This window comes from Pseudomonas batumici, from assembly GCF_036585405.1.
Lineage (GTDB): Bacteria > Pseudomonadota > Gammaproteobacteria > Pseudomonadales > Pseudomonadaceae > Aquipseudomonas > Aquipseudomonas batumici.
Genome location: NZ_CP144470.1, coordinates 3,533,013 through 3,760,248, shown reverse-complemented (window position 1 = coordinate 3,760,248; position 227,236 = coordinate 3,533,013). Strand labels below are relative to the sequence as shown.

The window sequence follows — 227,236 nt, the reverse complement described above, 5'->3', positions numbered from 1 at the left end:
ACGTGGCTTCAAACCCCCGGGTCTCGCAATATTAGTCAGTGGGGCGAGGCATAGATTCCTTTGTATCAGGAACTTTACCTTGGGTGAGTGCGGGTGTCCGAGGCCAGGTTCGTGGTGCTGGGCGTCAGGGGTTCGAACGCGAACAGGCTGGACAGGTTCTGTCGCGGCGGCGGTGTTTTTCGTGGGTTGGAAGCAACCGACCTGAGCAGTTTCAGGCGAGGGGTTTCTGGGGTGGGCAGTTGATCGAGGAAGGTGCGTGCGATAGCGAGCGTCATAGGGGCATCCATTTTCATAGGTAACGATCCGGCGCTCCTGCGCGGTCGTCTCTCGCCGGTATTGCCCGCTATTGCCGACAATCCCGGAAAGAGAATGAAATGATTGCCCCTTTGACAGTGGAGTTCTGTCAATAAACGCTCAGGGTGGCTCAGCGTGCTGTGCGCACCCCTTCGGCGAGAGCCGCGCACAGGCTCAGCACGCCATCGACGGCCTGCTCGTCGCTGGTGGCGGTGGCGATGTGATCGATCAGCGCCGAGCCGACCACCACGCCATCCGCCAGCCGGGCGATCGCCGCGGCCTGTTCCGGGGTGCGGATACCGAAACCGATGCTGATCGGCAGGTCGGTGTGGCGACGCAGGCGGGCCACCGCTTCTTCGACGTGTTCCAGGGTCGCCGAACCGGCACCGGTCACACCGGCCACCGAGACGTAGTAGACGAAGCCGGAACTGCCGTTGAGCACGCTGGGCAGGCGGGTGTCGTCGGTGGTCGGGGTGGTCAGGCGGATAAAGTCCAGGCCGGCGGCCTGGGCCGGGTCGCACAGCTCGCCGTTATGTTCCGGCGGCAGGTCGACCACGATCAGGCCGTCGACACCGGCGGCCTTGGCGTCGGCGATAAAGCGTGGCACGCCGTAGTGGTGGATCGGGTTGAAGTAACCCATCAGCACCAGCGGGGTGTCGTTGTTCCCGGCGCGGAACTCGCGAACCATCTGCAGGGTTTTCGCCAGGTTCTGCTTGGCGGCCAGGGCACGAATGTTCGCCAGCTGGATCGCCGGGCCATCGGCCATCGGATCGGTGAAGGGCATGCCCAGCTCGATCACGTCGGCACCGGCCTGGGGCAGGCCCTTGAGGATCGCCAGGGAGGTGTCATAGCCCGGGTCGCCGGCGGTGACAAAGGTCACCAGGGCGGCGCGGTTCTGTTGTTTCAGCTCGGCAAAGCGGGTTTGCAGGCGGCTCATCAGTGTTTCTCCTGCTGGGACTGTTGCATATGGTGCATGACGGTTTGCATGTCCTTGTCGCCGCGACCGGACAGGTTGACCACCATCAGGTGATCCTTGGGCAGGGTCGGCGCGCGCTTGAAGACTTCGGCCAGGGCGTGGGCGCTTTCCAGGGCCGGGATGATGCCTTCGAGGCGGCAGCACTGGTGGAACGCGGCCAGGGCTTCATGGTCGGTGATCGAGGTGTACTGGACCCGACCGATATCATGCAACCAGGCGTGTTCCGGGCCGATGCCGGGGTAGTCGAGGCCGGCGGAAATCGAGTGGGCGTCGATGATCTGGCCGTCGTCGTCCTGCAGCAGGAAGGTCCGGTTGCCGTGCAGCACGCCCGGTACGCCGCCGTTCAGGCTGGCCGCGTGCTTGCCGGTCTCGATACCGTGGCCGGCCGCTTCGACGCCGATGATTTCGACGCTGGTGTCATCGAGGAACGGGTGGAACAGGCCCATGGCGTTGGAGCCGCCACCGATGCACGCCACCAGGCTGTCGGGCAGGCGCCCTTCCTGGGCCTGCAACTGCTCGCGGGTTTCCTTGCCGATCACCGCCTGGAAGTCGCGGACCATGGCCGGATACGGGTGTGGACCGGCAACGGTGCCGATCAGGTAGAAGGTGCTGTCGACGTTGGTCACCCAGTCGCGCAACGCTTCGTTCATCGCGTCCTTCAGGGTGCCGGTACCGGCGACCACGGGGATCACTTCGGCGCCCAGCAGCTTCATGCGGAAGACGTTGGCCTGCTGGCGCTCGATGTCGGTGGTGCCCATGTAGATCACGCATTCCAGGCCGAAGCGCGCGGCCACGGTGGCGGTGGCCACGCCGTGCATGCCGGCGCCGGTCTCGGCGATGATGCGTTTCTTGCCCATGCGCCGCGCCAGCAGGATCTGGCCGATGCAGTTGTTGATCTTGTGGGCGCCGGTGTGGTTCAGCTCTTCGCGCTTGAGGTAGATCTTCGCGCCGCCGCAGTGTTCGGTCAGGCGTTCGGCGAAGTACAGCGGGCTCGGACGACCGACGTAGTCGCGTTGGAAGTAGGCCAGTTCCTTGATGAACGCAGGATCGGTCTTGGCGGCTTCGTATTCGCGGTTCAGGTCGAGGATCAGCGGCATCAGGGTTTCGGCCACGTAGCGGCCGCCGAATGCGCCGAACAGGCCGTTGGCATCGGGACCGTTGCGCAGGTTGGACTGGGTCATGGGAGGCTCCAGGTGGGCGATTGAATGAGCGATGGGTTCACTCTAACCATGACAGGCACGGATGAAAACCGATAAGATCGCTGCAACCTGTCAGGAAAACTCACAGATATCATGAGCCGCGACCTTCCCCCGCTCAATGCCCTGCGTGCCTTCGAGGCCACGGCCCGCTTGAACAGCGTCAGCCAGGCGGCCGAGCAGCTGCATGTGACCCACGGAGCCGTCAGCCGGCAATTGAAAGTGCTCGAGGAACACCTGGGCCTGAGCCTGTTCGTCAAGGAAGGTCGCGGCCTGAAACTCACAGATGCGGGGATACGCCTGCGCGATGCCAGTTTCGAGGCGTTCGAGCGGCTGCGGGGTGTCTGCGCCGAGCTGGCCCAGAGCACAGTGGATGCGCCGTTTGTGCTGGGCTGTTCCGGGAGCCTGCTGGCGCGCTGGTTTATTCCGCGGCTGGGGCGACTGAACGCCGACCTGCCCGACTTGCGCCTGCACCTGTCGGCGGGTGAAGGCGATCTCGATCCGCGCAAGCCGGGGCTCGACGCCCTGCTGCTGTTCGCCGAGCCACCGTGGCCGGCGGATATGCAGGTCATTGAGCTGGCGAGCGAGCGCATCGGGCCGGTCATGAGCCCGCATTTTGCCCGTTATGAGTCATTGCTGCGGGTGCCGGCCCGTGGGCTGGCGGGGGAAGCGTTGTTGCACACCACCTCGCGCCCGCAGGCCTGGCCCAGCTGGGCGCAGCAGAACGGCATCGAAGCGACGCAGCTGAAGTACGGGCAGGGTTTCGAGCATCTGTACTACCTGCTCGAAGCGGCGGTGGCCGGGTTGGGGGTGGCGATCGCGCCGCAGCCGCTGGTGGCGGACGATCTGCGCGCCGGTCGCCTGGTGGCTCCCTGGGGCTTCAACGAAACCCCGGGGCGGCTGGCGTTATGGTTGCCGCGCCGCGCCGCGGACGGACGCGCCCGGCAGTTGGCCGAATGGCTCAAGACCGAGTTGGAGCACGGCGTGCAGTCCCCGCTCTTGCACGGCAGATAGGTTGCCCGGGCTATGGGAAAAATCACTGCTAGGCTCTCTGAACAGCCCTTGGGACTTAGGAGAGCAGCATGAGCGACCATCACACCTACAAGAAAATCGAACTGGTGGGTTCTTCCCCCACCAGCATCGAGGAAGCCATCAACAACGCCCTGGCCGAAGCCGGCAAAAGCATCAAGCACCTGGAATGGTTCGAGGTGATCGACACCCGCGGACATATCAGGGACAACCAGGCCGCGCACTTCCAGGTCACCCTGAAGGTCGGGTTCAAGATCGCCAATAGCTGAACAAATGCTGGCCTTTTGAACTTATAGGCTGGCCGACTGCCATATTGATTGCTATACAGAGGGCGCTGAATAGCCCCAGGTGCGTCGCCCAAAAGCCGACGCACTTTTTTTGATCTGACCAGGGAATATGATCGATGAAAAAGCTTTTGCTGGCTGTAGGTTTGTTGAGTCTGGCGGGAACCGCCTTGGCGGCGGGCAAGCCATGTGATGTGGTGGAGAAGGACATCAAGGACAAGCTTGAAGCCAAGGGTGTTCACGGTTATTCGCTGCAGATCGTCGATAAGGCCGGCAACACCGGTGCCGATGGCAAGACCATTGGCAGCTGCGCTTCGGGCAAGAAGGAAATCGTCTACAAACGCAAATAAGCGTGGGTGGACATCGACGAGGCCGGCGCTATGCGCCGGCTTTTTTTGTCGCTGCCGTCAGCCCTGCATGACCTGCGCCAGCAGTTCGTAGGAATGCAGTCGATCGGCATGCTCATACAGGTCACAGGTGAAGATCAGTTCATCGGCCTGGGTCTGCTCGATCAACACCTCCAACCGAGCGCGGATCTTCTCCGGGCTGCCGACCATCGCCAAGCCGAGGAAACTCGCCACCGCTTCTTTCTCGTGGGGCAGCCACAGGCCATCCATGCTCTGCACCGGAGGCCGTTGTACCAGGCTCTGGCCGCGCATCAGGGCGAGGATGCGCTGGTAGACCGAGGTCGCCAGGTAGTCGGCCCGCTCATCGGTATCCGCGGCCACCAGCGGCACACCGAGCATCACATAGGGTTTGTCGAGCACCGCCGAAGGCTTGAAGTGATTGCGATAGACGCGAATCGCCTCGTGCATGTAGCGCGGTGCGAAATGTGAGGCGAAGGCGTAGGGCAAGCCCCGCTCGCCGGCCAGCTGTGCACTGAACAGGCTCGAACCGAGCAACCAGATCGGCACCTGGGTGCCGGTGCCCGGCATGGCGATCACCCGTTGTTCGGGGGTACGCGGGCCCAGGTAGCCCATCAGTTCGGCGACGTCCTCGGGGAAGTCGTCGGCGCTGCCCGAACGCTCGCGGCGCAAGGCCCGGGCGGTCATCTGGTCGGAACCCGGGGCGCGCCCCAGGCCCAGGTCGATACGGCCGGGGTAGAGACTTTCCAGGGTGCCGAACTGTTCGGCGATCACCAGGGGTGCATGGTTGGGCAGCATCACGCCGCCGGAACCGACGCGGATGGTCGAGGTGCCGCTTGCCAGGTAACCCAGCAGGACTGAAGTGGCCGAACTGGCGATGCCGTCCATGTTGTGGTGCTCGGCGACCCAGAAGCGATGGTAGCCGAACTTCTCCACATGACGGGCCAGATCCAGCGAGTTGCGCAGCGATTGCGCCGGACTGCCGTCCTGGCGCACGGGCACCAGGTCGAGGGTGGAAAACTTGATGTCGGACAGTCGCTTCATGAGCCTGTTACTCCTGTGAGGGTACGCAGGCTTCGTCTGCTGTCGAAAAACCTGCCGGTCTCCAGGGAATGTGGGCATATACCCGAGTTTCAAGGGTTGATCTGTTTTTAACCTGCATTTTTTTCAGATGAGTCTTACAGGATGAACCTTGAGGCAGCGACTATCCTCAGAACCTTGACCCCGGCGTGAACCCGTCGCGCCGGCTTTTGAGGAGGCAGCTATGAGTATCAAGAAGAAAGCATCGGCTCATTGGGCGGGCGACCTGAAAACCGGTATTGGTTCCATTTCCACGGAAACCGGGGTGTTGCGCGAAGCGCCTTATGGCTTCAAGGCGCGTTTCGAGGGCGGCAAGGGCACCAACCCGGAAGAACTGATCGGCGCCGCCCATGCGGGGTGTTTCTCCATGGCCTTTTCGATGATCCTCGGTGAGGCCGGACTCAAGGCCGACAGCATCGACACCCAGGCCGAAGTGACGCTGGATCAGGTGGACGGTGGTTTTGCGATCACCGCGGTGCACCTGGTGCTCAAGGCGAAAATCCCCGGCGCCAGCCAGCAGCAGTTCGACGAACTGAGCAAAAAGGCCAAGGAAGGTTGCCCGGTGTCCAAGGTGTTAAACGCGAAGATCAGCCTGGACGGGACCCTGGTCAACTGACCCGGCTGCCGCAAGCGCTAGGGATGTGAGGTGCATCAGAACTTGGCCTGTGCAATTGTGGTCGAATGAGCAGTGGCAGTTTGCGCGTACGCCCTTGCGACGTGCTGCCGTAGTCAAGGAGTTCGACCATGAAACGTATCGCCCTGGGGATTTTCTGTTGCATGCTGGCCACTACGGCGCTGGCTGCGACCAAGCCTTGTGAGGAACTCAAGGCGGAGATCGAAACCAAGATCCAGGCGGCTGGCGTCAGCTCCTACACCCTGGAAATCGTTGCCAACGATGAAGTCCACGACCAGAACATGGTCGTGGGCAGTTGCGACGGCGGCAGCAAGAAAATCATCTACCAGAAGAATGACCGCTGAAGCCGGCCATACGCGCTACTCGCTACGGGATGCAGAACACGTTGTTTTGTTCGGCCACCACTTCACCCTTGCTGTTGTATAACCGTGCGCTGGCGTTGAAGCCCAGGGCAATGCCCTCCAGGCGGTAACGCTGGCCGGCTTCGAAGTGGTCATAGTGTACGCTCAGGTAGCACAGGCGATTCGGCAGCTCGGTGTTCATCGCCATGCCGCCGATATAGACCTCGTAATCGAAACGCGCCAAGAGGTCATGGCTGCCCGGTGTTACCTGGAAAAAGCGCCCGTCGCGCAGACGGTGCTTGTCCAGGCTTTCGGCCATGACCAGCGTGCCGGTCTGGGTCTCCAGGTCGACCCAGGCCATTTGCGGATTGACCGGTGGTAAAGGACTGATACAGCCGCTCAGGCTGGTGAGGGCGAGCAGTAGGGGGAGAGTCTTGCGCATGATGGTTTCCACTCTGTCAGAGGCTCAGCATACCCGGGTTCAGGGGTATCGGGATGCCTTCGGCGTCAACCCTGTGGTGGGACCGCCTCATTACAGTGAACACCTCAACCTCGATAATCATTCATGGAAAAGTGTTCAGTGCGCACGATAGTCTTGCGTCAGCTCCTTGCAGGATGACCTCGATGAAGTTCAGGCCCGTGCTACGCGGTTCGATAGGCGCCGTGCTGCTGGTGTTGCTCGGTGGTTGCAGCAGCACCCATTATTATAGCCAGTTGGCCGGTGGGCAGTTGAGCCTGCTGCGTGCCCGGGAACCGGTGGCCGAGGTGATTGCCGATCCGGCCCGGGACCCCAAGCTGCGCGAGCACCTGGCCCAGTCCCAGCGGGCGCGGACTTTCGCCAGCGAACATCTGCACCTGCCCGACAACCGCAGTTACCGATTGTATGCGGACATCAAACGGCCCTATGTGGTCTGGAATGTCTTCGCCACGCCGGAGTTTTCCCTGACCCCGCAACAGCATTGTTTTCCCATTGCCGGGTGTGTGGCCTATCGCGGTTATTACAACCAGGGGGCGGCGCGGGGTGAAGCGGCGCTGCAAAAACAGCAGGGTATGGACGTGTACATCAGCGGGGTCGAGGCCTACTCGACGCTGGGCTGGTTCGACGATCCGATTATCAGTTCGATGATGACCTGGGGCGACGAACGCCTGGCGACGCTGATCTTTCACGAGCTGGCCCACCAGCGCTTCTATGTGAAGGATGACACCGAGTTCAACGAGTCCTATGCCAACTTCGTCGAGCAGGAAGGCACGCGCCAATGGCGAACGGCGCGGGGCTTGCCGCCGGCCAAGGTCGACGAGGTGAAGCAGAAGGATCAGTTCATCGAGTTGGTGCTGAACACGCGGACGCGGTTGCAGCAGTTGTATGCGCAGCCCTTGCCGGTGGAGCAGATGCGTGAGCGCAAGGCGCAGGAGTTCCAGCGCTTGCGCGACGAGTATCATCGGCTGCAGGCGAGCCAGTGGGCAGGCGACAAGCGTTATGACGCCTGGATCAACGCTCCGCTGAACAACGCCAAACTGCTGCCCTTCGGGCTGTATGACCAGTGGGTGCCGGCGTTTGCGGCGCTGTTCAGGCAAGTGAACGGGGATTGGCCGACGTTCTTCAAGTCTGTGGAAAAGCTCGGTGGCTTGCCGGTCGACGAGCGCACGGCGGCGTTGCGCCAATTGATGCCCGGCTGAAGGATGCCATTGCGAGCAAGCTTGCTCGCGATGGCGGCGACACGGTTCCACGCCTTACACAAACGCCCGATGCAACTCAGCCAACGTCTGGAAATGATAAGCCGGCTTCTGCGCACTCAATTCTTCGAAACTGCCGAACCCATAGCCCACCGCCGCCGCGTCCAGGCCATTGCGTTGCGCGCCGATCAGGTCGTGCTTGCGGTCGCCGATCATCAGCGTATCGCTCGGCTCCAGCCCTTCTTCGGCGATCAGGTGGGCAATCAACTCGACCTTATCGGTACGCGTCCCGTCCAGCTCACTGCCGTAGATCACCTTGAAGTGCCGGGCAAAATCGAAATGCCGGGCGATCTCACGGGCGAATACCCAGGGCTTGGACGTGGCGATATACAACGTGCGCCCCTGCCCGCCGAGGGTTTCCAGCAACGGTGTGACTCCTTCGAACACGCGGTTCTCATACAAACCGGTGACCTTGAAGCGCTCCCGGTAGAAGTTCATCGCCTCCCAGGCCTTGGCCTCGTCGAACCCGTAGAACTGCATGAAGGCCTGCAACAACGGCGGGCCGATGAAGTGTTCGAGCTTGCCGAGGTCCGGCTCGTCGATACCCAGTTTGCCCAGCGCAAACTGGATCGAACGGGTGATGCCCTCGCGTGGGTCGGTCAAGGTGCCGTCGAGGTCGAACAGAATCGTCTGGTAATGCATGGGGTGTCCTGGCTGTACAAATATTGATCAAACGGCCTGGTGGTAACCTTCGGCCATGTGCTGATCCTTGAGCTTCACGTAGTTCGCGGCACTGTAGGTGAAAAAGGCCCGTTCCTTGTCCGTCAGGGCCCGGGCCTGTTTGACCGGGCTGCCGACGTAGAGAAAACCGCTTTCCAGCGTCTTGCCCGGCGGCACCAGGCTGCCGGCACCGACTATCACCTCGTCCTCGATCACCGCGCCATCCATGACGATGCTGCCCATGCCGATCAGGACCCGGCTGCCCACCGTGCAGCCATGCAGCATGACCTTGTGGGCGATGGTTACATCGTCGCCGATCAGCAGCGGGAAACCCTCGGGGTTGAAGGGACCGGCGTGGGTGATATGCAGCACGCAGCCGTCCTGCACGCTGGTGCGTTGGCCGATGCGGATGCGGTGCATGTCGCCGCGGATCACGGTCAACGGCCAGATGGAGCTGTCGGCGCCGATTTCGACGTCGCCGATCACCACCGACGAACGGTCGACAAAGGCCCGTTCACCCAGTGCCGGCGTGAGGTTCTGGTAGGTGCGAAGGGTCACGATAGGCGCTCTCTCTCTGGTTGATAGCTGCGGTTGGCGTCGATTGTAATTAAGATGGGGGCATGTTTCTTCCAGCCAAGGTGTCAACCGTGAGCGTGAACAACCCTCTTCTGCAGCCCTACGACCTGCCGCCGTTCTCGGCGATCCGTGCCGAACACGTGCTGCCGGCCATCGAACAGATCCTGGCGGACAACCGCGCGGCCATCGCCGACATCCTGGCGACCCAGGGCAAACAGCCGACCTGGGCCGGGCTGGTACTGGCGATGGATGAGCTCAATGATCGCCTGGGCGCGGCCTGGAGCCCGGTCAGTCACCTCAATGCGGTGTGCAACAGCGCCGAACTGCGCGAAGCCTACGAGGCCTGCCTGCCGGCCTTGAGCGCCTACTCCACCGAACTGGGCCAGAACCGCGAACTGTTCCAGGCCTTCGAAGCCCTGGCGAACAGCCCGGAGGCAGCCAGCTTCGACGTGGGCCAGAAAACCATCCTCGAACACTCCCTGCGCGACTTCCGCCTGTCGGGTATCGACCTACCGCCCGAGCAGCAGAAACGCTACGCCGAGGTGCAGAGCAAGCTCTCCGAGCTGGGCAGCCGCTTCTCCAACCAGTTGCTCGACGCGACCCAGGCCTGGACCCGGCATATTACCGACGAGGCCGGCCTCGCCGGGCTGAGCGACTCGGCCAAGGAGCAAATGGCTGCCGCGGCCAAGGCCAAGGGGTTGGACGGCTGGTTGATCACCCTGGAGTTTCCAAGCTACTACGCGGTCATGACCTACGCCCAGGACCGCGCCCTGCGCGAAGAGGTGTACGCCGCCTACTGCACCCGCGCCTCGGAACAGGGCCCGAATGCCGGCCAGTTCGACAACGGTCCGGTGATGGAAGAGATTCTCGACCTGCGCCAGGAGCTTGCTCAATTGTTGGGCTTCGCCAGCTTTTCCGAATTGAGCCTGGCGACCAAGATGGCCGATTCCAGCGACCAGGTGTTGACCTTCCTGCGGGACCTGGCCAAGCGCAGCAAGCCGTTTGCCGCCCAGGACCTGCAGCAGCTCAAGGCCTACGCCGCCGAGCAAGGCTGCGCCGAATTGCAAAGCTGGGACAGCGGGTACTACGGCGAGAAGCTGCGTGAACAGCGCTACAGCGTTTCCCAGGAAGCCCTGCGTGCCTACTTCCCGATCGACAAGGTACTGGGCGGGCTGTTCGCCATCGTCCAGCGCCTGTACGGCATCGAAATTGCCGAACAGAGCGGTTTCGACAGCTGGCACCCGGATGTCCGTCTGTTCGAAATCAAGGAGAACGGCCAGCACGTCGGGCGCTTCTTCTTTGACCTCTACGCCCGCGCCAACAAGCGCGGCGGTGCCTGGATGGACGGTGCCCGCGACCGTCGGCGCAAGGACGACGGCGTGCTGCAAAACCCGGTGGCCAACCTGGTGTGCAACTTCACCCCGGCGGCCAGCGGCAAGCCCGCGCTGCTGACCCATGACGAAGTCACCACCCTGTTCCACGAATTCGGCCACGGCCTGCATCACCTGCTGACCCGTATCGAGCATGCCGGTGTGTCCGGTATCAACGGCGTGGCCTGGGATGCCGTGGAACTGCCGAGCCAGTTCATGGAAAACTGGTGCTGGGAGCCCGAAGGCCTGGCGCTGATCTCCGGTCACTACGAAACCGGCGAGCCGCTGCCCCAGGACCTGCTGGAAAAAATGCTGGCGGCGAAGAACTTCCAGTCCGGGCTGATGATGGTTCGCCAGCTGGAATTCTCGCTGTTCGACTTCGAACTGCATGCCACCCATGGCGACGGCCGCAGCGTGGCGCAGGTGCTCGAAGGCGTGCGCGACGAGGTCTCGGTGATGCGTCCGCCGGCCTACAACCGTTTCCCCAACAGCTTCGCGCACATTTTCGCCGGCGGTTACGCGGCGGGCTACTACAGCTACAAATGGGCCGAAGTGCTGTCGGCCGATGCCTTCTCCCGGTTCGAGGAAGAGGGTGTGCTGAACGCGCAGACCGGACGGGCCTTCCGTGAAGCCATCCTGGCGCGCGGCGGTTCCCAGGAACCGATGCTGCTGTTCGTCGACTTCCGTGGCCGCGAGCCGTCGATTGACGCACTCTTGCGTCACAGCGGCCTGAGTGAGGAAGCCGCGGCATGAGCGAGGTAGCCGTGATCAAGACCAAGAAACGCTTTATCGCCGGGGCGGTCTGCCCGGCGTGCAGCGAACAGGACAAGCTGATGATGTGGAGCGAAGACGACGTTCCGCACCGTGAGTGCGTGGCCTGCGGCTATGCCGATACCCTGAATGAGCAGGGCTTGTCGGTGCCCAAGGAGCTGGGCACGCGGGTCAATACCGTGGCGGCCAAGCCGGCGCAGGACAGCAAGGTCCAGACCGTGCAGTTCTTTCCCAATCCCAAGCTGAAGAAGCCGGAAGGCCAGTAGGCGCCGCAGTGCTCTGCGCCGAGCCGGGCCCTGCCCGGCTCATCCGGGGCAATCATTCGAAGCTGGCGGACTTGAGCCAGCTCCTCACCGCGCAGGTGGCGTAGGGGTTGGTGCTGCAGGCGCCGCTGGCCAGGGCTTCGCGCAGCTTGTCGACATGCGCCTGCATCATGTATCGGATGCTGTCCTTGAAGTGCGGGCTGTCGCCGAAGCCACCCATGATCATCTCGCTCAAGGCTTCCTCCTTGGTCCAGCCCTGAACCACCACGCGGTACATCGCCGCCATCAGGCCGGTACGTTCCGTGCCCTGCCTGTCGTGTATCAACACCGAACCCTTGTCCTCGGCCTCCCTGATCGCCCGCAAGACCGCCAGCACGTCGGCGTCGTCGACATGGCCGATCCGGTAAGGCAGTTGCACCTGCTTGATCTCGGGGGCCGACAGCCAGCTGGAGTCGGCCTCCGGCTGGAAGTTGATCACGGTGGCGATGTTCAGCTTGAGCAGCATCGGCACGGCGTTGCTGTCCGGCAAGGTGCTGCGATAGAGCGTCGGGGTCATCTGGTAGAGGTTGTACTGGTTGCCCACCGGGGTGGCCCATTGCGGCGGGCGTTGAGCGTTGCCGTCGTTTGCCTGGACCGCGGGCAATACCAGGCCTGCCAGGCAGATCAGGCCCAGGGCGCAAAGAAAACGAACGATCGACATGTGGACGGCGCCCGAAAAGAGATAACTCGACATTGCCCTATAGCATTGATTTTTCCGAATCAAAAGCCTGTGAGTCGAGTGTCAAAGATTTGTGAGAGGGGCGGAATGCGGGCAGGAAAGGTCGGGATTTTCAGCTGAATCGATTCATCCTGATGCTTAGGCTGCTATCATTTGTAACCAAAGGTTGCCAGTGTGTTCTCTATCCGAGCTGCCTCGATAGAAACCTCGGCCCGAAAAAGACAGGTTGCTCAATTGAAGTGACCGATTATTCCGTGCGTGCATGATGAGTGAGGTACCACCATGTCTGATCAAGATCGAGACAACCCGCGGCGTGAGTTCTTGCGCAAAACCCTGACCTTGATCCCGGTGGTGACCGTGGCGAGCAGCGGCCTCGGCAGCAGTGTCCTGCAGGCCGCGCCGCAAGCGACGCCCTCCACCGCCGACAAGGCGCCGGTCAATACCGGACACTATGAGCCGACCTTCTTCACCGCCGAGGAATGGACCTTTCTCAATGCCGCCGTGGCCCGCCTGATTCCAGCCGACGCCCAGGGACCGGGTGCCCTGGAAGCCGGTGTGCCGGAATACATCGACCGGCAAATGAACACGCCCTACGCCAGTGGCGCCTTGTGGTTCATGCAGGGCCCCTTCGCCGCCGACGCACCGCCCGAGATGGGCTGGCAAAGCAAACTGGTGCCCCGGGAGATCTATCGCCTGGGTATCGCCGCCACGGAGGCCTGGTGCAAGAAGCTGCATGGCTCCACATTTGCCGGGCAAGACAGCGCTACCCAGGATGAGTTGCTCAAGCAGCTGGAGGCTGGAGACCCTGACTTCGACAGTGTCCCGGCAAAGGTTTTCTTCAGCTTCCTGCTGCAAAACACCAAGGAAGGATTCTTCTGCGATCCGATCCATGGCGGCAACAAAGGCCTGGTGGGCTGGACCCTGATCGGTTTTCCCGGTGCCCGCGCCGATTTCATGGATTGGGTTGAACGCAACGAGCAATACCCCTTCCCGGCTGTATCCATTCGCGGCGAGAGGGCGTGAGCATGGCGATTCAAATGAAAAAGGTCGACGCGGTGATCGTCGGTTTTGGCTGGACCGGTGCGATCATGGCCAAGGAACTGACCGAAGCCGGGCTCAATGTCGTGGCCCTGGAACGGGGGCCGATGCAGGACACCTACCCTGATGGCAATTACCCGCAGGTGATCGATGAACTCACCTACAGCGTGCGCAAGAAACTCTTCCAGGATATTTCCAAGGAAACCGTCACCATTCGCCATAGCGTCAATGACGTCGCCCTGCCGAACCGCCAACTCGGCGCGTTCCTGCCGGGCAATGGCGTCGGCGGTGCCGGCCTGCACTGGTCGGGCGTGCACTTTCGGGTCGATCCCATCGAGCTGCGCATCCGCAGTCACTACGAAGAGCGTTACGGCAAACACTTCATTCCCAAGGACATGACCATCCAGGACTTCGGCGTCAGCTACGAAGATCTGGAGCCGTTCTTCGACTACGCCGAGAAGGTCTTCGGCACCTCCGGTCAGGCCTGGACCGTCAAGGGCCAGCTGGTCGGTCAAGGCAAGGGCGGCAACCCTTACGCGCCGGATCGTTCCAACCCCTTTCCGCTGGAATCGCAGAAGAACACCTATTCCGCGCAACTGTTCCAGAAAGCCGCGAACGAGGTCGGCTACAAACCCTACAACCTGCCGTCGGCGAATACTTCGGGGCCTTACACCAACCCTTACGGCGCGCAGATGGGGCCGTGCAACTTCTGCGGCTTCTGCAGCGGTTATGTCTGCTACATGTATTCCAAGGCTTCGCCGAACGTGAACATCCTGCCGGCGCTCCGGCAAGTGGCGAACTTCGAGCTGCGGCCCAATGCCCACGTGCTGCGGGTCAATCTCGACAGCAGCAAGCGCAAGGCCACCGGCGTGACCTACGTCGACGCCCAGGGCCGCGAGGTGGAGCAACAGGCGGACCTGGTGATTCTCGGTGCCTTCCAGCTGCATAACGTGCGGCTGATGCTGCTGTCGGGCATCGGCAAGCCCTATGACCCGATTACCGGCGAAGGCGTGGTGGGCAAGAACTTCGCCTACCAGAACATGGCCACCATCAAGGCCTTCTTCGACAAGGACGTGTACACCAACAACTTCATCGGCGCGGGCGGCAACGGCGTGGCGGTGGACGATTTCAACGCCGACAACTTCGACCACGGGCCCCATGGCTTTGTCGGCGGCTCGCCGATGTGGGTCAACCAGGCCGGCAGCCGGCCGATTGCCGGGACCTCGAACCCGCCGGGCACGCCGGCCTGGGGCAGTGCCTGGAAACGCGCCACGGCGGACTACTATACCCACCAGGTGTCGATGGACGCCCACGGTGCGCACCAGTCCTATCGGGGCAACTACCTGGATCTCGACCCGGTTTACCGCGATGCCTACGGCCTGCCCCTGCTACGGATGACCTTCGACTGGCAGGAAAACGACATCAAGATGAACCGCTTCATGGTCGAGAAAATGAGCAAGATCGCCGAAGCGATGAACCCCAAGTCCATTGCCCTGCTGGGCAAGCAGGTGGGCGAACACTTCAACACCGCGTCCTACCAGACCACCCACCTCAACGGCGGCGCGATCATGGGCACCGACCCGAAGACCAGCGCCCTGAACCGCTACCTGCAATCCTGGGATGTGCACAACGTCTTCGTCCCCGGCGCTTCGGCCTTCCCCCAGGGCCTGGGCTACAACCCCACCGGACTGGTGGCGGCGCTGACCTACTGGTCGGCCCGGGCGATCCGCGAGCAGTACCTGAAGAACCCCGGCCCACTGGTTCAGGCATAAGGAGCGATGAACATGAAAGTATTGCTTGTCGCCACCCTGGCGTTGTTGGGCAATGGCGCCGTCAGCGCCGCCGAGGTCGATCCGTCGACCCTGATCAAGCAGGGCGAATACCTGGCGCGGGCCGGCGATTGCGTGGCCTGTCACACCGCCAAGGGCGGTCAGCCGTTTGCCGGCGGGCTGCCGATGCAGACGCCCATCGGCACGATCTACTCCACCAACATCACGCCGGACAAAAGCGGGATCGGTGCCTACAGCTTCGAGGACTTCGACCAGGCGGTCCGTCATGGTGTCGCGAAGAATGGTAGTACCCTTTACCCGGCAATGCCCTATCCGTCCTATGCCCGCGTCAGTGACAGCGATATGCAGGCGCTGTACGCCTACTTCATGAAAGGGGTGGCGCCGGTGGCCCGGGACAACAAGGCCGTCGATATCCCCTGGCCGCTGAGCATGCGCTGGCCGTTGGCGGGTTGGCGCTGGATGTTCGCGCCCAAGGTGGCCGAATATCAGGCCGGCAGCGGCGCGGACCCGGTAGTGAGCCGTGGTGCTTACCTCGTGGAAGGCCTGGGCCATTGCGGCGCCTGCCATACGCCACGGGCCCTGACCATGCAGGAAAAGGCCTTGAGCACCAATGACGGCAACGCATTCCTGGCAGGCAGCGCGCCGCTGGAGGGCTGGATCGCGAAAAGCCTGCGCGGCGACCACAAGGATGGCCTCGGTAGCTGGAGCGAAGCGCAGCTGGTGCAGTTCCTCAAGACCGGTCGCAGTGAGCGCAGCGCGGTATTCGGCGGCATGAGCGATGTGGTAGTGCACAGCATGCAATACCTGAGCGATGACGACCTGAGCGCCATGGCCCGCTACCTCAAGAGCTTGCCGCCGGTCGATCCCCAGGACGCGCCTCACGCCTACGAGCCACAAGTCGCACAGGCCCTGTGGAAAGGCGATGACCGCAAGCCGGGGGCGTCGGTCTACATCGACAATTGCTCGGCCTGCCACCGCACCGACGGTCACGGCTACACCCGGGTGTTCCCGGCATTGGCCGGTAACCCGGTAGTGCAATCGGCGGACCCGACCTCGTTGATCCATATCGTGCTCAAGGGCGGCACCTTGCCGGCGACCCACACCGCACCTTCGACCTTCACCATGCCGGCGTTTGCCTGGCGGCTGTCGGACCAGGAAGTGGCCGATGTGGTCGGTTTCATTCGCGGCAGCTGGGGTAACCAGGGTGGCGAGGTGAAGGCCAGTGATGTGGCGGCGCTGCGCAAGGAGGATGCGCCTGCCAATCCTTAGGGTGGCTCCTGCCGGACGGCGCTAGGCAGATCCTTCGAACTCCATTACTGTATATAAATACAGTAATAGAGCCTTCTCCAATGTTCACCCCTCTCCCACCCCGTGGCCGTGGCACCGCGACCAACCCGCACAACCGCTTCGCGCCCAATCGCTCGGTGGCCGAGGACGACGGTTGGTACCAGGAGGTTCCGCTGACCCAGGGCACCGAGGTGCGCATCGAGACGGCGAAATCCATCATCACCCGCAACAGCTCGCCCGACCTGCCCTTCGATCGCTCCATCAATCCCTATCGCGGCTGTGAGCACGGCTGTATCTACTGCTACGCCCGGCCCAGCCATGCGTACTGGGATTTGTCACCGGGACTGGATTTCGAAACCAAACTGATCGCCAAGAGCAACGCGGCCGCCGTGCTGGAACAACAATTGTCCAGGCCGGGCTATCGCGTTGCCCCGATCAACCTGGGCTCCAACACTGATCCCTATCAACCGATCGAGCGCGAGCACCGGCTCACCCGGCGGATCCTCGAGGTGCTGCTGCGCTATCGGCATCCGGTCACGATCGTCACCAAGGGCTCGCTGATCCTGCGGGACCTGGACCTGCTGACGGAACTGGCCCGGCAGCGACTGGTGGCGGTGATGATCAGCCTGACCAGCCTCGACGACGAGCTCAAGCGCATCCTCGAGCCCCGGGCGGCGGCGCCCAAGGCCCGCTTGCGGGCCATCCGGGTCATGCATGAAGCGGGCATCCCGGTGGGCGTGCTGTGTTCGCCGATGATTCCGATGATCAACGACAGCGAGCTGGAAAGCCTGCTCACCGAGGCCCGCGACGCCGGCGCCCAGAGCGCCGCCTACATGATGCTGCGCCTGCCGCTGGAGGTCGCGCCGCTGTTCGAGGAGTGGCTGGCCGCCCATTACCCGCAACGGGCAGCCCATGTGCTGAGCCTGATTCGCCAGACCCGTGGGGGTGAGCTCTACGACAGCCGGTTCGGTGCACGCATGCGCGGCGAAGGGCCGTTTGCCGACCTGCTGGCGCAGCGGTTTGCCAAGGCCATCAAGCGCTTGGGGCTCAACCGGCGCGAAGGCTTCAACCTCGATTGCAGCGCGTTCTGCCCCCCCGGAGGGCAGATGTCGTTACTCTGAGCCATGATCCGGCCCCAGGTCGTTTGGTGGCGTTTAGCCTGCACCTATACTCTGGGGTAAGCAGCGTAAGAATCTTCTGGAACGCACGTCCTAGAGCCTTTGATTCAGCTTGAGTTAAGTTTTCACGGCTAGGGTGAAGCGGCCTGTTTCGTACAGGTGGCGTTCAAGGAATCGGGCGCATTGATCCGATGAGTGCTGGCCGAGAGCGAGCCAAATCGGGAAAATCCCCTTAAATCCGTCAGAAAAGAGGATGAATCATGAGTGACAAGGATAAACAGCCGTCAGCTGCGTCGGCTTCAGGGCTTCCCGGCTCCGAAAGTGCCGATGCGGCGCTGCAGCATATCGTCGATGGTTTCCTGCATTTTCACCGTGAAATCTTTCCGCAGCAGGAAGAGCTGTTCAAGAAACTCGCCACGGCCCAGAGTCCCCGGGCGATGTTCATCACCTGCGCCGACTCGCGGATCGTGCCCGAACTGATTACCCAAAGCGCCCCCGGCGACCTGTTCGTGACCCGCAATGTCGGCAACGTGGTGCCGCCCTATGGGCAAATGAACGGCGGGGTGTCGACCGCCATCGAGTACGCGGTGCTGGCCCTGGGCGTGCAGCACATCATCGTCTGCGGGCATTCGGATTGCGGTGCCATGCGCGCGGTGCTCAACCCCGACAGCCTGGAAAAGATGCCGACGGTCAAGGCCTGGCTGCGCCATGCGGAAGTGGCGAAGACCATGGTCCAGGAAAACTGCAACTGCGCCAACGAAAGCGAAAGCATGCACGTGCTGACAGAAGAAAACGTCATCGCCCAGTTGCAGCACTTGCGCACGCATCCCTCGGTGGCCTCGCGCATGGCCAACGGTCACCTGTTTATCCATGGCTGGGTCTACAACATCGAAACCAGCGAAATCAAAGCCTACGACGCTGATCGGAGCTGCTTCCTGCCACTCGATGGCACTCATCCGATTCCCAGTGCGACACCCAAGGCCCGCTTCTAACACCTGAAGCCTCCCCAATCCATCAGGTTCAGCCACGACCGGCGTCAGAGCGGTCGGGCTTTGCCATGCCTGAAGAAATCCTCAGGAGATTCATCATGCGTGCTGCGCAATTGAAAGCGCTTTTGCCACGGGAGCTGTTGGCTTCGGTGGTGGTATTCCTGGTGGCCCTGCCGCTGTGCATGGGGATCGCCATTGCCTCCGGCATGCCGCCGGCCAAGGGGCTGATCACCGGCATCATCGGCGGGCTGGTGGTGGGCTGGCTGGCGGGGTCGCCGTTGCAGGTCAGCGGTCCGGCCGCGGGCCTGGCGGTGCTGGTGTTCGAACTGGTGCGCCAGCACGGCATGGCCATGCTCGGGCCGATCCTGTTGCTGGCCGGCCTGCTGCAGCTGCTGGCCGGTCGCTTGCGCCTGGGCTGCTGGTTCCGGGTGACCGCGCCGGCGGTGGTCTACGGGATGCTCGCCGGTATCGGTGTGTTGATCGTGCTGTCCCAGGTCCATGTGATGCTCGACGCCTCGCCCCGGCCCTCGGGGCTGGACAACCTGCTGGGCTTTCCCGCGGCCCTGGGCCGGGCCCTGTCGCTGTCCGGCGAAGGGGTCGGCTGGCAGGCCGGTGCGCTGGGCTTGGCGACGATGCTGGTGATGTGGCTATGGGACAAGCGCAAACCCCATGCCTTGCGCTTCGTACCGGGCGCGCTGCTCGGCGTGGGCCTGACGACCCTGGCGAGCCTGGCGCTGGCACTGTCGGTCAAGCGCGTGGAGGTTCCGGCCAACCTGGCCGAGGCCATCGACTGGCTGCGCCCCGCCGACCTGCTCAACCTGGCCGATCCCAATGTGCTGGTCGCGGCCTTTGCCGTGGCCTTTATCGCCAGCGCCGAAACCCTGCTGTCGGCCGCCGCCGTGGACCGCATGCACGATGGCCAGCGCTCGGACTTCGACCGCGAGCTGTCGGCTCAAGGCGTGGGCAATATGCTGTGCGGCTTGCTCGGGGCGCTGCCCATGACCGGTGTGATCGTGCGCAGTTCGGCCAACGTCCAGGCCGGTGCCCGCACTCGTCTGTCAGCCATGTTCCATGGTGTGTGGCTACTGGCCTTCGTGCTGCTGCTGTCCAGCGTGCTGCAAAGCATTCCGGTGGCGAGCCTGGCGGGCGTGCTGGTGTACACGGGTATCAAGCTGGTGGACCTCAAGGCCTTTCGCGGCCTCGGTCGCTACGGGCGCATGCCGATGCTGACCTATGTGGCCACGGCCTCGGCCATTGTCTTGACCAACCTGCTGACGGGGGTGTTGATCGGTTTCGGCCTGACCCTGGCGAAGCTGGCCTGGAAAGCCTCGCGCTTGAAAATCAGCCTGGTGGACCTGCCCGGTGAGGGCGAGATGGAGCTGCGGCTGGTGGGGGCGGCGACCTTCCTCAAGGTGCCGGCGCTGACCCGGGTGTTGTCGACGATTCCGGCGGGCACGGTGGTGCATGTGCCGCTGGGCAACCTGAGCTACATCGACCACGCGTGCCTGGAACTGCTGGAGGAATGGGGTCGCGCCAACGGAGCCAAGGGCTCGCGGTTGGTGATCGAGTCCCACGGGTTGAAGCGGCGCCTGGAGGGGCGGCTGCGGACCACTTCGGGTGTCGGTTCCGCCACGGCCTGATTGCGACCGTGAAAGCGCCGCAGAACTTGTAGGAGCCAGCTTGCTGGCTCCTACAGGTGGAAGGGTTCAAGCGCCGGGCTGTTCGAGCTCCAGGCCCACGCCCAGTTGGCGCGACAGGCACGGCCAGCGTTTCCACGCCGCCTCGGTGTCCGGGCTGTGCAGGCGGTCGCGATAGGCTTCCACCGACTCCAGGGCGAAGCTCTCTTCGTCGAGCATCTCATCGACCGCGTGATGCACCGCTTCATCCAGCTGGTTGGCGAACGTCTCGCCGATCAACTGGTGGGCGATCAGGTTGGCCACGGTGATGTCCGAGGGAATCAGCGGCTGACCGAAATGCTTGATGTACAGGTCGTTGACCTCCTCCACCAGGCGGTGGGCCAGATAGGCTTCATCCAGCAGGCCGTCGAGCCCGACATGCCCTTCCAGGATCGCCGGGGGTTGCAGGAAAAACTGCTCGGCGATCTTCAGCACCGGTTTGATCTGCGATTCGATACCGGCTTCGCGCGCCACCTCATTGGCCGCATCCAGCAAGTCGGGAACCAGGTCGATATAGGCTTTGACAAACCGCGTCAGCACACCGTTTGCGTCGACATCCGGCAGTTGTATGGCGGGGTGAAGGTGCGGCAATTGAGTCTCGAGTTGACGGGTCAGTTGGCCGCTGGCGGCCTCGTGTTGGTGGGCACGTTGAATCTGCTCGCGCAATGCGGCGGTGTTCATGAAAACTCCAGGGGGGTACGACAAAGGGAAAAAGGGAGAATACAAAGTAGCTGGGTTATAAAAGATGTTCAGACGCATTTGTAATAATTATTTCATGCTTATATGCATGGGTTATATCGATTTGCCATTGCCTCTGGCCTACCCCAGGTAATCCGAGGCCTGCAGCCCTTTTCAAGGCCGCTTCCAGTTCATTTCCCAGATCGCATGGCGCGCTCCCGGTCGCTGTCTATACTCGGTTTTGTATGGAGTCAGCTGATTTCGCCCGGCTGCCGTTGCAGGCCAGGCCGAATGGTCCGCTTACGCAGTACGACCATTCCCTTGGCCGCTGGTGAACGCCGGCGGGATAACAAGAACGATAAGGGGAACCCGCAATGATGCGACATCCACGAGTCTGGATGGGCCTCCTGTTGTGGTCGATATTCAGCCGGGCGCAGGCGGCCTGGGACGTGAATATGACGCCTGGAGCGACGGAAGTCAGTCACGAGATCTTCGATCTGCACATGACCATTTTCTGGATCTGTGTGGTGATCGGGGTCATCGTGTTCGGTGCGATGTTCTGGTCGATGATCCTGCACCGACGCTCCACGGGCCAGGTGGCGGCCAAGTTCCATGAGAGCACCACCGTCGAAATCCTCTGGACCATCGTCCCTTTCCTGATCTTGGTGGTCATGGCGGTTCCCGCGACCGCGACGCTGATCAAGATGTACGACACCAGCGAGTCGGATGTCGATATCCAGGTCACCGGCTATCAATGGAAATGGCACTACAAATACCTGGGCCAGGATGTCGAGTTCTTCAGCAACCTGTCCACCCCCGCCGACCAGATGCATAACCTGGCGCCCAAGGGCGAAAACTACCTGCTGGAAGTCGACCAGCCGCTGGTGTTGCCGGTGGGCGCCAAGGTGCGTTTCCTGGTGACCTCCGCCGACGTGATCCATTCCTGGTGGGTGCCGGCCTTCGCCGTCAAGCGCGATGCCATCCCGGGCTTCTTCAACGAAGCCTGGACCCGGGTCGACAAGCCCGGCATCTACCGTGGGCAATGCTCCGAACTGTGCGGCAAGGACCACGGTTTCATGCCTGTGGTGGTCGACGTCCGCGCCAAGGCCGACTACGACAGCTGGCTGGCCGATCGCAAGGCCGACGCCGCCAAGCTCAAGGAGCTGACCAGCAAGGAATGGACCCTCGACGAGCTCAAGGAGCGCGGCGACAAGATCTACCACACCACCTGCGTGGCCTGTCACCAGGCCGAGGGCCAGGGCCTGCCGCCGATGTTCCCGGCGCTCAAGGGCTCGAAGCTCGTCACCGGTCCCAAGGAGGACCACCTGCACCGGGTGTTCTTCGGCAAGCCGGGTACCGCCATGGCGGCCTTCGGCAAACAGTTGTCGGAAGTCGATATCGCCGCTGTCGTGACCTATGAACGCAATGCCTGGGGCAACGACAAGGGCGACATGGTCACACCCAAGGAAGTCCTGGCTCTGAAGCAGACGGAGGGCAAATGAACAGCTCCGAAATAGACAGCTCCATTGCAGGTTCGCCGAACCGGTCGGGGCCTGTGGCCCTGGACCCAGCTGTTCCCCCTGTCAGCAGGAGAGAGGACATGAGTGGAGTGATCGACGACCATGGCCATGTCGGCCACGATGAGCACGCCACCCATGGTCCCGCCAGGGGCCTGATGCGCTGGGTGCTGACCACCAACCACAAGGACATCGGCACGCTGTACCTGTGGTTCAGCTTCGCCATGTTCCTGCTTGGCGGCTCCTTCGCCATGGTGATCCGCGCCGAGCTGTTCCAGCCGGGGCTGCACATCGTCGAACCGGCGTTCTTCAACCAGATGACCACCATGCACGGCCTGGTGATGGTCTTCGGCGCGGTGATGCCGGCCTTCGTCGGCTTGGCCAACTGGATGATCCCGCTGATGATCGGCGCGCCGGACATGGCCTTGCCGCGGATGAACAACTTCAGCTTCTGGCTGTTGCCGGCGGCGTTCGCGCTGATGGTCTCGACCCTGTTCATGCCCGGCGGCGGGCCGAACTTCGGCTGGACCTTCTATGCGCCGCTGTCGACGACCTACGGTCCCGAGAGCGTGACCTTCTTCATCTTCGCCATCCACATGATGGGCATCAGTTCGATCATGGGCGCGATCAACGTGATCTCGACCATTCTCAACCTGCGTGCGCCGGGCATGACCCTGATGAAGATGCCGCTGTTCGTCTGGACCTGGCTGATCACCGCGTTTCTGCTGATCGCCGTGATGCCGGTGCTGGCGGGCTGCGTGACCATGATGCTGATGGACATCCATTTCGGCACCAGCTTCTTCAACGCCGCCGGTGGCGGTGATCCGGTGCTGTTCCAGCACGTGTTCTGGTTCTTCGGCCATCCCGAGGTGTACATCATGATCCTGCCGGCGTTCGGCGCGGTCAGTGCGATCATCCCGGCGTTTTCCCGCAAGCCGCTGTTCGGCTACACCTCGATGGTCTACGCCACGGCCAGTATCGCCTTCCTCTCGTTCATCGTCTGGGGGCACCACATGTTCGTGGTCGGCATTCCCCTGGTCGGCGAACTGTTCTACATGTACGCGACCATGCTGATCGCGGTGCCGACCGGGGTGAAGGTGTTCAACTGGGTCAGCACCATGTGGCAGGGCTCGCTGACCTTCGAGACGCCCATGCTGTTTGCGGTGGCCTTCGTCATCCTGTTCAGCATCGGCGGTTTCTCCGGGCTGATGCTGGCGATGGCGCCGGCGGACTTCCAGTACCACGGTACCTATTTCGTGGTGGCGCATTTCCACTACGTGCTGGTGCCGGGGGCGATCTTCGGGATCTTCGCGTCCACCTACTACTGGCTGCCGAAGTGGACCGGACACATGTACGACGAAACCCTCGGCAAGCTGCACTTCTGGCTGTCGTTCATCGGCATGAACCTGACCTTCTTCCCGATGCACTTCGTCGGCCTGGCCGGGATGCCGCGGCGGGTGCCGGACTACAACCTGCAGTTCGCCAACTTCAACATGGTGTCGTCGATCGGCGGCTTCATGTTCGGGGTGACGCAGTTGCTGTTCCTGTTCATCGTCATCAAGTGCATCCGCAGCGGCCCGCCGGCCCCGGCCAAGCCGTGGGATGGCGCGGAGGGCCTGGAGTGGAGCATTCCGTCACCGGCGCCGTATCACACCTTCACCACGCCGCCGGAAGTGAAATAGACCATGGCCGACTCGATCTCGCTCAAACGCCTGGTCACGCGCCTGTTGCTGGTGGTGGTAGCGATGTTCGCCTTCGGTTTTGCCCTGGTGCCGCTCTACGACGTGATGTGCAAGGCCTTCGGGATCAACGGCAAGACCGCCGGACAGTATGAGGGCGAACAGGTGGTCGACCTGTCGCGGCAGGTCGGCGTGCAGTTCCTGTCGAGCAATGCCGCCGACATGGTCTGGGAGTTCCATCCCAAGGCCGACCGGCTCGATGTTCACCCCGGTGCCGTCAACGAGATGCTCTTCGTGGCCTACAACCCCACCGACCAGGTGATGAAGGCCCAGGCGATCCCGAGCATTTCACCGGCGAACGTGGCGGTGTACTTCCACAAGACCGAATGCTTCTGCTTCACCCAGCAGACCCTGCAACCCGGGCAGCGGATCGAGATGCCGGTACGTTTCATCGTTGATCGCGACATGCCCAGGGATGTGAAGCACCTGACGCTGGCGTACACGCTGTTCGACATCACCGCCCGCAACCCGCCCGTGGCGCGTACGGGCGGGTAGGACCTTTTGCGGGCCCGATAAGGAGAACAATAAATGGCGACTCATGAGCACTATTACGTACCGGCCCAGAGCAAGTGGCCGATCATTGCCACGACGGGCATGCTGATCACGATGTTCGGCCTGGGCACCTGGTTCAACGACCTGAAGGCGGCACGCCCGGATTCCCACGGCCCGCTGATTTTCTTCGTCGGCGGACTGCTACTGGCCTATATGCTCTTCGGCTGGTTCGGCACGGTGATCAAGGAGAGTCGCTCCGGGCTCTACAGTGCGCAGATGGATCGTTCGTTCCGCTGGGGCATGAGCTGGTTCATCTTTTCCGAGGTGATGTTCTTCATCGCCTTCTTCGGCGCGCTGTTCTACGTGCGCAACCTGTCCGTGCCCTGGCTGGCCGGCGACGGTGGGGCGAAGGGGGTCATCACCCACCTGCTGTGGCCGGACTTCCAGAACGCCTGGCCATTGCTGCACAACCCCGATCCGAAAATCTTTCCGGGGCCGAAGGAAACCATCAGTCCCTGGGGGTTGCCGCTGCTCAATACCGTGCTGCTGGTCAGTTCCAGCGTCACCGTGACCATCGCCCACCATGCCCTGAAGAACGGTCATCGCGGCGCCCTCAAGCTCTGGCTGGCGTTCACCATACTGCTGGGGCTGGGGTTCCTCAGCTTCCAGGCCAAGGAATACATCCACGCCTATCACGAACTGGGGCTGACCCTGGGGTCAGGCATCTATGGGGCGACCTTCTTCATGCTCACCGGTTTCCACGGTGCCCACGTGACCATCGGCACCCTGATCCTGTTCGTGATGCTGATGCGGGTCATGCGCGGGCACTTCAATGCCGAGCATCAATTCGGCTTTGAAGCGGCCAGTTGGTATTGGCACTTCGTCGACGTGGTCTGGATCTGCCTGTTCGTTTTCGTCTACGTGCTCTGAGCCTTGCCGGGCCCTGGGTCCTACCAGGGCGCCGAGGACACCAGTTGGCCGCTGAAGAAGCCCCAACTGATCAAGGCCAGGGTGATCACGGCAAGCGTCACGCGGACGGTGAGGGCATTGACCAGGCGCTTGGAGTGGGCGTCGTCCTTCACCAGGAAGAACAGGCCGCTGAACAGGCTGGCCAGGGTGGCCAACAGCATCAGGACAATCGCCGCTTTCAGCATGGTGAGACTCCGGGGGAGATGCGCATGCAATTGAGTATAGCGAGTCGAATACCCGCCGCCGGGGCGCGGCCATGAGGCGCTTTCGCCCTGGCGTCGCACCGACGCTGGTGGTGCTCGTGCTGTTGCCGTTGCTGGTCTGCCTGGGCTTCTGGCAACTGAGTCGCAGCGAGCAGAAACGCGTGCTGCTGGAGAACCATGCACAGCGGCGCACGGCCGAACCGGTGGCCGCCGACCAGCTGCAAGCCCTGCCCGATCCGGCGTTCCGGCGGGTGCGCTTGAGTGGACAGTTCGACGCCGAACACAGCTACCTGCTGGATAACCGCATGCGTGGCGACCGGGTCGGCGTGGAGCTGTTGCAGCCGTTCCACGACGAGGCCAGCGACCTGTGGCTGCTGGTCAACCGGGGCTGGCTGCCCTGGCCGGATCGGCGCACGCCGCCGGTGTTCAGCACCCCCACGAAACAACTGGAGATCGGTGCCTGGGTGTATGTCTCGCCCGGCGCGACCTTCCAGTTGGGCGCCGACCCGGCCAATGCGAGCTGGCCGCGGCTGGTGACCGCGATCGAGCCGGACAAGCTCTGGGCGGAACTGGGGCGCACGGGGTTCAACTACGAACTGCGCCAGGAGTCCGGTCCCGCGGCCTACGAGGCCGGCTGGCCGGTGGTGTCCGAAGGCATGGGGCCGGAAAAGCATGTGGCCTATGCCGTGCAGTGGTTCGCCATGGCACTGGCGCTGTTCGGCCTTTATCTCTACCTCGGATGGCATAACGCAAGGGAGCAACACCATGGGAGCGGCCATGAATCCACTCGACACAGTTGAAGTCCCGAACCCGCCACGACGCGGGCGGGGCCGCTGGCAACTGATCCTGATCCTGCTGGTGGTGATCGGCCCGATGATCCTCGCCACCGGCATGTACAAGCTGCAGTTCTGGGTGCCGGAAAGCCGCAATTATCACGGCGAGTTGATCGGCAATGGGCAGAGCCGCGCCGACATCGGCGTGCAGGCCGACGAGCAGCGCTGGCAGATGCTGGTGACGGCGCCGCAGGACTGCGGGCCGGACTGCCAGCAACTGGTCTACCTGGCGCGGCAGATCCAGATCGCCCTGGGGCGCGATGCCTCCCGGGCCTGCCATGCCCTGGCGACCGCGCAACCCCTGGATACGGCCTACGACGCCAGGCTCAAGCGTGAGTACCCGCAGTTGCAACGCTACCCGCTGGATCTTGCGACCTATACTCGGGAGACCCAGGGCAATGGCGCGGCACAGCTGTGGATCATCGATCCCCACGGCAACCTGGTGCTGCGCTACGACGCCCGGGTCAAGGGCAAGGACCTGCTCAACGACCTGGTGCAACTGCTGAAACTGTCGAATATCGGATGAGGGCACCGTCATGGCCAAGCCTGGATTTCGCCTTGCGTTGTTCGCCACCTTGCTGGCGCTGATCGTCGTCCTGTTGGGGGCCTACACCCGCCTGACCCACGCCGGCCTGGGCTGTCCCGACTGGCCGGGCTGCTACGGCTTCATCAGCGTGCCCAAGAGCGAAGCCCAGCTGGCCCATGCCGAGCTGCATTTTCCCGATGCCCCGGTGCAAGCCCACAAGGGCTGGAACGAGATGGTCCATCGCTACTTTGCCGGGACCCTGGGACTGTTGGTCGTGCTGCTGGCCGCGCGTTCCTGGCATGAGCGTCGGCGTGACGGGCAACCGCTGAAGTTGCCGTTGTTCCTGCTGGGCGTGGTCTTCGCCCAGGCGGCCTTCGGCATGTGGACGGTGACGCTCAAGCTCTGGCCCCAGGTGGTGACGGCGCACCTGCTCGGCGGCTTGGCCACCTTGAGCCTGCTGTTCCTGCTGACATTGCGCCTGTCCGGCGTGCTGCCGGCGTTGGCGGTGCCCAGGCGCTTGCAGCGCTGGGCCACGGCCGGGCTGTTGCTGGTGATCCTGCAGATCGCCCTGGGTGGCTGGGTCAGCTCCAACTATGCGGCGGTGGCCTGCATCGACCTGCCGACCTGCCACGGGCAATGGTGGCCGAACGCGGATTTCGCCAACGGTTTTCACCTGACCCAGCAGATCGGCCCCAATTACCTGGGCGGCCAGCTCGACAGCGAGGCGCGCACGGCGATTCACCTGACCCACCGCGTCGGCGCCCTGCTGGTGACCCTGGTGCTGCTGGGCCTGGCCTGGCAACTGCGGGCGGTGGGCATGACCCGGCTCGCCGGTTTGCTGTTGCTGGTGCTGGCGGCGCAGATCAGCCTGGGCCTGAGCAACGTGTACTTCCACCTGCCGCTGCCGGTGGCCGTGGCGCACACCGGCGGCGGCGCGGCGCTGCTGCTGACGCTGGTGCTGATCAACTACCACGCGCGTACCGCGCTGGTCCGGGTGCGGGGGCAAGCGTCGGCCCGCTGGCGCCTGAGCCCGATCAAAGCGGTCCACGCGCCCATCACGATCAAGGGAGAACTGCCGTGGCGGCCATAATCGGTGAGCGTCAGGCCCAGGCCCTCTGGCGCGACTACCTGGAGCTGACCAAGCCCAAGGTGGTGGTGCTGATGCTCATCACCTCGCTGGTGGGCATGTTTCTCGCGACCCGGGCCGGCGTGCCCTGGACGGTGCTGGTGTTCGGCAACCTGGGCATCGGCCTGTGTGCCGGCGGCGCGGCGGTGGTCAACCATGTGGTGGATCGGCGCATCGATGCGCTGATGGCCCGCACCCACAAGCGACCGCTGGCGCAGGGACGGGTGTCGCCCATGGCGGCGTTGAGCTTCGCGCTGATCCTCGCTGTGTCGGGGCAGGCCTTGCTGCTGGGCTTCACCAACCCGCTGACGGCCTGGCTGACCCTGGCCTCGCTGCTCGGGTACGCGGTGATCTACACCGGCTTTCTCAAGCGAGCCACGCCGCAGAACATCGTGATCGGCGGCCTGGCCGGGGCGGCGCCGCCGTTGCTGGGCTGGGTCGCGGCCACCGGCCATGTCAGCGCCGAACCGCTGTTGCTGGTGCTGATCATCTTCGCCTGGACCCCACCGCACTTCTGGGCGCTGGCCATCCACCGCAAGGAAGAGTACGCCAAGGCGGATATCCCGATGCTGCCGGTGACCCATGGCGAGCACTACACCAAGGTGCATATCCTGCTCTACGCTTTTGTCCTGCTGGCCGTCAGCCTGCTGCCGTTCGTGATCCACATGAGCGGCCTGCTCTACCTGGCCTGCGCCACGGCCCTGGGGGCGCGCTTCCTGCACTGGGCGTGGGTGCTGTACCGTGGCAGTCAGCCGCATGCGGCGATCAACACCTTCAAGTACTCTATCTACTACTTGTTCCTGCTGTTTATCGCGCTGCTTGTCGATCACTATCTATTGTTGAGCCTATGACTCGAATTCAGAAAACCGTTTTTATGCTCGTCGCCGTGGTGGCCCTGATCGTGGGGTTGACGGTCAACAAGGTGATCCATAACCAGCGCCAGGGCGAGCCCACGGCGATGATCGATGCGGGGATTATCCTGCTGCCCCAGAGCCGTTCGCTGCCGGGGGTGAAGATGACCGACCAGAACGGCCAGGCTGTGCAGGTCGACGAGTTCAAGGGCAAGTGGAGCCTGCTGTTCTTCGGCTATACCTTCTGCCCGGACATCTGCCCGACCACCCTCGCCCAGTTGCGCCAGATCAAGAGCGAGTTGCCCAAGGACGCGCTGGGCCAGTTGCAGGTGATCCTGGTGAGCGTGGACCCGAACCGCGATACGCCGCAGCAGCTCAAGCAGTACCTGGGGTATTTCGACCCCGACTTCAGGGGGCTGACGGCAGGTTCGATCGACGACCTGCAGAAGGTCGCCAATGCGCTGAGCATTCCGTTCATTCCGGCGGACACCAGCAAGCCCAACTACACGGTCGACCATAGCGGCAACCTGGCGATAGTCGGGCCGGACGGCACCCAGCGCGGCTTTATCCGCGCGCCGTTGAACAACCAGAAACTGGTGGCGCAGTTGCCGGAATTGCTCAAGCGCCAGTAGCGGCTACTTGGCAAACATCTGCCCGATATCCTTGAAGGCCTTGAACTCCAGGGCATTGCCGCAGGGGTCGAACAGGAACATCGTCGCCTGTTCGCCCACCTGCCCCTTGAAGCGCACGTAGGGTTCGATCACGAACCGTGTGCCCCTCGCCTTCAGGCGCTCCGCCAGGGCTTCCCAGGCCGCCCACTCCAGCACCACGCCGAAATGCGGCACCGGCACGTCGTGGCCGTCCACCGGGTTGCTCAGCGCCTGCTCCTGGGCCGCCGTCCTGGCCTGATAGTGAATCACCAACTGGTGGCCGAAGAAGTCGAAGTCCACCCAGTGATCGCTGCTGCGTCCCTCCGGGCAGGCAAAAACCTCGCCATAGAAATGTCGGGCCGCGGCCAGGTCATGGACCGGGATTGCCAGGTGAAACGGTGAAAGCGCCATGTCGGGTACCAGGCTTGGGGAAGGAGCCTTCAGTGTAGAGACGATTATTTTGCTGAAAAGCGCATATTCTTGCTTCCGAGCCCGAATATTTTTGCTAGGTGAGCCCCATGCTCCGTGAACTCAAGACCTTTATCCGCGTTGCCCGCGAAGGCACCTTTGTCGCGGCCGGCCAGCAGGTGGGGCTGACCCAGTCGGCGGTCAGTGCGCAAATGCGGGTGCTGGAGCAGAACCTCGGCGTGCGCCTGTTCGACCGCAGTGGACGTGCCGCCGTGCTGAATGCGGCGGGTCGCCATGCGTTGCCCCTGGCCGAGCAGATCCTCGCCTTGTACGGGCAGATGGCCCTGTCGACGACGGCCGCCGAGTGGCAGGGTGAGTTGCGTATCGGCGCCATTGCCACCGTGCAGACCGGCTTGTTGCCGCAGGCCTTGCCGCGCTTTCGCCAGACGGCGCCACGGGTGGAGTTGAAGCTGGTGCCGGGTGTCTCGCTCAACCTGTTGAGCCAGGTGGATGCCGGTGAGCTGGACCTCGCGCTGCTGATCAAGCCGCCGTTCGAGCTGCCCAAGGAGTTGCTGGAAATTCCCCTGGCCAGCGAGGCCTTTGTGCTGATCGCGCCCCTGCACCTGCCGGGCGATGATCCGCTGCAATTGCTCGCCGAGCAGCCGTTCGTGCGCTATGACCGGGGATCGTTCGGTGGGCGCCTGGTCAGTCAGTTTCTGCGCGAGCAGCGGATACAGGTACACGATGCGCTGGAGCTGGATGAGCTCGAAGCCATTGCGCGGATGGTGGAATGCGGGCTGGGGGTGTCGTTGGTGCCCCGGGCGGGGTTGTGGTTGCAGCGGGCGGATCAGCTGCGGGTGATCGAGCTGGGTGAATTGACCTTTGAGCGGCAGTTGATCGCGGTGTTGCGTCGCGCCCAGCGCCAGCCGGCGCTGGATTGCCTGCTGGAGTGTCTGCGCCGGCCGGTGTAGGAGCCAGCAAGCTGGCTCCTACAGTCTTACAAGGCTTAGAACGCAGGAACGATCGCGCCCTTGTACTTCTCGACAATGAACGCTTTCACTTCAGGGCTGTGCAGCGCCGCTACCAGCTTCTTCACCGCGTCCGAATCCTTGTTGTCCTCGCGGGTCACCAGGATGTTCACGTACGGCGAGTCTTTACCCTCGATGATCAGCGCATCCTTGGACGGGTCCAGCTTGGCTTCCAGGGCATAGTTGGTGTTGATCAGGGCCAGGTCGACCTGGGTCAGCACGCGCGGCAGGGTGGCGGCTTCCAGTTCGCGGATCTTCAGGTCCTTGGTGTTCTCGACGATGTCCTTCGGCGTCGACAGGATGTTGTTGGCATCCTTGAGCTTGATCAGACCGGCTTTCTGCAGCAGCAACAGCGCGCGGCCGCCGTTGGTGGCGTCGTTCGGGATCACCACGTTGGCGCCGCCCGGCAGGTCTTCGAGTTTCTTGTACTTGCTGGAGTAGGCGCCCAGTGGCTCGACGTGCACGCCGGCAACGTTGACCAGGTGAGTGCCCTTGGCCTTGTTGAACTCATCCAGGTACGGCTGGTGCTGGAAGAAGTTGGCGTCCAGGTGCTTTTCGGACACTTGCACGTTCGGTTGCACGTAGTCGGTGAAGACCTTGACCTTCAGGTCCACGCCCTCTTTGGCCAGTACCGGTTTGACGAACTCGAGGATTTCCGCGTGGGGAACCGGCGTGGCCGCCACGGTCAGGGTTTCTGCGGCGTGGGCCGAGAAGGCCGCGACGGCGGCAAAGGCTGCGATCAGTTTTTTCATCGAATGACTCCATGTGAGGGCGCGGGTTCTGGCGCCTGCCGGCCTGGGGCCGGCTGATTCAGTTGCAAAAGCGAGGTCTACTTGCGGGAGAAATGCACCACCAGCCGGTCGCCGATGGTCTGCAGCACCTGGACCAGGACGATCAGCATGACCACCGTGACCACCATGACATCGGTCTGGAAGCGTTGGTAACCATAGCGGATGGCCAGGTCGCCGAGGCCGCCCGCACCGACCACACCGGCCATGGCGGTATAGCTCACCAGGGTAATCGCGGTCACGGTAATCGCTGCGAGAATACCCGGACGGGCTTCCGGCAACAGCGCGTTCAGAATGATCTGGCGGGTGGTCGCGCCCATCGCCTGGGTCGCTTCGATAATGCCCCGGTCGACCTCGCGCAGCGCGGTTTCCACCAACCGCGCGAAGAACGGCGCGGCGCCCACCACCAGCGGCGGAATGGCTCCGGCCACCCCCAGGGAGGTGCCGGTGAGGAGCACGGTGAACGGAATCATCACGATCAGCAGGATGATGAACGGCAGCGAGCGCACCACGTTCACCACGAAGGCCAGGATCGAGTAGGTGGCCTTCTGCTCCAGCAACTGGCGCGGGCTGCACAGGAACAGCAGGATCCCCAGCGGCAGGCCCAGCAGTATGGTGAACACCAGCGAGGTGCCGAGCATCAGCATGGTGTCGCCGGTGGCTTCCCAGATATCCGACCAGTCGATGTTGGCGAAGAAATTCAGAAACAGGTCCATCAGCGCAGTACCTCCATATGGACGTCGGCGGCGGTGAAGCGCGCGAAGGCGGCGTCCAGGTCGCCGCCGGTGATGGCGAGCGTCAGTTGCCCATAGGGGGTGTCCTTGATGCGGTCGATGCGCCCGGCCAGGATGCTGTAGTCCACCCCGGTTTCACGGGCGACGGTGCCCAGCAACGGCGCGTAGGTGGCGTCGCCCTGGAAGGTCAGGCGCACGATACGCCCCGGCACATGGGCGAAGTCGTCGCGCTGCTCGTTCTCGTCGATCTGCTCGTCCTCCTGGACGAAGCGGCGGGTGGTCGGGTGCTTGGGATGCAGGAACACCTCGGCCACCGGACCCTGCTCGACGATCACGCCGGCGTCCATCACCCCGACCACGTCGCAGACCCGGCGGATCACGTCCATTTCATGGGTGATCAGCACGATGGTCAGCTTCAGCTCGCGATTGATCTCGGCCAGCAGTTGCAGGACCGACGCGGTGGTTTGCGGGTCGAGGGCGCTGGTGGCTTCGTCGCACAGCAGGATCTTCGGCTTGGTCGCCAGGGCGCGGGCAATGCCGACGCGCTGCTTCTGGCCGCCGGACAGCTGGGCCGGGTATTTCTTTGCGTGGTCGCTCAGGCCGACCCGCTGCAGGAGCTCGGCGACGCGCTGGTCGATCTCGCGCCGCGACAGCTCGCCGGCCAGGGTCAGCGGCAGCGCGACGTTGTCGGCCACGGTCTTGGAGGCCAGCAGGTTGAAGTGCTGGAAGATCATCCCGACCTGTTGGCGGAAACGGCGCAGGCCATTGGCGTCCAGCGCCGTGACCTCTTCATCGTCGACGATGATCTTGCCGCCGCTGGGGGCTTCCAGGCGATTGATCAGGCGCAGCAGGGTACTTTTACCCGCGCCGGAATGACCGATCAGGCCGAACACCTGGCCACTTTCAACCCGCAGGCTGGTGGGGTGCAGGGCGGGAATATCCTTACCGGCGACCCGGTAGGTTTTATGGACGTTATGAAACTCGATCACGTAGCGAACCTTGTGGGGCGCAATGGAAAAAGGTCAGCGGTTAGCCGGGCGCGCATTTTAGCCTGTCTGCATAGAGGTATTTAGCATTTATTTTGCGCGCAACCTTTCAATCGGAAATAAGCCGATCAGCGGTCGGATACCCATCCGTGGGCGTCGACGTCACGGCTTGCGCGGACTCAATACCACCTGCGCCTTCACCTGCCGGTCGATCTGCTTGTCGATCTTCAGCTCGAAGTCCGCATCGAGTTTTTTTACGCGCTTTTCCAGCAAGGTCGCCAGCCACGGGTAATCCTGGGTCCGTGGCACCTGGAAGGTCACCGTGCACTGGTAATTCACCACGTCCGCCGCCAGCGCATCCATCTGTTTGCGCAGTTGCGCCATGTCTTGGATGTTCAGGGCAATCGTGGTGCTCTCGGCACTCGGATCGATCAGGCGCGCCTTCGGCTTTTCGGCGGCCTTGAGCGCGGCCTCGGCCTTTTCCAGCTCGGCCTTGCGCGCCTGGGCAATCGCACCGTTGACCCCACCGGTCAGGGCCGGCGCCTTGGGCATCAGTGCCCGGGCGCGGCTCAAGGCCGTGGCGGCGGCGTTGACGTCGCCTTTTTGCAGCACGACCTGGCTGCGTTGCAGATAGGCTTCGGCCAGTTGCCGCTGGTAGGTCACCCACTGGGGATCGTCCGGCGACTGCGCCTGCAAGGCACCCAACTGGTCTTCGGCAGTGTCCAGTTCGTTGTGGCTGATGCTCTGCTCCAGCGCGGCGATGGCCGCGACCCGGGCGTCGGGCTGCGCGGTGTCCACCGCCGGGGTGCTCTGGCAGGCGCCCAGCAGCAGGGAAAATGCAACAAGGAGCAGATAACGGGAGGCGAACGGCTTCATTCCTGCGACTCTCTAATTGCGCAAAAAACGAGCAAGTCTACACCCCTCTGCGTGGCAGAACAAAACTCAGCAGAAACAAGGCGGCGGCCGTGACCACGATGGACGGCCCCGCCGGTGTGTCCTTGAACCAGGATAGCGCCAGCCCGCCGCACACCGCGAGCATGCCGAGCAGGCTGGCGCCCAGCGCCATCTGCTCCGGCGAGCGGGCGTGGCGCTGGGCGGCGGCGGCCGGGATGATCAGCAAGGAGGTGATCAGCAGCACGCCGACGATCTTCATCGCCACGGCGATCACCACGGCAATCAGCAGCATCAGGGTCATGCGCAGCGCCGCCACCGGCAGGCCTTCGACGGTGGCCAGTTCTTCATGCACGGTGATTGCCAGCAGCGGGCGCCAGAGGCTGGCCAGCAGCACCAGCACCGCCGCGCTGCCGCCGAGGATCCAGTAAAGATCGCGGGTGCCGATCGCCAGCAGGTCGCCGAACAGGTAACCCATCAGGTCGATACGCACTTCACGCATGAAACTCAGCGCCACCAGCCCGAGGGACAAGGTGCTCGGCGCGAGAATCCCCAACAGGGTGTCGGAGGCCAGGGGCTGGCGCTGTTGCAAGGTGACCAGCAGCACCGCCAGCAGCAGGCAGCCAACGGTCACCGCCAGGGTCGGGCTGATGTCCAGCAGAAAGCCCAGGGCCACGCCGAGCAGGGCCGCGTGGGACAGGGTGTCGCCGAAATAGGCCATGCGTCGCCAGACCACGAACGAGCCCAGCGGGCCCGCCACCAGCGCCAGGGCCAGGCCTGCCAGCAAGGCGTAGAGCAGAAAATCAGCCATGCTTGCAGCTTTCTCCGTGAACGTGGGTGTGGGCCGCCGGGGCCGTCTCGCTGACCACCGCGCCGTGCAGGTCGTGGGCGTGGTCATGGTGGTGGTGATAGATCGCCAGGCTCTGGGCGTTCTGCCCGAACAGCTCGACGAAGGCCGGATCGCCGCTGACCTGCTCGGGGTGGCCGGAGCAGCAGACATGGCGATTGAGGCAGACCACCTGGTCGGTGGTGCTCATCACCAGGTGCAGGTCGTGGGAGACCATCAGCACGCCGCAGCCGTGACGGTCGCGCAGGCGGGTGATCAGGCTGTAGAGCTCGGCCTGGCCGGCGACATCGACGCCTTGCACCGGCTCGTCGAGCACCAGCAGTTGCGGTTCGCGCAACAGGGCGCGGGCCAGCAGCACGCGCTGCATTTCGCCGCCGGAGATGCTTTGCACCGGGCTGTCGATCACCTGTTCGGCGCCGACTTCCCCCAGGGCCGCCAGGGCCCGCTCGCGGTCGACGCCCGGCACCAGGCGCAGGAAGCGCAGCACCGACAGCGGCAGGGTCGGGTCGACGTGGAGTTTCTGCGGCATGTAGCCGACCCGCAGCTTCGGCTTGCGCCAGACGCTGCCGCGATCCGGCTTGAGCAGGCCGAGCACGGCGCGCACCAGGGTGGTCTTGCCGGCGCCGTTGGGGCCGATCAGGGTGACGATCTGCCGCGGCTCGACGCTCAGGTGGATGTTGTCGAGCACGTTCTGCCCGGCAAAGGTCACACCCACCTGTTCGAGGCGAATCAGCGCAGTGCTCATCAGGCCCCCTGGCAACCCGAACAGAGACCGATCACTTCGACGGTCTGGGCCTCGACGGCGAAGCCGACTTCCCGGGCGCTGCCGACGATCGCGTCGCTGATGGACTGCTGTTCCAGCTCGATGGCGGCGTGGCACTCGCGGCAGATCAGGAACTGGCCCTGGTGGGCGTGTTCCGGATGGTTGCAACCGACAAAGGCGTTGAGCGAGGCGATGCGATGGACCAGGCCGTTGTCCAGCAGGAAATCCAGGGCGCGGTAGACGGTCGGCGGCGCGGCGCGGCGGCCGTCCTGCTCGCTCAGTACGGCGAGGATGTCATAGGCGCCCAGCGGCTTGTGGCTCTGCCAGACCAGCTCCAGCACCCGCCGCCGCAGGGCGGTCAGGCGCAGGCCCTGGCGCGCGCACAGGGCGTCGGCGTCGGACAGCGCACTGTGCACGCAATGGGAGTGATCATGGGGGCGGCTGGCGAGAGGGGTTTTAGGCATGAGCGGCGACGGCGTTTGTGAGAGACGTTATTATGTTACCTGTTCCTGCCGCCTTGAGTGTTCATCGTGCCCCGTCTTTTTGCCTTTTTTGTCGCTGTCAGTGCCAGTTTGTTGATGATTTCCCCGGTTCAGGCGCAAGTCAGCGTGCTGACCAGCATCAAGCCCCTCCAGTTGATTGCCGCGGCCGTGCAGGATGGCGTGGACATGCCCGAGGTCCTGCTGCCGCCGGGGGCTTCGCCGCACAACTATGCGTTGCGGCCTTCCGATGTGCGCAAGGTGCAGTCGGTGGACCTGCTCTACTGGATCGGTCCGGACATGGAAAGCTTCCTGCCCCGCGTGCTCAAGGGCCGCAGCCTGCCGACCGTGGCGGTGCAGGACCTGGCGGGGATGAAGCTGCGTCGGTTCGCCGAAGATAGCCACTCCCATGCCGAAGAAGCCGACGAACATGACCACGATCACCGTCCGGGAACCCTGGATGCGCACCTGTGGCTGTCGACGGTCAATGCCCGGGTGATTGCCGCGCGCATGGCGGCGGACCTGAGTGCGGCCGATCCGGCCAACGCGGCGCGCTACCAGAGCAACGTCAAGGCCTTTGGTGAGCGGCTCGATGCCCTGGATGTGCGGTTGAAGGCGCGGTTGGCGGGTGTGGCGGGCAAGCCGTACTTTGTCTTCCATGAAGCTTTCGATTACTTCGAGGATGCCTATGGGCTCAAGCACGCCGGGGTGTTCAGCGTGGCCGCCGAAGTGCAGCCGGGCGCCCAGCACGTGGCGGCGATGCGTACGCGCCTGCAGGAGGTGGGCAAGACCTGTGTATTCAGCGAGCCGCCGCTGCGGCCGCGGCTGGCGGAAACCCTGGTGAGCGGGTTGCCGGTGAAGCTGGCCGAGCTCGATGCCCTGGGCGGCTATACGCCGGCAGGGGCCCATGGGTATGAGCAGGTGCTGGAAAAGCTCGGCAATGACCTGGCGGGGTGCCTGGAGTCGTTGTAAGCAACACATCCACCTTTGTAGGAGCCGGCTTGCTGCGGGCGGCGTTCCGACGATGAGGCGAGTGAGCCTTGCATCGCTTGATCGGTCGCTATCGCCAGCAAGCCGGCTCCTACAAGGTCGGGGTTCGCCGCGCAATGTCGTCGAACCCATCCGGCGGGTTTGCTCTCAGAGAGCGAACGGCAACGGCATGCTGACCTGCTGGCGCTGCGCCAGGCGCCGCTGGAACTCCATCGGATCGTGAATCAGCACGTCCTGCCCGGCAAAGGACTCGGCGGCAATCAGCCGCGACAGCCAGAAGCGCACGCAAGCCACCCGCAGCATCGTCGGCCACAACTCTGCCTCGGCGGCGGTGAACGGCCGCAGGCCGGCATACGCCCCCAGCAGCGCCCGGGCCCGTTGTCCGTCGAGCACCCCATCATCATCCGAACACCAGTCGTTCAAGGCAATCGCCACGTCGTACAGCATCGGCCCGGAACAGGCGTTGTAGAAGTCGATCAGCCCGGTCAGGTGGGTGCCTTCGAACATCGCGTTGTCGCGGAACAGGTCGGCGTGCAGGTTGGCCCGTGGCAGCGCGAGGATCTGCGCCTTGTACCGACCGATCTCTTCCAGTGCCGCCTGCAACAGCTCGCGCGCCTCGTCGCCCAGGTGCGACATCAGCTTTTCGCCCTCCTCGAGCATCCAGTCCAGGCCGCGATCGGTCTTGCGTTCGAGGATCTTGTCGCGGGTCGCCAGGTGCAGGTGACCGAGCAGCTCGCCCACTTGCGCGCAGTGCTGGGCATTGGCTTGCTTGATGTGCTTGCCGGCCAGCCGCGGTTGCAGCAGCGCCGGCTTGCCGGCCAGTTCGCGCAGGGCCTGGCCGTCGGTGGTGCGCAAGGCATAGGGCACCGGCAGGTCGGCGTCATGCAGGACGTCGAGCAGTTCGATGAAGAACGGCATTTCCTGCACCGGTCCGCGCTCGACCAGGGTCAGGACGTACTCGCCCCGTTCCAGGCTGATGAAGAAGTTGGTGTTTTCACTGCCGGCGGCAATTCCCTGGAAGTCGAGCAAACGACCGAGCCCATAAGGGGCGAGAAAGGTTTCCAGCTCAGGCCGAGCCAGGGGGGTGAACACAGACATGGTTAAAACTGCCAGTACGGGCGCCGCCAGTAAGGCGGCACCGATTAAAGTTAAGGGCTTACTTCCACTCGAAGATCTTCCAAGCGGGGATCAGCATATCCGGCTGGTCCGAGCGGATATAGTTTGCATCAGTTCCGTCGGCACGGACCAGAAAGTAGGGCTTGCCACCTTTGGGGGTGACCTTGATGGCGTACAGAAAGCCATTTACCCGGTATTCCTGGATCGTTTTGTCACCTTCCGTGTGAATCGTCACTTCTGGCTCGGCTGACGGCGCATCCGACGCCGCCATGACGGCCAGCGGCGAGAGTGCAAGCAGGCCGCCCAACAACAGGCGATTGAGTGTGCGCATGATAACCTTGTCCCTTTGTCGTCAACGGTCCGGCTATTCTACCGCCGCACCCGCCGAAAAGGTTGATCGTACTCATGAGCCAAGCCCCTCTCGTCCTGGTGGACGGTTCTTCCTACCTGTATCGCGCCTTCCACGCGATGCCGCCGCTCACCACGTCCAAGGGCATGCCCACGGGGGCGGTCAAGGGCGTGTTGAACATGCTCAGAAGCCTGCGCAAGCAGTATCCGGAGAGCCCGTTCGCGGTGGTCTTCGACGCCAAGGGCGGGACCTTTCGCGATGAAATGTACGCCGACTACAAGGCCAACCGCCCGAGCATGCCCGATGACATGCGCGTGCAGATCGAGCCGCTGCATGCCAGCGTGCGCGCCCTGGGTTTCCCCTTGCTGTGCGTGGAAGGCGTGGAAGCCGACGACGTGATCGGCACCCTGGCCCGCAGCAGCGCGGCCGCCGACCGCCCGGTGGTGATCTCCACCGGTGACAAGGACATGGCGCAGTTGGTCGACGGGCACATTACCCTGGTCAACACCATGTCCGAAACCTCGATGGACGTGGAGGGCGTGAAGGCGAAGTTTGGCGTCGCTCCCGAGCAGATCATCGATCTGCTGGCGTTGATGGGCGACTCTTCCGACAACATTCCCGGGGTCAAGGGCGTCGGCGAGAAAACCGCCGTGGCCTTGCTGGTGGGGGTCAACGGTGGCTTGAAAGAGTTGTACGAGCAGCTCGACCAGGTGCCGAACCTGCCGATTCGCGGGGCGAAGACCTTGCCGGCCAAGTTGCTGGAACACAAGGAAATGGCGTTCCTGTCCTATCGCCTGGCGACCATCAAGGTCGATGTGCCGCTGGAGATCGGCCTGGACGACCTGCACCTGGGCCAGCCGGATCGGGAAAAGCTGGCCGAGCTGTATGCCCACCTGGAGTTCAAGAGCTGGATCGACGAGCTGCAGCGTGAAGCCAAGCGCATCGAGCAGGCGCCGGTCACGACGCCCACGGCGGACAGCGCCATGCTCTTCGACACCGAGCCGGCGGCCGTGGAGGCTGCCCCGCCGGTGGCCGAGGTTGCCAGCCAGCCGCAGTACGAAACCATCCTCGATCAGGCCCGCTTCGATGTCTGGCTGAAGAAGCTCAAGGAGGCGAAACTCTTCGCCTTCGACACCGAAACCACCGGGATCGACGCACAACAGGCGCAACTGGTGGGGGTTTCCTTCGCCGTACAGGCCAATGAAGCCGCCTATGTGCCGTTGGCCCATTCCTATATCGGTGCACCGGAGCAACTGGACCGCGACAGCGTGCTGCGGGCGTTGAAGCCCCTGCTGGAAGACCCGGAAAAACTCAAGGTCGGCCAGCACGCCAAGTTCGACATGAATATCCTCGCCAACTGCGCCATCGGCGGCGACCCGGCGTGCGGCATCAGCGTGCGCGGCATCGCCTTCGACACCATGCTCGAGTCCTACGTGCTCAATGCCACGGCGACCCGGCACGACATGGACAGCCTGGCGAAAAAGTACCTCGACTACGACACCGTCGGTTTCCAGGACATCGCCGGCAAGGGCGCCAAGCAGCTGACCTTCGACCAGATCGCCCTGGAGCAGGCCGGACCTTATGCCGCCGAAGACGCCGACGTGACCTTGCGCCTGCACCAGGCCCTGCATGGGCAACTGGCGGCCGTGCCGAGCCTGCTCAGTGTGCTGACCGATATCGAAATGCCGCTGGTGCCGGTCCTGGCGCGGATCGAGCGCCAGGGCGCGTTGGTGGATGCCGAGTTGCTCGGGGTGCAGAGCCTCGAACTGGGCGAGAAGATGGTGGCGCTGGAGCGCGAAGCGTTCGAGATCGCCGGCGAGGAATTCAATCTCGGCTCGCCCAAGCAACTCGGGGCGATTCTCTACGAGAAGCTCGGCATGCCGGTGCTGAAGAAGACCGGCAAGGGCCAGGCGTCCACGGCGGAAGAGGTATTGGCCAAGCTGGCCGAGGACGATTACCCGTTGCCCAAGGTGCTGATGCAGTACCGCTCCATGAGCAAGTTGAAAAGTACCTACACCGATCGCCTGCCGGAGCAGATCAACCCGCGTACCGGGCGTATCCATACCTCCTACCATCAGGCGGTGGCGGCCACCGGGCGCCTGTCCTCCAGCGATCCGAACCTGCAGAACATCCCGGTGCGTACCGCCGAAGGGCGGCGGATTCGCCAGGCGTTCATCGCACCTGCCGGCTACAAGCTGCTGGCGGCGGACTATTCGCAGATCGAGCTGCGGATCATGGCCCACTTGTCCAAGGACGAAGGCTTGCTCAATGCCTTCCGCCACAACCTCGACGTGCACACGGCGACGGCGGCGGAAGTGTTCAAGGTGGAGCTGGGCGAGGTCACGTCCGACCAGCGCCGCAGCGCCAAGGCCATCAACTTCGGCCTGATCTATGGCATGGGCGCGCAGAAGCTGGGCAAGGACATCGGCGTCGACACCAAGACGGCCAAGGCCTATATCGACCTGTATTTCGCCCGCTATCCGGGGGTTCGCGAATACATGGAGCGTACCCGTGGCCAGGCTTCGGAGCAGGGTTATGTCGAAACCCTGTTCGGGCGTCGGCTGTACCTGCCGGACATCCACTCCAACAAGCCCCAGGAGCGTGCCGCCGCCGAGCGTACGGCGATCAACGCGCCGATGCAGGGGACGGCGGCGGACATCATCAAGAAAGCCATGGTGGCGGTGGATGACTGGCTCTGCGAATCCGGCCTGGATGCCCGGGTCATCCTCCAGGTACACGACGAACTGGTGCTGGAGGTGCGCGAGGACCTGGTGGAGGAAGTCAGCGAGAAGATCCGCCTGTACATGAGCGGTGCGGTGCAGCTGGACGTGCCGTTGCTAGTGGAAGTGGGCGTGGGCAACAACTGGGATGAGGCGCATTGAGCATAATTTGCCGCGACATGACGTCGCGGCAAAACACCACCGAAAGGCCATTAGTTCAGGAATGCGCGTCACTTATGCCAAATAGTTTTTGAAATTTTCCGGAACTAAATCGGCGACGCGGCACTCAGAGTTACTGAATGGCTGGTGAAGCCCTTCGATGCTCCTATGTTGTGTTAAGTGTTGGCAGATATTCCGGACCCCGCCCTAGCGGTTCGGAACTTAGACCCCGAACTTCTCCTCCCCATACGAAGTCCGGGGTTTTTTTTGCCCCCAAACTGGCTGTGGCGCGCTCATGCTGCGTTAAAAGCACGGCGCGAAAGACTCATTTACAGCCAGTAAACTCGCCTTTCACGCCGCGCTTTTGCCTTGCCTGAGCGCACCACAGACAGTTTGGTGTCCGTCTGCCGGGCCTCAGGGGCGAAAAGCCTTATTCCGCCGCTTCCTCGGCACCCTTGTCCGCCAGTTCCATCCAGTCCGCCAGCACCGTGTAGGCCTCTTCCAGGCCCATGCGCTTGGGCGCCGAGAACAACTGGATGCTGATGGTTTCACCCCAGCCCTTGCGGATTTCCGACTGCACCTTGAGCAGGGTGTTCTTCGCCGCGCCGTAGGTCAGCTTGTCGGCCTTGGTCAGCAGGATGTGCATCGGCATGCCGCTGGCCACCGCCCAATCGAGCATCAGCAGGTCGAAGTCGGTCATCGGATGGCGGATGTCCATCATCAGGATCAGGCCCTTCAGACTCTCGCGGCTGCCCAGGTAGGCTTCCAGGTGACGCTGCCAATGCTGCTTGAGCGGAATCGGGACTTTTGCATAACCGTAGCCCGGCAGGTCGACCAGACGCCGATCATCGTCTAGCTTGAAGAAATTCAATAGCTGTGTGCGCCCCGGGGTTTTCGAGGTGCGCGCCAGGCTCGCATGGGTCAGGGTGTTGAGGGCGCTGGATTTGCCGGCATTGGAGCGGCCGGCAAAGGCCACTTCAAAGCCTTCGTCGTCCGGGCACTGGTCGACCTTGGCGGCGCTGAGCATGAAGGTAGCCTGTTGGCACAGGCCGAGAATGGGGTTCTTGAGTTGCATGGGATTTCCGATGTGGGCGGTGCCGGGGATAGACGCGGCAGCAGTGTCGTTTCCGTTTCAGTAGCGCCAGTATATAATGCCGCAGATTTTGTGTGTGCTTTGTCCCGACAGGGGATGAAGCCCACGGTGGCGATACGCGCAGTAGAACGCGGTACGCTTCCAACCCTGAGAAGGTCATTCATGACCCAATGGCTGCTGGCCGCCGGACTCTTGATGCCGCTTTACAGCGCGCAGGCTACACAGGAACCGGAAGCCGTGTACAACCGTGTTTGTGGTGCCTGCCATGCCGGACAGCTGCCGATGGCCCCTCGAAAGGGTGATCAGGCGGCCTGGAAGCCAAGATTGGCACAAGGTATGGAGACGCTGGTGCAACACGTGACCCAGGGTTTCAAGGCGATGCCGCCGCGTGGTTTGTGCATGGACTGCAGTACCGAGGATTACCGAAGCATCATCCAGTGGATGAGCGAGTGAGCCCGGTCCATAACTCTTAACCCTTAGCCGTAGTTGGATTAGCTGATGAACAAACTGATCGTGAGTCTGCTGTTGACCCTGGGGATCACAGGCCTGGCGCAGGCCGCTGGCGACGCCAAGGCCGGTCAGGCCAAGGCCGCCGTCTGTGGCGCCTGCCACGGACCTGATGGTAACAGCATGGCGCCCAACTTTCCGAAACTGGCGGGCCAGGGCGAACGCTACCTGACCAAGCAGTTGCAGGACATCAAGGCGGGCAAGCGCACCGTGCTGGAAATGACCGGCCTGCTGACCAACCTGAGCGACCAGGACCTGTCCGATATCGCCGCCTACTTCTCCAGCCAGGCAGGCAGTGTCGGCGCCGCCGATCCCAAGGTGGTGGCCCACGGTGAAGAGTTGTTCCGCGGTGGCAAGCTGGACCAGGGCATGCCGTCCTGTATCGGTTGCCACTCGCCCAATGGCGCGGGCAACGCCGCCGCCGGCTTCCCGCACCTGGGCGGCCAGCATGCGCAGTACGTGGCCAAGCAGTTGACCGACTTCCGTGAAGGCAACCGCACCAACGACGGCGATACCAAGATCATGCAGAGCATCGCCGCCAAGATGAGCAACAAGGATATCGAAGCCGTCGCCAGCTACGTACAGGGCCTGCACTGAGGTTCTGACGGTCAGGCGCGCGGGGGATTGTCATCTTTCGCAACGTTAATGATCGATTAATCCGCTGCTGCAACGATAAAAGGGTGGCCTTGGCCGCCCTTTTTTGTGGCCGCTGCCGCTACACTATTCATCGAACTAGAGCCCATCCCGGTCTGTCTGAAGTTACAGGTCGCGTCTGAGGCGACATAACATGTCCAGGAGCAAAGCATGCGTAATCTGATTCTCAGCGCCGCACTCGTCACCGCCAGCCTGTTTGGCATGACGGCCCAGGCCGCCGATGTGCCCCTTGAGCCCGGCAAGACCTATGTCGAACTGGAAAAGCCAGGGCAGGTTGCCGTCCCGGGCAAGGTCGAAGTGATCGAGTTCTTCTGGTACGGCTGCCCGCATTGCTATGCCTTTGAACCGACCATCAATCCTTGGGTCGAGAAGCTGCCCAGCGATGTGAACTTCGTGCGTATCCCGGCCATTTTCGGTGGCCCCTGGAACGCCCACGGCCAGATGTTCCTGACCCTGGAAGCCATGGGTGTGGAAAGCCGTGTGCACAAGGCCGTGTTCGAAGAAGTGCAGAAAACCCACAAGCTGGTCCAGCCTGAGGAGATGGCCGATTTCCTCGCCACCCAAGGCGTCGACAAGCAGAAGTTCCTCGAAACCTTCAAATCGTTCGCGATCGTCGGCCAGATGAAGAAGGCCAAGGACCTGGCCGAGCAGTACGGCATCACTGGCGTACCGACCATGATCGTCAACGGCAAGTACCGCTTCGACCTCGGCACCGCCGGTGGTCCTGAAGCCGCGCTGAATGTCGCCGACCAGCTGATCGCCAAGGAACGAGCGGCCAAGACGGCGGCGAAGTAAGGCGCCGCCATGATGCGGCGCTGGGGTGAGGAGCGTATCGTTGGCCTGCATGAGCCCAAGGTCAACGAGCATCACCTGGAGAGCACCGGCCTGCCTGCGGACAATCGCCTGCGCCTGCTCAGCTTCAATATCCAGGTCGGTATCAGCACCCAGCGTTATCGGCATTACCTGACCCGTGGCTGGCAACACCTGTTGCCGCACACCGGGCGGGCGGACAACCTGCAGAAGATCGGCGGCCTGCTCGCCGACTTCGACCTGGTCGCCCTCCAGGAGGCCGATGGCGGCAGCCTGCGCTCGGGCTACGTCAATCAGGTCGAGCACCTGGCCCAGCTCGGGGCCTTTCCCTACTGGTACCAGCAACTCAATCGCAATCTCGGGCACCTGGCCCAGCACAGCAATGGTGTGCTGAGCCGTTTGCGGCCCTGGGCGATCGAGGATCATCCGTTGCCGGGGCCGGCCGGTCGCGGCGCCATCTTCCTGCGCTTTGGCGAGGGGCCGGAGGCCTTGGCGGTGGTGATGATGCACCTGGCCCTGGGGGCGCGTACCCGTACCCGGCAACTGGCCTATATCCGCGAACTGATCGGCGGTTTTCGGCACCAGGTGCTGATGGGCGACATGAACACCCATGCCAGCGACCTGTTGCTACACTCGCCGTTACGCGACCTCGGTTTGCTCGCACCGCAGGTGGAAGCCACCTTCCCCAGTTGGCGTCCGCAACGTTGCCTGGACCACATCCTGCTTAGCCCCAGCCTGACGCTGGAGCGGGTCGAGGTGCTGGCCCAACCTATTTCCGATCATTTGCCGGTAGCCGTCGAAATTCGCCTGCCAGGTTCCATCGGTTCTGATACGTTGCCGGCCTTGAGTAGCTAAATCTCGCGGACGCCGGGCATGAGCAGCGAAGAAGCCGAACGCTGGAAAGAGAAATACCTTAAAAGCATTGAACAACAGGAAAAGCTCGAGCGTCGTTGGGACGCCCGTCTCGACCTGCTTCGTCGTGGGCTGGTGCGCAGCACCCTGGCGGCGGAAGGAACCGACCGCGCGGTCGATCAGTGCATGAAGGAAATGCGCGATATCGTGCGCAGCGACGAGATGGACGGCGCCCTGGCGGCCCTGCTGCCCCGGCTGGAAAAGGCCGTGCTCGACTCCGAGCAGCGCCGCGAGACCCGCATCGAACAGACGAGCACCGCGTTGACCGCGCTGGTGACCCAGCTGCAATCCCTGCCGTTGCCCCGTGAGGTCAGGCGGCCGTTGAAGCACTTCGCCAAGCAGCTTGAGGGGCGTGTCGGTCAGGCTCGGGAAATCCCGTTGCTGCTCAGCGAGCTCAGTGGCCTGCAAAGCAAGGCGTTGATGCAGCTTGAGCCCTCGGTTGAGCCGGCTCGCCCCGGCCTGTTGCAGCGGCTGTTCGGTAACAAGGAAACCGCGCAGGAAACCCCGCTGGGCAACCCGCCGGCGGCGCCCGCCGGGACCGTAGAGCTTGCGGCGCAGGCGGGCGAATCCGCGGTGCCTGAGCCCGAGGCGCCTGCTCATGCGCCTGAGCCTGCGCCGGTGGCGACATCTGTCGTTGCGCCCGCCCCCGCCCCTGTGGCCCCGGCTGACGCAACGGCATCACCCGAACCCGAATCGCCTCGACCGCCGCAACCCGCGATCGAACCCGAAGTCGTGCCCCCGGCCAAGCCTGTCGACGTGGTGGCCTATGCGCCGCCGGTGCTGCAGCCGCAGGCGCCGACGGCGGTGCCGTCCGCGGCCCCGGCGAGCGAGGAGCAACGATCACCGTTGCCAGTAGCGTCCGCCGAGCCCGGCGTATTGCCCACGCCTGTCGCCGAGCTGCCGGACCCGCCTGAAGCGCTGGTTCCTGTGGCGCATCCCGCGCCCAAGGTGTTTATCGACAGCCTGCCGTTACCCCCGGTGATGGCTGAAGCGCTGGCGGCCGTCGATCCGGAATACCCGGAGCCGGACGTGCTGTTTGCCCTGCCCGAATCCCCGGAGCCGTCCTACAGTTCGGTGGCCGAACACATCGAGTCGACGCTGTTGGGCCTGCTGAATGACCTCACGCTTCCCGAGCGGCACCAGGCCCATGCCGAGGCCATGCGCCACCGGCTCGAACATGGACTGAATTGGTACGAACTGCTGCCGATGCTCGATGATCTGGCGGTGTTGATGCTGGCGATCAACGACAGCGGCCAGCGTGACTTCGAGCTCTACCTCAAGCAACTCAACGAACGCCTGGAGTCGTTCCAGAGCAACCTGCAGGCGGCCAGTGCCGGTCATGCCGAGGGGCGCACGGCGGCCAACGAACTGCACAGCCAACTGCGCGAACACGTCGATGGCCTGCAAAGCAGCGTGCAGGATGCCGCGGACTTGGAAAGCCTCAAGCACGTCCTGGAAAACCGCCTCGAAGGTTTGCTCGGCACCATGGACCAGCACCAGCAACAACGGGCCATCCGCGAGCAGGAAGTCGCCGCCCGCCTGCAAAGCCTGGCCGAGCGTGTCGCGCACATGGAGCAGGAGGCCCAGGGCTATCGTGATCACCTCGAGGAACAGCGCCAGAAAGCCCTGGTCGATCCGCTGACCGGCCTGCCCAATCGCGCGGCCTGGAGCGAGCGGCTGGAGCATGAGGTGGCGCAGTGGCAGCAGCACGGCAACACCCTGCTGATCGCCATGCTGGATCTCGACCACTTCAAGCGGATCAACGACAACTATGGGCACCTGGCCGGCGACAAGGTGCTGAAGATCATTGCCGTCGAGTTGCGCAAGCGCCTGCGTCCCGGTGACTTCATTGCCCGTTTCGGTGGCGAGGAGTTCGTCCTGTTGGTGCCCAATACCCCGATCGGCGCCGGGCTCAAGCTGGCCGAGACCTTGCGCGCGGCCATCGAGGCCTGTCCGTTCCACTTCAAGGGCGAGCGCGTGACGATCACGGTGTCGGTCGGTTTGTCGGCGTTCAGGGCCGGCGAGCGCAGCGATCATGCGCTCAAGCGGGCCGATGAGGCGCTTTACCGGGCCAAGAATGCCGGGCGCAATCGCGTGGAACAGGGCTGAGGCGGTTGCATCAAGTAACAGTGCCGTGGCCGCTGTTGTGCACGCCAGTACGTTATGCTGTCAGGATTCTGTCCTCGCTCGTTGCCGCTGCCATGAAACTGTTCCCTCTCCTGCTTTCGATCCTGCTGCTGGCGGGCTGCGCCAGCGGCCCACGAATGGACACCCGCCACCCTTCGGTCAATTACGACAACCGCGTGCAGTTCGTGATCCTTCACTACACCTCGGCGAACATGGAAAACTCGCTGAGATTGCTGACCCATGGCCAGGTCAGCAGCCATTACCTGATCGGCGACGACAAGCAGGCCACCATCTACAAGTTGGTGGACGAGAGCCAGCGCGCCTGGCACGCCGGGGAAAGCGAGTGGCTGGGGCGTACCTGGCTGAACTCCAGCTCCATCGGCATTGAAATCGTCAACCCGGGTTTCCGCGAGACGCCCACCGGGCGCGTCTGGTACCCCTACAGCGAAGCCCAGATCCAGGCGCTGATCGTCCTGCTCAAGGACATCGTCAAGCGCAATCGCATCGAGCCGCATAATGTGATCGGCCACAGCGATATCGCACCCTTGCGCAAGCAGGACCCGGGACCGCTGATGCCCTGGAAACGCCTGGCGGCGGAAGGGCTGGGGGTATGGCCTGACGAACAGGCGGTCGCCCGGCAGCAAGCCGCCTACGCCGAGCAACTGCCGAGCATCACCTGGTTCCAGCAGCAGCTCGCTCGCCTGGGCTATACCACGCCGCAGAACGGCGAACTGGATGTTGCCACGCGCCATGTGCTCGCGGCCTTCCAGATGCATTTCCGCCCTGCCCGCTTCGACGGACAGCCGGACGCGCAAAGTGCCGCGATCCTCCAGGTGCTCAACCAGTCAAGATAACGTCACCGCCGGACGGTTACGGCCAACTCGTCAATCCGTTGCTATAACTCATTGGTAAGCCTTCGGATATTGCCTGATGCCGGCTCGCGAGACGTTGCGCTCCTGGTTCCATCGTCCCTGGTCGCTGGCATTGCTGGCGGCCCTGCTCAGTGCTGCTCTTTTGTTGAGCGGCAGCCTGGGGGTGGCGATGCACCAGGCACGGCAAAACGAAAGCGAACAGATGAATGCCCAGGGAGAACGTTTCCTGGAGCGGTTGGAGCAGCTCTTCGGGCAACTGCGTGAAGGGCTCGACCGATTGGAAGCCCAGCCCTTGCGTGACTGCAGCCCGGCCATGACCGAGACCTTGCAGCAACTGAGCTTCAACTACCGCTTTATCTACCAGGCCTTCTATGTCGACGCCGTCCAGTCCTGTTCCAACCGGCCCAGGCAGGATGCCCAGGTGACCTCCCGGGCGCCGGATATCCGTGGACCGACCTACAGCTATTGGCTTAATACCTCGACCGAGCCCAATGACAACCTGGCAGCCCTGATGCTGGGACGCGGTCAGTTCCGGGTTTCCACCTCCCGCGGGCATTTGAGCGATGTGGTGGAACTGCCGCCGGGGGCCAGCCTGCTGGTCGTGGTCGACCGTGGTCGGCGTGCGATTCCGGTGCTGGGGCCGGCGCAGAGCTGGCCTCCCCTCGGTTGGTCGGAAAAAAAGCGCGACCCATTGGTGATCACGCCGAGTGAACTGATCTATCGCATGCCCAGCCAGACACCGGAATACCAACTGGTGATGGTGGCCCCCCGCGAGTCGGTGCCGCTGCCGCTGGATCCGCTGTGGTGGTGGTTGCTGGCGGTGAGCCTGCTGATTGCCTGTTGCATCGGCGGCCTGACCTTGCAACTGGCCCGACAGCGGCAGTCGCTCAACGGGGAGCTTCAAGGGGCGCTGCGGCGGGGTGAGTTCCAGGTGTTGTATCAACCGATCTTCGAGCTGGCCAGCCGTCATTGCGTGGGGGCCGAGGCCTTGATCCGTTGGCGCCGGCCAGATGGCACCTTGACCAGCCCCGACCTGTTCATTCCCCTGGCGGAAGACACCGGACAGATCCGCCAGATCACCGATTTCGTCCTGCAACGGTTGCTGGACCAGCTGGGACAGTTGTTGCGGGCCAATCCGCAGCTGTACATCTCGGTGAACCTGGCGGCCTGCGATGTCATGGTGCCGCGTATCGGCGTGGTCATTGCCGACTTGTTACGGGCGCACCGGGTCAGCGCCCGGCAGATCGCCTTCGAAGTCACCGAGCGCGGGCTGATCGACGTGCTGGTGGCGCGGGACAATTTGCAGGCCCTGCGCGACGCCGGTCATCAGGTATTGATCGACGACTTCGGTACCGGCTATTGCAGCCTGGCCTATCTGCAAACGCTGCCGGTGGACTGCCTGAAGATCGACAAGGCGTTTATCGATGCCCTGGGCCATGACGCGGCCAGCAGCGGCGTGGCACCGCATATCATCCGCATGGCCCATGCGCTGCACTTGCGAGTGATCGCCGAAGGCATCGAGTCTGAGCAGCAGGCCGTGTTGCTCAGCAGCGAAGGCGTCAATTACGGCCAGGGTTGGCTGTTCGCCCAGGCGCTGACGGCGGTGCAGTTCGTCGAGTTGATCACCCGCGGTCGACGCCTGGCTGCGCGACGCCTGGATGACGAAGCCTAGAGGTGTTTGCCGGTTCAATCCTATGTCGTTCTGACATTAAGTGGCATTTTCAGCGGATCCAATTTCCGGACGTGACCGTACGTCTAGAAATTACATTTTAATCTTCACCTTGTTTCCGATTGAATTTGTAGGACTTTTCTATTTGTTTGGCCTCGATTCCTGGCCAGGCCGCAGAAGAAAAAATGCTTTGAAATGGCCGGTTTACGGCACTTTTTTCGGCTGAAATGTCCTATTGAACAAGGGCTAAACGGTCGTATTGTTAAACAAAGTCCATGCCGATTCGGCATAGGGTAGGCGTTTACGGCATTAGACGTCCCCCCCCTGCATGGGAATAGTTGCGCCTTTTTTCGCCTACCAAAAAGCCATCAGGCTGGTGGGCGATGACCTCCCATGGGGGCAGTGGCCGCCACCTGGCCTGCGTCAACGCAGCGGTGAGGGGCTTCTACCCGACTCCACTTCAAGCAAGGGGAAATAACAATGAAGAAGGCAAAGCTCAGCCTCGCCTGGCAGATCCTCATCGGTCTGGTTCTAGGGATTGCAGTCGGCGCGCTGCTCAACCATTTCAGTGCCGAGAAGGCCTGGTGGATCAGCAACGTCTTGCAACCGGCAGGCGATATCTTTATCCGCCTGATCAAGATGATCGTGATCCCGATCGTCATTTCCTCGCTGGTGGTCGGCATTGCCGGGGTCGGCGACGCCAAGAAACTGGGGCGCATCGGCCTCAAGACCATCATCTACTTCGAGATTGTCACCACCATCGCCATCGTGGTCGGCCTGCTGCTGGCCAACGTGTTCCACCCGGGCTCGGGCATCGACATGAGCACCCTGGGCACCGTGGATATCTCCAAGTACAAGGCCACCGCCGCCGAAGTGCAGCATGAGCATGCGTTGATCGAGACCATCCTCAACCTGATTCCTTCCAACCTGTTTGCCGCCCTGGCCCGCGGTGAAATGCTGCCGATCATCTTCTTCTCGGTGCTCTTCGGCCTTGGTCTGTCGAGCCTGCAGGCCGAGTTGCGTGACCCGCTGGTGAAAATGTTCCAGGGCGTGTCGGAAAGCATGTTCAAGGTCACCCACATGATCATGAACTACGCCCCGATCGGCGTTTTCGCACTGATCTCCGTGACCGTCGCCAGCTTCGGCTTCGCTTCCCTGCTGCCGCTGGCCAAGCTGGTGCTGCTGGTCTACGTCGCCATCCTGTTCTTCGCCTTTGCCATCCTTGGCCTGGTTGCCCGTCTGTTCGGCTTCTCGGTGATCAAGCTGATGCGCATCTTCAAGGAAGAGCTGGTGCTGGCCTACTCCACCGCCAGTTCCGAAACCGTGCTGCCGCGGGTGATCGAGAAGATGGAAGCCTACGGCGCGCCGAAAGCCATTTGCAGCTTTGTGGTGCCGACCGGTTACTCCTTCAACCTCGACGGTTCGACGCTGTACCAGAGCATCGCGGCGATCTTCATTGCCCAGCTCTACGGCATCGACCTGTCCATCAGCCAGCAATTGCTGCTGGTGCTGACCTTGATGGTGACCTCCAAGGGGATCGCCGGGGTGCCGGGCGTGTCCTTCGTGGTCTTGCTGGCGACCCTCGGCAGCGTGGGTATCCCGCTGGAAGGCCTGGCCTTCATCGCCGGTGTCGACCGGGTGATGGACATGGCGCGCACCGCCCTGAACGTGGTCGGCAACGCCCTGGCGGTGCTGGTGATTTCCCGTTGGGAAGGCCTGTACGACGATGCTAAGGGCCAGCGCTACTGGAACTCCCTGCCGCACTGGCGCAGCAAAGAGGCGCTGCCGGCGGGCGAGTCCTCCAAGGGCTGATAGTTGCCAATAGACAAACCCCGGATCTTCCGGGGTTTGTTGTTTCTGGCCCGACCGCTATCATTCGCCGCATCTTCAAGGAGTTCTCTCGATGCTCAATGGCCTGTGGCTTGGCTTTTTCGTGGTGGCGACCGTCTCGGCGCTGGCGCAATGGCTGGTAGGTGGCAACCACGCGATCTTCGCCTCCATGGTGGAAAGCATCTTCGCCATGGCCAAGTTGTCGGTCGACGTCATGATCCTGCTGTTCGGCACCCTGACCCTCTGGCTCGGCTTTCTGCGGATTGCCGAAAAGGCCGGGATCGTCGACTGGCTGGCCAAGGCCCTGGGGCCGCTCTTCAGCCGCCTGATGCCAGAGGTGCCACGGGATCACCCGGCTATCGGCCTGATCACCCTCAACCTGGCCGCCAACGCCCTGGGCCTGGACAACGCGGCCACGCCCATCGGCCTCAAGGCCATGCGTTCCCTGCAGGAGCTCAACCCCAGCCAGACCGTGGCCAGCAACGCGCAGATCCTGTTCCTGGTGCTCAACGCCTCGGCCGTGACCCTGCTGCCGGTGACCATCTTCATGTACCGCGCCCAGCAGGGCGCGGCGGACCCGACCCTGGTGTTCCTGCCGATCCTGCTGGCCACCTGCGCCTCGACCCTGGTCGGCCTGCTGTCGGTGTCGGTGATGCAGCGCCTGCGCCTGTGGGACCCGGTGGTGCTGGCCTACCTGGTGCCCGGCGCGTTGGTCCTCGGCGGTTTCATGGCGGTGTTGGCCGGGCTGTCGGCCACGGCGCTGGCCAGCCTGTCGTCGATTCTCGGCAACCTGACGCTGTTCGGCCTGATCATGTTGTTCCTGGTCATCGGCGCGTTGCGCAAGGTGAAGGTCTACGAGGCGTTTGTCGAAGGGGCGAAAGAGGGCTTCGATGTCGCGAAGAACCTGTTGCCGTACCTGGTGGCGATGCTCTGTGCGATCGGCGTGTTGCGGGCGTCCGGGGCGCTGGATTTCGGCCTCGACGGCATTCGCCACCTGGTGCAGTGGCTCGGTTGGGACAGCCGTTTCGTCGATGCGCTGCCCACGGCGATGGTCAAGCCGTTTTCCGGCAGCGCTGCCCGGGCCGTGTTGATCGAAACCATGAAGACCCAGGGCGTGGACAGCTTTCCGGCACTGGCGGCGGCGACGATCCAGGGCAGCACCGAAACCACCTTCTACGTGCTGGCGGTGTATTTCGGCGCGGTGAATATCCAGCGGGCGCGGCACGCGGTGGGCTGCGCCTTGCTGGCGGAACTGGCCGGGGTACTGGCGGCGATCGGGGTCTGCTACTGGTTCTTCGGCTGATCAGCGCTGGGGCGAATTCTCGCCCTGCTGCACCGCCCAGCCGATCAGCTGCGTCATCAACTGGTCGCCGGCCTGGCCGAAGCCCGCCACCACCCCGGGCACCTGCTTGTCACTCACCGGCTGGCGCACTTCAAAGCGCCGGCTGGCGAGAATCCGCTGGTCACTGCCACGTACCAGTCGCCCGTCGAAACGGATCACCACCTCGGCCGCCTGCCCCCGGTACTCGGTCTGGAACGCCTGCAACTCGCCCCCCAGCTCGAAATCAGACTGCAGGTTGCTGTCGTCGGTGCTCAGCAGCCGGACCCGGCCATCGCGCTGGAAAGCGTCGAGGATCCGGTTGCGCAGCAGCACCGGCGCCGGATCGCTCCAGCGCGAGGCCTTGTAGTGGCTGATCAGGTCGCCCTGGGGCACCACGGCGATATTCGGGCTGTTCAAGGCATCGCTGGAGATCGGCTTGGCAATGCGCAACGACCAGCGGACCGGCAGGCTGTTGGGCGCCGGGATACTGTTCTGCGCCGTGGGCAGCCGATAGACATCCGCCGGGTCCGTCTGGGGCAGGATCGAGCAGGCGCCGCTCAAGGCCAGGCCGACAACCAGGCTAAGCTGGCGCAATACACGAGGGGCACGCCTCATGGGGTGAATTCCTTATTCGTGTCACGGCCCAGCAAGTAGCCGCTGGGGTTGGCTTCCAGGCGCTTGGAGATCGTGCGCATGGAATTGAGGGTGTCACGCAGTTCGCGGATCGCCGGGGCCAGTTCATTCAGGCCCTGCAAGCCGCTGTTGACCGATTCCTGGTTGTTGCTCAGCAGTGTGTTGATCGTCGCGCTGCTTTGCTCCAGCGATTGCATGGCCCGCTCGGCGCTGCCCAGGGCCTGCTTGCCCTGGTTGTCGAGCAGGCCGTTGGCATTGCGCATCAGCGCAGTGCTCTGCTCCAGGGTCGCGCTCACCTGCTTGCTGACCTGGGTCAGCTGTTTCAGGGTCTGGCGGATGTCGTCGCGTTGGCCGGCAATGGCCCCGGTGGCCTGCTGGAGGTTGTCCAGGGTCTGGCTGACCTGGTCGACGTTTTTCTGCGAGAGCATTTCGTTGGCGTTGTGCAGCAGCAGGTTGATCCCGCTCATCAGGTCGCTGCTGTCGTTGAGCAGGCGTGAGATGGGTGACGGGGTGGCGATGATCTGCGGCAGGTTGCCGTCCTTGCCCTTGAGCTCGGGACTCTGCGGCGTGCCTTCGCTGAGCTGGATCAGCGAGGTGCCGGTGATACCGGTCAGGGCCAGCTTGGCCTGGGTGTCTTCCTTGACCGGCGTGTCGCCGGCCAGGCGGATGCGGGCCAGCACCCGACGCGGGTCTTTCGGGTCGAGGCTCAGTTGCAGCACATCGCCGACCTTGATCCCGCTGTATTGCACCGGGCTGCCCTTGGACAGGCCGCTGACGGCCTCGTTGAAGACCACCTCATAGTCCTTGAACGCCGTATCGACGCTGGACTTGGCCAGCCACAGGCCGAACAGCAACGCCCCCAGTACCACCAGGACGCTGAACAGGCCGATCATCACATGATGGGCACGGGTTTCCATTTTATCCCTCCTTGTGCGGGGTTACCGCGTCTAATGCGGCGCGGCCACGCGGGCCATGGAAGTATTCGTGAATCCACGGATCCTCGGTTTCGGCGACCCGGTCGATGGCATCGGCCACCAGCACGCGCTTGTGCGCCAGCACCGCCACCCGGTCGGTGATGGTGTACAGCGTGTCCAGGTCGTGGGTGACCAGGAATACGCTCAGGCCCAGGGCGTCGCGCAGGGTCAGGATCAACTGGTCGAAGGCCGCCGCGCCGATGGGGTCGAGGCCGGCGGTGGGCTCGTCGAGAAACAGGATGTCCGGGTCCAGCGCCAGGGCGCGGGCCAGGGCGGCGCGCTTGATCATGCCGCCGGACAGCGAGGCCGGGTACTTGTTCGCCGCCGACAGCGGCAGGCCGGCCAGGGCCAGCTTGACCGCCGCCAGGTGCTCGGCATCGCGTCGACTGAGGCCGGCGTGTTCGATCAATGGCAGGGCGACGTTCTCGGTGACCGTGAGCGAGGAAAACAGCGCGCCCATCTGGAACAGCACGCCGAAGCGTCGTTCGACCTGGGAGCGCGCCTGTTCCGGGAGACTGCGCAGGTCCTGGCCGAACACCCGCACGCTGCCCTCGTTGGGTTTGCGCAGGCCGATGATGCTGCGCAGCAGCACCGACTTGCCACTGCCGGAACCGCCGACCACGGCGAGGATTTCGCCCCGGTACAGGTCCAGGTCGAGGTTCTCGTGGATGCTCTGGCTGCCGAAACGATTGCACAGCCCGCGCACTTCGATCACCGCCTCGCTCGGCGCCCGTGGCGGCCGGCTCACCAGCCCATCTCCATGAAGAACAAGGCGGCGACGGCATCCAGCATGATCACGATAAAGATCGACTGCACCACGCTGGAGGTGGTGTGGGCCCCGACCGACTCGGCGCTGCCGCTGACCTTGAAGCCTTCCAGGCAGCCGACGGCGGCGATCAGGAAGGCGAAGAGCGGCGCTTTGACCAGGCCCACGAAAAAATGCTGGATGCCGATATCGGCCTGCAACAAGGACAGGAACATTGCCGGCGAGATCCCCAGCGCCAAGGCGCAGACCACGCCGCCGCCGACAATGCCGCAGAGCATCGCCAGGAACGTCAGCATCGGCAGGGCGATCAGCAGGGCCAGGACCCGTGGCAGCACCAGCAGCTCCATGGGGTCCAGGCCCAGGGTACGAATGGCGTCGATCTCCTCGTTGGCCTTCATCGAGCCGATCTGCGCGGTGAAGGCGCTGGCGGTACGACCGGCCATGAGGATGGCGGTGAGCAGCACACCGAATTCGCGCAGGAAGGAGAACGCCACCAGGTCCACGGTGAAGACGCTGGCACCGAAGCTTTTCAGCACCGTGGCCCCGAGAAACGCCACCACGGCGCCCACCAGGAAGGTCAACAGCGCGACGATGGGCGCGGCGTCCAGGCCGGTCTGTTCGATATGGGCGACGGTCGGGGTGATCCGCCAGCGCCGCGGATGAAAGAGGCCGCGTACCAGGGTTTCCAGGATCAGGCCGATAAAGCCCAGCAGTTGCAGGGTGTCTTGCCAGACGAGATCGACGGCCCGGCCGATGCGCACGAGCAATTGGATGCCTGCCGCCACTTCGGGCTCGCGGACCGGTTCGCAGAAATCCGCCAGCGAGCAATACACGGTTTGCAGCAGGGCCCGCTCGGGGGCTCCGAGGCGACAGTTCGGGTGCTCGGCCGAGCGGCCGAGACGTTCGGCACCCAGCAGCTCCACCAGCAGCGAAGCGCCGGCGGTGTCGAGGGCGCCGAGGTCATTGAGGTCGATGTCGGTGCTGGCGTCGTACTGCCCGAGCAGATGAGCGGCGCGCTGTTTCAGGTCGGCGTAATGGGCCAGCGTCCAGTCACCGCTGATCCGCAGGCGCGCAGGACTGCTCGAGGTATCCAGTTGGGCGGTGCCGGCTGTTGCGCTAATGATCGACGACTCCGTGCTTAACAGGCATAGGTACTGGCGTCTGTAATAGCACGATCCGACTCCTGATCTCTAGTGAGAGTGTGCTGTGTCCGTTACCTTGATGCGCAGCACGCCGAGCATCTGGCCGTCCTCGGTGAGCACCCGCACCTGCCAGTTGCCGGTGGGGTCGGCCGGGAAGTTCTGTTTGTGCGACCACGCACGATAGCCCTCCTTGCGGCCGCCATGGATATCCAGGGCGATGCGGTCGACCTCCTGGCCGTTGAACTGCCAGACATGGTAGATCCGCTCGTCCAGTCCGCGCGGTGCGTTGATCGCGGTATAGGCGTAGAGCCCGTCCTTGCGCACCTGACTGGTGCTGACTTCGTCCAGGCCTTCGCCCGGGGTGCGGTCCTGCAACTCGGTGGTCACCGCGACCTGGGTCATCCACAGGGTCGCCGGCGGCACCCAGGAGCGCAGGAACCAGCCCGCGCTGCCAATCGCCAGGGTCACACCAACCAGCATCAAGCCGCCGCGCCAACTGCGCAGCGGCAGGCTCACCGCCAGGCTGGGGATCGACAGCAGCAGCGCGGTGCCCAGGGCCAGCTGGTAACTCTGGGCGGTGGTCAGGTGCAGGATGATCGGCAGCGCGGTGAGCAGCGCGGCGAACAGGGTCAGGGTGTGCAGCCCGAGCAGCAGCCAGCGTTTGGGCGAGAGCCAGTCGTAGTACAGCGGGTCGATGATCGAGACCAGCGCCGCCGCGCCGAGCAGGCCGGTGAACACCAGTTGGCCGCTGTTCCAGGTGGTGGTGATGAAAAAGAACGGCAGGACGAAGGACAGGCTTTCCTGGTGGATCATCTGCGTGGCATAGCGCAGCAGCGGTTCGGGGATGTCGCGCTTGAACACCCGGCTGAAAAACTGCGTGAAGACGTTTTCCAGCATCAGCCAGAGCCAGCTCACCAGCAGGATCACCGCGATCCAGCTGGCCATGCTCTGCTGGCGATCGACCAGGATGAAGCTGCCGATACCGGAGCAGAAACCGAAGGCGGCGATGACCCCGGGATAGCGCTTCATCAGTGCAAGGGGGCGCTGGATAGCCAGGGTCCAGTTCGGCATTCGGTGGTTCACAGTCCGGGCGGTTGAAAGATCGCGACACAATACCGTTTCAGGCGCGATTAGTCGTGCCGCTGATGGCCTTTTCATGGCCTAGCGGCGTCGATACGCTCGCCAGCGCAGCAGCCCGATCAGCATCAAGCCCGCCAGGGCGGCACCCAGGCCGACGAGTTGCTCATCGCTGAGCAACGGCTTTTCAATCCGCAGGTAGCCCGGCTGCTTGAACAACTGGCGCAGCGCCTGGTTGGCCTGCTCGAGCGTCACCGCCCGCAGGGCCTGGGCCGGGTCGGAAAAATGGCCGTCCTCATAATCCCCCAGGGCGCCCCAGTAATAGTCGGCCAGGGCGCTGTTGCCCTGCACGGCCCAGGCCTGGCGGGCGATGGCGGCCTGTTGCAGGCGCTCGAAGGTCTCCGGGTCGAGGCCGTCCTTCAGCAACTGCGCCTTGAGCTGCTCCAGTACCTGTCGGGCCTCGTCCAGGTCGTCGCGCTCGACATCGGCATTGACGCTGAAGAAGCCGACGCCGCCGAGCACTTCGCGTTCACTCCAGGGGCCGTAGGACAGGCTGTGATCCAGGCGCAAGCGCCGGTACAGCGCCCAGTCCAGATAGTCCTTGAGCAGGTCCAGGGTTTCGTCGGGCTGGCCTTCCAGTACCGGCTCCGGGAACAGCCAGTGCAGTTTCGCCCCATTGCCGACCCAGCCGCGCGGCAGATCGCGTTGCGCGGCGGCGGCCCGGCCATGGATTTCCGGTAGCGGCGGGTGGTCGTTGGGTTCGATCGGTTCCAGCGCGCCGAAGGCCCGGTCCAGGTAAGCCGGGAGCAGGCGGTCCAGTTCGCCGACCATGATCAGGGTCATGTTGTTCGGTGCGTACCAGTTCTTGCGCACGGCCTCCAGCTGTTCGCGGGTCAGGTGCCGGACATCCGCGCGTTCGGCGCATTTGAGCCCCAGCTCCACCGCCAGCTGGTTGCTGGCGGTATGACCGAGGTCCTGGATGTCGAGCCAGCGCTGCAAATGCGAGTAATGGCCGCCCTCCTCGCGTTCCACCACCTGCTTGGCGGCCGCGATGGCGCTATCGCTGAACTCGGTGCGCGTCAGTATCTCCAGCAGCAGGTCGAGAATCTTGCGCTGGTTTTGCGCCGGGGCCTCGATCACGAAGGTGGTGTCGGCGTTGCTGGTGTAGGCGTTCCATTCACCGCCCAGGGCCTGCATGCGTTCTTCCAGCCCGCCTTCGCCGCTGGCGTCGACGCCACTGAACAGCAAGTGTTCGAGCAGGTGCGGCAGCTCCTTGTCGGCGCAGGAGAAATCGTCAAAACCGACGCCCACCACCAGGCGGATCGCCACATGACCGCGTTCGCTGCCGGGTTTGAGCAGCAGTTGCAGGCCATTGGGTAATTGATAGCCCTCGATCTGGAAGCGATCGAGGGCGCCGGCATAAAGGGTATTGAGCAACAGGCAAACGAACAGCAGGCAACGCATAAGCATTTTCCGAAGGCAGGCTCCCGGGCACAGACAATGATCAAGCCCCGGACGTTCAGGACGACTGGCTGATGTCGTCGAGGTCTTCCGAGGCCAATGCACCGGTCTCGGCGGCTTCCAGCACCGCATAGGCGCTGCCGCAGAATAGCGAATTCAGGCGTTTCATGTCGGCAATCAGCTCCAGGTGCAGCGAGCTGGTTTCCAGGCTCTGCACGATTCCGCGCTGCAGGCGACTGACGTGGGCGTGGGCCAGGCGCCGTTCCTGGGCGCGGAAGCGGCGTTTTTCCCGCAGCAGTTGCCGGGCGCTGTGGGGATCGGCGCCGAGGAACACCGTGAGGCCCAGGCGCAGGTTTTCGATCAGTTGCCGGTGCAGCCCGGCCAGTTCCTCCAGGCCATCCTCGGAAAACGAGCGACGTTGCGAGGTCTTCTGCCGTTGCACCTTGCGCAGCATCTGCTCGATCAGGTCCGCCGCTAGCTTCAGGTTGACCGCCAGTTCGATGATTTCCGCCCAGCGCCGGCTGTCGTGGTCACCGAGGTCCTCGCGGGGCATCTGCGCCAGATAGAGTTTGACCGCGCTGCAGAGCACCTCGACGTCGTCGCTCAGGCGGCGCATCTCGATGGCGATGGCGGTCTGCTTGCCGTTGAGCACATTGAGCATGGCCTCGAGCATGCTGTCGATCAGGTCGCCGATGCGCAGGGTTTCCCGCACCGCGTTGGACAGCGCCAGGCTGGGGGTGTCGAGGGCGGTGGGGTCGAGATGACGGGGCTTGGCCTTGGTACTGGCCTCGGGCCGTTCCGGCAGCAGCCAGGCACAGAGCCGGGCCATCGGACCGGTACTGGGCAGCAGCACCAGGCAGCGCACGCTGTTGTAGAGCAGGTGGAAGCCGATGACGAGCTCCTGGCGGCTGAAGTCGAGGCCGTCGAGCCAGTGCGCCAGGGGCTTGAGCGCCGGGATGATCAACAGCAGGCCGATCAGCTTGTACAGCAGGCTGCCGAGGGCCACCTGGCGACCGGCGGCGTTCTGCATGCTGGTGCCGAGGAAGGCCAGCACCCCGCTGCCGATGTTCGCGCCGATCACCAGGCCGATGGCCACCGGCAGGCCGATCACCTTGGCGCCGGCCAGGGTGGCGGTCAGCAGCACGGCGGCCAGGCTGGAGTAGGAAATCATCGCGAACAGCGCGCCCACCAGCGCATCGAGGAGGATATCGCCGGTCAGGGAGGCGAACAGCACTTTCACCCCTTGGGCATGGGTGATGGGCGCGGCGGCTTCGACGATCAGTTGCAGGGCGAGGATGATCAGCCCCAGGCCGATGCCGACGCGACCGAGCTGGCCGGCACGGGTCTGCTTGCGCGAGAGGAAAAAGATCACCCCGAGGAAAATCAGCAGCGGCGACAGCCAGGACAGGTCGAAGGTCAGCACCCGGGCCATCAGCGCGGTCCCGACGTCGGCACCGAGCATGATTGCCAGGGCCGGCGTCAGCGTCATCAGGCCCTGGCCGACGAAGGAGGTCACCAGCATGGCGGTGGCGTTGCTGCTCTGCACCATGGCGGTGACCAGGATCCCGGCGAGGAAGGCCAGCGGGCGCCTGGACATGTTGCGGCCGATGAGATGGCGCAGGTTCGAACCGTACACCCGCAGGATGCCGGTGCGGACGATGTGCGTGCCCCAGACCAGCAGGGTCACGGCGGAAAGCAGATCGAGCAGGGTCAGCATGGAGGGCCCCCTGGGATGATCGGTGCCCCATGGGGGCCAGTTCGGATTGGCCGTACGCCTTTTCTACGTCTTGTCCTTAAGCTGTAGTTGGTGATTTGGCCGAGCGCCAGCATCGCATGGCGGGCGTCGACCCCGAAACAAAAATGTCACACTGTGCTCAGGGTTATTGACCCGCCACATCCTCGTGCCGTTGCTTCTTTTTCTGCATGGCCGTGCGCATCTTGATGTTGATCGCTTCCACCGCCAGGGAGAACGCCATGGCGAAGTAGACGTAGCCTTTGGGCACGTGCACGTCGAAGGCTTCGGCGATCAGCACGGTCCCGACCACGATCAGGAACGACAGCGCGAGCATCTTCAGCGACGGGTGCCTGTCGATGAAGTCGCCGATGGTCTTCGAGGCCAGCATCATCACCAGCACCGCCACCACGATCGCGGCGATCATCACCGGCACATGGGAAACCATGCCCACGGCGGTAATCACCGAATCGAGGGAGAACACGATGTCGATAATGGCGATCTGGATAATGGTGTAGAGGAAATTACCGCCCTTGCCTTTCGGCCCCTCGCCCGATTCTTCCTCGCCTTCCATGCCGTGGTAGATCTCCTGGGAGCTTTTCCACAGCAGGAACAGGCCACCGAAGAACAGGATCAGGTCACGTCCGGAAATGCCCTGGCCGAAGACCACGAACAGGTCGTCGGTCAGGCGCATGACCCAGGTGATGGACAGCAGCAGCAGGATCCGGGTGAGCATCGCCAGGGCGAGGCCGAAGATCCGCGTGCGCTGCTGCATGTGCTTGGGCATGCGGCCCACCAGGATCGAGATCATGATGATGTTGTCGATACCCAGGACGATCTCCAGGGCGGTCAGGGTGAAAAAGGCAACCCAGAGTTCCGGGTTGGTCAGCCATTCCATGTGTATTCCTTTGTACGAGTGTTGGGGCCGTCTCGGCGCCAGGCTTCAGGTTCTGAAGTCCGGGCGCGGCTACGGCGGTGGATCATTGCCCTATAGACGGCCTAGCAGCGGAAAAGTCCCGAGCAACAAGGCGGCCAGCAGTATGCACAGGCACACCAGCACTGCCCACTTGAGGGTGAAGCGCTGGTGATCGCCGAACTCGATACCGGCCAGGGCCACCAGCAGGTAGGTCGAGGGTACCAGCGGAATCACCGCCCGCAGGCTCTTGGACATGGCGTCGTCGAGGGCGGTGCTGTCAAGGCAGCTCCAGCCCGCCCGCCGCCTTGTGCAGCGCCCGCAGGTGTTCGCCGACGAGCTTCAGGTTGGCTTCGCTGGCCTCGATCTGCGCTTCCCGGGCCGGCTCGAGCAACTTGCGGATTTCCTTGTCCAGATCGCCGCTCAGGCGCTGCAATTGCTGCTGGCGCTGCTTGCTTTCGGCTTCCAGGCGCTGCCACTCGGACGGTTGCGGCAAGCCGTAGCCGCTGCTGCCGAGCAATTCCGCCGGGCGACTGAGGTAGCCGCTGTTGGCGAGGATCTCCTGCAAGGTGCGGTTGGCCTTGTCCATGGCGTTGTCCTTGAGATCGCGGGCACCGAGGTACTTCTGCTTCACCTCGTCCTGGGCCAGCAGCAACTGCCGGCGAAAGCTCGCCTGCTCCAGCAGCAGCATGGCGGCGCTGGCGCGCAGGTTGGCCTGGGCAAACCAGGGACGGCGGGCCTCGGCGGGTTGCGACAACCAGTCCTCGACGGTTTCCTGCTTGATCGGCAACTGTTTTCTCAGGACATCGAACATGGCCTGGTAGCGATCACGGTAGGAGTCGAAGCGGTAGCCCAGGCGCAAGGCCTCACGGGGATCGTCGAGCACGCTGGTGTCGGCCAGGCCACGGCCCTTGAGCACCTGCAGCAAACCATTGGGGACAATGCTGTCCAGGCCCTGGAGCTGGGCGTTGTCGCTGCCGCTGCGTAACAGCTTCAAGGTCTCCACGGCGCAGTTGTTGCTGATGAAGTAGTAGTTGCCGTCATAGCTCCAGTGCATTTCGGCGGCGTGCTCGACCACTTCCTCGATTTCCTTGCGCGACAGCTTCAGCGGCACCGAGGCCAGGCTGCGCAGTTCGGTCTTGGTGTATTCGTCGATGACCTGGGACAGCGGCAACACGAACAGCCGCGACGGGTAGGCGCCGGTCAGGCCGCCCCAGGTCGAGAGCTGGACGTCGTTGACGAAGGCGCGATAGGACAGCACCAGATGCTGGTCCAGGTCCAGCCGGCAATCCGGCCCGCGTGGTCGACCGGGGGCGCAGATCACCAGGCGCAGCATGCTGTGACCCCAGCGACTGACCCAGTTCTGGTTGGCTTCGGCCAGCAGGTAGTCGACTTCGTAGACCCGTTCCGGGTCGATCTTGCCCAGGGGCGTCTTGCCGAAGTCGTTGCCGGCGTTGAGGAACGGGAAGGCCTTGTCGCAGGCATCCTTGGCCGGCGGCGCCCAGCCGAAGCGTTCCTGGTAGTAGCGATACAGCGCCGGGCGGCGACAGGCGTAGGCCGGGTCGAGGAGGAAGTACTCCATGTTGACCGCGACGAACTCCTTGGGATTGGTGGTCTCGTAGATATCCGGGCTGCGGACGACCTGGCCGTTGTGCTGTTCCCGCTGGCCACGGCTGCCGACCGCTTGTTGCCAGCCGGCGAGGTCCAGCAGGCGCGGGTCGTCGCTGAGGGTGAAACGCCGGCCGGTCTGGCCCCGGCAACGATCAGGCAGGCCGACCAGTCCGGTATTGCTGTCCTGCTGGGTGCAGCGCCGGATCAGCGTCCGTTCGGCGTCGGGCCACAAGCGGGCGCGGTCATAGATGTGGGTCAGCTCGTGGAGGACGGTGGCGAGCATTTCCTCGCGTACCGTGCCGTGGGGGCGGTGGGTCTTTTTCGTCGCGGCCGAACCGTCCACCAGGCCGGGCAGCAGGGCGCGATTGAGGTCCACTTCCGAGACCAGCGAAGCCTCGCCGTAAGCGTTGTCCGCCATCTGGGTCGACCAGGCGACATCGATACGGCGGTCCAGTTGCTCGATAAAACGTGGCGGCAGATGGGCCATGGCCTCATCGATCAGTGTCTGGCTGGCCTGTTGTTCGGCAGGGCTCAGACCTTCGGTCTTGAGGTGCAATTGCAGGCTGGCCTGGGCCGCGTTGCCGAACAGCAACAGGGCGCAGGTCAGCAACCCGCCGGCGAGTCGTCTCACAGGGCGAGAATGGCTTCGGCGAGGTCCTGGTCGCTGGCGTCGCGGGCTTCCGGCACCTGGGTGCGCAGGGCGGCAAAGGCGGCTTCCAGGTGGGCGCCACGGATATCGCCGCGGCTGGCGACGAAACTGGCGGCGTCGTCGTGGGCTTCGCGGACCACTTTCGCGTCGCGGATCGAGGTGGTGGTGTCCGAGGTGAAGTCGAGGGTGCGGCCCGTAGCCCGTACGAGCATATTGCTGGTAGCCACCAGGGTGTGCGCCGAAGCCACGTCGGTCAGCAACAGCAGGCCGAGGGCGGTGGCGATCAGGGGGGTACGCATGGAAGGTCTCCGGAAATGCAAAGTGACTATTGGACGGGAGCTGCCTGGTCCAGTTCAAGGTCGCGGGCATGAAATTTTGGCTGGGTTTGGCGTACGCCAGGGCTGATTCCAGGCTGGCGTACTGTATGGCCTGTGCGCCGGGGTGTCAGATCGCCAGGATCGCCTGGGCCAACTCGGCATCGCTGGCCTGCAACTGCGGTGCCTGGCGGCGGATGGTGTCGAAGGCGCTTTCCAGCTTCACGCTGCGGATCTGGCCATTGCTGGCGACGAAGCTGGCGGCATCATCCTGGGCCGCGCGCACGATCTTGTTGTCACGCAACGACGCGGTGGCATCGGACGTGGCGTCGGAGGTGGCCTTGAGGGCGCCGACCACTGCATCGGTGGTGGCGATGAAGCTGCTGGCGTTGGCGGCGCTGGCCAGGGTCAACAGGGCGGCGGCGCTGAGCAGGCGAAGGCGGGACATGGTGAATCTCCTGAGGATGAAGAGGAACAGTGGCACCGAACAAAAACAGCCACTCAAACCCTAATGGATGATGAACCTCAGACGCTTATTCCGCGCTGCGGGCTACTTATGACCACGATATTAGGCCGAGTTCCCGCCAAGCCGAAAGCGGGTTTCGTCGGCTGATGCGCGGTTTAGAGGCTTTCGTTCGGGGTCTGTAAAATTGTACTGGTTTATTTTTATTAATTAAAAACTGTACCTGTCAGGTGTTTTCGCGGGCTCATCCCGAAATCAAACCGCCGAAACGACAAAGCCCGTCGCGGTTTCCCGCGACGGGCTTTGTTTTTTCAATTCGGGTGCTGGCGGTGGACCCGGTGGGTCAGGGCCAGCGAGCGCTGCTTAGCGCCAGAACGGCTTGCTCAACTCTTCGTAGCGCTGTGCTTCGCTGATACCGGCATCGGCCAGCAGACGCGAATCCAGGCGAGCCAGTTGATGGCGGCTGGCAATACGGCGCTGCCACAGCATCAGGTTGGCGAGAACGCGCAGAGGCAGGGAAGCTTGAGCGTTGGTAGCGGTGTTGTCGTAGAACATGTCGGAACTGAGTGTACGTTCCATGGTTAGCATCCTTCCGCTTGTGGCGGGATTAGGTAGTGGTTTAACTGGAGCCAATGATCCTCCTCTTTGCCTAGTCTCTCTAGATACAGTTCACCTGTATTGTGAGAGCTCAGTTAACTGTTTATAGGTGCTGTACTGCTCGAAAGTGAGGCAACTGTACCTGTCTGCCTCTAAATGGTGCATTTTTGTGCGATGGAGTGAGATTCGAGGTGATTCAAGGCGGGAAATGACCGGTACAGCAGTACAGTTTTTTTCAGATTACCGAAAAGCTCAGGACCGCTGACGAAACTGTGTTTGCGTCAGCGGCCAACTGTATCAATCAGCCCGGCAGCATTTTCCCGGTTTCTTCCAGGTTGATGTGCCAGCTCAGTGCTTCACGGAGGATGTGCGGGGTGTGACCGCCCAGGGCACAGGCCCGGTCGAAGTAACTGTTCAGGGCATCGCGGTAGTCCGGGTGCACACAGTTGTCGATCACCGCCCTCGCCCGTTCCCGTGGCGCCAGGCCCCGCAGGTCGGCCAGGCCGATTTCGGTGACGAGGATATCCACGTCATGCTCGGTGTGGTCGACGTGGCTGACCATGGGCACCACGCTGGAAATCGCCCCGCCCTTGGCGATGGACTTGGTGACGAAGATCGCCAGGTGCGCGTTGCGGGCGAAGTCGCCGGAACCGCCGATGCCGTTCATCATCCGCGTGCCGCAGACGTGGGTGGAGTTGACGTTGCCGTACAGATCGAACTCCAGGGCGGTGTTGATGCCGATGATGCCCAGGCGCCGCACCACTTCCGGGTGGTTGGAGATTTCCTGCGGGCGCAGCACCAGCTTCTCTTTATAGCGCTCCAGATTGCCGAACACATCGCTGTTGCGCCGGCTCGACAAGGTGATCGAGCTACCGGAGGCGAAGGACAGCTTGCCGGCGTCGATCAGGTCGAAGGTCGAGTCCTGCAGGACCTCGGAGTACATGGTCAGGTCTTCGAACGGCGAGTCGATCAGGCCGCACATCACCGCGTTGGCAATGTTGCCGATGCCGGCCTGCAGCGGGCCGAGCTTGTTGGTCATGCGGCCGTCGGCCACTTCTTCTTTAAGGAAGGCGATCAGGTGGTCGGCGATGGCCTGGGTGTCGCTGTCCGGCGGTGTCACGGTGGAAGGCGAGTCAGGCTGGTTGGTCACCACGATGGCGACGATCTTGGCCGGGTCGATCGGGATCGCGGTGCTGCCGATGCGATCGTCGACCTTCACCAGCGGGATCGGCGTGCGGGTCGGGCGATAGCTGGGGATATAGATGTCGTGCAGGCCTTCCAGGTTCGGATTGTGCGCCAGGTTGATCTCGACGATCACTTGCTTGGCGAAGATCGCGAAACTGGCCGAGTTGCCCACCGAGGTGGTCGGCACGATATGCCCCGCTTCGGTGATCGCCACGGCTTCGATCACCGCCAGGTCCGGCAGCTTGAGCTGCTTGTTGCGCAGTTGCTCGACGGTTTCCGACAGGTGCTGGTCGATGAACATCACTTCGCCGGCGTTGATCGCCTTGCGCAGGGTGTTGTCCACCTGGAACGGCATGCGTCGCGACAGCACGCCGGCTTCGGTGAGCTGTTTGTCGAGGTCGTTGCCCAGGCTGGCGCCGGTCATCAGGGTGATTTTCAGGGGCGACGTCTTGGCGCGTTCGGCCAGTGCATGGGGCACGGCCTTGGCTTCACCGGCGCGGGTGAAGCCGCTCATGCCGACGGTCATGCCGTCCTGAATCAGGGCGGCAGCATCGGCTGCGCCCATGACCTTGTCCAACAACGAAGGCAAGCGAATACGATCACGGTACATGGCGTGTTATCTCAGGCAGCGGAAGCAAGATGCGCAGTCTAGAGGTTTCAAAAAGTTTCGCCGCGCGACCAAGGTCGAATGCCGGCCGGCGATTCAGCGCCTTTGGTCGGTTTTTTGCGGGCAAAGAAAAACCCCAGCCTAATAAAGGCTGGGGTTTCCGGTATTGCGCTGAAGCAGGGTTTTATTCGACGGCCTTGACCATGTCCTCGATGACCTTCTTCGCGTCGCCGAAGACCATCATGGTCTTGTCGAGGTAGAACAGCTCGTTGTCCAGGCCGGCGTAGCCGCTGGCCATGGAGCGCTTGTTGACGATGACGGTCTTGGCCTTGAAGGCCTCGAGAATCGGCATGCCGGCAATCGGCGATTTCGGATCGTTCTTGGCCGCCGGGTTGACCACGTCGTTGGCGCCGAGCACCAGCACCACGTCGGCCTGGCCGAACTCGGAGTTGATGTCTTCCATCTCGAACACCTGGTCGTAAGGCACTTCGGCCTCGGCCAGCAGCACGTTCATGTGCCCGGGCATGCGCCCGGCCACCGGGTGGATCGCGTACTTCACGGTCACGCCAAGGTGGGTCAGCTTCTCGGTCAGTTCCTTGAGCGCGTGCTGCGCGCGGGCCACCGCCAGGCCGTAGCCGGGGACGATGATCACGCTGTCGGCGTTGGTCAGCAGGAAGGTGGCGTCATCCGCCGAGCCGGATTTCACCGGCCGGGCTTCCTTCGCACCGGCCGGGCCCGCCGCGTCGGCGCTGTTGCCGAAGCCACCGAGCAGCACGTTGAAGAACGAGCGGTTCATGGCCTTGCACATGATGTACGAGAGGATCGCACCGGACGAACCCACCAGGGAGCCGGCAATGATCAGCATCGAGTTGTTCAGCGAGAAGCCGATCCCCGCCGCGGCCCAGCCGGAGTAGCTGTTGAGCATCGAGACCACCACCGGCATGTCGGCACCGCCGATGGGGATGATGATCAGCACACCCATGACGAAGGCCAGGGCCAGCATCAGGGCGAAGGCGCTGAGGTCACCGGTCAACATGAAGGTCACGCCCAGGCCCAGGGTGGCCAGGCCCAGCAACAGGTTCAGCTTGTGCTGGCCGCTGAACTGTACCGGTGCGCCCTGGAACAGGCGGAACTTGTACTTGCCCGAGAGCTTGCCGAACGCGATCACCGAGCCGGAGAAGGTAATGGCACCGATGGCGGCGCCGAGGAACAGCTCCAGGCGGTTGCCGGCCGGGATCGAATCGCCCAGCTGTTTGACGATACCCAGCGACTGTGGCTCGACCACGGCGGCAATGGCGATGAAGACCGCGGCCAGGCCGATCATGCTGTGCATGAAGGCGACCAGTTCCGGCATCTTGGTCATTTCGACGCGCTTGGCCATGATCGAACCGGCGGTACCGCCGATCAGCAGGCCGACGATCACGTAACCGATACCGGTGGTGGCCAGCTCCGAGCCGAGTTTGAAGACCAGGCCCACGGTGGTGACGATGGCCAGGGCCATGCCGAGCATGCCGAACAGGTTGCCGCGACGGGACGAAGTCGGGTGCGACAGGCCTTTCAGGGCCTGGATGAAGCAGATCGACGCGATCAGGTAGAGCGTCGTGACGAGGTTCATGCTCATGACTTGGGCGCCTCTTCTTTTACGGCTTTCGGGGCTTTTTTCTTGAACATCTCAAGCATCCGGCGGGTCACCAGGAAGCCACCGAACACGTTCACGGCCGCCAGCGCCACGGCCAGGGTGCCCATGGTCTTGCCCAGCGGCGTCACGGTCAAAGTCGCCGCCAGCATGGCGCCGACGATCACGATCGCCGAGATGGCATTGGTCACCGCCATCAGCGGCGTGTGCAGTGCGGGTGTCACGTTCCAGACCACGTGATAACCGACATAAATCGCCAGTACGAAGATGATCAGGTTGTAGATGCCGTGGGAGATCAGCATGTCTTCCATTATTGTTATCCTCAGCCGTTCTTGCGCACGATCTGACCGTCGCGGCACATCAGGCACGCGGCGACGATGTCGTCTTCCAGGTTGATCTCGAACTGGCCTTCCTTGGTGAAGACAAGCTTCAGGAAGTCCAGCAGGTTACGGGCGTACAGCGCCGAGGCGTCGGCGCCGACCTGGGCGGCCAGGTTGGTCGGACCGACAATGGTCACGCCATGCTCGACCACGACCTGATCGGCGACGGTCAGCGGGCAGTTGCCGCCCTGGGCGGCGGCCAGGTCGATGACCACCGAGCCCGGCTTCATCTGCGCGACGGTCTCGGCGCTCAGCAGCACCGGTGCCTTGCGACCGGGAATCAGTGCGGTGGTAATGACGATATCGGCCTGCTTGGCGCGCTCGTGCACCGCCAGGGCCTGGCGCTGCATCCAGCTGGCGGGCATCGGCCGGGCATAACCGCCGACCCCGACCGCGCACTCGCGCTCTTCGTCGGTCTCGTAGGGGACGTCGACGAACTTGGCGCCCAGCGACTCGATCTGCTCCTTCACCGCCGGCCGCACGTCCGAGGCTTCGATCACCGCCCCCAGGCGCTTGGCGGTGGCAATGGCCTGCAAGCCGGCCACGCCGGCGCCGAGGATCAGCACGCGGGCGGCCTTCACGGTGCCCGCAGCTGTCATCAGCATCGGCATGAAGCGCGGGTAGTGATGGGCCGCCAGCAGCACCGCCTTGTAGCCGGCGATGTTGGCCTGGGACGACAGCACGTCAAGGCTCTGGGCACGGGAGGTGCGTGGCGCGGCCTCCAGGGCAAAGGCGGTAATGCCGCACTCGGCCAGCTTGGCGATGGTTTCATTACTGAACGGATTGAGCATGCCCACCAGGATGGTGCCGCGTTTGATCAGCGTCAGTTCGCTGTCGCTGGGCGCCACGACCTTGAGGATCAGCTCGGCGCCAAAGGCATCGTTGGCGCTGCCGATGGTCGCGCCTGCCGCTTCATAGGCACTGTCGACAACGCTGGCGCCAATACCGGCGCCGCTTTGTACCGTCACCCTATGACCCTGGCCGATCAGCTTCTTGATGGTTTCCGGGGTTGCAGCAACCCGCGTTTCACCCGTCTGGGTCTCGAGAGGAACACCAATGTGCACGTCAAATCTCCTGCGTGATCTTTTTTATAAGAAGGCCAGCGCACTGCGGATGGTGCGTCTGGAGCGGCCGATCAGCACGATCCCGCCTGATTTGTTGGCGGGGCGCGGCATTTTGCAGGCGAAAACCACACCCTTCAAGACATTCTGAAAGGTGACGCAATATTAACTACAAGTCACGCAGTGACCAAATGTCGCAGCGGGACGCCGCGAGCCCATAATACAAGGGGCTCACAGGGATTTTGGCTGGAATTGAGGAAAATTCGAATCGGTGACGTGAATGAGCCGGTATGGGGCGTAAATAGGCGGTACAGGCCTTGCTATCAGGCACTTTCGTGCAAAATTTGCCAGCATCGGTACAGTCCGTTTAAAAGCGACATATTGTTATATCTGTAGGCTTTAAAAATAATTGACTACAAAGTCAATTAACGGCCTGGGGCCTTGAAGCAAGCAGGCTGTAGCTTTGTGCCTGGTTCACCAGCCAGTCACGAAAAGCACGCAAGGACGCCGATTCGACCTTTCGCTCGGGAATCATCAGGTAATACGCCTTGATGCTGGAGAGCGCATTGGGGTTGGCGATCACCAGGCGCCGCTCTTCCAGTTCCCGCTGGATCAGGAAGGGTGGAATCAGCGCGACGCCCATTTCGTGCATGGCGGCCTGGGCCAACATGGAGAATAGCTCGTAGCGCGGGCCTGTCATGTCGCGGGGCACATTCAGCGCCTGGGCGTCGAACCATTGGCGCCAGGCGTAGGGGCGTGTGGTCTGTTGCAGCAGCGGCAGCTCGGCGATCCGGGCCGCGCTCAGGCTCTGTTGGTCGCCCAGCAGGCTCGGGCTGCACACCGGCATGGGGTTCTCGCCCATCAGGCGATGGGACTCGGTACCCGGCCAGTCGGCATCGCCGAAGTAGATCGCGGCGTCGAAGTCGGTGTCGGCGAAGAGAAACGGACGGGTCCGGTTGGTCAGGTTGACGGTGACTTCCGGATGCCGTTGCTGGAAGTCCTTGAGTCTGGGCAGCAGCCATTGGGTACCAAAGGTCGGGACCACGGCCAGCTCGATGACGTTGGCGCCCTGCTGCCCCATGACCGACAGCGTGTCGCGCTCCACCGCGTCCAGTTGCGTGGCGACCCGTCGGCTGTAGGAAAGTCCCGCTTCGGTCAGCTTCACGCCCCGTCGAGAGCGTCGGAACAGTTCGACGCCGAGAAACTCCTCCAGGCTGGCGATCTGCCGGCAAATGGCGCCTTGAGTGAGGGAAAGTTCCAGGGCGGCCTTGGTGAAGCTTTCGTGGCGGGCCGCGGCTTCGAAGCTGATCAGCGCGGTGGTGCTGGGGATTTTGCGGCGCATGTACGGCAACCTCACTAAAGGCAGTGCTAAATAGCGGCTACAAGCTTTTCGGAGTGAGAAATTAGCACAAGAGTATGCGAAATCCTCGTTTGCCGGATAACCGTGCGAGGCCTAGGATCAGTCCAGGCCATTTCATTGACTTCACGAGGACTCACTCATGGGCGCCAAAGCAAGCTTCAACTGGATCGATCCCCTGCTGCTGGATCAACAGCTCACCGAAGAAGAGCGCATGATTCGCGACACGGCGCAGCTGTTCGCCCAGGACAAGCTGGCACCACGGGTTCTCGAAGCTTTCCGTCATGAACAGACCGACCCGGCGATCTTCCGCGAAATGGGCGAAGTCGGCCTGTTGGGCGCGACCATTCCCGTGGAGTACGGTGGCAGCGGGCTGAACTATGTCAGCTACGGCCTGATTGCCCGGGAAGTCGAGCGCGTCGACTCCGGCTATCGCTCGATGATGAGCGTGCAGTCTTCCCTGGTGATGGTGCCGATCAACGAGTTCGGTACCGAGGCACAAAAGCAGAAATACCTGCCGAAGCTGGCCTCCGGCGAATGGATCGGCTGCTTCGGCCTGACCGAGCCGAACCATGGTTCCGACCCGGGTGCGATGATCTCCCGTGCACGCAAGGTCGACGGCGGCTACAGCCTGACCGGTAGCAAGATGTGGATCACCAACAGCCCGATCGCCGATGTATTCGTGGTCTGGGCCAAGGACGATGCCGGCGACATCCGCGGCTTCGTCCTCGAGAAAGGCTGGAAGGGCCTCAGCGCTCCGGCGATTCACGGCAAGGTCGGCCTGCGGGCATCGATCACCGGTGAGATCGTCATGGACAACGTCTTTGTTCCTGAAGAGAACATCTTCCCTGAGGTGCGTGGCTTGAAAGGCCCGTTCACCTGCCTCAACTCCGCGCGTTACGGCATTTCCTGGGGCGCATTGGGCGCTGCCGAGTTCTGCTGGCACACCGCTCGCCAGTACACCCTGGATCGCCAGCAGTTCGGCCGGCCATTGGCCGCGACGCAACTGATCCAGAAGAAGCTGGCCGACATGCAGACTGAAATCACCCTCGCCCTGCAAGGCTGCCTGCGTCTGGGCCGTATGAAGGATGAAGGGACGGCGGCGGTGGAAATCACCTCGATCATGAAGCGCAACTCCTGTGGCAAGTCCCTGGATATCGCGCGCATGGCCCGCGACATGCTGGGCGGTAACGGTATCTCCGACGAGTTCGGGGTTGCCCGTCACCTGGTGAACCTGGAAGTGGTGAATACCTATGAAGGGACCCACGACGTCCATGCGCTGATCCTTGGGCGTGCCCAGACCGGCCTCCAGGCGTTCTATTAAGAGAAGGAGCTTGGCCCATGGGCGCGCTATCGCATCTGCGAGTGCTGGATTTGTCGCGAGTGTTGGCCGGGCCCTGGTCCGGCCAGATCCTGGCGGACCTCGGGGCGGAGGTCATCAAGGTCGAGCGACCGGGTAATGGCGACGATACCCGCGCCTGGGGGCCGCCCTTCCTGAAGGACGCCTATGGCGAGAACACGACGGAAGCGGCTTATTACCTGTCGGCCAACCGCAACAAGCAGTCGGTGACCATCGATTTCACCCGGCCCGAGGGGCAGCGTCTGGTTCGTGAGCTGGCGGCCAAGTCCGACATCCTGATCGAGAACTTCAAGGTCGGCGGTCTGGCGGCCTATGGATTGGACTATGCGTCGCTCAAGGCGCTCAACCCGAATCTGATCTATTGCTCGATCACCGGCTTCGGTCAGACCGGGCCTTACGCCAAGCGTGCCGGCTATGACTTCATGATCCAGGGGCTTGGTGGGCTGATGAGCCTCACCGGTCGGCCCGAGGGTGATGAGGGGGCCGGGCCGGTGAAGGTCGGTGTGGCGCTGACCGATATCCTTACGGGGCTGTATTCGACGGTGGCCGTTCTGGCGGCCTTGGCCCATCGCGATCAGGGCGGTGGTGGCCAGCATGTCGACATGGCGTTGCTGGATGTGCAGGTGGCGTGCCTGGCGAACCAGGCCATGAACTACCTGACCACCGGGGTGGCACCCAAGCGTTTGGGTAATGCCCATCCGAACATCGTGCCGTACCAGGACTTTCCTACGGCCGATGGCGATTTCATCCTGACGGTGGGCAATGACGGGCAATTCCGCAAGTTCGCCGAGGTGGCCGGTCAGCCGCAGTGGGCGGACGATCCGCGGTTTGCTACCAACACGTTGCGGGTGGCCAACCGGGCGGTGCTGATTCCATTGATTCGCCAGGCGACGGTGTTCAAGACCACGGCCGAATGGGTGACGCAGTTGGAGCAGGCCGGTGTGCCGTGTGGGCCGATCAATGATCTGTCGCAGGTGTTCGCCGATCCCCAGGTGTGCGCCCGTGGCCTGGCGGTTGAGCTGCCGCATCCGCTGGCGGGGCTGGTGCCCCAGGTAGCGAGTCCGATCCGGCTGTCTGCGACACCGGTGGAGTATCGTCGTGCCCCTCCTCTCTTGGGTGAGCACACGCTGGAGGTACTGCAGCGGGTGCTGGGCTTGGCGCCGGAGGCGGTCGAGGCATTGCGCGAAGCGGGCGTCCTTTAGCCGCCCTGCTCTCTTCCTATATAATAGAAGCACCCTGTAGGAGCCAGCTTGCTGGCGATGAGGTCCTTGAGCCATGCGTCGTTTGTACGGACGCCATCGCCGGCAATCGAGCGTCGACCGGCCGTTCCTACAGTTGGATTTGCGGTGTTTTTGACCTTTATGACAGAAAAGTGAAATTAACGGTTGACGGCAAATCCTACAGGTCTATAATTCGCCCCACTTCCGGCGCGGTCGAAACGGAAAAGCCTTTGAGATTCAATGAGTTACGAAGGTTTTTAGGTTTGGGTCAAGCGGTTCGCTTCAGTGTATCGAAGCCCAGAAGGAGCTGAAACGGCAGCGTGTTTTCGCCGGTTCAGCGGTTCGATCCTCTCGATCGAAAGCGGTGTAAAAGAGGTGTTGACAGCAGCGTGTAACGCTGTAGAATTCGCCTCCCGCTAACGAGAGATCGGAAGCGCAAGTGGTTGAAGTTACACGGGAAACCTTGAAAACTTCTGAAAATAATCACTTGACAGTAAATGAGGCTGCTGTAGAATGCGCGCCTCGGTTGAGCGAACAGCTTAACCAACCGCTCTTTAACAACTGAATCAAGCAATTCGTGTGGGTGCTTGTGGAGTCAGACTGAATAGTCACTAGATTATCAGCATCACAAGTTACTCCGCGAGAAATCAAAGATGTAACCAACGATTGCTGAGCCAAGTTTAGGGTTTTCTCAAAACCCAAAGATGTTTGAACTGAAGAGTTTGATCATGGCTCAGATTGAACGCTGGCGGCAGGCCTAACACATGCAAGTCGAGCGGATGAGAGGAGCTTGCTCTTCGATTCAGCGGCGGACGGGTGAGTAATGCCTAGGAATCTGCCTGGTAGTGGGGGACAACGTTTCGAAAGGAACGCTAATACCGCATACGTCCTACGGGAGAAAGCAGGGGACCTTCGGGCCTTGCGCTATCAGATGAGCCTAGGTCGGATTAGCTAGTTGGTGAGGTAATGGCTCACCAAGGCGACGATCCGTAACTGGTCTGAGAGGATGATCAGTCACACTGGAACTGAGACACGGTCCAGACTCCTACGGGAGGCAGCAGTGGGGAATATTGGACAATGGGCGAAAGCCTGATCCAGCCATGCCGCGTGTGTGAAGAAGGTCTTCGGATTGTAAAGCACTTTAAGTTGGGAGGAAGGGCATTAACCTAATACGTTAGTGTTTTGACGTTACCGACAGAATAAGCACCGGCTAACTCTGTGCCAGCAGCCGCGGTAATACAGAGGGTGCAAGCGTTAATCGGAATTACTGGGCGTAAAGCGCGCGTAGGTGGTTCGTTAAGTTGAATGTGAAATCCCCGGGCTCAACCTGGGAACTGCATCCAAAACTGGCGAGCTAGAGTATGGTAGAGGGTGGTGGAATTTCCTGTGTAGCGGTGAAATGCGTAGATATAGGAAGGAACACCAGTGGCGAAGGCGACCACCTGGACTGATACTGACACTGAGGTGCGAAAGCGTGGGGAGCAAACAGGATTAGATACCCTGGTAGTCCACGCCGTAAACGATGTCAACTAGCCGTTGGGGACCTTGAGTCTTTAGTGGCGCAGCTAACGCATTAAGTTGACCGCCTGGGGAGTACGGCCGCAAGGTTAAAACTCAAATGAATTGACGGGGGCCCGCACAAGCGGTGGAGCATGTGGTTTAATTCGAAGCAACGCGAAGAACCTTACCAGGCCTTGACATCCAATGAACTTTCCAGAGATGGATTGGTGCCTTCGGGAACATTGAGACAGGTGCTGCATGGCTGTCGTCAGCTCGTGTCGTGAGATGTTGGGTTAAGTCCCGTAACGAGCGCAACCCTTGTCCTTAGTTACCAGCACGTAATGGTGGGCACTCTAAGGAGACTGCCGGTGACAAACCGGAGGAAGGTGGGGATGACGTCAAGTCATCATGGCCCTTACGGCCTGGGCTACACACGTGCTACAATGGTCGGTACAAAGGGTTGCCAAGCCGCGAGGTGGAGCTAATCCCATAAAACCGATCGTAGTCCGGATCGCAGTCTGCAACTCGACTGCGTGAAGTCGGAATCGCTAGTAATCGCGAATCAGAATGTCGCGGTGAATACGTTCCCGGGCCTTGTACACACCGCCCGTCACACCATGGGAGTGGGTTGCACCAGAAGTAGCTAGTCTAACCTTCGGGGGGACGGTTACCACGGTGTGATTCATGACTGGGGTGAAGTCGTAACAAGGTAGCCGTAGGGGAACCTGCGGCTGGATCACCTCCTTAATCGACGACATCAGCTGCTCCATAAGTTCCCACACGAATTGCTTGATTCATTGAAGAAGACGATAGAAGCAGCTTTAAGCTCTAGGCTGATAGCTCAACGCTAACGGTTACAAGCTCGAAATTGGGTCTGTAGCTCAGTTGGTTAGAGCGCACCCCTGATAAGGGTGAGGTCGGCAGTTCGAATCTGCCCAGACCCACCAATTTTGTGTGGGAAGCCTGTAGAAATACGGGGCCATAGCTCAGCTGGGAGAGCGCCTGCCTTGCACGCAGGAGGTCAACGGTTCGATCCCGTTTGGCTCCACCATTTACGGCTGTTTCTTGTGTCAAAGCTTAGAAATGAGCATTCCGCTAAAACGGCGCTGAATGTTGATTTCTGATCTTTTTCAGAATCGTTCTTTAAAAATTTGGGTATGTGATAGAAAGATAGACTGAACGTTACTTTCACTGGTAACGGATCAGGCTAAGGTAAAATTTGTGAGGCTCTTAATTGAGCAGCATGCAAATTTTCGGCGAATGTCGTCTTCATAGTATAACCAGATTGCTTGGGGTTATATGGTCAAGTGAAGAAGCGCATACGGTGGATGCCTTGGCAGTCAGAGGCGATGAAAGACGTGGTAGCCTGCGATAAGCTTCGGGGAGTCGGCAAACAGACTTTGATCCGGAGATCTCTGAATGGGGGAACCCAGCCAGCATAAGCTGGTTATCTTGCACTGAATACATAGGTGCAAGAGGCGAACCAGGGGAACTGAAACATCTAAGTACCCTGAGGAAAAGAAATCAACCGAGATTCCCTTAGTAGTGGCGAGCGAACGGGGACTAGCCCTTAAGTGGCTTTGAGATTAGCGGAACGCTCTGGAAAGTGCGGCCATAGTGGGTGATAGCCCTGTACGCGAAAATCTCTTAGTCATGAAATCGAGTAGGACGGGGCACGAGAAACCTTGTCTGAATATGGGGGGACCATCCTCCAAGGCTAAATACTACTGACTGACCGATAGTGAACTAGTACCGTGAGGGAAAGGCGAAAAGAACCCCGGAGAGGGGAGTGAAATAGATCCTGAAACCGTATGCGTACAAGCAGTGGGAGCAGACTTTGTTCTGTGACTGCGTACCTTTTGTATAATGGGTCAGCGACTTATATTCAGTGGCGAGCTTAACCGAATAGGGGAGGCGTAGCGAAAGCGAGTCTTAATAGGGCGTTTAGTCGCTGGGTATAGACCCGAAACCGGGCGATCTATCCATGGGCAGGTTGAAGGTTAGGTAACACTGACTGGAGGACCGAACCGACTACCGTTGAAAAGTTAGCGGATGACCTGTGGATCGGAGTGAAAGGCTAATCAAGCTCGGAGATAGCTGGTTCTCCTCGAAAGCTATTTAGGTAGCGCCTCATGTATCACTGTAGGGGGTAGAGCACTGTTTCGGCTAGGGGGTCATCCCGACTTACCAAACCGATGCAAACTCCGAATACCTACAAGTGCCGAGCATGGGAGACACACGGCGGGTGCTAACGTCCGTCGTGAAAAGGGAAACAACCCAGACCGTCAGCTAAGGTCCCAAAGTCATGGTTAAGTGGGAAACGATGTGGGAAGGCTTAGACAGCTAGGAGGTTGGCTTAGAAGCAGCCACCCTTTAAAGAAAGCGTAATAGCTCACTAGTCGAGTCGGCCTGCGCGGAAGATGTAACGGGGCTCAAACCATGCACCGAAGCTACGGGTATCACGTAAGTGATGCGGTAGAGGAGCGTTCTGTAAGCCTGTGAAGGTGAGTTGAGAAGCTTGCTGGAGGTATCAGAAGTGCGAATGCTGACATGAGTAACGACAATGGGTGTGAAAAACACCCACGCCGAAAGACCAAGGTTTCCTGCGCAACGTTAATCGACGCAGGGTTAGTCGGTCCCTAAGGCGAGGCTGAAAAGCGTAGTCGATGGAAAACAGGTTAATATTCCTGTACTTCTGGTTATTGCGATGGAGGGACGGAGAAGGCTAGGCCAGCTTGGCGTTGGTTGTCCAAGTTTAAGGTGGTAGGCTGGACTCTTAGGTAAATCCGGGAGTCTAAGGCCGAGAGCTGATGACGAGTGTCCTTTAGGACGCGAAGTGGTTGATGCCATGCTTCCAAGAAAAGCTTCTAAGCTTCAGGTAACCAGGAACCGTACCCCAAACCGACACAGGTGGTTGGGTAGAGAATACCAAGGCGCTTGAGAGAACTCGGGTGAAGGAACTAGGCAAAATGGCACCGTAACTTCGGGAGAAGGTGCGCCGGTGAGGGTGAAGGACTTGCTCCGTAAGCCCATGCCGGTCGAAGATACCAGGCCGCTGCGACTGTTTATTAAAAACACAGCACTCTGCAAACACGAAAGTGGACGTATAGGGTGTGACGCCTGCCCGGTGCCGGAAGGTTAATTGATGGGGTTAGCTAACGCGAAGCTCTTGATCGAAGCCCCGGTAAACGGCGGCCGTAACTATAACGGTCCTAAGGTAGCGAAATTCCTTGTCGGGTAAGTTCCGACCTGCACGAATGGCGTAACGATGGCGGCGCTGTCTCCACCCGAGACTCAGTGAAATTGAAATCGCTGTGAAGATGCAGTGTATCCGCGGCTAGACGGAAAGACCCCGTGAACCTTTACTATAGCTTTGCACTGGACTTTGAATTTGCTTGTGTAGGATAGGTGGGAGGCTTTGAAGCGTGGACGCCAGTCTGCGTGGAGCCATCCTTGAAATACCACCCTGGCAACTTTGAGGTTCTAACTCAGGTCCGTTATCCGGATCGAGGACAGTGTATGGTGGGTAGTTTGACTGGGGCGGTCTCCTCCTAAAGAGTAACGGAGGAGTACGAAGGTGCGCTCAGACCGGTCGGAAATCGGTCGTAGAGTATAAAGGCAAAAGCGCGCTTGACTGCGAGACAGACACGTCGAGCAGGTACGAAAGTAGGTCTTAGTGATCCGGTGGTTCTGTATGGAAGGGCCATCGCTCAACGGATAAAAGGTACTCCGGGGATAACAGGCTGATACCGCCCAAGAGTTCATATCGACGGCGGTGTTTGGCACCTCGATGTCGGCTCATCACATCCTGGGGCTGAAGCCGGTCCCAAGGGTATGGCTGTTCGCCATTTAAAGTGGTACGCGAGCTGGGTTTAGAACGTCGTGAGACAGTTCGGTCCCTATCTGCCGTGGACGTTTGAGATTTGAGAGGGGCTGCTCCTAGTACGAGAGGACCGGAGTGGACGAACCTCTGGTGTTCCGGTTGTCACGCCAGTGGCATTGCCGGGTAGCTATGTTCGGAAAAGATAACCGCTGAAAGCATCTAAGCGGGAAACTTGCCTCAAGATGAGATCTCACTGGAACCTTGAGTTCCCTGAAGGGCCGTCGAAGACTACGACGTTGATAGGTTGGGTGTGTAAGCGCTGTGAGGCGTTGAGCTAACCAATACTAATTGCCCGTGAGGCTTGACCATATAACACCCAAGCAATTTGCTGACTCGAAAGAGCACCAGATTGCGGTGTGTGAAGACGAAACGAACCGAAAGTTTGCGACTCACAAAACACCACGCTGTCACATACCCATTCGCTGGAGCGTGAACCCGCAAGGGCCAACGACCTGGCTACCGAATTTCTTGACGACCATAGAGCATTGGAACCACCTGATCCCATCCCGAACTCAGCAGTGAAACGATGCATCGCCGATGGTAGTGTGGGGTTTCCCCATGTGAGAGTAGGTCATCGTCAAGATTAAATTCCAAAACCCCTATCTGCGACCGCAGGTAGGGGTTTTGTTTATGTAGAAGTCCTTGATTTTGCTGACACGCCATCCACTGGCGGGTCTGGCTACAGAATTTCTTGACGACCATAGAGCATTGGAACCACCTGATCCCATCCCGAACTCAGCAGTGAAACGATGCATCGCCGATGGTAGTGTGGGGTTTCCCCATGTGAGAGTAGGTCATCGTCAAGATTGAATTCCGAAACCCCCGTCTGCTCGCGCAGACGGGGGTTTTGTTTTTGGGGTGCAAAAAGCCACCAGACATTTCCTGAAATGAGTTAAGTTTTCGCCCCATGGTGCCGACAGCATGGTGAGCAATGCGTGCACCAAAGTAGAGCGGCCGCAGAATGCTGCCTACGCGCACAACGAGTGTTGTACCCGCACGCATCCCCACTTTCGGCATAAGAAGTCTATGACAATGAATCTCAAATTCAGCCATAAAATCCTTTTGGCCGCCTCCGGTGTCGTGGTTCTCGCCTTCGCGCTGTTCACGCTGTACAACGACTATCTGCAGCGCAGCACCATCCGGCAGAACCTCGACTCGTCCATCCAGCAAGCCGGTGAGCAGACTGCCGGCAGCGTAGAGAACTGGCTGGGCGGGCGGATCCTGATACTGGAGAACCTGGCGCAGAACGTTGCCCATCAGGGCAGCAAGGCCGACTACCCGGGGCTGGTCGATCAGCCCGCGTTGACCGCCAACTTCCAGTTCACCTATGTCGGCCAGACCGACGGCACCTTCACCCAGCGTCCCGACGCGAAGATGCCGGACGGCTACGACCCGCGTCAGCGTCCCTGGTACAAGTCCGCCGTGATGGCGGACAAGACCATGCTCACACCGCCCTACATGGCCTCGGTCGGTGGGTTGGTGGTGACCATCGCCCTGCCGGTGAAAAGCAATGGGCAACTGCTCGGTGTGGTGGGCGGTGACCTGAGCCTGGAAACCCTGGTGAAGATCATCAACTCGGTGGACTTCGGTGGCATTGGCCAGGCCTTCCTGGTCAGTGGCGACGGGCAGGTGATCGTCAGCCCGGACAAGAACCAGGTGATGAAGAACCTCAAGGATATCTACCCTGGCTCCGGTCTGCGGATTGCCAAGGGCAGCCAGGAAGTCACCCTGAACAACCAGGAGCGGATTATCTCGTTCACGCCGGTGGTCGGGCTGCCTTCGGCGGACTGGTACATCGGTCTGTCCATCGACAAGGACAAGGCCTACGCGCCGCTGAGCAAGTTCCGTACTTCGGCCTTGATCGCGATGTTCATTGCCGTGGTGGCGATCGCGGTGCTGCTGACCCTGTTGATCCAGTTCCTGATGCGTCCGTTGACCACCATGGGGCGCGCGATGCAGGACATTGCCCAGGGCGAGGGCGACCTGACCCGGCGCCTGACCATCGAGAACAAGGATGAATTCGGGGAACTCGCTGGCTCGTTCAACCAGTTCGTCGAGCGTATCCACGCCTCCATCAGCGAGGTGTCCTCGGCCACGCGCCAGGTGCACGACCTGTCCCAGCGGGTGATGAACTCGTCCAACGCCTCGATCATCGGTTCCGATGAACAAAGCGCGCGGACCAACAGCGTGGCGGCGGCGATCAACCAATTGGGCGCGGCCACCCAGGAAATCGCCCGCAATGCCGCCGATGCCTCGCAGCACGCCAGCGGTGCCAGCGAACAGGCGGACGACGGGCGTCAGGTGGTGGAAAAAACCATCCAGGCGATGACCGAGCTGTCGCAGAAGATCAGCCTGTCCTGCACCCAGATCGAGACGCTGAACGCCAGCACCGATAACATCGGGCACATTCTTGATGTGATCAAGGGCATCTCCCAGCAGACCAACCTGCTGGCCCTCAACGCGGCCATTGAAGCGGCGCGGGCGGGCGAAGCCGGGCGTGGCTTTGCGGTGGTGGCCGATGAGGTGCGCAACCTGGCCCACCGGACCCAGGAATCGGCAGAGGAGATCCACAAGATGATCACCTCGTTGCAGGTCGGTTCGCGGGAAGCGGTGACCACCATGAACGCCAGCCAGATTTCCAGCGAAGAGAGCGTGGAAGTCGCCAACCAGGCCGGTGCTCGTCTGATCAGCGTGACCCAGCGGATTACCGAGATCGACGGCATGAACCAGTCGGTGGCCGCCGCGACCGAGGAGCAGACCGCTGTGGTGGAAACCCTCAACGGCGATATCAACCAGATCAACCTGCTGAACCAGCAAGGCGTGGCCAACCTGAATGAAACCCTGAAGGATTGCGATGCATTGGCCCAGCAGGCCGGTCGCTTGAAGCAGTTGGTGGATAGTTTCAGGATCTGATCCGCGGGCTAGCCGGCTCCTACAAGTCATTTGTCGTCCCCAGCTTCGTGAACGACAGATACCCCCTGTGGGAGCCGGCTTGCCGGCGATGAACGATAACGCGGTCTATCAGGCCAACAACGTCCGCACGTTGCTCATCGCATCATCGGCAAAGCCCTGGACGAAGCTGTAGAACCCCGGCAACGCCTCCTCGCCACCCGTGGCCGGTTCGGCGATGATGCTCCAGGTCGCCCGACTGCGATTCGCATCCAATGCCTCGACATTCATCGCCGCCCACAGCTGGCCGACCCCCAGGGTGTTGTAGATCGTCGTCCAGGTCATCCGCCGGGCCTGCTCGTCCCGCGAGTTGAGCTGCTCGACCACCAGGTTGCCGTCCTTGAAGAATTTCTTGCGCAGCGAGCCGACCCCCTCGCCGGTCATTTCGATGCGTTCCAGCGCCGTGATGAAAGCCGCGAATCCACCGAAATCGCCGACCACGGCCCAGACAGTGGCCGCGTCGCGGGCAATCTCCACCGATGAAATCACCGGGCTGCCTTGTGGGGTGCGGATCAGGCTATCGGGTTGCAGGTTATTCATGATGTAACTCCTTGTGGGTGGGGGTGAATCAGATGAACTGGATCTGCTTGAGGTAGTCGCAGCCCTTGCGCAGCAGCGCCGGGGTCTTGGCCGGATACTGCTCGCCCATGTCGCGCACGCCGGCGGCGGCATGGGCATGGCCGATGGCCGAGATATCGCCGATGTCCTCCTCGAAACCGTTGAGGTAGAAACCCAGGACTTCGAACAGCGCATTGCCGCTGTCGACCCGGTGCAACTGGCGTTGCCAGTCGGTGACGCTGACCAGCTGGAAGTCGTGACCGGCCTCGCGGAACGAGGCGAGGTAATCGGCCCAGCTCAGGGGTTGCGGGTTATGCAGGTTGAACACCCCGTGGGCGTTGTGACGACGGCCATGCACGGCAATGAAGCGGGCGAGGAAGTCCACCGGCATCAGGTCGAAATTGAGTTCCAGGGCGGGCACCTGGCCCAGTTGCAACGAGCCCTTGAGCATCAGCATCAGTCGATTCTTGTGGGGTTGGCTGACCCCGGTGCGGCTGTTGAAACTGATGTTGCCGGGCCGGTAGAGATTGACCCAGGCCCCTTGCTCGCGAGCCCGCTGCAGAATCCGCTCGCCGACCCACTTGCTCAGGTTGTAGCCGTTCCTGATGTAGATCGGCGGGGTCTGCGCCGCCGGCTGTTCGAGCACCCGGCCATCGGTATCGACACTGCTGGAGGCCGACAGCGTCGAGACGAAGTTGAAGATCTTCTTGCTGCGTCCTTCGCACAGGCGCAGGCATTCGAACAGCGGATCGACGTTGTCCGGTGCCAGCGACTCGTAGTCGAGTACGTGGTTGACGTTGGCCGCGTTGTGCACCAGGGCGCCGAACTCACGATCGATGCGTTCGTAGACCGCCGGGGCGAGCCCCAGCTGCGGGCGGGTCATGTCGGCGGCGTAGACCCGCACCCGGCTCAGGTCCAGGTGTTCCAGGCGGTTTTCCCGCAGGGCCCGGGCAAAGCGCTCGCCCGCAGGCTCCGCCGCGCTGTCGCGGACCAGGCAGGCCACCTCGACGGCACCGCCGGCCAGCAGCGCTTCGACCAGGTGCACGCCGACAAAACTGTTGGCACCGGTCACCACCACCTTGTTCACATCGCCGGCGCGGTCCGCGGGCAATATATTCAGGCCCAGCTCACGGGAGGCATCGACGAAGACCTGTTCGCTCAGGGCCTGGGCGGTGTCCCCGCCGGCGACCAGCATCGCTAGCCGGCACAGGGTCGGTTCCTCGATAAAACGGTTGATGGAAATGCCCCGGCCATACTGCTCGCGAATGCCCAGCAGCATCTTCGACAGCAGGATCGAGTGGCCGCCGAGGTTGAAGAAGCTCTCGTCGGTGGAGATATCCTCGGGCGGCAGTTCCAGCAGCTCGGCCCAGAGCGTCAGCAGGCGACTTTCATCGGCTGTGGCCGGTAACCGGCGCCGACTGTTTTCGGGTGTCTCGACCGGCAGCTTCAGCAAGGCTGCCCGGTCGATCTTGCCGTTGCTGGCCGAGGGCATGCTGGAAAGCTCGGTGTAGACCAGCGGCTGCATGTAGTCCGGCAGATAGCGTTCGGCATGCTGTCGGAGGGCTTCCTGGCCGCCGGCGGACTGCGGCTGGGCCATGAACGCCAGCACCCGCCGCCGGGGATCGATGACCACCGCGATCTGGCGGTACAGCCGGCTGTCGCGCAGGCACTGCTCGATCTCCTCCGGCTCGACCCGGAAGCCGCGAATCTTCACCTGGTTGTCCCGCCGCCCACACAGCTCGACGCCGTCGGCGGTCCATTTGGCCATGTCCCCGGTGCGGTAGGCGCGCAGGCTTTCACCCTGGCCCAGCGACAGTTGCAGGTAACTGTCGGCGGTCTTGTCGGGATTGTTCAGGTAGCCGAGGCCGACACCGGGCCCGGCGATGTACAGCTCCCCGACGGTCTGCTCGGCGACCGGCTGGCGCTGCTCGTCGAGAATCAGCACCTGGCTGTTGGCGATGGGCCGGCCCAGGCCGCGATTGCTGGAGCCGCTCCGGAACCGCCTGGCGGTGACCAGCACGGTGGCCTCGGTGGGCCCGTAGAGATTGTAGAAATGGCACTGCGCCGCGAGCTGCTCGATCACATCCGGTTCGCACACGTCGCCGCCGGTCATCACATGGCTCAGGCCCAGGGGCGTATCCAGCGGCAGGATACTCAACAGCGCCGGCGGCAGGAAGGCATGGCTGAGCTGCTGCCCGCGAATCAGCGCCAGGAGCTGCAAGGGGTCGCGGCGCTGATCCTCGCTGGGCACCACCAGCTCCGCGCCCTGGGCCAGGGTCGGGAAGATGTCGATCAGCGATGAGTCGAAACTCAAGGTTGAGAATTGCAGGACCCGGCTGGTTTCACTGACCTGCACATAATCGGCATACCAGGCGGTGAAATGGCTGAGGTTGTGCTGGCTGAGCAGCACGCCCTTGGGTTGCCCGGTGGTGCCCGAGGTGTAGAGCGCGAGGCAGGGCGCCTGCGGGGCCAGTGCCTGGCGTACGAGGGGCTGCTCCGTGGCTTTCTGCAGCAGGCCGCGGACATCCAGCGCCGGTAGATGTTCGGCCAGCGGAGATTGCCCGTCGTGCAGCAGCAGGGTGGCGCCGGCATCCTTCAGCACGAACAGCTGGCGTTGCAGCGGATGGCCCGGATCCAGCGGCAGATACACCGCCCCGGCACCGAGAATCGCCAGGATACTGGCGTAGAGCGCGGCGCTCTTGTGCTGGCAGAGCCCGATCACCGGCGGTTCGGAGAACGGCCCGAAGGCCTCGAGCTGGGCCAGCAGGCCCTGTTGGATCGTCCGGCTCAGGTCATGCAGTTCCCGGTACGTCAGCGACACCCCGTCCAGGGTCAGCGCGGGGCGGGCGGCGAAGCGCAGCAGGCTGGCTTCGATATGCTCGATCACCGACCTCTGTGCCAGGGCCAGCAACTCGGGGCGGGCGGTGTGGTTGAAGCGGTGCTCGAAGGCCAGGGCCTCGAGCCTGCGCAGGTCCTGCTCCGGGTACTGTGAGGCTGACGGGAGCGTCGCGGCCTCGGCGAAGTGTTCGGCGTCACGGGAGTAGCGGCTGACCAGCACGGCCACCCGCTCCACCAGGGCCTGGACCGCGGCGAGGCGCAGCGCCTGGCCGTTTCCGGAATCGTCCTGGTCAACGCCCAGGCGCTGGATCAGACGGCTGCCGCTGTCCTCGACCAACCTGCAGAGCAGACTGAGTTCGGGCAGGCCCTGGGGCGTGATGGGCCCCAGCTCCAGGCGCAGGGCCAGGTGCGCATCGGCGCCGACGTCGCGCCGCCAATGGCGGGGCAGTTCCAGGCTGCCGTCTTCGATCAACAGATCCGCCGCGCCCGGCGGTTGTGCTTCGATGGCCTGGGCATCACTCAGGCGTTGAATCGAATGACCGTGCTGTTCCAGCTCGCGCAGCAAATCCTCCAGCGCCTGGCTGCAGCCGACGAGCAAAAGAGTGAGACGTCTCATGATGATCTCCTTGGCTAGATCAGGTAGTCGCTCAAGGCGTCCTGGACACAGGGCGAATCGAGCAGCGAGCTGTTGCGCAGGAAGCGCATGATGTTGATCACCAGCGGATGGTGGCGATTGATCGGATACGCCAGCCCCAGTGCCTCGCGCCGGAGGGCCTGGCGGATCTCCTCGGCCACCGGCAGGTGCTCGATCACGCGGAAGTCGAAGCTCTTCTGGATGTCGTTGGTCAGGTAATGAACGATGAACACCGGCAGGATCTGCGCGATCAGGTCGCGGTCTTCCTCGCTCGCGGTCTGCCAGTAGAGACGCACCAGGCGGGTCCAGAACCCGGCATGCCGCCCCTCGTCGAGCAGGTGGTCGGCCATCAGCCCCTTGATCGAGGGCTTGACCGTCTCGTCCTTGGCAAAGGCCGCGACGTCGTTGGTCACGGTGTTCTCTGAGATCGCCACACAGATCAGTTCCATGGCCGCCCGCAAATGCTCGGGGGCCATGTCGATGGCCGCCGGTATCGCCCGGCTCAACTCGATTTCCTCGGGCAACTCGAGGGGTTCGATACCGGTCATGGCCACGGTCTGCTGCATGAAGTCCATGGCCACCAGGGCGTGGTAGTCCTCGTCCACCACCACGGTCATGGCGGCGTAGCGACAGGCGAACGGAAAGTGGATCGGGAAGCGGCCCTTGGCAATGCTGCGCGCGGTCCGGTCGACGATATCGGTCTCGAAAATCACCACGTCGTTGATGAACTTGTAGAGACTCTGCAGCAGCACGAAATCCCTTTGCTCGGGGCACAGGGTCAGGAAGCTCTCGCTGCTGACCAGCGGCTGGCGGCTCAGCGGATAGATCAGGCGATCATCGTCTTCGAGCAGGCGCCGTGGTCGGGTGCGGATGCTGGCGCGGCTCTCCCAGGCGTCGGCGAAGGTGCTGTAGTCGATGGCGTTCATGAGGCCGTCACCTCGACTGCGATCTCGCACAGGCTCTGCTGCAAACCGTCCCAGAGCGCCATGCGGCTGTCCACGGCGGCGAGGGCGGTGCTGTAGATCTCCGCCTCGCGGTGCGCCTGACCCTCCACCAGGCGCTCGAGCAGTTGTTCGGCCGCCGGCCCATGGTCCTCGGAGTCGACATCGATATGCCGTTGCAGGTAGTAGCGCAACATGGGGGCTTGGGCCTGATCGATGCCCCATTCATCGAGAATCCGCTGGAACATGTGCGGGATGACACTTTCCCGGCCGTGCAGGAAGGCGGCGGCCACTCGATGGGCCGAGGCGTTCAGGGCGATGTCGAGGGTGTTCCTGACAAAAGCGATGACCATCGGCGCGGCGTTCACCGAACGTAGCGCGGTTTCCACCGACACGCCTTCACGCAGCAACTCGATGAAGCGTTCGATGGCGACCGTGCTGGCGCCGACTTCGCGCATTGCCTCCAGATACAACTCGAAATGGCTGCAATGGCCGGGGCCTTCGCGCTCGTCCGATTCCTCTCCCAGGACAATTTCATTGATCAGGCGCGCGGCCTGGGGATCCTTGGGCGGCAGCCAGGGCAAGGTGGTACAGGTCAGTTCCTGTTGCAAGCGCTTGGTCAGCGACATGAAGTCCCAGACCGCAAAGACATGGACTTCCATGAACCGTCGAAGGAGTGAAAGTGAATGGATCTCACTGAATACAGGGTGTCGGGTCAACTGTTCTTTTCTGGCGTGCAGAAGGGGCTTTAGTGCGCTCATTAATAATCACCACGTGTCCGCTAAGTTGAAAGGGTTATGAAGTGCTGCAAGTTGTTTTGTGTCGGTCTAGCTATTAGGCCGTGTTGCATTTGCTAACGGGCGGGCGAGCAGATTCCTCAATAAGAAATTGAAAGCAGCGAGAGGAATCATTACGTATATAACCTGCGCCCAGGTGTCATCGTGCAAGCGTTTTGAGCGTTTTTTGTTTGGTGTTGCAGGGCACCTATGTCTAGGCTGGCAAAGGCCTTGGTGACAGGGGCTGCCCGACTGCCATTAAAAATTAATACAAATAATCAGCACGGATCAAGTTATTTTTAGAACAATTATAAGTTGGGTTTTTTAATGGGTGAGTGTCGCCGATAACACTGGCAATGCCGTGTTTTTAGGGGTGAGAGTGCCCCTTCCGAATAATAACGATCAGAATTTAAATGAATGATTGAATGCCTCATCCATATGGCTCTCAATGGGGTGAACTAATAGTTTGATAGGCGTGGCCGAGACACGGCTAATCCGTACTTCCGGCGCGTGGAAGTTCTCCTTTGTTGGGTGATGGTTCCGAAAGTTGCATGCGCGGAGCCGTATGTCGCTCGTCAATTCATTATCGGTGAGCAAGCCTGTGCCCAAACGGGCCGTTCTGCTATCGCCGGAAGAGGCGAAACCTGTCCGAAGCGGTGAATAGACAGGGTCATCCCGCGTGGCGGGGCGTGCGCCCAGGCTCTATTTCACGAATCATGCAAAACAGGTGATGACAGGTTGTCGGCGTGCCGTTGTCGTTCAAAGGCATCTATGCAGGCCTGCAGACCGACGTGCACATCGGTCACGCAGCAGGCCATGGGACCGAAGCGGTTTCACCCCGATCAGGGGGCCGGCTCTGCGGGTGTCTCGGTCCCGTGGCTCAAGACCGGCTCTGGGCCAGATAGCGCAGAATCACTTCGATACCGCGTTGCAGGTGGTGCCGCAGGTTCTCCACGCACACCTCGATATTGCCGGCCCGGGCGGAGGCGAGGAGGGCGCGATGGTCATCCTGGGAGAGTTTGCCCAGTCCCATGGCCGACAGGTTGAAACGCAGGAAGCGTTCTTCTTCCACCAGGCCCTGCTCGATCAATTTCAACAGTTTGTGATTGGGTGCCTTGCTGTAGAGACCCATGTGGAACAGACGGTTGAGCCGCCCGACCTGGGTATAGTCCTGTTCGGTTTCCAGCAGATCGATATACGCCTCGATTTCCTTGAAGTCGCGCTCATCGAGCAGGGGTACCGACAGGCGCAGGGCCTCGGTTTCCAGCAGGATCCGCAGGTCATAGGCTTCGATGGAGTTGTCGACGATCAGGGGCGCAACCACGGCGCCCTTGTGGTGCACCACATGCAGCAGTTCCTGGGCTTCGAGCTGGCGCAGGGCTTCGCGCACGGGCATGCGGCTGACGCCGAACAGCGTCGCCAGTTCCTGTTGGCGCAAGGCCAGGCCACAGGGGAGACGCCCGTCCAGGATCGCGTTGCGCAATGTCTCCTCTATCACAGCCCGGGCCAGGTGGGCGGGTATGGGTCCATTGACGTGAACGCTGTTCAAGGGATTCGGTTTTTCCGCCACGCGACTACTCTGTTTTGGACAAGGTTGAAGGGTGATCCGATGGCACACTAGAAGCTGCCTGGGTGCTTGTCAAACCGACCATTTTCCTGCGCCTGACGCGCGCCGTGACGGATGATTGCATGGTGCCATTCTCTTTCACCAGCCCCCCTGAAACTATCAATCGATTCCCAAGTGGCTGTAGGGACTCGCCCTCTTGGCGATGCGTATTGCTTCCCTCTCCGGGAGTGTTTTGCACAAGGTTCCAGAACCCACGTATTCAAGCGATCCGAATGTGTCGGACAGGTCTTGGGCCGACGCGGAAAAGTGCCCGCCTTGCGCTGCTCCCACAAGTTTGTATTTCAGCTTAATGACAGCGCAGGCCGTAGGCGCAAGGCGAAAGGGTTTTCCAGGAAACTTCAGGCAGCGGAAAGGAGTTGTCCGGTGATCAGGGGTTCTGGAGAAACACCACATACCCCGAAACCACTCATTTCCCTTCAGATATCCTGGCTCCTGCCACTCACCGCCCTGGATCAAGCCGATCTTGAACGGCAACCCCAATCGGTTCATCCGTGGCAGGTACGCGGCGTAGTCGGGAATGCTATGCCGCCCCTGATACGTCTGCACCACCACCTCGTCCACCACGCCCTTGAGCTGGGCGATGGCGGTCGGGTCGGCGTTGCTGCTCCAGTCCATCAGCCCGGTGATGCTCATGCGCAAGTCCGCCGGCAGTCGCTGGCGCAGGTCGCGCAGGAAGGCGGCGTATTCGTCGAGGTAGCGGGTGCGGGCGTCGAAGTCGATCTGGATGCCCACCACCGGGTTGCCCGCCTGTTGCCAGCGTTTCACCTGGCCGAGCAACTGGCGATAAACCGACTCCGGCCAACGCAGCGTGTGGGCGCGATAGACCACCCAGACCTCGCCCTGGGTCAGGCGCGGAATCGCAATGCCCTGGGCGATAAAGTTGACCGTCCGCTGCGGCGAGCGCCGGGACTCGCTGACCTGGCCTTGCAGGATGTACAGGCTCCTGGCCTGGCTCAGTACCGGCTGCGGGGCGACACCGCTCCACAGCCAGAAACTGTCGTAGTCCCGCGCATCGACCGCCGCCCGGGCATCGCCAAGCGCCAACAGCCCGGCCAGCAGCAGCCAGCGCCAGCGACCCACAGGCATTTACCAGTAGTACTGCAGCGACTTGCCCCACTGGGTGCTGGCATAGCTGGTTTTCAGCTGCTTGAACCAGGCCTTGCGTTGCGCCGGTGTCGCTTCCTTGCCGCCGCAACTGTTGTAGCCCGACGGCGCGTAGCAGTTGATCGCCCGGAACAGCGCATAGGCCTTGTCGGCGGACGGCGCCTTGGCATCGGCGATCACGCTCTGGTAACCGTCGAGCCGTGAGTAGGTGCTGCCCTTGAACAGGGAAGGCGTCCCACCCAGTTCATCCGAGCCGCGCTGGCTGTCCAGGGGCATGCCGTCCAGGCTGTTGCGCAGGATGAACTCGCCGAGGCAGTTCAACGCTTGCGGCTGCTTCGCGTCGGCTTGCAGGCTGGCCGCCGTTTCACCGATGGTCGGGCAGGTATAACCGGATTCGGCCTTGGCGCCGCTCCAGCGGAACAGCGTGAGCGGCTGGCCGCCGCTGTAGGTGTAGCCCAGGGACGCGCCCAACTTGCTGTCGGACGGCTCGGCGGGTAGCCGCTTGAGGTCCGCGGTGAAATCCGCGTAATGGCCCAGGCGCAGGTCCTTGTAGAGCAGCACGAACAACGCCGTATCACGCTCGGTGGACGGCGCACCCTGGGCGACCTGGCGCAGCAGGCCGGCATCGGCGATGTGCCGCAGCAGGATGTCGCGCACCTGCTCGGTCTTGATCGGCGAGTCGCCGGCAAAAACCTTGGCGACCTGCTGGCTGCGTTCGTAGTGATTGGCCAGGGCCAGCTCGATCTGCTCGCGTTGCAGCGGCTGGCGGACTTGCGGCAGCAATTTCAGCCAGAGGGTTTCGGCGCCGCTCCAGTCCTGTTTCGCTTCCAGGGCCAGGCCGCGCAGGACCTGCTGGCTGAAGGCGAGGTAGTCGAGTTTCGCCGGGATCTCGGTCGGCAGGCTCTTGAGCGCCAGCTCCGGGTTTTTCGCCACATACAGCTGGTACGCCGCCAGCAGGTAGTCGTACAGCGCCGGTTGCGCGGCAAAGACCGGTTTCTGCGCCTGCAGGATCTCGAGGGTCAGCTTGGGCGCAGCGTTTTCGCCATAACCGGGGCGCATGCCCATCAGGTCGTCAAGGGCCTGGAACAGCGGTTGCTCGACCTTGCCACTGCCAAGCAGCAACTTGTTGTCGATCTCCTGCACCAGCTCGTCTGGAGTTACGTTGCGCTGCTCGGCCTTGGCCTGGCCCAGCTGCCAGAGGTATTCGGCCGCCTGCTTCTCGGAATCGCCCGCCAACCAGTAGACCCGACGCAACAGGCCGCGGGCGGAGGTCGCGTAGAGGCCCTCGGGCCAGGTCTTGAGGTAACGTTCGAAACCCTCTTCGGCCAGTTTCAACTGGGCCGCGTCGGCCTCTGCCTTGGTTGGCATGCCGTCGCTGTCGAAGGTGTTCTGTTGCGCCAGGTTGAGGGCGGTGCGCGCCTGCATGTACTGCGCGGTCTCCTTCAGCCAGGGTTGCGAGCTGTCGCCCAGGCTGGCGAAGACCTTGGCCGCCTCGGCGAAGCGTCCGCTGTAGAAGTCGGTGGCGCCGCGCAGGTAGCTGGCAAACGCCTGGCCCTGGGCGGATTGCACGGCGGGGACCAGGCTGTCTTGCTGGGCCGGCTCCCAGGCGCAGGTGCCGAGCATCTGCACGCGACTGCGGGCCAGGGCCTGGCGCTCGGGGTCGGACAGCTCGGGGCTGCTCAGCAGTTGCTTGATAAAGGCCGTGGCGCTGTCGGTGTCGTTGCTGCGGCAGCGTCCACCCTCGCCAGACAGCAGCGAGCTGACGGCCGTGTCGCTGTTTTCGCGGGTGATGCCGAGCTTGGCCAGGGCCTCATCGAGGGGGACGGGCGCGCCCGGTTCGGCAGCGGCGCCCAGCGTCGAGGGGCTGTCGAGGCGGTTATTGGCGAACGGCACCGGGCCGAAGCCTGCGCCCAGGTCATCGCGGCTCACCGGATTGGGCGCCAGGGGCAAGGCACCCTGGTCGGACAGCAGCAGACGCAGATTGACCCGGCTGTCGTTGCCCGGGCTCAGGAAGGCCAGGTTGCTGCAGCTGTCGAGGCCATACTTGATCATCGACCAGCGCGGGTAGCAGCTGTCGTCGGAGCTGGCCAAGGCCTGTGTGCAAAAGCCGGCGCTCACCGCCAGCGCCAGAGAGGTCAGAAGTCCGATACGCATGAATTGTCCCTAATTCCGTGAACGAGCGGCGCCGAGGCCGGGAGTGGCGCAAATAATACCGAAGGTGGGTCGTAACACCTATGCTTGTAGCCTGCGTGGCGTTGCAGCCTGTGATCTGCCGCACATCGGCTGTCGCCCGGTTCTTCGCCGAGGATAGTGGCAATTGGCTTGACGGTTGGCATGGCTACCGTAGACTCGCGATTGTCCGACAAGGAGTCCCTTCTTATGTGGTGTTTGCGGGTGGTTTTATTTGGGTTGTCCTGCATGGCGTGCCTGGCTCAGGCGCAGACGCCGGCTGAGGCTGATCCGTTGCTGGACAACAATGCGGCCGGGGCGCATGCCGTCGCGGCCAGCGAGGCTCGTGGCGTGCTGCGCGCCCGTGACCAGGCGATGCTGGCCAGCGAGCTGTCGGGGCGTATCGTCGAGTTGCCGTACAGTGAAGGGGAAACCTTCAAGCAGGGCGACACCCTGGCCCGTTTCGACTGTTCGGCCTATCAGGCCCAGCTCAATGCCGCCCAGGCCGCCAGCCGGGGTGCCAGTGAGGAGTTGGCCCACAATAAACAGTTGGCGTCATTGAATTCCGTCGGCCGTTTCGAGGTGGCCCGCGCCGAGGCCAAGCTCGCCGAGACCCAGGCCCAGTCCCAGGTCTACCAGGTGCAGGTCAAGCGTTGCAGCGTGGTCGCGCCCTATGACGGGCAGGTCGTGCAGCGCAAGGTCCAGCGCTACGAAAGCGTCTCGGCCGGAGCGCCGATGCTGGAGATCGTCGACAACCGGACCCTGGAAATCCACCTGCTGGTGCCGTCGCGCTGGATGGGCAAGCTCAAAGCCGGCCAGACCTTCAGCTTCGTGCCGGATGAAACCGGCCAGCCCTTGACCGCCACGATCAAGCGCCTGGGCGCGCGGATCGATGAAGGCAGCCAGACCCTGTTGCTGGTGGCCAGCCTGCCCAAGGCCGAGGGGCTGCTGGCGGGCATGAGCGGCACGGCGCGTTTCGAGGCGCTGAAGTGAACGCGCCCGCGGCGGGTGCCGTAGAGCGGGTGTTCGCTCAGTTCCTCGACCTCGAACGCCAGACCCGCGCCGCCCGCACCACCGAGCAGCTTGCTTATAGCTTGGTCAACGACGGCCAGGCGCTGTTCGGCTTTCGCCACGCCGCCCTGCTGATCGCCGGCAAGGTGCGGGCGGTGACCGGGATCAGCTCGGTGGAGCCGAATGCACCGTTTGTCGCGTTCGTCGAACACGCCGTGGCGCAGATCTTCAAGCTGGAAAGGGCCAAGCCCGCGACCGTGGTGCCGATGGAGGCCTTCAGTACCTCGGTGCGCGAGGACTGGCAGAGCCTGTCGGCGCCCCAGGTCTTCTGGTTGCCGTTGCTCGATCCCAAGGGCGAGGTCTTCGGTGGCCTGTGGCTGGCCCGCGACAATCCCTGGAGTCCTTCCGAACAGGTGCTGCTGGCGCAATTGGGCGACACCTACAGCCATGCCTGGCTCGCCTTGCAGCCGCGCCGACCGTGGCGTTTGCGCTTCACCCGCAAGCGCCAGGCGTTGCTGGTGGTTGCGGCGCTGTTGAGCCTGTTGATTCCGGTGCGTCAGTCGGTGCTGGCGCCGGCGGAAGTGGTGCCGCTGGCCGGTCGGGTGGTGGCGGCGCCGCTGGACGGGGTGATTGCCGAATTCCTGGTCAAGCCCAACCAGACGGTGAGGACCGGCGACCTGCTGGTGCGCTTCGAAAGCACCACCCTCAAGGCCCAGGCCGATGTGGCCCAGCGCGCCCTTGGCGTGGCCGAAGCCGAATTGAAGGCCAATTCCCAGCGGGCCTTCGCCGATGCCGAGTCGAGCTCGAAGATCGACTTGCTGGCGGCGCGGGTCGAGCAGAAACGCGCCGAACGCGATTATGCCGCCGAGTTGCTCAAACGTAGCGAAGTGCGCGCCGAACGTGACGGTATCGCCGTGTTCGCCGATGCAGAACGCTGGACCGGCAAGCCGGTGCAGACCGGTGAACGGCTGATGGAAATCGCCGACCCGACCCAGGCCGAACTGCGCATCGAGCTGGCGGTCGGCGATGCCATCGCCCTGGCGTCCGACGCCGAAGTCGCGCTATTCCTCGACAGCGATCCCTTGCAACGTTACTCGGCCAAGCTCGAGCGGGTGGCCTACGAGGCGCAATCGACCCCGGCCGGGCAGTTGGCGTATCGGCTGGATGCTGGCTTCATCGATACGCCCGTACCGCGCATCGGCTTGCGCGGCACGGCGAAACTCTTCGGCCAGCGCGCGCCGCTGGCCCTGTACTTGCTGCGCCGGCCATTGGCCGGGCTGCGCCAGAGTGTGGGGTTGTAATGAACCTGCCCAGCCTGCGCGCGGATCTGCAGCTCACCGCCGCCTCCCCGGCACTCGACGGTTCGCCGCGCTGGACCCTGGCCGACCCGGTACGCGGGCGTTATTTCAAGCTTGGCGCCCAGGCCATCCGCCTGCTGCGGCATTGGTCGCTGGGCGATCCGGCGCAGGTGCTGCAAGCGGCGAACCGCGAGCCGGGCCTGCCGTTGGGCGATCCGGAGCTGGAACAATTGCTGGGCTTTCTGCGCAGCCATGACCTGATCGCCTCGCTGGACCCGCAACAGCGCGCCAGCTATGCCTGGAAAGCCGCCGCGTCGCGCCAGAGCCTGTGGCAGATGGCGCTGCATCAATACCTGTTTTTCCGCATTCCCTTGTGGCGCCCGGATGCCTTTCTCAATCGCGTCTGGCCCTGGCTGCAACGCTTCGGCCCGCGCCTGTTGCGCTACGGTTTGCCGACGACCTTGGGGCTGGGGGTGTTCCTGGTCTCGCGGGATTGGGAGCGCTTCCTCTCGACCTTTCCGCACCTGTTCAGCCTCGGCGGGGCCATGGCCTTCGGCGTGGCGCTGTTCTTCGCCAAGCTCTGCCACGAGTTCGGCCATGCCTTCATGGCCAAGCGCGCCGGTTGTCGGGTGCAAAGCATGGGCGTGGCCTTCATGGTCCTGCTGCCGTTGTTCTACACCGATGTCAGCGATGCCTGGCGGGTCAACGACCGCAAGGCGCGCTTGCTGATCGGTGCCGGCGGGGTCCTCGCCGAGATGGTGCTGGCCTGTATCGCCCTGCTGGCCTGGTCGCTGTTGCCGGACGGGCCGGCGCGCACGGCGGCGTTCATGCTCGCCAGCGCCACCTGGCTGACCACCCTGGCGGTCAACCTCAATCCGTTCATGCGCTTCGACGGTTATTTTCTGCTCAGCGATTTCTGGGAAGTCGACAACCTTCAGGGCCGGGCCTTTGCCTTGTGCCGCTGGCGTTTGCGCGAGGCCTTGTTCGGCTACGCCGAGCCCGCGCCCGAGCCCTGGTCGGCGGCGATGCGCCGGCGGCTGCTGGCTTGGGGTTTTCTGTCCTGGCTATGGCGCGCGGCGTTGTTTTTCGGGATCGCCCTGGCGGTCTATCACCTGTTCTTCAAGTTGCTGGGCATTTTCCTGATGCTGGTGGAGCTGGGCTGGTTCATCTTCCTGCCGATTTTCAAGGAGACCCGCGAATGGTGGTCGCGGCGTGAACAGGCGCATACCCCGCGGGTGCTGCTCAGCGGCCTGGGCCTGTTGGCGCTGCTGTTGCTGGTGGCCGTGCCCTGGCGCAGCAGCGTGGAGCTGCCGGTGATGCTCGAGGCCGGGCGGGTCACGGCCCTGCATGCGCCGGTCGCCGCGCGGGTCAAGCAGGTGAATGTGCATGACGGCGAGCGGGTCGAGCAGGGCGCGGTGCTGGTGGAGCTGGAGTCGCCGGATGTCGACTCGCGGCTGATCATCGTGCGGCGCGAGATCGATATCCTGCAATTGCAGATGCGCCGCCAGGCCGGGCGCAGCGAAACCGCGGCGGATGTCGGCATCCTCGAACAGCGGTTGGCGGAGTCGGTGGCCGAATACCGTGGCTTGCAGGCCCGCCGCGAGCGCCTGTTGTTGCGCGCGCCGCAGGCCGGCCAGGTGCGCGACCTGATGCCGCAATTGGCGGTCGGGCGCTGGGTGTCGACCAAGGAACCCCTGGCGCGGATCGTCGAGGACGGTACTCGCTTGCGCGGTTACCTGGCCGAAGAGGACTTGTGGCGGGTTGCACCGGGGGCGCAGGGACGCTTTGTCGCCGACGACCCGATGCGTCCGGCCTGGCCGGTGGAGCTGCTGGATGTCGACGCTAATGGCGTGGCGGCCATCGACCAGGAAGCCCTGACTTCCGATCACCACGGCCCGATTGCCGTGCGCCGGGACGAAAACCGCCGTCCGGAACCGGTGCAGGCGCAATACGGCGCCCGCCTTCGGTCGCTCGAGGAGGTGCCGACGCCGAGCCATCCGCTGCGCGGCGTGGCGGTGCTGCAAGGGCGCAGCGAGTCGCTGCTGGGCACGGCCTGGCGGCGCATGGCGGCGCTGGGCGTGCGGGAGAGCGGTTTCTAGTCGTTACAACGGTTCAGGGAGTCCAACCGATGTTGAACAATTCGTCGGCCGCCGGTTTGTCCATGCGGCCCTCACGGCCTACCGATGCCCCCTTTCTGCAGAGCCTTTACCAGTCGGCCCGCCCCGAGTTGCAGTGGATCGATGCCGAGCCCGAGCTGATCGAGCAGGTGGTTGCCCAGCAGTTCCAGGTGCAGGATCAGGGGATCGGCGAGCACTTCCCCGATGCGATGCACTACGTGGTGGAAAAGCTCGATACCCCCATCGGGGTGCTCAGTGCCGACTTCGGCCCCAACGAAATCCGCGTGCTGTACCTGGCTTTTATCCCGGCGGCCCGTGGCAAGGGTTTTGGTCGCAGTGTGCTGCAAGGGGTGCAAAAGGCCGCCGAACAGGTGCGCTGCCCGGTGGCGACGGTGGTCTGGGCGAGCAATCCACAGGCGCGCCAGCATTACCTGGCGCTGGGGTTCCGGGTCGAGGAGAGTACGCCGGCGGCCGAGCGGCTGGTGTGGTATCCGGGTTTCAGTTGAAGATGATGCTGAAGTAACCCAAGGCCGGGTCGCGCCCCAGGGCCGGCTCACGGGAGACGAAGACGGCGTCCACGCGCCCCAGTTGCGGTAGCTCCAGGGTGCACAGGCCATCGACGAAATCCGTCGGTCCCAGGCTGCGCAACAGCACGTTGAAGGGCGTCCGGGTGTTTTCCGGCAAGCGCGATTGCGGGCGCAGCTCGATCGCTTCGATCTGGATCGGCAACTGGCTGCCGTCGGGTAGATGCAGCGGGCAGGGCTGGTTCACCAGTGGCTGGAAGTGTTCACTTGAAACCTGTTGCAGCATCGATATTCTCCGTCATGCACGGTAAACGGGGCGCCCGTGTAGGCGCCGGGCACGATGATATTTCTGTGGTGGAACACCGACCTGTGGGAGCCGGCTTGCTGGCGATGGCGTCCGGATGGGCGCCTTAAGGCTCAAGGGCCTCATCGCTGCGATGCGACGACCCGACAAGCCAGCTCCCACAAGGTTCTGCGGCGCTTTCCTGATCAGTTGCGGGTAGGGAAGATCCCTTGCAGGGCGATGCAGAAGTTCACCGCCAGGAAAGGGTTCATCGTCCCCAGTGGTATGTTGCTGCCGGGTAGGGCCAGGGTGCCGGTGAAGGTGCTGGTCACGCCTTGCAGGGCGACCGGTGACGTGCCCTGCGCGTCGGAGTAGATCGCAGCTTCGGACGGCCCGGCGGTCGGGGATGCACCGATGAAGGAGTGGCTGGCGCTCGGTGTCGGGGATGCGTTGCTGGGGGTAGCCGCCAGGTTGACAGTGGTTTTGAGGGTCAGGCCGGTGGTCGGGATCGCTACGTTTGGCAGGTTGGAGCCCAGGATAGACACACTTTCGTTGCCGCCGTCTTCGCCCATGACCCGTGGCGTCAGGCCTGGTCCAGCCCCCTGGCCGATGGGAAGCCGGCCTTGCAGGTTAGGCAGACCGAAGTTGCTCTGGCCGTTGCCGCCATAGGTCGTTCCCAGCAGTGCGAACAACGTCTGATATTGCGAAAGAGACAGCAGTTGTCCGCCGCATTGTGCCCAGTAGCGGGGCGCGAAGTTGAAGCCGAACATCTGGATAGAGCCGATAAATACTTCCATAGATCCTTATCCTTCAGCTGCGTTGAGTGAGGTGCCGCGCCCGGTGGAGCCTGTTCCGGTCTTCGTAAGCACCGTCTGATAGGGTAGCGGGTGCCATGGACCATGCCCGTTTTTTTGCGTGGTCGAGGTCGTGATTGGAACAGTCAGGCAAGGCGATGTCGTTCTAGCCTACAATCAGCGCGTCATACCCCCTGGGTGGGTGCAGTTGTCGATTTTTTTGAGGATGGTGATGGGCGTTCCGAGTATTGATGAAGCAGCAAAGCAACTTTATTGTCAGCCTGTCATGTATCCGCAATCTTTTGCCCAACTGCTTCGCGAACCCTGGCTGATAGGCCTTGTGCTATTGGCGGTGGGGTTGCGCCTTTATGAACTGACCGCCTCGGCGATCTGGGGCGACGAAGGCTCCAGCCTGCTGCTGGCCCAGTATTCGCTGGCCGGCATCTGGTTCCATGCGTCCCACGATGTCCATCCGCCGCTGTATTTCATGCTGCTGCATGTCTGGGTCGGCCTGTTCGGCGATTCCATCCTGTCGATCCGGATGATGAGCGCGGTGCCCGGGGTGGCTGTGGTGCTTCTCGGCACCTGGCTGGCGCACCTGATCGCCAGCCGGCGGGCGACGATGCTCGCCTGTTTGCTGCTGACCCTGCTGCCCACGGCCGTACGCTATAGCCAGGAAATACGGATGTATTCGCTGATGGGCGTGTGGCTGCTGGGGGCGACCATCGCGCTGGTGTATTGGGTCCGCGAGCCTGCGCGCAAGCGTTACTTGGTGATCTACACGCTGCTGATGGCCGCCGCGTTCTATACCCACTACTTCTCGGCGTTGTGCGTGCTGTCGCACTGGCTCTATCTGCTGGTGATTCGCCGCCAGCCCGGCAGCGCGCACCGCTACATGGCCCGCCGCGAGTGGTGGCTGGCCAACGTGGCGATCGTGCTGCTGTTCCTGCCCTGGTTGCCGGGGCTGATCGACCTGGTGCGGCACATGGAGGACCTGAAGGTCGGCGGTGATGTCGGCTGGGAGCCGGCGGTCACCTTGAGCTCGCTGCCGTCGATGATCTGGCAACTGATGGCGCAGGACGACGGGGAAAGCATGCCGCTGTGGCTGTTCGCCACCCTGCCGAGCGTCATGGCGGCCGTGGCGGTGTTCCTCGTCTGGACCGATCGCAGCCGCTATCATTTCGACACCATGGTGGTGATCTACAGCGCGCTGCCGCTGGTGCTGGTGTTCGCCATCTCGTTCGTCTCGCCGGTGTTCATCGAGCGTTACCTGACCGTCCCGGCCCTCGGCCTGCCGATCATCCTGGCCGTGGCCATCGACCGTCTGGCGCAGCGTTTCAAGGGCCTGGCCATGCTCCTGCTGGTGGCGGTCCTGGCGGTGGAGGGCGTGGGCTTGAGGAACAACTACATCGTCGACGTCAACGACCAGTTCAACAATATGGTCGAGTACATGAACCGCCACACGGTCGCCGGCGACCAGGTCGTGCTGGGCGACATGTTCTGGTACCTCACCTGGGGCTACTACGACAAGAGTGCCACCGCGCCACGCCTGTATACCCCGCCGACCGCCAAGGGTGTGTCGACCCGGCCCAACAGCTATGGTTTTGGCACCTTGATCGATGAAAACGCCGGCGTCTACCTCGATCATCTGGAAGACCTGCCCCAGGGTAATGGGCGGGTCTGGCTGGTGATGAGTCGGGAGGCTCCGGATGAATTCCCGTCCATTCCGGCCAATTGGCGAAAAATTGACCAGCATGCAGGCGGCGATACCCAGGCGGTTTTATATGAGGTCTGCCATCCTGCGTGTAGCGGTCACTAACCGCCAAAGGCTTGATATAGAACCATCATTCGTATCAAAGGCCCATAAGCTGCGCTGTTTATGGGCCTTTCCGGATTAAAGACCCTACGATTGATGTCAAAATACTACTAGTGCGAAATAGTCTCTTACGCTACGCTTTGTCCTACAAATGGACTTACGTCTAGGGTGAAGGGATGCGCAGCTTCCATTTTATTTCCGGCTTACCGCGCTCAGGGTCGACCCTGCTGTCCGCCATCCTCCTGCAGAACCCACGTTTTCATGCCGGGATGAGCAGTCCGGTCGGCAGCCTGTTCAACAGCGTGCTGGACCAGTGCAGCGCCGGCAGCGAGTTCGGCTCGGTGATCGACACCGACATGCGCCGCCGCCTGTTGCGCGGACTGTTCGAGTCCTATTACGCCGACAAGACCGGGCAATCGGTGGTTTTCGATACCAATCGCCAGTGGTCGTCACGCCTGCCTGCGCTGATGGACCTGTTTCCCCAGTCCAAGGTCATTGCCTGCGTGCGCAATGTCGCCTGGGTCATGGACAGCCTCGAGCGGCTGTACCGCGCCAATCCCTTCGAGAACACCAAGCTGTTCAACGACGAGATCGAGCGCAACACCGTCTACAGCCGTTGCGAAACCCTGGCCCAGCGCAATCGCCTGGTGGGGTTCGCCTGGACGGCGCTCAAGGAAGCCTATTACGGCGAACACGCCGACTCCCTGCTGCTGGTCGATTACGACCTGCTGTCCCAGGCCCCGGAGCGGGTGTTGCGGCTGGTCTACGACTTTATCGGCGAACCCTGGTTCGAGCACGACTTCGAGCACCTGGTGTATGACGCGCCGGAATTCGACCAGGCCCTCGGGGTCGCCGGCCTGCACAAGGTCAAGCCCAAGGTGGCGATGGAGCCACGGCGCACGATCCTGCCGCCGGACCTGTTCGAAAAATATGCGGAGTTGTCTTTCTGGAACGATGGTTCAGCCAGCGCCGCCAATGTCATTCGCATGAAAACCAACACCGCGACCAGTTGATCGCGGTTTTTTATTCCGACAAAAAAAACGTTGAGCGCACGAGCGCTCGAGTGCAGGTGAAACATGTGGTGGAGCAAACAGAAATCGCGGTCTGAAGGCGTGAGAACCCTGGTTTCACCCATGATCATCCCTCTCGAGCCGCGCATGCTGTTCGACGGTGCCGTGGCGGCCACCGTGGCCGAGGCCGCGCAGCCGGCCAGCCACGCGACGACCGATGCGGCGAAGGCGCCGGCCACCGATCATGCGGCCGCGACCACCGATACTCACCCGCAATCCGATGCCACGCATACGGCCACGACCACGACCGCGGCGACCCCGACTCCGACAGCCGTACCTGGCCAGTCGGTGGTCTTCGTCGACTCGCGGGTCCAGGATTTCGACAGCCTGCTCAAGGGCGTCGCCCCCGGCACCCAGGTGGTGGTCTTGCAGGCCGGCAAGGACGGCCTGCAGCAAATGGCTGATTACCTGGACGGCCACAAGAACGTCAGCACCGTGGAAATCATCGCCCACGGCAACTCGGGCGACCTGTGGCTGGGCGGCACTTATCTCTCGTCCAGTAACGTCGCGGCGCGGGCCGACGTGCTGGCGCGCATCGGCAATGACATGAATGTCGGCGGCGATATCCTGATCTACGCCTGTAACACCGCCGAAGGCGCCACCGGCCTCGCCTTTGTCGACTCCCTGGCGCAATACACCGGGCGCGATATCGCCGCCTCGACCAACCGGACGGGCCTCGGCGGCGACTGGACCCTGGAAGTGTCCACCGGCACCATCGAAAGCCACAACGTGCTCTCGGCCCAAGCCATGGCGGCGTACCAGTACGGCCTGTCGACCCTCACGGTGACCAACAACGGCGACAGTGGCGTCGGCTCGCTGCGCCAGGCCCTGAGCGACGCGGTGTCGGGCGATATCGTCACCTTCAGCACCACCATGACGGTCAACCTGAATTCGCAACTGATCATCACCAAGAACCTCACCGTCGAAGGCGACCTGAACCACGACGGCGTTGCCGATGTCACCCTCAACGGGCAGTACAAGACCCAGGTGATCAGGGTCAACTCCGGGGTTACCGCGACCCTGGACGGCCTGGTCATTACCCAGGGCCTGGCGGTTGGCCAGGGCGCGCCGGCCGGGGTCGACGGCACTGCGGCGATGGGCGGCGGTATTTTCAACGCCGGTAACCTGACCCTGAACAATGTCACGGTGACCAGCAACGCGGCCTCGGGTGGTGGCGGCGGCGGCGGGGTCACGACGCCCTACGTCGGCGGCGCGGTCGGTGGCGGTGGCGGTGGCGGCGGTGCTCTTGGCGGACAAAATGGTGGTCATGGTGGTACCTCGGGCTTCGGTACGGGGGTCTATGCCGGTACCGCCGGCACCGCCAACCACGGCGGTAACGGCGGCGGCTACAACCCCAACTACATGGGCGGCAGGGGTGGTAGCAGCAGCGGCGGCGCGGGTGGTATAGGCGCCGCCAACTACAGTAGCGGCGGGGCCGGCGGCACGGCGAACAACGGCACCATCTCCATTGGCGGCGGTGGTGGCGGCGCCGGTTGGGACAAGCCTGGCCGGGCCGGCTCATCGGCCAGCGGCGGTATCTACAACGCCAGCACCGGCACCCTGACCGTCGTCGGTACCTCGGTGATTTCCAACAACATCGCTGCCGGCGGCGGTGGCGGTGGCGGCGGTGGCCTGGGCGGCTCCGCCGACCCGGGTGGTGCGGCCGGTAAAGGCGTCGGCGCGATCTGGAACAAAGGCACGCTGTTGATGACCGCCGCCAACTTCGCGGCCATGAGCGGTAACGTCGGCGGCAGCGGCTCCGGCGGCTTGGCGTTGGGCGGTGGCGCCACTGGCGCCAGCGTGGCAGCGGTGAACAATATCTTCAACGACGGCGGTACGCTGAACACCGCCTATGCGCCGGCGCCGACCGCGACCATCGTGGTCACCAACACCGCCCAGCACATCGGCAGCACCTCGCTGGTGACCATTACCTTCAACCAGGCGGTGACGGGCTTCACCAACGCCGACCTGACGGTTGCCAACGGGACCCTGAGCGCGGTCGCCTCCAGTGACGGCGGCACCACCTGGACCGCGACCTTCACCCCGAACTCGAGCGTCACCAGCGCCACCAACCATATCGTCCTGGACAATACCGGGGTCAACAGTGCATCGACGGGCACGCCGGGGAGCGGCACCACCTCGTCGAACAACTACGCCATCGACACCGTGCGGCCGACCGCGACTGTCGCGGTGAGCGGCTCTACGCTGAGCACCACGGCACCCGGCACGGTGACCATCACCTTCAGCGAAGCGGTGAGCAGTTTCAGTCTGGCCGACATGACGGCCTCCAACGGCACCCTGAGCAACCTGACCACCAGCGACAATATCACCTGGACCGCAACCCTGACGCCGACCGCGAGCAACATCAGCAGCGGCAACGTCATTACCCTGGACAACACCCTCTATACCGATACCGCGACCAACGCCGGTACCGGCACGACCCTCTCCAACACCTATGTGATCGACACCGTGCGGCCGACCGCGAGCATCGTGGTGGCCAACAACGCGCTGAACATCGGTGGCACCTCCCTGGTGACCATTACCTTCAGCGAAGCGGTCACCGGCTTCACCAACGCCGACCTGACCGTCGCCGACGGCACCTTGAGCGCGGTGAGCAGCAGCGACGGCGGTGTCACCTGGACCGCGACCCTGACGCCGACCGCCGGGGTTGCCCATACCGGCGATGTCATCACCCTGAACAACGCCGGAGTCAGCGACGTGGCGGGCAATGCCGGCAGCGGCACCACCAACTCGAACACCTACGCCGTCGACACCCAGCGGCCGACCGCGACCATCGTCTTCGGCAATACCAACCTGGGCATCGGCCAGACCTCGCCGGTGACCATCACCTTCAGCGAAGCCGTGACCGGTTTCAGCAACGCCGACCTGACGGTCTCCAATGGCACCCTGAGCGCCGTGAGCAGCAGCGACGGCGGCGTGACCTGGACCGCGACGTTCACGCCGACGGCGAGCATCGTCAGCGCGAGCAACCACGTCACCCTGGACAACACCACGGTCCAGGATGCAGCGGGCAACGCCGGCAGCGGCACCACCACGTCCAACAACTATGCCATCGACGGTGTGCGCCCGACCGCGACCGTGGTGGTTGCGCACAGCTCCCTGAAAATCGGCGACACCTCGCTGGTGACCATCACCTTCAGCGAAGCGGTGACCGGTTTCACCAACGCCGACCTGACGATCGCCGACGGCACCCTGAGCGCGGTGAGCAGCAGCGACGGCGGTGTCACCTGGACCGCGACCTTTACCCCGACGTCGAATATCACCAATACCACCAACGTCATCACCCTGGACAACACCGGTGTACAGGACGGGGCGGGCAACGCCGGGACCGGCACCACCACGTCCAACAACTACTCCATCGACACCCAGCGGCCGACCGCGACCATTGTCGTCGCCGATCCAACGCTGACAGCCGGTGAAACCTCGCTGGTGACCATCACCTTCAGCGAAGCGGTCACTGGTTTAACCCTGGCCGACCTGAGCACCGGCCACGGTAGTCTGAGCGGTTTGAGCAGCAGCGATGGCGGCGTCACCTGGACCGCGACGCTCACCCCGAACACCGAAACCAACAGCGCGACCAACGCCATCACCCTGGCCAATACCGGTGTCCAGGATGCGGCGGGCAACGCTGGCGCGGGCACCACCAGTTCGGCGAACTTCACCATCGACACCGTGCTCCCCACGGCGACCATCATTGTGGGGAACCCGTCGATGAAAATCGGCGACACCGCGCTGGTGACCATCACCTTCGACGAGGCGGTGACCGGTTTCACCAATGCCGACCTGACCGTTTCCAACGGCACCCTGAGCGCTGTCAGCTCCAGCGACGGCGGCATCACCTGGACCGCGACCTTCACCCCGACCAGCAACATCATCAGCGCCGCCAGCCACATCACCCTGGACAACACCGGGGTCCACGGGGCCAGCTCGGGCAATGCCGGCAGCGGCACCACCGACTCGAACACCTACGCCATCGACACCCAGCGCCCGACCGCCACCGTCGTGGTCGCGAACAACGCCCTGGGCATCGGCGGCACGTCCCTGGTGACCATCACCTTCAGCGAAGCGGTGACCGGTCTCACCCTGGCCGACCTGACCGCCGACAACGGCAGCCTGAGCGGCCTGAGCACCAGCGACAACATCACCTGGACCGCGACCCTGACGCCGGCGGCGGGGATTACCCAGGCCAACAATCACATCGTCCTGGACAACAGTACGGTGGCCGACACCGCCGGCAACAGCGGTTCCGGTACCACCGCCTCGAACGCCTATGCTGTCGATAGCGTGCGCCCGACCGCGAGCATCGTGATGGCCAATCCGACCCTGGCGGCCGGACAGACCTCGTTGGTGACGTTCACCTTCAGCGAGGCGGTGACCGGCTTCAGCAACGCCGACCTGACGGTATCCAATGGCACCCTGAGCGCGGTGAGCAGCAGCGACGGCGGTGTCACCTGGACCGCGACCTTCACCCCGACCAACAACGTTCACGCCACCACCAACGTCATCGGCCTGAACAACACGACCTATACCGACCTTGCGGGCAACGCTGGCACCGGCGTGACCAACTCGGCCAACTTCACCATCGATACGGTGCGGCCGACGGCGACCATCGTGGTGGCGAATCCGGCGTTGAACATCGGCTCGACCTCGCTGGTGACCATTACCTTCAGCGAGGCGGTGACCGGTTTCAGCAACGCCGACCTGACGGTCGCCAACGGCACCTTGAGCGCGGTGAGCAGCAGCGACGGCGGTATCACCTGGACGGCGACCTTCACCCCGACCAGCAATATCAGCGATACCAGCAATGTCATCGTCCTGGACAACACCACGGTGCACAACGCATCGGGCAACGCCGGCAGCGGCGTCACCGATTCCAACAACTACAGCATCGACACCCAGCGGCCGACCGCGAACATCGTGGTGGCGAACAACGCCCTGAATATCGGCGGCACGTCCCTGGTGACCATTACCTTCAGTGAGGCGGTGACCGGCTTCAGCAACGCCGACCTGACGGTCGCCGACGGCACCCTGAGCGCGGTGAGCAGCAGCGACGGCGGCATCACCTGGACGGCGACCTTCACGCCGACCAACAACATCGCCCACACCGGCAACGTGATCAGCCTGAACAACACGGCCTACACGGACCTGGCCGGCAACACCGGGACGGGCACCACCGATTCCAACACCTACGCCATTGATACCCAGCGTCCGACGGCGAGCATCGTGATGGCGAATCCGACGTTGAACGCCGGCTCGAGCTCTCTGGTGACCATCACCTTCAGCGAGGCGGTGAGCGGCTTCAGCAACGCCGACCTGACGGTATCCAATGGCACCCTGAGCGCGGTGAGCAGCAGCGACGGCGGCGTGACCTGGACGGCGACCTTCACCCCAACCAACAACGTTCACGCCACCAGCAACGTCATCAGCCTGAACAACACGACCTATACCGACCTTGCGGGCAACGCCGGCACCGGCGTGACCAGCTCGGCCAACTACACCATCGATACGGTGCGGCCGACGGCGACCATCGTGGTGGCGAATCCGGCGTTGAACATTGGCTCTAGCTCCCTGGTGACCATTACCTTCAGCGAGGCGGTGACCGGTTTCAGCAATGCCGACCTGACGGTCGCCAACGGCACCTTGAGCGCGGTGAGCAGCAGCGACGGCGGTATCACCTGGACGGCGACCTTCACCCCGACCAGCAATATCACCGATACCAGCAATGTCATCGCCCTGGACAACACCACGGTGCACAACGCATCGGGCAACGCCGGCAGCGGTGTCACCGATTCCAACAACTACAGCATCGACACCCAGCGGCCGACCGCGAACATCGTGGTGGCGAACAACGCCCTGAATATCGGCGGCACGTCCCTGGTGACCATTACCTTCAGTGAGGCGGTGACCGGCTTCAGCAACGCCGACCTCACCGTCGCCGACGGCACCTTGAGCGCGGTGAGCAGCAGTGATGGCGGCATCACCTGGACGGCGACCTTCACCCCGACCAACAACATCACCCACACCGGCGACGTGATCAGCCTGAACAACACGGCCTACACGGACCTGGCCGGCAACACCGGGACGGGCACCACCAACTCCAACACCTACGCCATCGACACCCAGCGGCCGACCGCGACTATCGTGATGGCGAATCCGGCGTTGAACGTCGGCTCGAGCTCCCTGGTGACCATTACCTTCAGCGAGGCGGTGACCGGCTTCAGCAACGCCGACCTGACGGTCGCCAACGGCACCCTGAGCGCGGTGAGCAGCAGCGATGGCGGCGTCACCTGGACGGGGACCTTCACCCCGACCAACAACGTTCACGCCACCAGCAACGTCATCAGCCTGAACAACACGACCTATACCGACCTTGCGGGCAACGCCGGCACTGGCGTGACCAACTCGGCCAACTACACCATCGATACGGTGCGGCCGACGGCGACCATCGTGATGGCGAATCCGGCGTTGAACATCGGCTCGAGCTCTCTGGTGACCATTACCTTCAGCGAGGCGGTGACCGGCTTCAGCAATGCCGACCTGACGGTCGCTAATGGCACCTTGAGCGCGGTGAGCAGCAGCGACGGCGGTATCACCTGGACGGCGACCTTTACCCCGACCAACAACATCAGCCACAGCGGCAACGTGATCAGCCTGAACAACGCGGCCTACACGGACTTGGACGGCAACGCCGGGACGGGCACCACCAACTCCAACACCTACGCCATCGACACCCAGCGGCCGACCGCGACCATCTCCGTGGCGAACAACAACCTGGGCATCGGCCAGACCACCACGGTGACCATCGCCTTCAGCGAAGCGGTGACCGGTTTCAACCTGTCCGAGCTCAGCGTGCCCAACGGCACCCTGTCCAACTTGGCCAGCGCCGACGGCGGCAAGACCTGGACCGCGACCTTGACGCCGACGGCGAATATCACCGATGCCACCAACCTGATCGTGCTGGACACCAGCCTGGTCAGCGATACCGCCGGCAATGCCGGGAACAGCATCGCGATTTCCAACAACTACGCGGTCGATGGCGATCGGCCAACGGCGACCATCAGCGTCGCCAACCCGAACCTGACCGCCGGCCAGACCACCGTCGTGACCTTCACCTTCAGCGAGAAAGTCAGCAACTTCGACCTGTCGGAGCTGAGCGTGGCCAACGGCGTCCTGTCCAACCTGGTCACCCGCGATGGTGGCAAGACCTGGACCGCGACCCTGACGCCGACGGCGAACATCAACGACCCGAGCAACTTCATCACCCTGGACAACAGCCAGGTCACGGACCTCGCCGGCAACGCCGGCACCGGCTTCGCCAACTCCAACAACTACACGATCAACACGATCTCGTTGGGCGGCGATCCGCAGTTCCGGGTGGATGGATCGGCGGCGCAATCGGTCGCGCCGAACCAACCATTGCTGCCGTCGATCAGCATCGTGCCGACCGGCAACCTGGGTGCGCCGTTGGGCTTCCCGCCGTTGTTCGAACAGCGCACCTCGGGCGATGGCCTGCCGCCAGTGGGCAATATCTTCATCAACCACAACGCGCTGGCGCCGAGCTTTATCGCCCAGGTGTTCAGCACCGACGGTGCCGGCAATGGCAACGCCAGTGGCTTCCTCGGTTTTGGCGGCGGCGATGGCGGGGTGTTCGGCAACAGTACCTTGTCGACTGTCTTTCACCACGAATCGACCAGCAACGATATCTCCAACGGCCAGGTCTTCGACCGCAACGGCAAGGGCCTGGGTGATCCGGGCCAGGGCGGGCGCGGCGCTTTCGGTGCGCCAACCCTGGGGCAGCAATTGCAGAAGATCAAAGATAACGAGCAGAAACAGCTGCATGAACTAGCCTGGGCGTTGGAACAAGTCGGCATCAGCGAAATGTCGGCCTGAACAATTTTGGGGATCTGCGCCGACGGTTGTCGGCGCCTATAAAAAAGAATGCGGTAGTCAGGGGGCGGTGCAAGGAATGAGAAGAAGTCATAAGTTGTTCAGCGTCAGCATGCTGGCGCTGGTGGTCAGTGGTTGTGCCGTCACCAGCCAGCCGATCGATCGTAGCGTCAGTGAACAACGCGCCAAGAGCGATATGCAGGCCATGTTCAAGGATCAGGAGCCGTTGAACGGCCCGCTGACCCTGCACGAGGCCATGGCCCGCGCGGTGAAGTACAACCTCGAAGGCCGGCTCAAGGTCATGGAAGAGGCCCTGGCCAAGCGCCAGCTCGACCTCGCCAGCTTCGACATGCTGCCGCGCATGGCGCTGGACGCCGGTTATGCCGGGCGTAACAACGTCAGTGCCTCCAGCAGCCAGAGCGTCAGGACCGGGACCCAGTCCCTGGAACCGTCGACCTCCCAGGACCGTGACCGTCGCGTCGCCGACCTGACCATGGTCTGGAACGTGCTCGACTTCGGCGTGAGCTACATCAACGCCAAGCAGCAGGGCGACCAACGGCTGATCGTCCAGGAACGCCGGCGCAAGGTCGTCAACACCATCGTCCAGGACGTGCGCTCGGCCTACTGGCGCGCCGTGGCCGCCGAACGCCTGCTCAAGCAGATCGACAGCCTGATGGCGCGGGTCGAGCAGGCCCAGGGCAACAGCGAGAAAATGAGCGAACAGCGTATCGGCGATCCGGTCCAGGCCCTGGGTTACCAGCGCGCGCTGATCGTCGCCACGCGCGAGCTGGAAGAACAGCGCAAGGCGCTGACCCTGGCCAAGACCGAACTGGCGACCCTGATCAACCTGCCCATGGGCACCGAGCTGACCCTGGCGACCCCGGACAACTACGAGATCCCGGAACTCAAGGTCGACATGGCCAAGCTGGAACAGGAAGCCCTGGCCAGCCGTCCGGAACTGCGTGAACAGGACTACCAGACCCGCATCAGCGCCAACGAAACCCGCAAGGCCATGCTGCGCCTGCTGCCAGGCCTGGAGTTCTCCGCCGGCGGCCATTACGACAGCAACTCCTTCCTGGTCAACGACAAGTGGGCCGACTACGGCGTCAAGGTCACCTGGAACCTGTTCAACGTGATCTCCGCCCCGGCGGCCATCGACGTCGCCAAGGCCGGCGAAGAAGTGGCCACGGCGCGTCGCCAGGCCATGTCCATCGCGGTACTGGCCCAGCTTTACGTGGCCAATGCCAACTACCGTGAAGCGCTGCGTCAGTTCAAGACCAGCGAGCAACTGTCGAGCATCGACGGGCAGATCGCCGGCCAACTGCGCAACCGCTACAAGGCGGCGGGGTTGGGCGAACTGGATTTGATCCAGGGCGAGCTCAACACCTTGCAGGCCGACCTGCGCCGCGACCTGGCCTATGCCGACCTGCGCAACGCCTATGGGCAGATCTTTGCCAGCGCCGGGCTCGACCCGTTGCCGCCGGAGGTGTCCTCGACCAAGATCCAGGCGATTGCCGGGGCCTTGGCCGCGCGTGAGTCCGATTGGGCAGCGGGCAAGATCGATGAGCCTGTGAGCCATGCCCAGGGGCAATGACCGGCAGGCCCCCGAGGCCCGCCTGCGCCTTGGCTCGCGTGAAGTCCGTGGTGGGCGCCGGCTCGACGACGCCTGCGCGGATGGAGCCGGCCTTTGAGCCAGCCGGCGTTTTCCCGCCTGCCTGTCGTCGTGGACCTGCCACTGTTGCTGCAGGCCTTGGCGCAGGTGAGCGACAGCGCCTGGGTGGCGCATTTCAATCGCGACTACTACACGGACGACTGGAGCGGGGTGGCGCTGATTTCCGCCCGCGATGCCCTCGGCGAACTGGCGCCGGGCAAGGGCGAGGCCATTGCGCGCAAGCCCTGGCTGGAAGACCCGAAGTGGTCCTATGGCTTGCAGGGCCTGCCCCTGGAAATCCGCTCGGCGCGCCTGCTGCGGCTGGGACCGGGCGGGCGGATCCATGAGCACTGCGATTATGATCTCGGTGCCCCGGACGCCGATCGGCGCCTGCATATTCCCCTGCTAAGCCCGCCCGACGTGGAGTTCATGCTCGATGGGCAACGCATTCCCCTGAAGGCCGGCGAATGCTGGTTTCTCGATCTGTCGCGGCCCCACAGCGTCGACAACTGGGGGGATCGGGCGCGGGTCCACCTGGTGCTCGACTGCCGTCCGAATGCCTGGCTGGAACAGCAGATCGCCGCGGGCCTGCCGAGTACCCCGGCCCCTGGCCTGGGCCGGGCCGCCGTGGCGCTCGAGCAGTTTCGCCAGTGGCTGGAGCGTGACCCGCAACTGTGTCGGGAACTCCAGGCGCAAACGGACAGCGAAGCCTTTATTGACCGCACCCTGGAGCGGGCCGCCGCCCATGGCCTGCATTTCGCCCGTTCGGACCTGTGCGCGGCCATGGCCCGGGGCCGTCGCAATTGGAATCAACCATGGACGGCCTGAAGGACTGGTTGCCGATTCGCGTCTGGCGCGAAGACGCGTATTGGCGTGTCGACTGGTGCTGGTTCGGTGAGCGCCGGCTGGACCAGCCGTTCTTTGGCGATTCGGTGGACGACGCCCTGCAGCTGCCGTTCAACCAGGCCTTCCGGCGTGAGACGCCGCTGGCGGTGCTCAGCGAATGGCAGGTGCCGGCCGTGGCGCCGAGCGCATTCATCTACCACGCCTCGCGGTGCGGTTCGACGCTGATCGGCCAGATGTTGGCGCAGTTGGACAGCCATATCGTGATCAGCGAGCCGCCGCCCCTGGACCGCCTGTTGCGTGACCACCTCGATCCGCAGGAGCGGCGTGCGGCGTTGCAGGGCCTGCTGGCGGCCTACGGCCAGCGGCGGCGTGGCGGCGAGGAGGCACTGGTGATCAAGCTGGATGCCTGGAATATCGGCGAGTTGCCCTTGTTGCGCGAGTGCTTTCCCGAGACGCCCTGGCTGTTCCTGTACCGCGATCCGCTGGAAATCGCCGTGTCCCACGTGCGCCGCGCCGGCATGCACATGGTCCCGGGAATGCTCGGCAGCAGCTCGCTGGACACCCCGGGGCAGGACGATTCGCGGGAAGACTATATCGCCGCGCGCCTCGGGCGGATCCTCCAGCAGGGCTGGGAGCACTGTGTGGCCTTTGGCGGTTTGCCGGTCAACTACAGCGAGTTGCCGGGGGCATTTGACGGGTACCTGGGAGAGTTCTTCGGGCTCGATGCCGGGCAACGCGACCAGGTGTTTTCCGTGGTACGGCAGCATGCCAAGCAGCCGGACCAGGTGTTTGTGCCGGATGGCCAGGACAAGCACCGGGAAGCGTCCGAGCGGCTCAAGGAACGGGTGGCGCACTGGGCCGAGGGGCCTTATCAGGCACTGGAAACCTTGCGAGCGGAACGCAACCCTCCAGGTGCAGCCAGCCGACGCCCTCTTGTGCGCAATGGCCGTCAACGCTGACGCGATCTCGCCTTGTAGGCGCCGGCGTCAGGCCTGACCTTTCGCCGACAAATCCGCCATTCCTTTGAGCAACTCGATCGGCAGCGGAAACACGATGGTCGAACTCTTGTCCCCGGCAATCGACGACAAGGTCTGCATATAACGCAACTGCATGGCCCCCGGCTGGCGCCCGAGCATCTCGGCGGCCTGCATCAGTTTCTCCGAAGCCTGCAATTCACCTTCGGCGTGGATCACCTTGGCCCGCCGCTCCCGTTCGGCCTCGGCCTGCTTGGCGATGGCGCGGATCATCGATTCGTTGAGGTCGACGTGCTTGATCTCGACGTTGGCCACCTTGATCCCCCAGGCATCGGTCTGGGCGTCCAGCACCTGCTGGATATCGGCGTTGAGCTTTTCCCGTTCGGCCAGCAGTTCATCCAGTTCGTGCTTGCCCAGCACCGCGCGCAACGTGGTCTGGGCCAGTTGGCTGGTGGCAGCGAGAAAATTTTCCACCTGGATGATCGCCTTCTGGGGATCGAGCACGCGGAAATACAGCACCGCATTGACCTTCACCGAGACGTTGTCGCGGGTGATCACGTCCTGCGGCGGGACATCGTGGACCACGGTGCGCAGGTCGACCCGGACCATTTGCTGCACCAGCGGAATCAGGATGATCAGCCCCGGGCCCTTGACCTGCCAGAAGCGTCCGAGCTGGAACACCACGCCGCGCTCGTATTCGCGCAGGATGCGAAAGGTCGACGCCGCGAGCATCAGCAGCAGGAACGCGAGTAGCGCGCCTGAACCCAATTGCAGGACCATGATCAATCTCCTCACCCGGGCGGGTCGTCAACGGCTTTCACTTCCAGCAGCAGGCCCTTGCGCGCGATCACCTGGACTTGTTGGCCGGGATGCAGCGGGGTCGGGCTCAGGATCTGCCAGTTTTCGCCTTGCAAGCGCACCCAGCCGGCACAGGCATTGTCGGTTTTCAGGGCGGTCACCAGGGTCCGGCTGCCTTCCAGCCCGGCGTCGCCGCTGACCACCTGGCGCTGGCGGGCCTTGTAGACCGCGCCGATCAAGCCGACCAGCAAGAGCACCGCGATCAGCAGCAGGGTGAGTTTCAACGGGCGCGAGGTGTTGTCGCCGAATACCTGCGGGTCGAGCAGGATCAGCATGCCCATCACGACCGCGACGAGACCGCCGAAGCCGATCGCGCCGAAGCTTGGCATCAGGGCTTCGGCCACGATAAGGGCGATGCCCAGCAGGATCAGCCCGGCACCGGAGTCGTCGATGGGCAGCACGAGCAGGGTCACGACGGAGTCGGCACCTTCGGCAAGCTGGGGTCCGACCGGCCAGACGATCAGCCACCCGAACAACAGCCAGGCCCACCAGTAGTAACGATGGCTCACTTGAGTTCTCCGCGAGTTTCGTCACCCCCATTAGTCAAAGTCTAGTCGAGCCGTGGTGCTGCGCCGGATAAACGCCGGCCCACGGCCTCCCACCGGGCTTTTAGACCTGACCCGACTATCGAGCGGCGGTGATAGCGAGAACGGTTACTGAGGTTAAGCCGACGCCTGGCGATGAACTGCCTAGACTCTTATCCAAGGAACGCAGCAAACCCATCGCCCTGGGGCATTCGGCAGGGCTCGGAGGTGCATCATGCGCATGGCAAAAACTGTACAACGCAGCCTGGAACAGGCGCGTTGCGAATTCGACATCGTCACTCACCCTCATTCGTCCAGCAGCCTGGAAACCGCCCGCCTGGCGGGTATTCCGGCCGAACGCATGGCCAAGTCGGTGGTACTCGACGACCAGCACGGCCACTACCTGATGGCGGTACTGCCCGCCAGCCAGCACCTGGACCTGAGCAAGGTCCGCGGCGCCAGCACCTGGCAGATCAGCCGGGAAAGCACCCTGGCCTATCTGTTCCAGGATTGCGAACGCGGGGCGGTGCCGGCGCTGGGTGAGTCCTATGGCTTGAAGATGGTGGTCGACCCGATGCTGACCCGTCAGCAGGACATCTACCTGGAGGCCGGCAATCACCACAACCTGGTGCATATGCAAATGGACCAGTTCCTGAAACTGGTGCCCCATGCCGAGGTGTGCGAGCTCTCTCAATGAGCCTCGTACGCTGTCGGCTTTCCACTCACGCGGTGCTGCACGGCGGGGACGCGCTTGTTCGCGAAACCGCCTGACCGGCATCGCCCTTTCCTTGAGTCCCGGAGCCCCCCGATGGAATCACCTGAGCACAGCCTGCCGTCCCTGTTCAAACAACTGGGCCTGCCCGATGACCCCGTCAGCATCGACCGTTTCATTGCCACCCATTCTCCGCTCAAGCCGGAGCTGCATCTGGCGGATGCCTTTTTCTGGACCCAGTGCCAGGCGGACTTCCTGCGTGATGAGATCCTGGACGATGCCGACTGGGCGGAAGTGGTGGACCAGTTGGATGTGTTGTTGAGGAAGGGGCGAGGTGTTTGACGCGCAGAATGAAGTAATTGTTTCAAAACTTGACGCCCCCCCGGCTGATGCGAGATATTGATAGTTAGCAAACTAACAATGCGAATCTCCCGTGTCCAAGCCCCTCGAACAGCTGCACAAGCACATCAGTGCCGGCCTCGTCGTCGCCTCGCGCCATTGGCGCCGGGTGTGCCAGGCCACGCTGGTCAACTATGGGATCTCCGAAGCCTGTGCCATGCCCTTGCTGCTGGTCGGTCGCATGGGGCCGGGCGTGCGCCAGGTGACTGTGGCTCAGGAAGCGGGGATGGAAAGCCCGTCGCTGGTGCGCCTGCTCGACCAGTTGTGCAATGCCGGCTATGTGCTGCGCAGTGAAGACCCCAGCGACCGCCGGGCCAAATGCCTGAGCCTGACCGAGGCCGGCGAGCGCCTGATGCAGGACATCGAAATCGAATTGATACGCCTGCGCTCTGAAGTGCTCGACGGTATCGAACCGGGCGACCTGGAAGCGGCGCTGCGGGTGATCCGCGCCTTCGAGGCGGCCGGGCAGAACCTGGGAGTGGCGAACCCGTGAACGGTTTCTGGACCGGCATGCCCCCTGCCCGCGACTGGTTCTACGGCGTGCGCACCTTCGCCGCCTCGATGATCGCGCTGTATATCGCCTTGCTGATGGAGTTGCCACGTCCGTACTGGGCCATGGCCACCGTCTATATCGTTTCCAGCCCCTTTGTCGGCCCCACCAGCTCCAAGGCCCTGTACCGTGCGGTCGGGACCTTTCTCGGCGCCTCGGCGGCGGTGTTTTTCGTCCCACTGTTCGTGCAGACCCAGTTCCTGCTGGCGGTGGTGATCGCGCTCTGGACCGGCATCCTGCTGTTTCTCTCGTTGCACCTGCGCACCGCCAACAGCTACGCGCTGATGCTCGCCGGCTACACCATGCCGATGATCGCCCTGCCGGTGGTGGACAACCCCCTGGGGGTGTTCGATGTGGCGGTGTCGCGGACCGAGGAAATCTTCCTCGGCATCGTCGTGGCGGCGGTGGTCGGCAGTATGTTCTGGCCCCGGCGCCTGGCGCCGGTGTTCATCGATGCGGCCGGTAAATGGTTCGGCGACGCCTCGACCTACAGCCTGCGCTTTCTCTCGCGCAACGTGCAGACCGATGAAGTCAGCGCCCTGCGCGCATCGATGGTCGCCACCTTCAACAGCCTGGAGCCGATGATCGGCCAACTGTCCCACGAAGGCGCCCGGCCGCAGACCGTGCGCAACAGCAAGGAACTGCGCGGGCGGATGATCCACCTGCTGCCGGTGGTCGATGCCCTCGACGACGCCCTGTACGCCCTGGAACGCCGCACGCCGGAACTGGTGGTGCGTTTCACACCCTTGCTCGAAGCCGCTGGCGAGTGGCTGGCGGGCACCGTGCAGGACGCCTCGGTCGAGCGTTGGCAAGCCTTGCGCAGCCAGCTGGAAAGCCTGCAGCCCAACGCGGTCGAACTGGACGACCGGCGCCAGTTGCTGTTCTCCAATGCGCTTTACCGCCTCGGCGAGTGGATCGACCTGTGGCAGGACTGCCGCAGCCTGCAACACGCCATCCAGTGCGAAAGCCAGGACAACTGGCGCGCGGTCTACCGGCACTGGCGCCTGAGCCGGCTGACCCCCTTCCTCGACCGTGGGCTGATGCTCTATTCGGTGGCCTCGACCGTCGCCGCGATCATCCTCGCCTCGGTGCTGTGGATCCTGCTGGGCTGGACCGACGGTGCCAGCGCAGTGATCCTGGCGTCGGTGGCGTGCAGTTTCTTCGCGGCGATGGACGACCCGGCGCCGCAGATCTACCGGTTCTTTTTCTGGACCGCGCTGTCGGTGATCTTCGCCAGCCTCTACTTGTTCGTGGTGCTGCCCAACCTGCACGATTTCCCGATGCTGGTGCTGGCCTTCGCCGTGCCCTTCATCTGCGTCGGCACCCTCACCGTGCAGCCGCGTTTCTACCTGGGCACTCTGCTGACCATCGTCAACACCTCGTCCTTCATCAGCATTTCGGGTGCCTACGACGCCGACTTCCTCAACTTTACCAACTCCAACCTGGCCGGTCCCGTGGGGTTGCTGTTCGCCTTTGTCTGGACCCTGGTGGCGCGGCCCTTCGGCGCCGAGTTCGCGGCCAAGCGCCTGACCCGCTTCAGTTGGCGTGACATCGTCGGGCTGACCGAGCCCGCGACCCTGGCCGAGCACCGGCACATGGGCGTGCAGATGCTCGACCGCCTGATGCAGCACCTGCCGCGCCTGGCCATGACCGGCCAGGACACCGGCGCGGCGCTGCGTGAGCTACGGGTGGCGCTCAACCTGCTCGATCTGCTGGCCTACACGCCGCGCGTGCTGGGGGTGGCCAATGGGCTGCTCAAGCAGGTGGTGGAGGAGGTCGGCGAGTATTTCCGTGCCTGCCTCAAGGCCCGCGAACGCCTGCCGGCGCCCGCCGCGCTGCTGATGACCATGGACCGCACCCGCCGGGCCCTGAGTTCCCAGGGGCTGGACGACGGCGAAACCCGCCGGCACCTGCTGCACGCCTTGAGCGGGTTGCGCCTGGCGTTGTTGCCGGGGGTCGAGTTCGTGGCGAGCGCCGAGCAACAGGAAACCCTTCCCCATGGGATCGATGGAGCACCTTTATGATCGGTGACCTGGATATCAGCGGGGTGTTCCTGCCCACGCTGCTAGTGCTGATGGGCATTACGTATGCGCTGTACCTGGTGGTGCACGGGCTGTTGACGCACTTCCACTTCTACCGCCTGGTCTGGCACCGGGCCTTGTTCAACGTCGGTCTCTACGCTTTGTTGCTGGGCGTTGTGGATTCGTTCAGTCGATACCTGATGACATGAAAAAACCTCTTTTGACCATTGGCCGTGTAGTCCTGACTTCGCTGGTGGTGATCTTCGCCTGCCTGGTGGTCTGGCGCATGGTGATGTACTACATGTTCGCGCCCTGGACCCGGGACGGGCATATCCGCGCCGATATCGTGCAGATCGCCCCGGACGTGTCCGGCCTGATCCAGCAGGTGCAGGTGCGCGACAACCAGCCGGTGAGCCGCGGCCAGGTGCTGTTCAGCATCGACCAGGACCGCTTCAAGCTGGCGTTGCGCCAGGCCAAGGCCGCCGTGGCCGATCGTCAGGAAACCCTGGCCCAGGCCCAGCGCGAGAACAAGCGCAACCGTGGCCTGGGCAACCTGGTGGCCGGCGAGCAGCTGGAAGAAAGCCAGTCGCGGGTCGCCCGCGCCGAACTGGCCCTGGCCGAGGCCCAGGTGGCGGTGGACGCCGCGCAGTTGAACCTCGACCGCTCGGTGATCCGCAGCCCGGTGGACGGCTACGTCAACGATCGCGCGCCTCGTGAACAGGAGTTCGTCACGGCCGGGCGGCCGGTGCTGTCGGTGGTGGACAGCAGCTCCTTCCATATCGATGGCTATTTCGAGGAAACCAAGCTCGATGGCATCCAGGTCGGCCAGGCCGTGGACATTCGGGTGATCGGCGACAATGCGCGGTTGCGCGGGCATGTCGAAAGCATCGTCGCCGGTATCGAGGACCGTGACCGCACCAGTGGCTCGAACCTGCTGCCCAACGTCAACCCGGCGTTCAGCTGGGTGCGCCTGGCCCAGCGGATTCCGGTACGGATTGCCTTCGACGACGTGCCGGCGGACTTTCGCATGATCGCCGGGCGTACGGCCACGGTGTCGATCATCGATGACGCCAAGGTCGCGCCGAAGAAAGAGGCCGCGCAATGAAACCGTTGGCGCAAGTCGCGACCCTCGGCCTGGGCCTGATGTTGTCGGCGTGCTCGATCGTCGGCCCGGATTATCACCTGCCCGCCGATTCGGCGATGCAACGCAAGGACCTGCAAGGGAGCATTGCCGGCGAAGGCGACAATGTGGTGTCGGCGCCGGTGCCGAGCGATTGGTGGCGCCTGTACCAGGACCCGCGCCTGGATGAACTGGTGCGCCAGGCGTTGGCGTCCAACACCGATCTGCGGGTGGCGGCGGCGAGCCTGTCGCGGGCCCGGGCCCAGGTGGAAGAGGCCGAGGCGGCCGGCGGTTTCAGTGCCGGGGTGAAGGCCGGTGCCGAGCGTTTGCAGGAGTCCGGCCAGGCCTTCCTGCTGCCGGAAAAGGTCCCGGTGGCCAACGTCGGCGATATTGCGCTATCCGTGTCCTATCAGTTCGATCTGTGGGGGACTTTGCAACGGGGTATCGAGGGGGCGAAGGCCAATGCCGACGCCACCCAGGCGGCGGGCGACGTGGCCCGGATCACCCTGGTGGCGGATGTGGTGCGCTCCTATACCCAGATCTGCGCGGCCAACGAAGAGCGCGAGATCGCCGAGAAGTCCGTCGAACTGCAAGCCCAGAGTACCGAGCTGACCAAGCGTCTGCGTGATGCCGGGCGTGGCGACGAAACCCAGGTCACCCGGTCCCAGACCCAGTTCAAATCCCTGCGCGCCGAACTGCCACGCTACCAGGCCGCGCGCCAGGCCGGCTTGTTCCGCCTGTCGATGTTGCTGGCCAAACCCCTGGACCAGTTGCCGGCCGGTGTCGGCGATTGCGCCGCGCTGCCGCATATCGCCCAGTTGCTGCCGGTGGGCGACGGCGCCGAGCTGCTCAAGCGCCGTCCCGATATCCGCCAGGCCGAACGCCGGCTGGCGGCGGCGACGGCCGGTATAGGCGTGGCCACGGGCGAGCTGTACCCGAACATCAGCATCGGCGTCACGGTGGGCTCGGTCGGTATGCTGAAGGATCTGGGCGAGCCGTCGACCAATCGCTGGGGCTTCGGACCGGCGATCAGCTGGACGGTGCCGACCAACGGCGCGCGGGCGCGGATCCGCGAAGCCGAGGCCACCACCCAGGGCGCCCTGGCGCATTTCGACGGGGTGGTGCTCAATGCGGTCCGCGAAACCCAGACCAGCCTGGCCCAGTACACCGCGCAGCTCGACCGTCGCGACGCCCTGGCCGATGCCGAGCAGTCGGCCAAGCAGGCGGCGGACCAGACGCACCGCTTCTACACCGCCGGTCGCGCGTCATTCCTGGCGGACCTGCAGGCAACCCGCACCTACACCGATGTGCGGGCGCAACTGGCGGCGGCCAACACCCAGGTGGCGATGAGTCAGATCGAACTGTTCCTGGCCCTCGGCGGCGGTTGGGAAAGCGGACGAACGCCACCTGCCGAGCACGCGAAACCCTGAGTCCGTTGCTATGCTCCTAACTATCGGCTGGTCGCCGTTGGTTGGGAGTGTTGGGTGAATCCTAACCATCGTGGTCAGCATGGCTCGATGGGGATTCTCATAATGAAAAACCCTTATGCTCCTGGTTTCTGGTGTGCCGTGGTGGCACTGGTCCTGCTTTCGGCGACGTATTTTTATGGCGTCATGCTGGCGCACCAGATCGATAAGGCGTTGATCTTTCTCGACAGCGCCACGGCGTTGATCGCGGTGATGTCCATCAGCATGGTGGCCTGGGCCAGCTACCAGGCGCAGCAGGTGAAGAAACGCCAGTTGTCCCAGAGCAAGACCCTGGTGCTGGTCTGGGACACCAAGGTCGCCCTGCGCCGTGTTGAAACCGTCTTCGACCGGTATTTCTGGGGCAGCTATTGGCAACCGGGCCGGACCTTCCAGGAGGTCATGGGCGAACTCACCGGGACCCCGCTGGAAAAAAGCCTTGAAGCGCTGAAAAGCCAATGCCTGAAACTCGACCGCGAAGTGGCCCATGACGAGCGCCACTGGCTGAGCAACGCCCGCGAATTGTCCGATGTCGCCACGGCCATGGCCCGCGAACGCTATCAACTGGACGTCTGCGACCCGCGTAACGACTCGCCGAACGGAGTGGTGATCAACCGCGACTTCGAGGTGCTGGTGTACACCTGGACCGCACGGTTGAAGACCTTCGATCATCAGTTGGATGAGATGGAAGTCCAGTATTCCTGAGCAACCCGGTCTCGGCAAATGCTACCCTAGGTTCCTTCGGGCATTGTCGAGCCGGCTCCGATCAGGGGTCAGGAAGACCAGCATTTCTCCAAGCAACGGATATCGATCGGGTCAATTCATGAATAAATCAGCTGGATTGCTTTTAGGTTTTGTCGTGGTGGTCGGCGCGGTGAGCAGCGTCGGCGCGTGGTACACCGGCAATCAGTTGGAAGGGGTACTGAACACCTCGATCCAGGATGCCAACCAACAGTTGAAGACCGCCCTGGCCAGCACCGGCGGCAGCGCGAATGTCGAGCTGGTGTCGCTGGATCGCCACCTGTTCAGCAGCACCGCGCACTACCGCGTCAAGCTGCAGAACCTGCAGGCCGGTGAACAGAAGAAGGACATCGAGCTGCTGTTCGTCGACCATATCGAGCACGGGCCGTTGCCGTGGTCGCGCCTCAAGGCCCTGAAGCTGGCGCCGGTGATGGTCTACAGCAACTACGAGCTGGAAAAGAGCGACACCACCGCCCCGTGGTTCGACGCCGCCAAGGGCGCCGCGCCGCTCAAGGGCCAGCTTGCCCTGGGCTACAACCGCTCGGTGGAGGGCAATATCGAACTGGTGCCGCTGGACTTCGCGCCGGACGCCACCACCCACCTGAAATTTTCCGGGCTGAGCCTGGCGGTGAGCGCCAGCGACCAAGCGGCCAAGATCAAGCTCAACGGCTATATGGATAACCTCAAGGTGTCCGCGGTGTCTCCAGAGCAGGGACCGGTACAGGTCGAACTGAACGGCCTGACCCTGGCCAGCGACCTGGCCAAGAGCGGTTTGGGTTTCTACCTGGGGCAGAACATCCTGGAGCTGAGCGAGACCAAGGTGACCTACGGGGTCAAGCCGGCGGTGGTCACGATCAAGGGTTTCGAGCAGAAGGACTCGACGGAGGCGCAAGGCAATGTGCTCTCCGGACGAGTGGCCTATAACGTGGCGTCCATCGACTACAACGACAAGCCGGTGGGCAGCGCCCAGATGAGCTGGACGGCGAAGAACCTGGATTTTCCGGCGATGCAATCGTTGATCAAGCTGTACCAGGTCCAGTTGGAGGCGCTGCAAAAGGCCCAGGCGGCAGGGGCTCCAGACCCCGAGGCGGCGGTACCGGAGCTGACCCCGGCCCAGCAGACCCAGGCCGAAGCCGACATCAAGCAATTGTTGGCCGGCAAGCCGCAGATCGCCCTGGAAAACTTCTCGTTCAAGACCGCCAACGGCGAGAGCCGCGCCAGCCTGTTGGTGGACCTGACCAACCCGTCTTCCACCGAGCTGCCGCCGATGGAGTTGGGCAAGCAACTGGTCTCGCAGCTGGATGCCAAGGTGTTGTTGTCCAAGCCGATGATCTCCGACCTGGCCGGCCTGCAGGCGCAGATCCAGGGCCAGAACGACCCCAAGGCCGTCGCCCAGCAAGCGTCGACGGCCAGTGAAATGGCCGGCACCATGGCGTTGTCCACGGAGATGGCGACCGTGCAAGGCAACGACATCGTCTCCGCGCTGCACTACGCGGGCGGCCAGGTGGACTTCAACGGGCAGAAGATGCCGGTGGAAGACTTCATCACCCTGCTGCTGACCAAGTTCGGCGGCCAGGGCGGCGAACAGCCTTGAGCCTGGTGTCCAACTGGGGGTGACGCTGTCCAGCCGATACCCATAGGGCACCCTTGGCGCAACTCAAGGGCATCGAGTTGCGCCATCGGCTCGACGAGGCCGATGAAAGCCTGGTCCGGGCCGATGGCCCACTGCTGACCCTCTTCGATCCCTACAGACGCTTTGCCTGCCACTGTGGCAGGACTGACGCAGAGGCGCTCCAGGTCTTTTTGGCAACGATGTCCGAATAACGCTTGGCACTGATTTTTTCGTCTAACCTTCGTGATAGGCAGTGGGGGGGCTGCATGGCCGCTGTCGCTGAGCTCCATGCTGAGTTTCTGGATCAGGCAGGAGCATTGGACTCCGGCTATCACTGGGGAAATGGACGATATGCCGCGTAACGCTCTTTTCTGCCTGGGGGGCAGATTGCACCCGTTGCTGGGGGTGGCGCTGTGTAGCCAGTTGCTGTGGCCTCTCAATGCCTTGGCCGACACGGCCTACGACCAACTGATCCGGCAAGCCCGTGACGGCAGTTACACGCCGGCGCTGGTGCACTTGCGGCAACTTCCCGCCGCGCAACAATCCACCGGTCAGATCAGCGATCACCTGCTGATCGCCAGTTGGGCCGGGCTGGATGCCGAAGTGGTCAGCGTCTATGAAACCCAGGGCGCCCAGCGGCCCCTGCCGACCCAGGCCCTGAGCGCCGTCGCCCATGCCTATCGCAACCTGAAACGCTGGAATGATGCCGAGCGCCTTTATCGCCTGGCCCTGCAGCGCGAACCGCAGAATGCCGACCTGCAACTGGGCCTGGCGGTTACCGAGGCCGATGGCGGTGATCCCCAGGATGCGGTGCGCCGGGCGCGCGAGCAGGTCGCCAGGCAGCCCAATGATCCGGCCCGGCGCATGGCCCTGGGGTATGCGCTGACCCGTTCGGGTGCCAACAATGAAGCCTTGTTCGAGTACGACCAGGCCTTTGTCCGCGCCTCGGACAAACCCGAGGTCATTCGTGAATACCTGTTCGCCCTGGAGCGCGTGCGCATGCCGGAACCGGCCTTGCGCCTGGCCCAGCGGCATCCCGGGCTGATCGATGCGGCCACGACCCGACGCCTTGAAGGCGAACTGGCCGCCGAGCGCGTGCGCCTGGCCGAATTGCCGACCCGCAGTGAGACAGAACGGTTTGTCATTGCCGATCGGGCATTGGCCGACTATGACCGTTTGCTCGCCAGCGCGGCCGCGGACCCGCAAGCCCATGACGATGGGGTGCGCTGGCGGATTGACCGCTTGGGCGCGCTCAAGGCCCGGGCACGCAACGCCCAGGTAGTGGCCGAGTACCAGGCTTTGCTCGACGAAGGCGTGAAGATCCCGGTCTACGCCCTGCGCTGGGTGGCGGCGGCCTATCTCGGGGTCCGCCAGCCGGAGCAGGCCGTGGCGCTGTATCGCCAGGTCCTCGCGTCGTCGGAGGCGGATCCCGCAAACCGGGTGGAGGACACCTCGGCGCTGGCCTATGCATTGGTTGAAACCGACCAGCCGGATGCAGCGCGTACGGTGGCGGACGATCTGGCCAAAGAGGTGCCGCCGCGCCATTTCCTCAAGGGTGGACCGGATGGCGTGGCCAACGACGAGTGGGTGGATGCCCGGCAGCTGGCGGCCCAGATGGGGCTCCATGACGGAGCCCTGCCAACCAGCGAGAAAAACCTGGAGGAACTGGCCGTGCGGGCGCCAGGGGCGGTCGGCATGCGTGCGGCGGAGGCCGACATGTACCTGGCGCGTGACTGGCCGCGTCGTGCCGAGGCGCTGAACAAGGAAACCGAAAGTGCGGTACCGCGCGACCTGTCGCTGGAAATCTCCCAAGGCAATACCGCACTGGCGTTGCAGGAGTGGCGTCAGCTCGACGTGCTCACCGACGACGTCTCCCAGCGCTTTCCAGAGAGTCCGCGGGTCCAGCGCCTGGAGCGTCTGCGTGACGTTCATGATATGGCCGAACTGCGGGTGGAGGCCTACACCGGCAGGAGCTTCGGCGGTGGCAACGGCACTGATGCCGGGGTGGTTACCGGCAGCCGTGACTACGGCATTGAAAGCGTGCTCTACAGCCCGCCGATCAACGAAAACTGGCGACTGTTCGCCGGGGCCGGCTACGCCTTCGCCCGTTTCACCGAAGGCGACGCCCGGCGTCGCTGGCAACGCTTCGGGACGGAGTATCGAGCCCGCGACATGACCCTCGAAGCCGAGGTCTCCAACCAGTCCTACGGCTATGGCGACAAACTCGGGGTGCGCCTGGCGGCGGCCTTCGATATCGACGATCACTGGCAATACGGCGGCAGCCTCGAACGCCTGTCGGCGGCGACGCCGTTGCGCGCCTTGAAGAACGACATCAGCGCCAATTCGGCGAGCGCTTTCCTGCGCTGGCGCGCCAACGAAAGCCGCGAATGGAAGCTGGCCGTGACGCCCTCGCATTTCAGCGACGGCAACAATCGCACCGAAGCCCTGCTCACCGGGCGCGAGGGCATCTACAGCACGGCCCATGTACAAGTGGACCTGGGCCTGGAGGTCAGCGCCAGCCACAACAGCAAGAGCACAGACGTGCCGTACTTCAATCCCAAGTCCGACTTCAGCCTGCTGCCGACGGTGAACGTCGACCACGTTCTTTATCGCCGTTACGAAACCCAGTGGAGCCAGCAATTCCAGGTGGGCGCCGGGAGCTACAGCCAGCGTGATCACTCGACGGGTGCGATCGCACTGCTGGGCTATGGCCAGAAGGTGAGCTGGAACGATGTGCTTGAGGTCGGGGCGAACCTTAGCTGGATCAGCCGCCCCTATGACGGCAACCGCGAACGCGACGTGCGGTTGCTCGTCGACTTGACCTACCGTTTCTAGGAGGGGTTGATGATGCCCACGTTGATGCGTTGCATCCTGCTACTGGGAGCCTTGCTGGTCAGCGCCTGCGCCCAGAAGCCGATGGTGTTCGTCGAACCCGCGCAGCGGCCGGTGCCGGTCAATCAAGCCCCCTGGCCGAAGAACCAGGTGCTGGCTCTCACCTACCATGACATCGCGGACAGTGATCCCGATCAGGCGGTGGTGGGCGTGCGGACCGAACGGCTGATCCAGCAGCTTGCGTGGTTGCGGGAGAACAACTACCGGCCGGTGAGCGTGGATCAGATCCTCGCGGCCCGCAAGGGCGGCCCGGAGTTACCGCCCAAGGCGGTGCTGTTGACCTTCGATGACGGTTATTCGAGCTTCTATACCCGGGTGATGCCGGTGCTCAGGAGTTATCAATGGCCTGCCGTGCTGGCGCCGGTGGGCGTGTGGATCGATACCCCGGCGGACAAACCGGTGGATTTCGCCGGTCAGTTGCGTCCGCGTTCCGAGTTCCTGACCTGGGCGCAGATCAAGGAAGTCGCGGCTTCCGGGCTGGTGGAAATTGCCGCTCACACCAACGCCGGTCACCATGGCATGGTTGCCAACCCCCAGGGCAGCATGCAACCGGCCGCGACGACGCGTGGTTATGACATGGCAACCGGTCGTTATGAAAGCGAGGCCGACTTCCGGAACCGTCTGCGGGAGGACGTTACGGCCATCTCGACGAAGATCCGTGCGGCCACCGGTTACTCGCCGCGTGTCTGGATCTGGCCCTACGGCGCCGCCGACGGCACCGCGTTGAGCGTGATCGCCGACCAGGGCTACACGATGGCGCTGACCCTGGAAGACGGCCTCGTCCGTCCCGATCAACTGATGAACAGCCCGCGTTTTCTCGTGGCCGCGGACCCCGATGGCGCCAGCTTCGCCAGCAATATCGTGGCGGTGCAGACCGTGACGCCGCTGCGCGTGATGCATGTCGACCTGGATGATGTCTACGACCCGGACCCGGCCCGGCAGGAGATCAATCTGGGCAAGATGATCCAGCGCGTCGTGGACATGGGTGCCAATAGCGTTTTCCTGCAAGCGTTCGCCGATCCCGAAGGCGACGGACTGGCGCGCTCGCTGTACTTCCCCAACCGTCATCTGCCGGTGCGCGCCGACCTGTTCGACCGCGCCGCCTGGCAATTGCGCACCCGCGCCCACGTCAAGGTCTTCGCCTGGATGCCGGTGCTTGCTTTTGCCCTGGATGAAAAACTCCCCCGCGTGACGCGCTGGGACCCGGCTACCGGGCAGACCTCGATTGACCCGAAACAGTACAAGCGCCTGTCGCCGTTCGACCCGAACGTGCGGCGGATCATTGGCGAAATCTACGAAGATGTCGCCCGCCTGTCCTCGGTCGACGGCATTCTCTACCATGACGATGCGCTGCTGTCGGATTTCGAGGATGCCAGCCCTCAAGCGCTGCGCACCTATGCGGCCAACGGCCTGCCAGGCTCGATGAGCGCCTTGCGCGCCGACCCGGCGACCCTTCAGCGCTGGGGCCGTTTCAAGAGCCGCTACCTGGTCGACTTCACCGACGAACTGACGGCCAAGGTCCGCGCGATTCGCGGGCCCCAGGTCCAGACCGCACGTAATCTGTTCGCCGAACCGGTGATCGATCCGCAAAGCGAAGCCTGGTTTGCCCAGAACCTCGATGACTTCCTGGCCAGCTACGACTGGACCGCGACCATGGCCATGCCGTTGATGGAAGGGCAGAGCGAGAAGCACTCGGGTGACTGGCTGGAGGCATTGGTCGGTAAGGTCAAGCAACGCCCTGGCGCCCTTGATCGCACCGTGTTCGAACTGCAGGCCCGGGACTGGCGCCACAAGCCCGCGGCGGACCTTGACGGCGAACAGCTGGCGGAGTGGATGGGCCAGCTCAAGCGCCAGGGCGCCACCAGTTTCGGTTATTACCCGGACAACTTTCTGGACGGCCGCCCGGCTGTCGATGTTGTGCGCCCCGCGCTTTCCAACTACTGGAATCCTTAGATCATGATGGATCGAATCCTGGCACTGATCGTCCTGGCGCTCGTCCTGGGGGTTCCCCTGGGCGTGGTTTTCCTGGTCACCGGACAATTCCTGATGGACTTCGTGTTCTTCTACCCGTTGTTCATGTCGGGGTTGTGGATCGCCGGCGGCTTGTACTTCTGGCTGCACTGGGAGCGCCATTGGCCCTGGGAGGCCGATACCTTGCCACCGCCGCTGCCGGGTGAACCGCTGATCTCGATCCTGATCCCTTGCTTCAACGAAGAGGACAACGTCGCCGAGACCATCGAGGCCGCACTGGCCCAGCATTACCCGAACATCGAAGTGATCGCCATCAATGACGGTTCCAAGGACAACACCGGCCAACTGCTGGATGAACTGGCGTTGCTGGACCCGCGCTTGCGGGTCATCCACCTGGCGCAGAACCAGGGCAAGGCGGTGGCCTTGCGGATGGGCACCGTGGCGGCGCGCAGCGAGTATTTGCTGTGCATCGACGGCGACGCCTTGCTGGCGCCGAACACGGCGGCCTACATGGTGGCGCCGTTGCTGCAGAACTCGCGCCTGGGGGCCGTCACCGGCAACCCGCGGATCCGTACCCGCTCGACCCTGGTCGGGCGGGTCCAGGTCGGCGAATTTTCCTCGATCATCGGCTTGATCAAGCGCACACAGCGGGTCTTGGGGCGGATCTTCACCATCTCCGGGGTGATCTGCGCCTTCCGCCGCACCGCGCTGGACCGGGTGGGCTACTGGAGCCCGAACATGATCACCGAAGACATCGATGTCAGTTGGAAGCTGCAACTGGACCACTGGAGCATTTTCTACGAGCCGCGGGCCCTGTGCTGGATCCTCATGCCGGAAACCGTGCGCGGGCTGTGGAAACAGCGGTTGCGCTGGGCCCAGGGTGGGGCAGAAGTGTTGTTCAAGAACATCCGGGGTATCTGGCAGTGGCGCCATCGTTACCTGTGGCCGCTGTTGTTCGAATACTGCCTGTCGACGGGCTGGTCGTTCATCCTGCTGTTGTCGATCGTTTTCTATTGCCTGGGGCATTTTATCGAGATACCGGCCGCGATTGCCGTGCATCGCATTGTGCCACCGGCCTTTACCGGGCTGCTGCTGGCGACGGTCTGCCTGGGACAGTTTGCGGTCAGCGTGTTGATCGACCGCCGCTACGAAAGAGATCTCTGGAAAATCATGTTCTGGGTGGTCTGGTATCCGCTGGTGTTCTGGTTCATCAGCTTTTTCACCACCCTGGTCAGCTTTCCCCGGGTGTTGTTCGGTCAGACCAACAAGCGAGCCCGCTGGGTCAGCCCGGATCGGGGGATCAAGCCTGTCGATGATGACAAGCAGAAGGTGCGCTCATGAAAATCATCAGAACCCGCCAGCGGCCTTTCCTGGTGGTAGTCGACACGATCCTGACCCTGCTGGCCTGGACCGGCCTGTTGTATCTGCTGATCCAGGGGTTGTGGCCGTTGTTCGACGGGCATACGGGGCCGCGAATCGATGTCTCGTTCTTCGATGCCCTCAATACCCTGGAGGTTTATCTGTGGATCGGCCTGTTGAATGCGGTGGTGTTGGTCAGCTGGGCGCGGTATCAACAGCGCAAGAGCCGTAGTTTCTCCCAACGCCGTTTGCCGGCGCCGGTGGTCGGGGATGAGGGGTTGAGTCGCAGCTTCAAGCTCAGTGAGGACAAGTTCGCCCGGATGCGCCAGTCCGCGAGGATGGTCGTGCACAACGATGAGCAGGGCGGGGTGCGTGAAGTGTTTACACACCTGTATCGTGTTGAGCCGCAGGAGCAACCGCGGCCGCTGGCGCCGCCGGCTCATCCTCACGTCATCCGGCTGTCGTCGGAGGATGAAGGCGACCGCGCCTGAGATTGTTCCAGGCTTGACCCGAATGCCATGGGCACCGCGCAGTGAACTCGAACGCGGTCCTTAACTATCTAATGCACGGGCACGCCAGGTGGCGCTCTACGCTTTTCCCTTTTTCCATGGAACAAGGGAAACCGTATGAACACCCGCGTAGAGGATCCTCGCAGGGAGGCCGCCGAGTCGGCCAACGAGGACGCAACGGCGGTTTTACCCGCCCCTGACGCCGCGCTGAAGCGCTTGGCCGAGAAACTCTCGGAGCGTCTCGCAACCTCGGAACGCCCCAGTCTGTTGCTCAATCGGCTCCAGGCGGCGCTGGTGCGTGGGCTCGATAGCCAGCACCGGCTCAAGAGGCTCTTCGAGCGGGCGCCGCAGATCGGCGCCGTGCTCAAACACTTATTGACCGAGACCTTCGGCCACGATCCGCACCGGCTCCTGTTCACCCCGCCGTTGCGCAGCGGTGACGGGCAAACGGCGCGGACCCTGGCGCAGGTGGCCATGTCGCTGTTGCGTAATCCGTTTCTGTCCCTGGAGCCGGGCCATGCGGTTCGATTGAGTCTTGCCGACGAACCGGACAGCGTCCTGCGGCTGGACCCGGAGCAGGTCCTGGGGCGTCTGAAGGCCCTGGGGCTGTCTTCCAGGATCGACAGCGCCCTGCGCAGCTATTGGCATCAGCCGGCCGACGATAGCAACGTCTCGCGGCGCGACCGGCTGATCGAACTGCACAAGCTGCTGTTTCACGACAAGGCCCTGCTGGCCTATGGCGTCGACGAGTTGTCCGTTGCCGGGTTCAACATGCTGATGGGCTTGCTGGATGCACCGACCCCTGAAGCGCGGACGTTGGCCGGTGGCCGGTGGGGGCGTCTTACGGTTTCGGAGCTGGTCTGGCCGGGAAAGGCGCAGACGACGGTGGCGTTGAGCGGAGCCTTGCACTTGCAGGACTCCAGCAGGGCCGAGCGGGGCAGGCAGGTGGTTTTCGTACCCGGTATGTCGGAGGAGTTCTTCGAGTTTGCCAGCCATGCCGAGCTGCAACGCGGGCTTGCGCAGCTGTTCAACGCACCGGGCAACTATCGGCTCTGGCAGTTGCTGGCGTTGCCAGAGCGTCATCAGCTGTTTCCCCAACCGGATGGCCCGGCCCTGGCCTACCACTTCCAGGCTTGCGCGGCGCTCGCCGGTGATGCCCTGGCCCATAGCGCCCTGAGCCGGCTGGATACGCAATTGGCTAACGAGTGGGCCGCCGCGCTGTTGCTCAACACGGTGTGCATGCTGCCCGGGGGATTGGCCGATGCCGGGCGTCTGACACCGTTGCAGGCGGTGGAGGCCATGCAGGAGTCGCGCACGGCATTGACACGCTTGCCGTCCCTCGGGACGACGCTCGCGCAACTGCTTCGGCGTGACGAGCTGAGCAGAATGTTCGAGATCACTTTCGGCAGCCTGGTGGCGGATCTTCCCGTGCGTCTGCGCCAGGGCAAGGTCCGGCAGCAGGAGCGCGGCCTTCTCAAGCTGCTCGATGAGCAAGACCCGGCGCGCGACACCCCGGCCTATAGCGAGCTGCTGGCGCGCCATAAGCTTTGGCGACAGCAGGCGGCTGATGTCCAGGGCTTGCTCCAGAACCGGGAAGGGCACTTCCAGTCGGCATTCTGGAGCACCCGGGACCAGAAGGGCCGCGATCTTCCCGACAAGTTGTTCAAAGGACGCAGCCAGGGGCTTTTGCACGAGGCGCAGATGCAGCATCAGCTCGGGTTGATCGATCAGAAGGAGTTGGAAGGTGTGCTCGATGTGCTGCCTCCGCCTTTGGTGGGGGTGCGGGTTGCCAGTGATACACGGATCGCCGCCATCACCCTGGGGCCGACGAACTCGCCCTGGTCGCTGACGGGGGCCTGCGTCATCAGCACCCGCCAAGCGTTGGCCGATCCGCGCTCGGGCACGTCGGCGCTGCTGTTTGTGCCGGGCCGGCTGGGCGGGCTGCAACGCTTCATGAGCCTCGACAGTCTCTCGCAACGGCTGGAGATCACCTTGCGCAGTCCGGAGTGCGACACCCTCTGGCCACTGATCCCCCGGGACCAGCGTGGCGAAGCGCGCAGCTGGGTGCGGAGTCGGCCTGTCGGTGAACCGATACCCATCCACTATCAGTCCATTGAAACGGACGCCCTGCGGCAGGGACTCCAGCAACAGGTCCAGGACCACCTTCGGGTTTGTCGGCTGATCGAGGGTGGCTTGCGGCCCTTCTCGGAAATCGGCGACGCCCGCAGCTCCCTGCAAATGCTGGCCCATGAGTTGGAGGAGAACCTCGGCGTCCCGGGTCACGATGCCCGGGAGCGCGCGCTGGACAAGGTGGCCGTCCTGCAATTCGGTGCCGTGCAGGCGCAGGGTCTTCCCGGCTGGTTGTCCGAGGCATCACGCGCGGACCGCCGGCAGTACGCGCGACTGCTGGCCCGTTACCAGAAACATGTGCAGGCCCTGGAGCTCAAGCTGGAGCGTCAGTTGCCGGATCTGGATGACTTTGCTCGTGGGAAAATCATCGAGCGGCTCAAGCAGGACGGCTTTTATCCGGGACTGGATATCGACAAGCCGCTGTTCGATCTGCCCGACAGCGTCGAGCGGGTGTGGGTCGGGCATCCTGAACGCACGGTGGCTGAGGCGGGTCCGAAGACGGTGGTCAGCGAGGGGCGCACTACCTACAGCCTCTTGCGCCTGGCCCTGGAAAACCTCGACCCGCAAGCGCCCTGGAGCAAGCGTCGGTTGCAGCACGGACGGGTACTGGATCGTGCCTGGCAGCAGCGACTGACGCCGGGTTATCTGATGGGCACGATTTCGGCACTCGACCTTGGCGGCCACTACGACACCCTGATCCAGCGGGCTTTTTACGGTGTCGATGATCCCCGGCTCGAACCGCTACGGGCGTTCGATCAGGCGCTGCTGTACCGGCTGGTCAGGCAACGCGCCCGAATGGAGTTGTTCAGTGCCCGGCAACAGGGATTGAGCGACTGGGCCGCCGAGGTGTTCGAGATGGCCCTGAGTGCGGAGTGCGCCACGGACCTGCGCAACGAGCGCCTTGAACTCGAATTGCACTTTGTCACCTTCGCCGGCCGGGCGTTTGCCCGGGCCCGGCATGTGGGCAATGCCGTGGCCATCCACGACAAGGTCTGCGCAAGAACGCTCATCTATTTGCCGGGCGCTGCGCATGAGCAGGTGCTGACCGAGCACACTGACCTGGTGGCGGCGCAACGGGCACTGGTCGATATCGGGCGAGCGCCGCAGCGGGTGGCGGACGTTGTGCAAAGGCTGGCGGTCGGCTGGGAGGCGGAAGTCATCGAGGGTTATCCTGCCGAGCAAGACCCGGAGGCGGTGCGTTCAAGGCTCCTGAATCCTGCGCGCGATGATGGGCTTGCAATCGGCCCGGCGCCTTTGGGGGCCGATCCGATTGCCACGGTCAATTCCACGTTCAAGGTGGCCAAGAGCTGGTGGACGAGCGAGCCGGAGCAACCGGTGCCGGATTCCGCGGCGCTGGAAAAGGAGGTCAGGCGCGAGATCGCGGAAAATCCCGAACACTGGTTGCGGCTCAGGAAAACCCAACGCTGTGACCTGTCGCTGGTGCTGGCGCATGCCTTTGTCCTGCGGGCGCAGCAACGGGCCCGGACGCTATCGAACTCGGCTCGGCAATTGGCGCAGCTACGCGAGTTGCGTGAACGCGAACAGCGCTCGGCCTACTGGCTCAGGGTGTTGTCGGTGGTGCCCGTCGTCAGTATTGCGGTCAATGTGCATGAGACGGCCGTGGCTTTGCGCCGGCTTTACCGCAGCGGTGATCTGCGCGATGCCTTCGAACTCTTCAAGGCGGCGCATATGACGCTGGTCGACGCCGTGCTGACGTTCTACCCGATGGGCAAGGTGGGCGGTGCGGTCTCCCGGCCGCTACGGGTCGGTCATGGGGGCTGGTCGCGCGCGGCCTTGCGGACCCTCGATCGTCGGCAGGGCCTGTCTCACAAAGGCGCGATGGCCCTGAAAACGAAGGTTGCCGCAAAGCCCAGACCCCTGCTGCCCGGGTACGAAGCGACGATTACCCCGGACGATGCGGTGGCCCTGCACGGTCCGACCAATGCCGGCAGCTATGTGAAAAACGGTGTGCAGTTCATTACCGATGGCAGCAACCGCTACGAGGTCTACCGGCCGAAGGGCGAGAATGCCTTGCGCTTGAAGAAAACCGCTGCCCAGGACAATGAGCTGGTTCTGTATATCCGCGAGCCGGGCGAATACCTGTTGCGTGCCGATGCGCCCGAGCCCCAGCCGGGCCCCAGTCGCGCGATGTGGCAACCCTGGACGCCACCTGCGTTGCCCGAGGTGGCGGGGGCGCCTGTGTTGCAACTGGAGTGGATGACCCGCCGGCCGGCCCTGTTGTCCACGGACTGGAAGGCGTGGGGATTGGCACTGGAGAACGAGCAGGTCCTGGAGTTGTCGGCGAGCCGAGGGATGTATGTGAGGCGGGGGGCTGAACACGTTCGGCTGCTCAAGCTCGATGATCGTTATTTCGAACTGCTTCCCGAGGGTTCCGGGATCCATCCCGATATCGTTTTTCTGAGGCGTTCCGTTCCGTTGTCCACCTATGCCGAGGCCGACTTCAAGCTTTGGTGGAGGCACCTGGACGAGCAGCCGATACCGGCCACTTTTGATCAGCGCCGCCAGGCCTGGACAGTGCGTGCCCCCTTGTTCAGCGAGCCTCTGGAACGGACCCTGGCGCAACCCCTGGAGGGCATGACGCCGGCCAGCCTGCAGAGGACGGTCAGCCGGCTGATCGAGCGAACCGATGTGGAGCATACGTCGGTCACGGCAACCCGGATGGTAGCGCTCAAGCGCACGCAGGAAGCCTGGAGTTCACGGGGAGTGCACCTGGATGTGCTGTTGCGCGAACTCGATGCCCAGTCCCTTGGGCGGACTCACTTTCCCATCGGTCGTGCGACCGGTACAACGAGCTTTTACCGGTTGGACTTTGATCCGCCCCAGGCCGTGGACCCTCGGCTTTTCGACACCAGGGGGGCGGCGCGCATTGCCGAGTTGGCCTCGAACAGCGAGAACGCCGTGATCGGCGTCTTGCGTCGTCATGGCTTTGTCGTGACCGAGATCCCGAAATCCCAATCCTTCAATACGGTCAACCTGTTCTGTACCCACCCTGGCTCGGAGCATCTCTACTACATCATGCTCAAATGGACCGACAAGCTCTCGGTGCCCATGACCCGCTACCAAGGAGGCCCGCGGCAGTTGACGGATGGCTGGTTCAACCGGCATTTCGACCTGAGGCCCCTGGGTCAGCGCGCGCTGCTCAAACCGGTCAAGGAGGCCCTGAACCAGGGGCGTCTGGTGAAGATCATCGCGGGGTTGCAGCGGTCGGGGGACACCGGACTGGTGACGGTGTTTTTTGCCAGGGCGCAATAGGGGGGGCAGCGTGCCGCGACTAGGGCAGTCACCCGACTCGGCCCAGGCCCGAAAACAAAAATGCCCCGGATCAACGATCCAGGGCATTTTTATCTGCAGATGGTGCACCAGGCGGGATTCGAACCCACGACCCCTGCCTTCGGAGGGCAGTACTCTATCCAGCTGAGCTACTGGTGCTTATGCGGGCGACATCATACCCATGTCGGCCCGGGGCGTCCATTCAGGTTTTGTCAGGAAATTCTCTGCGTGAGCTTTCACCTGCCGACCGCCCCGGCCCGCCATCCCGGCTTGGGCGATTTCCAAGGGCGTCGCGAAGGCCCGGGCGTTCACGTTGATCAGAAAAACTCCGCAAAAGCGTCTTTTTCGTTCTTTTTTTCGAACAGACTATTGTCCTTTACCCTAGGCGGCCCTAGGATTCGTTTGAGATTTCAAACGCTCTTGTCTGGGTGCTGAACCGCACATCCATCTCATGTGCGCTATTTATGTGCTTCGGCCCGGTGAATGAATTTCCTGACGGCAGCCCCCAAGGCGCCTTTCTACAATCAATAATTCGCTGCGCGCAAGCGCGGTGCTGTTAAGGAAAGCCTACATGCAGCTCAAAGACACCCAGTTGTTCCGCCAGCAAGCCTTCATCGATGGGGCTTGGGTCGACGCGGACAATGGTCAGACGATCAAGGTCAACAACCCGGCCACCGGCGAAATCCTCGGGACCGTGCCGAAAATGGGCACCGCCGAAACCCGCCGTGCCATCGAAGCCGCCGACAAGGCCCTGCCGGCCTGGCGTGCACTGACCGCCAAAGAGCGTGCGAACAAACTGCGTCGCTGGTTCGAACTGATCATCGAGAACCAGGACGACCTGGCCCGCCTGATGACCCTCGAACAAGGCAAGCCATTGGCCGAAGCCAAGGGCGAAATCGTCTACGCGGCCTCCTTCATCGAATGGTTCGCCGAAGAAGCCAAGCGGATCTACGGTGACGTGATTCCAGGCCACCAGCCGGACAAGCGCCTGATCGTGATCAAGCAGCCGATCGGTGTCACCGCCGCCATCACCCCGTGGAACTTCCCGGCCGCGATGATCACCCGTAAAGCCGGCCCGGCCCTGGCCGCCGGTTGCACCATGGTGCTCAAGCCCGCTTCGCAAACCCCGTTCTCGGCCTTCGCCCTGGCGGAACTGGCCCAGCGTGCCGGTATCCCGAAAGGCGTGTTCAGCGTGGTCACCGGCAGCGCCGGCGACATCGGCAGCGAACTGACCAGCAACCCGACCGTGCGCAAGCTGTCCTTCACCGGCTCGACCGAGATCGGTCGCCAGCTGATGGCCGAATGCGCCAAGGACATCAAGAAGGTTTCCCTGGAACTGGGCGGCAACGCGCCCTTCATCGTGTTCGACGACGCGGACCTGGACAAGGCCGTCGAAGGCGCGATCATCTCCAAGTACCGCAACAACGGGCAGACCTGCGTCTGCGCCAACCGCCTGTACATCCAGGATGGGGTCTACGACGCCTTCGCCGAGAAACTGAAGGCGGCGGTGGCCAAGCTCAAGATCGGCAACGGCCTGGAAGAGGGCACCACCACCGGCCCGCTGATCGACGAGAAAGCCGTGGCCAAGGTCCAGGAACACATCGCCGACGCCCTGGGCAAGGGCGCGACCCTGCTGGCCGGCGGCAAGTCCATCGAAGGCAACTTCTTCGAGCCGACCATCCTGGTCAACGTCTCCAAGGACGCGGCCGTGGCCAAGGAAGAAACCTTCGGTCCATTGGCCCCGCTGTTCCGCTTCAAAGACGAAGCCGAAGTGATCGCGATGTCCAACGACACCGAGTTCGGCCTGGCCTCGTACTTCTACGCCCGTGACCTGGGCCGTGTGTTCCGTGTGGCCGAGGCCCTGGAATACGGCATGGTCGGTGTCAACACCGGGCTGATCTCCAACGAAGTCGCGCCGTTCGGCGGCATCAAGGCTTCGGGCCTGGGCCGTGAAGGCTCCAAGTACGGCATCGAAGACTACCTGGAAATCAAATATCTCTGCCTGGGCGTGTAATCCAGTCAGGTGGTTCAGCGAGAGGGGCACGAGAGCGCTGCCCCTGTCGCGTTTCAAACGATACTCCAGTGTGGCCGGAACGCTGTGCCAGTCGATCATCGTATGCTGGTGCAGTGCCTCCCTGCCGCGTCATCCTTGAATCACGCCGCCCGATGAGCGGTGAATGAGGACACCATGAGCAAGACCAACGCATCCCTGATGAAACGCCGCGAAGCCGCTGTACCCCGCGGTGTCGGCCAGATCCACCCGATCTTCGCCGAGTCGGCGAAGAACGCCACCGTGACCGACGTCGAAGGTCGCGAGTTCATCGACTTCGCCGGCGGTATCGCCGTGCTGAACACCGGCCACGTGCACCCGAAAATCATCGCCGCCGTGACCGAACAGCTGAACAAACTGACCCACACCTGCTTCCAGGTCCTGGCCTACGAACCCTACGTAGAGCTGTGCGAGAAAGTGAACGCCAAGGTGCCGGGTGATTTCGCCAAGAAAACCCTGCTGGTCACCACCGGTTCGGAAGCTGTGGAAAACGCCGTGAAAATCGCCCGTGCCGCGACTGGCCGTGCCGGCGTGATCGCCTTCACCGGTGCCTACCACGGTCGCACCATGATGACCCTGGGCCTGACCGGTAAAGTCGTGCCTTACTCGGCCGGCATGGGCCTGATGCCTGGCGGCATCTTCCGCGCGCTGTACCCGAACGAACTGCACGGCGTGAGCATCGACGACTCCATCGCCAGCATCGAGCGCATCTTCAAGAACGACGCCGAGCCACGTGATATCGCCGCGATCATCATCGAGCCGGTCCAGGGCGAAGGCGGTTTCTACGTCGCGCCAAAAGAGTTCATGAAGCGCCTGCGTGCCCTGTGCGACCAGCACGGCATCCTGCTGATCGCCGACGAAGTGCAGACCGGTGCCGGTCGTACCGGTACCTTCTTCGCCATGGAACAGATGGGCGTTGCCGCCGACCTGACCACCTTCGCCAAATCCATCGCCGGCGGCTTCCCGCTGGCCGGTGTCTGCGGCAAGGCCGAATACATGGACGCCATCGCTCCAGGCGGCCTGGGCGGCACCTATGCCGGTAGCCCGATCGCTTGCGCCGCGGCCCTGGCCGTGATGGAAGTGTTCGAGGAAGAGCACCTGCTGGATCGCTGCAAAGCGGTCGGCGAGCGTCTGGTGACCGGTCTGAAGCGGATTCAGGCCAAGCACCCGGCAGTGATCGGTGAAGTGCGTGCCCTGGGCGCGATGATCGCCGTGGAACTGTTCGAAGGCGGCGACAGCCACAAGCCGAACGCGGCCGCCGTGGCCCAGGTCGTGGCCAAGGCCCGTGACAAGGGGCTGATCCTGCTGTCCTGCGGCACCTACGGCAACGTGTTGCGCGTACTGGTCCCGCTGACCTCGCCGGACGAGCAACTGGACAAGGGCCTGGCAATCATCGAAGAGTGCTTCGCCGAACTCGCCTGAGTTGTGACCTGATCGACAGAAAGACCCGCTTCGGCGGGTTTTTTTGTTGTATGACGTCCCAATAGTGGCTTTTGGCTGTATCTGCCTGCGCGCATTGACTAAGGTATCAGGACTGCCCTCGGAGAGTGCTTGATGACTGCTGTGGATTTACCTGCTGCACCCCGTGTATTGATTGCCGAGGCGGACCCTTGGCCACGGGATCTGCTGAAGCAGGTGCTGTTGAACGTGCGCTGCGATGCACAACTGGAAATCTGTGCCGATGGCCACGAGGCGTTGGAGTTGCTCAACGAGCAAGCGTTCGACCTGGTGATCGCGGACTGGGAGCTGCCGGGTGTCGACGGCCTGAGCCTGCTGCGCGGCTTGCGCCAGAAGAAACGCAATCCGCCGCTGCCGTTCATCCTGGTGGGGGCGCGCAACGACGTGGCCAGCGTGCGGGAAATCCTGCCGCTGCACCCGACCGCCTACCTGACCAAGCCCCTGAGCCTGGAAAGCCTGACCCAGCGCCTCCAGGATCTGCTGCTGGATGCCGGGCAGGCGGTCTCGTGCGAAGTTCCGGCGCTGGGGCCGGGCATGAGCCTGGAGAAGTTTCTGGAACACCGCCGCGGGGAATCGGACGGTGCGCCGTTGATGGCGGACGTGCAGATGGCGGTCAATCGCAGCCTCAATCCCGGCGACCTCGACCTGAAGGCGCTGGAGCAGGACGTACGCACCGACCCGCAAATCACCGCGGTGTTGATCGCCGCCGCCAACAGTGCGGCGCAGCATCACGGCAGTGGGGTTCAGACCCTGGCCCAGGCGTTGCAACGGCTCGGTGTGGCGCAGAGCATGAACCTGATCCTCGGCCTGACCCTCAAGCGCAGCGCCCGGCTCAGTGACGCGGCCCTGGGCGACTACGCCGAACGCTACTGGGACTTGTCGCTGCACACGGCCGAATACGGCTACTCGCTGGCCCGCTTGCTGGATCTGGATCCGGAGCGTTGTTACTGCGCCGGGCTGTTGCATCGTCTGGGCGACCTGGCCCTGCTGCGTTGTCTGCAAGAGTGGCTGAGCGCGGGAGGTGAGCTGGATGACGAACTGATCGGCGAATCGCTCCATGCCCTGGGCGCGAGTTTCGGTTCGGCGCTGCGCACGCGCTGGCGCCTGCCGCTGGAGCTGCGGGAGCTGATTGCGGCGGTCTACCAGCTCGGTGGCGGGGTTTACTCACGCGAGGCCCTGGTGATGAACCTGGCGGCGCAACTGGCGCGGCTGACGCCCCATGAGGGCGTTGAGGAGATCGCCAAGGGGCGCACGGCCCGCTTGCTGAAGGTCGGGTTGCCGGAGCTGGTGCGTTTGCGCAAGAACTGACGATCGCGCCGCCGCCGCGCTACGCCAGCACGATCTGGTTCTTGCCCTGGCGCTTGGCCTGGTACATGGCGCTGTCCGCCCGGGCGAACAGCGGGTCGAGGGTTTCATCCTCCGGCGTCAGCCCGGCCAGGCCCTGGCTGACGGTGACGCCAAAGCCCTTGCCATCATGGCTGAAGCTCAGGCGCTGGATTTCCCGTTGCAGACGTTCGGCGATCTGCCGGGCCATTTCCGGTGTGCAACCGGGCAGCAGCGCGGCGAACTCTTCACCGCCAATGCGCCCGAACAAATCCCCAACCCGTAACGCTCCGCGCCCGGTTTCAGCGATCCGTTGCAACACCAGGTCGCCTTCGGGGTGACCGTAGGTGTCATTGATCAGCTTGAAGTCATCGATGTCCAGCAGCAGGAATGTCAGGGGCGAACCTTCCAGCCGTGCCTCTTCGAAGGCCCGCTGGGCGCTGTCGAAGAAGTGCCGGCGGTTGCTGCTGCCGGTCAGCACATCGGTGCTGGCCAGGCGCTGCAACTCGTCCTCCAGCGCTTTCTTCTCGGTGATGTCCTCGGCCATGCCGACCACGATCAGCCGCTGTCCCGGTTCGGAATGGCGACTGATGAAGCATTTGTCGCTGAGCCAGCGCAGCTGCCCGTCGGCACTGATGATGCGGTACTCGCGGTCCTCCACCGCCCCTGTTTCCAGCACCTGGGCCAGGCTGCGTTCGGCGTAGTCGAGGTCGTCGGGGTAGATGCTGTTGCGCCATTCGTTGGCGTCGGCCAGCAGCAGGCCGGCCGAGCGGCCGAAGATCCGCTCGTAGGCGGGGCTGACGTAGAGCATCTGCCGGGTGTTCCAATCGAGGGCCCAGAGCACCGCATTGACGCTGACCAGCAGGGAACTGAAGAGCTGTTCGCGTTCGCTCAGGCGCGCAACTTCACCTTGTGCGTGCATCAAGGCCAACAGGGTTTCAGCGGCTTCGGGCCACTGGTGAAGGGAGGGCGGTTTCGGGTTCTTGGTGATCATCGGCACTGATCTCACAGGGCGTGCCGTACTTTATGGAGCAACGGCCACGCTACAGCCCGCCGGGACGGCGACGTGCAGTTTGAGATAGGGGCGGGGCCGCTAAGTTCCCGATCGGCGCGCTCTGGAGGGGGCGCGCCGATCAACGGCATCAAGCCATGGTGGGACGCAGCGAGTAGGTTTTCAGCTGGTTGGCGAAGTCGCGCAACGACTGGATGCCGCTGGCTTCGGCCTCGTGGACCCACTCCTTGATCGCGGCGAGCATGTCGTGGCCATTTGAGCTGGTCTTGACCCAGATCTGTTGCAGGGCCAGGCGTTTCTCGTAAATTACCTTGAGTGCCTGGCTGTGGGCCAACATGGTTTCGATGCGGTCCTGGTGTTTCTCGCTGAGCAGGCTGGTTTCCCGCGACAGCAGGCGCTTGGCGCGATGGAACTGATGGCGGACCGAATGATCGACCTTGGCCAGCTCCTGTTTCACCAGCGGCGCGATCACCAGCTTGCGGTACTGGGCCATGATCTGGAAACGGTTGTTGAGGATCGCCATGGCCGTGTCCATGTCCAGGTGGCCCTTGCCTTCGACCCGGTGGGCGATGGGCGCCACGCGTTGCACCTTGGCCAGGCGCAGGAAGCTGAAGACCTGGATCCAGGCCCAACCCAGGTCGAACTCCCACTTCTTGACCGACAGCTTGGCCGAATTGGGGTAGGTATGGTGGTTGTTGTGCAGCTCTTCGCCGCCGATCAGGATGCCCCAGGGCAGCAGGTTGGTGGCGGCGTCACGGCATTCGAAGTTGCGATAGCCGACCGCGTGGCCCAGGCCGTTGATCACTCCGGCGGCCCAGAACGGAATCCACATCATCTGGACGGCCCAGACGGTGATGCCGATGGCGCCGAACAGCAGCAGGTCGATCACCGCCATGAGGGCGACGCCGAGCAGTTTGTAACGCGAGTAGAGGTTGCGCTCGAGCCAGTCGTCCGGGCAGTTCTTGCCGTAGATGCGCAGGGTCTCGGGGTTGCCGGCCTCGGCCCGGTACAGCTCGGCGCCGGTGCGCAGGACGGTGGACAGGCCGAGGATCACCGGGCTGTGGGGATCGTCGACGGTCTCACATTTTGCGTGATGTTTACGGTGGATAGCCGTCCACTCGCGCGTATTCTGTGCCGTGGTCAGCCACAGCCAGAAGCGGAAAAAATGTTTCAGGCCGCCGTTGAGCTCCAGGGAGCGATGGGCCGAATAGCGGTGCAGATAGACCGTGACGCCGACAATGGTCACGTGGGTCATCAACAGGGTGACCGCCACCACTTGCCAGGCTGACAGGTCAAGAAAACCGTTGTACCACATAGGCTGTATGGCCCTCGATAAAGTAAAGAACAGCGAGTGCATTATCACCGAGCCCACAGAGAAAACCAGTCGCTGTTTCAGATAAGAGTGGCGGGATGTTTCTTACTCTATAATTCCGGCCAGTTTGTAGGGCAATTTGGCGTTTCTAGAGGGAATTAGTACCGTTTATGTCGATTTCAAATCGTAATGCTCTGAAGGTGGGCCTGTTGTACCTGCTGTTGTCGATCCTCTGGATCCAGGTCAGCCAGCAGCTGTTGAGCAGCTTTTTCGATGACCCCGAGCAGTTGGAGCACTGGCAGATCGTTCGCGGCTACCTGTGGGTGAGCGTCAGTGCCGTGCTGATTTTCCTGATCCATGCGCGTTACCAGGGTTTCATCCATGCCGCCCAGGCGTTGAAGCCCAGGTCCGAGGATCGCGAGCGTTTGCGCCAGGCCGCCGCGGTGTTCGATTGCACCCGCGAGGGGGTACTGGTCACGGACAAGGAGGGCTTGATCGTCCACGTCAACCGCGCCTTCGTCGCCATTACCGGTTATCAGGAAGCCGAGGTGCTGGGGGAGCGGCCGAACCTGTTCAAGTCCGGTCGGCATTCGGCGGAGTTCTACCAGAAGGTCTATCAGGCGCTGGAGGCCACGGGCGAGTGGAGCGGCGAGATCTGGAACCGGCGCAAGAGCGGCGAAATCTACCCGCAATGGCAGACGATCCGGGCGATCCGCGACGACCATGGGCAACTCAGCCAGTATGTCGCGGTGTTTTCCGATATCAGCGCGATCAAGGACTCGCAGCACGAGTTGGCGCAGCTGGCGAACTACGACCCCCTGACCGGCCTGCCCAATCGCCTGCTGTTCACCGACCGCGCCACCCAGGCGTTGGCCTCGGCGCAGGTGCACAAGCGCGGTTGCGCCTTGCTGCTGATCGACCTGGATCACTTCAAGATCATCAACGACAGCCTCGGTCACAACATTGGCGACCAATTGCTCAAGGCGGTGGGCGAGCGCCTGCAACACCTCTTCGGCAGCGGTATCAGCCTGGCCCGCCTGGGCGGTGACGAGTTCGCCGTGCTGGCGGAGAACTGCCCGCAGGTGGTGCAGGCGGCGGCCCTGGCGCAGCGGGTGATCGAGGGCTTGAAGGAACCGTTCCTGCTCGACGGGCATCAATTGTTCATCAGCGCCAGTATCGGCATCAGCCTGTTCCCCAGCGACTCGCTGAATGCCGAGCAACTGCTGCGCAATGCCGACTCCGCCTTGTTCAAGGCCAAGAGCGCGGGTCGCGAAGGCTATGCCTTGTACACCGAGGAACTGACCGCCCACGCCCAGCACCGGGTGGAAATGGCCGGCGAGTTGCGTCGGGCGCTGGAGCAGGACGAGCTGCGGGTGTATTACCAGCCGGTGCATGAATTGGGCAGCAGCCGGCTGGTCGGGGTCGAGGCCCTGGTGCGCTGGGAGCATCCGCAGCGCGGGCTGGTGTCGCCTGGCGAGTTCATTCCGATTGCCGAGCGTACCGGGCTGATCGCCGAGATCGATGCCTGGGTCATGGAACAGTCCTGCCGGCAGATGTGCCAGTGGCTGCGGGAGGGGGTGGTGTTGTCCTTTATCGCGGTGAATGTCTCCAGCCGCCTGTTTGCCCGGCGCGAGCTGTACCAGCAGGTGGCGAAGGTGCTGGACGACACCGGCCTGGACCCGGCGCTGCTTGAGCTGGAGGTGACCGAAAGCGCGGTGATGGACGATCCGGAGGTGGCGTTGGAGCAGTTGCATCGCCTGCGCGAGTTGGGCGTGAGCCTGGCGATCGACGATTTTGGCACCGGTTATTCCTCACTGTTGCGGCTCAAGCGGCTGCCGGTGCAGAAACTCAAGATCGACCAGGGCTTCGTCGCCGGCTTGCCGTGGGACGAAGACGATGCGGCGATTGTCCGGGTGGTCATCGCCCTGGCGCAAAGCATGGGCATGCAGGTGCAGGCCGAGGGCATCGAACAGGCCGAGCAGGCGCGCTTCCTGCTCGATCAGTCCTGTGATCTGGGGCAGGGCTACTGGTTCGGGCGGCCGATGCCGGCGCAGAAGCTCGACTGGCAGTGTGCGCCGGTGATTGCGTGACTATCTGAGCCTTGCGGCGCCTGTCCGGACGCTATCGCGAGCAATCGAGCGTCGACCGGCTGCTCCTACAGGATTTGTGTCGTACGCAAATCCTGTGTTCGACACAGCCCCTTTGTAGGAGCCGGCTTGCCGGCGATCCGACGCGCAGCGGCGGCCATCCCCCGCACTCTCCATAATGAAAGTTTGGTTATATTAAAATTCTTAAATAGTATTTTTAAGAATAACCTCGCCTGTCTAAGATTGCCTCACGCCACAAGCAGTGCCCCACTGCCGGGGCCACTCTCATTTCAGGAGCACGACCATGAGCGCATCTCTGCGTAGCGTTGACGGCCAGGACGAAGCAACCATTCTGCGTGAGATCCAGAGCGCCTTGCGCGATCTGCGTTTCGGCGCCGTCGAGATCACGGTCCACAACGCTCAAGTGGTCCAGATCGAACGCAAGGAAAAATTCCGCCTGCAAAACCCGGGCAGCAAACCCAGCTGACCCCCGCGTCTTCCTCTGTGCAAGCAGAGGCCCGATGGGTCACCTGCGGGCGTCATCCATGACCCCCAGCCAGAACCAGAGCGTTCGTGTCCGAATGCGGGCCTGAAGCGCCATAAGAAAAAAGCCGATACACCAGAATTTTCGGGAGCTTCACCATGTCGTCGATTCGCCGTTACGCCCTGGCCGCGCTCGCCAGTGCCGTGTTTGCCGGTTCCGCGGTTGCCAAGGATTACGAACTGCTCAACGTGTCCTACGACCCGACCCGTGAGCTGTACCAGGACTACAACGCCGAATTCACCAGCTTCTGGAAGCAGGCCCACCCCGGCGACAACGTGAAGATCCAGCAATCCCATGGCGGTTCGGGCAAGCAAGGCCGCGCCGTGATCGACGGCCTGCGCGCCGACGTGGTGACCCTGGCCCTGGCCGGCGACATCGACGAAATCGCCAAGCTGGGCAAGACCCTGCCCGAGGACTGGCAAAAACGCCTGCCGGACGCCAGCACGCCCTACACGTCGACCATCGTGTTCCTGGTGCGCAAGGGCAACCCCAAGGGCATCAAGGACTGGGGCGACCTGATCAAGAAAGACGTCTCGGTGATCACCCCGAACCCGAAAACCAGCGGCGGCGCGCGCTGGAACTTCCTCGCCGCCTGGGCCTACGGCCTGAAGGCCGGCGGCAGCGAAGCCAAGGCCCAGGAATACGTCAAAGAGCTGTTCAAGCACGTGCCGGTCCTCGACACCGGTGCTCGCGGCTCGACCATCACCTTCGTCAACAACGGCCAGGGCGACGTGCTGCTGGCCTGGGAAAACGAAGCGTTCCTGGCCTTGAAGGAAGACGGCGGCGCCAACAAGTTCGATATTGTCGTGCCGTCCCTGTCGATCCTCGCCGAGCCGCCAGTGGCCGTGGTCGACAAGAATGCCGAGAAAAAGGGCAACAGCGAAATCGCCGAGGCTTACCTCAAGCACCTGTACAGCCCGGCCGGCCAGGAAATCGCGGCGAAGAACTTCTACCGTCCGCGTGACGAGAAGGTCGCCGCCCAGTACGCCCAGCAGTTCCCGAAACTGGACCTGGTGACCATTGACAAGAACTTCGGCGGCTGGAAATCGGCGCAACCGAAATTCTTCAAGGACGGTGGCGTGTTCGACCAGATCTACCAGGCCCAGTAGGAGCGAGCTTGCTCGCGAAGAACGTCAACGATAACGCGTATATTCTGGATGAACGCGGTGCCCTTGAGATCTTCGCGAGCAAGCTCGCTCCTACAGTGGTCACGAGAGCCCGCATTCATTTGCGGGTTTTGCATGTCCGTTCCGCTAACCAAGGACTTCTATGTCGCGTCGTATCTCCCCCGTCATACCCGGCTTCGGGCTGACGCTGGGCTACACCTTGGTGTACCTCAGCCTGATTGTGCTCATCCCCCTGGCGGCGATGTTCGTGCATGCCGCCCAACTCACCTGGGAGCAGTTCTGGGCGATCATCTCGGCCCCGCGTGTGCTCTCGGCGCTGCAGCTGAGCTTCGGTACCGCGCTGTATGCGGCGATCATCAACGGCATCATCGGCACGCTGCTGGCCTGGGTGCTGGTGCGCTACAGCTTTCCGGGGCGCAAGATCATCGATGCGATGATCGACCTGCCGTTCGCCCTGCCCACGGCCGTGGCCGGTATCGCCCTGACCGCGTTGTACACGCCCACCGGGCTGGTCGGGCAGTTCGCCGCCGAGCTGGGCTTCAAGATCGCCTACACCCCGCTGGGGATCACCCTGGCGCTGACCTTCGTGACCTTGCCGTTCGTGGTGCGGACCGTGCAGCCGGTGCTGGCCGACATCCCCCGGGAAGTCGAGGAAGCCGCCGCCTGCCTGGGCGCCAAGCCGCTGCAGGTGTTCCGTCATATCCTGGTGCCGGCCTTGCTGCCCGCCTGGCTGACCGGTTTCGCCCTGGCCTTTGCCCGGGGCGTCGGCGAGTACGGTTCGGTGATCTTCATCGCCGGCAACATGCCGATGAAGACCGAGATCCTGCCGCTGCTGATCATGGTCAAGCTCGACCAGTACGACTACACCGGCGCGACCTCCATCGGCGTGCTGATGCTGGTGGTTTCCTTTGTCCTGTTGCTGCTGATCAACTTGTTGCAGCGGCGTATCGAAACCCCATAAGGAGGCGCGAACATGTCCCAATCGTCCATTAGCGCCGTTTCCTCGGCCAACGCTGCCCGCCGTGGCAGCGCCACCTCGCGGCGGGTCCTGATCGGCCTCGGCTGGCTGATCTTTGCGCTGTTTTTACTCCTGCCGCTGTTGATCGTGGTGTCCCAGGGCCTGAAGCTCGGCCTCGGCGCGTTCTTCACCGCGATCTTCGAACCGGATGCCCTGTCGGCGCTGAAACTGACGGTGATCGCCGTGCTGATTTCGGTGCCGCTGAACCTGGTGTTCGGCGTCAGTGCCGCCTGGTGCGTGAGCAAGTACAGCTTTCGCGGCAAGAGCATGCTGGTGACCCTGATCGACCTGCCGTTCTCGGTGTCGCCGGTGATCGCCGGTCTCGTCTATGTGCTGATGTTCGGCGCCCAGGGGATCTTCGGGCCCTGGTTGGCGGACCACGATATCCAGATCGTCTTCGCCCTGCCGGGCATCGTCCTGGCGACCATCTTCGTCACCGTACCGTTCGTCGCCCGTGAACTGATCCCGCTGATGCAGGAGCAGGGCACCCAGGAAGAAGAGGCCGCGCGCCTGCTGGGCGCCAACGGCTGGCAGATGTTCTGGCATGTCACCGTGCCGAACATCAAGTGGGGCCTGATCTACGGCGTGGTGCTCTGTACCGCGCGGGCCATGGGCGAGTTCGGCGCGGTGTCGGTGGTTTCGGGGCACATTCGCGGGGTGACCAACACCCTGCCGTTGCACGTCGAGATCCTCTACAACGAATACAACCACGTGGCCGCGTTCGCCGTGGCGAGCCTGTTGCTGATCCTGGCGCTCTTCATCCTGCTGCTCAAGCAGTGGAGCGAAAACCGTATCAACCGCCTGCGCGCCAGCGCCGCGGAGGAATAAGTCATGTCGATCGAAGTCCGTAATGTCAGCAAGAACTTCAACGCCTTCAAGGCCCTGGACCGCATCAACCTGGATATCCAGAGCGGCGAGCTGGTGGCCTTGCTCGGCCCGTCCGGTTGCGGCAAGACTACTTTGCTGCGGATCATCGCCGGGTTGGAAACCCCGGATGACGGCCGCATCGTGTTCCACGGCGAAGACGTTTCCGGCCACGACGTGCGCGACCGTAACGTCGGTTTCGTGTTCCAGCACTACGCGCTGTTCCGCCACATGACGGTGTTCGACAACGTCGCCTTCGGCCTGCGCATGAAGCCGAAGAATCAGCGCCCGAGCGAAAGCCAGATCGCCACGAAGGTCCATGAGCTGCTGAACATGGTGCAGCTCGACTGGTTGTCCGACCGCTACCCGGAGCAGCTGTCCGGCGGCCAGCGCCAGCGGATCGCCCTGGCCCGGGCCCTGGCGGTGGAACCCAAGGTGCTGCTGCTGGACGAGCCCTTCGGCGCGCTGGACGCCAAGGTTCGCAAGGAGCTGCGGCGCTGGCTGGCGCGACTGCACGAAGACATCAACCTGACCTCGGTGTTCGTCACCCACGACCAGGAGGAGGCCATGGAAGTCGCCGACCGCATCGTGGTGATGAACAAGGGCGTGATCGAGCAGATCGGCTCACCGGGCGAGGTGTATGAAAACCCGGCCAGCGATTTCGTCTACCACTTCCTCGGTGACTCCAACCGCCTGTACCTGGGGGAAGATCATCACGTGCTGTTCCGGCCCCATGAAGTGTCGCTGTCGCGCCATGAGCTGGAAGACCACCACGCCGCCGAGGTGCGCGATATCCGCCCGCTGGGTGCGACGACCCGGGTGACCTTGAAAGTCGAAGGCCAGAACGAACTGATCGAAGCCGAAGTGGTGAAGGACCACGACAGCCTGATCGGCCTGACGCGGGGCGAGACCTTGTTCTTCAAGCCCAAGGTCTGGCAGAAGCTGGTCAATGCCTGACAGGGTTGTGAATAACTTATGGCGAGCGGGAAAGCCCGCTCGCCACAATGATCATGTTCAGGCCCTGACGTTTTTCTCCCGCAGCCACACCACCCCCGCCCGCGCCTCGATCTCATGCTTGAGGCCCTGACGCAGCCCCAGCAGGAACAACAGCTCCGTCACCACGAACAGCGGCCCGACGATCAGCCCGCTGAGATCATCGACAAACGCCGGTTTGCGCCCTTCGTAGTAATGCCCGACGAACTGGATCGCCCAGCCGATCACGAACAGGCCGATTCCGCTCGCCAACCACACCAGCGTGCTCTGCGCCGCGAGCAGTTGGCCCGCCCAAACGGATAGGCCGAGCAGCACCGTCATCAGTAGCCCGAGGGCCCGTTCCAGGCGCAGATAAAACACCGCCGAGGCCACCGCCAAAAGCACCGCGGGACTGATCCCGAGCCCGGCCACCGGCCATTGCGGGCGTGACAGCAACACTGACACGGCGACCACGATCAATGGAATCCCGATGAAGTGGCTGGCGATATTGCGCGGGTCACGGTGATAGGCCGCGTATTGACTGAGGTGCTCGACGAGGTTTTTCATTGTTATTCCTCCTGTAGGGTGATGGGATCATGCCCTGCGTGAAATATTTACTCTGTCAGCTACACGACAATCGGAGTTTTCATGGACGTATCTGCCTGGCGCTCGCGCCTGCTGACCGGACACTGGTTCAACCATCTGCCCGCTCACTTGCAGGATAGCCTGCTCGCCGCCGCCAAGGGCCGTCGCCTGACACCTGGCCAGCGCCTGTTCCAGCGTGGTGATCCGCCTTGCGGGCTGTACGCGGTGCTGGAAGGTTCGGTCAGGGTCGGAGCCGTCAGCGAGAAGGGCAAGGAGGCGTTGCTGGGGGTGATGGAGTTGCCTTACTGGTTCGGCGAGATTTCCCTGTTCGATGGCCTGCCGCGTACCCACGATGCCTATGCCGTGGGGCACACCATCCTGTTGCAGGTGCCCCAGGAGGTGTTGCTCAAGCTGCTCGACGAGCACCCCGAGTACTGGCGGCATTTCGCCTTGCTGATGAGCCAGAAACTGCGCCTGACCTTTATCGGTCTGGAACAGTTGAGCCTGATGCCGGCCCCGGCGCGCCTGGCTCACCGGCTGTTATTGATTGCCGAAGGCTACGGCGAGCTGCACCGTTCGCGGCAATTGCTCGAGGTGTCCCAGGAGCAGTTGGCGGCGATGTTGTCGCTGTCGCGCCAGAGCATCAACCAGATCCTCCAGGACTTCCAGCAGCAGGGCATCCTGAGCACCCACTATGGCGGGATCGAGATCCTCGATCTGGAACGTCTGCGGGGTATGGCCAGCGCCTGAGTCGCCCCGTTAGCCCAGGCTGAGCGAGATTTCTGTGGCGAGTGGGTTCAGCGCAGCCCGTCGCGGAACTGCCCCGGGGTGATTCCGGTCCAGCGCTTGAAGGCCCGGCTGAAGCTGCTGGTGTCGGCAAAGCCCAGCAGATAGCTGACTTCACTCAGCGAGCATTGCGGGTCGCGCAGGTGCAGCAGTGCCAGGTTTTCCCGGCATTCATTGAGCAGGGTGTCGTAGCGCGCCCCTTCGTCGGCCAGGTGCCGCTGCAGGCTGCGCAGGCTCAGGTGCAGCGCCTGGGCGATGCGCTCCGCCGACGGCTCGCCTTCCGGCAGCTGGGCTTCGATGGCTTCGCGGACCCGGCGTTCCCAGGTCAGGGGTTTCAATTGCGCGAGCGTGCGGTTGAGCACCGCCTCGTTGTGCTCGGCCAGTTCCGGGTTGGCGTCGTCCAGGTGGCTGTCGAAATCCGCACAGGCGAACTCCAGCCGATCCTCCTCGGCGGCGAAGAACACCGGCGCGCGGAACACCGTGTGCCAGGGCGTCGGATCGGCTGGCGCCGGGCGTCGCAGATGCACCGCCAGCGGCGCATAGTCGCGGCCCAGGCGGTTGCGGCAGGTACGCACATAGATCGAGGCGAAGGCGTCGATGGCCTCGGGGGCTGGTGATGGGCTGTCCTTGGGCACCCGCAGGCGAAAACGATAGCGTTCGCCCTCGCGGCTGAGCTCCAGCTCCAGCGCATCGCTGACTACCTGGTGATAGCGCACGATCCGTTCGAACACTTCCCGCAGGCTGCCGCTGGCCACCAGCGCATAGCCGAGGGCGTGAAAGGTGGTCGGACTGACAAATCGCGAGACCCGCAAACCGATGGCCGGATCGCCACTGTGGGTGACGGCCAGTTGCCACAGGCGCGTGGTGGCCGACAGCGGGTAGCGGGCGTTGGGGTCGTCCATCAGTTGCGGATCGAGCCCGGCTTCCCTGCACAGGGCGGCGCTGTCGAGACCCAGGGCGTCGAGCTGCTTGCGCAGGGCGCGGGTCCAGCTGGAGAGAGAGGTCGGTTCGGGCATGTTGGCGTATCCGGTCAACGGGTTGGCGTTCGCGGCTACGACCTTTGATGCTGCAACGGCGCAGGATACGAACATCAATAACAAGAGGATGGGATCATGGAAGGTGTTTGCGCAAGTCCCGAGCGCTTGAATGCGCAGCAACGTTCGGCGCTCATTCGTGAAAGGGTCATGGCCCGGGGCGTCGAGTTGCGGCGGCGTTATCCGCTGCTGAACCATCAGGACGCCCTGGGGGCGGGCATCCTGGCCGTTGCCCTGGCCGGTATGATCGGATCGGCGGCGCTCTATATGGGCGGCTATCTGGTCGGGTGGGCGTGTTTGTTACTGAATGCTTTTTTTGCCTCGCTGACCCACGAGCTGGAACACGACCTGATCCACAGTATGTACTTCCGTAAACAACGGGTGCCGCACAACCTGATGCTGGCGCTGGTCTGGCTGGCGCGGCCGAGCACCATCAACCCGTGGATTCGTCGCCATCTGCACCTCAATCATCACAAGGTCTCCGGCACCGAGGCAGATGTGGAAGAGCGCGCCATTACCAATGGCGAGCCCTGGGGGATGGCCCGCCTGCTGATGGTCGGCGACAACCTGATGTCCTCGCTGATCCGCATGCTGCGGGCCAGGACCTGGGCGCACAGGTTCAACATCCTCAAGCGCACGCTCAAGGTCTATGCACCGCTGGCGTTGCTGCACTGGGGCGCGTGGTACCTGTTCCTCGGGTTTCATGCGGCCAACGGCGTTGCCGGTCTGCTGGGCACCTCCATCGACTGGTCGGCCCACACCCTGGCGGTGATGCAGGTGATCGACATCGCGGTGGTGGTGATCATCGGGCCGAATGTGCTGCGCACGTTCTGCCTGCACTTCATCAGTTCGAACATGCACTACTACGGGGATATCGAGCCGGGCAACGTGATCCAGCAGACCCAGGTGCTCAATCCCTGGTGGCTGTGGCCGTTGCAGGCGTTCTGCTGCAACTTCGGCAGCACCCACGGGATCCATCATTTCGTGGTCAAGGAACCGTTCTACATTCGCCAGCTGAGCGCGCCGGTGGCGCATCGGGTGATGGCCGAGATGGGTGTGCGCTTCAATGATTTCGGAACGTTCGGGCGGGCGAACCGGTTTGCCCGACAGGAGCGGCCGAGCCCACAGACGATAAGCACTGCTCGAAGCTAAGGAGCTGACCCTGTGGCGAGCGGGCTTGCCCCAAGGCCTTTCAGTCAAGGAAGTTTGAAGCCGGGCAAGTTATTCACAATGACTTGGTTCATATAGCCAATCAATTGAGAAATAACCGTTGATCCAGTTGGACAGAACTTTGAAGTCCTACCATTCTGGAAGTCGTGAGTTTCAGGAGAACCTCACTTTCATTGGAAGAGTGTATTAACGGCATAAGGAGAACGCATCATGTCGAGCATCAATGGAACTTATGTAAACTACAACTCGGACGCCAAGCTGGTCGTGACCGACGGCAACGACTCGAACGGCTCCTTCGGTGGGCAGCTCACCCAGGCCGGTGTGAACTACAACGTGACCGGGCACTACCACTTCCAGAACAGCACCGGCCAGCCTACGATCATCGCCTTCACCGGCTACAATGATGGTCACGGCTATGTCACCTTCGCCGCCTTCTCCCCCGACCACAACTACGGGAAACTGAGGGCCAGCGGCTCACGTACCACCTTCGACGGCCAAGTCGTCGGTCTGGGTGGCGAGTTCGTCAAACAGTAACAAAGGCACCACAACCATACTGCCAGGCCAACAATCGAATGAGTGGACGCTTCCGCTCATTCGCTTGAAGTTCTGGTGGTATGTTTTGTTGTTCTTGCTAGTCATGAAAGTGCATTATTCCTGTTTAATTTTTTCATCTTCCTGTCATCCGGATCGCCTTCCTTGTTTCTTGATTATCCGCACTGTTATCGATGTGGCGACAGCCTCTGCTTTACAGAGGGAACACATCATCAGGTGACTGGCATCTCCATCCCAATCTCGACAAGGACGAGATCAAGACCCAGGGCACCAGGTGGTGATCGACTTATATTTCTTTTTGGTCTTAATAAATAGCTTCTTATTCCTTAACGAATATAATTCTCCTCCCTATACTCGATCGGGAACGCAAACGCTGGAGGAGGTGTACCCCATGCGCAACGAGTCGATTCGCTATCTGATCGTGCCGGGCTGGCAAGGATCGCCAGAAGATCATTGGCAAACCCACTGGCAGAACAGCCTGCCCAACAGCGCGCGGGTGGAACAGGCCGACTGGCTGACGCCGCGCCGCGAAGACTGGGTGGCGGCCCTGGCCGAAGCCATTGCCGCGGACGACACGCCGGTGATCCTGATCGCCCACAGCCTGGGTTGCATCACCGTGGCCCACTGGGCGCAAACCGCACCGCTGCACCTGCTGCGCCAGGTCCAGGGTGCGTTGCTGGTGGCCCCGGCCGATGTCGAGCGCCCCGCCTGCGTCCCCGCCTTGCGTAATTTTGCACCGATTCCGACTGACCTGTTGCCGTTCCCCAGCCAGATCGTCGCCTCCGACAACGACGCCGCCATCAGTGCCCCGCGAACCCTGGAACTGGCCCGCGACTGGGGTGCGCAAGCCAGCATTCTCAGCGGTGCCGGGCATATCAATGTGAAGTCCGGTCACCAGCGTTGGGAACAGGGCTTTGCCTACCTGTACCGCCTGCAAACCCGGATGGAACAGCATTCCCTGCGGCGCGCCTGAATTTTTTCCTTTGCTTGAACGTCCCTCGCCGGTTGGCGGTCTGGGGCGGGAGTCTGTCATGAGCCTGCATGAAACCTTCGGTCAGCCATTGCTGACCTTTCCCGATTCGGAAAAGAGCCCGCTGAGCATTCGCGCCAAGGCGCTGGTGTTCGTCGATCCGCGTTCGCGGCAACTGCGTGAAGAACTCGAAGCGCTGGCACCCAAGGCGCTGCCGGTATTGATCCGTGGCGAGACCGGGACCGGTAAGGAATTGCTCGCCCGGCATATCCACCGCGCCAGTGACCGTACCGGGCTGTTCGTTTCGGTCAACTGCGGCGCCATCAGCCCGACCTACGCCGACGCCGAGTTGTTCGGTTATGCCGCGGGGGCCTATAGCGGCTCGGCCAGCAGTCGCGCCGGCTGGTTCGGCTCGGCCAACGGCGGCACCTTGTACCTGGACGAGATTGGCGACCTGCCGCTGCCGATCCAGGTGAAATTGCTCGCCGCGCTGGAGAATCACGAAGTCACCCGGGTCGGCGCCCTGCAACCCAGCCCGGTGGATGTGCGCCTGGTGGCGGCCACCAGCATCGACCTGGCCCAGGCGGTGGCGGTGGGGAAATTCCATGAGCGCCTGTATCACTACCTCAGCGAAGGCCGGCTGGAGTTGCCGGCGTTGCGCGAGCGGGTCGGCGACATCCTGTCCCTGGCCGAGTATTTCCTCGGCATCTACAGCCAGCGCCTGAGCCTGCCGGTGCCGCTGATCAGCGACAGCGTGCAGCGTGCCCTGGAGCGGCATACCTGGCCGGGCAACACCCGGGAGCTGGAGAACGTCATTCACTTCGCACTGCTGGTCAGCAGCGGCGAGGAGATTCTGCCGGAGCATCTGAACCTGCCGGCGCCGCTGGCCCTGATCGAGCAATTTATCGGCGGCAGCTCCGCCGAGGAGCTGGCGCAGCTTAAACGCCTTCTGGATCACGTTGCATAAATCCTGCTGTAGATCCTGTGGGAACGCTGTATGAACAAAATGGAATATGAAGATGAATAAAAGATATTGTTCTGGAATAAAAAATGTCGGTATCTTCTGCTCCATGCCGGCGATATCACTTTACTGGCACCTCCCTCTCAAGGCTGTCGTCGATGACGACCGTGATTTTCGATAAGGACACTGCATGAAAAAGGTTCTGTTGTTTACCGCATTGGCGGCCGTGCTGACCGCAAGCCTGGCCCAGGCCGGCGAGAAACTGGTGGTGGCCGCGACGCCGATCCCGCACGCCGAGATCCTCGAGCTGATCAAGCCGACCCTGGCCAAGGAAGGCGTGGACCTGGAGATCAAGGTCTTCACCGACTACGTGCAACCGAACACCCAGGTGGCCGAGAAACATCTGGACGCCAACTATTTCCAGACCAAGCCGTACCTGGATGGTTTCAATAAAGGCAAGGGCACCAACCTGGTCACCGTGATCGGTGTGCACGTCGAACCTTTCGGTGGTTACTCGAAGAAAGTCAAAAGCCTGGCTGAGCTGAAAGACGGCGCCACCGTGGCCATTCCGAACGAAGGCAGCAACAGCGGCCGTGCGCTGCTGCTCCTGCAGAAAGCCGGTCTGATCACCCTGAAAGACCCGACCAACGCGCTGTCGACGCCGAAAGACATCGTCAAGAACGACAAGCACCTGAAGTTCAAGGAGCTGGAATCGGCCCTGCTGCCACGGGTTCTGGACCAGGTCGACCTGGACCTGATCAACACCAACTACGCGCTGGAAGCGGGTTTGAACCCGGCCAAGGACGCGCTGTTGATCGAAGGGGCCGACTCGCCTTACGTGAACTTCCTGGTGGCCCGTCCGGACAACAAGGACAACGCCGCGGTGCAGAAACTGGCCAAGGCCCTGACCAGTCCGGAAGTGAAAGCGTTCATCGCCGAGAAGTACAAAGGCGCGGTATTGCCGGCGTTCTGATGCGCGATTAAGCCCTTCAAGGTTTGAACGCCGACGCGCGACCCGTGTCGGCGTTTTTCATTGCCCGGCGCAACGCCACCAGCAGTTTCACAATGTCCTGGGGATCGAGCTTTTCCGGCGGATTTGCCTGGGCCATAGGGGCTTTCCTTGTAATGGGGTGGCCATCGAATCCGGCCATGGGCGTCCGTACCTGGAGCCCCCCTCGGGTCAAAAAGATCCATGCTGCAACCCGATCAAAGTAGCCGCCCATCCCCCATCCGGCAATTCCCGGTGGTCAGGTTCCTGGCTGAGTCGTGCTGGACGGGCATTGGGCGGCGGCGGTCAATCCGGCCAGTTCCAGGCCGGCTCGTCGAGCATCCCCTGGCCGACGATGCCGGTCTGTCCCAGGACCTTTTCCAGCACGATGGAATTGCACGCCGGGTCCTGCTGCAACGCCGCGATCAGGCGGCTGGCATGGGACACCACCCACACCTGGCATTGCGCCGAGGCCTGCACGATCAACCGCGCCAAGGCCGGCAGCAGGTCCGGGTGCAGGCTGGTTTCCGGTTCGTTCAGCACCATCAGGGGCGGTGGTCGGGGTGTCAGCAGGGCCGCCACCAGCAACAGATAGCGCAGGGTCCCGTCCGACAGCTCGGCGGCGGACAGCGGTCGCAACAAACCTTCCTGGTGAAACTCGATGGCAAAGCGCGAGCCTTGCAACGGTGCGATCTCCAGTCGCGAGCCGGGAAAGGCATCGCTGATGGCCGCGTGCAGGGCTTCGGGGTCGCCGATTTCGAGAATGGTCCGCAATGCCGCCGCGAGGTCGCGACCATCGTGATGCAGCACTGGCGTGCGTGTTCCCAGCTGGGGCTGGCGCACAGGCGCTTCGGCATCGCTGCGAAAGTGATCATAAAAACGCCAGCCGCGAATGCTTTCGCGCAGCAACAGCACCTCCGGTGAGCCGCGCAGATTGCCCACCTGATCGAACAGGCTGTCGAAGCTCGGCGTGTGTTGTGCCAGTACTTCCCAACCACGCCCTTCGCGCGCCTTGATCAGGGGCCCCGAGCGTCCCACCAGCAGGCTTGCCGGACGATACAGGGGCCCGGCCCAGATGCATTCGCGCTTGATCTCCGGGTCCAGGGAAAAATACGAGGCGCTGGGCTCCGGCAAACCGAGGGAGATCGCGTAACTGAAGCCTTCACCGGCAAACCCCAGGCGCAGGCGCTTGGCCTTTGGGCGCGGCCCGCCCTCGATGGCGACTTCGCCGTTGCGCATGCGCCGGCTGAGGGTGTGCGGCCCGGCCCAGAAGGTCGAATCCAGCCCGCCTTCACGCGCCAGTGCGTTGACCACCCCGCCCTGGGCGGTTTCCGCCAGCAGGCGCAGGGCCCGATACAGGTTGGATTTGCCGCTGCCATTGGGCCCGGTGATCAGGTTCAGCCGGCCCAGCGGCACCACCAGTTTGTTGATCGAGCGGTAGTTTGCGACCGCCAGGGTCTTGAGCATGGAAAGCGTCCTGCTGGGTGAATCGAGTCGTTGGCGGGCACGGAGGGATCACTCCGCTGTCGAGGGCTTCTCCCACAGATTGATCCCGCCTTCCTGGGCGAAGCGGTCGATTTGCGCCAGTTCTTCCTGGGTGAAACTCAGGTTCTTCAGCGCCCCGACGTTCTCGATGATCTGCTCCGGTCGGCTCGCACCGATCAGCGCCGAGGTCACCCGTGGGTCGCGCAAGGTCCAGGCCAGCGCCAGTTGCGCTAGGCTCTGGCCACGACGCTGGGCGATCTCATTCAACGCCCGCACATGGGCGATGTTGGTTTCGGACAGGTGCGACGCCTGCAACGAATCGCCGCCCGGACGATTGACCCGCGCATCCTTGGGGATGCCATTGAGGTATTTGTCGGTCAGCAGGCCCTGGGCCAACGGCGTAAAGGCAATCACCCCGGTACCCAGCTCCTCGACGGTGTCCAGCAGGTCCTTTTCCACCCAGCGATTGAGCAGGTTGTAGGCCGGCTGGTGAATCAGCAGCGGGACTTTCCATTCTTGCAACAACGTCGCCATCTCGCGGGTTTTCACCCCGGAATACGACGAGATGCCGATATACAGCGCCTTGCCCTGCTGCACGGCGCTGGCCAGGGCGCCGGCGGTTTCTTCCAGCGGGGTATCCGGGTCGAAGCGGTGCGAATAGAAGATATCCACATAGTCCAGGCCCAGGCGTTGCAGGCTCTGGTCGAGGCTGGCAAGCACGTATTTGCGCGAACCGCCGCCCTGGCCGTAAGGGCCGGGCCACATGTCCCAGCCGGCCTTGCTGGAGATGATCAGCTCATCGCGATACGACTTGAAGTCTTCGCGCAGTAGACGACCGAAGTTGATCTCGGCGCTGCCGTAGGGCGGGCCATAGTTGTTCGCCAGGTCGAAGTGGTTGATGCCCAGGTCGAAGGCGGTGCGCAGCAGGGCGCGCTGGGTGTCGATCGGCGTGCTGTCGCCGAAGTTGTGCCACAGTCCCAGGGACAGCGCCGGCAGCACCAGCCCGCTGCGTCCGACGCGGCGGTAGGGAATGGAGTCGTAGCGGTTTTCGGCAGCTTGGTAAGTCATCGAACCCTCTCTCGGTGGGCAGTTTCAGCGAAGTGGTCCAGCATACGCCGAACTCGGACTCGCGCCGACAGCGCTTCTATTCGTGGCTGAAACCTTTCACGTTCTACATCGCCTTGGCAAAAATCTCGCTGATCCAGTCCACGAACACCCGCACCCGCGGCGACATATGGCGGTTCTGCGGATAGAGCACCGACACCGGCATCGGTGGCGGCGGGTGGTTCGGCAGGACTTCCTTGAGCAAGCCCTGCGCGATCTGCTCCGCCACCCGGTAATGCGGCACCTGGATCAGCCCCAGTCCGGAGACGGCCGAGGCGACATAGATCTCGGCGCCGAATACCGACACCCGGCCCGCCAGGGGCACTTCGCGCAGCTCGCTCGCCTCGCTGAACTCGAACGGAAACACTTTGCCGGTGGCCCTTGAAACGTAGTTGACGCCCTGATGCCGGCTCAGGTCCGCGAGGCACTGCGGCTCGCCATATCGGCGCAGGTACGCCGGGCTGGCGCAGGTCGTCTGGCGCAGATTGGCGACCCGGCGGCCGACCAGCGAGGAGTCACCGAGATTGCCCGAACGCAACACGCAATCCACGCCCTCGGCGATCAGGTCGATAAACTGGCTGGCCTCGCTCATCGACACGTCGATATCCGGGTAGCGTTCGAGAAACTGCGGCAGCGCCGGGATCACGAAATACCTGGCCAGCGCGCCCTGCAAGTCCACCCGCAAACGGCCCTTGGGCGCCACCGAGCGAAACGCCAGCTCGGCCTCTTCCAGCTCCGCCAGCAATTGCACGCAACGCGGGTAATAGGCCTCGCCGTCGAGGGTCGGCCGGACGCGGCGGGTGCTGCGTTCCAGCAGCCGGGTGCCGAGCCAGGCCTCGAACTGATTCAGGGTGTGGGTCAGGGTCGCGCGGGGCAGGTTCAGGTCTTCGGCGGCCAGGGTGAAGCTGCTGCGCTCGTAGATCCGGACGAATACCTTCATGGCCTTGACCTGGTCCATGGGCGCTCCGTTGCGGTTGATTGTTGGCGATTATTGAACAGTCAAGCCAACTATCGTGCATTTATCCCCCTGGGTAAACCTGTGAGATTGGCGCCACACCCAACCCACACCCCAGGAGATTCGACATGACCCACCAGAACCGCAAAGTGGCCATCGTCACCGGAGCTTCACGCGGCATCGGCGCGGTTATCGCCCGCCAGCTGGCTGCGCAAGGTTTTGCCGTCGCCATCAACTACGCCAGCAGCGCCACCGAGGCTTCGGCGCTGGTGGTGGAGCTGCGCCAGGCCGGCCACCCGGCCATAGCGATCAAGGCCGATGTCGCCCGTTCCGCCGATGTCGCCCGGCTGTTCGAGGAAACCGAGCAGCAACTGGGCAAGGTCGACGTGCTGGTCAACAACGCCGGCATCCTCAAGGTCCTGCCCCTGGCCCAGCACAGCGACGAACTGTTCGAGCAGACCTTCGCCATCAACACCCGCGGCACCTTCAACACCCTGCGCGAAGCCGCTGCCCGGATGAATGACGGCGGCCGTATCGTCAACTTCTCCAGCAGCACCGTGGCCCTGAACCTGCCCGGCTACGCGGTGTACATCGCCAGCAAGGCGGCGGTGGAATCGCTCACCCAGGTGTTCGCCAAGGAACTGCGCGGTCGGCGGATCAGCGTCAATGCCGTGGCTCCCGGCCCGGTGGCGACGGAATTGTTCCTGCACGGCAAGAGCGAAGAGCAGATCCAGACCTTCGCCAGGATGCCGCCGCTGGAGCGTCTCGGCCAGCCGCAAGACATCGCCGACGTGGTGTCCTTCCTGGTGAGCCCGGCTGCCGCCTGGGTCAACGGCCAGATCCTGCGCGCCAACGGTGGCCTGGCCTGACGCCTGGATGTTCCGGTGAGTCGGGCTGGTGGATCTGTTACAGATCGGCGCCGTTGAGGGGCCGGGTTTCGATCTACAGTGTTAGTGAGGGATGAGAGGACGTCCGTCAGTCAAGCCTGGAATACCCACCTGTGGGAGCCGGCTTGCTGGCGATAGCGGTCCATCGGGTGATGCAAGGCTCCCTGGCCTCATCGCCAGCAAGCCGGCGCCTACAAATCGGTATTGGGGCTAACAGACAGCACAGCCCTGGAGGACACACCATGCACACCGCCATCATCCTCGCCATCGGCCTGATCCTGCTCGGCGGCACGCTGTTCTTCGGCCAGCGCCTGGGTATCGGCCGGCAGATCCTCGGCGTTGGCTTTCTCGGCATGTGGTTGCTGGCGACGATCGTCAACGGCGCCATCGGGGTGATCACCGCCCACCAGAGCGTCCTTTCGGAGTTGATGACCGGGCTGGCGGTGTTCGGTCTGCCGGCCATCGCCATGGCCTTGTTCATGGTGCTGGACAAGGCCTGACGCGGCGTCTCAACGCACCAGGTGCAGGAACTGCATGTGCCGTTCGTACTGGTCGAGGATGTCGTTGATGATCTGCTCCTTGCTGTAGCCCATCAGGTCATAGTCCTGGCTGCCTTCGCGCAGGTGCACCTCGGCGCGGTGGTAGCGGCGGTTTCTCAGCGCCCTGGGGCCCATGCCGCCACGGGCGAAGGACGGCGTGAAGTAGCCGCGCATCCGCACCTGGTAGATGAACGGGTGCTGGTCGCCATGGCCGATTTCCAGGCTGACGTTGTCATTGGCCGGGTCCGGCTGCGTCACCACGTTCAGGCCCTTCTCGACGAACCCCGCGCTGACGTCCTCGATGGCCGGACGCACCGTCTGGTCGAGGAACCGGTAGACCTCGTCCCGCGACGGGAAGTGCACCGCCTGGCCCAGGCGCTGGCGCCAGCCGCTGCGCCGCGAGTGGGACACCGGCGCCAGTGAGTGCAGCCGGGCGATCTGCTTCTGCGACTCCAGGTAGAACGCCTTGTGCAGTCCCCACATCATCAGCAGCAGGATCAGCGAGAACGGCAGCGAGGTCAGCACCACCGCCGACTTCAGCGCATCGATGCTGCCGGAGAACAGCAGGGCGCTGGTGATCAGCGCGGTCAGCGCGCCCCAGAATACCCGCAGCCACTTCGGCCCGTCTTCGTCGGCACTGCCGCCACGGGCGGACAAGGTCGACAGCACCACGGTGCCGGAGTCGGCCGAGGTGACGAAGAACACGAAGCTGATGAACACCGTGACGGCGATCACCGTCTTGCTCCAGGGGTAGGTTTCCAGCAGCAGGTACAGCGTCCGTGACGGATCCTCGAGGGCCGACTGGCCGAGGGCGGTCATGCCGTGGTTGAGCACCTGGTCGATGGCGCTGTTGCCGAAGATCGACATCCACGCCAGGGTGAAGCCCAGCGGGATCAGCAGCACGCCGAAGACGAACTCGCGAAGGGTCCGGCCGCGGGAGATCCGCGCGATGAACAGGCCGACGAACGGCGCCCAGGCGATCCACCAGGCCCAGTAGAACACTGTCCAGCCGCCCAGCCAGTCGCTGGGCTTGTCATAGGCGTAGAGGTCGAAGCTCTTGGTCGGCAGCGCGCCGAGGTAGTCGCCCAGATTCTGGATCAGGGTATTGAGCAGGTGCTGGGTCGGCCCGGCGAACAGCACGAACAGCAGCAGCGCGCAGGCCAGCAGCATGTTGATATCGGACATCACCCGCACGCCCTTGTCGACGCCGGCGACCGCGACGGCGATGGCCGCGCCCATCATCAGGCTGATCAGCCCGACCTGGACCCATTGGGTGTGGGGCACGTTGAACAGGTAGTCCAGGCCCGAGTTGAGGTGCAGGACGCCAAAGCCCATGTCGGCGCCGAGGCCGAACACCGTGGCGATGATGCCGAAGCCGTCCACGGCATAGCCGATGGGCCCGTTGATGCGCTTGCCGATCAGCGGATAGAGCGCCGAGCGCAGGGCCAGCGGCAGGTTGTGCCGGTAGGCGAAGTAGGCCAGGGCCATGCCGACGAAGGCGAACACCCCCCAACCGTGCAGGCCCCAGTGCAGAAACAGAATCTGCATGGCCTGGCGCGCGGCGGCCTGGGTCCCGGCCTCGCCCTGGGGCGGTTGCAGCAGGTGGGTCAGGGGTTCGGAGACGCAGAAAAAGAACAGGGTGATGCTGATCCCGGCGGCGAACAGCATGCCGGCCCAGGACAGGTAGCTGAACTCGGGTTCGTCGTGGTCGGCACCGAGCTTGATCTTGCCGTAGCCGGACAAGGCGGTGACCACCACGAAGACCAGGTACAGGGTCATCGCCAGCAGGTAATACCAGCCGACCGTATTGGCCGCCCAGTTCTGTGCCGCCAGCAGCCATTGGCCGGCGGCTTCGGGCAGGGCCATGACCAGCAGGCCGAACAGCAGGATGAAGGTCGCGGCGAAGTAGAACACCGGCGGGTTCATGCGGACCAGGCCGCTGGTGGGGAGGGCTGAAGTGCTCATGAAACGGGCACCTCAAGGGTATGAAACGTGGCTGGGTATCTCGGACTCAGCAAAGGCAAGCCTCCTGTTGTGAGCGGGCGGCGGGCCGCCGGTTTAACTTGATCGAACGGTCAAGTTAAACACGGATGTGGTCTGTAGGACTAATCGCAGGGCTCGGCGGTGCGACTTTGTGGCGAGCTAGCGCTGCGTTCCGTCCTCATGCTGCTGCAGGTTGGCCTGGGTCAGGTTGCAGCCGGCCGGCACGCTGCGGGTCAGCCAGACGTTGCCGCCGATGGTGGCGCCGCGGCCGATGGTGATGCGGCCGAGGATGGTCGCCCCGGCGTAGATCACCACGTCGTCCTCGACGATAGGGTGGCGCGGATGGCCCTTCTGCAACTGGCCGTCCTCATCCGCCGGGAAGCGCTTGGCGCCCAGGGTCACCGCCTGGTAGATCCGCACCCGCTCGCCGATGATGGCGGTTTCGCCGATCACCACGCCGGTGCCATGGTCGATAAAGAAACTGCGGCCGATCTGCGCCCCGGGGTGAATGTCGATCCCGGTGGCCGAGTGGGCGATTTCCGAACTGATCCGCGCCAGCAACGGCAACCCGGCCCGGTACAGGTGATGGGCCAGGCGATGATGGATCACCGCGAGAATCCCCGGGTAGCACAGCAGCACTTCATCGACGCTGCGCGCCGCCGGGTCGCCGTGGTAGGCCGCCAGCACGTCGGTGTCGAGCATCCGGCGCAACTCCGGCAGGGCCATGGCGAAGTCCTGGATCAGTTGCACGGCCTTGGCCTGGACCTCGCTGTCCGACTCGCCGCCGTGCCGCGCCACGTAACGCAGTTCCAGGCGGGCCTGGGCCAGCAGGGCATTGAGGGCCGCGTCCAGGGTGTGGCCGACGTAGAAGTCTTCGCTTTCCTCACGCAGGTCCACCGGTCCCAGGCGCATGGGAAACAGCGCGCCGCAGAGCGACTCGAGGATCTCGGCCATGGCCTGGCGCGACGGCAGTTCACGGCCGCCCTGTTCGTCGCTGACCCGGCCGTTACGGCTGCGCCACTCATCCCGGGCGCTGCGCAACTGGCTGACGATGGTCTGTAGTTGCCAATGGCTGGAACGCTCGCTCACGATCAAATCTCCGGCTCGACGACCGGCCTATCAGGTCGCCTGAATGACTTCCACTTTACGGCACCGGCACAAACGGCAATTAAGAACGAATGGTGCTTTGCTCAGAATTTTTCGGCATAAGCGAATGACAGTTGCCTGGCGAAAAGCCGCTGCCTATAGTCCAGGCACCTCCCACAGTCAGCTCGGCCCCATGATCAAACAACAGCTTGCCCGTTTTACCCGTCTGGAACTCCTGGCCCAGGCCACCCCCCTGGAAAAGCTCGAACGCCTGTCGGCGTGGGTCGGCCGCGATATCTACATCAAGCGCGATGACCTGACCCCCCTGGCCCTGGGCGGCAACAAGCTGCGCAAGCTGGAATACCTGGGGGCCGATGCCCTGGCGGTCGGCGCCGATACGCTGATCACCGCCGGCGCCATCCAGTCCAACCATGTGCGCCAGACGGCGGCCCTGGCGGCCCGTCTCGGACTGGGCTGCGTGGCCCTGCTGGAGAATCCCATCGGTACCAAGGACGCCAACTACCTGGGCAACGGCAACCGCTTGTTGCTGGACCTGTTCGGCGCCCGGGTCGAGTTGGTGGACAACCTGGACAATGCCGACGAGCAGTTGCAGGCCCTGGCCGAGCGCCTGCGTGGCAACGGCAAGAAGCCGTACCTGGTGCCGATCGGCGGTTCCAACGCCCTGGGCGCGCTGGGTTATGTGCGGGCCGGATTTGAACTGGCGGCGCAGATCGAGGACAGCGGGCTGGAGTTTGCCGCGGTGGTGCTGGCCTCCGGCAGCGCCGGGACCCACAGCGGCCTGGGCCTGGCCTTGAGCGAAGCGCTGCCGCGGTTGCCGGTGGTCGGGGTGACGGTGTCCCGTAGCGACGAGGCGCAGCGTCCGAAGGTGCAGGGCCTGGCCGAGCGCACGGCCGAGTTGCTGGGGGTGTCGGTACCGGCCAGCTTCAAGGTCGAATTGTGGGATGAGTATTTCGCCCCGCGTTATGGCGAGCCGAACGCCGGGACACTGGCGGCGGTCAAGCTGCTGGCCAGCCAGGAAGGCATCCTGCTCGACCCGGTCTACACCGGCAAGGCCATGGCCGGGCTGCTCGATGGCATCGCTCTCCAGCGTTTCGAGGACGGCCCGATCATCTTCCTCCACACTGGTGGCGCTCCGGCATTGTTTGCCTACGAAGCTATGCTGTAACCCGACCTTGATCGCAAGGCGAGCGCGGACCCTGTAGGAGCCCGGCTTGCCGGCGATGCTGTGTAAAAATAGAATATATAAATAGTTTTTTATTATTTTATAGAATATAAAACGCCCGCTATAGTCGCGGCGCGGGCGAATTGGCGCGAGACGCCAACGCCGCTTTAAGGCAGGATTGACGCTGCTCTTCAGAGCGTCAGATTTGCGTTCCTTCCCATAAGAATACACACGGGGCTCGTCATGAATATTTCCGCATTTCGCAAGCGTCTGCTGGTCGGCAGCCTGGGCTTGGTGCTCGGTGCAGGCCTGCTGGGCCAGGCCTTTGCCGGTGAGCAGCTGGACAGCATCAAGAAGGCCGGCACCATCAACGTCGGCCTGGAAGGCACCTACCCGCCGTTCAGCTTCGTCGGTGCAGACGGCAAGCTGGCCGGTTTCGAAGTCGAATTCTCCGAAGCCCTGGCGAAAAAGCTCGGTGTGAAGGTCAAGCTGCAACCGACCAAATGGGACGGCATTCTCGCGGCCCTGGAGTCCAAGCGCCTGGACGCGGTGATCAACCAGGTGACCATCTCCGAAGAGCGCAAGAAGAAGTATGACTTCTCCGAGCCCTACACCGTTTCCGGCATCCAGGCCCTGGTGCAGAAGAAGGACGCCGACAAGTTCAAGACCGCCCAGGATCTGGCGGGCCACAAGGTCGGTGTCGGCCTGGGTACCAACTATGAACAATGGCTCAAGGACAACGTGCCGAAAGCCATCATCAAGACCTACGACGATGATCCGACCAAGTACCAGGACCTGCGCGTAGGCCGTATCGACGCGATTCTGGTGGACCGCCTGGCGGCCTTCGAACTGATCAAGAAGACCAACGACACGCTGGCCGTCTCCGGCGAACCGTTCTCCCGCCAGGAAGCCGGCATCGCCCTGCGCAAAGGCGAACCCGAGTTGCTGGCCGCGGTGAACAAGGCCATCGACGAGCTGCGCGCCGACGGCACCTTGAAAAAGCTGTCGGAAAAGTACTTCAACGCTGACGTCACCCAATAATGGAAGCAGCTTTCCAGCTAGCGTTGGACTCCGCGCCCTTCCTGCTCCAGGGCGCGTACTTCACGGTCATCCTCAGCCTGGGCGGCATGTTCTTCGGTTTGTTGCTGGGCTTCGGCCTGGCCTTGATGCGGCTGTCGCGCTTCGCGCTGGTGAGCTGGATCGCCAGGGTCTATGTGTCGTTCTTTCGCGGCACACCCCTGCTGGTCCAGTTGTTCGTGATCTATTACGGACTGCCGCAGATGGGCATCGAGCTGGAGCCGCTGCCCGCCGCGTTGATCGGCTTTTCGCTGAACATGGCGGCCTACGCCTGTGAGATCCTCCGGGCTGCCATCAGCTCCATCGAGCGCGGCCAGTGGGAAGCGGCGGCGAGCATCGGCATGTCGCGGGCGCAGACCCTGCGTCGGGCGATCCTGCCGCAAGCCGCCCGCACGGCCCTGCCACCGTTGGGCAACAGTTTCATTTCCCTGGTCAAGGACACGGCGCTGGCCGCGACCATCCAGGTTCCGGAACTGTTCCGCCAGGCCCAGCTGATCACCGCCCGGACCTTTGAAATCTTCACCATGTATCTTGCCGCCGCCCTGATCTACTGGGTCCTCGCCAGCGTGCTCGCGCACTTGCAGCACCGTCTGGAAGCGCGGGTCAATCGGCATGACCAGGAGTCTTGAAGCATGATCGTGGTTGAAAAACTGACCAAGCAATTCAAGGGGCAGACCGTGCTCAACGGCATCGACCTGACGGTCGAGGTCGGCGAGGTGATTGCCATCATCGGTCCCAGCGGTTCCGGCAAGACCACTTTCCTGCGTTGCCTGAATTTCCTCGAGGAACCCTCCAGCGGCCGGATCAAGGTCGGCGACATCGAGATCGATGGCAGCCGTCCGCTGAACCAGCAGTTGGGCCTGGTGCGCAAGCTGCGCCAGCAGGTGGGTTTCGTGTTCCAGAACTTCAACCTGTTTCCTCACCGCACGGCGCTGGAGAACGTCATCGAAGGCCCGCTGGTGGTCAAGAAGACCCCGCGTGACCAGGCCCTTGCCCTGGGACGCAAGCTGCTGGCCAAGGTCGGCCTGGCGGGCAAGGAAGACGCCTACCCGCGCCGGCTTTCCGGTGGCCAGCAACAACGGGTGGCGATTGCCCGGGCGCTGGCCATGGAGCCGGAGGTGATCCTGTTCGACGAGCCGACCTCGGCCCTCGACCCGGAGCTGGTGGGTGAGGTGCTGGCAACCATTCGTGGCCTGGCCGAAGAAAAGCGCACCATGGTGATTGTCACCCACGAAATGGGCTTTGCCCGGGATGTGGCCAATCGGGTGATCTTTTTCGACAAGGGCGTGATCGTCGAGCAAGGTGAGGCCAAGGCGCTGTTTGCCCATCCCAAGGAAGAGCGCACCCGGCAGTTTCTCAGTAAGTTTCTGGAGAACAAGTAGGAAACTTCTTAATTAATAAGGCGTACTCAGGGAGTGAGTACGACGGTTTCGAATCATTGTTTTATCGAGTGTCAGGTATTAAGTGTTTACTACCGACTTCCTGTGACTTTGCTTTCACTGTAAAGGCCGTCAAAGTAGGAATTATCTGAATTCCCTGGCGATCTTCGTCATGACCGTTTAATGGCTTGACACCCTCTGCGCAAAACTCTTAGCTGCACTTCTCAACCTGCACGACGTTATCAGGACCGCATGCACGTTTCGGCCAATTGTTCGCCGGACTGCGCGTGCGCGCCCCAGCATTTGCGACGGTAAGGACGCCTGTTGAGGTTCAAGGACAACGGTGGTTCATGCGGCCTAGGCCTGCGCCTGCACGTTGGACTTTTCGTCACCCTACAAAAAGGATTTTTTCATGACGCATTTTCAGGACACCCTGCGGCTGGCTCCGCCTGTCGTTCCCCAGGCCCATGGACGTGGTATCGGCCTGCTGGCCGCCGCGCAGTTGTCGATTGTCATCAGGCCCTATGTCGGCATGGATGAGGGCGACCTGGTCGAGTTGTTCTGGGACGATTGTTATGTGACGGCCCGACAGGTGTCGGCGCATGACGTCGGCCAGTCCCTCAGTCTGCGGGTGCCGGAGAGTTTCGTGCAGGAAGGGGTGGCGCGGGTTCACTATCGGGTCCTGCACGTGGGCAGTGGCGGCGCCTGTTCGCGTCGGCTCAAGGTGCCGGTCAAGCTCGCCTGCCCGGGCGGTCAGCCCTTCGGTGAGGAAAACCAGGGGCTGGCCCCGCTGATCATTCCCGCGCCGATCCAGCGCTACGGGGTCAATCCCAGCCAGATGCGCCGGGGGGTGCCGCTGACCCTGGCGCCTTATCTGAACATGGCGGCCGAGGACGAAATCACCCTGCTCTGGGGCGATGTACGCCTGGACCTGCCCAAGCTCGCCGGTGAGGACATCGGCAAGCCGGTCAGGCTCTTCGTGCCCCCGGCGGTGATCCAGGAAGCCGGCGAGGACAGCGGCCTGGAACTCACTTACTGCGTGATCGACCGGGTCGGCAACAACTCCCGCTGGGCCCCGGCGAGACGACTCAGGGTCGGCAGCGCCCGGCACTACATCAGGGCCCCGCGCCCGGATTTCGCCAAGCTCGCCCAGCCCTGCCGGGGGTGAGAGGCTGACCTTCTATGCATATTCCCAAAGGTTAGTTTATTTAATTTTTATACGCGCTTAGGGTATATGAACCGGACCACCGGACTTGTTTGATTTCGATGGCGTCGCGCTGTTGCGACGCCTCCCAAAAGAGATGAGGTCGGTATGGTCAGGAACACAATCACCCTCGTGCGGATCGCCAGGGCATTGCGCGCGCCACGGAGTGGCGTTGATGTCTAACTTGCACGAAGCACAGGTCCGCAGCGACCTGGATATGGCCCCCCTGTTGTTGCCGGCCCGGGTGCTGCGCAACGACGCCGAAGCCCTGCAGGCCGCCCGTGAGCTGGCCGAGGTCGCCCGCTCGCAGGCCGCGCGCCGCGATCGCCAGCGCAAGCTGCCCTGGGCCGAGATCGAGCAGTTCACCCGCAGCGGTCTGGGCAGCATCACCATTCCCCGGGAGTACGGTGGCCCGCAGGTTTCATTCGTCACCGTGGCCGAGGTCTTCGCGATCATTTCCGCCGCCGATCCGGCGCTCGGGCAGATCCCGCAGAACCAGTTCGGCATTCTCCAGTTGCTCCAGGGCACGGCTACCGAGCGCCAGAAAAAGCAGCTGTTCCAGAGCGTGCTGGAAGGCTGGCGCATCGGCAATGCCGGGCCTGAGCGTGGCACGAAAAACACCCTGGAGCTCAAGACCCGGATCCATGCCGACGGTGACGGCTTTGTCGTCAGCGGCCAGAAGTTCTATTCCACCGGCGCCCTGTTTGCCCACTGGGTGGCGGTCAAGGCGATCAACGACGAAGGCCGGCAGGTCATGGCCTTCGTCCGGCGCGGCACGCCGGGCTTGCGCATCGTCGACGACTGGTCGGGTTTCGGCCAGCGCACTACCGCCAGTGGCACCGTGTTGCTGAACCAGGTGCGGGTGGAAGCGGACGATGTCGTGGACAACTGGCGCCAGGGCGAGGTGCCGAATATCCAGGGCGCGTTCTCGCAACTGATCCAGGCGGCCATCGACGCCGGCATCGCCCGTGGGGCCATCGACGACAGCATCGCCTTTGTCCGCGAGCGTTCGCGGCCGTGGATCGACGCCAAGGTCGAGCGCGCCAGCGACGACCTCTACGTGATCGCCGATATCGGCAAGTTGAAAATCGAACTGCACGCCGCCGAGGCGCTGTTGCGCAAGGCCGGGCAGGTCCTTGACCAGGTCAGCGCCGGGCCGGTGGATGCGGCGGGTGCGGCGCGGGCCTCGATTGCCGTGGCCGAGGCCAAGGTCCTCACCACCGAAATCGCCCTGCTCGCCAGCGAGAAGCTGTTCGAGCTGGCCGGCAGCCGCGCCACCCTGGCGGAATTCAACCTCGACCGGCACTGGCGCAACGCCCGGGTGCACACCCTGCATGACCCGGTGCGCTGGAAATACCACGCCATTGGCGCCTATCGCCTGAACGGCAGCTTGCCGGCCCGGCATTCCTGGATTTGACGACCCGACCTCTGGAGAAGCACATGACTCTTTCTCAACACGTCGCGGTCATCGACAGCGACGAGCAAGCCCTGATCGTGGCCGGCGACCTGGCCGAAGACTTCAAGCGCGACAGCGTCCTGCGCGATCGTGAACGGCGTCTGCCGTTGGCCGAACTGGAGGTGTTTTCCCGTTCGGGCCTCTGGGGCATCAGCGTGCCGAAAGCCTACGGCGGTGCCGGTGTGTCCAATGTCACCCTGGCCAAGGTCACGCAACTGATCGCCGAGGCCGATGCGTCCCTCGGGCAGATTCCGCAGAACCATTTCTATGCCCTGGAAGTGTTGCGGGTGAACGGTAGCGAGGCGCAGAAACAGCGTCTGTATGCCGAGGTGCTCGCCGGTCGACGCTTTGGCAATGCCTTGGCCGAACTGGGGACCAAGACGGCCCATGACCGTATCACCAGCTTGCGCCGGGACGGCGACGGCTATCGCATCAACGGACGCAAGTTCTACGCCACGGGGGCCTTGTATGCCCAGCGCATTCCGACCTCGGTGGTGGATGAGCAGGGTGTCCAGCAGTTGGCCTTCGTGCCTCGCGACAGCAGCGGCCTGAACGTGATCGACGACTGGAGCGGTTTTGGCCAGCGCACCACCGGCAGCGGTTCGGTGGTGTTCGAGGACGTTTTTGTCGCTGCCGAGGATGTGATTCCCTTTCAAAGTGCCTTCGAGCGTCCGACCCCGGTCGGCCCGCTGGCGCAGATTCTCCATGCGGCCATCGACACCGGCATTGCCCGCGCCGCCTATGAGGACACCTTGCACTTTGTCCGCACCCGCACGCGGCCGTGGATCGATGCCGGCAGTGACAAGGCCACCGACGATCCGTTGACCCTCAAGAGCCTCGGCCACCTGAGCGTTCGCCTGCACGCCGCCGAGGCCTTGCTGGAGCGGGCCGGCGAGTATCTCGACCGAGCCCAGGCCGAGACCAACGCCGAAACCATCGCGGCGGCTTCGATTGCGGTGGCCGAGGCGCGGGCCATCAGCACCGAGATCTCCCTGGCCGCCGGCAGCAGTCTGTTCGAGCTGGCCGGCAGCCAGGCGACCCTGGCCGAACACGGGCTGGACCGCCACTGGCGCAATGCGCGGGTGCACACCCTGCACGACCCGGTGCGCTGGAAGTACCACGCGGTGGGCAACTACTACCTCAATGCGGAAAATCCGCCGCTGCGGGGAACGATCTGATGGCGAAGAAAAAGATCCTGCTCAACGCCTTCAACATGAACTGCATCGGGCATATCAACCACGGCCTGTGGACCCATCCGCGGGACAACTCGACCGAGTACAAGACGCTGGAATACTGGACCGGGCTGGCGCAGCTGCTGGAGCGTGGTTTGTTCGACGGGCTGTTCATCGCCGATATCGTCGGGGTCTACGACGTGTACCAGGGTTCGGTGGAGGTGCCGCTGCGGGAGTCGATCCAGTTGCCGGTCAACGATCCGCTGCTGCTGGTTTCGGCCATGGCGGCGGTGACCAAACACCTCGGTTTCGGCCTGACCGCCAACCTCACCTACGAGGCGCCGTACCTGTTCGCCCGGCGGATGTCGACGCTCGATCACCTGAGCCGTGGGCGGGTCGGCTGGAACATCGTCACCGGTTACCTGGACAGCGCCGCCCGGGCCATGGGCCTCGAGGAACAGATCGAGCATGACCGTCGCTACGATCAGGCCGACGAGTACCTGGAGGTGCTCTACAAACTCTGGGAAGGCAGTTGGGAAAACGATGCGGTGCTCAACGATCCGGCCCGGCGGATCTACGCCCAGCCGGAGAAAGTGCACAAGGTGCGTCACGCCGGCGAGTTCTATCAGGTGGAGGGCTATCACCTCTGCGAGCCTTCGCCGCAGCGCACGCCGGTGCTGTTCCAGGCCGGCAGTTCGGAGCGCGGCCTCGAGTTCGCCGGGCGGCATGCCGAGTGCGTGTTCATCAGCGGGCAGAACAAGGCCGCGACCAAGGTCCAGGTGGACAAGGTACGCGCGAGTGCGGTGGCGGCGGGACGCGATCCCGAAGGCATCAAGGTGTTCATGGGCTTGAACGTGATTGTCGGCGAGACCGAGGCGGCGGCCTGGGCCAAGCACGCCGAGTACCTGGGCTATGCCAGTGCGGAGGCCGGGGTGGCGCATTTTTCCGCGTCCACCGCGATCGATTTTTCCGAGTATGAGCTGGATGAGCCGATCCAGTATGTGAAGAGCAATGCGATCCAGTCGGCGACCCGAAACCTGCAGAACAATGACTGGACCCGGCGCAAATTGCTTGAGCAGCATGCCTTGGGCGGGCGCTATTTCACCGTGGTCGGCTCGCCCGGGCAGGTGGCCGATGAGTTGGAGTCATGGATCGCAGAAACCGGGCTGGACGGCTTCAACCTGACGCGCATCGTCACCCCGGAAAGCTACGTGGACTTCATCGACCTGGTGATTCCGGAGTTGCAGCGGCGCGGGTCGTACAAGACCGCCTATGACGGCGGGACCTTGCGCGAAAAGCTGTTCCATGGCGCGGCCCATCTGCCCGAACAGCATGCAGGTGCGGGCTATCGCCAGCCATCTGACCCGCAAACACCACGGACCCTGTAGGAGCTGGCTTGCCAGCGATGAGGCCCGCCCAGACACCAAACAATCCATGTCCTGACTGGAAACCCATCATGAAAACAACACGCCTCATCCAACCGGTCAAAGCACTGGCCCTGGCCCTCGGCCTCTTCAGCGCCGTGGCCCACGCCGCCGACGCCCCACTCAAGGTCGGCACCACCGCCGCCTTCGCCATTCCACTGGAAGCCGCCGTCGAAGAGGCCGGCAAACAGGGCCTGAAAGTCGAGCTGGTGGAGTTCACCGACTGGATCGCGCCCAACGTCAGCCTGGCCGCCGGCGATATCGACGTGAACTACTTCCAGCACATTCCCTTCCTGGAAAACGCCAAGGCCGCCGCTGGTTTCGACCTGGTGCCCTTTGCCCCCGGGATCATCAACAACGTCGGTCTCTACTCGAAAAAGTACAAAAGCTTCGACGAACTGCCGCAAGGCGCCACCGTGGCCATCGCCAACGACCCGATCAACAGCGGTCGTGGCCTGCAACTGCTGGCCAAGGCCGGCTTGATCACCTTGAAGCCCGGCGTCGGCTACAAGGCCACCGAAGACGACATCGTCGGCAGCCCGAAGCAGATCAAGATCCTCCAGGTCGAAGCCGTGCAACTGGTGCGTGCCTACGACGACGCCGACCTGGTGCAGGGCTACCCGGCCTATATCCGCCTGGCGAAGACCTTCGATCCCGGCTCCGCGCTGCTGTTCGATGGTCTCGATCACAAGGAATACGTGATCCAGTTCGTGATCCAGCCGAAGGAGAAAAACGATCCGCGCCTGATCAAGTTCGTCGATATCTACCAGCACTCGCCGGCGGTGCGCGCGGCCCTGGATAAGGCCCATGGCAAGCTGTACCAGGCCGGTTGGGAAGGCTGACATGAGTGTCGTCAGCCTCCAGCGCCCGCGTGAGGAAACGCCGCGTAGCGCCGAACAGACCGAGCTGCACCCCGAACTCAATCGTGCCCATGTGCGCTTTATCGGCGTGGGCAAGACCTACGAGGGCCGCCAGGGCCCGGTGCACGCCTTGCAAGGCATCGACCTGGCGATCCAGCGCGGCGAGGTGTTCGGCATCATCGGCCGCAGCGGCGCCGGCAAGTCGTCGCTGATCCGCACCATCAATCGCCTGGAACAACCGAGTGCGGGGCGGGTGCTGATCGATCAGGTCGACATCGGCGAGTTCGATGAAAACCGCCTGGTGGAACTGCGTCGGCGCATCGGCATGATTTTCCAGCACTTCAACCTGATGTCGGCGAAGACGGTCTGGCAGAACGTCGAACTGCCGTTGAAGGTGGCCGGGGTGCCCAGGCTGCAACGGGAACAGAAGGTGCGCGAGCTGCTGGAACTGGTGGGCCTGCGGGACAAGCACGGGGCCTACCCGGCGCAGTTGTCCGGCGGGCAGAAACAGCGGGTGGGGATTGCCCGGGCGCTGGTCCATGACCCGGCGATCCTGCTGTGCGACGAGGCCACCTCGGCGCTGGATCCGGAAACCACCCAGTCGATCCTCGGCTTGCTGCGGGAGATCAATCAGCGCCTGGGCCTGACCATCGTTCTGATCACCCATGAGATGGCGGTGATCCGCGAGATCTGCGACCGGGTGGTGGTGCTGGAGCATGGCCGGGTGGTGGAGCAGGGGCCGGTCTGGCAGGTGTTCGGCGACCCGCAGCATCAGGTCAGTCGAACCTTGCTGGCGCCCTTGCAACACGCTTTGCCGGCGGAGCTGCAAGAGCGTTTGCAGGCACGGCCGCAGTCCTCGGAGTCGGCGGTGGTGTTGCGCCTGCAGTTGACCGGTAGCGCGGCTGACGAGCCGGACCTGGCGGCGCTGTTCAGTGCCCTCGGCGGGCGCGTGCGCTTGCTGCAGGGCGGTGTCGAACGGATCCAGGGGCATGCGCTGGGGCAATTGCTGTTGTCGGTGAGCGGTTCGTCGCTGGCGGCCGAGGAGCTGCGCCAGCGGGCCGGGCGTTGGGCGCAACAGGTGGAGGTGCTGGGTTATGTGGCTTGATCGCTTGTGGCAGGGGGTGATCGACACCTTCCTGATGGTCGGCGTGTCGTCGCTGATCGCCTTGCTGTTGGGCATTCCGCTGGCGGTGATCCTGGTCACCTGCGGCAAGGGCGGGATCTATGAAGCGCCAGCGGTGAACCGGGTGCTGGGGGCGTTCGTGAATCTGTTTCGCTCAATCCCGTTCCTGATCCTGATGGTGGCGCTGATTCCCTTTACCCGGTTGATCGTCGGGACCACCTATGGCGTGTGGGCGGCCGTGGTGCCGTTGACCATCGCCGCCACACCGTTCTTTGCGCGGATCGCCGAGGTGAGCCTGCGGGAGGTCGATCCTGGCCTGATCGAAGCGGCCCAGGCCATGGGTTGCAGGCGCTGGCATATCGTCTGGCACGTGCTGTTGCCCGAGGCGTTGCCGGGGATAGTCGGCGGTTTCACCATCACCTTGGTGACCATGATCAACTCCTCGGCCATGGCCGGTGCCATTGGCGCGGGTGGTTTGGGGGATATCGCTTACCGATACGGTTACCAGCGTTTCGACAGCCAGGTGATGCTGACGGTGATCGTGTTGCTGGTGATCCTGGTGGCGATGATCCAGTTGGGTGGGGATCGGTTGGCGCGGGTACTGAACAAGCGCTGAAGGTCACGGCAACGGGTTGGGTGGTATATTCAGGACATCCGCCCCAGCCCGTGCAGACCTCGATGAAAACCCTCGGCCCCAACGACCTCGAACAGATTGCTTCCACCACCCTCGCTCACTACAACCGCAGTGCCGAGGGTTTCCGCGAAGGCACTCGCGACCACGATGTGAGCCAGAACATCGACGCGCTGTTGCGGCATATCCAGGGTGCGGCGCCGTTTACCGTGCTGGATTTCGGTTGTGGGCCTGGACGGGATTTGCAGACCTTCACCCGCATGGGCCATATCGCGGTCGGCCTCGATGGCTCCGAGCGCTTTGCGCAGATGGCTCGCGAGGACAGTGGCTGCGAGGTTTTGCAGCAGAACTTCCTCGAGCTCGACCTGCCGTCCGAGCGCTTCGATGGGATCTTCGCCAATGCCGTGTTGTTCCATATTCCGCGCCAGGAGTTGCCACGGGTGCTGGGGCAGTTGCGGGCCACGCTCAAGCCGGGCGGCGTGCTGTTCAGTTCCAACCCGCGTGGGGAAAACCAGGAAGGCTGGAACGGTGAGCGTTATGGCTCGTACCACGACCTGGAGGCCTGGCGGGAGCTGCTGACGGCGGCGGGCTTCGTCGAGTTGGAGCACTACTATCGCCCCACCGGACTGCCGCGTGAGCAGCAGCCGTGGTTGGCGAGTGTGTGGCGCAAGGCCTGAGTACGCCATGGATATGGATGTGTGAACCCTTTTTTGTGGCGAGCGGTTGCGGTGAGTTGACATCAATCTCATCTGTGGCACCCTTGGCGGACCACTCAACCCCGTACGCAGCGATTCAGTTCGTTGGCCGTTGGGGTAAAAAACCGGCCCAGCGCCGGTTTTTTCGTTTCAGGGGGCTGTGTCTGCCACCGGCTTCGCGGACGGGGGCCGAAATTCGGTCTGCCCCTCTCTCAAAAAAGAAAATCCCGAAGGGCCAAGCCCTCCGGGGTCATGTGTTTCCATCGCTTACAGCTTGGCGATAGACACCTCGGTGGATTTCACAAAGGCGATCACTTCACTGCCGACCTGCAGTTCCAGCTCTTTCACCGAGCGGGTGGTGATCACCGAGGTGACGATCCCCGAAGCGGTCTGCACGTCGATTTCCGAGAGCACGTCGCCGGTGACGATTTCCTTGATGGTGCCCTTGAACTGGTTGCGAACGTTGATGGCTTTGATGGTCATGGCGTTTATTCCTGTCGTTGATTGAGTAGGCAAGGCATGGGTTACAGCGCCCAACGCAACTGCGTGGGCAAGGGTGATACGGGTTCCGGCTCGGGCGGCACGCCAGGCAGCGACAGCACCCGGTTCAACACTTCGCTCTCCAGCGCCGCCAGGCGATGGGAGCCACGCGCCCGCGGGCGCGGCAGTTCGACGTGCAGGTCAAGGCCGACCTGGCCGTCTTCGATCAGGATCACCCGATCGGCGATGGCCACGGCTTCGCTGACGTCGTGGGTCACCAGCAACACGGTGAAACCATGCTGTTGCCAGAGCCGTTCGATCAGTTGCTGCATTTCGATCCGGGTCAGGGCATCCAGGGCCCCAGCGGTTCGTCCAGCAGCAACAGGCGCGGTTGGTGAATCAGGGCGCGGGCCAGGGCCACGCGCTGCTTCTGGCCGCCGGACAGGGCCGCCGGCCATTCATGGGCGCGGTCCGCCAGGCCGACCGCTTCCAGCGCTTGCAGGGCCTGCGGGCGCCAGTCGCCCTTGAGACCGAGGCCGACGTTGTCGATGACCTTTTTCCACGGCAGCAAACGTGCTTCCTGGAACATCAGCCGGGTGTCTTCGCGGGCCTCGCTCAGCGCCGCGGAACCCGCCAGCAGTTCACCGCCGGTGGGTTGGTCGAGACCAGCCAGCAGGCGCAGCAGGGTGCTTTTGCCGCAACCGCTGCGTCCGACCACGGCGACGAATTGTCCGGCCGGGATATGCAGGTCGATCTCATGCAGCACCTGGCGTTCACCAAAGGTCTTGTGCAGCTTGCGCACCGCCAGGGGAATACCCCGCAGCAGGCGTGGAGGTTGTTGAGCCGTCATTGCGCACCGCCCTTGCTCACTTGATAGGCCGGGTGCCAGCGCAACCAGACCCGCTCCAGGCCACGGGCCGCGAGGTCCGCCAGTTTGCCGAGGACGGCGTAGAGGACGATGGCCAATACCACCACGTCGGTTTGCAGGAATTCCCGGGCATTCATCGCCAGGTAGCCGATGCCCGAGCTGGCCGAAATGGTTTCCGCGACGATCAGCGTCAGCCACATGAAGCCCAGGGCAAAGCGCACGCCCACCAGGATCGAGGGCAGGGCACCCGGCAGGATCACCTGGCGAAACAGGCTGAAGCTGGACAGGCCGTAGCTGCGAGCCATCTCCACCAGCGCCGGGTCGACGTTGCGGATGCCGTGGTAGGTGTTGAGGTAGATCGGGAACAGGGTGCCCAGGGCCACCAGGAAAATCTTCGCCGACTCGTCGATCCCGAACCACAGGATCACCAGCGGAATCAGCGCCAGGTGCGGCACGTTGCGGATCATCTGCACCGAGCTGTCGAGCAGGCGTTCACCCCAGTTCGACAGGCCGGTGATAAAGCCCAGGGCCAGGCCGATAGCGCCGCCAATGGCGAAGCCGATCGCGGCGCGCCAGCCGCTGATGGCCAGGTGTTTCCAGATATCGCCGCTCTGCACCAGGGCGACCCCTGCCTCCACCACGGCACTCGGCGCGGGCAGGATCCGGGTCGACAGCCAACCGGCCGATACCGACAGTTGCCACACCGCCAGCAACAGCAGCGGCAGGGCCCAGGGCGCGAGCCTGTGGCTGATTCTCGTCAAGCTCGTCATGGCCGGCCTCAGCTCTGGGACACGGCTTTGGGCAGGATGTCGTTGGCGACCATCTCACCAAAGGGGCTGACGTAACCGGCGCTTTTCGGCAGCTCCGGACGCTCGATATCCAGGTGCGGGAACAGCAGTTCGGCGACCCGGTACGACTCTTCCAGGTGTGGATAACCGGAGAAGATAAAGGTGTCGATGCCCAGGTCCGCGTACTCCTTGGCCCGTGCGGCCACGGTCGGGCCGTCGCCCACCAGCGCTGTGCCGGCACCCCCACGGACCAGGCCGACGCCGGCCCAGAGGTTGGGGCTGACTTCCAGGTTGTCGCGGCTGCCGCCATGCAGGGCGGCCATGCGCTGCTGGCCGACGGAGTCGAAGCGCGCCAGGGATTTCTGCGCGCGGGCGATGGTCTCGTCGTCCAGATGGGAGATCAGTTTGTCGGCGGCCTTCCAGGCCTCGGCGTTGGTTTCACGGACAATCACATGCAGGCGAATGCCGAAGCGCACGGTGCGCCCGAGCTTGGCGGCCTTGGCCCGGACCTGTTCGATCTTCTCGGCGACGGCGGCGGGCGGTTCGCCCCAGGTCAGGACCATCTCCACCTGTTCGGCGGCGAGGTCCTGGGCGGCTTCCGAAGAGCCGCCGAAGTACAACGGCGGACGCGGTTGCTGGATCGGCGGATAGAGCAGCTTGGCGCCTTTGACGCTGATGTGTCGGCCGTCGTAGTCGACGGTTTCGCCTTCCAGCACGCGACGCCAGATGCGGGTGAATTCCACCGAGGCCTGGTAGCGCTCTTCGTGGCTGAGGAACAGGCCGTCGCCAGCCAGTTCGTCCGGGTCGCCGCCGGTCACCAGGTTGAACAGCGCGCGGCCGCCGGACAGCCGGTCGAGGGTCGCGGCCTGCCGCGCCGCCACGGTCGGGGAGATGATCCCGGGGCGCAGGGCGACGAGGAATTTCAGGCGCTGGGTCACCGGGATCAACGAGGCGGCCACCAGCCAGGAGTCCTCGCAGGAACGTCCGGTGGGGATCAGCACGCCACCGAAACCGAGGCGGTCGGCGGCCTGGGCGACTTGTTGCAGGTAGCCGTGGTCGACGGCGCGGGCGCCTTCGGCGGTGCCAAGGTAATGGCCGTCACCGTGGGTAGGCAGGAACCAGAAGATATTGAGGCTCATGGAGTGGTCTCCTAAGGAATACGGTTCAAGGTGCTTTGGCAACGGTGGCCGGCGGGGTCCAGATCACGTCCTTGATGCTCAGCGGCTTGGGAATCAGCTTGAGCTGGTAGAAGCTGTCGGCGATCTTCTGCTGGGCCGCGACCACTGCGGGCGTGAGGAACTGCGCGCCATAGCCCTGGCGTTTCACCGCGGTCAGGGTGATGTCGGCGGGCAGACCGAGCAGCGGTGCCACCTGGGTGGTGACTTCCTGGGGATTGGCCTTGGACCAGTCGCCCACGGCGCGGACTTCTTCCACCAGGGTCTTGATCACGTCGGGATGTTTTTCGGCGTAAGGCCGGGTAGCGAGGTAGAACTGGTTGTTGTCCACCAGGCCCGTACCGTCACGCAGGGTACGGGCTTGCAGTTGTTGTTCGGCGGCGGCCTGGTACGGGTCCCAGATGACCCAGGCATCGACGCTGCCCCGTTCGAAGGCGGCGCGGGCATCGGCCGGGGGCAGGTAGACGGTCTGGATATCGCTGTATTTCAGGCCGGCGTCTTCCAGGGCGCGGACCAGCAGGTAATGGACGTTGGAGCCTTTGTTGAGGACGACCTTCTTGCCCTTGAGCGCCTGCACCGATTGGATCGGCGAGTCCTTGGGTACCAGGATCGCTTCGCTGGTGGGCGCCGGCGGTTCCGAGGCGACGTAGAGCAGGTCGGCACCGGCGGCCTGGGCGAAGACCGGCGGCGTTTCGCCGGTCACGCCGAAGTCGATGGAACCGACGTTGAGTCCTTCGAGCAGTTGCGGGCCGCCGGGGAACTCGGTCCATTGCACTTGCACGCCTTGGTCGGCGAGGCGTTTTTCCAGGGTGCCCTTGGCCTTGAGCAGCACCAGGGTGCCGTATTTCTGATAGCCGATCCGCAGTGTTTCAGCTTGAGCCTGGGTGATGGCGCCGAAGGTGACAGCCGCAGCAAACAGAGCGACCAGACCACGACGCAAAATGACAGTGCGCATGGCGCTCTCCTTTTGCTGTGAGGGTTTTGGCTGCACCTGCTTGCCCGTTGGCGGGCGAGTAAGGCCAGTTACATCGATGTCGGGTGAAGCGGCTCAGATGCTCCAGCGAGCACTGAGCAGGCGATCTTTGAGCAGTGTCGGGTCCAGCGGTTTGGAACGCCGCGCCAAGGCGCTGTGGAACTGTTCCAGGGCCTCGTTCAGGCGTTGTGCCAGGACCGGTGCCAGCTGCGCCTGGGCGCTGCCTTCGCCGTAGGCGATCTGGCTGTCCTCGGCGAAAATGCCGTGGAGCATCTCCTGGGCCTTGAGCGCCGCCAGCACCGGCTTGAGGGCGTAATCCACCGCGAGCATGTGGGCGATGCTGCCGCCGGTGGCCATGGGCAGGACCACCTTGTGGCTCAGGGCGCGTTCGGGCAGCAGGTCGAGCACGGTTTTCAGGGCGCCGGAGAACGAGGCCTTGTACACCGGCGTGGCGATGACCAGGCCGTCGGCGTTTTCGATCTGTTGCAGCAGGTCGACGATCTGTGGGCTGCCGAAGCGCGCGTGCAGCAGGTCTTCGGCCGGGAAGTCGCGGACCTGGTAGCTCACCACCTCCACGCCTTGTTCGATCAGCCAGCGCCTGGCCTGTTCCAGCAACACCCCTGAGCGTGATCGCTGGCTGGGGCTTCCTCCAAGTGTGACGACCAGCATGCCGCTAATTCCTTAAACGGTTGTCGGCGATTCGCGGGCTGCGATCTCACCAGATGGGCCAACCATATCAGCTGATTTATATATCTATAAATCTTATTTATTCATTTGTTTATTCTTTAAATGAATATGCAGGTGGCGTTCTTCCAGGCAAAAAAACAGGCCGTCGAAACGGCCTGAAACCCCTGCGTTGTGAGTCGGTAAAAAGTCGTGTTCAGCGATTGGGCTGTGGTGTCAGGCGTAGGTACGGCTTCACCGCGCGGTAACCTTTCGGGAAGCGCTGCTTGATCTCGTCTTCGTCCTTGAGCGACGGCACGATGACCACCTCGTCACCGTCCTGCCAGTTGGCTGGGGTCGCCACCTTGTAGTGGTCGGTGAGCTGCAAGGAGTCGATCACCCGCAGGATCTCGTGGAAATTGCGCCCGGTGCTGGCTGGGTAGGTGATGGTCAAGCGGATCTTCTTGTTCGGATCGATCACGAACAGCGAGCGCACGGTGAGGGTGTCGTTGGCATTCGGGTGGATCAGGTCGTAGAGGTCGGAGACCTTGCGGTCGGCATCGGCCAGGATCGGGAAGTTGACCTGGGTGTGCTGGGTTTCGTTGATGTCCTCGATCCACTTGTGGTGCGAGTCCACCGGGTCCACCGACAGGGCGATGGCCTTGACGCCGCGCTGGGCGAATTCGTCCTTGAGCCTGGCGGTAAAGCCCAGCTCCGTGGTGCACACCGGGGTGAAGTCCGCCGGGTGGGAGAACAGTACGCCCCAACTGTCACCGAGCCACTCGTGAAAGCGAATCTTGCCGGCGCTGGAATCCTGTTCGAAGTCGGGGGCGATGTCGCCGAGTCTTAGGCTCATGGTGCTGCTCCTGGTGAGTGCGTGATGAGCCTACTGTGCCTGCTGCGAGATGCATTTAAAAAGAATAAATATTGATTTGTTTAGATCGTAACTGAATATTAAAAAGTTCTTCATTGGACGCCGGACGCGCGCAAGAGCAACCTTGTCCACAGCTTGTGAGAGGGCTAAGGGGATGTAACTCAGTGGGGTACTTGACGCCGTGATGTAGGAAGTTGGCGTTCGGGTCGAAGCTGAAAAGGTAGTATCAAGCAGTACCTGAAGCACTCAGCCCGGCATTGCGCCGGGCTGAGTGTGGATCTCTTTTTACACGGTCACGCTTACAGCAGCGGGATCGAGTAGCTGACGATCAGGCGGTTTTCGTCCTGGTCGCCGCTAGAAGAAACGAGGGTGCTGGTACGCCACATGGCGTTTTTCCAGGTAAAGCCGAGATTCTTGAGGGGGCCTTCAGGAATCACGTAGGCCAGGCTGATATCGCGTTCCCACTCGCTCTGGTTACCAGCGGTGTTCTGGATATTGTCGCCGTGCAGGTAGATGATGCCTGCGGTCAGGCCAGGTACGCCAACCTTGGCGAAGTCATAGGCGTAGCGAGCTTGCCAGGTACGCTCGCCGGCACGGGCGAACTTCTGGATCTGCATGTCGGTGATAGTGCTGTTGGACGAGCCGTCACCCTGGTTCAGCCAAGGGAAGTCGCTGTCGCCTTTGGTGTACTGATAACCCGCGCCGAAGGTATGGCCGGCAACCGAGTACAGGCCCAAGTAGCTGTACAGGTCGTTGTCGACCTTGCCCTTGGTGACGCCACCGCCGTAATAGCCCGTGGTGAAGAAGTTTTTGTCGCTACCGTTAGCACCGTCATCGCGGCTACGGTAGTAGCGCAGGTCGCTTTTCAGTACGCCAGGACCGATGGACCAGTTGTGCACCAGACCCAGGAAGTTCTGCGAGTAGAAGTCCTTCAGTTCGCCGTAGTAGTACGAGGCAACCAGATCCTTGGTGATAGCGTAGTCGGCACCAGCGTATTGGAACTTGTTGCTGAACCGGCCCGTGGTGCCTTGGGAGAAGTTGGAGCTGGCGTTGGCACCGGCGATCGACAGGTCGTCGTCGTTGCTCGAGTTACGGCCTTTGGCTCTCTCGAGCTGGCCGAGAGTCAGGGTCAGGTCCTTGATCTCGTTCGATTTCAGCTCGCCACCGGTGAAGGTTTGTGGCAGCAGGCGACCGTCGTTGTACTTGACCACCGGGTTGTTCGGCAGCAGGGTACCGATCTTCAGTTCGGTCTGCGAAACGCGGACCTTGCCGGTCAGACCCAGGCTACCGAAGTCATTGACAGCCTTGGCGTTTTTACCGCCAGTGGCTTCGGCTGGGAACATTGTGGTGCCAGCAGAGGTTTTGGTCGCACCGTTGGAACCACGACCGGTGTCCAGTCGGATACCTTCCAGGGCGATCACATCAAGGCCGAAACCCACGGTGCCTTGGGTGTAACCGGAGTTGAAGCGCAGATCGAAGCCTTGACCCCATTCCGATGCCAGGCTTTGAGCGGGTTTCCCGCTACGGTTATCGGTATTGATGTAGTAGTTACGCAGACCCAGGGTCGACGTCGCGCCTTCGATAAAACCTTTGGCTTCAGCTTGCGTTTCTGCGTAAGCGTGTTGCGCCAAAACCCCCACGGCCACAGCCAGGGCCAAGGTAGACTTCTTCATGGTACAGCTCCTCTCATTTCTAATTTTTGTGTGTCCTGGCTTGGGATCTAGCGCCCCCTTGTAGCCTCAGATGCGCGATTAGCGCCAGGTCGTGACTGGTAAGTCAATCGTAACAAATCATGCCTAGACTTTGGTCTAATCGCCGTCAATTTGGTCCGTGCAGGGTAATGAAACTTTTCATAAACCCAAAAAGAACTATTTCGTCCTTTTTAAGACGATTCAGGAATAATCGCTCGAGCAATAACTCAAGCCTGAGGGATGTATCGGCCTTCAAGCGTATTTCTGAATAGTATTTTTAGCTGCTTTTGAGATCGATCTGTATTTGAGATTAATTCTCATGGACAAGATATTTCAAAAAAGCGACGCAATCATGGCGAAACGCAGCCACCTCCGTCAATTTATTACAGCATTTGTCTGAATCAGCCGGACCATGGATCCATGGCGTGCCAAGAACCTTAGAAGAAAAAACGCGGCTTGCACCTTCATTCGTCGGTTTGAGTCCTGTGGGTTGATGGGCTCATCCGTTTTCTTCCGGCTTGCTGCCACACAGCCCGCGCAGGCGCTGGCAGATGTCATGCTTTGACTCATAAGCTAATGCATATAAGTTATTTATTTTAAAATTCTTAGATCATTTAGTCTCTCGACATGCCGATTCCCGGTCGCCTGTCGAGGAACTTGTCCCATGAAACTGCATGCTCCACTCCGCCTCCTGGCGGCCTTGTCCCTGGCTGGGGCCAGCGTGTTTGCCCAGGCTGCCGACGTGACCGTGGCCTACCAGACCACCGTCGATCCGGCGAAAGTCGCCCAGGCTGACGGCGCCTATGAAAAAGCCACGCAAGCGAAGATCGACTGGCGCAAATTCGATAACGGCGCCGACGTTATCGCCGCCATCGCTTCGGGCGATGTGCAGATCGGCTACCTCGGTTCCAGTCCGCTGACCGCGGCCATCACCCGCAAGGTGCCGGTGCAGACCTTCCTGATCGCCACCCAGATCGGCGCCGCCGAAGCCCTGGTGGCTCGCGACGGCTCCGGGATCAACTCGCCCCAGGACCTGGTCGGCAAGAAGGTTGCCGTGCCCTTCGTCTCCACCGGGCACTACAGCCTGCTGGCCGCTTTGAAACACTGGAATATCGACCCGTCGAAAGTACAGATTCTCAACCTTGCGCCGCCGGCCATCATTGCCGCCTGGAAACGCGGCGACATCGACGCCACTTACGTCTGGGATCCGGCCCTGGGCGTGGCCAAGGAAAACGGCAAGGTGTTGATCACTTCCGGCGAACTGGCCAAGTTCGGGGCGCCGACCTTCGATGCCTGGATCGTGCGCAAGGACTTCGCCGAGAAGCACCCGGAGATCGTCAAGGCCTTCGCCAAGGTCACCCTGGATGCCTACGCGCAATACCGCAAGGACCCGCAAGCCTGGCTGGCGGACAAGGGCAATGTTGACAAGCTGGTGAAGCTCTCCGGCGCCAAGGCGTCTGACATTCCCCTGCTGCTGCAAGGCAATGTCTACCCGCTGGCGGCTGACCAGGTCAGCGTGCTTGGCAAGCCGACCGCCCAGGCCATCACCGACACCGCGGTCTTCCTGAAAGAGCAGGGCAAGGTCGAAGCCGTGCTGCCGGACTACGCCCCCTATGTGAGCGCCCGGTTCATCACCAACTGACTCACCCGAGGAGCCGTCGTCATGGCCTTGTTACAGCTGGAGCGCATCAGCGCACAGTACCCCGGCGCGGCCGAGCCGGTGCTGGCGGACATCTCCCTCAGCCTCGGCCCCCAGCAATTGCTGGTGGCCCTGGGACCTTCGGGGAGTGGCAAGACCTCGCTGTTGAACCTGATCGCCGGCTTCGTCGAACCGAGCTCCGGCCGTATCACCCTCGACGGCGTGCCCGTCAAGGGCCCGAGTGCGGAGCGTGGGGTGGTGTTCCAGGATGACGCCTTGCTGCCCTGGCAGGATGTGCTGGCCAACGTCGGCTTCGGCCTGGAACTGGCGGGCGTGCCTCGGGAGCAGCGTGAACGCCGCGCCCGGGAAATGCTTGCCCTGGTGGACCTGGCCGGCTTCGACACACGGCGGATCTGGCAGCTCTCCGGCGGTCAGAAACAGCGTGTCGGCCTGGCCCGTGCCCTGGCGGCGGACCCTCGGGTGCTGCTGATGGACGAGCCGTTCGGCGCCCTCGACGCCTTTACCCGCGAACAGATGCAGGAGCTGTTGCTGCAAGTCTGGCGACGCACCGCCAAGCCGGTGTTCCTGATTACCCACGATATAGAAGAAGCGGTTTTTCTCGCCACCGACCTGATCCTGCTGGCGCCCAACCCGGGGCAGATCGTCGAGCGCCTGAGCCTGGATTTCGGCCAGCGCTACAGCGCCGGCGAATCGGCCCGGGCGATCAAGTCCGACCCGCGTTTCATCGAAACCCGCGAGCATGTGCTGGCCCGTGTGTTCTCCCAACGCAGCGCCGCCCGGCGGCAGGAGTTCGTATGAGCAGCTATGAATGGCCGGTAACGGTGGAGAGCAAGCCGAAAGCAGTGCCTGTGCGCCGTAGCCTGAGCACGCGTTGGATCAGCGGGTTGACCTTGCTGGGGCTGATCCTGCTCTGGTGGGCGGTTACCTCCGTAGGCCTTATCGAGCCGTTGTTCCTGCCGCCGCCTGGCGCGGTGCTGGAAAAAGCCTGGTTGCTGGCGACCACGGGCTACATGGACTCGACCCTGTGGCAGCACCTGGGCGCGAGCCTGGGGCGTATCGGCCTGGCCCTGGGCGCCGCAGTCCTGAGCGCGATCCCCGTGGGCATCGCCATCGGCCACAACCGGATCGCCCGGGGCATTCTCGATCCGTTGATCGAGTTCTATCGGCCGATTCCGCCGTTGGCCTATCTGCCCTTGATCGTGATCTGGTGCGGTATCGGCGAGTTGTCGAAAGTGCTGCTGATCTACCTGGCGATTTTCGCCCCGATCGCCATCGCCACGGCCACCGGTGTGCGCACGGTCGACCCGGCCAAGCTGCGGGCCGCGCAATCCCTGGGCGCCACCCGTGCCCAACTGATTCGCCATGTGATCCTGCCCAGCGCCTTGCCGGACATTCTCACCGGTGTGCGCATCGGCCTGGGCGTCGGTTGGTCGACCCTGGTGGCCGCCGAACTGATCGCCGCCACCAGCGGCCTGGGTTTCATGGTGCAGTCGGCGGCGCAGTTCCTGGTGACCGATGTGGTGGTGCTGGGGATCCTGGTGATCGCGCTGATCGCCTTTGCCATGGAGATGGGCTTGCGCGCCCTGCAACACAAGCTGGTGCCGTGGCACGGCCAGGCCCACTGACAGAGCACAACGTACTGACTACGCCGATAGCCCGGCGCGTATTGGAAGAGACCGATCATGAGCCTGACCCTTACTCCCCTGAGCGCCGCCCTGGGCGCGCAGATCGACGGCGTTGCGTTGAACCGGCCGTTGAGCGTCGAACACCGCGATACCATCCAGCAGGCATTGCTCAAGTATCAGGTGCTGTTCTTCCGTAACCAGCCGCTGGACCCGGCGCAGCAGACCAGGTTCGCGGCTCATTTCGGCGACCTGCACATTCATCCGATCTACCCGAACGTGCCGGAACAACCCGAGGTGCTGATCCTCGACACGGCGGTGACCGATGTGCGCGACAACGCGGTCTGGCACACCGATGTGACCTTCCTGCCGACCCCGGCGCTGGGCGCGGTGCTCAGTGCCAAGCAGTTGCCGGCGTTTGGCGGCGACACCTTGTGGGCCAGCGGCATCGCGGCATTCGAGGCCTTGTCGGCGCCATTGCGCCAGTTGCTGGACGGGCTGACGGCCACCCACAACTTCATCAAGTCGTTTCCCGTCGAGCGTTTCGGCAATACCCCCGAGGAGCTGGCGCGCTGGGAGGAGACCCGCAGGAACAATCCGCCGCTGTCGCACCCGGTGGTCCGCACGCACCCGGTGAGCGGGCGCAAGGCGCTGTTCGTCAATGAGGGTTTCACCACCCGCATCAACGAGCTGGAGGAGGCCGAGAGCGAGGCGATTCTCAAGTTGCTGTTCGCCCACGCGACGCGGCCGGAGTTCACCATTCGCTGGCGCTGGCAGGAGAATGACGTGGCGTTCTGGGACAACCGCGTGACCCAGCATTACGCGGTGGACGACTACCGGCCGAGCCGGCGGGTGATGCACCGGGCGACCATTCTCGGCGACGCGCCGTTCTGACCTTCTGTAGATAGCCCGTCAGAGCGGCTGTTCGCGCTTGGGCAGATAGGGCGGCAGGTACAGCCCCAGGTAGGCATCGAACACCCGCATCCCTTCTTCCGCCATGCGTGGCGTGATCTGGTCGTGCAACTGGACCGACCGCGCATAGACCCGATCCCCCAGCTCCATCGCCAAGGCGAACACATCGACCTCCGTCGGCAACGCCGGCAATTCGAAATGCCGGATGAACAGCTTGTGCATCAGGTCGCCGAGCTCGATGTCGTGCTGGCGGTCGGCCTGGGTGACCTCGGTCAGGCCGTGCTGCGCGAGGATCAGCTGACGCGCCGCGGCATCCTCCTCGTAGATGGTCAGCATCCGTTGCTCCACCAACCGTGACAGGTCGCGCCAGCCGGTGAGGGCCTGATGGTCGATGGGCGCCTGCAGGGTGGCGCGAAAGGCCGCGTGCACGTCGTTGGTCAGGGCCTCGAGCAGGGCCGGGACGCTGGCGAAGAAGTGATAGACCGAGGAGGGTGGAATCCCGGCCCGTTCCGCCACGCTGTAGATCGACAGACTGGCCACGCCTTCGGCGGCAAGCAAGGTGCGGGCGGCGTCGAGGATCGTGTCGATCCGGGCCTGGCTGCGTGCACGGGGTTTGCGAGCGATGGCGGGGCGGTTCATGGGGTTCTCCGGCAAGGGCAGCGGGCATTGTACGCGAGGATGGTTGCAGGGTGTCTTGTGGCGAGCGGGCTTGCCCGGACCAAACCCACAGAACCATAAAAAACGCCGCGGGCCCAAGGCCGGCGGCGTTCTTCTGTATCACCGCAACCGCTTACACGGTATGCAGGTACCAGTTGTACTCGAGGTCGGAGATGGAGTGTTCGAACTCCTCCAGCTCGCTCTCTTTACAGGCCACGAAGATATCGATGTATTTCGGATCGATGTACTTGGCCATGACTTCGCTGTCGTCCAGCTCGCGCAGGGCATCGCGCAGGTTGTTCGGCAGGCTTTGCTCGTTCTGCTCGTAGCTGTTGCCTTCGGTCGGGGCCGGCGGCTCGATCCTGTTGGTCAGGCCGTGGTGCACACCGGCCAATACCGAGGCCATCAACAGGTACGGGTTGGCATCGGCGCCGGCGACCCGGTGTTCCAGGCGCACCGCATCGGCGGATCCGGTCGGTACACGCAGGGCCACGGTGCGGTTGTCCAGCCCCCAGCTCGGCGAGTTCGGCACGTAGAACTGTGCGCCGAAACGACGGTAGGAGTTGACGTTCGGGCAGAGGAAGGCCATCTGCGCCGGTAGGGTCTCGAGCACACCGCCGATCGCGTGACGCAGCGCGGCGTTCTGCTCGGGATCCTCACTGGCAAAGATGTTCTTGCCTTCCTTGTCGAGAATCGAGATATGGACGTGCAGCCCGTTGCCCGCCTGGCCCGGGTAAGGCTTGGCCATGAAGGTGGTGTCCATCTCATGGTCGTAGGCGATGTTCTTGATCAGGCGCTTGAGCAGCACCGCGTAGTCGCAGGCCTTGATCGGGTCGGCGACGTGGTGCAGGTTCACTTCGAACTGCGCCGGGGCACTTTCCTTGACGATGGCGTCGGCCGGGATGCCTTGTTCTTTCGCACCTTCGAGGATGTCCTGGAGGCAGTCGACGTATTCGTCGAGGTCGTCGATCAGGTAGACCTGGGTCGAGTGCGGGCGTTTGCCGGAGATCGGCGAGCGGGGCGGTTGTGGGCGACCGTTCACGTTCTCCTGGTCGATCAGGTAGAACTCAAGCTCGAACGCGGCGCAGATGGTCAGGCCGAGGTCGTCGAATTTGCTGACGACCTGGCGCAGGACTTCGCGAGGGTCGGCGAAGAAAGGTTCGCCTTCGAGTTCGTGCATGGTCATCAGCAGTTGCGCGGTCGGGCGCTTTTGCCAAGGTTCATTGCACAGGGTGTCGGGGATCGGATAACAGATTCGGTCGGCATCACCGATGTCCAGGCCCAGGCCGGTGCTTTCCACCGTCGAGCCATTGATATCCAGGGCAAACAGTGAGGCCGGCAGGTTGATGCCTTTCTCGTAAACCTTGTGGAGGCTGGTGCGTTCGATGCGCTTGCCACGCACCACACCATTCATATCCGCAATCAGAAGGTCAACGTACAGAACCTCAGGATGTTCCTTAAGGAACGCGTTCGCTTCGTTAAGCTGAACGGCACGCGGGGGTACCGACATGATGCAACACCTTTGTTGTTAAAAATATCAATCATTGATCTTTTCTGGTTTCAGTCAACCCGAACGGCATGCCGAAGTCAAGCGAGGCCTTTTCTGCCCTGAAAAAGCGCTCGAGGGGCTTTTTTGCGGCCTTTTGGGGCGGTTTTTTCCGCTGGGCGGTCTCCGGCACCGCGGGCTTGAGCGGGCCGTGTTGTATTTTTTACGGGGGTGTTGTGTAAAAAAATGAACAAGGCTAAGCTCGATTGAAACCCATAACAGTAATAATACCGGGGTGTTTCATGTCTCGCCTGCCGTTGATCGGCGTCACCGCATGCTCCAGACCGATCGGTTTGCATGCCTGTCACATCAGTGGCGACCCCTATGTCCGTGCCGTTGCCGACGCAGCCAAAGAGCTGCCGTTGATCCTTGCCTCCCTGGCCGAGCGGCTTGAACCGTCCGATATTCTGGACGGTCTGGATGGCATCCCGTTGACCGGTTCTCCCTCCCATCGAAAGCGGGTCCTGCAACGCGACACTGATGCGTCAAGCAACGCCTGACTGGTAATAATAGACGTCAGGACACCCAACCCAGAGGCACTTATGAGTAACCACCTCGACCGGCTCACCGATTGGTTGAAAGACCACAAGATCACAGAAGTCGAATGCATGATTGCCGACCTCACCGGCATCACCCGGGGCAAGATTTCTCCGACCAACAAGTTCATTGCCGAGAAAGGCATGCGTCTGCCCGAGAGTGTGCTGCTGCAGACCGTGACCGGCGACTATGTTGAAGACGACATCTATTACGAACTGCTGGACCCGGCCGACATCGACATGGTCTGCCGCCCGGACAGCAACGCCGTGTACCTGGTGCCCTGGGCCATCGAGCCCACCGCCCAGGTGATCCACGACACCTACGACAAGCAGGGCAACCCCATCGAGCTGTCGCCGCGCAACGTGCTCAAGAAGGTCCTGGCGCTCTATGCCGCCAAGGGCTGGCAGCCGATCGTGGCGCCGGAAATGGAGTTCTACCTGACCAAGCGCAGCGACGACCCCGACTACCCGCTGCAACCGCCGATCGGCCGTTCCGGTCGCCCGGAAACCGGTCGCCAGTCCTTCTCCATTGAAGCGGCCAACGAATTCGACCCGCTGTTCGAAGACGTCTACGACTGGTGCGAACTGCAGGAGCTAGACCTCGACACCCTGATCCACGAGGACGGCACGGCGCAGATGGAGATCAACTTCCGGCATGGTGACGCGCTGTCCCTGGCCGACCAGATCCTGGTGTTCAAGCGCACCATGCGCGAAGCGGCGCTCAAGCACGACGTGGCGGCCACCTTCATGGCCAAGCCGATGACCGGCGAGCCGGGCAGTGCCATGCACCTGCACCAGAGCATCATCGACATCGCGACCGGCAAGAACGTCTTCTCCAATGAAGACGGGACCATGAGCCAGCTGTTCCTGCATCACATCGGTGGCCTGCAGAAACTGATTCCCGAGCTGTTGCCGCTGTTCGCGCCGAACGTCAACTCGTTCCGCCGCTTCCTGCCGGACACGTCGGCACCGGTGAACGTGGAATGGGGCGAGGAGAATCGCACCGTTGGCCTGCGGGTACCGGATGCAGGTCCGCAGAACCGCCGTGTGGAAAACCGCCTGCCGGGGGCTGACGCCAACCCTTACCTGGCGATTGCTGCAAGTCTGTTGTGCGGCTACATCGGTATGGTCGAGGGCCTGGATCCGAGCGCCCCGGTGGTCGGTCGTGGCTATGAGCGCCGTAACCTGCGCCTGCCGCTGACCATCGAGGACGCCCTGGAGCGGATGGAAAACAGCAAGACCATCGAGAAATACCTGGGCAGGAAATTCATCACTGGCTACGTCGCGGTCAAGCGGGCCGAGCATGAAAACTTCAAGCGCGTCATCAGTTCGTGGGAGCGGGAATTCCTGCTCTTCGCCGTCTGATGGGCCGGGCGCGGTGCATGAAGACCGCGTCCCTACTGGAATCTAGGAGAAGCGTATGACCAGCAACAACCCGCAAACCCGTGAATGGCAGGCCCTCAGCAGCGAGCACCACCTGGCCCCGTTCAGCGACTTCAAGCAGTTGAAAGAGAAAGGCCCGCGCATCATCACCCACGCCAAGGGCGTCTATCTTTGGGACAGCGAAGGCCATCAGATCCTCGACGGCATGGCCGGCCTCTGGTGCGTGGCCATCGGCTACGGCCGCGACGAGCTGGCCGACGCCGCCAGCCGGCAAATGCGCGAGCTGCCGTATTACAACCTGTTCTTCCAGACCGCCCACCCGCCGGTGCTGGAGCTGGCCAAGGCGATTTCCGATGTTGCCCCTGAAGGCATGAACCACGTGTTCTTCACCGGTTCCGGTTCCGAAGGCAACGACACCATGCTGCGCATGGTCCGCCACTACTGGGCGATCAAGGGCCAGCCGAACAAGAAGGTCATCATCAGCCGCAAGAACGGTTATCACGGCTCCACCGTGGCCGGGGCGAGCCTGGGCGGCATGACCTATATGCACGAGCAGGGCGACTTGCCGATCCCCGGCATCGTCCACATCCCGCAGCCGTACTGGTTTGCCGAGGGCGGTGACATGAGCCCGGAAGAGTTCGGGGTCTGGGCGGCCAACCAACTGGAAGAAAAGATCCTGGAACTCGGCGTGGACAACGTCGGTGCCTTTATCGCCGAGCCGATCCAGGGCGCGGGCGGGGTGATCGTGCCGCCGGACAGCTACTGGCCGCAGATCAAGGAAATCCTCGCCAAGTACGACATTCTCTTTGTCGCCGACGAAGTGATCTGTGGTTTCGGCCGCACCGGCGAGTGGTTCGGCAGCGATTTCTACGGCCTCAAGCCGCACATGATGACCATCGCCAAGGGCCTGACCTCCGGCTACATCCCCATGGGTGGCCTGATCGTGCGCGACGAAGTGGTCGCGGTGCTCAACGAGGGCGGCGACTTCAACCACGGCTTCACCTATTCCGGGCATCCGGTGGCCGCCGCCGTGGCCCTGGAAAACCTCCGCATCCTGCGCGAAGAAAAAATTATCGAGCGCGTCCGGGGCGAAACGGCACCCTATTTGCAGAAACGTCTGCGGGAACTGAACGATCACCCGCTGGTGGGTGAGGTTCGCGGTGTGGGCCTGCTGGGGGCCATCGAACTGGTCAAGGACAAGGCCACCCGTGCGCGGTATGAAGGTCGGGGCGTCGGCATGATCTGCCGGCAGTTCTGTTTCGATAATGGACTGATCATGCGTGCCGTTGGCGACACCATGATCATCGCGCCACCACTGGTGATCAGCAAAACCGAGATCGACGAGTTGGTGGCCAAGGCACGCAAGTGCCTGGATCTGACCCTGAGTGCGTTGCAGGGCTAAGTGCTAGGCTCTGAACCGGAAGCACGGTGTAGGTGTTTTCGCTCAGAGCAATCAGAAAGGGTGGTCTTTTCTTGAAAGGCTGCCTTGGATCTTGCCAGACTACCCCCACTGTTTCGAGTTGCCCTGGAATAGGCCGCCGAACAGCGGGTTAAAAAGAACAATTGGAGCATGACGCATGAAGGCATTAGGTAAGAACGTAGCCGGCAAGACTTTCCTCGCCCTGTCGTTGGCGGGTGCAATGGCCGGTGCTGCTCACGCGGACGACAAGGTGCTGCACGTTTACAACTGGTCCGACTACATTGCACCGGACACCGTTGCCAACTTTGAGAAAGAAACCGGCATCAAGGTGGTCTACGACGTATTCGACAGCAACGAAACCCTGGAAGCCAAGTTGCTGGCCGGCAAGTCCGGTTACGATATCGTTGTGCCGTCCAACAACTTCCTGGCCAAGCAGATCAAGGCCGGTGTCTACCAGGAGCTGGACAAGTCCAAGCTGACCAACTACGACAACCTGAACAAGTCGCTGCTCAAGGCCGTTTCGGTCAGCGACCCGGGCAACAAGCACGCCTTCCCCTACATGTGGGGCTCGATCGGCATCGGCTACAACCCGGAGAAGGTCAAGGCCGCGCTGGGCGTGGACAAGATCGATTCCTGGGACGCGGTGCTCAAGCCGGAGAACCTCGCCAAGCTCAAGAGCTGCGGCGTGAGCTTCCTCGATTCGCCGACCGAAATGCTGCCGGTCGCCCTGCACTACCAGGGCCTGCCGACCGACACCCAGAAAAAGGAAGATCTGAAGAAAGCCGAAGATCTGTTCCTCAAACTGCGTCCGTCGATCTCCTACTTCCATTCGTCCAAGTACATCTCTGACCTGGCCAACGGCAACATCTGCGTCGCCGTCGGTTATTCGGGCGATGTCCAGCAGGCCAAGGCCCGTGCCGCCGAAGCCGGTGACAAGGTCAAAGTGGCCTACAGCATCCCGAAAGAAGGTGCTGGCAGCTTCTACGACATGGTGTCGATCCCTAAAGATGCGGAAAACCCCGAAGCGGCCTACAAGTTCATGAACTACCTGCTCAAGCCGGAAGTCATGGCTGCGATCACCGACAGCGTGCGTTTCCCTAACGGTAACGAGAAGGCCACCGCGCTGGTCGACAAGAGCATCACCAGCGACCCGGGCATCTATCCGCCAGCCGAGGTGCAGGCCAAGCTGTATGCCATCGCCGATCTGCCGGCGGCGACCCAGCGTGACATGACGCGCATCTGGACCAAGATCAAATCGGGTAAATAAGTCGATTTGAGACAACCCACGGGAGCTGCGCAGCCTTTGGCAGCTCCCGCGGATCAGAGGACCTCCACGTGTTTGTTTGTTTATTTCGCAAAGCCATGCTGGCGGGCGCGGGCCTGACCTTGGCGGTCAGTGTGCAAGCGGCCCCGACCGTGCATATTTATAACTGGTCGGATTATATCGGGCAGACCACCCTGGCCGATTTCCAGAAGGCGACCGGGATCAAACCGGTCTATGACGTCTTCGATTCCAACGAAACCCTGGAAGGCAAGTTGCTGGCCGGCCATACCGGCTACGACGCGGTCGTGCCGTCCAACCACTTCCTCGGCAAGCAGATCAAGGCGGGTGCGTTCCAGAAACTCGACAAGTCGCTGCTGCCCAATTATTCGAACCTTGACCCGACGTTGATGAAACGCCTGGAAAAGAACGACCCGGGCAACCAGTACGCCGTGCCCTATCTGTGGGGGACCAACGGCATCGGCTACAACGTCGAGAAGGTCAAGGCGGCGCTGGGCGTCGACAAGATCGACTCCTGGGCGGTGCTGTTCGAGCCGGAGAACCTCAAGAAACTCTCCAGCTGCGGCGTGGCGTTCCTCGATTCCGCCGATGAAATGCTGCCGGCGGTGCTCAACTACATGGGCCTGAGCCCCAACAGCACCAATGAACAGGACTACAAGCTGGCGGAGGAGAAGCTGCTGAAGGTCCGTCCTTACGTCACCTACTTCAACTCGTCCAAGTACATTTCGGACCTGGCCAACGGCGAAATCTGCGTGGCGGCCGGGTTCTCCGGCGACGTCTTCCAGGCCAGGAAGCGTGCCGAAGAAGCCGGGAAAGGCGTGCACATCGCCTACGCGATTCCCAAGGAAGGCGGCAACCTCTGGTTCGACATGCTGGCGATTCCCAAGGACGCCGGCAACGTCAAGGAGGCTCACGCCTTTATCAATTATCTGCTGCAACCTGACGCGATTGCCCAGGTCAGCGATTATGTCGGTTATGCCAACCCGAACCCAAAGGCTGGCGCTCTGATGGATCAGGCCGTACGTACCGACGAAGCGGTCTACCCGCCGCAAGCCGTCGTGGACAAGCTGTACGTCAATGCTGAGCTACCCCCGAAGATCCAACGTCTGATGACCCGCAGCTGGACCAAGGTCAAGTCGGGCAAGTGACGCCCGAGGGTCGAACCATCCAAAGCCGGGTCACCCAGGCCCGGCGGCTAAATCTTGTTGGGAGTTTTACAAATGGCAGTTGCCTCCGGCGCCTATAAGAAAGCCCTCGAGGGCGACCAGACACCTAAACAGGTGCTGGTCAAGATCGACAGGGTCACGAAGAAGTTCGACGAGACGGTTGCCGTGGACGATGTGTCCCTGGAAATCAAGAAGGGCGAAATCTTTGCCCTGCTGGGCGGATCGGGTTCGGGTAAGTCCACCTTGCTGCGCATGCTGGCCGGCTTCGAGCGGCCGACCGAAGGGCGGATTTACCTCGACGGTGTCGACATCACCGACCTGCCGCCCTACGAACGGCCGATCAACATGATGTTCCAGTCCTACGCGCTGTTCCCGCACATGACCGTGGCGCAGAACATCGCCTTCGGCCTGCAACAGGACAAGATTCCCAAGGCCGAGATCGACGCCCGCGTGGCTGAAATGCTCAAGCTGGTGCAGATGAGCCAGTACGCCAAGCGCAAGCCACACCAGCTGTCCGGTGGCCAGCGTCAGCGCGTGGCCCTGGCCCGCTCCCTGGCCAAGCGGCCGAAGCTGTTGTTGCTCGACGAACCGATGGGCGCACTGGACAAGAAGCTGCGCTCGCAGATGCAGCTTGAGCTGGTCGAGATCATCGAGCGGGTCGGCGTGACCTGCGTGATGGTGACCCACGACCAGGAAGAAGCCATGACCATGGCCGAACGCATCGCCATCATGCACCTGGGCTGGATCGCCCAGATCGGCAGCCCGATCGACATCTACGAAACCCCCACCAGCCGCCTGGTCTGCGAGTTCATCGGCAACGTCAACATCTTCGAAGGTGAAGTGCTGGACGATGCCGAGGGCCATGCGCTGATCGGTTGCAAGGACCTGGACCGCAATATCTACGTCGGCCATGGCGTCAGCACCTCGGTGCAGGACAAGTCGATCACCTACGCGATTCGTCCGGAGAAACTGCTGGTCACCACGCAGAAGCCCGAGTGCGAGCATAATTGGTCCAGCGGCAAGGTCCATGACATCGCCTACCTGGGCGGCCACTCGGTGTTCTACGTCGAGTTGCCGAGCGGCAAGCTGGTGCAGTCCTTCGTCGCCAACGCCGAGCGCCGTGGCGCGCGGCCGACCTGGGGTGACCAGGTCTACGTCTGGTGGGAAGACGACAGCGGCGTGGTACTGCGCTCATGAACCTCAAGTCCCTGGTGCAACGAATGACCCCCAGTGGCCGCCAGGCGGTCATCGGGATTCCCTTTCTCTGGTTGTTCCTGTTCTTCATGCTGCCGTTCTTCATCGTCCTGAAGATCAGCTTCGCCGAAGCGGACGTGGCGATTCCGCCGTACACCCAGATCTACAGCTTCGTCGAACAGAAGCTGCAGATCATCCTCAACCTCGGCAACTACACGATGCTGGGGGACGACGAGCTGTACCTGGCGGCCTACTTCGGTTCGCTGCGGATGGCCTTCTTCAGCACGCTGCTGTGCCTGGTGATCGGCTACCCGATGGCCTACGCCATTGCCCGGGCGCGCAAGGAAGTGCAGACCGTGCTGGTGCTGCTGATCATGATGCCGACCTGGACGGCGATCCTGATCCGCGTCTACGCCTGGATGGGGATTCTCAGCAACAACGGGCTGTTGAACGCCTTCCTGATGGGGATCGGGCTGATCCACGAGCCGTTGCAGATCCTCAATACCAACCTCGCGGTCTACATCGGGGTGGTCTATTCCTACCTGCCGTTCATGATCCTGCCGCTCTACGCGAACCTGGTGAAACATGACCAGAGCCTGCTGGAAGCCGCCTCGGACCTGGGTTCGAGCACCTTCAACAGCTTCTGGAAGATCACCGTGCCGCTGTCCAGGAACGGCATCATCGCCGGCTGCATGCTGGTGTTCATCCCGGTGGTGGGCGAGTTCGTGATCCCCGAGCTGCTCGGCGGTCCGGAAACGCTGATGATCGGTAAAGTGCTGTGGCAAGAGTTCTTCAACAACCGTGACTGGCCGGTGGCGTCCGCGCTGGCCGTGGTGATGCTGGCGATCCTGATCGTGCCGATCATTCTGTTCAACCGTAGTCAGGCCAAGGAAATGGAGGGCAAGGAATGAAGCGCTTCAGTTTTTCGAACCTGATGCTGGTGCTGGGTCTGCTGTTCATCTACCTGCCGATGCTGATCCTGGTGATCTACTCGTTCAACGCCTCCAAGCTGGTGACGGTGTGGGGCGGCTGGTCGGTGAAGTGGTACGTCGGCCTGCTGGACAACACCCAACTGATGGGCTCGGTGGCCCGCTCGCTGGAAATCGCCTGCTACACCGCGGTGGCCGCGGTGGCGCTGGGGACTCTGGCGGCGTTCGTCCTGACCCGGGTCACCCGCTTCAAGGGCCGCACGCTGTTCGGCGGCCTGGTCACGGCGCCGCTGGTGATGCCGGAGGTGATCACCGGTCTGTCGCTGTTGCTGCTGTTCGTGGCCATGGCGCAGTTGATCGGCTGGCCCCAGGAACGTGGCCTCGTGACCATCTGGATCGCCCACACGACGTTCTGCTCGGCCTACGTGGCGGTGGTGGTGTCGGCGCGCCTGCGTGAGCTGGACCTGTCCATCGAGGAGGCGGCCATGGACCTGGGCGCCAAGCCGTGGAAGGTGTTCTGCCTGATCACCATCCCGATGATCGCGCCATCGCTGGCGGCGGGGGGCATGATGTCCTTCGCGTTGTCCCTCGACGACCTGGTATTGGCCAGCTTCGTTTCGGGGCCGGGCTCGACCACCTTGCCGATGGAAGTGTTCTCGGCGGTGCGCCTGGGCGTGAAGCCGGAGATCAACGCGGTGGCCAGCCTGATTCTGCTGGCGGTGTCGTTGGTGACCTTCCTGGTCTGGTACTTCAGCCGTCAGGCCGAAGAGCGCCGCAAGAAAGCCATCCAGCTGGCCATCGAGGAAGCCGCGGCAGACTCCTGGAAGCAGCCGGACGTGCGTCGGGCCCAGGTGGCGGAGACCGTGTAGGTCGCAAAAAGCTTCGCGGCGGTGCGGCGTCCCGACAAGCTCCGCTCCCACAGGGGTCTCCAGTCGTACACAAGAATCAGGTACGGCTCGAGCCTCCTGTGGGAGCGGAGCTTGCCCGCGAACGGCTCTCAAGGGCTCAATCAGCCCACGGCGAACGCCGAATCACCTCGACGAAATTCATCGGCTTGAAGCTCGCATCCTTGTCCTTCAACACGTCGGTCTTGACGTTGCCGAATGTGGTCAGCGGACGATGGCGCAGCCCATCGGCGAACGCGCAGATGATGCACTCCTTGAACCCTTCCCCCCGTGGATGCGCATGCACCACTGCTTCGCGCTGGGCGCTGGGAAACGCCGCGTAATCCATCCCCAGCACATCCATTTCCACCCCGGCCGTGACCAGCGCCACCGTCGGCCGCAGATGCTGCGGCACCCCGGGCGTGGTGTGCAGGGCAATCGACAGCCAGACCTGCTCGATATCGTCATCCGACAGCCCGTAGGGTTTCATGAACGCCTTGGCCGCGTTGGCGCCGTCCACTTCGAAACGTTCGTCATCGCTGCGATGGCCCTCCACCAGGCCGAGGTCGTGGAACATCGCGCCCACGTACAACAGCTCCGGGTCGTAGGCCAGCTGCTTGCGCTCGCCGCTCAGGGCACCGAATAGGAACACCCGGCGCGAGTGGTGGTAGAGCAGATCGCTTTCCACGTCGCGGATGTAGTCGGTGGTGGCCTTGGCCAGGGCGCTGTCGGGGATCTTGATGCCGGCGATGCTGTTGCTCATGTCGAGACTTCCTCTGGGTAGCGCCCGGATGGCGCCGATGGGTTCAGTCTGGCGTCGGGGGAGGGTGGCAACAATCGATACAAGGTGACGAATCCAGCCATTCGCGGCAGGTTTCGCGCCAACCCGTGCGCGCGATAGAGGTGGCTGTCGCATCGCCTGGAGGCTTGCGCTACCGTGGCGTCAACGTTGACCCCCTGTAGGGGCGCGCGTTCAACCGTATCTGATTGGCATTGAGGCCAGCCCCATGACCCGAACCCTTGCCGTTGTGGTGTTCCCCGGCGTCCAGGCCCTGGATGTCAGCGGGCCCCTGGACGTCTTCGCCGAGGCCAACGGTTTCCTGCCCCCTGACGCCGGATACCGGCTGGAAGTGATCGGTGTCGAGCGCGGTTGGTTGGCGTGTTCCAACGGCCTGGCGATCCAGGCGCATCGGCATTTCAGCGAGGCTCTGGAACATTATGACCTGCTGTTGTGCGCCGGCGGGCCGGGCTTGCCGGCGCTGGATTTCGGTGACGCCTTCCATGCCTGGCTGCGCGCGGCCTGCACCCGCGCCGGACAGTTCGGTTCGATCTGCAACGGCGCCTTCATGCTGGCCCGGGCCGGCTTGCTGGACGGGCGCACGGTGACCACCCACTGGAGTGATGCGCCGGCGCTGGCGGCGTTGTGCCCGGCGGCGCGGGTCGAGGCCGATCGCCTGTATGTGCAGGACGACCGGCTGTTCACCTCGGCGGGGGTGACGGCGGGGATCGACTTGTCGTTGTACCTGCTGTCGCGGGACCACGGTGCGCAGGTGGCGCTGAAGGTGGCCAAGCGGCTGGTGGTGTTCACCCAGCGTTCGGGCGGGCAGTCGCAGTTCAGTCCTTACCTGGCGCCCTATGCCGAGGCCTCGTCGCCGGTGGCCCAGGTGCAGCAGTATGTGCTGGCACACCTGACCGGGGATTTGAGCATTGCCGAATTGGCCAGGGCGGTGAACATGAGTGCGCGCAACTTTTCCCGGGTATTTGTCCGCGAGACGCAGGTGACCCCGGCGGAGTTCGTCGAGCGGGCGAGGGTGGATGCGGCGCGGGTGATGCTGGAAAGCGCTGGCGCGCCGCTGAAGACCGTGGCCTACGCCTGCGGTTTTCGCGATGCGCACCATATGCGCAGTGTGTTTCAGCGGCGGCTGGGGGTCACGCCGCAGCAGTTTCGGCGGCATTTTGCGGGTCTGCTCTGAGGCAGGCCACGGGGCCGCGCTTGGCTTGAAAAATGGATGGCCTCAGGATTTCAAGCTGTCGTACGCCTCCAGCGCATGCAGCGAGTAGATGTAGGCGGCGCCGGCATTCAGCGAAATCGCCGTGGCCAGGGCGGCGGCGACTTCTTCGCGGCTGGCGCCGGCCTTGATCGCGGCGTCGGTATGGGCGCCGATGCAACCGTCGCAACGGGTGGTAATCGCCACGGCGAGGGAAATCAGCTCGCGGGTCTTGGCATCCAGCACGTTGTTTTCCGCGGCGGCTTCGCCCAGCTTCATGTAGGCCTGGACCATCTTCGGATTGGATTTACCCAAGCCGGCAAAGGCGTTCTTGATGGTTGGCAGCAGTTCGGGCCAGTTGAGAAACATAGTGGTAACTCCTGAAAGGGTAAGCGTAGAGTGGCTTGGCAACGGCTTCAGTCTCCCCTTTCAGGTGTAGTCACTTTTGTTCAATGCACTCAACGTTTTGTCCGAAATGCGCAAATGAATTCGATCGATAAACTCATCAGCCTTGCCGGGGTGCGCGGCTGCCTCGACCTGCGTTGCCAGTTGCAGGGCGACTGGGCGCTGGATCACCCACAGGAAAACGTCGGGGTGGCGCCTTATCACCTGGTGCTGTCCGGCGATTGCCTGGCCGAGTTGCCCGACGGCCGCTCCTTGCGCCTGCAGGCCGGCGATATCCTCGTGCTGCCCGGTGGCGGGACTCACCTGTTGCGCAGCCAGGGGCAACGGGTGGCGCCGACGGCGACGCGCATCAGCCGTGGCGGTTTGCTGCCGGTGCATCGGCTCGGTGGCGAACAGGCGGACCTGGATATTCTCTGTGGCCGCTTTCACTACCAGCGCGAGTCGATGTTGTTCGCCGCGTTACCGGAACACCTGCTGATTTCCAGCCGGGAGCTGCACGCCAACGGCCAGTTGGCGGCGCTGGTGAGTCTGCTGCGGGTAGAGGCCGATGGCGATCAGGCCGGGGCGCGGTTTCTGGTGGATGCGCTGTCGTCGGCGCTGTTCACGCTGATCCTGCGGGCCTATCTGCAGCAGCAGGCGCCAGCCAGCGGAACACTGGCATTGCTGGCCGACAAGCGCCTGAGCCGGGCCTGGCAGGCAATGCTCGACGAGCCGGCCCATGAGTGGACCATCGACGCCCTCGCGGCGCTGGCGAACATGTCACGGGCGACCTTCATGCGCGCGTTCGCCGCGGTGGCGGGGGCATCACCCTGGGTGCTGCTGACGCGGGTGCGAATGGAGCTGGCGTATGGCTTGCTGAGCCATTCGCACCTGGGCCTGAGCGATATCGCCGTCCAGGTCGGTTATCAATCCCAGGCGGCGTTCAGCAAGAAGTTCAAGGAGATCTATGGCCAAGCCCCAGGGCGGCTTCGCCGGGCTGCCGTTTAACGGGGTCAGGGCTAGCCCGCTCGCCACAATGTGTCATTTGCCAGGCAGCAGCTTCAGGACGCCGCGGGTATTGGCCGACACCTCCACCTCATCCAGGCGCACCTGCTCATACCCGCCTTCGATATAGGTCTCGGCCTGGTCGTCGTAATACTTGTCGAACAACACCCCGCTTTGCCCCACCGGGTTGACCGTCAGGCTGTGCTCCGGGTCGGCGAAATCGATGAGTCGGCGGGTCGAAGGCCCATTGCTCACCGCCCAGGGAGCCGGTCCGATCTTCGCCGACAGGTTGTTCGGCACTTCGTGGCTGCCCGGCGCATCGAACGGTCCGACGTTGAACAACCAGTCCAGCGGCTTCTGCCGGCCCAGCGGATGCTCATGGGTCAGGGTATGGGCCTGGCCCCACACCCAACCGGCCGGATCCTCGCCGTAGAGACCCTTGAGGTGGGCGATGCTGGCTTGCCAGGCGGTCTTGACCGTCTCGGCGCGGCCCTTGCCCCACCACGGCGAGCGCTCATCGGCGGCCAGGCGTGGCAGGGCCGCATCCACCACGCGGGTGCTCAGCAGTGCTTTGAAATAGTCATCGCCCAGCTTGTCGTGCATCGCGGTATAGGCCAGGTCATAGATAAACTGGCTGAACAGCGTGGCGCTGGTGGAGCTCATCGGGTAATCGCCTTTCCACTGTGCCAACTGTTCCACCAGCTTCAGCTCCGCCGGGTCTTTCACCACCTCGCGCAGCACCGGCAGCAGCGGCTTGAGCAGGCGCGGGCCGTAGTCGGTGGTGGTGCCCAGTTGCAGCTTCTGGCTGTTTTCCAGGTTCCAGCGCACGCTGTTGTCGCTCAGTTGCCGGTTCAGTTGCTGGCCGCGATCGGCCAGGTTGTAGTAGCCGGGAATCTCCATGCCGGTGGGCGACGTCGGCTGGGCGTTGGCCGAGACGATATAGCCGCGCGCCGGGTTCTCCTCCTGGGGGTTGGCGCTGAACGGGTAGTAGCCGTCCTTGTCGGCATCGCCGGTGCTGCCGTCGAGGAGGAAGCCCGGGTTGACCCCGGCCGGGCGCTTGGGCAGCAGCGCCGCCGCCCACCAGCCGATATCGCCCTTGGCGTTGGCCCACACCACGTTGAGCCCCGGGGCCTGGATCTTCGAGGCGGCGCCGCGGGCCTTTTCCAGGGTGTCGGCGCGGTTGAGCTCGTAGAAGGCGTCGAGGATCGGGTCCGGTGTCTCGAGAAAGGCCCACCACATCGCCACCGGCTGGGTTCCGCCATTGGCGCCCAGGGCGTCATTGACGATCGGACCGTGGGGCGAGCGGCGCAGGGTGAGGGTGACCGGCGCCTGACCCTTGACGGCGATCTGCTGCTGGCTGCTGGTCATCTCGACCCACTGGCCGTGGTACCAGACCTGATTGGGGTTGGTCGGGTTGGTCTTCTCGACGATCAGGTCCAGGTCGTCGTTCTGGAACATGGTCAGGCTCCAGCCGAACGCCTGGTTGTTGCCCAGGAAGGCGAAGGGCACCAGCGCCTGGTGATAGCCGTACAGCTCGTAGTTCGGGGCCGAGAGATGCGCCTCGTACCAGACCGAGGGCGTCGAGAAGTGGATATGCGGATCGCCCGCCAGCAGCGGCTTGCCGCTCTTGGTCCGGCTGCCGGAAACCGCCCAGGCGTTGCTGCCTTCGAACTGCGGCAGGCCGGCATGCTCCAGGGCCTGGTCGCTCAATCGGGCCAGGGCGCCGAGGTTCTTCCAGTCGGCATCGGCCAGGGGCGCCGGGGTGACGAGCGCGCCCTGGGGACGCCATTGCAGGTCGAATACCTTCAGGTAGTCGGGGCCGAGTTTATCGCGCACATAGGTCAGCAGCGGATCGGTGCGAAAGGCGGCGGCGAAGCTGTAGGCCAGGTAGCCGGCGATGCTGATGGTGTCTTCGGCGGTGAACGGGCGCTTGTCGATGCCGAGGAGATCGAACTCCACGGGCCTGGCGTGGGTGGCCTGGTACTGGTTGATACCGTCCAGGTAGGCTTGCAGGGCCTTCCAACTGGGGGACTGCTTGTTCAACTGGGCAACGTACTGGTCGGCGCGTTCGCGGATGCGCAGGCCACGGAACAGCTTGTCGGTGTCCACCAGCTTGGGACCGAGCACCTCGGCCAGTTCACCACGGGCCAGGCGGCGCATGATTTCCATCTGGAACAGTCGGTCCTGGGCCTGCACGTAACCCAGGGCGCGGTAGAGATCGGCTTCGTTTTCGGCGCGGATATGCGGCACGCCACGGTCGTCGTAGCGCACCGTGACCGGTCCTTGCAGGTTTTGCAGCGTGACCTGGCCCTGACGCATCGGCTGTTTGCTCTGGACGTACCACAGGCCACCGCCGGCAACGGCGGCGATCAGGACGGCGAGAACGGTCAGGCTGCGTTTCATGCATGAATCCTTGTGGCTGCCGGGACTGGGCCGGGAAGGTTTAGCACAGGAGGGTATAGGGATGCATCGACCGAGCGGGTGATTTCTGTAAAAAGTCCGGTTCGCCCTGCGGGGGCCGGCATTTCTACAGGGGATCGCGTTCGGGCGGCTGCCACGGGCAGTAGCAGCCCACCGCCATGTTGTGGGTGGCGTTCACCGGGCGCCCTTCGCTCAGCGCCTGCAGGATCGGCTCGATAAAGCTGTTGCTGGAGTTGCAGGTGGCGCCCTGGCTGTAGGGGCCGAAGTAGGCCAGCTTGCCGGCGCGATCCCAGATCGCCACTGCCGGGCTGACCGTCAGGTGCTCGGCTCCCGGCAGGCCGGGCAGCGCCTGGATCGCCCTCAAGGTGGCCGGCAGCTGGCCGTGGCTGCCGGGTTTCTGCACCGAATAGAACTCGACGCCCAGCGGGGCGAAACGCTCGATCAATTCCCCCAGGTGCTGCTGGTTGCCGACATTGCAGGGGCAACTCGGGTCCCAGAAGTGCACCAGGCGGATCCTGCCCGGTCCGGCCAATTGTGCCGGCAGGCTGAGGCTGTCGCCGGCGAACAGCGCGGTCTGCTCGCTGAAGGCGCGGATATAGCGGCCCTGGAACCACTCATAGGCGAACCACAGCCCTGTCGCGCAAAGCACGGCGAGCAGGCCGGCGAGTAATGTCGGGTGACGCATCTGGGGCATGGCGATTCGGTCCTTGGCGGTCGCGTAGCTTGCCATGCCTGCCCTGACAGATGAATATCACAGGTCTGTAAAACGCCTTTGGCGTTGCCGTGCCCTTGCCTGGAAAGCCCATGTCCGCCACCTTTACCGCCGATTCCCTGCGTTCCAGCCTGCGACCCTTGGCCGCGGCGCAGCCCTTGTCGGCAGAGGCCCGGGCCTACCAGCATTTCTATGGCCTCGACCTGCCCCGGCGCAACCCGCCGGCCACCAGCCGCCTGGGGCGCTTCAACAGCGGCGATTTCGAGCTGGTGAGCCAGCTCTGGCTGCCGGTCGAGCCGGTGGCGACGCTGTTCCTGTTCCACGGTTTCTACGATCACATGGGCCTGTACCGGCATGTCGTGGACTGGGCGCTGGACCAGGGCTTCGCGGTGATCGCCTGCGACCTGCCGGGCCATGGCCTGTCCAGCGGCGAGCGGGCCAGCATCGACGACTTCGTCCAGTACCAGCAGGCCTTGCAGGACCTGTTCAACGAGGCCCGGTCCCTCGACCTGCCGCAACCCTGGCACCTGTTCGGCCAGAGCACCGGTGGCGCGATTGTCATCGACCACCTGCTCAGGCACGGCAGCGACAGCCCGGCCCAGGGCCAGGTGATCCTGCTGTCGCCGCTGGTGCGGCCACGGGACTGGGGCTGGTCGAAGTTCAGTTATTACCTGCTCAAACCCTTCGTCAAAGGCATCGCCCGGCGTTTCAGCGAGAACACCAACGACCCGGCGTTCATGCCGTTCCTGCAGGCCGATCCCTTGCAACCCCAGCGCCTGCCGACGGCCTGGGTCGGTGCGCTGGCCCGCTGGATCCCCGCTATCGAGTCGGCGCTGAAAAGCCCGCGTCGACCGCTGATCGTGCAGGGGCAGGCCGACATGACCGTCGACTGGAACCATAACCTCACCGTGCTGCAGAGCAAGTTCGATCGCCCCGAGGTGCTGATGCTGGCCGAGGCCCGGCACCACCTGGCCAATGAAATCCCGGCCTTTCGCGAGCGCTATTTCAGCTTTCTCAGCGAACACCTGCAGCCATGACCGAAGAGCCCGCCATGACCGACCGCTTGCCCCGACGCGCCGACTACCGCCACTTCCAGCCGATCATCACGCGCTGGCACGACAACGATGTCTACGGCCACGTGAACAACGTCACCTACTACAGCTTTTTCGACACGGCGGTGAACACCTACCTGATCGAACAGGGTGGGCTGGATATCCATGGCGGTGACGTCGTCGGCTTCGTGGTGAGTTCGGCCTGCGACTATTTCGCCTCGATCGCGTTCCCCGAGCGCATCGAGATCGGCCTGCGGGTCGGCAAGCTGGGCAACAGCTCGGTGCAATACGAACTGGCGGTGTTCAAGGCCGGTGAGGACGACGCCTGCGCGGCCGGGCGCTTTGTCCACGTGTTCGTCGATCGTGCCTCGAACCAGCCGGTGACGATGCCCGCCACCTTGCGCGAAGCGCTTCAGTCGTTGAGCTGAATGATCCCTTCACGCACCGCGAACAGCACCAGGCCGGCAATATCGTGAATCCGCAGCCGGTGCATGATCTGCGAGCGGTGCGCCTCGACGGTCTTGACGCTCAGGCCGAGCCCGACCGCGATCGAGCGGGTGGTCTCGCCCCGGGCGATCAGCCGGAGGATTTCCAGTTGTCGTGCCGTCAGCGCCACCTGGCTGGCCCGTGTCGGCTGGCTGTGGGTCTGGCGTACCGCCTGGTCGACCACCAGCGGCACCACCGCCGAGGACAGGTACTGGCCGCCATGGCGCAAGGCCTTGAGCGCCAGCTCCAGCTCCAGCACCGTGGCGCTTTTCAGCAGGTAGCCGTGGGCCCCCAGTTGCAGGCACTTCATCACGAAGTGGCTGTCGGTGTGCATCGACAGCATCAGCACCTTGCTGCGTGGCGCGCGTAGCGACAGCTCCTTGAGCGCCGCCACGCTGTTCATGCGCTCCATGGACATGTCCAACAACACGATGTCCGGCTTGAGCTGCGAGGCCAGCTCGATCGCCGCCTGGCCATCGCCCGCTTCGCCGACGATCTCGTATTCCTGTTGTTTTTCCAGCAGCGCCTTCATGCCCGCGCGAAACAGCGGGTAATCGTCGGCAAGCAGTATTCGACAAAGCATAAGCTCAAGCCCAATGACGCAAAGGAAAGGGCGCAGCCGCCTCGGCGTGCTGCGGTGGTTTATGTCGGGTTCGAGGGCCGGATGCCGAGTGCTGGTCAGCCGTGGCGGGCGCTGTCACCGAACTGCTGGATCATTTTCGCTAGATTGACCAGGGGGCCGTCGAGTACTTCCGTTGGCTGGCCGGTCGTGCGAGACGGTCTTGGCGCCGATCGGAGCCGGGACGCAGAAACGGCAGCGGATTCATAGGCGTTTGTAGACCGAGGGATTGAGCAGTCGCAGCGGTACGTCGAAGCCGTGGATGCTTTCCGCATGACCGATGAACAGCAGCCCGCCGGGACGCAGTTGGTCGACCAGGCGTTGCACGGTGCGCTGTTTTTCGTCGTGGGTGAAATACATCAGGACGTTGCGCAGGAAAATCACGTCGAACAGCCCCAGGTCATCGGGCAATGGTTGGACGATGTTGATCTCCCGCAGGCTGACCCGTTCGCGCAGGGCGGCCTGGACCCGGAAGCGCCCGCTCGGCTCGCCGCTGTCGCCGAGGCAGTGGCGGTGCAGCCAGTCCTGGGGAAAGTACTTGGCCTGGGCCATGTCGTAGAGACCGTCGCGGGCTTTCTCCAGCATGCTCGGGCTCAGGTCGCTGGCGAGGACCGACCAGTCGCCGTCGCGCGCATGTTCCTGAGCGACCATGGCCAGGCTGTAGGGTTCTTCGCCGGAAGAGCAGGCCGCGCTCCAGAGTTTCAGCGGACCTTTCTGGGCGCTCAGCCACTCGCCGAGATAGTCGAAGTGCGGATGCTCGCGAAAGAAATAGGTTTCGTGGGTGGTCAGCAGATCCACCACCAGCCGCTGTTCCTTGAGGTTCATCTGCTGGTCGAGCAGGTGCAGGTAGTCGGCATAGCTGTCGAGCCGGTAATGGCGCAGCCGCGTCAGCAGGCGCCCGGCCGCCAGCAGTCTTTTGTTCGGCGCCAGGATCATGCCCGAGGCGTCGGTCATGAGCTGTTGCAGGCGGCGGAATTCGCTGTCGTTGAGGGTAAGCGGCCTGAGTTCACTGGACATCGGCCAGGCCTGCTCCATTGAGAAGAGACTGGTCGAAGAGCAACCCGACAGTACTTGGCCAGACTCCAAGATAGATCCGCATCTCCTGCTTCCATTGCATCGCTCAAGGTCGGCGGATCATATAGCTAGCATATTGATATCAGTATCGGGATAACCCTTAATCCAAGGGGACGCAAGGCCCGGTTTTGGGGGACTGAAAGGGGTTTTGAAACGGACTGCCCCGCCAAGTCTTTGACCCCTTGTTCAGGCATTACGCTGCCTGCTGAGAGAAGGGTGCAAGGGCGCTGATCGGAGGCTTCTAGGAATTAGGCTTAAGGCCAGGTAACAAAAAAGATGTAATGGAGTGTAACTACTTCTGAGCGACGGCTTGGGTGGGCTCCTTACAACGCCGTCGCTCCTGCGGCGGACAGTCAGTCGTCCCAATGCCGGTGATGCTTGCGATGGCCCCAACCGTGGCCGTGATGCTCGCGATGGTATTCGCGGCGTTCGCCACGGTAATGGCGACCTTCGTAATCGCTGGAGTTGCCCATGTAGTTGCCCAGCGCGCCGCCCGCGCCGCCGCCGGCCGCCGCGCCCAGCAGGGCGCCGTTGGTGCCGCCCATGCTGCGGCCCACCACGTTGCCGCCGGCCGCGCCCAGGGCGCCACCGATGGCGGCTTCGCCACGGCTGTGTCTGTTCGCGCCGACCGCACTGCCGCCTGCGCCACCCAAGGCCGCGCCGATGGTCGAGCCGGTGTTGCCGCCCAGGGACTGGCCGACGGCCGAACCGAGCACGCCGCCCAATGCGCCACCGATACCGGCTTCGGCGGTGCCGCCGGCGCAAGCGAAGCCACTGGCCAGGCTCAGGGACAACAAGAGAATCGACGAGAACTTCATAGCTGAGGAGCCTCAAAGGGATGACGGCGCGATCCTGAGGCTTGTGTAGGAATAGTTACAATGGAAATCCGACGAATAGCACGGGTTGTATACAAAATCATAACTTACTGTTTTTACTGGGGAACTTAGTCGATAAAAGACGGTCTCAGCCCGATTGAATCTCCCCGTTTCGTGCGTTCAGCGCGGCTGAGAAGGCGTTTCCCGGACCTGACGTCGGTTCCAGAAAGTCGATTCGCCCCAGCGTTTTTCCATCCCGTAGAACTGCTGCCGGTTGTCCAGGTAGGCGGTGTAGATCCGTGTCAGCAGATCGGCATAGCCTGCCAGTGCCTCGGGGTTGCCTTGCAGCGCGTCGTGCACGGCCCGCGCGCAGTGCTGGCCGCAGTAAAGTGCGGTGGCGATGCCTTGCGAGGACAGCGGATCGAAGGACAGGGCCGCATCCCCGACGGCCGCCCAACGCGAGCCGTGGAACACGGAAAGCCGCCCGCTGCTGGCGTCCATGCCGTGGACCGAGGTGCCGGGGCGGTAGCCGTGGGTTTGGCACAACGGCGACAACAGGCGCGTCTGCGCCAACTTCTGCCACAGACCTTCGCTGTTCAGCAGCCGCTGGCGATCCAGCAGGTCGAGATCGCTTAGGTAGGTCACCAGCCGTTCTCCCGAAGGCAGCAGCACGCTGTACCACCAGCCGCTCTCGACCGCCTCGACCAGGGTCCGCCCGTCCTGGTCCGTGCCTTGTGAACTGTGCAGCAACAGATAGAACGCCACCAGTCGATCATTCTCCCGGCGCTGCGCGCCCTGCTGGCGTGCGAACACGGCCGGGCGGCCGCCGGCATCGATCAGCCAGCGGCTGTGGGCCAGGTGTTCGTAGCCGTCGTGGGCCAGCCGCAGGTGAAAGCCATCCTCGTCGGCGGTCTGGCTCAGTCGGGTCGATTCGCGAACCGACACCCCGACCTGTCGCGCCGCCGCGCGCAGTTGGCTGTCGAAAGCGGCACGGTCCAGTTGGTAGCCCTGGCCGTGGGTGTGAAAGATGAAGTCGTCCATGTGGGGCTCGTCCGAACCCCACAGGGAGACATTGCCATGGCTGGTGCGATGCCCGGCGGCGAGAAACCCGTCGAGCAGCTCCAGGTCATTGAGCAGCGAGCGGGCCGCCGGCGGAAAACCTTCGCCCACCCGAAAGCGCCCGGCGGGTGCGGAATCGGCCAGCAGCACTCGCCAGCCCAGGCGACCCAGGGTAATGGCGGTCGCCGAGCCCGCCGGGCCGCCACCGATGATGGCGACGTCGTAGCGCTCCATCTAGATCGGACGGTTTCCGGGTTTGACCGCTCGAGGGGCCTGCAACGCTTCTTCCTGGCTGCTGAAGTTGGCGCCCTTGGGTGGTCGTGGGCCCGCACTCGGTGGGCTGCCCGCCGCGGCAAAGTCGGCGGCCAGCTGCGGACTGGCAAAGGTCTGCGCCTGGGGAATGGCCGGGCCATAGCTGGCAACCATCATGGTGTCGGGGTACAGCGGGCTGCCGTGAACCCCGTGGCGCACTTCCAGCAGGCCCATGGAGCCGAAGATATCGACCATGGTCTGCATCTGTACGGCGGTCGGGGTCTTTTTCGGATAGTTGATGTCCAGCGGCGCGTTCCAGTTGCTGCGATCGGCAAAGGCGTCGCGACGTTGCTCCGGCGCCACCGAGGGGTCGATGACCAGGGCGTAGTCGGTATCGCTGAGCACCTGGTTGGGGACGCGGGCTGGCCAGAACGTCGAGGTGAACGGGTTGTAGGACGGGTCGTAGCCGCCCCGGCAATAAGCGGTGTCGGCTTGCCAGGGCAGGCCCATCCAGCGGTTGAGATCGCCGGGACCTTGTCCGTACAACGGGCCGCCGACGGCCAGCGCCTGGGTCTGGTCCAGGGTCGGCCCGTAGTCGGGTTGCGGGCTGTTCGCCGGGCGTTGGCGAATGCGCCAGGGCTTGGCGTACAGCGGCAAGTGGCGCATCGGCCAGGTCAGTTCGCAGCCGGGGTGGAAGGCATCGGCCAGGCAGAAATCCAGGGCCGCGCGGTCGAGCATCGCCGGCTGTTCGGCCAAGGGCACCGAATCGAGGTGACCCGGCGGCGGCTCGCTCGACCAGTCAGCTTCGAAGGCGCCGGCAGCCCAGCTGCTGAGGACCAGGTACTGGGTCTGGGTAATCGCCGAATTCTGCCGTGGGCTCGGGTTGGGCACTGCGCTCATGAAGTCGCCATAGATCCATGGCCAGGGCAATACGTTGCCGTCGGCCGGATCGGGCAGGCGGAAGCTGTTGAGAATCTGCCGACGGGTTTCGGCGTAGAGGTCGTAGTTCTTCGATGGGGGTTTGCTGGCCAGCTTGGCGATGAACGACGGGTCTTCGAAGTTGTAGGGGCCGCCGTGGCCGAACTGGGTGGCGAAGCCCTGGTTGACCCATTGCAGGCCCGACAGGCGTTGCAGGATCGGGTAGACGTCGTGGCGGAACGAGACCGTGGTATTCGGGGTCAGCCAGCCGGCCTGGATGAACAGGTCGTAGGTCAGGTCGTACAGAGTGCGCACGGCCTTGACTTGCGGCGCGTAGTTCGGCGGCGCGGTGACCACCCAGGCCGACTCCACCGGGATCGAGCGACCGCCAATACTGACCTGGGCGCTGACCGGGCCATCGGAGGTGTCGTCGAACCAGCCGTCGGCGTTGATGAAGCTGTTGTCGTCGGTCGGGTTGAAGATCGGCGTGCCCTTGGGCGAAGCCGAGACACCGCGTCCGCCGAGGAACAGCAGCCGGCCATGGGCGTCGGTGCGCAGCTCGCCAAGGTAGACCGGGGTGTCTTCGTATTGCCCGTTGAATTCGACGCCGCTGCGGTTCGGCCCGCTGATGCTTTGCAGGCCGCCGTCTATGGTCAAGGTCGCACGGGCCTTGGGATCGGTGATCTTGGCGTTGCGCAGGGGCAGCACCACGGTGGCGGCTTCGGGGATGTCCATCGCCAGTTGCCACTGGTACCACTGTGCCTTGCTGTTGGCGACATGGGCCGACCAGATGATGTCGGCGTTCTCGGCGGTCAGTTCCGCCACCACTTCGCCGGCCACGTTGTAACCGTAGATCCGGAACTCGGCGGCCTGGCGCTTCAGCGCGCCCTGGGCATCGCGGTAGAAGCCCAGGGGCTCGGGCCGTGGTGAGGTGACCTGGGGACCGACAAAGTACTCCGACTCGCTGTTGCCGACCCGCGCCACGCCGATGGCGGGGTGGATCGCGGCGCTGACGATGCGATGGTCTTTGTGGGAGGAGGACGGGGTGTCGCCGTGGTGGTGCGTGGTATGACCGGGCGTGATCGACATGAATGCTCTCCGCAATCCGTGCTAAAGAGGACGTTGCCCGACCTGCGGGCAGGTTCCCTGGGCGGGTGCCGGGAATCGCACTCGGGTGAGTGAATGGCAGGCACTGCTCGCAGACTCTAGTAAAGGGATGCGGGTTTGTCGAATGGCCTTTTGCTATTGTCCGGCGCGTTATTCAACGCACCGGTTATAGCGTCGGGAGTGTCGTCCGCGATCAGCCGGCTTTCGCCATGATCAGCCCGGTTTCGCTGGCCTGCTCGAGGACAATGGCGACGAACTTGGAGGTCGGGGTGTAGCTGTCGTCGCCGAAGCTTTCCAGCGGTATCAGCGGGTTCACTTCCGGGTAATAGGCGGCCGCCTGTCCCGCGGGGATATCGAACGCCAGCAGGGTGAAACCCTTGACCCGACGTTCGCGGCCATCTTCCCAGAGCGAGACGATGTCGGCCTTCTGGCCCGGCTTGAAGCCCAGGCGGATGATGTCCGCTTCATTGACGAACAACACGTCGCGCTGGCCCTTGACCCCACGGTAGCGATCATCGAGGCCGTAGATGGTGGTGTTGTACTGGTCGTGGGAACGCATCGATTGCAGGATCAGGTCCGGTTTCTTGCCGGTGGCGTGGATGCGTTCGTGGATCAGATCGGCCGGCAGGCTGTTCGAACGGAAGTTCGCCCGGCCCGACGGGGTGTTCCAGCGGCGCGAGCCCGCGGCGTTGCCCAGGTGGAAACCACCCGGGTGTTCGAGACGCTGGTTGAAGTCCTTGAAGCCGGGAATGGTGTCGGCGATCAGGTCGCGGATGCGCCTGTAGTCGGCTACCAGCCAGTTCCAGTCCACCGGGTGCGCCCCCAGGGTCGCGGCGGCGATGCCGGCGAGGATGGCCGGCTCCGAGCGCATCTGTTGCGACTGCGGCTGCAACTGGCCGTTGGAGGCGTGGACCATGCTGAACGAGTCTTCGACGGTGACGGCCTGCGGACCTTCGCGCTGTATGTCGATGTCGGTGCGGCCCAGGCACGGCAGGATCAGCGCTTCCTTGCCGTGGGTCAGGTGGCTGCGGTTGAGCTTGGTGCTGATCTGCACGGTCAGCTCGCAGTTGCGCAGGGCTTGGAAGGTGCGCGGGCTGTCCGGGGTCGCCTGGGCGAAGTTGCCGCCCAGGCCGATAAACACCTTGGCCCGACCGTCGAGCATGGCGTGAATGGCTTCGACCACGTTATGGCCGTTGCTGCGTGGCACCTTGAACTGGAAACGTCGCTCAAGGGCGTCGAGGAAGGCCGCCGGTGGCCGCTCGTTGATGCCCATGGTGCGGTCGCCCTGCACGTTGCTGTGGCCACGCACCGGGCACAGGCCCGCGCCGGGGCGGCCGACATTGCCGCGCAGCAGCATCAGGTTGGCGATTTCCTGGATGGTCGCCACCGAGTGACGGTGCTGGGTGATGCCCATGGCCCAGCACATGATGACGTTCTTGCCTTTGACGTACATCCGCGCGGCCTGTTCGATCTCCACCAGGGTCAGCCCGGATTGCGCGACGATCTGCTCCCAGGGGGTGTCGTCGATGGCGGCCAGGTAGTCGAGGACATTGGCGGTGTGTTCGTTGAGGAACTCATGGTCGAACAGCGACGGCTCGTTCGCCGCCTGGGCCTCGCGTTCCCATTGCAGCAGGAACTTGGCCATGCCCCGCAGCACGGCCATGTCGCCGCCCAGGGCCGGGCGGAAAAAGGCGGTGTTGGTCGGCTTGTCGCCGTTGGTGAGCATTTCCAGCGGGTGCTGCGGGTGCTGGAAGCGTTCCAGGCCGCGCTCCTTGAGCGGGTTGATGCAGACCACCTGGCCCCCGCGTTTCACGGCTTCACGCAGCGGTTCGAGCATCCGCGGGTGGTTGGTGCCGGGGTTCTGGCCCCAGACGAAAATCGCGTCGGCGTGTTCGAAGTCGTCAAAGGTCACGGTGCCCTTGCCGACCCCGACACTCTGGGCCAGGGCCACGCCGCTGGCCTCGTGGCACATGTTCGAGCAGTCGGGAAAGTTGTTGGTGCCGAACGCCCGCACGAACAGTTGATACAGGTACGCCGCCTCGTTGCTGGCCCGGCCCGAGGTATAGAACTCGGCCTGATCGGGGCTGGTCAGGTTGAGCAGGTGCTTGGCCACCAGGGCATAGGCGGCGTCCCAGCTGATGGGCTTGTAGCGGTCGGTGAGCGGGTCGTAGCGCATCGGCTCAGTTAGGCGGCCCTGGTATTCCAGCCAGTAGTCGCTCTGCTCGAATAGCGAGGTGACGCTGTGCTTGGCAAAGAAAGCCGCATCCACCCGCCGTTTGGTGGCTTCCCAGTTGACCGCCTTGGCGCCGTTCTCGCAGAACTTGACCATGCCGCTTTCCGGCGAGTCGCCCCAGGCGCAACCCGGGCAGTCGAAGCCGCCGTTCTGGTTGGTCTTGAGCATCATGCGCAGGTTCTTCAGCGCGTTGTCGCTGGTCAACCAGGCCTGGGCCACGCTGATCAGCGCGCCCCAACCCCCTGCCGCGCCCTTGTAGGGCTTGTAGCGTGGGGTCGGGATCTGGTCGGCTTGTTGATGCTTGCTCACGCGGGTTTCTCCATCGCAGGGCTGTAGACCCGCGGCGCATTCTTTTGCGGCAGGTGAATGAGATTGAGGTTGTGTCGGCGCGCCCACTGCAGGGCCAGGCCGGTGGGCGACGACAGGCTGACCAGGGTCTGGATGCCGGCGCGCAGGACTTTCTGGATCAATTCGAGGCTGCAACGGCTTGTAACAATTACCAGGCCGCCGGCGGTCGGGATGTTCTGTCGGATCAGGGCGCCGATCAGCTTGTCCAGGGCGTTGTGTCGGCCGATGTCTTCGCGGCCCAGCAGCAGTTCGCCCTGGTCGTTCATGAACAGGGCGGCGTGCACTGCCCCGGAGTATTGCCCCAGGGGCTGGAAGGCGCCGATGCGTTGGCGCAGGCCGTCGAGCCAGGCGGCGGGTGGCAAGGGCGCGCCGGGCAGTACGGTGAGTTCGGGCAGGGCCTGCTCCAGCGCTTCCACACCGCACAGGCCGCAGCCGCTGGTACCGGCCAGCTGGCGGCGCTGCTGCTTGAGGTTCCAGAAGGCGCGACTGGCGATTTCCACCTGGGCGTACTGCGCAGAGCCGCTGCCGCTGAGCTTCAGGTCGTAGATTTCAGTGGCGTCGGCAATGATGCCGCTGCCGATGCTGAAACCGACGATGAAGTCTTCGAGGTCGGTGGGGGTGACCAGCATGACCGCCTGGCTGATGCCGTTGTAGGCGATCGCCAGGGCCACTTCTTCGGCCAGTGCCGTCTCGGCGGTTTCGCTGCGCTCGAGGTCGCTGTACTGGTAGCTCTGGCTGGCGGCGGGCGCGGCTGTCGAGACGGCAGGGAGCGCGCAGGTCGGGTCCTTGACGTTCATAGGGGCATTACCGGCGGGATATTCAGTGTCAAGACTAGGCGCGGCAAAGGGTCGCGTCTAATCGTTAGTAATGATCCGATGATAGATGGTGTCGATCAAGACTTGTTTGGCCATTGTTGGTAGAGGGCGAAACAGGCTTCCGCCAGTGCCGAGCGTGGCGCGCCCCGGCGCATGATCAGGCCGAGGCGTGCCAGGGTCCTGGCTTCGGCTATGGGTTGCAGGCGCAGGTGGTCGCTCAGGGCTTCAAGACCGTCGTGCAGCGGCATGATGGCGCAACACAGGCCGCCGTGGACGGCTTGCAGCAGTTGATGAACGGCATCGGTTTGCAGCAGCGGTTGCGGGGTCAGGCCACGGCTGTGGAAGTTGTGATCGATGGACTGGCGAAAGTGCATGCCGCTGGTGAGCATGCCCAGGGGCAGCTCGATCAGCGCTTCCCAGCTCAGGGGCTGGTCGCTGAAACTGAAGAAGCGCCGGTCGTAGAGCAGGCCCATGGGGGTTTCCTCCAGGGCCAGGGCCTCGAAGCGCTCGGTGTCCAGGCGTTCCAGATAGGACACGCCGAGGTCCAGGCGGTTGCTCGCCAGCTGTTCGAGGATCTGCTCGGAGCTCAGGGATGAGAGTTCGAAGCGCAGGTTCGGGTGTTCGCGATGCAGGCGTTGCATCAGCTGCACCGGATCGAAGCTGGACAACGGCACCACGCCCAGACGCAGGGTGCCGACCAGGTTGCCGCGACAGGCGGCGGCTTCGGCCTGCAGGCCGTCGTAGGCCGCCAGTACGGTACGGGCCCAGGCCAGCACGCGTTCGCCGGGGGCGGTGAAGCCTTCGAAACGCTGGCCGCGGTTGACCAGTTGCAGGTCGAGTTCCTCTTCCAGGCTGCGCAGGCGCATGGACAGCGTCGGCTGGGTGATGTGGCAGCGCGCCGCCGCCTGGCCGAAGTGCCGGGTTTCGTCCAGGGCAATCAGGAATTTCAGCTGCTTGATGTCCATCGTCGCTCCGCGGGCTGTGCAGCGGTGGATTCTAGCGCGCCCGGCTTCAAGCTTCCTTATTCCAGGCCTTCGATCAATGTCCGGTAGTCGCCCGTGGCCTCGAACTCCTCGGTGTCCTTGGGCCCCTTGCGGCTGTCCGGTTCGCTGACCGCCAGCAGGTGCACCACGCCGAAACGCCGGGCGCTGCGCAGGATCGGCAAGGTGTCGTCGATAAACAGGCTGCGGGCCGGGTCGAAGCCGATATCGGCCTGCAAGGCGTCCCAGAACTGCGGGTCTTCCTTGGCGAAGCCGTAGTCATGGGAGCTGATCAAGCGTTCGAAATACGGCGCCAGTTCGATCCGCTCCAGCTTCAATGACAGGGAATCGCGGTGGGCGTTGGTGATCAGGATGACCCGCTTGCCGGCCTTTCGGATGGCCGCCAGAAAGGTATCGGCGTTCGGGCGCAGGGCAATCAGGTGGGCCGTCTCCTGTTTCAGCTCACGCACCGGCAGCTTCAACTCGGCGCTCCAGAAGTCCAGGCAGTACCATTTCAACTGGCCCGCATGGTTCTTGAACAAGGGCATGAGTTCCTGCTCGGCCAGTTCCCGGCTGACACCATGCAGTTCGGCATACCGCTTGGGCAGGTGCTCCATCCAGAAATGGTTGTCGTAGTGCAGGTCCAGCAGGGTGCCGTCCATATCCAGCAGAACGGTGTCGATGTCGCGCCAGGGCAATGAGGGCATGGGAAACTTCTCGAGCGGTAAAAAGATAGGAGGCAACAGACAATCGGAAAGCCACGGTATAGTAACCCGTTCACGCCCAGGAGCCGCCCCATGCGCCAGAAACCCACCGTCCTCGCCCGCGAGATCGTCGCCAGCAGCCGTTTGTTCCGTGTCGAAGAAGTGCAACTGCGCTTTTCCAACGGCGTCGAGCGAACCTACGAGCGTCTGGTTGGCCGGGGCGCCGGTTATGGGGCGGTGATGATCGTGGCGATGATCGATGCCGAACATGCCCTGCTGGTGGAGGAGTATTGCGGCGGCACCGACGAATACGAGCTGTCCCTGCCCAAGGGCCTGATCGAGCCGGGCGAGGACGTGCTGGCGGCGGCCGAACGCGAGCTCAAGGAAGAGGCAGGTTATGGCGCCCGGCAACTGGAGCACCTGACCGAGCTGTCCTTGTCCCCCGGCTACATGAGCCAGAAGATCCAGGTGGTCCTGGCCAGTGACCTGTACGAGGAGCGCCTGGAAGGCGACGAACCGGAGCCGATGCGGGTCGATCGTGTCAACCTGCGTGAATTGTCTGGCCTGGTGCAGAACCCGCAGTTCAGCGAGGGGCGTGCGCTGGCGGCGTTGTATCTGGCGCGAGACCTGTTGACCCAGCGTGGAGTCTTTCAATCGTGAGTGAGTTTTTTTCGAATCTGCCGCACCCCTACCTGGCCCCGGTGATCGACCTGGCGCGCCGGGCCGGCGAAGTCATCCTGCCGTTCTGGCGGGCGAATGTGCAGGTCACGGACAAGGCCGATGCCTCGCCGGTGACCGCCGCCGATATCGCCGCCCATCACCTGATCCTCGACGGCTTGACGGCGCTGGACCCGAGTATCCCGGTGTTGTCCGAAGAGGACGCCGATATTGCCCTGGCGGTGCGTGCCGGCTGGCAGCGTTGGTGGCTGGTGGACCCGCTGGACGGCACCAAGGAGTTCATCGCCGGCAGCGAAGAGTTCACGGTGAACATTGCGCTGATCGAGCAGGGGCGGGTGGTCTTCGGCGTGGTGTCGATGCCGACCAATGGTCGCTGCTATTTTGGCGGCGCCGGCCTGGGTGCATGGCGTGCGGACGTCGACGCGGCGCCGCAGCCGATCCGGGTACGTGAGGTGCCGGCGGCGGGAGAGGCGTTTACCGTTGTCGCCAGTCGTCGGCATTCGAGCCCGGAGCAGGAGAAACTGCTGGCGGGGCTGAGCGACAGTCTCGGCGAGCTGGCGTTGGCGAATATCGGCAGTTCGCTGAAGTTCTGCCTGTTGGCTGAAGGCGCGGCGGACTTCTATCCGCGTCTGGCGCCAACCTCGCAGTGGGACACAGCGGCGGCCCAGGGCGTGCTGGAAGGCGCGGGGGGCGAGGTGCTGGAGCTGAGCGGCGAGCGCTTCAGCTATCCGGCGCGGGAGTCGTTGCTCAATCCGTTTTTCCTGGCGCTACCGGCCAATGCGCAATGGCGTGGGCAATTGCCGGACCTGCTGCGCGGCTGAGAACAGCGCTTCAGCGGTGCAACACATATTGCCCGCTGAAGCGCACCGCTGCTTCTTCACTGCCCGCATTCACCACCCGCGTCTCGAGGGTCAGCCGCGCCCGGCCATAGCGCTGGTAAGTCGCCAGGAATTTTTTCCAGACCTTCTCCTCCGGCGCATCGCAGATCGCCTGGGCATCTCCGGTCACCGGAAACGGATAATCGATCCGGCCTTCCTGGATCACGATATGCCCATCCACGATGCCGGCCTCGCGCTGGCTCAGGTGCAACCAGCCCCAGCCGGCCAGTACCGCGCCGCAATAGAGACTGCCGCCGAACATGGTGCTCTTGTGGTTGACGTTGGGCTCCAGCGGCAGGTGCAGGCGCAACTGCCCGGCCTGCCAGTCGAGGACCTTGAGGCCCATGTCGCGGGTAAGCGGAATGTCCTGATGGAGGACGGATTCCAGGTAACGACTGTCGCGGTTCATGCACTGACCTCTTGGGTGTGATTCATTCGAGTTCGTCGCTGGCGGCGCTGCCGACGCTGTCGAAACTCAAGCCGTGTTTGCGTAGCTTGTCGTGCAGGGTCTTGCGCGGAATGCCCAGGGCTTCGGCGAGGCTGCGCAACGAGCCGTGGGAGCGGGCCAGCTCGGCGGCGATCAGGGATTTCTCGAAGTGCTCCACCTGCTCGCTCAAGCTCGTACCCGGGTGCCCGGCAATGCTCGCATCGAGATGCTCGGGGTGTTGTTGTCCAGGGCCAGTTCCAGGCCGAGGGCAAAACGCTCCGCGGCATTTTGCAGTTCGCGGACATTGCCCGGCCAGGTATGCCGCAACAGCAGGCCACGCTGCGCCGGTTGCAGGGTATGGGGCGGCAGGCCGTGGCGGGCGCTGGCTTCGTCGGCGAAGTGCTGGAACAGCATCAGGGCGTCTTCGCCGCGTTCGCGCAGCGGCGGAATCCGCAGCGGCGCGACATTCAGGCGGTAATACAGGTCGGCGCGGAAGCGCCCCTGGTCGGCGGCCTGGCGCAGGTCTTCCTTGGCGGCGGCGATGACCCGGATATCCAGGGGGATCTGCTGGTTGCCGCCGAGGCGTTCGACCACCCGCTCCTGCAACAGCCGCAGCAGCTTGACCTGCACGTCCAGGCTCATGCTTTCGATTTCGTCGAGGAACAGGGTGCCGCCGTTGGCGAATTCGAACTTGCCGATCCGGCGTTTCTGCGCCCCGGTAAAGGCCCCCGGTTCATGGCCGAACAGTTCGCTTTCCACCACCGACTCGGCCAATGCCCCGGCGTTGATCGCCACGAAGGGGCCGTTGCGGCGGCTCGACAGGTCGTGCAGCGCCCGGGCCACGACTTCCTTGCCGGCGCCGGTTTCACCGAGGATCAAGACATCGGCCCGGGTCGCCGCCAGGGCACCGATCTGTTCGCGCAGGCGCAGCATCTGCGGCGAGTGCCCGACCAGTCGCGCACTGAGCTCTTGGCGGTCGCTCAGGGCCAGGCGCAGGCTGCGGTTGTCCAGCACCAGGCGGCGCCAGGCCAGGGCCCTGCGCACGCTGTCGAGCAGGGCATCGCTGGCGAAGGGTTTCTCCAGGAAGTCATAGGCACCGGCGCGCATGGCCTGCACGGCCAGGGGCACATCGCCGTGACCGGTGATCAGCAGCACCGGCAGTTCCGGGTCCTGGTCATGCAGCGCCTTGAGCAGCTCCAGGCCATCCATGCCGGGCATGCGGATGTCGCTGACGACGACCCCTGGCCAGTCGCGCTCGATCTGCGCGGCCAGGCCCTGGGCTTCGGCCAGCGGCAGGATCTTCAGGCCGGCCAGGTCCAGGGTCTGGCTCAAGGCCTGGCGCAAGTGGGGATCGTCGTCGATCAGCACCACCTGGATCTGGTGGTCGATTTTCATACACTCGAGTCCTCGGGAGGTTGCAAGCTGACCCCGGGTGCGCCGGCGCGCATCCGCAGGGTGATCAAGGCGCCGCCTTCGCGGTCGTTGGCGAACAACAGCTCGCCGCCGAAGGCGCGCATCAGCGAATCGCAGATCGCCAGGCCCAGGCCCAGGCCTTGAGTCCGTGTCTTGGTGGTGTAGAACGGTTCGCCGGCGCGGTCCAGGGCTTCCAGGCAGAAGCCCGGGCCGTTGTCGCGAATCGTCAGACTGACGCCCTGTTCGGAAGATTGGGCACTCAACCAGAGTTTACGCGGCGGACCCTTTTCGGTCAGGGCGTCGAGGGCGTTCGCCAGCAGGTTGCCGAGCACCTGGCGCAGGCGGGTTTCGCCGGCCTGGACCCACAAGGTGGCCGCCGGCAGGTCGCGGATCAGTTCGACTTCCATGGCCCGCCGGCGCTTGGCCAGCAAGGCCAGGGCATCGTCCAGGGCCGGTTGCAGGGCCACGCTTTCCGGGGCATGCCGGTCGCGTCGGGCGAAGGCGCGCAGGTGGGCGATGATCGAGGCCATGCGCCCGGTCAGTTCGCTGATCAGCTTGAGGTTGCCGCGGGCGTCGTCGGTGCGCTGGTGGTCGAGCAGCACTTCGGCGTTTTCCGCGTAGCTGCGGATGGCCGCCAGCGGCTGGTTGAGTTCGTGGCTGATGCTCGCCGACATGGTGCCCAGGGCCGAGAGCTTGCCGGCCTGGACCAGGTCATCCTGGGCGCGCACCAGTTCCTGCTGGGCCTGTTCGCGCTCCAGTACTTCCTGCTTGAGACGGCGGTTGAGGCCTTCCAGGTCGCTGGTGCGTTCGGCCACGCGCATTTCCAGTTCGCGCCGGGTCTTGGCCTCGAAGGCGATCCGATCCAGGTAATGGCGGCGCCGTTGCATCATCAGGCCGAGCAGCAGCATCAGCACCAGCAGGGTGGCGCCGCCGACCGCGACGACGGTCCGTACCGGGCGGTCGACCAGGCTCCGTGGCGCCAGGATACTCACGTTCCAGCCGGTTTCCTCGATCTGTTGGGTCTGGGTCAGCCAGGCATCGGGATTGAGGAGCAAGGGCTGGGGATTGCGGGTCGGGTAGGGTTGCACGGCGGTGATTGCGTTGCGCTCCTGTTCGCTCAGGACGCGGGTCGAGCGGAAGCGCCATTCCGGGTGCGAGGTGAGAATGACCACGCCGTTGTGGTCGGTCATCATCAACTGTTCCGGCGTCTTGCCCCAGAGGCTTTCGGTGCGGTCCAGATCGACCTTGACCACCAGCACCCCGATGATCTTTTGCCCTTCGCGCACGGCCGCGGCAAAGAAGTAGCCGCGCTTGCCCGAGGTGGTGCCGAGGCCGAAGAAGCGCCCCAGGCGCCCGGCCATGGCTTCGGTGAAATAGGGGCGGAAGGCGAAGTTGCGATTGACGAAGCTGTCGTGCTTGTCCCAGTTGGAGGCCGCCAGGGTCTTGCCGCTGGTGTCCATCAGGTACATCACTTCGGCGCCGGTCTGGGCGCAGATGCCTTGCAGCAGGTTGTTGGCATTGCTCAGGCGCAGGCTTTGCCCCGGTTCTGCCAAGGCGTCACGCAGGGCCGGCAGTTCGCCGAGGATCTGCGGCAGGACTTCATAGCGGTGCAGGGTGCCCAGCAGGTTGGCGACATAGAGGTCAAGGGTCTGGCGGTTCTGGCTGACCAGTTCGTTGCGGTAGTAACGCTCGGCCAGGTGCTCCAGCGGCCACAGCAGCGGGGCCAGGCACAGGAACAGCAGGGCGAGGCTGCGCCAGCGGGGTCTGCGGGGAAGGGTGGGGCTCGTGATCATGAAGAGAATGCGCCGGTGAAGTCCGACGCATTATGTCTCAGCCCTGCTCCGCAAGACACTCGCGTAATGCGGTGCGCCAGTCGGGCTGGGCAACCTGCCATTCGTGCAACAGGCGGCTGCAATCCAGGCGCGAGTTCAACGGCCGGGTGGCGGGCGTCGGATAGGCGCTGGACGGGATGGCTTCGAGCAGGGCGCAGGGTTTGTCCAGGGCCAGCAATTGCTCGCCGATGGCCTGGGCGAAGCCGAACCAGGAGGTTTCCCCGCGGGCGGTCAGGTGGTAGGTGCCCCAGGCCCCGGCATGGCCGGCCTGCCAGCGCTCGATCAGGGCGCGGGTGCTGGCGGCGATGGTGCCGGCCCAGGTGGGCGCGCCGATCTGGTCGGCGACGATGCGCAGCTCCGGCTTTTCCTGCAGCAGCCGTTGCATGGTCAGCAGGAAATTACGCCCGTGATTGGAGTAGACCCAACTGGTACGCAGGATCAGGTGCTGGCCGTTGGCTGCGGCGATGGCCCGCTCGCCGGCCAGCTTGCTGTTGCCGTAGACGTTCAGGGGCTGGGGCAGGTCGTCTTCGGTGTAGGGCGTGTCCTTGCTGCCGTCGAACACGTAGTCGGTGGAGTAGTGGATCAGCGGGATGCCCAGGCTGGCGGCTTCCTGGGCGAAGATGCCCGGTGCCGTGGCGTTGATGGCAAACGCCAGTTCCGTTTCGCTTTCGGCCTGGTCGACGGCGGTGTAGGCCGCCGCGTTGATGATCAGGCCGGGGCGCAGGGCCTGGACTTGTCGACGAATCTGTTCCGGGTGCGCCAGGTCGAGCTGGTCGCGCCCCAGGACGATCAGCTCGCCCAGGTCCGCCAGCCGTTGTTGCAGCGCCCGGGAGACTTGGCCGTGCTGGCCGCTGATGAGGATTTTCAGGGCGCGGGTACTCATTCGAACAGGTCGGCCTCGTGCAGGGATTTACCGTTCAGATCCTTGGCCGACAGCTGGGGCGTGCCGTCGAATTCCCAGTCGATGGCCAGGGTCGGATCGTCCCAGCGGATGCAGCGCTCGGCGCTGGGGGTGTAGTAGTCGGTGGTCTTGTAGAGGAACTCGGCGTACTCGCTGAGGACCACGAAGCCATGGGCGAAGCCTTCGGGTATCCACAGTTGGCGATTGTTTTCGGCGGACAGGTGAACGCTGGCCCATTTGCCGAATGTCGGGGAGCTGCGACGAATATCCACCGCGACGTCCAGGACCTCGCCTGCCGTCACGCGCACCAGCTTGGCCTGAGTGTGCTCAAGTTGATAATGCAGGCCACGCAGTACGCCTTTTTGCGAGAGCGAGTGATTGTCCTGTACGAAATTCGGAGACAGGCCGGTTTTCTCTGCGAAATCACGGGCATTGAAGCTCTCGTAGAAAGAGCCTCGACTGTCACCGAAAACCTTGGGTTCGAGTATCAGCACATCAGGCAGTTGGCTGATGATCACATTCATTGATCTTCCCTCGCGACCGTGAGCAGGTACTGCCCGTAGCCCGTTTTGCCGAAGTAGCGGGCGCGCTCCAGTAGATAGTCACGATCGATCCAGCCGTTCTGGTAGGCGATCTCCTCCAGGCAGGCGACCTTGAGGCCCTGGCGATGTTCGATGGTTTGTACGTACTGCGAGGCTTCCAGCAGGCTGTCGTGGGTGCCGGTGTCGAGCCAGGCAAACCCGCGCCCGAAGCGTTCGACCTGAAGGTCACCGCGCTTGAGGTAGGCGTTGTTGACGTCGGTGATCTCCAGCTCGCCCCGGGGCGAGGGCTTGACCGCCTTGGCAATCTCGATCACATCGTTGTCGTAGAAGTACAGGCCGGTCACCGCATAGCTGGATTTCGGCTTGGCCGGTTTTTCTTCGATCGAGAGGGCTCGGCCTTCGCTGTCGAAGTCGATCACGCCGAAGCGTTCCGGGTCCTTGACCCAATAGCCGAAAACTGTCGCGCCTTTAGAGTTTTTCGCGGCGTTTTTAAGCTGATCGCCGAAATACTGACCATGGAAGATGTTATCGCCCAGGATCAGGCACACAGGGTCGTCGCCGATGAACTCTTCGCCGATCAGGAAGGCCTGGGCCAGGCCATCCGGAGACGGTTGCTCAGCGTAGCTGAAGCTGACCCCGAACTGGCTGCCGTCGCCCAGCAGGTTGCGGTACTGCGGCAGGTCATGAGGGGTGGAGATCACCAGGATTTCACGGATACCGGCCAGCATCAGCACCGAGATCGGGTAGTAGATCATCGGTTTGTCGTAGATTGGCAGCAGCTGCTTGGAAACACCCAGGGTAATAGGGTGCAGCCGGGTACCCGAGCCGCCCGCGAGAACAATACCTTTCATCATGCCAACAGCTCCTTGTGGTCCAATGCGCCCAGACGTTCCCCTTGATAACTGCCGTCCTGGACGCGGTGACACCACTCCAGGTTCTCCAGATACCATTGCACGGTCTTGCGCAGGCCGCTTTCGAAGGTCTCCTCCGGGGTCCAGCCCAGCTCGCGCTCGATCTTGCCGGCGTCGATGGCGTAGCGCAGGTCGTGGCCCGGGCGATCCTTGACGAAGGTGATCAGGTCGGTGAATTTTTCCACGCCGGCCGGGCGCGCCGGTGCCAGCTCTTCCAGCAGGGCGCAGATGCCGCGGACGACATCGATGTTCTTCTGCTCGTTATGGCCGCCGATGTTGTAGGTCTCGCCGACCACGCCGTCGGTCACCACCTTGAACAGGGCGCGGGCGTGGTCCTCGACGAACAGCCAGTCGCGCACCTGCAGGCCGTCGCCGTACACCGGCAGCGGCTTGCCGGCCAAGGCGTTGAGGATCACCAGCGGGATCAGCTTTTCCGGGAAGTGGAACGGGCCGTAGTTGTTCGAACAGTTGGTCAGCAGCACCGGCAGGCCATAGGTGCGTTGCCAGGCGCGGACCAGGTGGTCGGACGCCGCCTT

Annotated in this window: 195 protein-coding genes, 3 tRNA genes, 4 rRNA genes and 5 pseudogenes (1 of these 207 running past the window's edge); 117 read left to right on the top strand and 90 right to left on the bottom strand. The window is 63.2% G+C overall.

The genetic code is table 11. The features are described from left to right. Window positions 1-74: 74 nt before the first annotated feature. From NUH87_RS16945 to trpB, 3 genes are all read right to left on the bottom strand, one after another. On the bottom strand, window positions 75-275 hold the full coding sequence (locus tag NUH87_RS16945; RefSeq protein ID WP_338521868.1) for a hypothetical protein: 201 nt from the start codon (window positions 273-275) through the stop codon (window positions 75-77). A gap of 149 nt (window positions 276-424) precedes the next feature. Beyond that, window positions 425-1,231, bottom strand: a complete 807-nt coding sequence (trpA, locus tag NUH87_RS16940) for a tryptophan synthase subunit alpha (RefSeq protein ID WP_338521866.1) — start codon at window positions 1,229-1,231, stop codon at window positions 425-427. After that, entirely contained in the window at window positions 1,231-2,451 is a 1,221-nt protein-coding gene (gene trpB / locus NUH87_RS16935; protein ID WP_338521864.1) for a tryptophan synthase subunit beta, read from the bottom strand. Before trpB ends, trpA begins: the two co-directional genes overlap by 1 nt. A gap of 111 nt (window positions 2,452-2,562) precedes the next feature. Here trpB and NUH87_RS16930 point away from each other — a divergent pair, with 111 nt between their 5' ends. The 3 genes from NUH87_RS16930 to NUH87_RS16920 all read left to right on the top strand — a co-directional run bounded on the left by NUH87_RS16930 (window position 2,563) and on the right by NUH87_RS16920 (window position 4,129). Next, a complete protein-coding gene (locus NUH87_RS16930; protein ID WP_338521862.1) occupies window positions 2,563-3,480 on the top strand; it encodes a LysR family transcriptional regulator in 918 nt (305 codons plus the stop codon). Between the two features lie 68 nt (window positions 3,481-3,548). Beyond that, the gene (locus NUH87_RS16925; protein ID WP_040062941.1) at window positions 3,549-3,764 is read left to right on the top strand and encodes a dodecin; all 216 of its coding nucleotides are present in this window, start codon (window positions 3,549-3,551) and stop codon (window positions 3,762-3,764) included. A gap of 134 nt (window positions 3,765-3,898) precedes the next feature. Then, window positions 3,899-4,129, top strand: coding sequence for a DUF1161 domain-containing protein (locus NUH87_RS16920; protein WP_338521860.1), 231 nt, complete (start codon window positions 3,899-3,901; stop codon window positions 4,127-4,129). Window positions 4,130-4,186: 57 nt separating this feature from the next. On the opposite strand, the gene NUH87_RS16915 is transcribed toward NUH87_RS16920, so the two are convergent. Continuing rightward, window positions 4,187-5,188 carry an LLM class flavin-dependent oxidoreductase gene (locus tag NUH87_RS16915; protein WP_338521858.1) on the bottom strand — a complete coding sequence of 334 codons (1,002 nt, stop codon included), beginning with the start codon at window positions 5,186-5,188 and terminating at the stop codon, window positions 4,187-4,189. A gap of 220 nt (window positions 5,189-5,408) precedes the next feature. Between NUH87_RS16915 and NUH87_RS16910 the strand changes: the two genes are divergently transcribed. Continuing rightward, window positions 5,409-5,840, top strand: coding sequence for an OsmC family protein (locus NUH87_RS16910; RefSeq protein WP_338521856.1), 432 nt, complete (start codon window positions 5,409-5,411; stop codon window positions 5,838-5,840). 128 nt (window positions 5,841-5,968) lie between these two features. After that, window positions 5,969-6,202 (top strand): DUF1161 domain-containing protein, encoded by a 234-nt coding sequence (locus tag NUH87_RS16905; RefSeq protein ID WP_338521853.1) that lies wholly within the window; start codon window positions 5,969-5,971, stop codon window positions 6,200-6,202. A 22-nt stretch (window positions 6,203-6,224) separates the two neighbouring features. Here NUH87_RS16905 and NUH87_RS16900 read toward each other — a convergent pair whose 3' ends face one another. Further along, a complete protein-coding gene (locus tag NUH87_RS16900) occupies window positions 6,225-6,641 on the bottom strand; it encodes a hypothetical protein (protein WP_338521851.1) in 417 nt (138 codons plus the stop codon). Between the two features lie 182 nt (window positions 6,642-6,823). Between NUH87_RS16900 and NUH87_RS16895 the strand changes: the two genes are divergently transcribed. Beyond that, window positions 6,824-7,876 carry an aminopeptidase gene (locus NUH87_RS16895; RefSeq protein WP_338521849.1) on the top strand — a complete coding sequence of 351 codons (1,053 nt, stop codon included), beginning with the start codon at window positions 6,824-6,826 and terminating at the stop codon, window positions 7,874-7,876. A 54-nt stretch (window positions 7,877-7,930) separates the two neighbouring features. Here the strand turns inward: NUH87_RS16895 and NUH87_RS16890 are convergent, their stop codons facing one another. Together NUH87_RS16890 and NUH87_RS16885 are read right to left on the bottom strand one after the other, a co-directional pair. Then, window positions 7,931-8,575 (bottom strand): HAD family hydrolase, encoded by a 645-nt coding sequence (locus tag NUH87_RS16890; protein WP_338521847.1) that lies wholly within the window; start codon window positions 8,573-8,575, stop codon window positions 7,931-7,933. Between the two features lie 27 nt (window positions 8,576-8,602). After that, the gene (locus NUH87_RS16885) at window positions 8,603-9,151 is read right to left on the bottom strand and encodes a gamma carbonic anhydrase family protein (RefSeq protein ID WP_338521845.1); all 549 of its coding nucleotides are present in this window, start codon (window positions 9,149-9,151) and stop codon (window positions 8,603-8,605) included. 62 nt (window positions 9,152-9,213) lie between these two features. Between NUH87_RS16885 and prlC the strand changes: the two genes are divergently transcribed. Together prlC and NUH87_RS16875 are read left to right on the top strand one after the other, a co-directional pair. After that, on the top strand, window positions 9,214-11,292 hold the full coding sequence (gene prlC, locus NUH87_RS16880; protein WP_338521843.1) for an oligopeptidase A: 2,079 nt from the start codon (window positions 9,214-9,216) through the stop codon (window positions 11,290-11,292). Then, window positions 11,289-11,576 carry a YheV family putative zinc ribbon protein gene (locus tag NUH87_RS16875; RefSeq protein ID WP_338521841.1) on the top strand — a complete coding sequence of 96 codons (288 nt, stop codon included), beginning with the start codon at window positions 11,289-11,291 and terminating at the stop codon, window positions 11,574-11,576. Before prlC ends, NUH87_RS16875 begins: the two co-directional genes overlap by 4 nt. A gap of 52 nt (window positions 11,577-11,628) precedes the next feature. On the opposite strand, the gene NUH87_RS16870 is transcribed toward NUH87_RS16875, so the two are convergent. Next, window positions 11,629-12,273, bottom strand: a complete 645-nt coding sequence (locus tag NUH87_RS16870) for a protein tyrosine phosphatase (protein ID WP_338521839.1) — start codon at window positions 12,271-12,273, stop codon at window positions 11,629-11,631. Between the two features lie 300 nt (window positions 12,274-12,573). Here NUH87_RS16870 and NUH87_RS16865 point away from each other — a divergent pair, with 300 nt between their 5' ends. From NUH87_RS16865 to NUH87_RS16840, 6 genes are all read left to right on the top strand, one after another. After that, window positions 12,574-13,314: a gluconate 2-dehydrogenase subunit 3 family protein gene (locus tag NUH87_RS16865; protein ID WP_338521837.1), complete on the top strand. Its 741-nt coding sequence runs from the start codon at window positions 12,574-12,576 to the stop codon at window positions 13,312-13,314. Window positions 13,315-13,316: 2 nt separating this feature from the next. Beyond that, window positions 13,317-15,101, top strand: coding sequence for a GMC family oxidoreductase (locus NUH87_RS16860; RefSeq protein ID WP_338521835.1), 1,785 nt, complete (start codon window positions 13,317-13,319; stop codon window positions 15,099-15,101). Window positions 15,102-15,113: 12 nt separating this feature from the next. Next, a complete protein-coding gene (locus NUH87_RS16855) occupies window positions 15,114-16,388 on the top strand; it encodes a cytochrome c (protein ID WP_338521833.1) in 1,275 nt (424 codons plus the stop codon). 80 nt (window positions 16,389-16,468) lie between these two features. Next, window positions 16,469-17,527 (top strand): PA0069 family radical SAM protein, encoded by a 1,059-nt coding sequence (locus NUH87_RS16850; RefSeq protein WP_338521831.1) that lies wholly within the window; start codon window positions 16,469-16,471, stop codon window positions 17,525-17,527. Window positions 17,528-17,784: 257 nt separating this feature from the next. Continuing rightward, on the top strand, window positions 17,785-18,516 hold the full coding sequence (locus NUH87_RS16845; RefSeq protein WP_338521829.1) for a carbonic anhydrase: 732 nt from the start codon (window positions 17,785-17,787) through the stop codon (window positions 18,514-18,516). 95 nt (window positions 18,517-18,611) lie between these two features. Continuing rightward, window positions 18,612-20,153: a SulP family inorganic anion transporter gene (locus NUH87_RS16840; RefSeq protein WP_338521827.1), complete on the top strand. Its 1,542-nt coding sequence runs from the start codon at window positions 18,612-18,614 to the stop codon at window positions 20,151-20,153. 66 nt (window positions 20,154-20,219) lie between these two features. Here the strand turns inward: NUH87_RS16840 and NUH87_RS16835 are convergent, their stop codons facing one another. Next, window positions 20,220-20,870 carry a hypothetical protein gene (locus NUH87_RS16835; RefSeq protein ID WP_338521825.1) on the bottom strand — a complete coding sequence of 217 codons (651 nt, stop codon included), beginning with the start codon at window positions 20,868-20,870 and terminating at the stop codon, window positions 20,220-20,222. A gap of 371 nt (window positions 20,871-21,241) precedes the next feature. On the opposite strand from NUH87_RS16835, the gene coxB reads away from it, so the two are divergent. The 4 genes from coxB to NUH87_RS16815 all read left to right on the top strand — a co-directional run bounded on the left by coxB (window position 21,242) and on the right by NUH87_RS16815 (window position 25,545). Beyond that, a complete protein-coding gene (gene coxB, locus NUH87_RS16830; protein ID WP_338521823.1) occupies window positions 21,242-22,369 on the top strand; it encodes a cytochrome c oxidase subunit II in 1,128 nt (375 codons plus the stop codon). A gap of 98 nt (window positions 22,370-22,467) precedes the next feature. Next, on the top strand, window positions 22,468-24,066 hold the full coding sequence (gene ctaD, locus NUH87_RS16825) for a cytochrome c oxidase subunit I (RefSeq protein ID WP_040062914.1): 1,599 nt from the start codon (window positions 22,468-22,470) through the stop codon (window positions 24,064-24,066). Window positions 24,067-24,069: 3 nt separating this feature from the next. After that, entirely contained in the window at window positions 24,070-24,618 is a 549-nt protein-coding gene (locus NUH87_RS16820; RefSeq protein ID WP_040062913.1) for a cytochrome c oxidase assembly protein, read from the top strand. A gap of 33 nt (window positions 24,619-24,651) precedes the next feature. Next, on the top strand, window positions 24,652-25,545 hold the full coding sequence (locus NUH87_RS16815) for a cytochrome c oxidase subunit 3 (RefSeq protein WP_040062911.1): 894 nt from the start codon (window positions 24,652-24,654) through the stop codon (window positions 25,543-25,545). 20 nt (window positions 25,546-25,565) lie between these two features. Here NUH87_RS16815 and NUH87_RS16810 read toward each other — a convergent pair whose 3' ends face one another. Next, window positions 25,566-25,769, bottom strand: a complete 204-nt coding sequence (locus NUH87_RS16810) for a twin transmembrane helix small protein (protein ID WP_040062909.1) — start codon at window positions 25,767-25,769, stop codon at window positions 25,566-25,568. 71 nt (window positions 25,770-25,840) lie between these two features. Between NUH87_RS16810 and NUH87_RS16805 the strand changes: the two genes are divergently transcribed. From NUH87_RS16805 to NUH87_RS16785, 5 genes are read left to right on the top strand one after another with little or no spacing between them, the layout of a single operon-like run. Beyond that, window positions 25,841-26,587 (top strand): SURF1 family protein, encoded by a 747-nt coding sequence (locus NUH87_RS16805; protein WP_338521818.1) that lies wholly within the window; start codon window positions 25,841-25,843, stop codon window positions 26,585-26,587. Beyond that, window positions 26,553-27,146 (top strand): hypothetical protein, encoded by a 594-nt coding sequence (locus NUH87_RS16800; RefSeq protein WP_338521816.1) that lies wholly within the window; start codon window positions 26,553-26,555, stop codon window positions 27,144-27,146. Before NUH87_RS16805 ends, NUH87_RS16800 begins: the two co-directional genes overlap by 35 nt. Before the next feature lie 10 nt (window positions 27,147-27,156). Further along, on the top strand, window positions 27,157-28,236 hold the full coding sequence (locus NUH87_RS16795; protein ID WP_338521815.1) for a COX15/CtaA family protein: 1,080 nt from the start codon (window positions 27,157-27,159) through the stop codon (window positions 28,234-28,236). Beyond that, on the top strand, window positions 28,224-29,123 hold the full coding sequence (gene cyoE / locus NUH87_RS16790; RefSeq protein ID WP_338521813.1) for a heme o synthase: 900 nt from the start codon (window positions 28,224-28,226) through the stop codon (window positions 29,121-29,123). The genes NUH87_RS16795 and cyoE overlap by 13 nt, the downstream gene beginning before the upstream one ends. Then, window positions 29,120-29,755 carry an SCO family protein gene (locus NUH87_RS16785; RefSeq protein ID WP_040062901.1) on the top strand — a complete coding sequence of 212 codons (636 nt, stop codon included), beginning with the start codon at window positions 29,120-29,122 and terminating at the stop codon, window positions 29,753-29,755. The genes cyoE and NUH87_RS16785 overlap by 4 nt, the downstream gene beginning before the upstream one ends. Window positions 29,756-29,758: 3 nt before the next feature. On the opposite strand, the gene NUH87_RS16780 is transcribed toward NUH87_RS16785, so the two are convergent. Then, window positions 29,759-30,184 (bottom strand): VOC family protein, encoded by a 426-nt coding sequence (locus NUH87_RS16780; RefSeq protein WP_338521810.1) that lies wholly within the window; start codon window positions 30,182-30,184, stop codon window positions 29,759-29,761. Window positions 30,185-30,291: 107 nt separating this feature from the next. Here NUH87_RS16780 and NUH87_RS16775 point away from each other — a divergent pair, with 107 nt between their 5' ends. Then, window positions 30,292-31,152 (top strand): LysR family transcriptional regulator, encoded by an 861-nt coding sequence (locus NUH87_RS16775; protein ID WP_338521808.1) that lies wholly within the window; start codon window positions 30,292-30,294, stop codon window positions 31,150-31,152. Between the two features lie 35 nt (window positions 31,153-31,187). Here the strand turns inward: NUH87_RS16775 and NUH87_RS16770 are convergent, their stop codons facing one another. The 7 genes from NUH87_RS16770 to zur form a co-directional block, all read right to left on the bottom strand. After that, complete coding sequence (locus tag NUH87_RS16770; protein WP_040062894.1) at window positions 31,188-31,961, bottom strand: MetQ/NlpA family ABC transporter substrate-binding protein; 774 nt, start codon at window positions 31,959-31,961, stop codon at window positions 31,188-31,190. A 77-nt stretch (window positions 31,962-32,038) separates the two neighbouring features. After that, window positions 32,039-32,713, bottom strand: coding sequence for a methionine ABC transporter permease (locus NUH87_RS16765; RefSeq protein WP_040062892.1), 675 nt, complete (start codon window positions 32,711-32,713; stop codon window positions 32,039-32,041). Beyond that, complete coding sequence (locus NUH87_RS16760) at window positions 32,713-33,720, bottom strand: methionine ABC transporter ATP-binding protein (protein WP_040062890.1); 1,008 nt, start codon at window positions 33,718-33,720, stop codon at window positions 32,713-32,715. Before NUH87_RS16760 ends, NUH87_RS16765 begins: the two co-directional genes overlap by 1 nt. Window positions 33,721-33,879: 159 nt before the next feature. Continuing rightward, window positions 33,880-34,593, bottom strand: a complete 714-nt coding sequence (locus NUH87_RS16755) for a PA5502 family lipoprotein (RefSeq protein WP_338521802.1) — start codon at window positions 34,591-34,593, stop codon at window positions 33,880-33,882. A gap of 37 nt (window positions 34,594-34,630) precedes the next feature. Then, on the bottom strand, window positions 34,631-35,419 hold the full coding sequence (gene znuB, locus NUH87_RS16750; protein WP_338521800.1) for a zinc ABC transporter permease subunit ZnuB: 789 nt from the start codon (window positions 35,417-35,419) through the stop codon (window positions 34,631-34,633). Further along, on the bottom strand, window positions 35,412-36,200 hold the full coding sequence (gene znuC, locus NUH87_RS16745) for a zinc ABC transporter ATP-binding protein ZnuC (RefSeq protein ID WP_040062882.1): 789 nt from the start codon (window positions 36,198-36,200) through the stop codon (window positions 35,412-35,414). Before znuC ends, znuB begins: the two co-directional genes overlap by 8 nt. Next, window positions 36,200-36,682 (bottom strand): zinc uptake transcriptional repressor Zur, encoded by a 483-nt coding sequence (zur, locus tag NUH87_RS16740; protein WP_338521798.1) that lies wholly within the window; start codon window positions 36,680-36,682, stop codon window positions 36,200-36,202. The genes znuC and zur overlap by 1 nt, the downstream gene beginning before the upstream one ends. Window positions 36,683-36,748: 66 nt before the next feature. Here zur and NUH87_RS16735 point away from each other — a divergent pair, with 66 nt between their 5' ends. Further along, the gene (locus NUH87_RS16735; RefSeq protein WP_338521797.1) at window positions 36,749-37,669 is read left to right on the top strand and encodes a zinc ABC transporter substrate-binding protein; all 921 of its coding nucleotides are present in this window, start codon (window positions 36,749-36,751) and stop codon (window positions 37,667-37,669) included. Between the two features lie 165 nt (window positions 37,670-37,834). Here NUH87_RS16735 and NUH87_RS16730 read toward each other — a convergent pair whose 3' ends face one another. Next, window positions 37,835-38,785, bottom strand: coding sequence for a homoserine kinase (locus NUH87_RS16730; protein WP_338521795.1), 951 nt, complete (start codon window positions 38,783-38,785; stop codon window positions 37,835-37,837). Between the two features lie 58 nt (window positions 38,786-38,843). After that, complete coding sequence (locus NUH87_RS16725; protein WP_040062875.1) at window positions 38,844-39,134, bottom strand: DUF2782 domain-containing protein; 291 nt, start codon at window positions 39,132-39,134, stop codon at window positions 38,844-38,846. 74 nt (window positions 39,135-39,208) lie between these two features. Between NUH87_RS16725 and polA the strand changes: the two genes are divergently transcribed. Then, the gene (gene polA, locus NUH87_RS16720) at window positions 39,209-42,034 is read left to right on the top strand and encodes a DNA polymerase I (protein ID WP_338521793.1); all 2,826 of its coding nucleotides are present in this window, start codon (window positions 39,209-39,211) and stop codon (window positions 42,032-42,034) included. 427 nt (window positions 42,035-42,461) lie between these two features. Here polA and yihA read toward each other — a convergent pair whose 3' ends face one another. Beyond that, the gene (gene yihA, locus NUH87_RS16715; RefSeq protein WP_040062872.1) at window positions 42,462-43,106 is read right to left on the bottom strand and encodes a ribosome biogenesis GTP-binding protein YihA/YsxC; all 645 of its coding nucleotides are present in this window, start codon (window positions 43,104-43,106) and stop codon (window positions 42,462-42,464) included. 180 nt (window positions 43,107-43,286) lie between these two features. Between yihA and NUH87_RS16710 the strand changes: the two genes are divergently transcribed. The 9 genes from NUH87_RS16710 (at window position 43,287) to NUH87_RS16670 (ending at window position 53,808) form a co-directional block, all read left to right on the top strand. Further along, window positions 43,287-43,577 carry a c-type cytochrome gene (locus tag NUH87_RS16710; protein ID WP_040062869.1) on the top strand — a complete coding sequence of 97 codons (291 nt, stop codon included), beginning with the start codon at window positions 43,287-43,289 and terminating at the stop codon, window positions 43,575-43,577. A 45-nt stretch (window positions 43,578-43,622) separates the two neighbouring features. Continuing rightward, the gene (locus NUH87_RS16705; RefSeq protein ID WP_040062867.1) at window positions 43,623-44,228 is read left to right on the top strand and encodes a c-type cytochrome; all 606 of its coding nucleotides are present in this window, start codon (window positions 43,623-43,625) and stop codon (window positions 44,226-44,228) included. Window positions 44,229-44,435: 207 nt separating this feature from the next. Next, window positions 44,436-45,080 carry a thiol:disulfide interchange protein DsbA/DsbL gene (locus NUH87_RS16700; protein WP_040062866.1) on the top strand — a complete coding sequence of 215 codons (645 nt, stop codon included), beginning with the start codon at window positions 44,436-44,438 and terminating at the stop codon, window positions 45,078-45,080. Window positions 45,081-45,089: 9 nt separating this feature from the next. Continuing rightward, window positions 45,090-45,950, top strand: a complete 861-nt coding sequence (locus tag NUH87_RS16695) for an endonuclease/exonuclease/phosphatase family protein (RefSeq protein ID WP_338521787.1) — start codon at window positions 45,090-45,092, stop codon at window positions 45,948-45,950. An 18-nt stretch (window positions 45,951-45,968) separates the two neighbouring features. Then, window positions 45,969-48,116: a diguanylate cyclase gene (locus NUH87_RS16690; RefSeq protein WP_338521785.1), complete on the top strand. Its 2,148-nt coding sequence runs from the start codon at window positions 45,969-45,971 to the stop codon at window positions 48,114-48,116. Window positions 48,117-48,208: 92 nt separating this feature from the next. Next, window positions 48,209-48,988 (top strand): N-acetylmuramoyl-L-alanine amidase, encoded by a 780-nt coding sequence (locus NUH87_RS16685; protein ID WP_338521783.1) that lies wholly within the window; start codon window positions 48,209-48,211, stop codon window positions 48,986-48,988. Window positions 48,989-49,064: 76 nt separating this feature from the next. Beyond that, a complete protein-coding gene (locus NUH87_RS16680; protein ID WP_338521781.1) occupies window positions 49,065-50,678 on the top strand; it encodes an EAL domain-containing protein in 1,614 nt (537 codons plus the stop codon). 477 nt (window positions 50,679-51,155) lie between these two features. Next, window positions 51,156-52,487 (top strand): glutamate/aspartate:proton symporter GltP, encoded by a 1,332-nt coding sequence (gltP, locus tag NUH87_RS16675; RefSeq protein WP_338521779.1) that lies wholly within the window; start codon window positions 51,156-51,158, stop codon window positions 52,485-52,487. A gap of 91 nt (window positions 52,488-52,578) precedes the next feature. Next, window positions 52,579-53,808, top strand: coding sequence for a nucleoside recognition domain-containing protein (locus NUH87_RS16670; RefSeq protein WP_338521777.1), 1,230 nt, complete (start codon window positions 52,579-52,581; stop codon window positions 53,806-53,808). On the opposite strand, the gene NUH87_RS16665 is transcribed toward NUH87_RS16670, so the two are convergent. From NUH87_RS16665 to NUH87_RS16585, 17 genes and pseudogenes are all read right to left on the bottom strand, one after another. Beyond that, complete coding sequence (locus tag NUH87_RS16665; protein ID WP_338521775.1) at window positions 53,809-54,441, bottom strand: ABC-type transport auxiliary lipoprotein family protein; 633 nt, start codon at window positions 54,439-54,441, stop codon at window positions 53,809-53,811. Next, window positions 54,438-55,376 (bottom strand): MlaD family protein, encoded by a 939-nt coding sequence (locus NUH87_RS16660; protein ID WP_040062851.1) that lies wholly within the window; start codon window positions 55,374-55,376, stop codon window positions 54,438-54,440. Before NUH87_RS16660 ends, NUH87_RS16665 begins: the two co-directional genes overlap by 4 nt. Window position 55,377: 1 nt before the next feature. After that, window positions 55,378-56,181 (bottom strand): ABC transporter ATP-binding protein, encoded by an 804-nt coding sequence (locus NUH87_RS16655; protein ID WP_338521772.1) that lies wholly within the window; start codon window positions 56,179-56,181, stop codon window positions 55,378-55,380. After that, window positions 56,178-57,323, bottom strand: a complete 1,146-nt coding sequence (locus tag NUH87_RS16650) for an ABC transporter permease (protein WP_338526837.1) — start codon at window positions 57,321-57,323, stop codon at window positions 56,178-56,180. The genes NUH87_RS16655 and NUH87_RS16650 overlap by 4 nt, the downstream gene beginning before the upstream one ends. Window positions 57,324-57,389: 66 nt before the next feature. Further along, the gene (locus NUH87_RS16645; RefSeq protein ID WP_338521770.1) at window positions 57,390-58,412 is read right to left on the bottom strand and encodes a DUF5924 family protein; all 1,023 of its coding nucleotides are present in this window, start codon (window positions 58,410-58,412) and stop codon (window positions 57,390-57,392) included. Between the two features lie 90 nt (window positions 58,413-58,502). Then, a complete protein-coding gene (locus NUH87_RS16640) occupies window positions 58,503-59,882 on the bottom strand; it encodes a pitrilysin family protein (RefSeq protein ID WP_338521768.1) in 1,380 nt (459 codons plus the stop codon). 55 nt (window positions 59,883-59,937) lie between these two features. Then, window positions 59,938-61,596 (bottom strand): Na/Pi cotransporter family protein, encoded by a 1,659-nt coding sequence (locus NUH87_RS16635; protein ID WP_338521766.1) that lies wholly within the window; start codon window positions 61,594-61,596, stop codon window positions 59,938-59,940. Between the two features lie 163 nt (window positions 61,597-61,759). Beyond that, window positions 61,760-62,509 (bottom strand): TerC family protein, encoded by a 750-nt coding sequence (locus NUH87_RS16630; protein ID WP_338521764.1) that lies wholly within the window; start codon window positions 62,507-62,509, stop codon window positions 61,760-61,762. 90 nt (window positions 62,510-62,599) lie between these two features. Next, window positions 62,600-62,755, bottom strand: a pseudogene (locus NUH87_RS16625) (citrate transporter); the annotation flags it as partial. 49 nt (window positions 62,756-62,804) lie between these two features. Then, window positions 62,805-64,766, bottom strand: a complete 1,962-nt coding sequence (locus tag NUH87_RS16620) for a DUF4105 domain-containing protein (protein ID WP_338521762.1) — start codon at window positions 64,764-64,766, stop codon at window positions 62,805-62,807. After that, the gene (locus tag NUH87_RS16615; RefSeq protein WP_040062839.1) at window positions 64,763-65,083 is read right to left on the bottom strand and encodes a DUF2388 domain-containing protein; all 321 of its coding nucleotides are present in this window, start codon (window positions 65,081-65,083) and stop codon (window positions 64,763-64,765) included. The genes NUH87_RS16620 and NUH87_RS16615 overlap by 4 nt, the downstream gene beginning before the upstream one ends. 145 nt (window positions 65,084-65,228) lie before the next feature. Continuing rightward, window positions 65,229-65,546: a DUF2388 domain-containing protein gene (locus tag NUH87_RS16610; RefSeq protein ID WP_040062838.1), complete on the bottom strand. Its 318-nt coding sequence runs from the start codon at window positions 65,544-65,546 to the stop codon at window positions 65,229-65,231. 378 nt (window positions 65,547-65,924) lie between these two features. Next, window positions 65,925-66,140 (bottom strand): DUF1127 domain-containing protein, encoded by a 216-nt coding sequence (locus tag NUH87_RS16605; protein ID WP_338521759.1) that lies wholly within the window; start codon window positions 66,138-66,140, stop codon window positions 65,925-65,927. A 319-nt stretch (window positions 66,141-66,459) separates the two neighbouring features. Continuing rightward, window positions 66,460-67,953 carry an acetyl-CoA hydrolase/transferase family protein gene (locus NUH87_RS16600; RefSeq protein ID WP_338521757.1) on the bottom strand — a complete coding sequence of 498 codons (1,494 nt, stop codon included), beginning with the start codon at window positions 67,951-67,953 and terminating at the stop codon, window positions 66,460-66,462. Between the two features lie 181 nt (window positions 67,954-68,134). Then, window positions 68,135-69,571, bottom strand: a complete 1,437-nt coding sequence (locus tag NUH87_RS16595) for an NAD(P)(+) transhydrogenase (Re/Si-specific) subunit beta (RefSeq protein ID WP_338521755.1) — start codon at window positions 69,569-69,571, stop codon at window positions 68,135-68,137. Next, window positions 69,568-69,888, bottom strand: a complete 321-nt coding sequence (locus NUH87_RS16590) for an NAD(P) transhydrogenase subunit alpha (RefSeq protein ID WP_422393948.1) — start codon at window positions 69,886-69,888, stop codon at window positions 69,568-69,570. Before NUH87_RS16590 ends, NUH87_RS16595 begins: the two co-directional genes overlap by 4 nt. 20 nt (window positions 69,889-69,908) lie before the next feature. Then, window positions 69,909-71,030, bottom strand: a complete 1,122-nt coding sequence (locus NUH87_RS16585) for a Re/Si-specific NAD(P)(+) transhydrogenase subunit alpha (protein WP_338521752.1) — start codon at window positions 71,028-71,030, stop codon at window positions 69,909-69,911. Here NUH87_RS16585 and NUH87_RS16580 point away from each other — a divergent pair. After that, on the top strand, window positions 71,023-71,178 hold the full coding sequence (locus tag NUH87_RS16580) for a hypothetical protein (protein WP_338521750.1): 156 nt from the start codon (window positions 71,023-71,025) through the stop codon (window positions 71,176-71,178). The two genes, NUH87_RS16585 and NUH87_RS16580, sit on opposite strands and share 8 nt — an antisense overlap. 270 nt (window positions 71,179-71,448) lie before the next feature. Here NUH87_RS16580 and NUH87_RS16575 read toward each other — a convergent pair whose 3' ends face one another. Beyond that, window positions 71,449-72,369 carry a LysR family transcriptional regulator gene (locus NUH87_RS16575; protein WP_338521748.1) on the bottom strand — a complete coding sequence of 307 codons (921 nt, stop codon included), beginning with the start codon at window positions 72,367-72,369 and terminating at the stop codon, window positions 71,449-71,451. Between the two features lie 157 nt (window positions 72,370-72,526). On the opposite strand from NUH87_RS16575, the gene NUH87_RS16570 reads away from it, so the two are divergent. The 9 genes from NUH87_RS16570 to NUH87_RS16530 all read left to right on the top strand — a co-directional run bounded on the left by NUH87_RS16570 (window position 72,527) and on the right by NUH87_RS16530 (window position 83,260). Further along, entirely contained in the window at window positions 72,527-73,708 is a 1,182-nt protein-coding gene (locus NUH87_RS16570; RefSeq protein ID WP_040062829.1) for an acyl-CoA dehydrogenase, read from the top strand. 17 nt (window positions 73,709-73,725) lie between these two features. Beyond that, window positions 73,726-74,946 (top strand): CaiB/BaiF CoA-transferase family protein, encoded by a 1,221-nt coding sequence (locus NUH87_RS16565; protein ID WP_338521744.1) that lies wholly within the window; start codon window positions 73,726-73,728, stop codon window positions 74,944-74,946. A gap of 728 nt (window positions 74,947-75,674) precedes the next feature. Further along, window positions 75,675-77,211 (top strand): 16S ribosomal RNA (locus NUH87_RS16560). Window positions 77,212-77,334: 123 nt separating this feature from the next. After that, window positions 77,335-77,411: transfer RNA gene (locus NUH87_RS16555), tRNA-Ile, on the top strand. 28 nt (window positions 77,412-77,439) lie between these two features. Continuing rightward, window positions 77,440-77,515 (top strand) — tRNA-Ala (locus tag NUH87_RS16550). A gap of 250 nt (window positions 77,516-77,765) precedes the next feature. Continuing rightward, a 23S ribosomal RNA gene (locus tag NUH87_RS16545) occupies window positions 77,766-80,656 on the top strand. Window positions 80,657-80,814: 158 nt separating this feature from the next. Continuing rightward, a 5S ribosomal RNA gene (gene rrf, locus NUH87_RS16540) occupies window positions 80,815-80,930 on the top strand. A 107-nt stretch (window positions 80,931-81,037) separates the two neighbouring features. Continuing rightward, window positions 81,038-81,153: ribosomal RNA gene (gene rrf / locus NUH87_RS16535) — 5S ribosomal RNA — on the top strand. Together the 16S, 23S and 5S rRNA genes with 2 tRNA genes alongside form the textbook arrangement of a ribosomal RNA operon. 226 nt (window positions 81,154-81,379) lie before the next feature. Beyond that, complete coding sequence (locus NUH87_RS16530; protein WP_040071904.1) at window positions 81,380-83,260, top strand: methyl-accepting chemotaxis protein; 1,881 nt, start codon at window positions 81,380-81,382, stop codon at window positions 83,258-83,260. A 108-nt stretch (window positions 83,261-83,368) separates the two neighbouring features. On the opposite strand, the gene NUH87_RS16525 is transcribed toward NUH87_RS16530, so the two are convergent. The 7 genes and pseudogenes from NUH87_RS16525 to NUH87_RS16495 all read right to left on the bottom strand — a co-directional run bounded on the left by NUH87_RS16525 (window position 83,369) and on the right by NUH87_RS16495 (window position 93,928). Next, on the bottom strand, window positions 83,369-83,836 hold the full coding sequence (locus NUH87_RS16525) for an SRPBCC family protein (protein WP_040071905.1): 468 nt from the start codon (window positions 83,834-83,836) through the stop codon (window positions 83,369-83,371). Window positions 83,837-83,864: 28 nt separating this feature from the next. After that, a complete protein-coding gene (locus tag NUH87_RS16520) occupies window positions 83,865-87,308 on the bottom strand; it encodes an amino acid adenylation domain-containing protein (protein ID WP_338521739.1) in 3,444 nt (1,147 codons plus the stop codon). Between the two features lie 14 nt (window positions 87,309-87,322). Then, on the bottom strand, window positions 87,323-88,252 hold the full coding sequence (locus tag NUH87_RS16515) for a diiron oxygenase (protein WP_338521737.1): 930 nt from the start codon (window positions 88,250-88,252) through the stop codon (window positions 87,323-87,325). Further along, window positions 88,249-89,028, bottom strand: a complete 780-nt coding sequence (locus tag NUH87_RS16510; RefSeq protein ID WP_040071908.1) for a DUF3050 domain-containing protein — start codon at window positions 89,026-89,028, stop codon at window positions 88,249-88,251. The genes NUH87_RS16515 and NUH87_RS16510 overlap by 4 nt, the downstream gene beginning before the upstream one ends. Window positions 89,029-89,923: 895 nt before the next feature. Next, window positions 89,924-90,613, bottom strand: a complete 690-nt coding sequence (locus NUH87_RS16505; protein ID WP_338521734.1) for a GntR family transcriptional regulator — start codon at window positions 90,611-90,613, stop codon at window positions 89,924-89,926. Between the two features lie 424 nt (window positions 90,614-91,037). Next, window positions 91,038-91,756: pseudogene (locus NUH87_RS16500) on the bottom strand (DUF3142 domain-containing protein). Further along, a complete protein-coding gene (locus NUH87_RS16495; RefSeq protein ID WP_338521730.1) occupies window positions 91,757-93,928 on the bottom strand; it encodes an outer membrane assembly lipoprotein YfiO in 2,172 nt (723 codons plus the stop codon). A gap of 225 nt (window positions 93,929-94,153) precedes the next feature. On the opposite strand from NUH87_RS16495, the gene NUH87_RS16490 reads away from it, so the two are divergent. From NUH87_RS16490 to NUH87_RS16475, 4 genes are read left to right on the top strand one after another with little or no spacing between them, the layout of a single operon-like run. Beyond that, on the top strand, window positions 94,154-94,936 hold the full coding sequence (locus tag NUH87_RS16490; RefSeq protein ID WP_040071917.1) for an efflux RND transporter periplasmic adaptor subunit: 783 nt from the start codon (window positions 94,154-94,156) through the stop codon (window positions 94,934-94,936). After that, on the top strand, window positions 94,933-96,255 hold the full coding sequence (locus NUH87_RS16485; RefSeq protein WP_338521727.1) for an efflux RND transporter periplasmic adaptor subunit: 1,323 nt from the start codon (window positions 94,933-94,935) through the stop codon (window positions 96,253-96,255). Before NUH87_RS16490 ends, NUH87_RS16485 begins: the two co-directional genes overlap by 4 nt. Further along, complete coding sequence (locus tag NUH87_RS16480; RefSeq protein WP_338521725.1) at window positions 96,255-98,351, top strand: site-2 protease family protein; 2,097 nt, start codon at window positions 96,255-96,257, stop codon at window positions 98,349-98,351. Before NUH87_RS16485 ends, NUH87_RS16480 begins: the two co-directional genes overlap by 1 nt. Before the next feature lie 29 nt (window positions 98,352-98,380). Continuing rightward, a complete protein-coding gene (locus NUH87_RS16475) occupies window positions 98,381-98,875 on the top strand; it encodes a GNAT family N-acetyltransferase (protein WP_338521723.1) in 495 nt (164 codons plus the stop codon). Here NUH87_RS16475 and NUH87_RS16470 read toward each other — a convergent pair. Further along, a complete protein-coding gene (locus NUH87_RS16470) occupies window positions 98,868-99,179 on the bottom strand; it encodes a DUF6916 family protein (RefSeq protein ID WP_338521721.1) in 312 nt (103 codons plus the stop codon). The two genes, NUH87_RS16475 and NUH87_RS16470, sit on opposite strands and share 8 nt — an antisense overlap. Window positions 99,180-99,382: 203 nt before the next feature. After that, on the bottom strand, window positions 99,383-99,973 hold the full coding sequence (locus tag NUH87_RS16465) for a phage tail protein (protein WP_338521719.1): 591 nt from the start codon (window positions 99,971-99,973) through the stop codon (window positions 99,383-99,385). A gap of 283 nt (window positions 99,974-100,256) precedes the next feature. Here NUH87_RS16465 and NUH87_RS16460 point away from each other — a divergent pair, with 283 nt between their 5' ends. The 6 genes from NUH87_RS16460 (at window position 100,257) to NUH87_RS16435 (ending at window position 114,220) form a co-directional block, all read left to right on the top strand. Next, complete coding sequence (locus NUH87_RS16460) at window positions 100,257-101,789, top strand: glycosyltransferase family 39 protein (RefSeq protein WP_338521717.1); 1,533 nt, start codon at window positions 100,257-100,259, stop codon at window positions 101,787-101,789. 173 nt (window positions 101,790-101,962) lie between these two features. Then, entirely contained in the window at window positions 101,963-102,799 is an 837-nt protein-coding gene (locus NUH87_RS16455; protein ID WP_338521715.1) for a sulfotransferase, read from the top strand. Between the two features lie 120 nt (window positions 102,800-102,919). Then, window positions 102,920-110,767, top strand: coding sequence for an Ig-like domain-containing protein (locus NUH87_RS16450; protein ID WP_338521713.1), 7,848 nt, complete (start codon window positions 102,920-102,922; stop codon window positions 110,765-110,767). A 94-nt stretch (window positions 110,768-110,861) separates the two neighbouring features. Then, the gene (locus NUH87_RS16445; protein WP_338526835.1) at window positions 110,862-112,358 is read left to right on the top strand and encodes a TolC family protein; all 1,497 of its coding nucleotides are present in this window, start codon (window positions 110,862-110,864) and stop codon (window positions 112,356-112,358) included. 93 nt (window positions 112,359-112,451) lie between these two features. Then, entirely contained in the window at window positions 112,452-113,243 is a 792-nt protein-coding gene (locus tag NUH87_RS16440) for an aspartyl/asparaginyl beta-hydroxylase domain-containing protein (RefSeq protein ID WP_338521711.1), read from the top strand. After that, window positions 113,231-114,220 carry a sulfotransferase family protein gene (locus NUH87_RS16435; RefSeq protein WP_338521709.1) on the top strand — a complete coding sequence of 330 codons (990 nt, stop codon included), beginning with the start codon at window positions 113,231-113,233 and terminating at the stop codon, window positions 114,218-114,220. Before NUH87_RS16440 ends, NUH87_RS16435 begins: the two co-directional genes overlap by 13 nt. Window positions 114,221-114,247: 27 nt before the next feature. On the opposite strand, the gene NUH87_RS16430 is transcribed toward NUH87_RS16435, so the two are convergent. Together NUH87_RS16430 and NUH87_RS16425 are read right to left on the bottom strand one after the other, a co-directional pair. Continuing rightward, a complete protein-coding gene (locus NUH87_RS16430) occupies window positions 114,248-115,015 on the bottom strand; it encodes a slipin family protein (protein WP_040071947.1) in 768 nt (255 codons plus the stop codon). An 11-nt stretch (window positions 115,016-115,026) separates the two neighbouring features. Further along, complete coding sequence (locus NUH87_RS16425) at window positions 115,027-115,602, bottom strand: NfeD family protein (protein ID WP_338521707.1); 576 nt, start codon at window positions 115,600-115,602, stop codon at window positions 115,027-115,029. A 250-nt stretch (window positions 115,603-115,852) separates the two neighbouring features. Here NUH87_RS16425 and NUH87_RS16420 point away from each other — a divergent pair, with 250 nt between their 5' ends. The 15 genes from NUH87_RS16420 to NUH87_RS16350 all read left to right on the top strand — a co-directional run bounded on the left by NUH87_RS16420 (window position 115,853) and on the right by NUH87_RS16350 (window position 136,369). Further along, window positions 115,853-116,314: a YbaK/EbsC family protein gene (locus NUH87_RS16420; protein WP_338521705.1), complete on the top strand. Its 462-nt coding sequence runs from the start codon at window positions 115,853-115,855 to the stop codon at window positions 116,312-116,314. Between the two features lie 111 nt (window positions 116,315-116,425). Further along, entirely contained in the window at window positions 116,426-116,671 is a 246-nt protein-coding gene (locus NUH87_RS16415; RefSeq protein WP_040071949.1) for a DUF2789 domain-containing protein, read from the top strand. A 91-nt stretch (window positions 116,672-116,762) separates the two neighbouring features. Beyond that, window positions 116,763-117,221 (top strand): MarR family winged helix-turn-helix transcriptional regulator, encoded by a 459-nt coding sequence (locus tag NUH87_RS16410; protein ID WP_040071950.1) that lies wholly within the window; start codon window positions 116,763-116,765, stop codon window positions 117,219-117,221. After that, a complete protein-coding gene (locus tag NUH87_RS16405; protein ID WP_338521702.1) occupies window positions 117,218-119,302 on the top strand; it encodes an FUSC family protein in 2,085 nt (694 codons plus the stop codon). The genes NUH87_RS16410 and NUH87_RS16405 overlap by 4 nt, the downstream gene beginning before the upstream one ends. Next, window positions 119,299-119,508: a DUF1656 domain-containing protein gene (locus NUH87_RS16400; protein ID WP_248797912.1), complete on the top strand. Its 210-nt coding sequence runs from the start codon at window positions 119,299-119,301 to the stop codon at window positions 119,506-119,508. Before NUH87_RS16405 ends, NUH87_RS16400 begins: the two co-directional genes overlap by 4 nt. After that, window positions 119,505-120,404, top strand: a complete 900-nt coding sequence (locus NUH87_RS16395) for an HlyD family secretion protein (protein ID WP_040071953.1) — start codon at window positions 119,505-119,507, stop codon at window positions 120,402-120,404. The genes NUH87_RS16400 and NUH87_RS16395 overlap by 4 nt, the downstream gene beginning before the upstream one ends. After that, complete coding sequence (locus NUH87_RS16390) at window positions 120,401-121,849, top strand: efflux transporter outer membrane subunit (RefSeq protein WP_338521698.1); 1,449 nt, start codon at window positions 120,401-120,403, stop codon at window positions 121,847-121,849. Before NUH87_RS16395 ends, NUH87_RS16390 begins: the two co-directional genes overlap by 4 nt. A 102-nt stretch (window positions 121,850-121,951) precedes the next feature. Next, window positions 121,952-122,587 carry an NADH:ubiquinone oxidoreductase subunit N gene (locus NUH87_RS16385; protein ID WP_338521696.1) on the top strand — a complete coding sequence of 212 codons (636 nt, stop codon included), beginning with the start codon at window positions 121,952-121,954 and terminating at the stop codon, window positions 122,585-122,587. A gap of 118 nt (window positions 122,588-122,705) precedes the next feature. Continuing rightward, window positions 122,706-124,217: a YdgA family protein gene (locus tag NUH87_RS16380; RefSeq protein ID WP_338521694.1), complete on the top strand. Its 1,512-nt coding sequence runs from the start codon at window positions 122,706-122,708 to the stop codon at window positions 124,215-124,217. 53 nt (window positions 124,218-124,270) lie between these two features. After that, window positions 124,271-124,447 carry a hypothetical protein gene (locus tag NUH87_RS16375; protein ID WP_338521692.1) on the top strand — a complete coding sequence of 59 codons (177 nt, stop codon included), beginning with the start codon at window positions 124,271-124,273 and terminating at the stop codon, window positions 124,445-124,447. Between the two features lie 139 nt (window positions 124,448-124,586). Next, the gene (gene pgaA / locus NUH87_RS16370) at window positions 124,587-127,070 is read left to right on the top strand and encodes a poly-beta-1,6 N-acetyl-D-glucosamine export porin PgaA (protein ID WP_338521690.1); all 2,484 of its coding nucleotides are present in this window, start codon (window positions 124,587-124,589) and stop codon (window positions 127,068-127,070) included. Between the two features lie 12 nt (window positions 127,071-127,082). Further along, window positions 127,083-129,080, top strand: coding sequence for a poly-beta-1,6-N-acetyl-D-glucosamine N-deacetylase PgaB (gene pgaB, locus NUH87_RS16365; protein WP_338526834.1), 1,998 nt, complete (start codon window positions 127,083-127,085; stop codon window positions 129,078-129,080). Window positions 129,081-129,083: 3 nt separating this feature from the next. Beyond that, entirely contained in the window at window positions 129,084-130,439 is a 1,356-nt protein-coding gene (gene pgaC, locus NUH87_RS16360; protein ID WP_338521688.1) for a poly-beta-1,6-N-acetyl-D-glucosamine synthase, read from the top strand. Next, complete coding sequence (gene pgaD, locus NUH87_RS16355) at window positions 130,436-130,948, top strand: poly-beta-1,6-N-acetyl-D-glucosamine biosynthesis protein PgaD (RefSeq protein WP_040071958.1); 513 nt, start codon at window positions 130,436-130,438, stop codon at window positions 130,946-130,948. Before pgaC ends, pgaD begins: the two co-directional genes overlap by 4 nt. A 135-nt stretch (window positions 130,949-131,083) precedes the next feature. Next, window positions 131,084-136,369, top strand: a complete 5,286-nt coding sequence (locus NUH87_RS16350) for a dermonecrotic toxin domain-containing protein (protein WP_338521684.1) — start codon at window positions 131,084-131,086, stop codon at window positions 136,367-136,369. Window positions 136,370-136,469: 100 nt separating this feature from the next. On the opposite strand, the gene NUH87_RS16345 is transcribed toward NUH87_RS16350, so the two are convergent. Then, window positions 136,470-136,546, bottom strand: a tRNA-Arg gene (locus NUH87_RS16345). Window positions 136,547-136,958: 412 nt separating this feature from the next. Here NUH87_RS16345 and gabD point away from each other — a divergent pair. The 3 genes from gabD to NUH87_RS16330 all read left to right on the top strand — a co-directional run bounded on the left by gabD (window position 136,959) and on the right by NUH87_RS16330 (window position 141,203). Further along, window positions 136,959-138,401 (top strand): NADP-dependent succinate-semialdehyde dehydrogenase, encoded by a 1,443-nt coding sequence (gene gabD, locus NUH87_RS16340; protein ID WP_338521681.1) that lies wholly within the window; start codon window positions 136,959-136,961, stop codon window positions 138,399-138,401. Between the two features lie 174 nt (window positions 138,402-138,575). Next, window positions 138,576-139,859, top strand: a complete 1,284-nt coding sequence (gene gabT / locus NUH87_RS16335) for a 4-aminobutyrate--2-oxoglutarate transaminase (RefSeq protein WP_040071963.1) — start codon at window positions 138,576-138,578, stop codon at window positions 139,857-139,859. 132 nt (window positions 139,860-139,991) lie between these two features. Continuing rightward, the gene (locus NUH87_RS16330; protein WP_338521678.1) at window positions 139,992-141,203 is read left to right on the top strand and encodes an HDOD domain-containing protein; all 1,212 of its coding nucleotides are present in this window, start codon (window positions 139,992-139,994) and stop codon (window positions 141,201-141,203) included. 19 nt (window positions 141,204-141,222) lie between these two features. Here NUH87_RS16330 and NUH87_RS16325 read toward each other — a convergent pair whose 3' ends face one another. Continuing rightward, the gene (locus NUH87_RS16325) at window positions 141,223-142,212 is read right to left on the bottom strand and encodes a sensor domain-containing diguanylate cyclase (protein WP_338521676.1); all 990 of its coding nucleotides are present in this window, start codon (window positions 142,210-142,212) and stop codon (window positions 141,223-141,225) included. A gap of 148 nt (window positions 142,213-142,360) precedes the next feature. Further along, window positions 142,361-143,545 carry a delta-9 fatty acid desaturase DesA gene (gene desA / locus NUH87_RS16320; RefSeq protein ID WP_338521674.1) on the bottom strand — a complete coding sequence of 395 codons (1,185 nt, stop codon included), beginning with the start codon at window positions 143,543-143,545 and terminating at the stop codon, window positions 142,361-142,363. Between the two features lie 167 nt (window positions 143,546-143,712). Between desA and dibA the strand changes: the two genes are divergently transcribed. The 6 genes from dibA (at window position 143,713) to NUH87_RS16290 (ending at window position 150,139) form a co-directional block, all read left to right on the top strand. Continuing rightward, on the top strand, window positions 143,713-145,632 hold the full coding sequence (dibA, locus tag NUH87_RS16315) for a phosphodiesterase DibA (RefSeq protein WP_338521672.1): 1,920 nt from the start codon (window positions 143,713-143,715) through the stop codon (window positions 145,630-145,632). 301 nt (window positions 145,633-145,933) lie between these two features. Further along, complete coding sequence (oscA, locus tag NUH87_RS16310) at window positions 145,934-146,116, top strand: sulfur starvation response protein OscA (protein ID WP_040071968.1); 183 nt, start codon at window positions 145,934-145,936, stop codon at window positions 146,114-146,116. Between the two features lie 155 nt (window positions 146,117-146,271). Continuing rightward, a complete protein-coding gene (locus tag NUH87_RS16305) occupies window positions 146,272-147,282 on the top strand; it encodes a sulfate ABC transporter substrate-binding protein (RefSeq protein WP_338521669.1) in 1,011 nt (336 codons plus the stop codon). A 160-nt stretch (window positions 147,283-147,442) separates the two neighbouring features. Next, window positions 147,443-148,261, top strand: coding sequence for a sulfate ABC transporter permease subunit CysT (cysT, locus tag NUH87_RS16300; protein WP_338521667.1), 819 nt, complete (start codon window positions 147,443-147,445; stop codon window positions 148,259-148,261). A 12-nt stretch (window positions 148,262-148,273) separates the two neighbouring features. Continuing rightward, window positions 148,274-149,146, top strand: a complete 873-nt coding sequence (cysW, locus tag NUH87_RS16295) for a sulfate ABC transporter permease subunit CysW (RefSeq protein ID WP_338521665.1) — start codon at window positions 148,274-148,276, stop codon at window positions 149,144-149,146. Window positions 149,147-149,149: 3 nt separating this feature from the next. After that, window positions 149,150-150,139, top strand: a complete 990-nt coding sequence (locus NUH87_RS16290; protein WP_338521663.1) for a sulfate ABC transporter ATP-binding protein — start codon at window positions 149,150-149,152, stop codon at window positions 150,137-150,139. Window positions 150,140-150,196: 57 nt separating this feature from the next. Here NUH87_RS16290 and NUH87_RS16285 read toward each other — a convergent pair whose 3' ends face one another. Continuing rightward, the gene (locus NUH87_RS16285) at window positions 150,197-150,721 is read right to left on the bottom strand and encodes a DUF962 domain-containing protein (RefSeq protein WP_338521661.1); all 525 of its coding nucleotides are present in this window, start codon (window positions 150,719-150,721) and stop codon (window positions 150,197-150,199) included. 81 nt (window positions 150,722-150,802) lie between these two features. Between NUH87_RS16285 and NUH87_RS16280 the strand changes: the two genes are divergently transcribed. Then, window positions 150,803-151,489 carry a Crp/Fnr family transcriptional regulator gene (locus NUH87_RS16280; protein WP_338521658.1) on the top strand — a complete coding sequence of 229 codons (687 nt, stop codon included), beginning with the start codon at window positions 150,803-150,805 and terminating at the stop codon, window positions 151,487-151,489. A gap of 47 nt (window positions 151,490-151,536) precedes the next feature. Here the strand turns inward: NUH87_RS16280 and NUH87_RS16275 are convergent, their stop codons facing one another. After that, window positions 151,537-152,541, bottom strand: coding sequence for an AraC family transcriptional regulator (locus NUH87_RS16275; protein WP_040071978.1), 1,005 nt, complete (start codon window positions 152,539-152,541; stop codon window positions 151,537-151,539). Between the two features lie 96 nt (window positions 152,542-152,637). Here NUH87_RS16275 and NUH87_RS16270 point away from each other — a divergent pair, with 96 nt between their 5' ends. From NUH87_RS16270 to NUH87_RS16250, 5 genes are all read left to right on the top strand, one after another. Continuing rightward, on the top strand, window positions 152,638-153,711 hold the full coding sequence (locus tag NUH87_RS16270; RefSeq protein ID WP_338521655.1) for a fatty acid desaturase: 1,074 nt from the start codon (window positions 152,638-152,640) through the stop codon (window positions 153,709-153,711). Window positions 153,712-153,939: 228 nt separating this feature from the next. Further along, complete coding sequence (locus NUH87_RS16265; protein WP_338521653.1) at window positions 153,940-154,263, top strand: hypothetical protein; 324 nt, start codon at window positions 153,940-153,942, stop codon at window positions 154,261-154,263. Window positions 154,264-154,672: 409 nt separating this feature from the next. Beyond that, window positions 154,673-155,254 carry an alpha/beta hydrolase gene (locus tag NUH87_RS16260; protein WP_338521652.1) on the top strand — a complete coding sequence of 194 codons (582 nt, stop codon included), beginning with the start codon at window positions 154,673-154,675 and terminating at the stop codon, window positions 155,252-155,254. Window positions 155,255-155,312: 58 nt separating this feature from the next. Then, the gene (locus tag NUH87_RS16255; protein ID WP_338521650.1) at window positions 155,313-156,218 is read left to right on the top strand and encodes a sigma 54-interacting transcriptional regulator; all 906 of its coding nucleotides are present in this window, start codon (window positions 155,313-155,315) and stop codon (window positions 156,216-156,218) included. Between the two features lie 184 nt (window positions 156,219-156,402). Further along, window positions 156,403-157,185, top strand: coding sequence for a MetQ/NlpA family ABC transporter substrate-binding protein (locus NUH87_RS16250; protein WP_338521648.1), 783 nt, complete (start codon window positions 156,403-156,405; stop codon window positions 157,183-157,185). Window positions 157,186-157,506: 321 nt separating this feature from the next. Here the strand turns inward: NUH87_RS16250 and NUH87_RS16245 are convergent, their stop codons facing one another. The 3 genes from NUH87_RS16245 to NUH87_RS16235 all read right to left on the bottom strand — a co-directional run bounded on the left by NUH87_RS16245 (window position 157,507) and on the right by NUH87_RS16235 (window position 160,747). Next, window positions 157,507-158,667, bottom strand: coding sequence for an AAA family ATPase (locus tag NUH87_RS16245; protein ID WP_338521646.1), 1,161 nt, complete (start codon window positions 158,665-158,667; stop codon window positions 157,507-157,509). 48 nt (window positions 158,668-158,715) lie between these two features. Next, a complete protein-coding gene (gene mgrA / locus NUH87_RS16240; protein WP_338521644.1) occupies window positions 158,716-159,753 on the bottom strand; it encodes an L-glyceraldehyde 3-phosphate reductase in 1,038 nt (345 codons plus the stop codon). Between the two features lie 103 nt (window positions 159,754-159,856). After that, window positions 159,857-160,747, bottom strand: a complete 891-nt coding sequence (locus NUH87_RS16235; RefSeq protein WP_338521642.1) for a LysR family transcriptional regulator — start codon at window positions 160,745-160,747, stop codon at window positions 159,857-159,859. A 125-nt stretch (window positions 160,748-160,872) separates the two neighbouring features. On the opposite strand from NUH87_RS16235, the gene NUH87_RS16230 reads away from it, so the two are divergent. Both NUH87_RS16230 and NUH87_RS16225 read left to right on the top strand, forming a co-directional pair. Continuing rightward, window positions 160,873-161,613 (top strand): SDR family oxidoreductase, encoded by a 741-nt coding sequence (locus NUH87_RS16230; RefSeq protein ID WP_338521640.1) that lies wholly within the window; start codon window positions 160,873-160,875, stop codon window positions 161,611-161,613. A 260-nt stretch (window positions 161,614-161,873) separates the two neighbouring features. Further along, window positions 161,874-162,131, top strand: a complete 258-nt coding sequence (locus NUH87_RS16225) for a hypothetical protein (RefSeq protein WP_040071987.1) — start codon at window positions 161,874-161,876, stop codon at window positions 162,129-162,131. A 9-nt stretch (window positions 162,132-162,140) separates the two neighbouring features. Here NUH87_RS16225 and betT read toward each other — a convergent pair whose 3' ends face one another. Together betT and epsC are read right to left on the bottom strand one after the other, a co-directional pair. Continuing rightward, a complete protein-coding gene (gene betT, locus NUH87_RS16220) occupies window positions 162,141-164,096 on the bottom strand; it encodes a choline transporter BetT (RefSeq protein ID WP_338526831.1) in 1,956 nt (651 codons plus the stop codon). Between the two features lie 216 nt (window positions 164,097-164,312). Next, complete coding sequence (epsC, locus tag NUH87_RS16215) at window positions 164,313-165,242, bottom strand: serine O-acetyltransferase EpsC (RefSeq protein WP_040071989.1); 930 nt, start codon at window positions 165,240-165,242, stop codon at window positions 164,313-164,315. A 190-nt stretch (window positions 165,243-165,432) separates the two neighbouring features. Here epsC and NUH87_RS16210 point away from each other — a divergent pair, with 190 nt between their 5' ends. The 12 genes from NUH87_RS16210 (at window position 165,433) to NUH87_RS16155 (ending at window position 177,425) form a co-directional block, all read left to right on the top strand. Next, on the top strand, window positions 165,433-166,425 hold the full coding sequence (locus NUH87_RS16210) for a D-cysteine desulfhydrase (protein WP_338521636.1): 993 nt from the start codon (window positions 165,433-165,435) through the stop codon (window positions 166,423-166,425). A gap of 240 nt (window positions 166,426-166,665) precedes the next feature. Continuing rightward, window positions 166,666-167,463 carry a cystine ABC transporter substrate-binding protein gene (gene tcyJ, locus NUH87_RS16205; protein ID WP_338521634.1) on the top strand — a complete coding sequence of 266 codons (798 nt, stop codon included), beginning with the start codon at window positions 166,666-166,668 and terminating at the stop codon, window positions 167,461-167,463. Then, a complete protein-coding gene (gene tcyL, locus NUH87_RS16200) occupies window positions 167,463-168,128 on the top strand; it encodes a cystine ABC transporter permease (protein ID WP_338521631.1) in 666 nt (221 codons plus the stop codon). Before tcyJ ends, tcyL begins: the two co-directional genes overlap by 1 nt. 3 nt (window positions 168,129-168,131) lie before the next feature. Beyond that, entirely contained in the window at window positions 168,132-168,881 is a 750-nt protein-coding gene (tcyN, locus tag NUH87_RS16195) for an L-cystine ABC transporter ATP-binding protein TcyN (RefSeq protein ID WP_040071458.1), read from the top strand. A 409-nt stretch (window positions 168,882-169,290) separates the two neighbouring features. Then, window positions 169,291-170,046, top strand: a complete 756-nt coding sequence (locus NUH87_RS16190) for a hypothetical protein (RefSeq protein ID WP_338521629.1) — start codon at window positions 169,291-169,293, stop codon at window positions 170,044-170,046. Between the two features lie 211 nt (window positions 170,047-170,257). Continuing rightward, window positions 170,258-171,499 carry an SfnB family sulfur acquisition oxidoreductase gene (locus NUH87_RS16185; RefSeq protein ID WP_338521627.1) on the top strand — a complete coding sequence of 414 codons (1,242 nt, stop codon included), beginning with the start codon at window positions 170,258-170,260 and terminating at the stop codon, window positions 171,497-171,499. A gap of 23 nt (window positions 171,500-171,522) precedes the next feature. Continuing rightward, window positions 171,523-172,716 carry an SfnB family sulfur acquisition oxidoreductase gene (locus tag NUH87_RS16180; RefSeq protein WP_338521625.1) on the top strand — a complete coding sequence of 398 codons (1,194 nt, stop codon included), beginning with the start codon at window positions 171,523-171,525 and terminating at the stop codon, window positions 172,714-172,716. Then, window positions 172,716-174,098: an LLM class flavin-dependent oxidoreductase gene (locus NUH87_RS16175; protein WP_338521623.1), complete on the top strand. Its 1,383-nt coding sequence runs from the start codon at window positions 172,716-172,718 to the stop codon at window positions 174,096-174,098. The genes NUH87_RS16180 and NUH87_RS16175 overlap by 1 nt, the downstream gene beginning before the upstream one ends. A 68-nt stretch (window positions 174,099-174,166) precedes the next feature. Then, window positions 174,167-174,976, top strand: coding sequence for a MetQ/NlpA family ABC transporter substrate-binding protein (locus NUH87_RS16170; protein ID WP_338521621.1), 810 nt, complete (start codon window positions 174,167-174,169; stop codon window positions 174,974-174,976). A 1-nt stretch (window position 174,977) separates the two neighbouring features. Further along, window positions 174,978-176,099 carry a methionine ABC transporter ATP-binding protein gene (locus tag NUH87_RS16165; RefSeq protein WP_338521619.1) on the top strand — a complete coding sequence of 374 codons (1,122 nt, stop codon included), beginning with the start codon at window positions 174,978-174,980 and terminating at the stop codon, window positions 176,097-176,099. Then, on the top strand, window positions 176,089-176,733 hold the full coding sequence (locus NUH87_RS16160; RefSeq protein WP_338521617.1) for a methionine ABC transporter permease: 645 nt from the start codon (window positions 176,089-176,091) through the stop codon (window positions 176,731-176,733). The genes NUH87_RS16165 and NUH87_RS16160 overlap by 11 nt, the downstream gene beginning before the upstream one ends. A gap of 62 nt (window positions 176,734-176,795) precedes the next feature. After that, the gene (locus NUH87_RS16155) at window positions 176,796-177,425 is read left to right on the top strand and encodes a class I SAM-dependent methyltransferase (protein ID WP_338521615.1); all 630 of its coding nucleotides are present in this window, start codon (window positions 176,796-176,798) and stop codon (window positions 177,423-177,425) included. A 285-nt stretch (window positions 177,426-177,710) separates the two neighbouring features. Here the strand turns inward: NUH87_RS16155 and NUH87_RS16150 are convergent, their stop codons facing one another. The 8 genes and pseudogenes from NUH87_RS16150 to NUH87_RS16115 form a co-directional block, all read right to left on the bottom strand. Continuing rightward, window positions 177,711-177,926: a TOBE domain-containing protein gene (locus NUH87_RS16150; protein WP_040071449.1), complete on the bottom strand. Its 216-nt coding sequence runs from the start codon at window positions 177,924-177,926 to the stop codon at window positions 177,711-177,713. Window positions 177,927-177,967: 41 nt separating this feature from the next. Next, window positions 177,968-178,773: pseudogene (ssuB, locus tag NUH87_RS16145) on the bottom strand (aliphatic sulfonates ABC transporter ATP-binding protein). Beyond that, window positions 178,770-179,561, bottom strand: a complete 792-nt coding sequence (gene ssuC, locus NUH87_RS16140; RefSeq protein ID WP_338521612.1) for an aliphatic sulfonate ABC transporter permease SsuC — start codon at window positions 179,559-179,561, stop codon at window positions 178,770-178,772. Before ssuC ends, ssuB begins: the two are co-directional and overlap by 4 nt. An 8-nt stretch (window positions 179,562-179,569) precedes the next feature. After that, a complete protein-coding gene (gene ssuD, locus NUH87_RS16135; RefSeq protein WP_338521610.1) occupies window positions 179,570-180,718 on the bottom strand; it encodes an FMNH2-dependent alkanesulfonate monooxygenase in 1,149 nt (382 codons plus the stop codon). Between the two features lie 25 nt (window positions 180,719-180,743). Beyond that, window positions 180,744-181,709, bottom strand: coding sequence for a sulfonate ABC transporter substrate-binding protein (locus NUH87_RS16130; protein WP_338521608.1), 966 nt, complete (start codon window positions 181,707-181,709; stop codon window positions 180,744-180,746). A gap of 93 nt (window positions 181,710-181,802) precedes the next feature. Next, window positions 181,803-182,396 carry an NADPH-dependent FMN reductase gene (ssuE, locus tag NUH87_RS16125; protein ID WP_338521606.1) on the bottom strand — a complete coding sequence of 198 codons (594 nt, stop codon included), beginning with the start codon at window positions 182,394-182,396 and terminating at the stop codon, window positions 181,803-181,805. Between the two features lie 211 nt (window positions 182,397-182,607). Then, window positions 182,608-183,246 carry a peroxiredoxin gene (locus NUH87_RS16120; RefSeq protein WP_338521604.1) on the bottom strand — a complete coding sequence of 213 codons (639 nt, stop codon included), beginning with the start codon at window positions 183,244-183,246 and terminating at the stop codon, window positions 182,608-182,610. 317 nt (window positions 183,247-183,563) lie between these two features. Further along, the gene (locus NUH87_RS16115; protein ID WP_338521602.1) at window positions 183,564-184,937 is read right to left on the bottom strand and encodes an OprD family porin; all 1,374 of its coding nucleotides are present in this window, start codon (window positions 184,935-184,937) and stop codon (window positions 183,564-183,566) included. 682 nt (window positions 184,938-185,619) lie between these two features. Here NUH87_RS16115 and tauA point away from each other — a divergent pair. From tauA to tauD, 4 genes are read left to right on the top strand one after another with little or no spacing between them, the layout of a single operon-like run. Next, window positions 185,620-186,597: a taurine ABC transporter substrate-binding protein gene (gene tauA / locus NUH87_RS16110; RefSeq protein ID WP_338521600.1), complete on the top strand. Its 978-nt coding sequence runs from the start codon at window positions 185,620-185,622 to the stop codon at window positions 186,595-186,597. 21 nt (window positions 186,598-186,618) lie between these two features. Continuing rightward, on the top strand, window positions 186,619-187,413 hold the full coding sequence (gene tauB / locus NUH87_RS16105) for a taurine ABC transporter ATP-binding subunit (protein WP_338521598.1): 795 nt from the start codon (window positions 186,619-186,621) through the stop codon (window positions 187,411-187,413). Continuing rightward, window positions 187,410-188,240: a taurine ABC transporter permease TauC gene (tauC, locus tag NUH87_RS16100; protein ID WP_338521596.1), complete on the top strand. Its 831-nt coding sequence runs from the start codon at window positions 187,410-187,412 to the stop codon at window positions 188,238-188,240. Before tauB ends, tauC begins: the two co-directional genes overlap by 4 nt. 57 nt (window positions 188,241-188,297) lie before the next feature. After that, window positions 188,298-189,131 (top strand): taurine dioxygenase, encoded by an 834-nt coding sequence (gene tauD / locus NUH87_RS16095; RefSeq protein WP_338521594.1) that lies wholly within the window; start codon window positions 188,298-188,300, stop codon window positions 189,129-189,131. 18 nt (window positions 189,132-189,149) lie between these two features. On the opposite strand, the gene NUH87_RS16090 is transcribed toward tauD, so the two are convergent. Both NUH87_RS16090 and NUH87_RS16085 read right to left on the bottom strand, forming a co-directional pair. Continuing rightward, a complete protein-coding gene (locus NUH87_RS16090) occupies window positions 189,150-189,788 on the bottom strand; it encodes a TetR/AcrR family transcriptional regulator (RefSeq protein WP_338521592.1) in 639 nt (212 codons plus the stop codon). Between the two features lie 151 nt (window positions 189,789-189,939). Beyond that, the gene (locus NUH87_RS16085) at window positions 189,940-191,316 is read right to left on the bottom strand and encodes a glutamine synthetase family protein (RefSeq protein ID WP_338521590.1); all 1,377 of its coding nucleotides are present in this window, start codon (window positions 191,314-191,316) and stop codon (window positions 189,940-189,942) included. Between the two features lie 278 nt (window positions 191,317-191,594). Between NUH87_RS16085 and NUH87_RS16080 the strand changes: the two are divergent. The 8 genes and pseudogenes from NUH87_RS16080 to NUH87_RS16045 form a co-directional block, all read left to right on the top strand. Beyond that, window positions 191,595-191,804, top strand: a pseudogene (locus NUH87_RS16080) (gamma-glutamyl-gamma-aminobutyrate hydrolase family protein); the annotation flags it as partial. Between the two features lie 90 nt (window positions 191,805-191,894). Next, window positions 191,895-193,253 (top strand): glutamine synthetase family protein, encoded by a 1,359-nt coding sequence (locus NUH87_RS16075; protein WP_338521588.1) that lies wholly within the window; start codon window positions 191,895-191,897, stop codon window positions 193,251-193,253. 55 nt (window positions 193,254-193,308) lie between these two features. After that, on the top strand, window positions 193,309-194,673 hold the full coding sequence (locus NUH87_RS16070) for an aspartate aminotransferase family protein (protein ID WP_338521586.1): 1,365 nt from the start codon (window positions 193,309-193,311) through the stop codon (window positions 194,671-194,673). Window positions 194,674-194,848: 175 nt separating this feature from the next. Continuing rightward, on the top strand, window positions 194,849-195,958 hold the full coding sequence (locus NUH87_RS16065) for a polyamine ABC transporter substrate-binding protein (RefSeq protein ID WP_040071433.1): 1,110 nt from the start codon (window positions 194,849-194,851) through the stop codon (window positions 195,956-195,958). A gap of 95 nt (window positions 195,959-196,053) precedes the next feature. Further along, entirely contained in the window at window positions 196,054-197,121 is a 1,068-nt protein-coding gene (locus tag NUH87_RS16060) for a polyamine ABC transporter substrate-binding protein (protein WP_422393947.1), read from the top strand. A gap of 72 nt (window positions 197,122-197,193) precedes the next feature. Continuing rightward, window positions 197,194-198,336 carry an ABC transporter ATP-binding protein gene (locus tag NUH87_RS16055; protein ID WP_338521581.1) on the top strand — a complete coding sequence of 381 codons (1,143 nt, stop codon included), beginning with the start codon at window positions 197,194-197,196 and terminating at the stop codon, window positions 198,334-198,336. A gap of 23 nt (window positions 198,337-198,359) precedes the next feature. Further along, window positions 198,360-199,244 carry an ABC transporter permease subunit gene (locus NUH87_RS16050; protein WP_422393946.1) on the top strand — a complete coding sequence of 295 codons (885 nt, stop codon included), beginning with the start codon at window positions 198,360-198,362 and terminating at the stop codon, window positions 199,242-199,244. Beyond that, window positions 199,241-200,131 carry an ABC transporter permease subunit gene (locus tag NUH87_RS16045; RefSeq protein WP_338521577.1) on the top strand — a complete coding sequence of 297 codons (891 nt, stop codon included), beginning with the start codon at window positions 199,241-199,243 and terminating at the stop codon, window positions 200,129-200,131. The genes NUH87_RS16050 and NUH87_RS16045 overlap by 4 nt, the downstream gene beginning before the upstream one ends. A gap of 136 nt (window positions 200,132-200,267) precedes the next feature. Here NUH87_RS16045 and NUH87_RS16040 read toward each other — a convergent pair whose 3' ends face one another. Then, a complete protein-coding gene (locus NUH87_RS16040) occupies window positions 200,268-200,909 on the bottom strand; it encodes an HD domain-containing protein (protein WP_338521575.1) in 642 nt (213 codons plus the stop codon). Between the two features lie 244 nt (window positions 200,910-201,153). Between NUH87_RS16040 and NUH87_RS16035 the strand changes: the two genes are divergently transcribed. Continuing rightward, window positions 201,154-202,119 (top strand): GlxA family transcriptional regulator, encoded by a 966-nt coding sequence (locus tag NUH87_RS16035; RefSeq protein ID WP_338521573.1) that lies wholly within the window; start codon window positions 201,154-201,156, stop codon window positions 202,117-202,119. Between the two features lie 42 nt (window positions 202,120-202,161). On the opposite strand, the gene NUH87_RS16030 is transcribed toward NUH87_RS16035, so the two are convergent. Beyond that, window positions 202,162-202,503, bottom strand: coding sequence for a carboxymuconolactone decarboxylase family protein (locus NUH87_RS16030; protein WP_040072092.1), 342 nt, complete (start codon window positions 202,501-202,503; stop codon window positions 202,162-202,164). A gap of 114 nt (window positions 202,504-202,617) precedes the next feature. Between NUH87_RS16030 and NUH87_RS16025 the strand changes: the two genes are divergently transcribed. Beyond that, window positions 202,618-203,526, top strand: coding sequence for an AraC family transcriptional regulator (locus NUH87_RS16025; RefSeq protein WP_338521570.1), 909 nt, complete (start codon window positions 202,618-202,620; stop codon window positions 203,524-203,526). Window positions 203,527-203,559: 33 nt separating this feature from the next. Here NUH87_RS16025 and NUH87_RS16020 read toward each other — a convergent pair whose 3' ends face one another. Further along, window positions 203,560-205,926 (bottom strand): penicillin acylase family protein, encoded by a 2,367-nt coding sequence (locus NUH87_RS16020; protein WP_338521568.1) that lies wholly within the window; start codon window positions 205,924-205,926, stop codon window positions 203,560-203,562. 124 nt (window positions 205,927-206,050) lie between these two features. Continuing rightward, complete coding sequence (locus NUH87_RS16015; protein ID WP_040072096.1) at window positions 206,051-206,674, bottom strand: DUF6436 domain-containing protein; 624 nt, start codon at window positions 206,672-206,674, stop codon at window positions 206,051-206,053. A 74-nt stretch (window positions 206,675-206,748) separates the two neighbouring features. Here NUH87_RS16015 and NUH87_RS16010 point away from each other — a divergent pair, with 74 nt between their 5' ends. Together NUH87_RS16010 and NUH87_RS16005 are read left to right on the top strand one after the other, a co-directional pair. Next, on the top strand, window positions 206,749-207,693 hold the full coding sequence (locus NUH87_RS16010; RefSeq protein WP_338521566.1) for an alpha/beta hydrolase: 945 nt from the start codon (window positions 206,749-206,751) through the stop codon (window positions 207,691-207,693). 14 nt (window positions 207,694-207,707) lie between these two features. Next, complete coding sequence (locus tag NUH87_RS16005) at window positions 207,708-208,136, top strand: thioesterase family protein (RefSeq protein ID WP_338526830.1); 429 nt, start codon at window positions 207,708-207,710, stop codon at window positions 208,134-208,136. Here NUH87_RS16005 and NUH87_RS16000 read toward each other — a convergent pair. The 9 genes from NUH87_RS16000 to yrfG all read right to left on the bottom strand — a co-directional run bounded on the left by NUH87_RS16000 (window position 208,121) and on the right by yrfG (window position 219,121). Further along, entirely contained in the window at window positions 208,121-208,777 is a 657-nt protein-coding gene (locus NUH87_RS16000) for a response regulator transcription factor (protein ID WP_338521564.1), read from the bottom strand. The genes NUH87_RS16005 and NUH87_RS16000 overlap by 16 nt on opposite strands. Before the next feature lie 240 nt (window positions 208,778-209,017). Continuing rightward, window positions 209,018-209,830 carry a protein-glutamate O-methyltransferase CheR gene (locus NUH87_RS15995; protein WP_338521562.1) on the bottom strand — a complete coding sequence of 271 codons (813 nt, stop codon included), beginning with the start codon at window positions 209,828-209,830 and terminating at the stop codon, window positions 209,018-209,020. A 410-nt stretch (window positions 209,831-210,240) separates the two neighbouring features. Further along, on the bottom strand, window positions 210,241-210,705 hold the full coding sequence (locus NUH87_RS15990) for a glycine zipper domain-containing protein (RefSeq protein WP_338521560.1): 465 nt from the start codon (window positions 210,703-210,705) through the stop codon (window positions 210,241-210,243). A gap of 177 nt (window positions 210,706-210,882) precedes the next feature. Next, complete coding sequence (locus NUH87_RS15985; protein WP_338521558.1) at window positions 210,883-211,995, bottom strand: NAD(P)/FAD-dependent oxidoreductase; 1,113 nt, start codon at window positions 211,993-211,995, stop codon at window positions 210,883-210,885. Then, the gene (locus NUH87_RS15980) at window positions 211,996-214,020 is read right to left on the bottom strand and encodes a LodA/GoxA family CTQ-dependent oxidase (protein WP_338521556.1); all 2,025 of its coding nucleotides are present in this window, start codon (window positions 214,018-214,020) and stop codon (window positions 211,996-211,998) included. Between the two features lie 211 nt (window positions 214,021-214,231). Continuing rightward, window positions 214,232-216,580, bottom strand: coding sequence for an FdhF/YdeP family oxidoreductase (locus tag NUH87_RS15975; RefSeq protein WP_338521554.1), 2,349 nt, complete (start codon window positions 216,578-216,580; stop codon window positions 214,232-214,234). Beyond that, window positions 216,577-217,416 carry a formate dehydrogenase accessory sulfurtransferase FdhD gene (fdhD, locus tag NUH87_RS15970; RefSeq protein ID WP_338521551.1) on the bottom strand — a complete coding sequence of 280 codons (840 nt, stop codon included), beginning with the start codon at window positions 217,414-217,416 and terminating at the stop codon, window positions 216,577-216,579. Before fdhD ends, NUH87_RS15975 begins: the two co-directional genes overlap by 4 nt. Before the next feature lie 95 nt (window positions 217,417-217,511). Beyond that, entirely contained in the window at window positions 217,512-218,399 is an 888-nt protein-coding gene (locus tag NUH87_RS15965; RefSeq protein WP_040072105.1) for a LysR family transcriptional regulator, read from the bottom strand. Between the two features lie 56 nt (window positions 218,400-218,455). Then, the gene (gene yrfG, locus NUH87_RS15960) at window positions 218,456-219,121 is read right to left on the bottom strand and encodes a GMP/IMP nucleotidase (RefSeq protein WP_338521549.1); all 666 of its coding nucleotides are present in this window, start codon (window positions 219,119-219,121) and stop codon (window positions 218,456-218,458) included. A gap of 90 nt (window positions 219,122-219,211) precedes the next feature. On the opposite strand from yrfG, the gene nudE reads away from it, so the two are divergent. Together nudE and cysQ are read left to right on the top strand one after the other, a co-directional pair. Next, the gene (gene nudE, locus NUH87_RS15955; RefSeq protein WP_040072107.1) at window positions 219,212-219,778 is read left to right on the top strand and encodes an ADP compounds hydrolase NudE; all 567 of its coding nucleotides are present in this window, start codon (window positions 219,212-219,214) and stop codon (window positions 219,776-219,778) included. Then, window positions 219,775-220,617: a 3'(2'),5'-bisphosphate nucleotidase CysQ gene (gene cysQ, locus NUH87_RS15950; RefSeq protein WP_338521546.1), complete on the top strand. Its 843-nt coding sequence runs from the start codon at window positions 219,775-219,777 to the stop codon at window positions 220,615-220,617. The genes nudE and cysQ overlap by 4 nt, the downstream gene beginning before the upstream one ends. A 10-nt stretch (window positions 220,618-220,627) precedes the next feature. Here the strand turns inward: cysQ and NUH87_RS15945 are convergent, their stop codons facing one another. The 7 genes and pseudogenes from NUH87_RS15945 to rfbB all read right to left on the bottom strand — a co-directional run. Continuing rightward, on the bottom strand, window positions 220,628-221,083 hold the full coding sequence (locus tag NUH87_RS15945) for a YiiD C-terminal domain-containing protein (protein WP_338521544.1): 456 nt from the start codon (window positions 221,081-221,083) through the stop codon (window positions 220,628-220,630). A gap of 22 nt (window positions 221,084-221,105) precedes the next feature. Beyond that, window positions 221,106-222,496: pseudogene (locus NUH87_RS15940) on the bottom strand (sigma-54-dependent transcriptional regulator). Then, a complete protein-coding gene (locus NUH87_RS15935; protein WP_338521542.1) occupies window positions 222,493-224,307 on the bottom strand; it encodes a sensor histidine kinase in 1,815 nt (604 codons plus the stop codon). Before NUH87_RS15935 ends, NUH87_RS15940 begins: the two are co-directional and overlap by 4 nt. Before the next feature lie 37 nt (window positions 224,308-224,344). Then, window positions 224,345-225,229: a dTDP-4-dehydrorhamnose reductase gene (gene rfbD, locus NUH87_RS15930; protein ID WP_338521540.1), complete on the bottom strand. Its 885-nt coding sequence runs from the start codon at window positions 225,227-225,229 to the stop codon at window positions 224,345-224,347. Beyond that, window positions 225,226-225,771, bottom strand: coding sequence for a dTDP-4-dehydrorhamnose 3,5-epimerase (gene rfbC / locus NUH87_RS15925; protein WP_338521538.1), 546 nt, complete (start codon window positions 225,769-225,771; stop codon window positions 225,226-225,228). Before rfbC ends, rfbD begins: the two co-directional genes overlap by 4 nt. Then, window positions 225,768-226,643, bottom strand: coding sequence for a glucose-1-phosphate thymidylyltransferase RfbA (rfbA, locus tag NUH87_RS15920; protein ID WP_338521536.1), 876 nt, complete (start codon window positions 226,641-226,643; stop codon window positions 225,768-225,770). The genes rfbC and rfbA overlap by 4 nt, the downstream gene beginning before the upstream one ends. Beyond that, on the bottom strand, window positions 226,640-227,236 hold the 3' portion of the coding sequence (gene rfbB / locus NUH87_RS15915; protein ID WP_338521534.1) for a dTDP-glucose 4,6-dehydratase. The gene runs 486 nt beyond the window's last position; 597 of the gene's 1,083 nt are visible here — the last part of the coding sequence; its start codon lies off the right edge, out of view; its stop codon occupies window positions 226,640-226,642. Before rfbB ends, rfbA begins: the two co-directional genes overlap by 4 nt.

What these genes read in the sequence shown, in the direction of transcription:
- NUH87_RS16190 (WP_338521629.1), top strand. Translation starts at nt 169,291, where the DNA reads ATGACGCATTTTCAGGACACCCTGCGGCTGGCTCCGCCTGTCGTTCCC.
- NUH87_RS16770 (WP_040062894.1), bottom strand. Translation starts at nt 31,961, where the DNA reads ATGAAAAAACTGATCGCAGCCTTTGCCGCCGTCGCGGCCTTCTCGGCC.
- dibA (WP_338521672.1), top strand. Translation starts at nt 143,713, where the DNA reads ATGTCGATTTCAAATCGTAATGCTCTGAAGGTGGGCCTGTTGTACCTG.
- NUH87_RS16330 (WP_338521678.1), top strand. Translation starts at nt 139,992, where the DNA reads ATGACTGCTGTGGATTTACCTGCTGCACCCCGTGTATTGATTGCCGAG.
- pgaC (WP_338521688.1), top strand. Translation starts at nt 129,084, where the DNA reads ATGATGGATCGAATCCTGGCACTGATCGTCCTGGCGCTCGTCCTGGGG.
- NUH87_RS16260 (WP_338521652.1), top strand. Translation starts at nt 154,673, where the DNA reads ATGCGCAACGAGTCGATTCGCTATCTGATCGTGCCGGGCTGGCAAGGA.
- NUH87_RS16020 (WP_338521568.1), bottom strand. Translation starts at nt 205,926, where the DNA reads ATGAAACGCAGCCTGACCGTTCTCGCCGTCCTGATCGCCGCCGTTGCC.
- NUH87_RS16455 (WP_338521715.1), top strand. Translation starts at nt 101,963, where the DNA reads ATGCGCAGCTTCCATTTTATTTCCGGCTTACCGCGCTCAGGGTCGACC.
- pgaA (WP_338521690.1), top strand. Translation starts at nt 124,587, where the DNA reads ATGCCGCGTAACGCTCTTTTCTGCCTGGGGGGCAGATTGCACCCGTTG.
- NUH87_RS16210 (WP_338521636.1), top strand. Translation starts at nt 165,433, where the DNA reads ATGATCAAACAACAGCTTGCCCGTTTTACCCGTCTGGAACTCCTGGCC.
- NUH87_RS16005 (WP_338526830.1), top strand. Translation starts at nt 207,708, where the DNA reads ATGACCGACCGCTTGCCCCGACGCGCCGACTACCGCCACTTCCAGCCG.
- NUH87_RS16325 (WP_338521676.1), bottom strand. Translation starts at nt 142,212, where the DNA reads ATGATCACCAAGAACCCGAAACCGCCCTCCCTTCACCAGTGGCCCGAA.
- NUH87_RS16235 (WP_338521642.1), bottom strand. Translation starts at nt 160,747, where the DNA reads ATGGACCAGGTCAAGGCCATGAAGGTATTCGTCCGGATCTACGAGCGC.
- NUH87_RS16070 (WP_338521586.1), top strand. Translation starts at nt 193,309, where the DNA reads ATGACCAGCAACAACCCGCAAACCCGTGAATGGCAGGCCCTCAGCAGC.
- NUH87_RS16460 (WP_338521717.1), top strand. Translation starts at nt 100,257, where the DNA reads ATGTATCCGCAATCTTTTGCCCAACTGCTTCGCGAACCCTGGCTGATA.
- NUH87_RS16595 (WP_338521755.1), bottom strand. Translation starts at nt 69,571, where the DNA reads ATGAGCATGAACCTCGTCACGACGCTCTACCTGATCGCGTCGATCTGC.
- NUH87_RS16290 (WP_338521663.1), top strand. Translation starts at nt 149,150, where the DNA reads ATGTCGATCGAAGTCCGTAATGTCAGCAAGAACTTCAACGCCTTCAAG.
- NUH87_RS16520 (WP_338521739.1), bottom strand. Translation starts at nt 87,308, where the DNA reads ATGAGACGTCTCACTCTTTTGCTCGTCGGCTGCAGCCAGGCGCTGGAG.
- znuC (WP_040062882.1), bottom strand. Translation starts at nt 36,200, where the DNA reads ATGAGCACTGCGCTGATTCGCCTCGAACAGGTGGGTGTGACCTTTGCC.
- NUH87_RS16160 (WP_338521617.1), top strand. Translation starts at nt 176,089, where the DNA reads ATGTGGCTTGATCGCTTGTGGCAGGGGGTGATCGACACCTTCCTGATG.
- NUH87_RS16850 (WP_338521831.1), top strand. Translation starts at nt 16,469, where the DNA reads ATGTTCACCCCTCTCCCACCCCGTGGCCGTGGCACCGCGACCAACCCG.
- NUH87_RS16435 (WP_338521709.1), top strand. Translation starts at nt 113,231, where the DNA reads ATGGACGGCCTGAAGGACTGGTTGCCGATTCGCGTCTGGCGCGAAGAC.
- nudE (WP_040072107.1), top strand. Translation starts at nt 219,212, where the DNA reads ATGCGCCAGAAACCCACCGTCCTCGCCCGCGAGATCGTCGCCAGCAGC.
- NUH87_RS16470 (WP_338521721.1), bottom strand. Translation starts at nt 99,179, where the DNA reads ATGCTGCAACAGGTTTCAAGTGAACACTTCCAGCCACTGGTGAACCAG.
- NUH87_RS16870 (WP_338521839.1), bottom strand. Translation starts at nt 12,273, where the DNA reads ATGTCGATCGTTCGTTTTCTTTGCGCCCTGGGCCTGATCTGCCTGGCA.
- ctaD (WP_040062914.1), top strand. Translation starts at nt 22,468, where the DNA reads ATGAGTGGAGTGATCGACGACCATGGCCATGTCGGCCACGATGAGCAC.
- NUH87_RS16900 (WP_338521851.1), bottom strand. Translation starts at nt 6,641, where the DNA reads ATGCGCAAGACTCTCCCCCTACTGCTCGCCCTCACCAGCCTGAGCGGC.
- NUH87_RS16230 (WP_338521640.1), top strand. Translation starts at nt 160,873, where the DNA reads ATGACCCACCAGAACCGCAAAGTGGCCATCGTCACCGGAGCTTCACGC.
- NUH87_RS16420 (WP_338521705.1), top strand. Translation starts at nt 115,853, where the DNA reads ATGCGCATGGCAAAAACTGTACAACGCAGCCTGGAACAGGCGCGTTGC.
- NUH87_RS16415 (WP_040071949.1), top strand. Translation starts at nt 116,426, where the DNA reads ATGGAATCACCTGAGCACAGCCTGCCGTCCCTGTTCAAACAACTGGGC.
- NUH87_RS16285 (WP_338521661.1), bottom strand. Translation starts at nt 150,721, where the DNA reads ATGAAAAACCTCGTCGAGCACCTCAGTCAATACGCGGCCTATCACCGT.
- NUH87_RS16250 (WP_338521648.1), top strand. Translation starts at nt 156,403, where the DNA reads ATGAAAAAGGTTCTGTTGTTTACCGCATTGGCGGCCGTGCTGACCGCA.
- cysT (WP_338521667.1), top strand. Translation starts at nt 147,443, where the DNA reads ATGTCGCGTCGTATCTCCCCCGTCATACCCGGCTTCGGGCTGACGCTG.
- tauB (WP_338521598.1), top strand. Translation starts at nt 186,619, where the DNA reads ATGGCCTTGTTACAGCTGGAGCGCATCAGCGCACAGTACCCCGGCGCG.
- NUH87_RS16665 (WP_338521775.1), bottom strand. Translation starts at nt 54,441, where the DNA reads ATGAGGCGTGCCCCTCGTGTATTGCGCCAGCTTAGCCTGGTTGTCGGC.
- NUH87_RS16450 (WP_338521713.1), top strand. Translation starts at nt 102,920, where the DNA reads ATGATCATCCCTCTCGAGCCGCGCATGCTGTTCGACGGTGCCGTGGCG.
- NUH87_RS16920 (WP_338521860.1), top strand. Translation starts at nt 3,899, where the DNA reads ATGAAAAAGCTTTTGCTGGCTGTAGGTTTGTTGAGTCTGGCGGGAACC.
- NUH87_RS16045 (WP_338521577.1), top strand. Translation starts at nt 199,241, where the DNA reads ATGAAGCGCTTCAGTTTTTCGAACCTGATGCTGGTGCTGGGTCTGCTG.
- NUH87_RS16865 (WP_338521837.1), top strand. Translation starts at nt 12,574, where the DNA reads ATGTCTGATCAAGATCGAGACAACCCGCGGCGTGAGTTCTTGCGCAAA.
- NUH87_RS16690 (WP_338521785.1), top strand. Translation starts at nt 45,969, where the DNA reads ATGAGCAGCGAAGAAGCCGAACGCTGGAAAGAGAAATACCTTAAAAGC.
- NUH87_RS16265 (WP_338521653.1), top strand. Translation starts at nt 153,940, where the DNA reads ATGTCGAGCATCAATGGAACTTATGTAAACTACAACTCGGACGCCAAG.
- NUH87_RS16090 (WP_338521592.1), bottom strand. Translation starts at nt 189,788, where the DNA reads ATGAACCGCCCCGCCATCGCTCGCAAACCCCGTGCACGCAGCCAGGCC.
- NUH87_RS16130 (WP_338521608.1), bottom strand. Translation starts at nt 181,709, where the DNA reads ATGCGCACTGTCATTTTGCGTCGTGGTCTGGTCGCTCTGTTTGCTGCG.
- NUH87_RS16855 (WP_338521833.1), top strand. Translation starts at nt 15,114, where the DNA reads ATGAAAGTATTGCTTGTCGCCACCCTGGCGTTGTTGGGCAATGGCGCC.
- NUH87_RS16570 (WP_040062829.1), top strand. Translation starts at nt 72,527, where the DNA reads ATGGGCGCCAAAGCAAGCTTCAACTGGATCGATCCCCTGCTGCTGGAT.
- NUH87_RS16350 (WP_338521684.1), top strand. Translation starts at nt 131,084, where the DNA reads ATGAACACCCGCGTAGAGGATCCTCGCAGGGAGGCCGCCGAGTCGGCC.
- NUH87_RS16660 (WP_040062851.1), bottom strand. Translation starts at nt 55,376, where the DNA reads ATGGAAACCCGTGCCCATCATGTGATGATCGGCCTGTTCAGCGTCCTG.
- NUH87_RS16510 (WP_040071908.1), bottom strand. Translation starts at nt 89,028, where the DNA reads ATGAGCGCACTAAAGCCCCTTCTGCACGCCAGAAAAGAACAGTTGACC.
- yihA (WP_040062872.1), bottom strand. Translation starts at nt 43,106, where the DNA reads ATGCAACTCAAGAACCCCATTCTCGGCCTGTGCCAACAGGCTACCTTC.
- NUH87_RS16680 (WP_338521781.1), top strand. Translation starts at nt 49,065, where the DNA reads ATGCCGGCTCGCGAGACGTTGCGCTCCTGGTTCCATCGTCCCTGGTCG.
- NUH87_RS16255 (WP_338521650.1), top strand. Translation starts at nt 155,313, where the DNA reads ATGAGCCTGCATGAAACCTTCGGTCAGCCATTGCTGACCTTTCCCGAT.
- NUH87_RS16840 (WP_338521827.1), top strand. Translation starts at nt 18,612, where the DNA reads ATGCGTGCTGCGCAATTGAAAGCGCTTTTGCCACGGGAGCTGTTGGCT.
- NUH87_RS16270 (WP_338521655.1), top strand. Translation starts at nt 152,638, where the DNA reads ATGGAAGGTGTTTGCGCAAGTCCCGAGCGCTTGAATGCGCAGCAACGT.
- rfbC (WP_338521538.1), bottom strand. Translation starts at nt 225,771, where the DNA reads ATGAATGTGATCATCAGCCAACTGCCTGATGTGCTGATACTCGAACCC.
- NUH87_RS16185 (WP_338521627.1), top strand. Translation starts at nt 170,258, where the DNA reads ATGTCTAACTTGCACGAAGCACAGGTCCGCAGCGACCTGGATATGGCC.
- NUH87_RS16725 (WP_040062875.1), bottom strand. Translation starts at nt 39,134, where the DNA reads ATGCGCACACTCAATCGCCTGTTGTTGGGCGGCCTGCTTGCACTCTCG.
- NUH87_RS16525 (WP_040071905.1), bottom strand. Translation starts at nt 83,836, where the DNA reads ATGAATAACCTGCAACCCGATAGCCTGATCCGCACCCCACAAGGCAGC.
- cysW (WP_338521665.1), top strand. Translation starts at nt 148,274, where the DNA reads ATGTCCCAATCGTCCATTAGCGCCGTTTCCTCGGCCAACGCTGCCCGC.
- prlC (WP_338521843.1), top strand. Translation starts at nt 9,214, where the DNA reads ATGTTTCTTCCAGCCAAGGTGTCAACCGTGAGCGTGAACAACCCTCTT.
- NUH87_RS16085 (WP_338521590.1), bottom strand. Translation starts at nt 191,316, where the DNA reads ATGTCGGTACCCCCGCGTGCCGTTCAGCTTAACGAAGCGAACGCGTTC.
- NUH87_RS15945 (WP_338521544.1), bottom strand. Translation starts at nt 221,083, where the DNA reads ATGAACCGCGACAGTCGTTACCTGGAATCCGTCCTCCATCAGGACATT.
- NUH87_RS16575 (WP_338521748.1), bottom strand. Translation starts at nt 72,369, where the DNA reads ATGCGCCGCAAAATCCCCAGCACCACCGCGCTGATCAGCTTCGAAGCC.
- NUH87_RS16615 (WP_040062839.1), bottom strand. Translation starts at nt 65,083, where the DNA reads ATGCGTACCCCCCTGATCGCCACCGCCCTCGGCCTGCTGTTGCTGACC.
- NUH87_RS16225 (WP_040071987.1), top strand. Translation starts at nt 161,874, where the DNA reads ATGCACACCGCCATCATCCTCGCCATCGGCCTGATCCTGCTCGGCGGC.
- NUH87_RS16475 (WP_338521723.1), top strand. Translation starts at nt 98,381, where the DNA reads ATGTTGAACAATTCGTCGGCCGCCGGTTTGTCCATGCGGCCCTCACGG.
- NUH87_RS16035 (WP_338521573.1), top strand. Translation starts at nt 201,154, where the DNA reads ATGACCCGAACCCTTGCCGTTGTGGTGTTCCCCGGCGTCCAGGCCCTG.
- NUH87_RS15965 (WP_040072105.1), bottom strand. Translation starts at nt 218,399, where the DNA reads ATGGACATCAAGCAGCTGAAATTCCTGATTGCCCTGGACGAAACCCGG.
- NUH87_RS16065 (WP_040071433.1), top strand. Translation starts at nt 194,849, where the DNA reads ATGAAGGCATTAGGTAAGAACGTAGCCGGCAAGACTTTCCTCGCCCTG.
- NUH87_RS16695 (WP_338521787.1), top strand. Translation starts at nt 45,090, where the DNA reads ATGATGCGGCGCTGGGGTGAGGAGCGTATCGTTGGCCTGCATGAGCCC.
- NUH87_RS16685 (WP_338521783.1), top strand. Translation starts at nt 48,209, where the DNA reads ATGAAACTGTTCCCTCTCCTGCTTTCGATCCTGCTGCTGGCGGGCTGC.
- desA (WP_338521674.1), bottom strand. Translation starts at nt 143,545, where the DNA reads ATGTGGTACAACGGTTTTCTTGACCTGTCAGCCTGGCAAGTGGTGGCG.
- NUH87_RS16380 (WP_338521694.1), top strand. Translation starts at nt 122,706, where the DNA reads ATGAATAAATCAGCTGGATTGCTTTTAGGTTTTGTCGTGGTGGTCGGC.
- NUH87_RS16705 (WP_040062867.1), top strand. Translation starts at nt 43,623, where the DNA reads ATGAACAAACTGATCGTGAGTCTGCTGTTGACCCTGGGGATCACAGGC.
- NUH87_RS15985 (WP_338521558.1), bottom strand. Translation starts at nt 211,995, where the DNA reads ATGGAGCGCTACGACGTCGCCATCATCGGTGGCGGCCCGGCGGGCTCG.
- NUH87_RS16530 (WP_040071904.1), top strand. Translation starts at nt 81,380, where the DNA reads ATGAATCTCAAATTCAGCCATAAAATCCTTTTGGCCGCCTCCGGTGTC.
- NUH87_RS16765 (WP_040062892.1), bottom strand. Translation starts at nt 32,713, where the DNA reads ATGGACCTGTTTCTGAATTTCTTCGCCAACATCGACTGGTCGGATATC.
- NUH87_RS16925 (WP_040062941.1), top strand. Translation starts at nt 3,549, where the DNA reads ATGAGCGACCATCACACCTACAAGAAAATCGAACTGGTGGGTTCTTCC.
- NUH87_RS16890 (WP_338521847.1), bottom strand. Translation starts at nt 8,575, where the DNA reads ATGCATTACCAGACGATTCTGTTCGACCTCGACGGCACCTTGACCGAC.
- gabD (WP_338521681.1), top strand. Translation starts at nt 136,959, where the DNA reads ATGCAGCTCAAAGACACCCAGTTGTTCCGCCAGCAAGCCTTCATCGAT.
- NUH87_RS16795 (WP_338521815.1), top strand. Translation starts at nt 27,157, where the DNA reads ATGGCCAAGCCTGGATTTCGCCTTGCGTTGTTCGCCACCTTGCTGGCG.
- NUH87_RS16150 (WP_040071449.1), bottom strand. Translation starts at nt 177,926, where the DNA reads ATGACCATCAAAGCCATCAACGTTCGCAACCAGTTCAAGGGCACCATC.
- NUH87_RS16630 (WP_338521764.1), bottom strand. Translation starts at nt 62,509, where the DNA reads ATGGAATGGCTGACCAACCCGGAACTCTGGGTTGCCTTTTTCACCCTG.
- NUH87_RS16635 (WP_338521766.1), bottom strand. Translation starts at nt 61,596, where the DNA reads ATGCTGACCCTGCTCGATCTGCTTTCCGCCGTGACCCTGCTGGTCTGG.
- NUH87_RS16055 (WP_338521581.1), top strand. Translation starts at nt 197,194, where the DNA reads ATGGCAGTTGCCTCCGGCGCCTATAAGAAAGCCCTCGAGGGCGACCAG.
- trpB (WP_338521864.1), bottom strand. Translation starts at nt 2,451, where the DNA reads ATGACCCAGTCCAACCTGCGCAACGGTCCCGATGCCAACGGCCTGTTC.
- NUH87_RS16930 (WP_338521862.1), top strand. Translation starts at nt 2,563, where the DNA reads ATGAGCCGCGACCTTCCCCCGCTCAATGCCCTGCGTGCCTTCGAGGCC.
- NUH87_RS16580 (WP_338521750.1), top strand. Translation starts at nt 71,023, where the DNA reads ATGTGCACGTCAAATCTCCTGCGTGATCTTTTTTATAAGAAGGCCAGC.
- oscA (WP_040071968.1), top strand. Translation starts at nt 145,934, where the DNA reads ATGAGCGCATCTCTGCGTAGCGTTGACGGCCAGGACGAAGCAACCATT.
- NUH87_RS16010 (WP_338521566.1), top strand. Translation starts at nt 206,749, where the DNA reads ATGTCCGCCACCTTTACCGCCGATTCCCTGCGTTCCAGCCTGCGACCC.
- NUH87_RS16805 (WP_338521818.1), top strand. Translation starts at nt 25,841, where the DNA reads ATGAGGCGCTTTCGCCCTGGCGTCGCACCGACGCTGGTGGTGCTCGTG.
- NUH87_RS16000 (WP_338521564.1), bottom strand. Translation starts at nt 208,777, where the DNA reads ATGCTTTGTCGAATACTGCTTGCCGACGATTACCCGCTGTTTCGCGCG.
- NUH87_RS16400 (WP_248797912.1), top strand. Translation starts at nt 119,299, where the DNA reads ATGATCGGTGACCTGGATATCAGCGGGGTGTTCCTGCCCACGCTGCTA.
- gabT (WP_040071963.1), top strand. Translation starts at nt 138,576, where the DNA reads ATGAGCAAGACCAACGCATCCCTGATGAAACGCCGCGAAGCCGCTGTA.
- polA (WP_338521793.1), top strand. Translation starts at nt 39,209, where the DNA reads ATGAGCCAAGCCCCTCTCGTCCTGGTGGACGGTTCTTCCTACCTGTAT.
- NUH87_RS16245 (WP_338521646.1), bottom strand. Translation starts at nt 158,667, where the DNA reads ATGCTCAAGACCCTGGCGGTCGCAAACTACCGCTCGATCAACAAACTG.
- NUH87_RS16820 (WP_040062913.1), top strand. Translation starts at nt 24,070, where the DNA reads ATGGCCGACTCGATCTCGCTCAAACGCCTGGTCACGCGCCTGTTGCTG.
- NUH87_RS16465 (WP_338521719.1), bottom strand. Translation starts at nt 99,973, where the DNA reads ATGGAAGTATTTATCGGCTCTATCCAGATGTTCGGCTTCAACTTCGCG.
- NUH87_RS16810 (WP_040062909.1), bottom strand. Translation starts at nt 25,769, where the DNA reads ATGCTGAAAGCGGCGATTGTCCTGATGCTGTTGGCCACCCTGGCCAGC.
- NUH87_RS16430 (WP_040071947.1), bottom strand. Translation starts at nt 115,015, where the DNA reads ATGGTCCTGCAATTGGGTTCAGGCGCGCTACTCGCGTTCCTGCTGCTG.
- rfbA (WP_338521536.1), bottom strand. Translation starts at nt 226,643, where the DNA reads ATGATGAAAGGTATTGTTCTCGCGGGCGGCTCGGGTACCCGGCTGCAC.
- NUH87_RS16915 (WP_338521858.1), bottom strand. Translation starts at nt 5,188, where the DNA reads ATGAAGCGACTGTCCGACATCAAGTTTTCCACCCTCGACCTGGTGCCC.
- NUH87_RS16910 (WP_338521856.1), top strand. Translation starts at nt 5,409, where the DNA reads ATGAGTATCAAGAAGAAAGCATCGGCTCATTGGGCGGGCGACCTGAAA.
- NUH87_RS16610 (WP_040062838.1), bottom strand. Translation starts at nt 65,546, where the DNA reads ATGTCCCGCCTTCGCCTGCTCAGCGCCGCCGCCCTGTTGACCCTGGCC.
- NUH87_RS16030 (WP_040072092.1), bottom strand. Translation starts at nt 202,503, where the DNA reads ATGTTTCTCAACTGGCCCGAACTGCTGCCAACCATCAAGAACGCCTTT.
- NUH87_RS16180 (WP_338521625.1), top strand. Translation starts at nt 171,523, where the DNA reads ATGACTCTTTCTCAACACGTCGCGGTCATCGACAGCGACGAGCAAGCC.
- NUH87_RS16170 (WP_338521621.1), top strand. Translation starts at nt 174,167, where the DNA reads ATGAAAACAACACGCCTCATCCAACCGGTCAAAGCACTGGCCCTGGCC.
- NUH87_RS15990 (WP_338521560.1), bottom strand. Translation starts at nt 210,705, where the DNA reads ATGAAGTTCTCGTCGATTCTCTTGTTGTCCCTGAGCCTGGCCAGTGGC.
- NUH87_RS16025 (WP_338521570.1), top strand. Translation starts at nt 202,618, where the DNA reads ATGAATTCGATCGATAAACTCATCAGCCTTGCCGGGGTGCGCGGCTGC.
- NUH87_RS16815 (WP_040062911.1), top strand. Translation starts at nt 24,652, where the DNA reads ATGGCGACTCATGAGCACTATTACGTACCGGCCCAGAGCAAGTGGCCG.
- NUH87_RS16275 (WP_040071978.1), bottom strand. Translation starts at nt 152,541, where the DNA reads ATGCCCGAACCGACCTCTCTCTCCAGCTGGACCCGCGCCCTGCGCAAG.
- NUH87_RS16605 (WP_338521759.1), bottom strand. Translation starts at nt 66,140, where the DNA reads ATGGAACGTACACTCAGTTCCGACATGTTCTACGACAACACCGCTACC.
- NUH87_RS16755 (WP_338521802.1), bottom strand. Translation starts at nt 34,593, where the DNA reads ATGAAGCCGTTCGCCTCCCGTTATCTGCTCCTTGTTGCATTTTCCCTG.
- betT (WP_338526831.1), bottom strand. Translation starts at nt 164,096, where the DNA reads ATGAACCCGCCGGTGTTCTACTTCGCCGCGACCTTCATCCTGCTGTTC.
- NUH87_RS16640 (WP_338521768.1), bottom strand. Translation starts at nt 59,882, where the DNA reads ATGCGTTGCCTGCTGTTCGTTTGCCTGTTGCTCAATACCCTTTATGCC.
- NUH87_RS16390 (WP_338521698.1), top strand. Translation starts at nt 120,401, where the DNA reads ATGAAACCGTTGGCGCAAGTCGCGACCCTCGGCCTGGGCCTGATGTTG.
- NUH87_RS16565 (WP_338521744.1), top strand. Translation starts at nt 73,726, where the DNA reads ATGGGCGCGCTATCGCATCTGCGAGTGCTGGATTTGTCGCGAGTGTTG.
- tcyN (WP_040071458.1), top strand. Translation starts at nt 168,132, where the DNA reads ATGATCGTGGTTGAAAAACTGACCAAGCAATTCAAGGGGCAGACCGTG.
- NUH87_RS16385 (WP_338521696.1), top strand. Translation starts at nt 121,952, where the DNA reads ATGAAAAACCCTTATGCTCCTGGTTTCTGGTGTGCCGTGGTGGCACTG.
- trpA (WP_338521866.1), bottom strand. Translation starts at nt 1,231, where the DNA reads ATGAGCCGCCTGCAAACCCGCTTTGCCGAGCTGAAACAACAGAACCGC.
- NUH87_RS16495 (WP_338521730.1), bottom strand. Translation starts at nt 93,928, where the DNA reads ATGCGTATCGGACTTCTGACCTCTCTGGCGCTGGCGGTGAGCGCCGGC.
- NUH87_RS16730 (WP_338521795.1), bottom strand. Translation starts at nt 38,785, where the DNA reads ATGTCTGTGTTCACCCCCCTGGCTCGGCCTGAGCTGGAAACCTTTCTC.
- NUH87_RS16945 (WP_338521868.1), bottom strand. Translation starts at nt 275, where the DNA reads ATGACGCTCGCTATCGCACGCACCTTCCTCGATCAACTGCCCACCCCA.
- tauC (WP_338521596.1), top strand. Translation starts at nt 187,410, where the DNA reads ATGAGCAGCTATGAATGGCCGGTAACGGTGGAGAGCAAGCCGAAAGCA.
- NUH87_RS16600 (WP_338521757.1), bottom strand. Translation starts at nt 67,953, where the DNA reads ATGTACCGTGATCGTATTCGCTTGCCTTCGTTGTTGGACAAGGTCATG.
- NUH87_RS16800 (WP_338521816.1), top strand. Translation starts at nt 26,553, where the DNA reads ATGGGAGCGGCCATGAATCCACTCGACACAGTTGAAGTCCCGAACCCG.
- tauD (WP_338521594.1), top strand. Translation starts at nt 188,298, where the DNA reads ATGAGCCTGACCCTTACTCCCCTGAGCGCCGCCCTGGGCGCGCAGATC.
- NUH87_RS16700 (WP_040062866.1), top strand. Translation starts at nt 44,436, where the DNA reads ATGCGTAATCTGATTCTCAGCGCCGCACTCGTCACCGCCAGCCTGTTT.
- yrfG (WP_338521549.1), bottom strand. Translation starts at nt 219,121, where the DNA reads ATGCCCTCATTGCCCTGGCGCGACATCGACACCGTTCTGCTGGATATG.
- NUH87_RS16395 (WP_040071953.1), top strand. Translation starts at nt 119,505, where the DNA reads ATGAAAAAACCTCTTTTGACCATTGGCCGTGTAGTCCTGACTTCGCTG.
- NUH87_RS15935 (WP_338521542.1), bottom strand. Translation starts at nt 224,307, where the DNA reads ATGATCACGAGCCCCACCCTTCCCCGCAGACCCCGCTGGCGCAGCCTC.
- NUH87_RS16280 (WP_338521658.1), top strand. Translation starts at nt 150,803, where the DNA reads ATGGACGTATCTGCCTGGCGCTCGCGCCTGCTGACCGGACACTGGTTC.
- rfbD (WP_338521540.1), bottom strand. Translation starts at nt 225,229, where the DNA reads ATGAGTACCCGCGCCCTGAAAATCCTCATCAGCGGCCAGCACGGCCAA.
- NUH87_RS16590 (WP_422393948.1), bottom strand. Translation starts at nt 69,888, where the DNA reads ATGCTGATCTCCCACGGCATCTACAACCTGATCATCTTCGTACTGGCG.
- NUH87_RS16905 (WP_338521853.1), top strand. Translation starts at nt 5,969, where the DNA reads ATGAAACGTATCGCCCTGGGGATTTTCTGTTGCATGCTGGCCACTACG.
- NUH87_RS16040 (WP_338521575.1), bottom strand. Translation starts at nt 200,909, where the DNA reads ATGAGCAACAGCATCGCCGGCATCAAGATCCCCGACAGCGCCCTGGCC.
- tcyL (WP_338521631.1), top strand. Translation starts at nt 167,463, where the DNA reads ATGGAAGCAGCTTTCCAGCTAGCGTTGGACTCCGCGCCCTTCCTGCTC.
- ssuD (WP_338521610.1), bottom strand. Translation starts at nt 180,718, where the DNA reads ATGAGCCTCAATATCTTCTGGTTCCTGCCTACCCACGGTGACGGCCAT.
- NUH87_RS16115 (WP_338521602.1), bottom strand. Translation starts at nt 184,937, where the DNA reads ATGAAGAAGTCTACCTTGGCCCTGGCTGTGGCCGTGGGGGTTTTGGCG.
- NUH87_RS16780 (WP_338521810.1), bottom strand. Translation starts at nt 30,184, where the DNA reads ATGGCGCTTTCACCGTTTCACCTGGCAATCCCGGTCCATGACCTGGCC.
- NUH87_RS16075 (WP_338521588.1), top strand. Translation starts at nt 191,895, where the DNA reads ATGAGTAACCACCTCGACCGGCTCACCGATTGGTTGAAAGACCACAAG.
- NUH87_RS16515 (WP_338521737.1), bottom strand. Translation starts at nt 88,252, where the DNA reads ATGAACGCCATCGACTACAGCACCTTCGCCGACGCCTGGGAGAGCCGC.
- zur (WP_338521798.1), bottom strand. Translation starts at nt 36,682, where the DNA reads ATGCCTAAAACCCCTCTCGCCAGCCGCCCCCATGATCACTCCCATTGC.
- NUH87_RS16860 (WP_338521835.1), top strand. Translation starts at nt 13,317, where the DNA reads ATGGCGATTCAAATGAAAAAGGTCGACGCGGTGATCGTCGGTTTTGGC.
- ssuC (WP_338521612.1), bottom strand. Translation starts at nt 179,561, where the DNA reads ATGACGAGCTTGACGAGAATCAGCCACAGGCTCGCGCCCTGGGCCCTG.
- NUH87_RS16775 (WP_338521808.1), top strand. Translation starts at nt 30,292, where the DNA reads ATGCTCCGTGAACTCAAGACCTTTATCCGCGTTGCCCGCGAAGGCACC.
- NUH87_RS16835 (WP_338521825.1), bottom strand. Translation starts at nt 20,870, where the DNA reads ATGAACACCGCCGCATTGCGCGAGCAGATTCAACGTGCCCACCAACAC.
- coxB (WP_338521823.1), top strand. Translation starts at nt 21,242, where the DNA reads ATGATGCGACATCCACGAGTCTGGATGGGCCTCCTGTTGTGGTCGATA.
- NUH87_RS16015 (WP_040072096.1), bottom strand. Translation starts at nt 206,674, where the DNA reads ATGGCAAGCTACGCGACCGCCAAGGACCGAATCGCCATGCCCCAGATG.
- NUH87_RS16305 (WP_338521669.1), top strand. Translation starts at nt 146,272, where the DNA reads ATGTCGTCGATTCGCCGTTACGCCCTGGCCGCGCTCGCCAGTGCCGTG.
- NUH87_RS16875 (WP_338521841.1), top strand. Translation starts at nt 11,289, where the DNA reads ATGAGCGAGGTAGCCGTGATCAAGACCAAGAAACGCTTTATCGCCGGG.
- znuB (WP_338521800.1), bottom strand. Translation starts at nt 35,419, where the DNA reads ATGGCTGATTTTCTGCTCTACGCCTTGCTGGCAGGCCTGGCCCTGGCG.
- ssuE (WP_338521606.1), bottom strand. Translation starts at nt 182,396, where the DNA reads ATGCTGGTCGTCACACTTGGAGGAAGCCCCAGCCAGCGATCACGCTCA.
- NUH87_RS16060 (WP_422393947.1), top strand. Translation starts at nt 196,054, where the DNA reads ATGCTGGCGGGCGCGGGCCTGACCTTGGCGGTCAGTGTGCAAGCGGCC.
- tauA (WP_338521600.1), top strand. Translation starts at nt 185,620, where the DNA reads ATGAAACTGCATGCTCCACTCCGCCTCCTGGCGGCCTTGTCCCTGGCT.
- mgrA (WP_338521644.1), bottom strand. Translation starts at nt 159,753, where the DNA reads ATGACTTACCAAGCTGCCGAAAACCGCTACGACTCCATTCCCTACCGC.
- fdhD (WP_338521551.1), bottom strand. Translation starts at nt 217,416, where the DNA reads ATGAACGTCAAGGACCCGACCTGCGCGCTCCCTGCCGTCTCGACAGCC.
- NUH87_RS15995 (WP_338521562.1), bottom strand. Translation starts at nt 209,830, where the DNA reads ATGTCCAGTGAACTCAGGCCGCTTACCCTCAACGACAGCGAATTCCGC.
- pgaD (WP_040071958.1), top strand. Translation starts at nt 130,436, where the DNA reads ATGAAAATCATCAGAACCCGCCAGCGGCCTTTCCTGGTGGTAGTCGAC.
- NUH87_RS16480 (WP_338521725.1), top strand. Translation starts at nt 96,255, where the DNA reads ATGAACCTGCCCAGCCTGCGCGCGGATCTGCAGCTCACCGCCGCCTCC.
- NUH87_RS16845 (WP_338521829.1), top strand. Translation starts at nt 17,785, where the DNA reads ATGAGTGACAAGGATAAACAGCCGTCAGCTGCGTCGGCTTCAGGGCTT.
- NUH87_RS16710 (WP_040062869.1), top strand. Translation starts at nt 43,287, where the DNA reads ATGACCCAATGGCTGCTGGCCGCCGGACTCTTGATGCCGCTTTACAGC.
- NUH87_RS16895 (WP_338521849.1), top strand. Translation starts at nt 6,824, where the DNA reads ATGAAGTTCAGGCCCGTGCTACGCGGTTCGATAGGCGCCGTGCTGCTG.
- tcyJ (WP_338521634.1), top strand. Translation starts at nt 166,666, where the DNA reads ATGAATATTTCCGCATTTCGCAAGCGTCTGCTGGTCGGCAGCCTGGGC.
- pgaB (WP_338526834.1), top strand. Translation starts at nt 127,083, where the DNA reads ATGCCCACGTTGATGCGTTGCATCCTGCTACTGGGAGCCTTGCTGGTC.
- NUH87_RS16785 (WP_040062901.1), top strand. Translation starts at nt 29,120, where the DNA reads ATGACTCGAATTCAGAAAACCGTTTTTATGCTCGTCGCCGTGGTGGCC.
- NUH87_RS15980 (WP_338521556.1), bottom strand. Translation starts at nt 214,020, where the DNA reads ATGTCGATCACGCCCGGTCATACCACGCACCACCACGGCGACACCCCG.
- NUH87_RS16175 (WP_338521623.1), top strand. Translation starts at nt 172,716, where the DNA reads ATGGCGAAGAAAAAGATCCTGCTCAACGCCTTCAACATGAACTGCATC.
- gltP (WP_338521779.1), top strand. Translation starts at nt 51,156, where the DNA reads ATGAAGAAGGCAAAGCTCAGCCTCGCCTGGCAGATCCTCATCGGTCTG.
- NUH87_RS16050 (WP_422393946.1), top strand. Translation starts at nt 198,360, where the DNA reads ATGACCCCCAGTGGCCGCCAGGCGGTCATCGGGATTCCCTTTCTCTGG.
- NUH87_RS16670 (WP_338521777.1), top strand. Translation starts at nt 52,579, where the DNA reads ATGCTCAATGGCCTGTGGCTTGGCTTTTTCGTGGTGGCGACCGTCTCG.
- NUH87_RS16155 (WP_338521615.1), top strand. Translation starts at nt 176,796, where the DNA reads ATGAAAACCCTCGGCCCCAACGACCTCGAACAGATTGCTTCCACCACC.
- NUH87_RS16165 (WP_338521619.1), top strand. Translation starts at nt 174,978, where the DNA reads ATGAGTGTCGTCAGCCTCCAGCGCCCGCGTGAGGAAACGCCGCGTAGC.
- NUH87_RS16490 (WP_040071917.1), top strand. Translation starts at nt 94,154, where the DNA reads ATGTGGTGTTTGCGGGTGGTTTTATTTGGGTTGTCCTGCATGGCGTGC.
- NUH87_RS16645 (WP_338521770.1), bottom strand. Translation starts at nt 58,412, where the DNA reads ATGCCGAACTGGACCCTGGCTATCCAGCGCCCCCTTGCACTGATGAAG.
- NUH87_RS16120 (WP_338521604.1), bottom strand. Translation starts at nt 183,246, where the DNA reads ATGAGCCTAAGACTCGGCGACATCGCCCCCGACTTCGAACAGGATTCC.